Source organism: Nostoc sp. DedVER02 (assembly GCF_034530675.2).
Classification (GTDB): Bacteria; Cyanobacteriota; Cyanobacteriia; order Cyanobacteriales; family Nostocaceae; genus Nostoc.
Map to the genome: position 1 here is coordinate 1 of NZ_JAVRCP020000016.1, position 167,362 is coordinate 167,362.

Annotated in this window: 152 protein-coding genes, 3 tRNA genes, 3 pseudogenes and 1 other annotated feature; of the genes and pseudogenes, 71 read left to right on the plus strand and 87 right to left on the minus strand. The window is 41.3% G+C overall.

What is annotated here, in order from left to right; translation table 11 throughout:
* Nucleotides 1-162 precede the first annotated feature (162 nt).
* Together RMZ41_RS17210 and RMZ41_RS17215 are read left to right on the plus strand one after the other, a co-directional pair.
* On the plus strand, nucleotides 163-1,068 hold the full coding sequence (locus tag RMZ41_RS17210) for a site-specific DNA-methyltransferase (RefSeq protein WP_322643698.1): 906 nt from the start codon (nucleotides 163-165) through the stop codon (nucleotides 1,066-1,068).
* A complete protein-coding gene (locus tag RMZ41_RS17215; RefSeq protein ID WP_322643699.1) occupies nucleotides 1,065-1,856 on the plus strand; it encodes a PmeII family type II restriction endonuclease in 792 nt (263 codons plus the stop codon). Before RMZ41_RS17210 ends, RMZ41_RS17215 begins: the two co-directional genes overlap by 4 nt.
* Before the next feature lie 149 nt (nucleotides 1,857-2,005).
* Here RMZ41_RS17215 and RMZ41_RS17220 read toward each other — a convergent pair whose 3' ends face one another.
* The gene (locus tag RMZ41_RS17220) at nucleotides 2,006-2,266 is read right to left on the minus strand and encodes a chlororespiratory reduction protein 7 (protein ID WP_322643700.1); all 261 of its coding nucleotides are present in this window, start codon (nucleotides 2,264-2,266) and stop codon (nucleotides 2,006-2,008) included.
* A 540-nt stretch (nucleotides 2,267-2,806) separates the two neighbouring features.
* Between RMZ41_RS17220 and RMZ41_RS17225 the strand changes: the two genes are divergently transcribed.
* Both RMZ41_RS17225 and RMZ41_RS17230 read left to right on the plus strand, forming a co-directional pair.
* The gene (locus tag RMZ41_RS17225) at nucleotides 2,807-3,007 is read left to right on the plus strand and encodes a hypothetical protein (RefSeq protein ID WP_322643701.1); all 201 of its coding nucleotides are present in this window, start codon (nucleotides 2,807-2,809) and stop codon (nucleotides 3,005-3,007) included.
* Nucleotides 2,995-4,020 carry a PleD family two-component system response regulator gene (locus RMZ41_RS17230; RefSeq protein ID WP_322643702.1) on the plus strand — a complete coding sequence of 342 codons (1,026 nt, stop codon included), beginning with the start codon at nucleotides 2,995-2,997 and terminating at the stop codon, nucleotides 4,018-4,020. The genes RMZ41_RS17225 and RMZ41_RS17230 overlap by 13 nt, the downstream gene beginning before the upstream one ends.
* A 45-nt stretch (nucleotides 4,021-4,065) precedes the next feature.
* Here RMZ41_RS17230 and RMZ41_RS17235 read toward each other — a convergent pair whose 3' ends face one another.
* The gene (locus tag RMZ41_RS17235) at nucleotides 4,066-5,271 is read right to left on the minus strand and encodes a histidine kinase (RefSeq protein WP_322643703.1); all 1,206 of its coding nucleotides are present in this window, start codon (nucleotides 5,269-5,271) and stop codon (nucleotides 4,066-4,068) included.
* Nucleotides 5,272-7,047: 1,776 nt separating this feature from the next.
* On the opposite strand from RMZ41_RS17235, the gene RMZ41_RS17240 reads away from it, so the two are divergent.
* The 3 genes from RMZ41_RS17240 (at nucleotide 7,048) to RMZ41_RS17250 (ending at nucleotide 10,853) form a co-directional block, all read left to right on the plus strand.
* Nucleotides 7,048-8,442: an S-layer homology domain-containing protein gene (locus RMZ41_RS17240; protein ID WP_322643704.1), complete on the plus strand. Its 1,395-nt coding sequence runs from the start codon at nucleotides 7,048-7,050 to the stop codon at nucleotides 8,440-8,442.
* A gap of 298 nt (nucleotides 8,443-8,740) precedes the next feature.
* Nucleotides 8,741-9,796 carry an SGNH/GDSL hydrolase family protein gene (locus RMZ41_RS17245; RefSeq protein WP_322643705.1) on the plus strand — a complete coding sequence of 352 codons (1,056 nt, stop codon included), beginning with the start codon at nucleotides 8,741-8,743 and terminating at the stop codon, nucleotides 9,794-9,796.
* Between the two features lie 13 nt (nucleotides 9,797-9,809).
* Entirely contained in the window at nucleotides 9,810-10,853 is a 1,044-nt protein-coding gene (locus RMZ41_RS17250) for a M42 family metallopeptidase (RefSeq protein ID WP_322643835.1), read from the plus strand.
* Nucleotides 10,854-10,906: 53 nt separating this feature from the next.
* On the opposite strand, the gene RMZ41_RS17255 is transcribed toward RMZ41_RS17250, so the two are convergent.
* Genes RMZ41_RS17255 through RMZ41_RS17265 form a run of 3 tightly spaced genes read right to left on the minus strand, consistent with a single transcriptional unit; the run spans nucleotide 10,907 to nucleotide 11,440 of the window.
* Nucleotides 10,907-11,116: a hypothetical protein gene (locus tag RMZ41_RS17255; protein WP_322643706.1), complete on the minus strand. Its 210-nt coding sequence runs from the start codon at nucleotides 11,114-11,116 to the stop codon at nucleotides 10,907-10,909.
* Nucleotides 11,117-11,118: 2 nt separating this feature from the next.
* Nucleotides 11,119-11,244 (minus strand): type II toxin-antitoxin system PemK/MazF family toxin, encoded by a 126-nt coding sequence (locus RMZ41_RS17260; RefSeq protein WP_322643707.1) that lies wholly within the window; start codon nucleotides 11,242-11,244, stop codon nucleotides 11,119-11,121.
* Nucleotides 11,231-11,440 (minus strand): toxin-antitoxin system, antitoxin component, Xre family protein, encoded by a 210-nt coding sequence (locus RMZ41_RS17265; protein ID WP_322643708.1) that lies wholly within the window; start codon nucleotides 11,438-11,440, stop codon nucleotides 11,231-11,233. Before RMZ41_RS17265 ends, RMZ41_RS17260 begins: the two co-directional genes overlap by 14 nt.
* Nucleotides 11,441-12,101: 661 nt before the next feature.
* Here RMZ41_RS17265 and RMZ41_RS17270 point away from each other — a divergent pair.
* From RMZ41_RS17270 to RMZ41_RS17300, 7 genes are all read left to right on the plus strand, one after another.
* The gene (locus RMZ41_RS17270) at nucleotides 12,102-12,371 is read left to right on the plus strand and encodes a DUF2281 domain-containing protein (protein ID WP_322643709.1); all 270 of its coding nucleotides are present in this window, start codon (nucleotides 12,102-12,104) and stop codon (nucleotides 12,369-12,371) included.
* Nucleotides 12,358-12,582 (plus strand): hypothetical protein, encoded by a 225-nt coding sequence (locus tag RMZ41_RS17275; protein ID WP_322643710.1) that lies wholly within the window; start codon nucleotides 12,358-12,360, stop codon nucleotides 12,580-12,582. The genes RMZ41_RS17270 and RMZ41_RS17275 overlap by 14 nt, the downstream gene beginning before the upstream one ends.
* A gap of 777 nt (nucleotides 12,583-13,359) precedes the next feature.
* Nucleotides 13,360-15,114 carry a Mu transposase C-terminal domain-containing protein gene (locus RMZ41_RS17280; protein ID WP_322643711.1) on the plus strand — a complete coding sequence of 585 codons (1,755 nt, stop codon included), beginning with the start codon at nucleotides 13,360-13,362 and terminating at the stop codon, nucleotides 15,112-15,114.
* A 3-nt stretch (nucleotides 15,115-15,117) separates the two neighbouring features.
* Nucleotides 15,118-15,948: a TniB family NTP-binding protein gene (locus tag RMZ41_RS17285; RefSeq protein ID WP_322643712.1), complete on the plus strand. Its 831-nt coding sequence runs from the start codon at nucleotides 15,118-15,120 to the stop codon at nucleotides 15,946-15,948.
* Complete coding sequence (locus RMZ41_RS17290) at nucleotides 15,948-16,481, plus strand: TniQ family protein (RefSeq protein WP_322643713.1); 534 nt, start codon at nucleotides 15,948-15,950, stop codon at nucleotides 16,479-16,481. Before RMZ41_RS17285 ends, RMZ41_RS17290 begins: the two co-directional genes overlap by 1 nt.
* Before the next feature lie 210 nt (nucleotides 16,482-16,691).
* Nucleotides 16,692-17,687 carry an ImmA/IrrE family metallo-endopeptidase gene (locus RMZ41_RS17295; protein WP_322643714.1) on the plus strand — a complete coding sequence of 332 codons (996 nt, stop codon included), beginning with the start codon at nucleotides 16,692-16,694 and terminating at the stop codon, nucleotides 17,685-17,687.
* A 37-nt stretch (nucleotides 17,688-17,724) separates the two neighbouring features.
* Nucleotides 17,725-18,375: a hypothetical protein gene (locus RMZ41_RS17300; RefSeq protein WP_322643715.1), complete on the plus strand. Its 651-nt coding sequence runs from the start codon at nucleotides 17,725-17,727 to the stop codon at nucleotides 18,373-18,375.
* A gap of 246 nt (nucleotides 18,376-18,621) precedes the next feature.
* Here the strand turns inward: RMZ41_RS17300 and RMZ41_RS17305 are convergent, their stop codons facing one another.
* The 3 genes from RMZ41_RS17305 to RMZ41_RS17315 all read right to left on the minus strand — a co-directional run bounded on the left by RMZ41_RS17305 (nucleotide 18,622) and on the right by RMZ41_RS17315 (nucleotide 19,782).
* Complete coding sequence (locus tag RMZ41_RS17305) at nucleotides 18,622-18,822, minus strand: hypothetical protein (RefSeq protein ID WP_322643716.1); 201 nt, start codon at nucleotides 18,820-18,822, stop codon at nucleotides 18,622-18,624.
* A 103-nt stretch (nucleotides 18,823-18,925) separates the two neighbouring features.
* Nucleotides 18,926-19,228 carry a helix-turn-helix domain-containing protein gene (locus RMZ41_RS17310; protein WP_322643717.1) on the minus strand — a complete coding sequence of 101 codons (303 nt, stop codon included), beginning with the start codon at nucleotides 19,226-19,228 and terminating at the stop codon, nucleotides 18,926-18,928.
* Nucleotides 19,225-19,782, minus strand: a complete 558-nt coding sequence (locus RMZ41_RS17315; RefSeq protein WP_322643718.1) for a hypothetical protein — start codon at nucleotides 19,780-19,782, stop codon at nucleotides 19,225-19,227. Before RMZ41_RS17315 ends, RMZ41_RS17310 begins: the two co-directional genes overlap by 4 nt.
* Nucleotides 19,783-19,954: 172 nt before the next feature.
* Between RMZ41_RS17315 and RMZ41_RS17320 the strand changes: the two genes are divergently transcribed.
* Nucleotides 19,955-20,119, plus strand: a complete 165-nt coding sequence (locus RMZ41_RS17320) for a ribbon-helix-helix domain-containing protein (RefSeq protein WP_072022197.1) — start codon at nucleotides 19,955-19,957, stop codon at nucleotides 20,117-20,119.
* Between the two features lie 54 nt (nucleotides 20,120-20,173).
* Here RMZ41_RS17320 and RMZ41_RS17325 read toward each other — a convergent pair whose 3' ends face one another.
* Nucleotides 20,174-20,353: a hypothetical protein gene (locus tag RMZ41_RS17325; protein ID WP_409875500.1), complete on the minus strand. Its 180-nt coding sequence runs from the start codon at nucleotides 20,351-20,353 to the stop codon at nucleotides 20,174-20,176.
* A gap of 172 nt (nucleotides 20,354-20,525) precedes the next feature.
* Between RMZ41_RS17325 and RMZ41_RS17330 the strand changes: the two genes are divergently transcribed.
* Complete coding sequence (locus tag RMZ41_RS17330; RefSeq protein WP_322643720.1) at nucleotides 20,526-20,747, plus strand: hypothetical protein; 222 nt, start codon at nucleotides 20,526-20,528, stop codon at nucleotides 20,745-20,747.
* Here RMZ41_RS17330 and RMZ41_RS17335 read toward each other — a convergent pair.
* From RMZ41_RS17335 to RMZ41_RS17360, 6 genes are read right to left on the minus strand one after another with little or no spacing between them, the layout of a single operon-like run.
* Complete coding sequence (locus tag RMZ41_RS17335; protein WP_322734348.1) at nucleotides 20,694-22,226, minus strand: class I SAM-dependent DNA methyltransferase; 1,533 nt, start codon at nucleotides 22,224-22,226, stop codon at nucleotides 20,694-20,696. The genes RMZ41_RS17330 and RMZ41_RS17335 overlap by 54 nt on opposite strands.
* Nucleotides 22,193-22,960, minus strand: a complete 768-nt coding sequence (locus tag RMZ41_RS17340; protein ID WP_322643722.1) for a hypothetical protein — start codon at nucleotides 22,958-22,960, stop codon at nucleotides 22,193-22,195. Before RMZ41_RS17340 ends, RMZ41_RS17335 begins: the two co-directional genes overlap by 34 nt.
* Nucleotides 22,961-23,010: 50 nt before the next feature.
* On the minus strand, nucleotides 23,011-24,555 hold the full coding sequence (locus RMZ41_RS17345) for an AAA family ATPase (RefSeq protein WP_322643723.1): 1,545 nt from the start codon (nucleotides 24,553-24,555) through the stop codon (nucleotides 23,011-23,013).
* Nucleotides 24,545-26,332 carry a restriction endonuclease subunit S gene (locus RMZ41_RS17350; RefSeq protein ID WP_322643724.1) on the minus strand — a complete coding sequence of 596 codons (1,788 nt, stop codon included), beginning with the start codon at nucleotides 26,330-26,332 and terminating at the stop codon, nucleotides 24,545-24,547. Before RMZ41_RS17350 ends, RMZ41_RS17345 begins: the two co-directional genes overlap by 11 nt.
* A gap of 53 nt (nucleotides 26,333-26,385) precedes the next feature.
* A complete protein-coding gene (locus tag RMZ41_RS17355; RefSeq protein ID WP_409875541.1) occupies nucleotides 26,386-26,520 on the minus strand; it encodes a DUF86 domain-containing protein in 135 nt (44 codons plus the stop codon).
* A 56-nt stretch (nucleotides 26,521-26,576) separates the two neighbouring features.
* On the minus strand, nucleotides 26,577-27,029 hold the full coding sequence (locus RMZ41_RS17360) for a MerR family transcriptional regulator (RefSeq protein WP_322643725.1): 453 nt from the start codon (nucleotides 27,027-27,029) through the stop codon (nucleotides 26,577-26,579).
* A gap of 81 nt (nucleotides 27,030-27,110) precedes the next feature.
* Here RMZ41_RS17360 and cas12k point away from each other — a divergent pair, with 81 nt between their 5' ends.
* Both cas12k and RMZ41_RS17370 read left to right on the plus strand, forming a co-directional pair.
* Nucleotides 27,111-29,030: a type V CRISPR-associated protein Cas12k gene (gene cas12k, locus RMZ41_RS17365; RefSeq protein ID WP_322643726.1), complete on the plus strand. Its 1,920-nt coding sequence runs from the start codon at nucleotides 27,111-27,113 to the stop codon at nucleotides 29,028-29,030.
* 387 nt (nucleotides 29,031-29,417) lie between these two features.
* On the plus strand, nucleotides 29,418-29,666 hold the full coding sequence (locus RMZ41_RS17370; protein WP_409875504.1) for a hypothetical protein: 249 nt from the start codon (nucleotides 29,418-29,420) through the stop codon (nucleotides 29,664-29,666).
* An 897-nt stretch (nucleotides 29,667-30,563) separates the two neighbouring features.
* Here RMZ41_RS17370 and RMZ41_RS17375 read toward each other — a convergent pair.
* A tRNA-Thr gene (locus RMZ41_RS17375) sits at nucleotides 30,564-30,635 on the minus strand.
* Nucleotides 30,636-30,668: 33 nt separating this feature from the next.
* On the opposite strand from RMZ41_RS17375, the gene RMZ41_RS17380 reads away from it, so the two are divergent.
* Complete coding sequence (locus RMZ41_RS17380; RefSeq protein WP_322643727.1) at nucleotides 30,669-30,962, plus strand: DUF3493 domain-containing protein; 294 nt, start codon at nucleotides 30,669-30,671, stop codon at nucleotides 30,960-30,962.
* A 319-nt stretch (nucleotides 30,963-31,281) separates the two neighbouring features.
* Here the strand turns inward: RMZ41_RS17380 and RMZ41_RS17385 are convergent, their stop codons facing one another.
* The 8 genes from RMZ41_RS17385 to RMZ41_RS17420 all read right to left on the minus strand — a co-directional run bounded on the left by RMZ41_RS17385 (nucleotide 31,282) and on the right by RMZ41_RS17420 (nucleotide 42,384).
* Nucleotides 31,282-32,976 (minus strand): DUF1565 domain-containing protein, encoded by a 1,695-nt coding sequence (locus tag RMZ41_RS17385; RefSeq protein ID WP_322643728.1) that lies wholly within the window; start codon nucleotides 32,974-32,976, stop codon nucleotides 31,282-31,284.
* A gap of 616 nt (nucleotides 32,977-33,592) precedes the next feature.
* Nucleotides 33,593-33,790: a hypothetical protein gene (locus tag RMZ41_RS17390; RefSeq protein WP_012412012.1), complete on the minus strand. Its 198-nt coding sequence runs from the start codon at nucleotides 33,788-33,790 to the stop codon at nucleotides 33,593-33,595.
* Nucleotides 33,791-33,959: 169 nt separating this feature from the next.
* Nucleotides 33,960-34,580, minus strand: a complete 621-nt coding sequence (locus tag RMZ41_RS17395; protein ID WP_322643729.1) for a low-complexity tail membrane protein — start codon at nucleotides 34,578-34,580, stop codon at nucleotides 33,960-33,962.
* A gap of 103 nt (nucleotides 34,581-34,683) precedes the next feature.
* Nucleotides 34,684-37,839, minus strand: a complete 3,156-nt coding sequence (gene infB / locus RMZ41_RS17400) for a translation initiation factor IF-2 (RefSeq protein ID WP_322643730.1) — start codon at nucleotides 37,837-37,839, stop codon at nucleotides 34,684-34,686.
* Between the two features lie 481 nt (nucleotides 37,840-38,320).
* A complete protein-coding gene (locus RMZ41_RS17405) occupies nucleotides 38,321-38,590 on the minus strand; it encodes a YlxR family protein (RefSeq protein ID WP_322643731.1) in 270 nt (89 codons plus the stop codon).
* A gap of 148 nt (nucleotides 38,591-38,738) precedes the next feature.
* Nucleotides 38,739-40,016 (minus strand): transcription termination factor NusA, encoded by a 1,278-nt coding sequence (gene nusA / locus RMZ41_RS17410; protein ID WP_322643732.1) that lies wholly within the window; start codon nucleotides 40,014-40,016, stop codon nucleotides 38,739-38,741.
* A 202-nt stretch (nucleotides 40,017-40,218) separates the two neighbouring features.
* Nucleotides 40,219-40,680, minus strand: a complete 462-nt coding sequence (rimP, locus tag RMZ41_RS17415) for a ribosome maturation factor RimP (protein WP_322643733.1) — start codon at nucleotides 40,678-40,680, stop codon at nucleotides 40,219-40,221.
* Nucleotides 40,681-40,935: 255 nt separating this feature from the next.
* On the minus strand, nucleotides 40,936-42,384 hold the full coding sequence (locus RMZ41_RS17420; protein WP_322643734.1) for a hypothetical protein: 1,449 nt from the start codon (nucleotides 42,382-42,384) through the stop codon (nucleotides 40,936-40,938).
* 523 nt (nucleotides 42,385-42,907) lie between these two features.
* Here RMZ41_RS17420 and RMZ41_RS17425 point away from each other — a divergent pair.
* Nucleotides 42,908-43,609, plus strand: coding sequence for a peptidoglycan-binding protein (locus tag RMZ41_RS17425; RefSeq protein ID WP_322734349.1), 702 nt, complete (start codon nucleotides 42,908-42,910; stop codon nucleotides 43,607-43,609).
* A 34-nt stretch (nucleotides 43,610-43,643) separates the two neighbouring features.
* On the opposite strand, the gene RMZ41_RS17430 is transcribed toward RMZ41_RS17425, so the two are convergent.
* Nucleotides 43,644-44,537: an SDH family Clp fold serine proteinase gene (locus RMZ41_RS17430; RefSeq protein ID WP_322643836.1), complete on the minus strand. Its 894-nt coding sequence runs from the start codon at nucleotides 44,535-44,537 to the stop codon at nucleotides 43,644-43,646.
* A gap of 166 nt (nucleotides 44,538-44,703) precedes the next feature.
* Complete coding sequence (locus tag RMZ41_RS17435) at nucleotides 44,704-46,593, minus strand: serine/threonine-protein kinase (protein WP_322643736.1); 1,890 nt, start codon at nucleotides 46,591-46,593, stop codon at nucleotides 44,704-44,706.
* Nucleotides 46,594-46,887: 294 nt separating this feature from the next.
* Here RMZ41_RS17435 and RMZ41_RS17440 point away from each other — a divergent pair, with 294 nt between their 5' ends.
* Nucleotides 46,888-47,799: a DUF3365 domain-containing protein gene (locus tag RMZ41_RS17440; RefSeq protein WP_322643737.1), complete on the plus strand. Its 912-nt coding sequence runs from the start codon at nucleotides 46,888-46,890 to the stop codon at nucleotides 47,797-47,799.
* Between the two features lie 423 nt (nucleotides 47,800-48,222).
* On the opposite strand, the gene RMZ41_RS17445 is transcribed toward RMZ41_RS17440, so the two are convergent.
* The 5 genes and pseudogenes from RMZ41_RS17445 to radA form a co-directional block, all read right to left on the minus strand.
* Nucleotides 48,223-49,476 carry a serine/threonine-protein kinase gene (locus RMZ41_RS17445; protein ID WP_322643738.1) on the minus strand — a complete coding sequence of 418 codons (1,254 nt, stop codon included), beginning with the start codon at nucleotides 49,474-49,476 and terminating at the stop codon, nucleotides 48,223-48,225.
* A gap of 568 nt (nucleotides 49,477-50,044) precedes the next feature.
* Complete coding sequence (locus tag RMZ41_RS17450; RefSeq protein ID WP_322643739.1) at nucleotides 50,045-50,854, minus strand: Uma2 family endonuclease; 810 nt, start codon at nucleotides 50,852-50,854, stop codon at nucleotides 50,045-50,047.
* 18 nt (nucleotides 50,855-50,872) lie between these two features.
* Nucleotides 50,873-51,129 (minus strand): annotated as a pseudogene (locus RMZ41_RS17455) (hypothetical protein); the annotation flags it as partial.
* A 272-nt stretch (nucleotides 51,130-51,401) separates the two neighbouring features.
* Nucleotides 51,402-52,130: a Uma2 family endonuclease gene (locus RMZ41_RS17460; RefSeq protein ID WP_322643837.1), complete on the minus strand. Its 729-nt coding sequence runs from the start codon at nucleotides 52,128-52,130 to the stop codon at nucleotides 51,402-51,404.
* Nucleotides 52,131-52,234: 104 nt separating this feature from the next.
* On the minus strand, nucleotides 52,235-53,761 hold the full coding sequence (gene radA, locus RMZ41_RS17465; protein ID WP_322643740.1) for a DNA repair protein RadA: 1,527 nt from the start codon (nucleotides 53,759-53,761) through the stop codon (nucleotides 52,235-52,237).
* Nucleotides 53,762-53,930: 169 nt separating this feature from the next.
* Here radA and rpaB point away from each other — a divergent pair, with 169 nt between their 5' ends.
* Both rpaB and RMZ41_RS17475 read left to right on the plus strand, forming a co-directional pair.
* Nucleotides 53,931-54,659 (plus strand): response regulator transcription factor RpaB, encoded by a 729-nt coding sequence (rpaB, locus tag RMZ41_RS17470; RefSeq protein WP_322643741.1) that lies wholly within the window; start codon nucleotides 53,931-53,933, stop codon nucleotides 54,657-54,659.
* A 162-nt stretch (nucleotides 54,660-54,821) separates the two neighbouring features.
* Entirely contained in the window at nucleotides 54,822-55,475 is a 654-nt protein-coding gene (locus RMZ41_RS17475; protein ID WP_322643742.1) for a cofactor assembly of complex C subunit B, read from the plus strand.
* 102 nt (nucleotides 55,476-55,577) lie between these two features.
* Here RMZ41_RS17475 and RMZ41_RS17480 read toward each other — a convergent pair whose 3' ends face one another.
* Entirely contained in the window at nucleotides 55,578-56,501 is a 924-nt protein-coding gene (locus tag RMZ41_RS17480) for a M48 family metallopeptidase (protein WP_322643743.1), read from the minus strand.
* 309 nt (nucleotides 56,502-56,810) lie between these two features.
* On the opposite strand from RMZ41_RS17480, the gene RMZ41_RS17485 reads away from it, so the two are divergent.
* Together RMZ41_RS17485 and RMZ41_RS17490 are read left to right on the plus strand one after the other, a co-directional pair.
* A complete protein-coding gene (locus tag RMZ41_RS17485) occupies nucleotides 56,811-57,329 on the plus strand; it encodes a DUF456 domain-containing protein (protein WP_322643744.1) in 519 nt (172 codons plus the stop codon).
* 427 nt (nucleotides 57,330-57,756) lie between these two features.
* Nucleotides 57,757-58,386: a PEP-CTERM sorting domain-containing protein gene (locus RMZ41_RS17490; RefSeq protein WP_322643745.1), complete on the plus strand. Its 630-nt coding sequence runs from the start codon at nucleotides 57,757-57,759 to the stop codon at nucleotides 58,384-58,386.
* Nucleotides 58,387-58,602: 216 nt separating this feature from the next.
* Here the strand turns inward: RMZ41_RS17490 and nblB are convergent, their stop codons facing one another.
* From nblB to RMZ41_RS17525, 7 genes are all read right to left on the minus strand, one after another.
* A complete protein-coding gene (nblB, locus tag RMZ41_RS17495) occupies nucleotides 58,603-59,268 on the minus strand; it encodes a phycobilisome degradation protein NblB (protein ID WP_322643746.1) in 666 nt (221 codons plus the stop codon).
* 105 nt (nucleotides 59,269-59,373) lie between these two features.
* Nucleotides 59,374-59,838 carry a CBS domain-containing protein gene (locus RMZ41_RS17500; RefSeq protein ID WP_322643747.1) on the minus strand — a complete coding sequence of 155 codons (465 nt, stop codon included), beginning with the start codon at nucleotides 59,836-59,838 and terminating at the stop codon, nucleotides 59,374-59,376.
* A 195-nt stretch (nucleotides 59,839-60,033) separates the two neighbouring features.
* Nucleotides 60,034-60,444, minus strand: a complete 411-nt coding sequence (mutT, locus tag RMZ41_RS17505; RefSeq protein WP_322643748.1) for an 8-oxo-dGTP diphosphatase MutT — start codon at nucleotides 60,442-60,444, stop codon at nucleotides 60,034-60,036.
* A gap of 243 nt (nucleotides 60,445-60,687) precedes the next feature.
* Nucleotides 60,688-61,032 (minus strand): DUF760 domain-containing protein, encoded by a 345-nt coding sequence (locus RMZ41_RS17510; RefSeq protein ID WP_322643749.1) that lies wholly within the window; start codon nucleotides 61,030-61,032, stop codon nucleotides 60,688-60,690.
* Between the two features lie 288 nt (nucleotides 61,033-61,320).
* The gene (locus RMZ41_RS17515; RefSeq protein ID WP_322643750.1) at nucleotides 61,321-62,277 is read right to left on the minus strand and encodes an RNA polymerase sigma factor, RpoD/SigA family; all 957 of its coding nucleotides are present in this window, start codon (nucleotides 62,275-62,277) and stop codon (nucleotides 61,321-61,323) included.
* A gap of 565 nt (nucleotides 62,278-62,842) precedes the next feature.
* Entirely contained in the window at nucleotides 62,843-66,109 is a 3,267-nt protein-coding gene (gene carB, locus RMZ41_RS17520) for a carbamoyl-phosphate synthase large subunit (RefSeq protein ID WP_322643751.1), read from the minus strand.
* A gap of 544 nt (nucleotides 66,110-66,653) precedes the next feature.
* A complete protein-coding gene (locus RMZ41_RS17525; RefSeq protein WP_194044835.1) occupies nucleotides 66,654-67,208 on the minus strand; it encodes a Dps family protein in 555 nt (184 codons plus the stop codon).
* Nucleotides 67,209-67,695: 487 nt separating this feature from the next.
* On the opposite strand from RMZ41_RS17525, the gene RMZ41_RS17530 reads away from it, so the two are divergent.
* The 3 genes from RMZ41_RS17530 (at nucleotide 67,696) to RMZ41_RS17540 (ending at nucleotide 69,381) form a co-directional block, all read left to right on the plus strand.
* Nucleotides 67,696-67,959 (plus strand): Asr1405/Asl0597 family protein, encoded by a 264-nt coding sequence (locus RMZ41_RS17530; protein WP_322643752.1) that lies wholly within the window; start codon nucleotides 67,696-67,698, stop codon nucleotides 67,957-67,959.
* 58 nt (nucleotides 67,960-68,017) lie between these two features.
* On the plus strand, nucleotides 68,018-68,683 hold the full coding sequence (locus tag RMZ41_RS17535) for a (2Fe-2S) ferredoxin domain-containing protein (RefSeq protein ID WP_322643753.1): 666 nt from the start codon (nucleotides 68,018-68,020) through the stop codon (nucleotides 68,681-68,683).
* A gap of 332 nt (nucleotides 68,684-69,015) precedes the next feature.
* Entirely contained in the window at nucleotides 69,016-69,381 is a 366-nt protein-coding gene (locus tag RMZ41_RS17540; RefSeq protein WP_322643754.1) for a hypothetical protein, read from the plus strand.
* 151 nt (nucleotides 69,382-69,532) lie between these two features.
* On the opposite strand, the gene RMZ41_RS17545 is transcribed toward RMZ41_RS17540, so the two are convergent.
* From RMZ41_RS17545 to RMZ41_RS17565, 5 genes are all read right to left on the minus strand, one after another.
* Nucleotides 69,533-71,542 (minus strand): ATP-binding protein, encoded by a 2,010-nt coding sequence (locus RMZ41_RS17545; RefSeq protein WP_322643755.1) that lies wholly within the window; start codon nucleotides 71,540-71,542, stop codon nucleotides 69,533-69,535.
* A 96-nt stretch (nucleotides 71,543-71,638) separates the two neighbouring features.
* Complete coding sequence (locus RMZ41_RS17550) at nucleotides 71,639-72,007, minus strand: hypothetical protein (RefSeq protein ID WP_322643756.1); 369 nt, start codon at nucleotides 72,005-72,007, stop codon at nucleotides 71,639-71,641.
* Between the two features lie 32 nt (nucleotides 72,008-72,039).
* The gene (locus RMZ41_RS17555) at nucleotides 72,040-72,453 is read right to left on the minus strand and encodes a putative toxin-antitoxin system toxin component, PIN family (RefSeq protein WP_322643757.1); all 414 of its coding nucleotides are present in this window, start codon (nucleotides 72,451-72,453) and stop codon (nucleotides 72,040-72,042) included.
* Complete coding sequence (locus tag RMZ41_RS17560; protein WP_322643758.1) at nucleotides 72,441-72,695, minus strand: hypothetical protein; 255 nt, start codon at nucleotides 72,693-72,695, stop codon at nucleotides 72,441-72,443. The genes RMZ41_RS17555 and RMZ41_RS17560 overlap by 13 nt, the downstream gene beginning before the upstream one ends.
* Before the next feature lie 242 nt (nucleotides 72,696-72,937).
* Nucleotides 72,938-75,724 (minus strand): pentapeptide repeat-containing protein, encoded by a 2,787-nt coding sequence (locus RMZ41_RS17565; protein WP_322643759.1) that lies wholly within the window; start codon nucleotides 75,722-75,724, stop codon nucleotides 72,938-72,940.
* 144 nt (nucleotides 75,725-75,868) lie between these two features.
* Here RMZ41_RS17565 and RMZ41_RS17570 point away from each other — a divergent pair, with 144 nt between their 5' ends.
* Nucleotides 75,869-76,240 (plus strand): hypothetical protein, encoded by a 372-nt coding sequence (locus RMZ41_RS17570; protein WP_409875516.1) that lies wholly within the window; start codon nucleotides 75,869-75,871, stop codon nucleotides 76,238-76,240.
* A 36-nt stretch (nucleotides 76,241-76,276) separates the two neighbouring features.
* On the opposite strand, the gene RMZ41_RS17575 is transcribed toward RMZ41_RS17570, so the two are convergent.
* The 3 genes from RMZ41_RS17575 to RMZ41_RS17585 all read right to left on the minus strand — a co-directional run bounded on the left by RMZ41_RS17575 (nucleotide 76,277) and on the right by RMZ41_RS17585 (nucleotide 80,580).
* Nucleotides 76,277-76,750 (minus strand): hypothetical protein, encoded by a 474-nt coding sequence (locus tag RMZ41_RS17575; protein WP_322643838.1) that lies wholly within the window; start codon nucleotides 76,748-76,750, stop codon nucleotides 76,277-76,279.
* Nucleotides 76,751-76,992: 242 nt separating this feature from the next.
* Nucleotides 76,993-78,705 (minus strand): diflavin flavoprotein, encoded by a 1,713-nt coding sequence (locus tag RMZ41_RS17580; protein ID WP_322643761.1) that lies wholly within the window; start codon nucleotides 78,703-78,705, stop codon nucleotides 76,993-76,995.
* A gap of 150 nt (nucleotides 78,706-78,855) precedes the next feature.
* The gene (locus RMZ41_RS17585) at nucleotides 78,856-80,580 is read right to left on the minus strand and encodes a diflavin flavoprotein (RefSeq protein ID WP_322643762.1); all 1,725 of its coding nucleotides are present in this window, start codon (nucleotides 80,578-80,580) and stop codon (nucleotides 78,856-78,858) included.
* Between the two features lie 109 nt (nucleotides 80,581-80,689).
* Here RMZ41_RS17585 and RMZ41_RS17590 point away from each other — a divergent pair, with 109 nt between their 5' ends.
* Nucleotides 80,690-81,496 carry a pantothenate kinase gene (locus tag RMZ41_RS17590; RefSeq protein WP_322643763.1) on the plus strand — a complete coding sequence of 269 codons (807 nt, stop codon included), beginning with the start codon at nucleotides 80,690-80,692 and terminating at the stop codon, nucleotides 81,494-81,496.
* Nucleotides 81,497-81,570: 74 nt separating this feature from the next.
* Here RMZ41_RS17590 and RMZ41_RS17595 read toward each other — a convergent pair whose 3' ends face one another.
* From RMZ41_RS17595 to RMZ41_RS17605, 3 genes are all read right to left on the minus strand, one after another.
* Nucleotides 81,571-83,070: an amidohydrolase gene (locus tag RMZ41_RS17595; RefSeq protein ID WP_322643764.1), complete on the minus strand. Its 1,500-nt coding sequence runs from the start codon at nucleotides 83,068-83,070 to the stop codon at nucleotides 81,571-81,573.
* Nucleotides 83,071-83,652: 582 nt separating this feature from the next.
* A complete protein-coding gene (locus tag RMZ41_RS17600) occupies nucleotides 83,653-84,465 on the minus strand; it encodes an alpha/beta hydrolase (RefSeq protein WP_322643765.1) in 813 nt (270 codons plus the stop codon).
* A 203-nt stretch (nucleotides 84,466-84,668) separates the two neighbouring features.
* Nucleotides 84,669-85,163 (minus strand): NUDIX hydrolase, encoded by a 495-nt coding sequence (locus tag RMZ41_RS17605; protein WP_190894735.1) that lies wholly within the window; start codon nucleotides 85,161-85,163, stop codon nucleotides 84,669-84,671.
* A 359-nt stretch (nucleotides 85,164-85,522) separates the two neighbouring features.
* Here RMZ41_RS17605 and RMZ41_RS17610 point away from each other — a divergent pair, with 359 nt between their 5' ends.
* Both RMZ41_RS17610 and RMZ41_RS17615 read left to right on the plus strand, forming a co-directional pair.
* Nucleotides 85,523-86,170: a PEP-CTERM sorting domain-containing protein gene (locus RMZ41_RS17610; RefSeq protein WP_322643766.1), complete on the plus strand. Its 648-nt coding sequence runs from the start codon at nucleotides 85,523-85,525 to the stop codon at nucleotides 86,168-86,170.
* Nucleotides 86,171-86,405: 235 nt separating this feature from the next.
* Nucleotides 86,406-86,573, plus strand: a complete 168-nt coding sequence (locus tag RMZ41_RS17615) for a hypothetical protein (RefSeq protein ID WP_322643767.1) — start codon at nucleotides 86,406-86,408, stop codon at nucleotides 86,571-86,573.
* A 211-nt stretch (nucleotides 86,574-86,784) separates the two neighbouring features.
* Here RMZ41_RS17615 and argH read toward each other — a convergent pair whose 3' ends face one another.
* The 6 genes from argH to trmD all read right to left on the minus strand — a co-directional run bounded on the left by argH (nucleotide 86,785) and on the right by trmD (nucleotide 92,655).
* Nucleotides 86,785-88,170, minus strand: coding sequence for an argininosuccinate lyase (gene argH / locus RMZ41_RS17620; protein ID WP_322643768.1), 1,386 nt, complete (start codon nucleotides 88,168-88,170; stop codon nucleotides 86,785-86,787).
* A gap of 103 nt (nucleotides 88,171-88,273) precedes the next feature.
* Nucleotides 88,274-88,480 (minus strand): hypothetical protein, encoded by a 207-nt coding sequence (locus RMZ41_RS17625; protein WP_322643769.1) that lies wholly within the window; start codon nucleotides 88,478-88,480, stop codon nucleotides 88,274-88,276.
* 107 nt (nucleotides 88,481-88,587) lie between these two features.
* The gene (gene larB / locus RMZ41_RS17630; protein ID WP_322643770.1) at nucleotides 88,588-89,376 is read right to left on the minus strand and encodes a nickel pincer cofactor biosynthesis protein LarB; all 789 of its coding nucleotides are present in this window, start codon (nucleotides 89,374-89,376) and stop codon (nucleotides 88,588-88,590) included.
* A gap of 88 nt (nucleotides 89,377-89,464) precedes the next feature.
* A complete protein-coding gene (locus tag RMZ41_RS17635) occupies nucleotides 89,465-91,249 on the minus strand; it encodes an ABC transporter substrate-binding protein (RefSeq protein WP_322643771.1) in 1,785 nt (594 codons plus the stop codon).
* A gap of 63 nt (nucleotides 91,250-91,312) precedes the next feature.
* Nucleotides 91,313-91,798 carry a 2-C-methyl-D-erythritol 2,4-cyclodiphosphate synthase gene (gene ispF, locus RMZ41_RS17640; RefSeq protein WP_322643772.1) on the minus strand — a complete coding sequence of 162 codons (486 nt, stop codon included), beginning with the start codon at nucleotides 91,796-91,798 and terminating at the stop codon, nucleotides 91,313-91,315.
* Between the two features lie 59 nt (nucleotides 91,799-91,857).
* Nucleotides 91,858-92,655 (minus strand): tRNA (guanosine(37)-N1)-methyltransferase TrmD, encoded by a 798-nt coding sequence (trmD, locus tag RMZ41_RS17645; protein ID WP_322643773.1) that lies wholly within the window; start codon nucleotides 92,653-92,655, stop codon nucleotides 91,858-91,860.
* A 629-nt stretch (nucleotides 92,656-93,284) separates the two neighbouring features.
* Between trmD and RMZ41_RS17650 the strand changes: the two genes are divergently transcribed.
* Together RMZ41_RS17650 and cphA are read left to right on the plus strand one after the other, a co-directional pair.
* Nucleotides 93,285-94,148: a cyanophycinase gene (locus RMZ41_RS17650; protein WP_012412065.1), complete on the plus strand. Its 864-nt coding sequence runs from the start codon at nucleotides 93,285-93,287 to the stop codon at nucleotides 94,146-94,148.
* A 454-nt stretch (nucleotides 94,149-94,602) separates the two neighbouring features.
* The gene (gene cphA, locus RMZ41_RS17655; protein ID WP_322643839.1) at nucleotides 94,603-97,305 is read left to right on the plus strand and encodes a cyanophycin synthetase; all 2,703 of its coding nucleotides are present in this window, start codon (nucleotides 94,603-94,605) and stop codon (nucleotides 97,303-97,305) included.
* A gap of 57 nt (nucleotides 97,306-97,362) precedes the next feature.
* Here the strand turns inward: cphA and tatA are convergent, their stop codons facing one another.
* Together tatA and RMZ41_RS17665 are read right to left on the minus strand one after the other, a co-directional pair.
* On the minus strand, nucleotides 97,363-97,536 hold the full coding sequence (gene tatA / locus RMZ41_RS17660; protein ID WP_322643774.1) for a twin-arginine translocase TatA/TatE family subunit: 174 nt from the start codon (nucleotides 97,534-97,536) through the stop codon (nucleotides 97,363-97,365).
* 431 nt (nucleotides 97,537-97,967) lie between these two features.
* Nucleotides 97,968-99,365: a serine/threonine-protein kinase gene (locus RMZ41_RS17665; RefSeq protein ID WP_322643775.1), complete on the minus strand. Its 1,398-nt coding sequence runs from the start codon at nucleotides 99,363-99,365 to the stop codon at nucleotides 97,968-97,970.
* 95 nt (nucleotides 99,366-99,460) lie between these two features.
* Between RMZ41_RS17665 and cbiT the strand changes: the two genes are divergently transcribed.
* A complete protein-coding gene (gene cbiT / locus RMZ41_RS17670) occupies nucleotides 99,461-100,063 on the plus strand; it encodes a precorrin-6Y C5,15-methyltransferase subunit CbiT (protein WP_322643776.1) in 603 nt (200 codons plus the stop codon).
* A 294-nt stretch (nucleotides 100,064-100,357) separates the two neighbouring features.
* Nucleotides 100,358-101,239, plus strand: a complete 882-nt coding sequence (locus RMZ41_RS17675; protein WP_322643777.1) for a phosphatidate cytidylyltransferase — start codon at nucleotides 100,358-100,360, stop codon at nucleotides 101,237-101,239.
* A 590-nt stretch (nucleotides 101,240-101,829) separates the two neighbouring features.
* Here the strand turns inward: RMZ41_RS17675 and RMZ41_RS17680 are convergent.
* Nucleotides 101,830-102,639, minus strand: coding sequence for a lamin tail domain-containing protein (locus tag RMZ41_RS17680; RefSeq protein WP_322734351.1), 810 nt, complete (start codon nucleotides 102,637-102,639; stop codon nucleotides 101,830-101,832).
* 506 nt (nucleotides 102,640-103,145) lie between these two features.
* A complete protein-coding gene (locus tag RMZ41_RS17685; protein ID WP_322643779.1) occupies nucleotides 103,146-103,859 on the minus strand; it encodes a DUF2993 domain-containing protein in 714 nt (237 codons plus the stop codon).
* 289 nt (nucleotides 103,860-104,148) lie between these two features.
* Between RMZ41_RS17685 and RMZ41_RS17690 the strand changes: the two genes are divergently transcribed.
* Nucleotides 104,149-104,907: a pseudouridine synthase gene (locus tag RMZ41_RS17690; protein WP_322643780.1), complete on the plus strand. Its 759-nt coding sequence runs from the start codon at nucleotides 104,149-104,151 to the stop codon at nucleotides 104,905-104,907.
* A 29-nt stretch (nucleotides 104,908-104,936) separates the two neighbouring features.
* Nucleotides 104,937-105,749, plus strand: a complete 813-nt coding sequence (locus RMZ41_RS17695) for a RodZ family helix-turn-helix domain-containing protein (RefSeq protein ID WP_322643781.1) — start codon at nucleotides 104,937-104,939, stop codon at nucleotides 105,747-105,749.
* A gap of 160 nt (nucleotides 105,750-105,909) precedes the next feature.
* Here the strand turns inward: RMZ41_RS17695 and malQ are convergent, their stop codons facing one another.
* Nucleotides 105,910-107,418: a 4-alpha-glucanotransferase gene (malQ, locus tag RMZ41_RS17700; RefSeq protein WP_322643782.1), complete on the minus strand. Its 1,509-nt coding sequence runs from the start codon at nucleotides 107,416-107,418 to the stop codon at nucleotides 105,910-105,912.
* A gap of 193 nt (nucleotides 107,419-107,611) precedes the next feature.
* Between malQ and RMZ41_RS17705 the strand changes: the two genes are divergently transcribed.
* Nucleotides 107,612-108,043: an NUDIX hydrolase gene (locus RMZ41_RS17705; RefSeq protein ID WP_322643783.1), complete on the plus strand. Its 432-nt coding sequence runs from the start codon at nucleotides 107,612-107,614 to the stop codon at nucleotides 108,041-108,043.
* A gap of 111 nt (nucleotides 108,044-108,154) precedes the next feature.
* Here the strand turns inward: RMZ41_RS17705 and RMZ41_RS17710 are convergent.
* Both RMZ41_RS17710 and RMZ41_RS17715 read right to left on the minus strand, forming a co-directional pair.
* Nucleotides 108,155-108,598: pseudogene (locus tag RMZ41_RS17710) on the minus strand (type II toxin-antitoxin system VapC family toxin).
* 2 nt (nucleotides 108,599-108,600) lie between these two features.
* Nucleotides 108,601-108,909: a hypothetical protein gene (locus RMZ41_RS17715; RefSeq protein WP_322643784.1), complete on the minus strand. Its 309-nt coding sequence runs from the start codon at nucleotides 108,907-108,909 to the stop codon at nucleotides 108,601-108,603.
* On the opposite strand from RMZ41_RS17715, the gene RMZ41_RS17720 reads away from it, so the two are divergent.
* Nucleotides 108,902-109,081, plus strand: a complete 180-nt coding sequence (locus RMZ41_RS17720) for a hypothetical protein (protein ID WP_322643785.1) — start codon at nucleotides 108,902-108,904, stop codon at nucleotides 109,079-109,081. The two genes, RMZ41_RS17715 and RMZ41_RS17720, sit on opposite strands and share 8 nt — an antisense overlap.
* Before the next feature lie 33 nt (nucleotides 109,082-109,114).
* Nucleotides 109,115-110,425, plus strand: coding sequence for a Rid family detoxifying hydrolase (locus RMZ41_RS17725; protein ID WP_322643786.1), 1,311 nt, complete (start codon nucleotides 109,115-109,117; stop codon nucleotides 110,423-110,425).
* Between the two features lie 169 nt (nucleotides 110,426-110,594).
* Here the strand turns inward: RMZ41_RS17725 and RMZ41_RS17730 are convergent, their stop codons facing one another.
* Nucleotides 110,595-110,924 (minus strand): RNA-binding protein, encoded by a 330-nt coding sequence (locus RMZ41_RS17730; RefSeq protein ID WP_322643787.1) that lies wholly within the window; start codon nucleotides 110,922-110,924, stop codon nucleotides 110,595-110,597.
* A 267-nt stretch (nucleotides 110,925-111,191) separates the two neighbouring features.
* Nucleotides 111,192-111,734, minus strand: a complete 543-nt coding sequence (locus tag RMZ41_RS17735; RefSeq protein WP_322643788.1) for a phycobiliprotein lyase — start codon at nucleotides 111,732-111,734, stop codon at nucleotides 111,192-111,194.
* Between the two features lie 579 nt (nucleotides 111,735-112,313).
* Between RMZ41_RS17735 and RMZ41_RS17740 the strand changes: the two genes are divergently transcribed.
* The 3 genes from RMZ41_RS17740 to RMZ41_RS17750 all read left to right on the plus strand — a co-directional run bounded on the left by RMZ41_RS17740 (nucleotide 112,314) and on the right by RMZ41_RS17750 (nucleotide 118,203).
* A complete protein-coding gene (locus tag RMZ41_RS17740) occupies nucleotides 112,314-113,858 on the plus strand; it encodes an efflux RND transporter periplasmic adaptor subunit (protein WP_322643789.1) in 1,545 nt (514 codons plus the stop codon).
* Nucleotides 113,859-113,922: 64 nt separating this feature from the next.
* Nucleotides 113,923-117,201 carry an efflux RND transporter permease subunit gene (locus tag RMZ41_RS17745; protein WP_322643790.1) on the plus strand — a complete coding sequence of 1,093 codons (3,279 nt, stop codon included), beginning with the start codon at nucleotides 113,923-113,925 and terminating at the stop codon, nucleotides 117,199-117,201.
* A 372-nt stretch (nucleotides 117,202-117,573) separates the two neighbouring features.
* On the plus strand, nucleotides 117,574-118,203 hold the full coding sequence (locus RMZ41_RS17750; protein ID WP_322643791.1) for a hypothetical protein: 630 nt from the start codon (nucleotides 117,574-117,576) through the stop codon (nucleotides 118,201-118,203).
* A 68-nt stretch (nucleotides 118,204-118,271) separates the two neighbouring features.
* Here the strand turns inward: RMZ41_RS17750 and RMZ41_RS17755 are convergent, their stop codons facing one another.
* Nucleotides 118,272-119,318: a glycosyltransferase family 4 protein gene (locus tag RMZ41_RS17755; RefSeq protein WP_322643792.1), complete on the minus strand. Its 1,047-nt coding sequence runs from the start codon at nucleotides 119,316-119,318 to the stop codon at nucleotides 118,272-118,274.
* A 205-nt stretch (nucleotides 119,319-119,523) separates the two neighbouring features.
* Nucleotides 119,524-119,703, minus strand: a complete 180-nt coding sequence (locus tag RMZ41_RS17760) for a hypothetical protein (RefSeq protein ID WP_322643793.1) — start codon at nucleotides 119,701-119,703, stop codon at nucleotides 119,524-119,526.
* Nucleotides 119,704-119,868: 165 nt separating this feature from the next.
* Between RMZ41_RS17760 and RMZ41_RS17765 the strand changes: the two genes are divergently transcribed.
* Complete coding sequence (locus tag RMZ41_RS17765) at nucleotides 119,869-120,186, plus strand: hypothetical protein (protein ID WP_322643794.1); 318 nt, start codon at nucleotides 119,869-119,871, stop codon at nucleotides 120,184-120,186.
* Nucleotides 120,183-120,551: an aspartyl protease gene (locus tag RMZ41_RS17770; protein ID WP_322643795.1), complete on the plus strand. Its 369-nt coding sequence runs from the start codon at nucleotides 120,183-120,185 to the stop codon at nucleotides 120,549-120,551. Before RMZ41_RS17765 ends, RMZ41_RS17770 begins: the two co-directional genes overlap by 4 nt.
* 137 nt (nucleotides 120,552-120,688) lie before the next feature.
* On the opposite strand, the gene RMZ41_RS17775 is transcribed toward RMZ41_RS17770, so the two are convergent.
* Nucleotides 120,689-121,633: a glycosyltransferase family 2 protein gene (locus RMZ41_RS17775; protein ID WP_322643796.1), complete on the minus strand. Its 945-nt coding sequence runs from the start codon at nucleotides 121,631-121,633 to the stop codon at nucleotides 120,689-120,691.
* Nucleotides 121,634-121,792: 159 nt separating this feature from the next.
* On the opposite strand from RMZ41_RS17775, the gene rplS reads away from it, so the two are divergent.
* From rplS to rplL, 8 genes are all read left to right on the plus strand, one after another.
* Nucleotides 121,793-122,155, plus strand: coding sequence for a 50S ribosomal protein L19 (gene rplS, locus RMZ41_RS17780; RefSeq protein WP_322643797.1), 363 nt, complete (start codon nucleotides 121,793-121,795; stop codon nucleotides 122,153-122,155).
* A 146-nt stretch (nucleotides 122,156-122,301) separates the two neighbouring features.
* Nucleotides 122,302-122,374, plus strand: a tRNA-Trp gene (locus RMZ41_RS17785).
* A 269-nt stretch (nucleotides 122,375-122,643) separates the two neighbouring features.
* Complete coding sequence (secE, locus tag RMZ41_RS17790; protein ID WP_322643798.1) at nucleotides 122,644-122,865, plus strand: preprotein translocase subunit SecE; 222 nt, start codon at nucleotides 122,644-122,646, stop codon at nucleotides 122,863-122,865.
* A complete protein-coding gene (gene nusG, locus RMZ41_RS17795) occupies nucleotides 122,865-123,506 on the plus strand; it encodes a transcription termination/antitermination protein NusG (protein ID WP_322643799.1) in 642 nt (213 codons plus the stop codon). The genes secE and nusG overlap by 1 nt, the downstream gene beginning before the upstream one ends.
* Nucleotides 123,507-123,512: 6 nt before the next feature.
* Nucleotides 123,513-123,938: a 50S ribosomal protein L11 gene (gene rplK / locus RMZ41_RS17800; RefSeq protein ID WP_012412092.1), complete on the plus strand. Its 426-nt coding sequence runs from the start codon at nucleotides 123,513-123,515 to the stop codon at nucleotides 123,936-123,938.
* A 115-nt stretch (nucleotides 123,939-124,053) separates the two neighbouring features.
* Nucleotides 124,054-124,767, plus strand: coding sequence for a 50S ribosomal protein L1 (rplA, locus tag RMZ41_RS17805; protein ID WP_322643800.1), 714 nt, complete (start codon nucleotides 124,054-124,056; stop codon nucleotides 124,765-124,767).
* 63 nt (nucleotides 124,768-124,830) lie between these two features.
* Nucleotides 124,831-124,999: a sequence feature (ribosomal protein L10 leader region), on the plus strand.
* 63 nt (nucleotides 125,000-125,062) lie between these two features.
* The gene (gene rplJ, locus RMZ41_RS17810) at nucleotides 125,063-125,647 is read left to right on the plus strand and encodes a 50S ribosomal protein L10 (protein WP_322643801.1); all 585 of its coding nucleotides are present in this window, start codon (nucleotides 125,063-125,065) and stop codon (nucleotides 125,645-125,647) included.
* Nucleotides 125,648-125,740: 93 nt separating this feature from the next.
* Nucleotides 125,741-126,133, plus strand: coding sequence for a 50S ribosomal protein L7/L12 (rplL, locus tag RMZ41_RS17815; RefSeq protein ID WP_322643802.1), 393 nt, complete (start codon nucleotides 125,741-125,743; stop codon nucleotides 126,131-126,133).
* Nucleotides 126,134-126,198: 65 nt separating this feature from the next.
* Here the strand turns inward: rplL and RMZ41_RS17820 are convergent, their stop codons facing one another.
* The 3 genes from RMZ41_RS17820 to RMZ41_RS17830 all read right to left on the minus strand — a co-directional run bounded on the left by RMZ41_RS17820 (nucleotide 126,199) and on the right by RMZ41_RS17830 (nucleotide 128,644).
* On the minus strand, nucleotides 126,199-127,605 hold the full coding sequence (locus RMZ41_RS17820; RefSeq protein WP_322643803.1) for a 1-acyl-sn-glycerol-3-phosphate acyltransferase: 1,407 nt from the start codon (nucleotides 127,603-127,605) through the stop codon (nucleotides 126,199-126,201).
* A gap of 107 nt (nucleotides 127,606-127,712) precedes the next feature.
* Nucleotides 127,713-128,159, minus strand: coding sequence for a DUF2127 domain-containing protein (locus tag RMZ41_RS17825; RefSeq protein ID WP_322643804.1), 447 nt, complete (start codon nucleotides 128,157-128,159; stop codon nucleotides 127,713-127,715).
* 412 nt (nucleotides 128,160-128,571) lie between these two features.
* A tRNA-Ala gene (locus RMZ41_RS17830) sits at nucleotides 128,572-128,644 on the minus strand.
* 72 nt (nucleotides 128,645-128,716) lie between these two features.
* Here RMZ41_RS17830 and RMZ41_RS17835 point away from each other — a divergent pair.
* Nucleotides 128,717-129,634 (plus strand): rhodanese-related sulfurtransferase, encoded by a 918-nt coding sequence (locus tag RMZ41_RS17835; RefSeq protein WP_322643805.1) that lies wholly within the window; start codon nucleotides 128,717-128,719, stop codon nucleotides 129,632-129,634.
* Between the two features lie 432 nt (nucleotides 129,635-130,066).
* Here the strand turns inward: RMZ41_RS17835 and RMZ41_RS17840 are convergent, their stop codons facing one another.
* Together RMZ41_RS17840 and RMZ41_RS17845 are read right to left on the minus strand one after the other, a co-directional pair.
* On the minus strand, nucleotides 130,067-131,566 hold the full coding sequence (locus tag RMZ41_RS17840) for an ATP-binding protein (RefSeq protein WP_322643806.1): 1,500 nt from the start codon (nucleotides 131,564-131,566) through the stop codon (nucleotides 130,067-130,069).
* A gap of 7 nt (nucleotides 131,567-131,573) precedes the next feature.
* The gene (locus RMZ41_RS17845; protein ID WP_322643807.1) at nucleotides 131,574-134,372 is read right to left on the minus strand and encodes a PAS domain S-box protein; all 2,799 of its coding nucleotides are present in this window, start codon (nucleotides 134,370-134,372) and stop codon (nucleotides 131,574-131,576) included.
* A gap of 538 nt (nucleotides 134,373-134,910) precedes the next feature.
* On the opposite strand from RMZ41_RS17845, the gene RMZ41_RS17850 reads away from it, so the two are divergent.
* The 7 genes from RMZ41_RS17850 to RMZ41_RS17880 all read left to right on the plus strand — a co-directional run bounded on the left by RMZ41_RS17850 (nucleotide 134,911) and on the right by RMZ41_RS17880 (nucleotide 140,609).
* Nucleotides 134,911-135,105 (plus strand): hypothetical protein, encoded by a 195-nt coding sequence (locus tag RMZ41_RS17850; protein WP_322643808.1) that lies wholly within the window; start codon nucleotides 134,911-134,913, stop codon nucleotides 135,103-135,105.
* 423 nt (nucleotides 135,106-135,528) lie between these two features.
* Nucleotides 135,529-135,858, plus strand: coding sequence for a hypothetical protein (locus RMZ41_RS17855; protein ID WP_322643809.1), 330 nt, complete (start codon nucleotides 135,529-135,531; stop codon nucleotides 135,856-135,858).
* Nucleotides 135,859-135,911: 53 nt separating this feature from the next.
* A complete protein-coding gene (locus RMZ41_RS17860; RefSeq protein WP_322643810.1) occupies nucleotides 135,912-136,457 on the plus strand; it encodes a GIY-YIG nuclease family protein in 546 nt (181 codons plus the stop codon).
* A gap of 47 nt (nucleotides 136,458-136,504) precedes the next feature.
* Nucleotides 136,505-137,968: a protein kinase domain-containing protein gene (locus RMZ41_RS17865; RefSeq protein WP_322643811.1), complete on the plus strand. Its 1,464-nt coding sequence runs from the start codon at nucleotides 136,505-136,507 to the stop codon at nucleotides 137,966-137,968.
* 849 nt (nucleotides 137,969-138,817) lie between these two features.
* Nucleotides 138,818-139,177 (plus strand): Mo-dependent nitrogenase C-terminal domain-containing protein, encoded by a 360-nt coding sequence (locus RMZ41_RS17870; RefSeq protein ID WP_322643812.1) that lies wholly within the window; start codon nucleotides 138,818-138,820, stop codon nucleotides 139,175-139,177.
* Nucleotides 139,178-139,199: 22 nt separating this feature from the next.
* Entirely contained in the window at nucleotides 139,200-139,472 is a 273-nt protein-coding gene (locus tag RMZ41_RS17875) for a cupin domain-containing protein (RefSeq protein WP_322643813.1), read from the plus strand.
* A gap of 765 nt (nucleotides 139,473-140,237) precedes the next feature.
* The gene (locus tag RMZ41_RS17880; RefSeq protein WP_322643840.1) at nucleotides 140,238-140,609 is read left to right on the plus strand and encodes a four-helix bundle copper-binding protein; all 372 of its coding nucleotides are present in this window, start codon (nucleotides 140,238-140,240) and stop codon (nucleotides 140,607-140,609) included.
* A gap of 202 nt (nucleotides 140,610-140,811) precedes the next feature.
* Here RMZ41_RS17880 and RMZ41_RS17885 read toward each other — a convergent pair whose 3' ends face one another.
* Entirely contained in the window at nucleotides 140,812-140,958 is a 147-nt protein-coding gene (locus tag RMZ41_RS17885; RefSeq protein WP_322643814.1) for a hypothetical protein, read from the minus strand.
* Between the two features lie 263 nt (nucleotides 140,959-141,221).
* On the opposite strand from RMZ41_RS17885, the gene RMZ41_RS17890 reads away from it, so the two are divergent.
* The 4 genes from RMZ41_RS17890 to RMZ41_RS17905 all read left to right on the plus strand — a co-directional run bounded on the left by RMZ41_RS17890 (nucleotide 141,222) and on the right by RMZ41_RS17905 (nucleotide 145,955).
* Nucleotides 141,222-142,283, plus strand: a complete 1,062-nt coding sequence (locus RMZ41_RS17890) for a sigma-70 family RNA polymerase sigma factor (RefSeq protein WP_322643815.1) — start codon at nucleotides 141,222-141,224, stop codon at nucleotides 142,281-142,283.
* A gap of 78 nt (nucleotides 142,284-142,361) precedes the next feature.
* Complete coding sequence (locus RMZ41_RS17895) at nucleotides 142,362-142,886, plus strand: hypothetical protein (RefSeq protein ID WP_322643816.1); 525 nt, start codon at nucleotides 142,362-142,364, stop codon at nucleotides 142,884-142,886.
* Between the two features lie 127 nt (nucleotides 142,887-143,013).
* Nucleotides 143,014-144,759: a hypothetical protein gene (locus RMZ41_RS17900; RefSeq protein ID WP_322643817.1), complete on the plus strand. Its 1,746-nt coding sequence runs from the start codon at nucleotides 143,014-143,016 to the stop codon at nucleotides 144,757-144,759.
* Between the two features lie 170 nt (nucleotides 144,760-144,929).
* Nucleotides 144,930-145,955, plus strand: coding sequence for a hypothetical protein (locus RMZ41_RS17905; RefSeq protein ID WP_322643818.1), 1,026 nt, complete (start codon nucleotides 144,930-144,932; stop codon nucleotides 145,953-145,955).
* Between the two features lie 131 nt (nucleotides 145,956-146,086).
* On the opposite strand, the gene modB is transcribed toward RMZ41_RS17905, so the two are convergent.
* Both modB and RMZ41_RS17915 read right to left on the minus strand, forming a co-directional pair.
* Entirely contained in the window at nucleotides 146,087-147,895 is a 1,809-nt protein-coding gene (modB, locus tag RMZ41_RS17910) for a molybdate ABC transporter permease subunit (protein ID WP_322643819.1), read from the minus strand.
* Between the two features lie 220 nt (nucleotides 147,896-148,115).
* Entirely contained in the window at nucleotides 148,116-149,018 is a 903-nt protein-coding gene (locus RMZ41_RS17915; protein WP_322643820.1) for a class I SAM-dependent methyltransferase, read from the minus strand.
* Between the two features lie 181 nt (nucleotides 149,019-149,199).
* Here RMZ41_RS17915 and RMZ41_RS17920 point away from each other — a divergent pair, with 181 nt between their 5' ends.
* Complete coding sequence (locus RMZ41_RS17920) at nucleotides 149,200-150,711, plus strand: FAD-dependent oxidoreductase (RefSeq protein ID WP_322643841.1); 1,512 nt, start codon at nucleotides 149,200-149,202, stop codon at nucleotides 150,709-150,711.
* A 106-nt stretch (nucleotides 150,712-150,817) separates the two neighbouring features.
* On the plus strand, nucleotides 150,818-151,183 hold the full coding sequence (locus RMZ41_RS17925) for a DUF6464 family protein (RefSeq protein ID WP_322643821.1): 366 nt from the start codon (nucleotides 150,818-150,820) through the stop codon (nucleotides 151,181-151,183).
* A 13-nt stretch (nucleotides 151,184-151,196) separates the two neighbouring features.
* Here RMZ41_RS17925 and fmt read toward each other — a convergent pair whose 3' ends face one another.
* Nucleotides 151,197-152,201 (minus strand): methionyl-tRNA formyltransferase, encoded by a 1,005-nt coding sequence (gene fmt / locus RMZ41_RS17930; protein ID WP_322643822.1) that lies wholly within the window; start codon nucleotides 152,199-152,201, stop codon nucleotides 151,197-151,199.
* 863 nt (nucleotides 152,202-153,064) lie between these two features.
* Here fmt and RMZ41_RS17935 point away from each other — a divergent pair.
* Nucleotides 153,065-154,381, plus strand: a complete 1,317-nt coding sequence (locus RMZ41_RS17935; RefSeq protein WP_322643823.1) for a hypothetical protein — start codon at nucleotides 153,065-153,067, stop codon at nucleotides 154,379-154,381.
* Between the two features lie 129 nt (nucleotides 154,382-154,510).
* On the opposite strand, the gene minE is transcribed toward RMZ41_RS17935, so the two are convergent.
* From minE to RMZ41_RS17965, 6 genes and pseudogenes are all read right to left on the minus strand, one after another.
* Nucleotides 154,511-154,801, minus strand: coding sequence for a cell division topological specificity factor MinE (gene minE / locus RMZ41_RS17940; RefSeq protein WP_322643824.1), 291 nt, complete (start codon nucleotides 154,799-154,801; stop codon nucleotides 154,511-154,513).
* A 36-nt stretch (nucleotides 154,802-154,837) separates the two neighbouring features.
* Entirely contained in the window at nucleotides 154,838-155,644 is an 807-nt protein-coding gene (gene minD / locus RMZ41_RS17945) for a septum site-determining protein MinD (RefSeq protein ID WP_322643825.1), read from the minus strand.
* Nucleotides 155,645-155,997: 353 nt separating this feature from the next.
* Nucleotides 155,998-157,056: a septum site-determining protein MinC gene (minC, locus tag RMZ41_RS17950; RefSeq protein ID WP_322643826.1), complete on the minus strand. Its 1,059-nt coding sequence runs from the start codon at nucleotides 157,054-157,056 to the stop codon at nucleotides 155,998-156,000.
* 235 nt (nucleotides 157,057-157,291) lie between these two features.
* On the minus strand, nucleotides 157,292-158,638 hold the full coding sequence (locus RMZ41_RS17955; RefSeq protein WP_322643827.1) for a four-carbon acid sugar kinase family protein: 1,347 nt from the start codon (nucleotides 158,636-158,638) through the stop codon (nucleotides 157,292-157,294).
* A 56-nt stretch (nucleotides 158,639-158,694) separates the two neighbouring features.
* Entirely contained in the window at nucleotides 158,695-159,357 is a 663-nt protein-coding gene (locus RMZ41_RS17960) for a hypothetical protein (RefSeq protein ID WP_322643828.1), read from the minus strand.
* Nucleotides 159,358-159,598: 241 nt separating this feature from the next.
* A pseudogene (locus RMZ41_RS17965) lies at nucleotides 159,599-160,063 on the minus strand (DUF29 domain-containing protein); the annotation flags it as partial.
* Nucleotides 160,064-160,446: 383 nt separating this feature from the next.
* On the opposite strand from RMZ41_RS17965, the gene RMZ41_RS17970 reads away from it, so the two are divergent.
* On the plus strand, nucleotides 160,447-160,929 hold the full coding sequence (locus tag RMZ41_RS17970; protein ID WP_322643829.1) for a hemerythrin domain-containing protein: 483 nt from the start codon (nucleotides 160,447-160,449) through the stop codon (nucleotides 160,927-160,929).
* Nucleotides 160,930-161,032: 103 nt separating this feature from the next.
* Entirely contained in the window at nucleotides 161,033-162,151 is a 1,119-nt protein-coding gene (locus RMZ41_RS17975) for a Gfo/Idh/MocA family oxidoreductase (protein WP_322643830.1), read from the plus strand.
* A gap of 112 nt (nucleotides 162,152-162,263) precedes the next feature.
* Here RMZ41_RS17975 and RMZ41_RS17980 read toward each other — a convergent pair whose 3' ends face one another.
* From RMZ41_RS17980 to RMZ41_RS17995, 4 genes are all read right to left on the minus strand, one after another.
* A complete protein-coding gene (locus RMZ41_RS17980) occupies nucleotides 162,264-163,553 on the minus strand; it encodes a Glu/Leu/Phe/Val dehydrogenase (RefSeq protein WP_322643831.1) in 1,290 nt (429 codons plus the stop codon).
* 226 nt (nucleotides 163,554-163,779) lie between these two features.
* Nucleotides 163,780-164,937 carry a beta-ketoacyl-ACP synthase gene (locus tag RMZ41_RS17985; RefSeq protein WP_322643832.1) on the minus strand — a complete coding sequence of 386 codons (1,158 nt, stop codon included), beginning with the start codon at nucleotides 164,935-164,937 and terminating at the stop codon, nucleotides 163,780-163,782.
* 59 nt (nucleotides 164,938-164,996) lie between these two features.
* Nucleotides 164,997-165,782, minus strand: coding sequence for a peptidylprolyl isomerase (locus RMZ41_RS17990; RefSeq protein WP_322643833.1), 786 nt, complete (start codon nucleotides 165,780-165,782; stop codon nucleotides 164,997-164,999).
* A 253-nt stretch (nucleotides 165,783-166,035) separates the two neighbouring features.
* Nucleotides 166,036-166,605: a photosystem I assembly protein Ycf4 gene (locus tag RMZ41_RS17995; protein ID WP_322643834.1), complete on the minus strand. Its 570-nt coding sequence runs from the start codon at nucleotides 166,603-166,605 to the stop codon at nucleotides 166,036-166,038.
* Nucleotides 166,606-167,362 lie beyond the last annotated feature (757 nt).

Below are 167,362 nucleotides of genomic sequence, written 5' to 3' on the forward strand. Positions count from 1 at the left end.
TGAGGTAATATCTATCTCATCTTATAACTTTATTTTAGAAGCTCTTTTCTATGCAGCTTCATATTAAATTGGTATTACTAAACTTTGTTGCTTTATTTTCATGCATTAAGTTTAAAAATCATGCTATTAATAAGTTTCTAAGATTTTGTATGTACTACAAAAATGAGTTTAAGTATTTCCTCAGAAATATCTACAGTTTCAGACCAAAATGAATCTGCTCCAAATATAGATGAGTGGCGTAATAAAATTATTCTTGGCGACTGTTTGGATATTCTACAATCTATTCCTTCTAATATTGTTGATCTTATTGTCACCTCGCCTCCTTATGCTGATAGTAGAAAAAATACTTATGGAGGGGTTCATCCTGATAAATATGTGGAATGGTTTTTACCCATATCTCAAGAATTGAAGCGAGTTTTGAAGGATGATGGAACATTTATATTAAATATCAAGGAAAGAGTAGTTGATAGCGAACGTCACACCTATGTTTTAGAACTCATATTGGAAATGAAAAAACAAGGTTGGTTGTGGACAGAAGAATTTATGTGGCATAAAAGAAATTGTTTTCCTGGTAAATGGTCAAATCGTTTTCGTGATGCTTGGGAGAGATGCTTACAGTTCAATAAGCAAAAAAAATTTAATATGTACCAAGAGGAAGTAATGGTTCCAACGGGTGATTGGGCGAAGTCACGACTGAAAAACTTGAGTGAAACAGATAAAAGGCGGGATAACTCAAAAGTTGGTAGTCCTTTTGGTAAGAAAGTAGCGAACTGGGTAGGTCGTGATTTGGTATATCCCACAAATGTTTTACATTTAGCAACAGAGTGTAATAACAAAAGTCATAGTGCTGCTTTCCCTAAAGAACTTCCTTCATGGTTTATAAAATTATTTACTCAAGAAGGGGATTTGGTGCTTGATCCGTTTGTGGGATCTGGTACTACGTGTGTGGTTGCTACAGAACTAAATAGAGAATATATTGGTATAGAAATAAAATCAGATTACTATGAGTTAGCAATAGCAGAGGTAAACGCTGTCAATAAGAGTGCTACCCAAATGAAACTACTATGAATAATTCTATTTATCAAAATTATTATGACTATCTTTCAGAGGAAGTAATAACTCCTTTTTACAATGATAGGGTTAATAACCTAAATAACTTATGTTTAAAAGACGTTTTAAAGCGTAAAAATCCCTACTTATTTAAAGCTAAAAATCTTGAATTAGCCGGAGATTTAGTAAAAAGCATTGTTGATGCTTTTCTCTCTTCACAAGAAGAAACAAAATTTGGAAATTTACTAGAAAAATTTGCTATTTATGTATCTCAATCTTTATATGGTGGTTTTAAATCTAGTTTTAAAAGTGTAGATTTAGAATTTGAAAGAGATGGTATTTATTATATAGTAGGAATAAAATCTGGAACTAATTGGGCTAATTCTGACCAGATAGCCGCAATGAAAAGTAATTTTAAAATTGCAAAACAAAACTTAAGACAAAAAGGCGTTACTAATGAGATTATTGCAGTAAATGGCTGCATGTATGGAAGAGAGACTGTACATTTAAAAAATAATATAGATATTGAAAAAGTTTATTACAAATATGCTGGTCAGGATTTTTGGTATTTTATATCTAATGATGATAATCTTTATCAAGAAATAATTGTACCAATTGATGAAAAAGCAAAAGAAAAAGATGAAAAATTTAAATCTGCCTATGCTGCGAAAGTTAATGAAATGACTCAAGACTTTATACTCAATTTTATGAAAAACAATCAAATTGATTGGGTTAAGCTCATTGATTATGTATCTAAACGAGGAAAAGCTGAACTAGATAACTCTATACAAACTAGTTTATTTTGATTTAATGGGAAAATATTATCCTTCTTCTGTTTTTCAGCTTTCATTTAACCAAGGCATTAAAAATCTATCAATTATTTGATTGCTGAAGTAGCTTACCTAAACAGAAGCTTTTTTGACTTTATCGACAGCATTAATTACTGAGAAAAAAGTTACTTTTCTAAACGAACTGCATACCACTGTAAATATTGCCCAGTACCAATATCTAATTCGCAACTCGTATCTAGTAAATACTGTGCTTGAGCTTCAAAGGTATCAAATTTTTGTACGTCAGGTGGTAAGTCTTGACTTGAGAGTTTTTGGAGAGTTGTTTTAAGTTTTTGTAATAACTCGGATGGTGTAAGAAACTGTTCTGGTTGATTTGTTTCTAGAACAACAAAATTATCTTGCTGATACATTAATGGGTCTGGCATTTTAATAATTTAGTTAATGTAAATGAATTGGAATTTTTTGCAAGAGCTTATAATCATTGACGTAACCCAAAAGTTGGCTATTTTATATATTGTCCGCAAAATAGTTACAAAATTTAGTTGTTCAACATATTTATCTTAATTAAATCAGAATTTTTACTTAGTTTATCGAGCCACAATGAGTTGATAATCAAGCTTTGCACTAAACTAAATCTCAATCTTATGTAATTATACTAAACTTCCCTAGACCTAATCTAATAGACTAAATAAATTTCAGTCAAGTGAGATTAGTACTTAGTATTTAGCTATCTTAGTACTTAGTATTTAGCTATCTTCTGAAGTACTTTGGTAGTTGCTTTGTCCTGTATCAGGAGGTTTATGAACTAACTACAAAACTACATAATTGAGATAGGCGATCGCAATTTTCAAAAAAATCGCAATTTAACTTTAACAATGGGGAAATATAAAAGTAACATTTCTTTCCATAACCAGAGCCGAACAAAAAGGTAACAATTGCCTTCGTGTTCCAATTATAGATTGTCTATGCAACTTAGTTATCTACCGCTTGCTTGGCTCAAGAACATTGAGCAGTCTATTGTCAAACAGCAGTTGATTTTAAAGACAGACATACCTTTGCCACAAATCCTGGCATTGATGAAAGGAGCGATCGCCCCCATGCGATTGAGTTGCACAGTCTTTTTCAGAAGAATCCCGCAATTGGAAGGCAACTCATGTCAGGCATAAGCCCATTTCCTGTTTCTAAGCAACCACCACTGATTCTAGTGGCTGATGATGACAAGACTATCCGAGTGTTGTTGCGTAAAGCTATGGAACAAGAAGGTTATCGAGTGGTTGAGGTCAATGATGGTAAGCAATGTTTAGATGCTTACGAGACTATCAAACCAGATATAGTTTTGCTAGATGCTGTAATGCCTGTGATGGATGGCTTTACCTGCTGTAAGCACTTGCTCCAAATTGCCAGGAATAATTTAATCTCAGCCCTTGCCACCTTCGATACTGACTCGACGCTTAACAATACTGTCATCTCTAAGATATGGGAACGCACTCCCATATTGATGATCACATGCTTGGACGATGAAGATTCGGTAAACCGTGCTTTTGATGCAGGGGCGACTGATTATGTCACTAAGCCAATTCATTGGCCTGTACTGCGCCAACGATTGCGCCGACTGCTACAGCAAGCACAAGTATATAAACAATTAGAGGCTGCAAACCAAGCTTTGCAGCACCTTGCCAATGTAGATGGCTTAACTGAGTTGGCTAATCGTCGTCGCTTTGACGATTATCTCAATACTCAGTGGATTAATCTCGCACAGGAGGGATCTCCTTTATCAATGATTTTGTGTGATATCGATTATTTTAAATTTTATAACGATAAATATGGCCACCCTGCTGGGGATATCTGTTTACAAAAGGTGGGTTCTGTCTTAAACCTAAAGGTGCAAAAGCATCATGATTTAGTAGCGCGTTATGGTGGCGAAGAATTTGCTGTGATTATGCCCTATACCCATGCCTCTGGTGCAGTTCACATTGCCTCAGCCATACAAGCGGGAATCAAAGATTTGCAAATTGTTCATGATGGATCTGCCGTAAGCCAATATGTCACCCTCAGTATGGGGGTGGCGACTGTTGTTCCTACTTGGGAATCTTCACCTTCAGATTTGATTGTGCAGGCAGACAAAGCACTCTACCAAGCAAAGGCGGGAGGGCGCGATCGCTTTGTCTCAAGTTATTAACTGTCATTTGTCATTTGTCATTTGTTATTTGCGAATAACCAATCCTTAAGAAGGATAAACTGGCAACGTGAAGTGGAACCATGCTCCGTTATTGGGGGCAGAGTCTACCCAAATTTGACCATAGTGTGCCAGGATAATACGTTGGCATAAACAAAGACCAATGCCGTAACCTTCTTTACCTTCATCCCGTTGCAGGCGGAAGTGGTTTTCAAAAATGCGATCGCGATTCTCTACAGGAATACCAGGCCCGGTATCGCCAATACTAAACTGAACTTTTTGGGTGGTACGGTGTAATCCGGCAACGCTAATTTTGCCACCCTCTGGGGTATATTTGATGGCATTATCTAACAGATTCACTAGCACTTGGCGAATGCGTTCTGGATCGGCATATACATAAGGTAAATCACTAGGAATATCTGTTTCAACCTCTTGGGATTTGGCGGTGTAGCGATCGCACAATTCTTCGAGTACATCTAAAAATATTTTACCTAGTTGTACCTTTTGTGGTAAAATGGGAAATTCTGTATCTTTTCCACGACCTACTTGCAAAAGGTCGGCAATCATCCGGTCAATGATTTTAGTTTGATTGCGGGCTTGTTTTAATAAATGTGCCGTCATCGATGGCTTGAGGCGGTAGAATTGCCCTGTATCTACATTGTAGTTAGATTGAAGAGTTTCCATTGCGATCGCCGCAGCAGTGAGGGGATTGCGGAGATCGTGCGCCAGCATTGCAATCACCCGGTCTTTAAACTGTAGCTGTTCTTGGAGATTATCTTTTTCCTGTTTCAAGCGAAAAATTTCGTCTGAGAGTCGGATTAGTTCAGCAGAAACAGCAACTGAATGAATAGTAGATTTGGGTAATGTAGCCCGGCCATTGTCGTCTATACGTTCTTGCAAGTCTTCCTGTAATTTTAAGTAAGCGTCTACAGCGACTTGCCAACGAGGCCACCAGTTTTTCAATTGCGCTATGATATTGCTCCCAGCGAGAACCTGTCGTGGTTCAGGATGGATTTTGATTAAAGCTGGCGTTGCTACCAACTTAAAATGTTCTGCTAAGTAAGGTTGTTGTCCAACATCGATAGTTTGAAGTTCAAAACTATACTCAGCCTGCAATTCTTTTAAGTAAGCACGTATTCGCTGCACCTGTTGGCGGGACTTAGGTCGTCCATCAACAAAAAGTAACAGCTGGAGTGGAGCCTCAGAATAAATAGGCTGATCCTGGGAAACTTGCATGTAATCGTGTTTCAGCACTGGTAACAACCCGGTGACGCTTTACAGAAAGTAAAATGGACTGACGGTTGTCGATGGTCGTTGTTTTTGTCTTCAATTTAATATCTATTTTAGATTTTCATGCTGCTATTAGTTTTGCGTTTTTGACACCAGATATATCTATTTTCAGCCTTTTGCCCTTTTTTAAGTGACTTCATCTCCAAGAAACCCCAAGCCCCTTGAATATAAGTCTTAATTTGCCCTGAATCAAAAATTGTCACTAGAGTTAGCAGGTGAAAGGTTTAATACTATGTCAAATTAGCTAGTGGAGCAGGATATCAAATTGAGTACTCGCTTTGAACAAGCGATGTCTACGACGGGCTACGCCTACGCCTAACCAAACGTAGATGCTAATTGTATCTAATCTATCAGGAAGCTGTTAACTGTTTAGGTCAAGTTTGTAGAGAGAGGATTTTCTCAACGCCAGCGCATCCAATGAAGTGTCTTATTTGCCTCAACCCAATCCAATCATTATTAAGATTAGGAAAACAGCTATAGCTAACAACCATATACTGGCTATAAATTGCGAAGTGTACTTTGTGCCCAGCCTTCCTAGAAGAAGACCTGCCTATCTCAGGAAGATAGGCGATGGGTTGCCCTAAGACAACCTTTTGGATAACATCGGGGCGATGCCTATGGCGGTAAACTACGCACTTTTAAAGTCAGCACTTACTGCTTTTGAGTCTGCCAAGAAAATCTTGACTATAGGACAAGTACCAAATTCCCCAGAAAATCCCCAGAAAATACATTTATAGGCATTAGGGAAACTGCTGCGACACTTGACTGCTTCGCTTATGACCCCAGTCGTCAAGAATGACGAATTTACGCTAAGTTCGTGGAATTCTTTAACACTGGCATTTTCTAGCTATTGCCTTATTCAGCTTACCACCGTCAGATGAATAATTTCCAGAATCGATTGTAAGCCAGCATTAGCGAACTTTATTTTCTTCCCCTCTTTGGTGAGGCTAAGGGGCGCTTTGATCCTAGTTTATCACTTTAGCTGCTTGGCGATCGCATTAAACTAGTAGTCTGCCAACCCAAAAATGCACTTGTGAGGACTCTTGATTGGGGAAAGGGGACTGGCTTTGGGATTTAAACGTTAGCGATTAGCTAAGGTTTAGCCCATTCTGACCGGAGGCGGAGCGTCTCCGGCTCCGCTCCTGAATTCTGAATTCTTCTTATAAAACTCATGTACAGCAAGCAAGTATAGCAAGGGACTGGGAACTGGGGACTGGGTGAAAAGTCCTTTTGTGTCTAAGTTTCATTATCTGTTGATGTCCTAACCACCTTGCTGTTGCTATATTTCAGATTTTTTCTGTTTTTTTCCAAAAAATGTTAGTTTTCTAGAATTTTTGGGAACTCTATAAATAAGCATGGGAATTATAAAAACCTAATGGCTGTAAAACGAAGACAATACGGTAGCTTTTGCTACCGTTTACTCATTTTTAGAGAAGAGACATAGCACAAGCCTTGGTGGTTAGGACATCAACAGATGATGAAACTTAGACGCAAAAAGATTTCTCACCCAGTCCCCAGTCCTTAGTCGCCAGTCCCTTGCCACATTATTAGTATCTTCACCAACAGAGACATTTATCAAGAGAAAGTACTGAGTCGGTAGTGTCTTTGCATAATATTGACAGGCACAGGAGCAGAGAAGAGCCGGTGGAAAAAATTCTAATGCCCCATGCCCCATGCCCAATACCCAATTAATGAACAGTCTGCGCTAGGGTAGGAATTGAAACTCATTTGTGATTTCCTGTGCTTCCCTGTAAACGTCCAGCTGTATTTTTAATTTGGGCTGTTCTACTGACTTCCTTAACAGCCTGTGCTAACAGTCCAGTCGCCAAAAACCTTGAGGAATCTTTGGCGGCAGATCCTAAACTGCAAAGCAATCCAGTTGTCTTTGGAGAATCTCAAAGTAACCAACCACAAGCACAGCCAAACGATTCAACGGTTCAGTTACCAGCTGATTTTCCCAAAGATATCCCATTATATGCCAATGCCAAACTACAGGAAGTTACACCTGCTAGCGGTTCAGAAAATAAAACCTCAACTCGTTGGTTGAGTTCTGACCCCAGTAACTTTATTGCTAGCTTTTATCGTAGCCAGTTTCAAGCGAATAACTGGCAGATTTTACAACAACCAACAGATGATGCGGGAGGAGCTTTTGAGGCACGTCGCAACGATTTGCTGTTAAAGGTTTCCATTCAGCCTAAATCAGTTACTAACGCCACACCCAATCAACCCCAAACCGCCACTGAATTACTAATTGACTACGTACCGAATAGTATTGCTACGGCACAACCTACCCAAACTACGAATCCTAACGAAACTACTAGTGCCGTTCCTCAACCAGGAAACTCACAGTTCATCGGCCCAGTACCACCAGCAAACTTGCCAGCACAGTCACCAAGTACGGCTACTAACCCAACAACTCCGACAGCGACACTAGAATCTCAAGAATTTAACGATCTGAGTAAAGTACCGCAAGAATGGCGGCAACACATCCAAGATTTAGCTGCATTAGGTGTTTTGTCTATAGAGCCGAATGGTAATAAAAGTAATTCTACTACCACAAATAACCAGTTTGAACCCGGGAAAATCGTTACACATCGGGAATACGCTCGTTGGCTAATTGCTGCAAACAATGCTATGTATGCCAGCAATCCAGCTAAACAAATTCGCTTGGCATCAGAAAGCACTCAACCAGTTTTTAGTGATGTGTCGGCAAAAGACCCTGATTTTCCGGCAATTCAGGGATTAGCCGAAGCTGGGTTAATTCCCAGTCCTTTGTCTGGAGATTCTACAGTCGTTTTGTTTCGTCCTGATGCACCCTTAACGCGGGAACAGTTGCTGCTGTGGAAATTACCTCTAGATACTCGCCAAGCTTTACCCTCTGCTAACTTAGATGCAGTTAAACAAACCTGGGGTTTCCAAGATGCAGCACGAATTGACCCCAAGGCTTTAAGAGCAGTGTTGGCTGATTACCAAAATAGCGAGCAATCGAATATTCGGCGGGTGTTTGGCTATACGACTCTGTTTCAACCTAAAAAACCAGTAACTCGTGCTGAGGCTGCTATGACTTTGTGGTATTTCGGCAGTCAGAGTGAGGGTGTGTCAGCGGCTGAGGCTTTGAAGTTAAAGCGAAATTAAAGCGATGTCTACGAAGGGCTAGGCCGTTCTCTTGTGGTTAGTTCATCAATAGCAGAAAGTGGTCAATGCCCAGGCTTTAGCATAGAAAATTTGCGATTTCTTTGTAATAGACTTATTTTTTATCAAGAAAATGTAAATCTAAGTATTTTCAGCGTTTTTACCTGTGTTTGATGAATTTTTGAGGCATAGTTAGGTAAAACAACGTAAATTACCTCAAAAAACAAGTTGTTAGCGATCGCCTGTAAACAACTTTCCTCACTTTATAAACAAACTAAAAAATACCACAGGTAAAACAAATATGAAAAAACAAGCTGTAGCGGCAGGATTTGTTCTCCTATCTTTCATGTTACCGTTCAAGGCAAGTGCAGCGAGTTTTAGCAAATTTTATGTATTTGGCGACAGCCTTTCTGATACTGGCAATGTCTTCGCTGCTACTGGTGGTTTAGTCGCTCCGACAACAGCTATTCCCCAATATCCACCATACTTTCAAGGACGTTTTTCTAACGATCGAGTTTGGGTAGATTACCTTGGAGATGAACTAGGCTTAACACCCTCTCCATACATTACTTTAAATCCTACTATTCCCAATCAAGGAATTAACTTTGCTGTGGGCGGTGCTAGTTCTGGTCAAGGTAATGCTGTTGTTCCTAATGCACCGTTACCAGGAGTACTGGAGCAAGTCGGCTTGTTGACACAAGCTAACCAGAAGCTCGATCCAGATGCCCTCTATGCTGTATGGGGAGGTGCAAATGATTATGTGTTTGGTCAAGCTACTAATACGGCTCAAACAGTTCAGAATTTATCAGATGCAGTAGGGTTACTTGCCTCAGCTGGTGCAAAAAATATTTTAGTCTTTAATTTGCCTGATTTAGGCAAGATTCCACTTGCATCTGCTACAGGTATATCTAGCAATTTGACTGCTTTGACAAATGAGCATAACAAAGAATTAGCAGACGAACTAGACAAATATAGTAATAACTCTGACCTGAATCTAATCTCTGTGGATGTGTTTTCTCTATTTAATCAAGTAGAAGCAAATCCAGGGAAGTTTGGGTTTCAAGATGTGGCTACCCCTTGCGTAGTAGGGAATTTCCAGACAATCATTAGTGTATGTTCCGAACCAAATAATTATTTATTCTTTGATTCTGTCCATCCAACAACAAATGCTCATAAGTTAGTTGCAGATGCTGCACTGGCGGCGATTGAGGCTAAGTCTGTTCCTGAACCTACGGTGAACTTGGGGATTTTAGCCCTTGGTGCTTTTGGTGCAGTAGGAGTGCTGAAGCGTCAACAAAAAAGGTCAGCAGACCGGGTTTTTGATGCACAATTGTCTCATACAACAGTTGAAAATTAAACTAACTGTATTGATGTGGGATTACGATCGCTTATTTGAAATTATTCAAGAATTAGTCATGCACCACTCTCCTAGTGGTGCAGAAGCTGAGATTAACCAGTTGTTGATGCAACGATTTGCGGCGCTGGGTGTACAAGTGTGGTGCGATCGCGCCGATAATATTATTGCCAAGATTCCGGGGAAAGATCCAGACAGAGCGATCGCGATTACAGCACATAAGGACGAAATTGGCGCAATTGTCAAGAGTCTCGGTGATGAAGGTCGTGTGGAAGTCCGTAAACTCGGCGGTTCTTTTCCGTGGGTTTACGGCGAAGGCGTTGTCGATTTACTCGGAGATAACGAAACCATTAGCGGTATTCTTAGCTTTGGTTCCCGCCATGTTTCCCACGAATCGCCCCAAAAAGTGCAGCAGGAAGATATTACTGTTAAGTGGGAAAATGCCTGGATTGAAACGAAGCTGACATCTGCTGAATTAGAAGCAGCTGGCATTCGTCCTGGAACTAAAATGGTAATTGGCAAACACCGTAAGCATCCAATTAGGTTAAAGGATCATATCGCCAGCTACACTTTAGATAACAAAGCCTCTGTTGCTATTTTGCTAGCTTTGGCTGAAAATCTTAAACAGCCAGCTGCTGATATTTATCTTGTAGCTTCAGCAAAAGAAGAAGTAGGAGCAATTGGGGCGCTATTTTTCACCCAAAATCAGCGTTTGGATGCGTTAATTGCTTTAGAAATTTGTCCATTATCTGAGGAATATCCTGTTAAAGATGGTGAAAGTCCTGTACTTTTATCTCAAGATGCTTATGGAATATATGATGAGGGGCTAAATGGACAACTACGCCAATGTGCTAAACAGTTGGATATGCCTGTGCAATTTACAATTTTAAGCGGGTTTGGCAGTGATGCATCTATTGCGATGAAATTTGGTCATGTTGGGCGTGCTGCTTGTTTAGCGTTTCCTACCCAAAATACACATGGATATGAAATTGCTCATTTAGGTGCGATCGCTAATTGTATCGATTTGTTAAAAGCTTTCTGCGAAACTGAGTTTGAGTGATATTTAGGGCTTTGATTTGAAGGAGCGATGTCTACGGCGGTAAACTACGCATATTAACCCAAAATAGCGAGAAAAAGGTTTTGCAAAGTCTGAAGGTCTGGTTCCTCAAGTCGTCCTAACTTTTTGATCGCTAGCTCTTTATCTATGGTGGTCAAAACTGGTTTAATAATTGAAGGCTTGAGAAGACCAGCTACTCGCCATCCAGTAATTGTGATTTCACCAAAGGAAGTTGCTGGATTTGCTTGACTAGTAATCGCTATCAATATTAAATCCGAACGCTAACGTTGATACTATTAGAACTCACAACTACTGCTGGACGTTTTTTAGTAGTAGTTTGGTCAGTAAAGGGAAACGGCACTAAAACAACATCACCAAATTCATAGTTTGTCATATTCTACATCATCAGGGTTATCCCAGATTTTAAGCAGAACTGGTTCAGAAAGTTTTGCTGCTGCAAAGGTAAGGCTACGATCTGTATTTTGCCGATCCAAAGAATCAATAAAATCTTCAACTAGCAAAACTTTTTCGGGAGGTAGCTGGCGAATTTTTTGAAGTAACCTTTGCTCTGAAATGCTATCAGCCTGCATTATCTAGATTCTCCTAACTTTGCCTGGATTGGTTGCTTTATGCATTCATTATAGTTTTTTGTTATCTCTAGCGATGAAGGCGATCGCTAACTGTATTGATCTATTAAAAGCTTTCTGCGAAACTGAGTTTGAGTGATATTAAAAGGCTTTGATTTGAAGGAGCGATGCCTATGGCGGTAAACTACGCATATCACTTGCCATTTCCAGCATCTTTTGTACTAAGCCAGCATCAATTAAATCTTCGTTTACAGCCAAAATTTATTGTACTTCATTGTCACTACGGCAATTCAACAGGTTTTGAATAAGGTTGAAATAGGCTTGTTGACGCTGTTCGTTCATGGATAAGGGCGTGAGAGCCGCACATATTTTATTATCAAAGAAATTCAACACCAGCACTCTAGATTCCAGAAACGGATAGATTTTCATCACAGGTGATGTGTGTCTGCCAATGAAAGAACCTCGTGGATAAGTATTTTTTACTTGTGAACAGACAATACACTGATTTTGCGGTAAGCGTTCGCGGAGTGTCTCGTAGAGAAGCTATGCCGTTAGGCTTATCGCCTATACATCACTCCTACAAAATAGTGCGATCGTCGATTTTGTATCTTACAATCAAAATAATAAGTAATATTAATCCTTCTAAATTCCAAAAGGAGTAATTATGAGTACCGAAACAGCCCTATGGAAAATCATAGAAAATTTGCCCAGTTACCTGAAAATTGAACTTTTACATTATGCCGAATATTTAATCACTAAATCTTCAACACTTCCACAAGTCGAAGATGTAACTGTTTTAGAAACCAATACAGAAGAAAGAGAAAATTGGCAATCCTTCTCTTTAAAGAACTTAAATCAATGTTATGCAGAAGATGAACCAGAATATGCTCTAGAATCAATTAAAGAATATAACCCTAATTATGAAAGAAGGTAACATCATACTAACTCCTATTCCTCAAGCAAATGGAGAAATAAAAAACCGTCCTACGCTGAGTTTGAGAGAGATGCCCAAATATCAAGACTTTTTGATATGTGGAATTAGTACACAATTAAAACAATATATTCCTAACTTTGACGAAATCATTTCACCTAATGATGATGATTTTCAATCCAGTGGCTTAGTTCGTCAATCTGTTATTAGATGAAGTTTTTTAGCTGTCATTACTCGTAACAGTATAATTGGCTCAATTGGCACAATATCAACAGAAAGGCATAACAAACTATTACATAATCTTAGTCAATATCTAATTCAATTGATAGAGTAATCGCCGCAGATATCAATCCTACAATTTAGTGAATTATTTAGTAAATCTATCTCAGTCTAATTGAGAAAATTAAGCGATCGCCCTGTGCCAATAACCTGCGATCCGCTTGATTTTCAAAAAGATGCGTTGGCGTAGCCTAACCCAGGTATCGCTACTTACTTTACAGCAGTCTGGTTTTGTTGCTCTAACACCACATTGAAGGTTCTAAATCCTCTTCCTAAGCAATATCGACAAATGTCCAAGCCGCACTGGGACTGTCTTTGCTCAACCCAATCAGGTAGCATCAACTCCAGCAGTAGCGATCGCCAGCCAAGAAAGCTATAAAATTGACCGATGACAATACCCCAGTTAGTAATGTGTCACAAACGACAGATAATTAGTGACTGTACATTGATGTACAGTCACTAATTAAATGTCGCCGTGACAAATTAATGTGATCCCTTAAATTCTTACTCAGTATAGGTTATAGCGTTTTAGCAGTACTAGAATAACATCATTGGCAGTGACAGATTAGCCGTCATTTTCTGCAATAGTGACAAATTAGCTGTCGCTTCATTAGAGGGAAAAAAGCTTTTGTGTATTTTCATAATGACAAATTGACTGTCGCTTTCTGTTTAAGTAGAATAACAATATGTTTTTATAAAAAAGTTTTGCATTATGAACAGTCAACAAAATCCTGATTTAGCTGTTCATCCCTCGGCAATTCCTATGGAAGGCTTACTAGGAGAAAGTGCTACAACTCTTGAGAAGAATGTAATTGCCACACAACTATCAGAGGAAGCCCAAGTAAAGCTAGAGATAATCCAAAGTTTACTGGAACCCTGCGATCGCACAACTTATGGACAAAAGTTGCGGGAAGCAGCAGAGAAACTAGGTGTATCGTTGCGAACGGTACAAAGATTGGTGAAAAAGTGGGAACAAGATGGTTTAGTCGGACTCGCTCAAACAGGTAGGGCTGATAAAGGAACACATCGCATTGGTGAGTTTTGGGAAAAATTCATTACCAAAACTTACAAGGAGGGGAACAAGGGTAGTAAACGTATGACCCCTAAACAAGTTGCTCTCAGAGTCCAGGCTAAAGCTCGTGAGTTGGAGGACTCTAAGCCGCCCAATTACAGAACCGTGTTACGGGTATTAGCGCCCATATTAGAAAAGCAAGAAAAAGCCAAAAGTATCCGTAGCCCAGGTTGGAGAGGAACTACGCTTTCGGTTAAAACTCATGAAGGAAAAGATTTATCGGTTGATTACAGTAACCATGTTTGGCAATGTGACCATACCCGTGTAGATGTGTTGCTGGTAGATCAACATGGTGAAATTCTAAGTCGTCCTTGGCTAACAACAGTCATTGACACCTACTCTCGTTGCATCATGGGTATTAATTTAGGATTTGATGACCCCAGTTCGGTGGTAGTAGCCTTAGCATTACGTCATGCGATTTTGCCAAAGCGATACGCTTCAGAGTATAAACTGCATTGCGAGTGGGGAACTTATGGGAAACCAGAACATTTTTATACAGATCGTGGCAAAGACTTTCGCTCTAACCACTTGAGTCAGATTGGGGCACAATTGGGATTTCTCTGTCATTTACGCGATCGCCCTTCTGAAGGTGGAGTAGTGGAACGTCCCTTCAAAACATTAAATGACCAACTATTTTCAACGCTTCCTGGATACACCGGATCTAATGTGCAGCAACGCCCAGAGGATGCGGAGAAAGATGCAAGACTTACTTTGCGAGAACTAGAACAGTTACTTGTACGTTACATCGTAGATCGTTACAACCAAAGTATTGATGCGCGGATGGGCGACCAAACTCGCTTTGAGCGTTGGGAAGCAGGTTTGCCTACAGTGCCAGTACCAATCCCAGAACGAGATTTGGATATTTGTTTAATGAAGCAGTCACGGCGAACTGTACAAAGAGGTGGTTGCTTGCAGTTTCAGAACTTGATGTATCGAGGAGAATATCTGGCAGGTTACGCAGGGGAAACTGTCAACTTAAGGTTTGACCCCAGAGATATTACAACAATTCTGGTTTATCGCCAGGAAAACAATCAGGAAGTATTTCTGACTCGCGCTCACGCTCAAGGTTTGGAGACAGAGCAACTGGCATTAGATGAGGCTGAGGCAGCAAGTCGCAGACTACGTAACGCAGGGAAAACTATCAGTAACCAATCATTATTGCAAGAAGTTGTTGACCGTGATGCTCTTGTGGCTAGCAAGAAAAGTCGTAAAGAGCGTCAAAAATTGGAACAGGCTGTTTTGCGATCTGCTGGGGTTGATGAAAGTAAAACAGAATCCTTGCCTTCCCAAGTAGTTGAACCAGATGAAGTGGAATCTACAGAAATGGTTCACTCTCAATACGAAGACATTGAGGTGTGGGACTATGAACAACTTCGTGAAGAATATGGGTTTTAAACAATGACAGAAGCTCAAGCGATCGCCAAGCAGTTGGGTGGGGTAAAACCGGATGATGAGTGGTTGCAAGCTGAAATTGCTCGTCTCAAGGGTAAGAGTATTGTGCCTTTACAGCAGGTAAAAACTCTCCATGATTGGTTGGATGGCAAGCGCAAAGCGAGGCAATCTTGTCGAGTAGTTGGGGAATCACGGACTGGCAAGACGGTTGCCTGTGATGCTTATAGGTACAGGCAAAAGCCGCAGCAGGAAGTTGGCAGACCTCCGATTGTGCCTGTAGTTTATATTCAGCCTCCGCAAAAATGCGGCTCTAAGGATTTATTCCAGGAGATGATTGAGTACCTCAAGTTCCGGGCAACAAAAGGGACTGTTTCTGATTTTCGTGGTAGGGCGATGGAGGTACTCAAGGGATGTGGGGTAGAAATGCTAATTATTGATGAAGCCGATCGCCTCAAACCTGAGACATTTGCTGAGGTACGAGATATTTATGACAAGCTAGGAATTGCTGTGGTGTTAGTGGGAACTGACCGCTTGGAGGCAGTGATCAAGCGGGATGAACAAGTTTATAACCGCTTTCGGGCTTGTCATCGCTTCGGCAAGTTATCAGGGAAAGATTTCCAAGATACTGTGCAAGCCTGGGAAGATAGGGTTTTGAGGCTTCCAGTTGCTTCTAATTTAACTAGCAAGGATATGCTGCGGATTCTCACATCGGTAACTGAAGGCTACATCGGTCGGCTGGATGAGATTCTTAGGGAGGCGGCAATTCGTTCTTTATCTAAGGGATTTAAGAAGATTGATAAAGCTGTTTTACAAGAAGTGGCGAAAGAGTATAAATAATGACAGCACCAGATGTTAAGCCTTGGCTTTTTATTATAGAACCCTATCCAGGGGAAAGCCTGAGTCATTTTCTCGGTCGGTTCAGACGTGCTAACCATTTATCTGCAAGCGGGTTGGGTATTTTGGCAGGAATTGGTGCAGTAGTGGCACGGTGGGAAAGATTTCATTTTAATCCTCGCCCTAGTCAGCAAGAATTGGAAGCGATCGCATCTGTAGTAGAAGTGGATGCCCAAAGGTTAGCCCAGATGTTACCACCAGCTGGAGTGGGAATGCAGCATGAGCCAATTCGTTTGTGTGGGGCTTGTTATGCTGAAGCGCCTTGTCATCAAATTGAGTGGCAGTATAAGTCGGTGTGGAAGTGCGATCGCCATCAATTTAAGCTTTTAGCGAAGTGTCCAAATTGTGAAGCTCCTCTCAAAATGCCTGCGCTGTGGGAGGATGGGCGCTGTCATAGGTGTCGAAGACCCTTTGCGGAAATGGCAGCGTATCAGAAGCCTGTTATTAACTTGAGGAGCTTAAATGCTGATTCTTGATTATGCTTAAAGTACAAATGTACTATAATAAAAGGAATAGTCTGTTTACAACTCTGATTCTTTTTGCTGTATATTTGCATACTCAATGTCAAGGCAATTTTCATCGTGGCATAATGGTGTCACTATATAGATAGATAACGTCGTTATATTAATTTTTTTGTAATTCACAACAAGGGGCCACATATTGAGAATAGGCAGAGGAGGGAAATTATGAATAAAACCCTTGAAATGCCAATGCTGTATAAACGCTTATCAAAAGTGGGATTACAGCCAAAGTTTATTCAAGAAAAAGCCTTACCTGAATGGTGGGATGCAGAACTTGAAAATAATCCTGTAGCTGTTTTAGAAGCAGCAGGACGTATTGCTAAACGTTTAGGGCTTGATATGGCATCAGTTCTTGATCCTGATGCTCCTATTACTTTTAAGCAAGTAATTCGCCCTAAATTTAAGAAGATACAAAAAAATTCTGATGAAAGCCGATTAATTGTTGCTCAAGGGCTAGCTACTCGTGTAGCTGAGATGGTTACGTATGCCTGTAAAAGACCTTTTACAGATATGGCAACAAATGCATTTGAAATTCGGAATTTTATCCTGAAAAATAATTCTTACATAGACCTTGATGCTATTCTGAGATTTAGCTGGAATTGTGGTATTCCAGTAGTCCATTTTTCTGAGTTTCCTAGAGGAAGCATTAAGATGGATGGTATGGCAGCAGTGATTAATGACCGTCCAGTAATTGTACTTAGTTCTAATCGTAGGTACTCTGCTTACTTGCTTTTTATCATTCTTCATGAAATTGGGCATATCGCTAGTGGTCATGTTAAGGACTGTGTTCTGATTGATGAAAAGATAGTTAAAGAAGCAGAAGATAAGGAAGAGCAAGAAGCAAATGAGTTTGCTGAGGTTATTCTTTTTGGAGAGAAAAATAAATATGCATGGGCTAAGATATCTGACTCGATACAACTAACGCGAATGGTGCGGCAATTAGGCAATAAAGATGCAGTAGATCCTGGCGCTTTAGCATTAAATTATGCTTGGCAAGCAGAACAAAAACAAGACTGGGCAATTGCCCAAGGTGCATTAAAGATAATTGAACCTGTAGCTAATGCATCAGTTAAAATCAATAGTTATCTTGAAAAAGAGCTAAATTGGGAAAAATTAGACACAGACAGCGAAGAATACCTTAAACTCGTAACAGGAGTATAATTGCTCCTAAGTAAAGGAGTGAAATAGGAGCAAGTCTTTGCTGCTGTATTTTACAGATAATGATGTAATTTTAAAGCTGGCAGCCTACCAAATATTTTGGGAAATGGTTGCTAGCTTAAATATTAAAAACGAAAATATTCGTATATTGCCTACTGCGGCGAAAGTTTTTAGCGGTTCTCGAAAAATTAGTAAAGAATTTAAACCGATTAGCATAGAAAGGGCGAAACAAATAACGGATAGATGTAAAACAATAGATAACTATGCTATCTGTAGTACTTCAGAATACCAAATGTTAGCTTCTACAGATGGAATTGATGTGGGTGAGGCTTTACTTGTTGCTGCAACTCAAGCGGAAGAAGATTTTTATTTGCTTACGTCAGATAAACGATTTTTAAAATCGTTAGCATTATCTAGCTTCAACGACGTTAAGCAAAGATTGTATAAAAAAGCTATTTGTTTAGAGCAGCTAATAATTCATGTAATTGACCATGCTGGATTTGACTTGGTATGTCGTAGAATGGCATCGGCAGATGCTTGTGACCAAGTTATTTCCGAGGCATTTCAGTTGGGTAAACAAACAAAACACCAGGATGCAGTTAAAGTACTGAACCAAGCAATTCAAGACTTACGCGCAAAGACAGGAGATTTACTGATAGATTCTGTTTTAGTTGCCCAGACAAAACTATAAGACTAAAAACTTTATAATTGGCTTAAATTTTTATTGAAATACTTAGTGCAAATTTATAGTAATATCAAGACTTTTAGCTAGATCGGGTTGTATAAATTTATAAATTTGGATTTTTGCTGCAATCTTTCATAAATGCGATCGCTACTCAATTTACTTGTTATCCAAATGCCTATTAATCTGCAAAATCCTTCCTTATCTTGACAAACTTAATGGAAGGAGTTTGCAGTAAGTGTTTTATGCCTGATGTTACTTTAAAGCAGTCAAGTCTTGTTGCTCTAACACCACATTGAAAATTAGTGTAAAACTTACGCTGGGGATGAGTCGGCATAAAACTTGTAGATGAGCTTCTGCATCACTGCGGCGACGAAAACGAGCTACAATCTGGTTCTGCATATTAGGTTTAAGTCGGACTATACACCAAGGACTGAGCTTTTCAAGGTAGGTCATCGAATTCTCCTGGTAAAATCTGTAATTTCCAAGACAAAGGCCAGCCTACTGTGACGGTGGCTGGCAAGAAATATCAAATTGATATTGAAATTAGATTCAATTCCTACTCACTCTTGTCTGGAAAACAAAGCTTCTGCAACACTTCTTCGGGGATATCCTCAAAATGTTCCAGCAAAAAGTTCATCAGTGCCAGGTGGCGTAAATCGGTAGGCATGGGACGGCGATAGTTTTTACCTCTAGCAAACCAGCGTCGAACTGTGGAAAGGGAACGATCGCAAATCTGAGCCATTTCTTCGTAGTTCACCTGCCATTTGGCGTAAAACTGTTTGGGAGTCATGCCCAGTTGACAGTAACTGTAGAGTTGCATCAAATCTTGCTCTCGCTGCTTGAATGGATGAGGATTCATAAGTCTGTTTCCTCGCTGATTGGTTCTAAATCTTCTTCCCAAGCAATATCGGCAGAAGTCCAAGCTGCACTGGGGCTATTTTTGCTCAACCAAATCAGGTAGCACCAACTCCAGCAGCAGCGATCGCAAGCATTGCTATAAAATCTACCAATGACAATACCCCAGTCAGTATCGCTTTCAGTAGAGAACCAACGCAAGCGATCGCCATATAAAAATCTGGGTGTCTTTGCTACATTGGGAAAGTTAGCGGGAAGCTCAATAGATGCGTCTGGGTATTTGAGGCTAATCAAACCTGGGGCTATATCTTGGTAATTATGCCGGATCAGATTGAGATAAGCGGCAAGCAACTTACCATTGATGCTTTGAGTTAACCCAGAAATCAGAATTGCAGCTAGAGTTTCTATTTCTTGGTGCTGGAGTTGCATCCAAGTGCTATCAAAGTCTGCGTCAGAGTAGTTGTTGAGCTTTGCCAGTAATTCTGTGATGCCGAAATCATCTAAAGCTTGTTGATAAGCTCTGTGTTGATCTGTTTTGTAGCTAACAGGCTTTAACATGGAAAATGTCTCCTGTGATATGGGGGCCAAAAGCCAGCATCCGCCCTGAGAAAGTTGATGGCTGGCTTTTGACTTATCAGTAATTATACGCTAAAATAAAGTGTTTTTATGTTAATCAGTGTGTTTTAATGCGTTTAAGATAAAAACACACTAAATCGCTTATGATGCTGATATGGGAAAAGTAACTGTAACTCTTTATATGGAAGAAGAAGACAAAGAAGCCCTGCAATTTTTGGCTGATGCAGAGGAGCGTTCTTTGTCTCAAATGGCGGTGTTAATTGTGAAACGAGCGATTAAACAAGCTCAGAATGACGGAAAAATTCCACCAAAATCGTAATTTGTTAACAAAGCGATCGCATTTTGATGGCTTTGAAATAGTTGGGAGATTGCGCTAACTTGCTAATATCTGCTTTGCTGCGACTTCCATTAGCTTCTCGCTGCTGTCTCGCCCTTGTTTCAATTTGGCTTCTACTAGGGTATCGCAGAGGGACATCAGGCGATCACACTTCTCTACAATGCGTTTTTGTTCAGCAAGCGGTGGAGTAAAAATCAATGTCAAATCAGCTACCAAAACTTTCAGAATTTGCCTTCAATTGTTGATGAATGCGTTAGCGTAACGCGCCGTAGACATCGCACCAGAAAGGAATCACTGTTTGTCCTTGACACAAAGCGATTGAATGGCAATATAAATCTGTATGGAAGTGGGATTGCCATCAACTCAAAATTTTAGCGAAGTGTCCCAATTGTCAAGCACCTTTGAAAATGCCTGTATTGTGGGAGGATGGATGTTGCGATCGCTGTCGGTTGCTTTTTGGGGGGATGGGGGAGTATCAGAAAGCTATTTGAGTGAAGTATTTTTCTTGATTAACGGTTGGGTTGCTAAAAGATGGCGATTGCCACCTCTGAGAATTTCACTGCACATCCTCACAGCCAAGCCCATTCAAGATTTCTCTGAAGCTGTTTAAGCCTGCTTCCAGATTTTCGATGATTTCTGCCGCTAGCACATCGGGTTCTGGTGGATTATCCAGATCGTATAGACTTTCATCTCTTAACCAAAAAATATCTAAGCTTGTTTTGTCTCTGGCAACCAATTCATCGTAGGTAAACTTACGCCAACGTCCATCTGGTTTTTTAGATGACCAAACTGACGGATGCTTAGAACGGTATTTGGAGTTGTAGCAATTGACAAAATCCTGTATATCCCCGTATTTCAAGGGATTTTTTCGTAAGGTAAAGTGAACATTGGTACGGAAATCGTAGTACCAAATTTCTTGGGTTTGAGGAGCTTCAGATTCAAGTTTGTTATCAAAAAAGATAACGTTTGCCTTTAGCCCTGACTTGTAAAAGATACCAGTAGGTAGACGTAGGATAGTGTGAAGGTTAATTTTTTGAAGTAAAGACTTACGAACTGTTTCTCCTGCTCCCCCCTCAAAAAGTACATTATCAGGTACGATGATCGCTGCTTTTCCACTGGTCTTCAACATTGTCCTGATATGCTGGACGAAATTAAGCTGCTTGTTTGAGGTTGTTGCGTCAAAATCTGGGCGATTGTAAACCAGATCCTCTCCTTGCTCTTTGTCCTCTTTGGAGAAGGTCATACTGCTTTTCTTACCAAAGGGAGGATTAGCCAGCACATAGTCAAAGTGTTGGATCGGCGGCTTTACTAGGGCATCGCTAAGAGAGATAGTTGGTTCTTTGTCGATCTCGCCAATCTCATGCAGGAAAAGATTCATCAAGCATAGGCGATAGGTGCTGGGAACAATTTCATTGCCATAAAAGGTTTCATGCTTGAGGAATTGTGCTTGAGACTCGTTCAGTTCGTAGTTTTCATGAATGAAGTTATGAGCAGCTAGAAAGAAGCCACCTGTACCACAAGCAGGATCAGCAATCGTTTTGCCTGGTTCAGGGCGTAGGCATTCGACTATTGCTTTGGTCAATGCGCGAGGAGTGAAGTATTGTCCTGCTCCAGATTTGGTATCATCGGCATTTTTCTCTAGCAATCCTTCATAAATATCGCCTTTGACATCGGCATTCATCGATACCCAGGTTTCGTTATTGATCATGTCAATAACGCGAGATAACATTGCTGGGTCTTGAATTTTGTTTTGAGCTTGAGTGAAAATTTTGCCTAACATTCCTTTCTTTTTGCCTAATTCACGAAGCAGCTTGGTGTAGTGAGCTTCGATCTGATCACCACGTTTATTTTTTAGGCTCTGCCAGGTGTATTTAGTTGGAATTCCTATATCACGATTATGAGGTGGTTTGGCGTATTCATCCGCCATTTTTAGAAAAATCAGGAAAGTGAGTTGTTCCAGGTAATCGCCATAGCTGACTCCTGCATCACGCAAGATATTACAGAAATTCCAAACTTTAGCAACGATTGATTGAGAGTTAAACATAATTAATGGCTTTAAGCCGCTGCCAGTGCTACTTGCTGGGCCCATTTAAGATTTGAAGACAACAAGCATTCAATTGCAACCGCAGAAAATTCAGATTTCGGCTTGGTTAGATCCTTTAAATCTTCTAGCTTAGTTTGAAGTTGCCCCTTTCTTGAAGCAGACGGATTTTGGTTATATTCCTTCATTAAACGCTGAAGTTCATTAAGCTTGGATTCGCATGTATCCCATAAATCCTTTCTTCCCTCTTTCAAAGGTTCATAATTCAAGTCTAAATTCTCAATTGTGTACTTAGCTCTTTTGTAATCCCAATCATTTTCATCATCCGATGTAGGCTTGGCAGTTCCAGTTTTATCAAAAGTAAGTTTGAAAGGATCATCTTTATCTATAGGATCAAGATAATAAATAATCTCATCCTCACACAAATCTGTGTGGCAATTTGCCTTATGCTTGAGAACACAAAATCTTGCCCCCTTTTTTGTGTTACCAACACTTCCACAGATCCGATAATTTGCCCAGTCAAACGCAAGCCACCAGTATCCTCCTCGATCAATTCCATTTAAATCTAAAGCTTCACTTTTAGGTCTAAAATGATCTACATGGTAGTGGGAATAAACTTCTCTCGCTTCTGAATACCAACATTTACCATGAGATAAATTCATTAGATATTTCTTGAGAGCCTTATTTCTCCAAACTGCACCATTGCTCTCAATAATTTCCTTTCGCTTTTCAGGATCGGTTTCTGAAATAAGCCTTTGGGTTAAGCCTTCTGCTTTAGCCATCCACCTTTTTAAGCTCTTGGGAGGAGGATTCTCTTTCAGTGGAATATGCCTCACTGTTCTTCCTCCATAATCTCTCTAAGAAGGGATAGAGCAAGCTCATTTTGTTCTTTAACCTCTTCTGGAGTTAAGGAAGGTTTTTGAAATCTTTCTTGTTGATGCCAAGCAGTTACAAACTTTTGGTAAAGAGGATCTCTAAATGTTCTTGTAAACCCTAACCCCTCTAATTTCTGGAGAGCCTCATCCAATTCTTTCCTTTCTTCACTACTTAGCCTTCCTTGCTGTTGCTTAGCAGTTAATCTATGCTTATCATCTAAAGTCTTTTGTGTTTCTTCATCTAAAGTCGTAGGGAGACCAAACAACTCGCTAGTTAAGATACCAGCTACACCTAAACCCTTGGGATCGGTTTCGGGTTCAAATACAACTGTTCTTCCTGTATCCTTATCTTTTGTAAAAATTCTTACTTGCTCTTTTGTCATGCTCCCAATAACTAAAGGGTCGTGAGTATTCAAAATAATTTGCGTCGTTTCATGTTTTTGAACTACCTCCTTTAATAACTTTAAGTACTGCCATTTCCATAGAGGATTGAGATGAGTATCTGGCTCATCTAATAAAATCAAAGATTCTTCATCTTTCGTAAATTTTAATAAGCCCAAAACTGTAAGCAATTGCTGCTCACCCTCACTCAATTCCTTGAAAGTTAATTCACCCTGAACATTACGCTTTTTTACTTTTACCTTTATTTCTTGAATTAGATTAGAAATATAGGTACTTTCTAGCGCTTTAAAGAATTCAGTATTACTAGTGTAGAACTTAGCGATTTCCTTAAGCTTATTTTTATCGCTGATATAGAGACAAAGCCTTGGTTGATCTACTCCTTTACTTCTAAAATCTGGGTAATCCTTTCCAATGTAATATATAGGGGCTATCGAATAATTCCAGACTTTATCTAAAAAATCCTTAACTAGACCAGTTGCACCCCAAAATCTTGGGTCATCATTACCCTTCCATCCAGGATCTTTCAAAATGAATAAAATACTTTCGATATCTTCAATGCCAAGATAATCCTTTAAAAATCGGCTGGATTCATCGTCCTCAAAAGAGAAAAAGGCTAAAAGAACAAAATAACTATGAATTAGACGAACGTAGAAGAGCTTACGCAAGTCTTCAATTTCTACTGCATCAATATTAGATTTAATAATTTTATCGTAGAACCTCTTTTGGTGATCATTGAAATGCTCCTCCAACCTATTACTAAGACCTGAATAGTATGTGAATACATACTTGGGTAAATAGTCATTTCTTCGCTCGTAAAAATCCTTAATTGTAATTTTTGTGTCATCTATGTAAAAAGTACGTTTAGTATCAAACTCTACTTTAACTTTGTATCCACGACAAAAATATTCAATTGTGTATGAGAAATTAGGTGTACTCTCAATATCTAAATATTTAAATATCAAAACTAATGCTTCAATCAAGTTGGATTTCCCTGTAGCATTCTGACCAATAAGTACTGTTTCCATAAAATCTTCTGCCAAATCAATCTCAAAGTTGATCAGGTTCTTGAAATTTTCTATGTAGACTTTATCAATTCTCATTTATTAGTCTTAGATAAGATTTTCTTTCTTCTCTCAATTCTTTTGCCTCTTCAACAGCACCATTATTTATCTGCTCTTTGAGTTCTGCATAAAACTCTTCTATATTTTCATGATATTTGGAGCGCTGCCAAACATCTTGTGCTGTTGCTAGACCATGCAGTTCTTGTAATACTTCAGTAATGGACAAATCTTTTTTCATGGCAGTTTTTTTTCTGGTTTTAGGTAAATAAACTTGGTTTTCTTCTCGGTGCCTTCTATTCTCTTTAATCTTCTCAAGTAACACTGCTGCATTTTCATCTCTAGAATCTTGTGGTACTAGCTGCCCATAAAAAGCATTTTTAAGAATGCTATTACGTAAGAGTTTTGATTGTTGAAGAGTTTCGTTTATGATTGTTTCAAGTTGATTATAAATAGAAAAATTTAATTCAATAAATGGGGTGATATACTGTTGTTCTTCAAGGGGTGCTAGAGGTACTGGAAGAACAGAAAACTTACTAGCACTTAAATGATTTATTCCGACTCCAGAAGCAATTTTTGAAAAAATTTTATTGAAATAGAAATGTTTAAAGACATTTAACATATACTCACTTGATAAATAAATAGGTTGGAAGCGAATAACGGTATTTTGGAAACAGCAATTTGGAATCTGATCACGCCATAAAGCTGGTTTTCCAGCTTGATCAGGACTTCCAGAAGCTTCTGAAAGTAAAATATCACCATACTTTAGTTGATATCGTTCAAGCTCATGTGGCTTAAATTCCATATCCATTACATCAGTTAAATCAAAACCGTCCTTCGTTATGTTTGCAGCTCTGATATATTTTGTAGGATAATCTCTGGAACGATTTTGAGGAGAACGCTGCCGTCCTAACTGCACTTCACCTAAAGCATCTACCCTAGTCCAACACCAACCTTCTGGTAACTGAGGTAGTTGTAACAGTTCTTCTTCAGTTAAAGGTGTGATTTCAAAAGGCGCTCTAGGCTGATTGGGCTTTTTACCCTGTTTGCCATTATCTTCCCAAGTTTTAACAGCCTCTTCCCACTCATTTAGCTGCTGTTGATAGAGGTTTTCACGCTCCTGCTGGATACGCTCTAGTAGTCGATCAGCCGTTTCTAATTGGTCAACATGAGCCTCGCGCCACTGCTTAGTAAGTTTGCCTTCAAAAGCATATTTCAACACCGACTGACGATATACCTTGAGTTGCTCCTGAGCAGTTTTTAGGTATTCAACACCTTTATCAAGCTCAGAAAAAAGTTCCTCAATTTTTGCAACAATACGGTTTTGTTCCTCAATAGGAGGAAGAGGTAGTGGTATATCCTCAACAGTCTGCGACGATAGGTGTTTGACAGTTACAGAAGAAGTTTCCGCATTAATTGCATCTAAATAGGGTTGAAGACATAAAAAGAGAAATTTATCAGAATATAGAGCCGAAAAACATCTAACCCTACAAATACGTTGATTTAGAAGACCTTGTTCTCCTTTCCAAATAGCAGCATTAAAATCTCCATCCATTCCTATAAGAATATCACCCTTATTAATTAGATACTCTTCATCGTATTCTCCTATGTAATAGCTCTCAGTACTTTTGTTATTGATATCCCGAATCCTAATAAGAGGAATTCCTTTATTTTTAGAAAAGAGATTAGATTTGAAAGCAAAACCGTTCTGAACCTCAGCGACTTCCTTCAAATAAACTCTTTCCCAATGAGGTGCTTTCACCAACAGAGGATATTCGTTTTTTTCTACTATTTCTATTGGTTTTAACGAAAGAGCCATTATACAATGAATATTTTTTGACAGTTAAATAATGTAGCTATTTTTCTCGGGAATTACCTATCTGAGGTTTCTAAAACTTTAGAGATCATTATTTTTAACTGAGGAACATCCTCCTGAACTGCTTTCCAGATAAATTTTATATCTGTATTGAAATAATCATGAATCAGTTTATCTCGCATTCCGGTAATATCTCGTCAGAGAATATCAGGATATTGGCTTCTCACTGAATCCGGTAGCCGCTCCTCTACCGCTCAAAGCTTCTGAGATTCTCTCGCAAGCGTTGATGAATGCGATCGCACCAAAAAGGAATCACAGTCTGCCCCTGACAAAGAGCTTCTAGCGCTACTTGCTTGTCAAACTCTGCCAATTGCAAAGGTTTTTCAGGCGATCGCGTGGTTAATAACATTAGCCGCTTCATCTTTTCTTTGGGAAGAGACTCATTAAATAACCAAGGTTCCTGTTCGCGCAGTGTTTCCAAAGCTGCATGGCAAACCTCAAAATTTAACCCAATTGACAGCAACTGCTCCATTACTGTCAACACCAACAGGTCAGCTTTGGAGTAGTAAACATTACGACCTTTGCCAGTACTGTTAACCGTAGGTACTATAACTCCCTTCTCCCGCCAATACTGCAACTGGCGGCGAGAGCAATGAGTAATTTCTGCTGCTTCTGTGCTTGTGTAGAACTTTCCTTCCATAAGAATCATCCTATAGAAGCATTTCTTAAAACACACTGTTTTTTTGTATAACATAATGTGTTTTTATGATATTTTATTTTTATGAGCCAAATTACTATTCAATGTCGCCTAATTGCCAGTGAATCTACCCGCCAAAAACTCTGGAAGTTAATGGCAGAATTAAACACACCCCTGATTAATGAACTACTTCAGCAGCTTAGTAAACACCAAGATTTTGAGAAATGGCGAAAAAATGGCAAACTGCCGTCAACTTTTGTTAGTCAACTTTGCCAACCCCTGAAAACTGACCCTAGCTTTACAGGTCAGCCCAGCCGCTTGTATCTATCAGCAATTCATGTTGTAGATTACATATACAAATCTTTGTTAGTGATTCAGAAACGTCTACAGCAACAGCTAGATGGCAAAACACGTTGGCTAGAAATGCTCAACAGCGATACTGAATTAGTAGAAATGAGCGATTCTAGCTTAGAGGTAATTCGTACCAAAGCTGCTGAAATTTTGGCAATGGCTACGCCAGAATCTGAATCTAATGCTCCTTTAACTAAAAGAAGAAAGACTAAAAAATCCAAAAACTCATCCGCTTCCAATCCCGATCGAAGCTTATCTCATAAATTATTTGAGACTTACCAAGAAACCGACGATATACTCAGTCGTAGCGCCATCAGCTATTTGCTGAAAAATGGCTGCAAACTCAATGAAAAAGAAGAAGATCCAGAAAAATTTGCTAAACGCCGTCGTAAGCTAGAAATCCAAATTCAAAGGCTAACCGAAAAGCTAACAAGTCGAATTCCCAAAGGTCGAGATTTAACTAATGGTAGATGGTTGGAGACACTGCTCACTGCTACAACCACTGTTCCAGAAGACAATGCTGAAGCCAAACGCTGGCAGGATATTCTTTTAAGCCGATCTAGTTCTGTTCCTTTTCCTCTAGTTTATGAAACGAACGAAGACCTAGTTTGGTCAACAAACGAAAAAGGTAGGTTATGTGTTCACTTCAATGGCTTAAGCGATTTAACTTTTGAGGTGTACTGCGATAGTCGTCAACTGCACTGGTTTAAACGCTTTTTAGAAGATCAACAAACTAAACGCCAAAGCAAAAATCAGCACTCTAGTGGTTTGTTTACCCTCAGAAATGGTCGTGTAGCTTGGCAAGAAGGTGAAGGTAAAGGCGAACCTTGGAATCTTAATCACTTGACTCTCTATTGCTGTGTTGACAATCGCCTCTGGACTGCTGAAGGAACAGAACAGGTTCGCCAGGAAAAAACTGATGAAATTACCAAATTCATCACCAACATGAAGGCTAAAAGTGACCTCAGTGAAACACAGCAAGCTTTTATTAAACGTAAAGAATCAACTTTAAGTCGAATTAATAATTCCTTTGAGCGCCCTAGTAAACTCCTTTACCAAGGTCAATCACACATTTTGGTCGGAGTCAGCCTGGGATTAGAAAAACCTGCAACGATCGCCGTAGTAGATGCGATCGCAAACAAAGTCTTAGCTTACCGTAGCATCAGGCAATTACTAGGTGAAAATTACGAACTCCTAAATCGCCAGAGACGACAACAGCGATCGTTATCCCACGATCGCCACAAGGCACAGAAAAGCTTCTCTCCTAATCAATTTGGGGCATCTGAGTTAGGGCAGTATATAGACAGACTATTGGCTAAAGAAATTATTACGATCGCTCAAACTTACAAAGCTGGCAGTATCGTTTTGCCTGAGTTAGGGGATATGCGAGAGATTATCCAAAGTGAAATTCAAGCTATAGCCGAAGCAAAATGTCCTGGCTCCGTAGAAGTTCAGCAAAAATATGCCAAACAGTATCGAGTTAACGTCCATTCCTGGAGCTACGGCAGATTAATTCAAAGCATTCAAAGCAAAGCTGCTCAGGCAGAAATAATGATTGAAGGGGGAAAACAACCTATTCGCGGCAGTCCCAATGAAAAAGCAAAAGAATTAGCCTTTTCTGCTTACCATCTCCGCCTAGCTAGGCGAAGTTGACAAATATCTGAACCTTGACAATAAAATAATAAATAGCGCCGCAGTTAATGCTGCTTGCAGCCTCTGAACTGTGTTAAATGAGGGTTAGTTTGACTGTAGCAATACAGTCTTGCTTTCTGACCCTAGTAGCTGCTCACCCTGATGCTGCTGTCTTCGGACAGGATAGGTGCGCTCCCAGCAATAAGGGCGCGGATGTACTGCTGTAGTGGCTACTGAATCACCCCCGATCAAGGGGGAACCCTCCCCAATTCTTTATTTGACGCACCAAAGAGAGGTTAAAATTCCGCTCTTGGTTCGCGCAAATCCTGAAAACCTAATCCTACAAGGAATTTAGTCATAAATTTCTTTTGTAGACAATTCAAAAATTACATCCTGGGAGGCTATTTGATGAGCTTCAGGCAAGCCATATCTGAAAAACCTTCTGTACAAGGGTTTGAGATGATAGCCGTTGCAACCGTCCTCCCAGCAATGGGAGGGTTGAAAGTAACTTATAAGCAAATGGCAGGTCAATTAAAACTGGTTGCAACCGTCCTCCCAGCAATGGGAGGGTTGAAAGGATTTGTGGTGATCGCGCACCACAAAAATAAAAAACGTTGCAACCGTCCTCCCAGCAATGGGAGGGTTGAAAGGCAGTAGTTGAAAGTTAGTTAATTATGAAAGTATTCAGTTGCAACCGTCCTCCCAGCAATGGGAGGGTTGAAAGGCAAACCCATGCAAATTTTCACCCAAGGTAATGGGTTGTAACCGTCCTCCCAGCAATGGGAGGGTTGAAAGAAGTGAAATCGAATGTACTCTCACCCAATTCTCTAGCGTTGCAACCGTCCTCCCAGCAATGGGAGGGTTGAAAGATGATATTTGTTGATGTTTATTTTAAACTCCATGAGTTGCAACCGTCCTCCCAGCAATGAGAGGCTTGAAAGAACCTGTTTCAATATTAAATTTAGGGAGTTTCACTTGTTGCAACCCTCCTTCTACAGCGATGGTGGGTGAAAATTAACCTGAGATGAAACTGCCTTATCTGGCTGATGTTGTAATTGATTACCAAGAATGAGAGGGTTGAAAGCAAATCCCACCATCGGCTTTTAGCTAAGGTCATTAAGCTGAAGTTATCCATACAAGTTATCAAGTTGGGATGGAAAAATATTTTTGCCAAAGAAGCAAAGCAATCCCATGCCCTTGCGACTGCTTCGTTTCGCTTCCCTTCTCCTGGCGGAGACGCTACGCGAACAGGGCGCTTTGCGAACGCTACACTCGCAATGACAATATATAATTTCAACTTGTATGACTACTTAAAAAAGCTTTTTGAATTCAAAAGCGTAATAATGGGGGTTAAATCTATCTAAGCTTCAATATAAATTGTTGCTTTTCCGAAAGATGACAATAACTTGTCACCAGTAAAGATGGAAGCGAATTATTAGGTGTGATGACAATAATTTGTCACAGCGACATTAATCTGTCACCGACGACAAATAATTAGTCACTGTACAACATTGATTTATGTCAAACTTTATTATTAAGGAATACCTTTATCAAAGCCGATGATGGGATTTGAACCCACGGCCTGCTGATTACGAATCAGCTGCTCTACCACTGAGCCACATCGGCCTACACAATCTACAAGTATAACATAATTTCATTATGGTGGATCAAAATCGCAAAAATCGCCTCAACTCTGAACAATATGCCAGCCTGAAAGCAGAAATAGCTGCTCCTTATCGCGGTTTAAGACAATTTATCTACATTGCTTTTGGTGCTTCTGGCTCCATTGGTGCATTCGTGTTTTTTTTCCAAGTCCTTGCCGGACGCGATGTTGAGAGCGCTTTGCCTAGTTTGGCTCTCCAAGTAGGAATAGTTGCCCTAATGGTTTTCCTCTGGCGCTGGGAACAGCGTCGGCAACGAAGCACCCAATCGGGCAAAAGTTCTAATTCTTGAAGGGAGAAATTTTAGCTGTTGACTTTTTTACTGCTTTATTTCTATATATTGATAAATGTTTTTATGAAGATTAAAATATAGACAGGGAAAAAATAAAAAAATTATTAGGAAATCTCAAAAAGCAAAAATTTCTGAGAAACTAGAAATCGTTGCAACGGGGTCAGTCAATATAAAGACCCTGACTATAAACGTAATCACATTCAAATGGGGTCAGCTATATTTAAAGACCCCAAATTTTATGTTTAAAAAACTCACATAAATTGGAAGCGCCGGACTAACAAATTATTAGTCTGGCGCTTTCAATTTGCTAACTAAGTATTTACTGAACTGTTACCAAATAAGATGAAGGAATTGCTTGGGCACGTCCAGCATTGACGAGTGCCTGGTAAACAAATGCAGCAACTTCGGCTCTAGTCGCTTCACGATTAGGATTGAGTTGTTTTGCTGTGGGATAGTTGATTACTAATTGGCGTGCAGTTGCCGCAGCAACAGGAGCGATCGCATAATTAGGAATCTGAGCAGCATCAGTGTAAAAAGAAAGGACATTCTGATTACTCGCAGTTAAGCCCAAACCATTAGCTAAAGCCACTAATGCCTGTACTCTAGGAATTTGCTGTTGTGGTTTAAAAGTACCATCGGGATAACCAGAAACAAATTGACTCTGGTAAGCAGATTGAATTGCAGCGTAAGCCCAAAAATTGGTTGCTACATCTTTAAATTTAGTTCCTGCGCGTTTAACAGGTGGTGTTAAGGCTTTAGTAACAATAGTGGCAAACTGAGCGCGGGTTACAGGTTCATTGGGTTTAAAGCTGCCATCAGGAAAGCCAGCAATAATATTTTGAGAAGCTAAAGCTTCGATGTAGGTTTTTGCCCAGTAATTTGCTGGCACATCTTTAAATGCAACAGGCCCTCCAGGTGGTACATCAACAGATGCAGCAACGAAATTTACTGAGCCGAAAATCTTTTTCTGATCGATATCGTTGCCAATAGCGACAATTTGACCAGTTTTGGTGGCATTGTTCACATCATAACGAGTGTTATTGCGAATCAGATTGCCACCAGGATTTTCGTTGCTACCAAGGTCGGGTAAAGCATTAACAGTCGCTACTACTCCATCCCGTTTATTGTTCTGAATGACATTCTTACGCAATACGGGCTTGGCAGACTCTGAGATAAAAAGACCATCTTGGTTTTGAACGATTTGGTTTTCCACAACTAGGGGTGTGGAAGTGCCACCGATCGCTAAACCAAAACCAGTATCTTGAAATAAGTTATTCCGAATTTCTCCTTGGGCAGCTCTAGCAATTGAAATCCCATTGCCTTTGTTTTGCACAAAGAGATTACTTTCAACTGTGGGATTGCCTGTACCCGTGACAAAAACACCTTCTCTGACACTGTTAGTAAAAGTATTGTTCTTGATAATCGGATTAGTTGACTCCACCCACACCCCCGTACCCCGGCTATTTGGGTTCGTGACGGTGACACCGGTAATTGTGGTGTTTTGTTCGGCAAGGATGGTAATATCCTGTCTGGCAAAGGTACGACTAGTGTAGAAACCCCCACCTGTAATTAATATTCCCTGACCTTTAGTAGCTTCATCACCTTGCAGTGTTACCCCTGGTTTAAGCAACAATGGAAAAGTTTCGCCGCTTTCTTGGTTATAGTTTCCAGGTGCTAATTGAATAACTGCACCTGTTTGGGCTTGGCTGAGAGCGAAACTGATGCTTTTGTAGGGTGCAGCTGAGGTTGTACCACGACCAGCACTATCTGCACCAGTGGCGGGATTAACGTAAATCGCTGCGGCGGTTGTCGGAACTTGCGCTGTCAGAGTTGGAGCGATACCTTCTTGATGAGTTGCGCCAGCATTAACCGCACCCGGTAGTAATATCGAACCACAGTAAACAGCAAGCATTGCCGTTAGTCCGGCTCCCACGTGTAAAGTATATCTGAGATGACTGCTAGAAAGAAGGCGAAAATTTTTCGCAAGAGTAATGTGAAAACCCCGATATTTCATTTTTTCCGTCTGTGATGTGCTGAATTATGGTCAAACAAAGTTGAAGGTAGCAAGCAGCCTTGTAGCTGCTGTAAAACCCATGCCAAACTATACTGGATGATTAGTGCTGATTCAGCTAAATTCCTTAGATAGATTACAGAACTTATACATTAGTTATATTCTTTTATTCAGAAAATTCTCCTAGTACACTTTAGCCGAAGTTTGCCTCCTTTTAACAATGGGATTTTACCCCAAGTCTTGTTAATTGGGATGATAGTTGGCTTTGAAACGAGCCGTACTAGATTTTGCGTGAAGCGATGTCTATCAACAAGTCTCTCGCTGGCTTGTCTAAGCGCTTATTTTGCTTACTGAATGGTTTATCAAAACAGAATTCAGGAGTCAGGAGCGAAGCCAGAGTTAGATGAGATTATTTAGATTATTTATACGCCGTCTCGGAAAGCAGACAGGCTTTGCGATCTGCTTTGGTACTTTCTGCAAGTCAAGACGGGCGGGTATCGCTAATTTAAATGATTGAAAATTATCCTACAAATGAAGTGGAAGTTGATGGCAAACGCTTGGAGAATGTATACCGTCAACTCCGCCGCTTACAAACAAACTTAGAAGATTTACTTAATTTTTAGTAAGCTAAAGTTTCTAAAGTTTCTCTCAAATACCGTTGTACTTGCTGTTCCAAACGAATTCCGTGTAATTGAGCATCACGTTCTAGTTGCCAGCGTTGAAAACCTGAACTAGTGGAGATTGCACATTTGAGGCTATACCAAATTTCAGTGTCAGCAGAAAATTGGCGATCGCTAGAAGCTGGAATTTGAGCCATAGTTCCTCATTCCTTTGTTTTAACTTCAAGGGTAACTGGGGATTGGGGATTGGGGATTGGGGATTGGAATATAGTTATTCTCCTTGTCCCCCTGCCCACTCTGCCTCTCCTGCTTCCCTTACTGCTTATTTCTAGCCTTGTAAAGTAAGTAATATTACTTTCCGGGCTGTTATGAATCTGTATTAATCCTAAACAAGGATTGCAATAATCGGGGGACGATCTGATTAACCCGCACCCCTAAAATGGTAAAATCCTGCTTAATCTTTTCTAAAGATAATGGCTCTATGCCAGCGAATTCTGTGTCATTAGTCACTAAAACTCGCATTACACTCACAGGTATTTGTAAAAATAGATTACTACCCAAAAAAGCTAACCCTGCAAGCACTAGTGCAACGCTGCGCCATTGGGGAAGAAATTTTGCTGAATTAGCTACTGATGGAGCAATTTGGTAGAGATGCCACAGCACCCAAACCGATAATACTGCTGCCACTAATGCCAGGATACGATTTAACTTTGTATTAATTAAACAGAGAATTTTTCGCTGCCTCTCAGTCAGATTTTCTGGCTTTAGGGCTATTCCTAAAAGAGCAAATATATAAAAAGGGCGACGTAACTGCATCCATAGCAGGGGAAGAATACCAATTGCAGCAACTAAAGATAGCTCCATCCAGACTGGCAAAAACGGTTCGCCTACAGACAAAAACAATAAACAGAGAACTAAAAAAACAGGCAAGGTCGCTAATCCAGCGACGTGAATCCACAAAATAGGTTCAGAGCGAAATGAATGCATAATAAAAAGTTATGAGTTAAGAATTAGGAGTTAAGAATTAGCAGTTTTTAACTCCTAACTCCTAATTTATGACTCCTAACTTCTAACCATTTTACCCTTAACACTATCTCGTTAAGGTGAGAGTGCGGCGCTTCGTAACCATCTGATAGGATTCGATGATGTCACCTTCAACCCAATCATTGAATTTATCTATGCCGACACCGCATTCATAACCAGCGTTGACTTCACGAGCATCTTCTTTCATCCGTTTTAGGGAGTCAAGAACGCCTTCATAAATCACCTTACCGCCACGTCGCACCCTGACTTTGCAGTTGCGAACTAGCTTGCCAGATTGAACGTAGCAACCAGCAACAGCACCGCGACCGACTGGGAAGACGGCACGAACTTCGGTTTGACCCAAGGGTTCTTCTACCAACTCTGGTTCCAAAAGACCTTCCAAGGCATCTTGGATATCTTCTAGGAGTTTGTAGATGACGTTGTATTCTCGGACATCGACACCTGCTTCATCGGCCGCTTGTCTAGCGCCACTGGCAAAGGTGGTGTTGAAGCCAATAATTACAGCGTTACTGGCAGCTGCTAAGTCGATATCTGTCTCGGTGATTTCCCCAGCAGTAGCCAAGAGCATCCGAATTTGGACTTCGTTTTGTGGAATTTGCTTGAGCGCTCCCACAATGGCTTCTACAGAACCTTGTACGTCTCCCTTCAAGATCAAGTTGAGTTCTTTCAACTCGCCTTCTTGGGCTTGAGCCGATAGGGTTGTGAGGGTAACACGACCTTGTAATAGGCGGGATAGGCGTTGTTTGTCTGCGCGATCGCTAGCGAGGGCTCTGGCTTCTTTTTCGTTCTGGAAGACCTCGAACTCGTCGCCTGCTGCTGGCACATCACTTAAACCTAATACCTCGACAGCAAACGAAGGAGAAGCAATATCTACTCTCTTGCCTCTGTCATCTACCATTGCCCGGACTTTACCGAAGGCCGAGCCAGCTACTAAGATATCTCCCACGTGCAGGGTACCATTCTGAATTAGTAAGGTAGCAACTGCTCCCTTGGCTTTATCCAGATGCGCTTCAATTACGGTTCCTTTCGCGGTACGATCTGGGTTGGCAGATAGTTCTGCAACCTCTGCTACTAAGAGAATCATCTCTAAGAGCGTATCCAGGTTTTCACCTCGGATTGCGCTCACGGGAACCATAATTGTCTCACCACCCCAATCTTCTGCGGTCAGACCATACTGAGTGAGTTCTTGTTTAACCCGCTCTGGCTGTGCCCCTTCTTTGTCAATTTTGTTGATTGCAACAACAATTGGCACTCCCGCAGCTTGGGCGTGGCTAACGGCTTCAATGGTTTGAGGACGGACACCATCATCAGCAGCTACTACTAACACCGCGATGTCTGTTACCCTAGCGCCTCTAGCCCGCATTGCTGTAAAGGCTTCGTGACCAGGAGTATCTAGGAAGACTATCTGCTGGGGTTTGCCCTCATGTTCGACATCCACATGATATGCACCGATGTGCTGAGTGATCCCACCAGCTTCGCCGGCAGCCACCTTTGTTTTACGAATTGAGTCGAGCAGGGTTGTTTTACCGTGGTCTACGTGACCCATAATTGTCACGACTGGCGGACGGCGGTGGAGATATTCTAGGTCTTCTACGCCGACCATTTCCGTAATTTTCCGAGCTTCTGCTTCTCGCTCTACGGTTTCGACTTCTATTTCTAGTTCTTTTCCTACCAGGGTAATTGTGGGAATATCCAGATTTTGAGTGATACTCACCGCCATCCCTTTGAGGAACAGGATTTTCACAATCTCTGTATCGGGAACGGCTAAAACGTCAGCCAGTTCTTGCACAGTCAACGGGCCTGTGATTGTTACCTTTTCGGGGCGATCGCGCTTTGGATCGGCTTCTTGTTGGCGACGATTATTGTGATTGTCACGCCCAGAACCAGATTTAGAACCAGGCTTTCTACTTCCTCTAGCGGTTGGGGCGCTAGCAAGGGTTGCACCTGGCATCTGTACAGGTTTAGTCGCTTTTGGTTTGGGGGGACGGGCAATGGAAAGGCTGACTTGGACGGTAGCTGGTGAGTCGATATCGTCGTCATCCAGCAAATCTTCTTCAAATTCATCGTCCAGTATCGGCTTTATCCGCTTGCCTTTAACGCCAGCTTTCGCCTTCTCTTTAACTTCGTCGATTATTTCCTCTTCTACCCACTTCTTGCCGCCTTTGGTCGGGCGAGGTGGACTTGGGCGTTTCAAATCAAGGAGATCGGGTGTGACTGGTTCATCACCTAGTCCTTGAGATTTGCCCGCTATTCCTGACATCTGTCTGGGTGGAGTAGCGATCGGCATTGCGGCTGCTACAGACTCACCAGGACGCGCCGGTCTGGGTCTTTGCCCGTCTCCTAGTTGTGATGGTGCTGATGGTCTATTGCCCCTCTGCTCTGGTCTGGTGGGTGCAGGAGTGGGTCGAGTCTGTCTTTGTGGTGCAGATGGTGGAGACTGATCGGTTGGCAGTTTTGCAACTCTCGGCTTGACTTGTTCGCGATCGCCTTCAACAGGTTTTACCCGTTGGTCGCGTTTGAGAATTGGTTTATCTGCTTGAGACACCTGCTCATCTAGCACCTCGGCAGCTTCAGCCGCCGGTCTTGACGGAGGAGCAACTAATTGTGGTTTTTGAGGTTTTTCCGATTTCGGTCTGGGTGGAACTACTTTTTCCGGTTTTTGGGATGCTATTTTTTCCGGTGCCTGATTTTGATTAGGCGTTTGTTCCGAGTTAGTGACAGGAGGTTGCTCTTGAGTCTCAGATTGAGTCCGGGGTACAGGTCGAGTTGGTGCCGCCGGCTTCATGGGTGAGACTGGTGTAGCAAAAGGCCGTGGAGGTGAGGGAGGATTAGCTTCAGACAAGGCAGCTTGGGTATTGTTGGCAACTGACGCCTCTGGGGCGTTGGAGGTAGTATTTCTCAATATTGTGGGTTTGCGTATTTCCAAAATTTGCTGTTTGTGGGGTGCAGCAGGTCGGTTACGTCCGCCGTTGGGTGGTGAATTTGGCTTATGGCTGGTTGTACCTAGTTCCTTTTTGGCTGACACATTCGTAGTTGCAAGCTTTTCTGCTGCCGCCCGGATGTTTTCTGCCTCGGATTCTGAAATCGTGCTGCTATGACTTTTGACCGATATGTTGAGCTGCTCGCAAATTGCTAATAGCCCTTTGTTATCCAAATTCAATTCCTTTGATAATTCATAGATTCTAACTTTGCCGTTGGTCATCCACTCTTCCCCTTTAATTTACAGTTTTAGCGGATGGTTGCCTGGTTTGCGACATCTCCATCCTTGGATTACTGTTTTTAGACTGCCGTTCAGTTTTTGCCGGTGCCTCCAATCAGGAAAGAGAGATGTTTCGGTTTAATAATGGCATCCCCACTAGTAATGATGGTTGAAGGACACCCATAAAAATTTTTTAAATAAAAGATTTTTATAGGAACCCCTGATGCCGAACTGCGCCTGAGCGCTACCAGGTTGCCATTTTGTAGTTTCTTGTTTTGTTGATTCTGAATCTTCCACAACACAATTGATTACATCTTGTTCTGGGAATCTTGCCTCGCCTCTCTTAATTATTGGAGAGCCGAATGCTTTTTACACCCATTTACTATTTTGGCACTAAGCTTAACTATCAACAGAGGGTGTGATGAAAGCACGACTCCGGCTTTTTCACAATTTCTCTAGCGATGATGTCACAAAGTTGTTCCAATTAAATTTGGTTTTGGGTATTGCTGCTGGCTAGACGTTGCGACAAGCTTTGGTACAGTGTTTCTGGCACTGATGCATGTAGCGATCGCCCTAGTCGATTTTTTTTTTGAGCCGTTTGTAAGCAACTCGTTTGAGGACAAATATAGGCAGAACGCCCCATGCCCCAATCTAATTGTACCTTTCCCGATGGAAAGACGCGGACAATCCGCCAAAACTCATCTTTGGAGCCTACTCTCCGGCAACTAATACAGCGCCGATAATTTGGTTTCATCAGTTCTCTGAGATGTCAGTCCAGCATTCTGGGTGTAAAAATAAGTTTTGTATTACTATTTTTTACTTATACCAAGCTGTCTTTGAGAAAATACTCCTTGAGACTCGGACTACAATCAACATTATCAAAACTTTACAAGATTGAACAATCACTCGTCATCGTTACTGTCAAAAGTATCCTCCTCTTCTAGTTCGTCCTGATTTTCATCTTCTAATTCTTCCTCAAAATCAAGATCGTCTTCCTCTGCCTGATATTTTGCTCTTACAGCCGTAAATTTCTCATCTTCTCCGGCATAGTCGTATTTAGCTTTATCTTTGATGTCTATTTTCCAACCAGTTAGGCGGGCTGCCAAACGGACGTTTTGCCCTTCTTTCCCAATAGCTAAACTAAGTTGGTCTTCAGCTACGAGTACGTGAGTTTGCCGGGATTCTGGATCCATTAGACGCACTTCATCCACTCGTGCTGGACTTAAGGCATTTGCGATGTACGTTGCTGGATCTGGTGACCAGCGAATTACATCTATTTTTTCACCGCGTAATTCGTTGACTACCACTTGAATTCGCGATCCCCTGGCTCCGATACAAGCACCAACGGGGTCTACATCGCGGTCGAGGGTATCTACTGCTATTTTAGTCCGGGGGCCGACATAACGGGAGGGGGGGTTTGCCTCCCTCGCTACGGCAACAATCCGTACCACTTCATCTTCGATTTCTGGGACTTCGTTGGCAAATAGATAAACTACCAAACCAGCATCAGCACGAGATACAAGTAACTGTGGGCCTCGTTGCTGACCTTGAGAGACTTTTTTAAGATAGACCTTGAAGGTGGCATTTGCCCGATAATTATCGTTGGGCAACTGTTCCCGTTTCGGTAATTCCGCTTCTACTTCTGGCTGACCAAAACCACTGCTAACTGCTAGAACTACTGATTGCCGCTCAAAGCGTAGGACTCTTGCTTGTAAAACAGTTCCTTCTAAATCCTGGAACTCTTCTTGCACCATCTGGCGCTGTTGATCCCGTAATTTTTGCGCCAATACCTGCTTGGTTTGCATTGCCGCCATCCGACCAAATTCTCCTTGATCGGGGGTCACATCCAGCACCACAGAGTCCCCTAACTGGGCTTCAGGAGCTACTTGTTGAACTTCGTTTAGGGATATCTGATGGTCTGTATTATTGACTTCTTCAACAATGGTTTTGGTGGAAAGAACGCGAAATCCTTCTCCGTCAATATCCAGTTCTACTTCAAAATTCTCAAAATAATCTTCGTCAAACTGTTTGCGTTCTAAATTTTGGGCGCGACGATAACGTTCGTAGCCTTTGAGTAATGCTTCTCTAATAGCTGATTGAACTGCAAGACGGGGTAAATTCCGCTCACGACTTATACTTTCAATTAATTCTTTTAATCCAGGTAAAGTAACCATTGACATAAGCAATCTCCTTTAAAAATTAGGGGCTGGGGACTGGGGACTGGGGAATGGGGTATGGGGTATGGGGACTGAAAACTAGGCATTAGAGACAGGGATTAGAGAATAGTTTTTCACTAATCCCTAACCTCTAGCTCTTAGTCCATAACCTCTAGCCTCTAGCCAAGCTGCTCTAGTCTGTAACTCCTAAGCCCTAGTCCTTTGTTCATCGGCGCTCGTCTAGCTGCACCTTTGTAATTAGGGAGCGGGGAATTTCGACTACACGACCTTTTTGGTTTAAGTAAAGTGTTGTTTCATCCCGGCGAACCAACTGACCAATCCACTCTTGTTGTCCTTCGTAGGGGGGCGTTGTGGAGATAATGACAGGAAATCCTTTAAAGGAAATAAACTCCCTGTCTGTTACCAGTTGCCGCGAAATACCAGGGCTAGACACTTCCAAGACGTAGGCATCTGGAACGATTTGGGCAGCATCTAAGGAGGCTTCTAAAGCACGACTCATCCTTTCACAATCATTCAATCCGGTGTCTTGCTGAGGATTGCGAATGTCTACCCGCAACACTGGTGGACTTTGGTGAGTGTGAAAAACCACGCCAACCACTTCCAATCCCAGTTCTTCTGCTACTGGTGTCGCCAAATCAATAATTTGTGGAACTAAAGGATGAGCCATGTGAAAATTCAATAAAAAAAGTGGGCATTGACCCACTTCCTGCGATAGGTATATCTTCCAAGAAGTCTTGTGACGAACCAATGATGGTTCGCCCTCATTCGAGTTTAGCGCATTTAATGGATAGTCGAGTATGGGGCATTGGGCATTGGGAATTGGAAATTGGGAATTAGGAATTGGGAATTGGGAATTAATTATTTCTCCCCCTGCTCCCCTGCTCCCTGCCCCCTGCCCCCTGCCCCCTGCTCCCTAGCTTCTCTACCCTTCCCGTATTTCTGGGAGAGTGGTGCTTTTCTTAACCACTACTGGAACTGATGCTTGCGTGCGTAGCTGCCTGGTTTGCTCGATAATTTGATCTATGTCTTCTTGAGACAAACGCTGGACGTAGTTGATTTTTATTTCCTCTAAAAAGTCAAAAAGTAAACTCTGAATTTCGGAAAGTACGTGTTTTTCCTTGATTTCAGATCCCAAGGCTTCGCTAAATCTTTGCACGAGTTGACTAGTGAGTTTTGCGCCAACCGGGTCTTCAACAGCGCTAACTAAAGTTTTGTAAAGATTAGTTGTGATTTGCGTCGCAAGTTGTTCACTTAACTGGGTTTGGGCATGTCCCACACCAGGGAGATTCTGGAGGTTGCGGTAGACGGGGACTTGGTGAAAGACGGTTTCGATGTTGTGGCGTAGAAGGGCAACGATCGCAGGTTGAATTTCCGGTAACACTTGGTAAACAATTGTTTTTACCAAAAGACTGGCGATCGCTTCTACTTCATTTACATTATTAATATCTATGTAGGGACGTAAATTTTCTTGTTGTAAGAGCCAGTGCGTAAACTCACCTCGCTGAATTGAACCTTGAACCTGGTTAATTACCCTCACCACCACTACTTCTGTAAGTTCTTCAGCAAAATTGGCGACAATTCCCTGATGAATTTGCTTTCGCACTGGATGAAGATTCAATAAATGCGCTTGATCGAGGCGGACTAATACGGGTAAGATTCGCAACCACCGCCAAAATGGTAGTAGTAAAAATAGGTCGTACCAACGCCATAATAGTGCTTCAAGCCAGCTTAAACCAGGATGTCGGCGTTTGATGAAGAATGTACGCCCTAGCAATTCTACACCAAATAAAATCACAAAGAATAAGTCAATTTTCCAGAAATTATCAACAAATTCGCCATTCTCACCGATTTGGCGATAGTAGTTCGTGGCAATCAAAGGGCGGATGCTCTCGTTAAAAAATTTAATTTCTTGATCCCAGCCCTTTTGTGATAAGTAAGGCTGACTCCAAAAAGTGGCAAAGGATTGTTTTGCAGATTCGTTACCGATGTGCGATCGCATCCGCTTTTTGATTTTTTCCAGAGTCCCACTCTTATTGACTCCTGCAAACGGGTTACTGTCAATCATCTCGCTACTAAGACGACTTATTTGTATTAGCCTGCTATCTACTTGGGAAGACTCTAACCCTGTTTTGCTGACTTGTTCTTCTAATGCGTCTATTGTTTCTAAATAATTTTTTGTATCTCGGTGGGGTTCAATACCTTTTATCGGGTCATAAATCTGAATAACTTGGGGAAGTTTTCGTAAGTAAAAATCTCGCCAAGGTACGTAACTTAAATCAAACAGAACTAAAGCTAAATTTACTGTGGCAGTAATTGCCATAATTCTTTCAAACCAAAGATTACGCCGCTTAGAAGATTTTATTTTTTTCATTTTTGGTCACATACTATACATATTTGGAATATAAGCTCTTTCATCTATTAAGTTTTGTCTCTTTCCAAGCAAGTACAACAATTTGCTATTGAGTAGACCTCAGTATAGATGTATATATATGCATCTGTGTCAACTTAACGTCAAAAAAGCGCTTACAACAAAGGACTTTAACCCTTGTTAATTTCCTCTTAATCCAGTCCACAGGGTTTGGTTTGTATAGGCGCGAATGACCTTCGCCAAGGCTTAAGTTGACACAGATATATATATGTGAATCTACGCAGTAATTTAGTGTTCAAAGAATATATTCGATTCAAATGATAACCTCTGGATCTCTACTAACACAAAATAATTACTAAGATGGATGACATAAGTCATTTTTTGTGTATCTCACTAACTTTGGCAAAATTAAATCAAAAATTATTCAAAAATCATTAAAAAACTGTGAAAAAAGTTATTAAACAAACTTAAAATGCAGCTGTTAACATTTATAATCCTGCTGATTTAATCCAAAGGAGTTTTAAATATGTGGTGTGGGTTTGGAAAATCAAGCGCGACTTTTGCTGTTACTTGCCTGATAAGTGCTAGTGTAGTAATTGCAGACACAGGTTTCGCAGCCTCTCAACGTAGCTACACGCCTCAGCAATTTCGTGCTGTATTGCGAGGGTTAGGCTATAACGTCAAAGTAACAAATGGTGCTTTGACGGATGATGAAACTAAAAAGGCAATCCGTGAATTTCAGACAGGTTATAAGCTAAAACCAGTTGACGGGGTAGCAGGGCCAAAAACCCAAGAATTTGCTGCGAATATCGTTAAAATTTTGCAAACAAATTTGAATGCGGTAGTTAAGCCTAATCCCCCCCTGCCGCGCGATCATTTTTATGGCCCACAGATGGAAGCCGCAGTAAAGGAGTATCAGAAGAAATATCAGTTGCAAGAAACTGGAATTGCTAATTTAGCACTCCGCCAAAAGCTGAATGAAGAAGCAAAGACAGTCTTCACTCAGCCAACGGCTACACCAACACCGACACCGACGACTAAACCAACGGCTAAACCAACGGCTAAACCAACGGCTAAACCAACGGCTAAACCAACGGCTACACCAACAGCTAAACCAACAGCTACACCAACAGCTAAACCAACAGCTACACCGACAGCTACGCCAACAGCTACACCGATAGCTACGCCAACAGCTACACCAACAGCTACACCGACAGCTACACCCTAGTCACCACGAAAAACTCCTATCTCATCAAAGCCTGTCAAGTCATCTGATTGGGTTCTTCTAAGGGTCTGCCCTTGGGTATGGGTAGAATTGGACGAGGGTCATTGTAAGGCATAGGAATGTACTGCACGCTAGGTCGGCCTCCTTGTGGCTGTGGATACAAATCCATGAGATCGTAAATAGAATGGGGCAGCCCGACTGTTATGGGCAGCCCCATTTCTGTTGCTTCTTCAATAGTTATGGGATAATCGTGGGTGACGCGCCCGGTTGTCAAGGCTTCGATAATCGATTCGATATTTTCTGGCAGAACTTTTTGTTTAGGTATACTATCTTTAAGAAGAGTTCGGACAAACCTCTGTACTTGCCCAATTGCTTTGCGTGAGAGGTCAGCCATAATGAGAGTTTGGTCATCAATCTCACTAATGGGTTTATCTTCAACTACTTTCAGAATACTCGCTGCGGGGTAATTACCCAACTGGGGATCAACTGGGCCCAAGACAGCGTTAGCATCCATAATAATTTCATCAGAGGCGAGGGCAAGCATTGTACCGCCGCTCATTGCATAATGGGGTACAAAGACTGTGACTTTTGCTTGATGGCGAATTAATGCTCTAGCGATTTGTTCTGTAGCTAAAACCAAACCACCAGGAGTATGCAAAATTAAATCAATTGGTACATCTGGCGGTGTGAGGCGAATTGCTCGCAATATTTGTTCTGAGTCTTCGATAGTAATGTAGCGAGATAAGGGAATTCCTAGTAAGCTAATAGACTCTTGACGGTGAATGAGTAAAATCACTCGACTTTTGCGTTCTTGCTGGAATTGTTGTAAAGCACGCAAACGCCGATATTCTGTTTGACGTTTTTGCCAAAGGGGTTGTAAAGAAGTCAGAAGGAGAAAAATCCAGAATAAATCACCAATACCAAAGCCCATAAATATTAATTCTTGTCCAAAAATAACGTTTGTCGTCATTATTGTGACAAGCTTTGAGCGATCGCAGTTCTACCTGTAGGTTTAAAACCATAGAACCACGCTCAACAAAAATATTACGAACTATGAATTACGAATTACGTTAGTGTAGCCCATTACGAATTATTTCTTATCCCCGCCGCCAAATTTTTATAGTATCGTCATCACCTCCGCTAACTAGAGTTTGGCCATCTGGACTGAAGGCGACGCATCGAACATAGCTGGAATGTCCGATAAGTGTGCTGATTTCTCTACCACTGTGTAAATGCCACAATTTGATAGTGTTATCCCAACTGCCACTAGCAAGAAATTGCCTATCCTGGCTAAAAGCAACTGACCAAACCGAATCAGAATGACCTGTGAGAGTGCGAATTTCTCTGCCTGTGTTTACATGCCACAATTTAATTGTGTTGTCACCACTACCACTGGCGATAATTTCCCCATCCTGACTGAAGGCGATACAGTTGACGAAGAAGGAATGGCCCAATAATGTGTTGATGTTTCGGCCTGTGTATACTTGCCACAGTTTGATAGTGTAGTCATTACTACCACTAGCTACTAGTTGTCTATCCTGACTGTTAGTTACAGGTGTTTTCGGAGAGTAAGCTACTGACGAAACTGAGTCAGAATGACCTGTGAGACTTTGGATTTCTATACCAGTGTGTACCTGCCACAGTTTAATTTTCCAGTCAGCACTGGCACTAGCGAGAAACTTGCCATCTGGACTAAAGGCAACAGAATTTACCCAGTTTGTATGACCGATGAGAGTGCGAATTTCTTTCCCTGTGTTTACATCCCATAATTTGATCGTATTATCCCAGCTACCGCTAGCCAAGATTCCCCAGTTGGAATCTGTGTTTCCTGTTGATTTGCCTGACTCTCCTTGATAAGAAAGCTTTGCTGAAATGGGGCTAAAAGCGATGGAATGAACCATACTAGAATGGCCAGAAGACCAACGACCCATTTGACGTACTAGCTTGCCAGTACCCAGTTGCCAAAGTTTAATAGTATGGTCATTACTGCCACTAGCAATAAATTGTCCGTCTGGGCTAATGGCGATCGCATGAACCATACTAGAATGACCTTTGAGGGTCTGTACGCACTGCCAGTTCTGTTGATCTAATACAACAGGTGGAGATAATTTTACTTTAGGCGTTATTACTAAGGTAGACTTTCCTAGTGTTACATTACTCCCAGTATCAGTGCCTAATAAATCTAACCACTCCTGCACAGACTGGGGACGATAAGTAGACTCCAAATCCATGCCGCACATAATAGCTTGATTTACTCTATTGCTGATATTGGGATTAAAATACTGTGGTGGTTCTAAATTAATATTGTGTCGTCTATCATCTGCGCTCGTCGGAATCACTGCGGTAAGCAAATTATACAGGGTAGCGGCTAAAGCATAGATATCAATGTATTCTCCTCGTGGCGCTTCCGATTCATACTGTTCAGGTGGGGCAAAACCAGGAGTACGATACACTGTATGTCTTTGGATTACATTGGGAATAAATTCTCTAGCGATGCCAAAGTCTATTAGCACTGCTTCTGGTTTATTGATGCGGATCATAATGTTGCGTGGTTTGAGATCCCGATGCAGCAATCCTTTAGAATGGATTAGTGTCAAAGCACCGCCAATTTGTCGAATGTATAGCAGCGCTTCTGCTTCTGATAACACCCCAACCCTTCTTAGGTACTGTCCTAAGTCTTCCCCTTCGATGTACTCCATCACCATGCAAGGCAAATTTCCATCATCGAAGATGGTTTCTATTTCTACTATATGGGGATGGTGACACACAGCCAGCCTAACTGCTTCATCACGGAAGTCTTGCCGTAACTTGTTTCGGTGGAGTATCCAAGCGGGGTGGTTCAGGATTTCTTCTTTGAGGGTTTTAATCACTCGCTGTTGATTCCGTTGATTTCTGGCAAGATAAGTAATGCCAATCCCGCCTTCACCTAGTTGGCTTTCGATAATGTAGCGTCCCCCGAATAAAGACTTTCCTGCATTCCACACCATTAGTAATATTTGACAATTGCTGGTATTTATTTTGGCACGGTATTAAGACAGCCAATACGAATTTTTGGGAATTCCATTTGAATTGCTGCTGTAGCTTTTTGGAACTGAGTTACTTAGAGAACATTTTCATTAACCTCGATAATTACTAATAGTATAAAGTTGTGTATACCCTAATAGTTTTAGCTAAACGATGCCTTTATACCTAAAGTTCAGAATTGACTGATAATAGTAGAGTAAACAATGACTTTCGCTATATTTGTTCATAATAATTTGACTTGTAGGTAATCTGTAATTATGCTAAAAAATCTCAACCTGAAACAAAAGTTTACAATCTTGTTACTGATAATTTTGACATTCGGTTTGAGCTTGAGTGGATTTGCTCTTTCTTCTCTGCTGAGGGAGAATGCTAAACAAGATATTAGCTCAACTGGTCTCATGCTCATCCAAACAATGAGTTCAGTTCGTAAATACACCAGTACCCAAGTTAATCCAGAACTAGTCGATAAATTGGCTACTGAGTTTTTGCCGCAAACCGTACCTGGATACTCAGCACGGGAGGTATTTGAGATTTTACGGAAAACAACAGACTACCGTGATTTCTTTTATAAAGAAGCAACTCTCAATCCTACAAATCTGCGGGATAAAGCTGACGGTTTTGAGACAGAAATTGTAGAAAGGTTCAGAAATAAATCAGACCTTAAAGAAGTGAGTGGTTTTCGCTCAATTCCTAGTGGGGATATATTTTATATTGCTCGTCCCTTATCAGTTTCTGAAGAAAGCTGTTTGAAGTGTCATAGTGTACCAGAAGCTGCACCTCAAAGTATGATTACTCTTTATGGCACAGCTAATGGATTTGGCTGGAAACTGAATGAGATTGTTGGCGCTCAGATTGTATCAGTACCAGCGAGTAGTGTGATTAGCAAAGCCAATCAGTCTTCCTTAGTAATTATCCTAATTGTATCAACTATTTTTATAGCAACGATCTTGTTAGTCAATTTGTTCTTGAATCGACAGGTTGTTATACCTCTCAAACGGATGACTCGCATAGCTGAAGAAGTTAGTACAGGACACATGGAAGTTGAATTTGAGCAGATGTCTAATGATGAAATCGGTAATTTAGCTAAAGCGTTTAAACGAATGCAGTTAAGTTTAGAAATGGCAATGAAGAGAATCAAACGTACTCAGGGAGGTAGTATAGGGGACTAAAGTAATTCGTAATGGGCTATGCCCTGCTACCCTAACGTAATTCGTAATTACACTAGCAAAATTGCTAAGGCTACGCTCTAAGCAATGCTATGGCGCAGGCTTTACGTAATTCGTGATTAATTTTTATAACAGAGATTTAGACGCAGCCATTTTTGCGGCGGCATTGACTTGCTATTAACTTAAACTCCTAGAATTAAATTAAACTGTTGGGAGCATCCCAATTTTGCAAGTTTAAGTTTACTCAGATGATAGATTGTCGTTGCAAGTCAAGCGGAGCGGAATGAAGCAATCGCAGTATCTAGATTTTGTAATTGCTTCCCTCCATTTCATGAAGCTTGCAATGATACCTTATTATGCTTATGCATATTCGAGATGCTCTTAAACAATTTAATATTATTTCTAAATTAATGTGATGCCAAATATTTATGATAATAAGCTTTTTTTGAATTCAAAAGCTGCTTGAAAGTCAGGAATTTCTCTCGCCATGAGTTCAACAAATTCGTCAGGTGGAATGTAAGGGTTTTCAGATAATATTTCTTCTATAATCAGATTTGCCATCGGGCCGATGTGGTAAGCTAGCTGTTGCTGACAATGTTTGATAAATCCTGGTTGGAGCGAAGGTTGTTGTTGTTCAATTGGCTCAGTCTGTGGACTAGTAAATAAACCAGGCGAACTAAAATTTGCTTCTACAGGTTGGTTGTATAACTCTGATATTGCCGACATAGCCTGAAACTCAGGATTAAATATTGTGGCAGGCAAATCATCAGGTATTATTGCAGGAGATATCGCCACTTCATTTAGTTCCCCAATCCGTTCTAAATCTCTAATAACTTCCCTAGCTGTTTGGTATCGCTTGTTAGGTCTGTCTGCCAACATATAATCAAGTACCTGAGCGAACTCATCAGTAACATAAGTATAAGAACGCCAGTTCCATTCAAGTGAGTATTGATCCATTAGTAAAGATGGATCTCTTCCTGTGAGTAGTACAATAGCTGTTACACCTAAAGCATAAAGGTCACTAGAGGGCGAGCATAAACCCAAGCTAATCTGTTCGCGGGGAGCATACCCCACCTTACCTACAAGGGACATTTTGCCAACAAACGTTACCTGATGATTAGAACTTTTCGCCTCATTCATGTCAGCAATTTGCTTACCAACACCAAAATCAATTAGTACTGGCATCTCCTTGCCATCAGGTAACATAATGTTGTCAGGAGAAATATCTCGATGGATAATGTTGTGCTGGTGGACATATTCCAAAACAGGTAGCAGATTCCTTAGCCAGTGGATAACTTCGTCTTCAGAAAAATTTCTTCCTTGACGTTGGAGTTCTCCCAATAGCCTAGAATATGTTTTTCCATCAACATACTCTTGTACTAGAAATAACCGACCATCCCCTTCAAAGCAAGCCAAAAACTTAGGAATTTGAGGATGTTGCAATTGATGAAGAATTTTTGCTTCTCTTTTGAATAAGTTGCGATATTGTTCCAGTCCACTTTCCCCTGTGCCAATGGGTGCAAATTCTTTGAGAACACAAGCTTCATTAAAGCGTCGGGTGTCAAATGCCAAGTAAGTTCGCCCCAATCCTCCCTGTCCCAGAAGTTTTTGGATAATATAGCGGTTATCAATTAGAGTTCCAGATGCTATTTCTGGTCTTGTGGTGTGGGACTGTGACATTTCATCGCACTCCTAGCGATTTTATTGTTGATAGATTATCTAGTTTGCTGAAAGCCAGAAACTCTAGCAGATAAAGGCTGATAACATCCTTAAGATTGAGGTTAGCACCACTATCAACACAAGGAAATACACTTTTCTACAATCTTCTGAGGGCGTTGTGTGACCAAATAGACAACTTTTAGCTGAATAGTCCGATCTTACTACCCATACTTACGTATTTTAGCAGTCGGAACAGAACCAGTGTCTGCGGTAATATCTGCAAGTGTTCAGAGCATCACCTTTTGGATTAGCATCTGAACCACTTTTTATCCCTAGCAGCCCAATTGACATTGATTTGGGAAACAGTAAGGATATAGGGTGACTTGATGGTTTTTCAGAGAACTGAGGTTGCCATAGACTTGCCGAAGGTAAATATTATATGTATTTCAAATGGCGAATATGCGATCGCTCTCAAAAATTAATCTTTCTGAGAACCCATATCATTATCAGATAGCTGCTTCGGCATCGGCTATCAAAATTTTTAGTGCAGATAGAAAATTATGCTGTGTATCAGAAAAGACTCGTGAAGCTAGAATTCATCTAGTTCATCAGGATTCACGCCTAACTGACGCAAACGTTCTGTTAATTGTTCTACTTTTCGTTTGGCTTGAGCAGTTTCTTGTTCTGCAATCATAGCTCGTTCATTTGCAGCAGCAGCTTCCTCTGTGGGTGCGGGAATTAATTCTCCTGTCAAAGTGAACCACCTTAACCATAACCTTTCAATATTTCGAAATGAACCTTGCCATAAGCCTAAACTTAAATTTATCTCTGGCATTAGTAGGTATCCATTAGTCAAATTCATAGGTTCATAGTGACCGCCGACTAACTGAAAAGCCCGAAGTTCATTAGTATAGCGACTAAATACAACATAGTAGGGAATCCGCAAAATTCGCTCATAAACTTCCCATTTACTAGGAAGCTTATTTGCTGCACTTTCTCTTCTTGTGCCTAAATCTTCGTCTTCTGTACCTGGAGATAATAACTCAACAACCACAAAGGGATTTGCTGGTTCTTGCCAAGTTACATAACTTAACCGTAAGTCTTGCCCTTTGTATAACTTTCCTACGCCTACTACACCAAACCAATCTGGACGTTTATACCACAAAGGATGCTCTAAATCATAGTAAAGATTGAGGTCAGTAGCACTGTAAACTAATGCTGGATTCCAGTTAATTGGCTGAAAAGTTAAGTATAAAAGTAGGGGCTGTAAAAAGTGAAAATCGTCTGGCAAACCTGGTTCCTCTGGGTTGTCACTTGGTAAATCATACATCGTTGGTAAGGTTTGCCAAGGAGGAAGCGGCGGGTCAGATTGAGGGATATAGTTAGAATATGTAGTCATATATAATGATTAAGCCAGATAGATAATTTTGCATTGCTTAATATGAGGATGGCGACACAAAGCCAGTCGTAAAGCTTCATCTTGAAAGTCTTGGCGTAGTTTATCTTGCTTATCCAGGCGGGATGATTGAGGATTTGTTCTCTGAGGGTTTTGATGACTCGCAATTCACCGCGTTGATTTTTTGCCAGATAAGTTATACCTATGCCACCTTCACCCAATTTTCTCTTGATTATGTAGCGATCGCCAAACAATTCCTGCCCTGGATTCCACACCATTAGTAAAGACCGTAGTTTTACTGATATTTATTTTGGCACACCATAAATATCCGTTTTTGCCAAAGGAGATTTTAGGCAATCAATAAGCAGTATATTCAATCTCAATAAAGCTATTGCGTAGGCGTAGCCCGTCGTAGACATCGCAGTTATTAAACCCTCATCTTGTCTAACAGCTGGTATTCAGCTTACTTAATGATTTGTGAGAAATAAGATCCCCGGCTTGGTTGACAAGTCAGGGATCAGTAGCTTTTAATTTTTCCTAAAACATTTCATCAGATTTCTGGCTCAATGCCCGCCGCCCGCAATTGTGCTGCTAGTCGTTCAGCACGTTGGCGTTCTTGTTCGGCACGTTGGCGTTCCTGTTCGGCTAACTCGGAAGCCCAAGGCAAAAGGTTTCCTTGTTCATCCCACCACCGCAACCACTTTCCTGTGCGGTTTTCACGAGTGCCTTGCCACACCCCAAGGTAAAGATTCATTTCCGTTATCCAGTAGCGTTGATTTTCATCAGGCTCTTGCAAAATGTACTGTTCTGTGTCTTGTAAGCAATACATTTCAATACTGCCGCTATCTGGCTCAAAGATGATGTAGTTTGGCACTTTTAAGATGCGCTCGTAGAAAAACCATTTTCCTGGGGGATATGTCGCTTTGATAGAATACTCTGTCTCCTGTGTATCGGAAATAAATTCCATCACAATTAGCGGAATGTCACCCTCTAATTGAGGTGTGTAACTGCGTGTTACTTTTTCTCTACTAACATTAATTTTGGGAATGAAAGCCCAATCAGGGGCTTTAATGACTATTTTGTTGCTTAGAGTGGCACAAATGCCGTAATTAGTTGTTGTTAGGGCGTTAACTGAAATTTTTCCAGCTAATTGTAGGCTTTCTGTGAGTGCAGCAGCTAAGGCTGGTTGATTGATGTTGTCCACTGGATCATCTGGGAGTTTGTAATCATCGGGTAGTTTTTCCCAAGTGATTTGGTAGTCTTGGGTGAGGGTTGTCATGGTGGGTTGTCCTTTAGGATTAGGCATTGGGCATTGGGCATGGGGCATGGGGCATTGGGCATTGGTTATTAATTCTTCTTCCTCATCTTCCCAGTCCCCAATAGTTACTCATCTTCATCGGGTTCTAAATCGTCGGCTGTCAATTCTTGATGCGGGATGGCGGCGATAATCGCATCTATTACTTTAGAGACTGGTAATATCTCAATATTTAAGTCTGGGAATTTTGTTCCTTTTGGCACGATCGCTCTTTTAAATCCCAACTTAGCAGCTTCTTTTAACCGCAGTTCCATTTGGGAAACCGATCGCACTTGTCCACCTAACCCCACTTCACCGATTAATACTGTACCGGGATCGACGATGCGATCGCGGAAACTGGCAACAATGGCGATCGCAATTCCTAAATCTACCGCAGGTTCTTCCACATTTAACCCACCCGCAGAAGCAACGTAGGAATCCAATTTCGACATAGGAATTCCCACTCGTTTTTCTAGGACGGCAAGAATTTGCACTAAGCGGTTGTAATCTACGCCAGTACCAGCACGACGGGGCGAAGGGTAGCTGGTGGGACTCACCAAAGCTTGCAATTCAACAACTATTGGGCGAGTTCCTTCGCAAGCCACGACAATAGCCGTACCAGGAGCGGGATCGTCACGGTTACCTAAAAATAGTTCTGAGGGATTGGAGACTTCTCGCAATCCATCTGTCACCATTTCAAAAATGCCGATTTCGTGAGTTGCACCGAAGCGGTTTTTTACTGTCCGTAATAACCGATGGGAGGCAAAGCGATCGCCTTCAAAATACAACACCGTATCTACTAAATGTTCTAAAACTTTTGGCCCGGCGATCGCTCCTTCTTTGGTGACATGCCCCACAATCAGCATTGTGATATCTTCGTGCTTTGCCACCTTCATTAATGCTGCTGTACATTCCCGTACCTGAGCTACCGAACCTGGTGCAGAAGTCAGCGCCGGGAAAAACACCGTTTGGATACTATCAATTACCGCTACATTAGGCTTTAGAGAGTCTATTTCCCGTAAAATTTCTTCTAAATCTGTTTCTGGCAGTACATATAAATCTGCACCTATACTGTCAGGGTCTATAGGTAGAGTAGCATCTACTACTACCGTTACCTCTTCCTCATTAACCAGACTTAGGGGTTTTGATACTCCTAAACGAGAAGCTCGTAATTTTACTTGCTGTCCCGATTCTTCACCAGTTACGTAAAGAATGCGATATTTCTGTGCTAGTTGATTTGATACTTGCAGTAGTAAAGTTGATTTCCCAATACCTGGATCGCCACCAATCAGCACCATAGAGCCAGGAACAACCCCACCTCCAAGCACCCGATCTAATTCTCCATAACCAGATTCCCAACGGGCGATTTGGCGATCAGTAATTTGGTTAAATGTTAGGGAGGCTCGTGCTTTAGCCGGTTTAGCATGAGATTTGCCATTGCTTTGAGTTGATTGCCAACCACTCACTCCTCCACGACTGGGTACATCTACTGAAGATTGAATAGAAATTTGTTCTTCTAGAGAGTTGTAAGTGCCGCAAGCTGGACATTTACCAAACCACTGGGGCGATTCTGATCCACATTCATTACAAACAAAAAAGGTTTTTGGCTTTGCCATTCTTAAATCTTATTAAATAATCTTAATATTTACTTAATTCTTGAAAAAACTAAAATCCAATAATAGTAGTATTTAGAGCTTTTTCCAAATGAATTCATGGAATGATATCTTAATATTATGGTATTAAAAATTAATCATGTAAATTTTTAGTTAAGGAGCGTTGAGAAACTTGGAAAGCCATAAAGAAAAAATCTTGGTGGTAGACGACGAAGCCAGCATTCGCCGGATTTTGGAAACGCGCCTTTCAATGATTGGCTACGATGTAGTGACTGCTGGCGATGGGGAAGAAGCTTTGGAAACTTTTCGCAAAACTGATCCTGACCTGGTAGTTTTAGATGTAATGATGCCAAAGCTAGATGGCTATGGTGTATGTCAAGAATTACGAAAAGAATCAGATGTCCCCATTATTATGCTAACAGCCTTGGGTGATGTAGCCGATCGCATCACTGGATTAGAATTAGGTGCTGATGACTATGTAGTTAAACCATTTTCTCCCAAGGAGTTAGAAGCTCGGATTCGCTCGGTACTGCGGCGCGTAGACAAAAATAGTGCTTCTGGCATTCCTAGTTCTGGGGTGATCCATGTCGCTAACATCAGGATTGATACAAATAAACGACAAGTCTACAAAGGCGATGAGCGAATTCGATTGACGGGTATGGAGTTCAGCTTATTAGAGTTGTTAGTGAGTCGTTCTGGAGAAGCTTTTTCTCGTTCAGAAATTTTGCAGGAAGTTTGGGGTTATACACCAGAACGTCATGTAGATACCCGTGTAGTAGATGTGCATATATCACGTTTGCGAGCAAAGTTAGAAGACGATCCTAGCAACCCAGAATTGATTCTCACAGCGCGGGGAACTGGTTATCTTTTCCAGCGAATCATTGAACCAGGGGAGGAGTAAGGAGATGAGAGGGCAAGGGGAGCAGGGGGGCAGGGGGGCAGGGGAGCAGGGAGCAGGGGGACAAGGGGACAAGGGGACAAGGAGAATACCCCATTCCCAATTCCCAATTCCCAATTCCCAATTCCCAATTCCCAATTCCCAATTCCCAATTCCCAATAACAAATGACTGATCCTAATCGAGTTTTGCGGCGTCTACCCATTGTCGTGGGTGGGCTAGGCGCTTTACTTTTGCTGATTAACCGTTTGTTAACACCAGAATTAACCCAGTCACAATCGCGTGGTGATGTGGTGGGCGTGATTTTGAGTGCGGTATTAATTTTAACGGGTTTAATTTGGCAGCAAGTTCAACCGCGATCGCCTGATATTGTAGAACTAATTGGAGAAGAAGGTTTTGTACTAGCAGCAGATTTACCCGAAGCCGTGAAAACAGAGCTAGCCTGGGCATCTCACTTATTGTTGACTAATACAGTAACGCGATCGCTAGTGGTTTATTATCAAGGCAAAGTTTTGTTGCGTCGCGGGATTCTGGGTACTAAATCTGAAGTTGTACCAGGAGTAATCTTAAAACAGGTACTCGAAAAACAAAAACCGATTTATCTAGTAGCTCTAAAAATATATCCAGGTAGGCTTGAATTTGATTATTTGCCAGAGAATACTCAAGGTGTAATTTGTCAACCTATTGGCAACCAAGGAGTATTAATTTTGGGAGCGAATGCTCCTCGGAGTTATACCAAACAAGATGAAAATTGGATTGCAGGAATTGCTGATAAATTAGCCGTTAGTCTTAACTCTACTTTATCCAATCAAGCAACGTAAAAATTTAGCTTTATCATCTGTGACAATAACTCGTAATTTGTAATTATTATCTAAATTTGACTTACTTGTACTATGGTTAATTACGAATTACGAATTATTAAGTCACCAAGAAGTTAAAAAATTCCACCCTTCCTTTTCTTCTGGTGTTTTCTCTTCTTTTTCTTCTAGTTCCTCTGCTTTTTCTAGTGTATTTAGATTTTTCTGCTGAATTAAATTATCATAAGCTCCAGAATCAACCCATTTTAATAATTCGCCAGCCCGCATAACTACCCAAGAAAGTCCAGGCTCCGTATAGCTTAATATTTTAGTGACTTTATCCACACTATCAAAGTTATTGGCTGCAAACTCACGAGCTTGCACAAGGAAATCTTCAATTACAGCTGTAGTCAAATACTCATCTGGCAAACCTGCGAGTTTCATCAGTGTAGTAGTTGCTACATCAATATTCTGACAAGCTAATAAAGCAGCCCGATCAGCAGTAAGCCTAGCCATCATTCGCCAATTATATAAACCCAATTCCATCCCACCAGCTAGCAAGCCACCTACACCCAACGTAGTACTGCTTAATAAATTTTTTAAAGTTGGCATCACTATTGCCATTTGGTGATAAACCATGTGCTGACTCTTGATGCGAGCAATTTCGTGTCCAAAAACGTAAAGCAACTCATCCCTGCCAAGCCACTCCATTGCATCTAAATTGATCCCGACAAGAGGTTTTTCTACCCCAACAATGTAGGATTGAATGTGGCCTGTACCTCGAAACAGATACAGTTCAGGAAGTGGGGCAACATCAAGAATTTGGCAGGTTTCTACAAATGCTTCATGTAATTGGGGAAAATTTCGGGGCGAGATTCTGATTTCACTACCAAGGCTTTGCAGCCTGAGTAAGCGATCGATGCCGAATTCGTTAATTTTCTTGAGTAGTAGAGAAACACCAGGCATATTTTGCAAAGAAGCCAAGGCTTTGCGATCAAAAGGGTGTTCGTAGGCTGCTGAACTCAATCCAGTTAAAATTTTTCTCGTCATAAGTTTTGAGTTTTATCTTGGAGTATTTGGGAAGTTCAGTTAGCTATTTTGGCGTAAGCCTCCCCACGATCTTACCCAGATAGAATATACAGTAGAGGCAATACTACTCGGGTAAAGCATTTTTAACTCGGAATTTGATTTGGGGAAAAGGTTAAAGGGTAAAGGTTAAAGGTTTTTTCTTTCCCTTTTCCCCCGCCCCTTATCCCTAGAGGGGGCCCCACCTTCCCCTTTTCCCTTTAACCGACAAGTGTTGACAGTAGAGGTGTATATCTGTGCGCCTCAGAAATTTGTAAATCTACAGTTTTATCAATGCAAATTATCTATTGGCTATTAATTGCCGTAATGGTTGTGGGTGTTATCGGCGCAGTAGTTCCAGCCATTCCTGGTAGCAGCTTAATTTTAATTGCAATTATCGTCTGGGGAATCGTTAGTAGTTCCTTCGCGGCTATTAAAATTCCCCTAATTGTGACAATTATTGTTTTACTCCTTAGTGTCGGAGTAGATTTTTTAGCCAGCTATGTAGGAGCAAAACAAGCTGGAGCTAGCAAGTGGGGGCAGATTGGCGCAATTGTCGGTTTGGTGGTGGGATTTTTGGGACTATTACCAACTTTGCCTTTTGGGGGGCCACTGTTAGGAATTTTACTAGGGCCGCTTTTGGGAGCAATTATTGGTGAGTATCTTTACCGACGTGAATTAGGTTTGGCGGTTAAGGCAGGTATAGGAATTGTAGTCGGATCTTTGGTAGGAAATTTGATTCAAGGGTTATTAGCGATCGCCGCAGTGGTAGTTTTTGTTGTGACAACTTGGCCGCAAGTATTTGGCTCTTAAGATTTTCAGGCAAGAGCGAAAGATTAATTACCTCTTGCCTTCAGTATACGTAATGCTTTCAAAATAAAATCGGATTCCTATACATAAGTAAGGATGCGATCTGTACATTCCTGTCAATATGAGGGTAAAACCTGCAAAAAAGCAGGATTTACCCTCATATCGAGCCTCTATACAACCCTATGGAGTGAAAAATATACGAAGACCAGTTATACAAGTAATTAAAATTTTATGAAGATGACACATTAATTAAAGATGTGATGAGGACAACTAAGTAAAGCTTGCGTACCTCGAATCTATGTGATTTTATGGAGATAAGAAATACATCACGCAAGTTTCGCTTTCACTGACAGTATTTTCCCTAAATTACTGAGATCAAAAGTAAAGCAATTGCCTGATTTAAGGTTATTACTAGGAGCCTCAAAGAACAATGATTAGTTTTAAATCTAAATTACTAAATGCAACTTTAGCTGTTACTGCTGCAATTCCCTTAGCTGCTGCTGGGTTGTTCACCTCTGCTGGATCTGCTCAAGCCTACACTGGTGGCTTTAACTATAGTCCTTTTTTAAATGGTAGTAGTGGCCCAACTGAAGCCACTCTTAGCCAAACCTCTGTAAGCTTTAGTCCCGATCCAGGAGCAATCTTACTTACACAGAGGACAGGGGATTTTGCATCTGATTTTACAGGTTTTATCAAAAGCTTCCAAACAAGCCCATTCGTTTCACCTTCCCAGTTTATTGATGTTGGTGCTTTGGACGGAAGTAAACTACTTAGTTTGACCAGTCTAAACCCAGCAATTTTTACCACACAAAATGGAGGAACAGACATAAACTTGTCTTTCCTGGGACTCTTTGAAGATGGAACTAAAGCAGAAGGATATATTACGTTTGCTACTCAAAATAAGAGTGCAGAAGCAGATTATAAGAGTGGTAAAACAATTAATGCAAGTTTCACAGGTCTTGCAGTAACTTCAGTTCCTGAACCTGCTGCATTACTAGGCTTAGGTGCTGTAGGTGCAGTAATGGCTATGTCTCGCCGTCGCAAAAGTTTCGCTCAATAGACCATAAAAAAGTTACTTTTAGTTTCTAAAAGTAACTCTAATTTATCAATTCGATCTAGCTGGAATCCACAATTTTCCTAAACAGGTCGAATTTTTTTATCCTGTCAGATACATCTATAGGCAATTCATAAATTGCCCTTACCTGAAAATAAGGCAGCTATTATTTGCGTAAATCCTGATTTATTAAAGGATGACTTTTCTTAACTTCAGATAGACTTAAACTGATTGCAAAGAAGTTTTGGCTTCATTAGCGATCGCTTCGACTTCATCATTCGCCAAAGTTTCTAATATAGATTTGGCTTCTGCACCACCCAAAAGAGTCAGTGCTTGTACAACTCTGTAACGCATTTGCCAATCTGGATTATTAGCATAAGGTGCTAAGAGGGGAACTGCTTCTAAATTTCCCAATTCCCCCAAAGAACTAATAGCAGCAGTTTGCACTAATTCAGTTTCTGATGAGAGTGCTTCTTTGAGCAATTCAAAGGCTCGTGGATCGCCTAATGCTCCTAATGTGGCAATGATACTAAATTGTATTAGCCATTCATCAGTCTTGTGGTAAACCTCTTGTAAGTCTTCAAAAGCATCATGTAATTGAAGTGCGCCTATACAGTCTGCTGCTGCTGCTTGGACATCTACTTCAGAGTCATGAAGCAAGCGATCGCGCAAGATATCCAAAGATAATTGTAAATCTTGTGTTCCGAGTGTATCCATTTGACTCACCGCCGAGTAACGGACACGGGAATTGCGATCGCTAATGGCAGTTTGAATCAATTCAAAGCCAACCGCAGGTTCCAGTTGGCGGATTTGATTGACTGCACGTAAGCGATCGCCTAAATCCTCAGAACTGAGTAATTGCTTAACAGACTCCGAAGTAACACTCATTTAGTTATCCTTGATTTTCAAAGGTGTAAAAAAGACAGACGCGATGAATCGCGTCTCTACTTTTCATTTTTGTACAGATGCGATTCATCGCGTCTCTATTTTTGACTAATCTTGACTTGCTGCCATTGCCCGAATAATATCACCACGAGTAAGGATACCAATTACTTGATCTGTGCCATCAAGTACTGGCAAGCGGTGAACACTGCGATCGTGCATGATTGTAGCGGCTTCTTTTAAAGTTTTATCAGGGGAAATTGCGATCGGGTTTTTACTCATCACCTCCCCAACGGTTTGTCCTAGTGCTTTATGCAAATCACGGTCATACGTTGCAGGATTTTTTAAATAGATAACACTATCAAGAAACATAATATACGCAGGTGGAGTTACACCAGTTTCTTGCCACATCAAATCGGTTTCTGAGATAATGCCCACCAACTTCCCCACATCATCCACAACAGGTAGTCCACTGATGTGGCGTTCTGCGAGAATTTGGATAGCTTCCTTTAGTGGAGTTTCCGCACGAACAACAATCGGATCGCGGCTCATCACATCGGCAACGGTTTTAGGCATTGATATTGCTGACACCTTTAATCAAAGTCTCTGCGCCTATTGTAGAAAATTGCGGGACTCAACCTGATGCAATTAATAGATTGTTACGGTATTGGGAATTGGGAATTGAGAATAGTTATTCTCCTTGTGCCCCTGCTCCCCTGCTCCTCTGCTCCCCTGCCCCCTGCTCCCTGCTCCCTGCTCCCTGCTCCATTCTCAATTCCCTTTTAAAGCAGCAATAATTTGAGTATTTGCTTTCGGAAAGGTAAACTGCTCTAGTTCTTCCAAAGTTACCCAGCGAATTTCATCGGATTCCAAAGGTTGGGGAACACCTGTAACATGACAGCAATGATGTACTGTGAGAGTGACGCGCAAATTTGTATAGGTGTGGTCAATAGTAATCAGATGCTCTCCTACTTCAATTACTATTCCCAGTTCTTCCAAAATTTCCCGTTGAATACACTCTTGGATAGTTTCACCAGGCTCAATTTTACCCCCAGGAAATTCCCATAAACCACCCATTGCTCCTTCTGGACGACGGCGATCGATTAAAATTTGCTTTTGGTCATTCCAAATTACTCCAACACCGATGATTTTATGGGGCAGGAAAGAACTGGTTTCACTCATAATTGATTGATAAGAGGGGGAAAATGATTAATAACAAAACTCGGCAGATTAGTTTTAACTCTGCCGAGTTTTGATTTGTTAAATTTCAACCTTAATGCGTCACTGTTTTGGATATTTTAAAAAATTTTAGCTCATATAGGTTTAGGAATTGAGGGCAAAGATTTCGCAGAGGATTATTTTTAATTCCTATCGCTTTGACTGTAACTATCTATCAGTGCAATAGAATTTAACAAATTCTATTTTCTACTCAACTTCGCTGTTGTTAATTTCAGTTCCTTGGAGGGCAAGTTCAAAATTCATTCTTTGTTCAGCATTACGCAAGAAATAACCACTAATCATCGCAGAAGCCAAAAGCCGACCTAGACTTTCCCGACTGGTGCTTACAGTAATACCGAAGTGTTCTGAGGGTAGATTACCCAATAGTCCTGTAATATTCCGTTCCATCACCTGAAAAACTTCGGCAGATGTAGGTTTAGATAGCTGGGTAACTGTCTCTGGACTCAAGGATTTAACGTACTGCCATAGTAAATCGCTAGTTTCTGATTCGCTATTGAAAAATTCTGAGACACGATTGGATGGGTTACTCATTTTTTAGCTCCTTAACTTACCACTACTGGCTATGGTGCTTGTGATTTAAATACTAAATGCCTGTTTTGGATTTGACTTAGCTAGCTGTTTCTCTTCCTGTCAACTAATGTAACAGCCTCACTTTCTAGTAGAAGTAGGTGTAACCGTACCAAAGCCGGCGTATTTTCTCACCCTAACAAATAAAGTAAGGAGTGAGAAGTTAATAAAAAACTCCTCACTCCTAATTCTTGTACAGACGCGATTAATCGCGTCTCCTAATTCCTGTACAGACGCAATTAATCGCGTCTCCTAACTTGCCAAATATTCACCCATGTTAGCTTTAGACTTGCGAAGTTTGGTTAAAGCTTCCCGCTCAATTTGCCGGACTCGTTCGCGGCTAATATTCAGGATTTCACCAATTCTAGCTAGAGTCAGCGCCTGCCCATCAGTTAAACCAAAACGCAGCGTGATTACTTCCTTCTGTTGTGGTGTAAGATCGCCCATCAGCCGATCTAAGTCATAAGACAAGGAAGATTGCATAACAAACTCTTCAGGGGATGCTCCTGGATCTTCCAGCATTTCCCCTAGTTCGGTGTCGTAGTTATCACCAAGCCGCAAATCTAAGGAAAGAGGTAAACGCGCCTTTTCTAGATATTCTCGTACTTGTTTGGGGGTTAATTCTAATTCTTGAGCTAGTTCACCAGCTGTCGGAGCGCGGCCCAATTTTTGCGACAATTGGCGCTGTGCCTTTTTAATCTTATTTAATTTTTCAGTAATATGGATGGGCAGCCGAATGGTGCGGGCTTTTTCGGCTATAGCACGAGTGATAGCTTGCCGAATCCACCAATAGGCATAAGTAGAAAATCTATACCCTTTGGTAGGGTCAAACTTTTCTACGCCGCGTTGCATCCCAATACTACCTTCTTGGATCAAGTCCAGTAAATCGACGTTGCGCTTGATGTACTTTTTGGCAACGGAGACTACTAGGCGCAAGTTGGCTTCTACCATCTTACGCTTGGCAATCTCACCATCAGCGATCGCTTCGTTCAATTCTGTTGGTTCTAACTCTGTCGCTTTGGCCCACTCTTCTAAAGTCGGTTGACGACCTAACTGGGTGGCAAGAGATTCTCTTGATTCGTGCAAAGTACAAGAACGTTGCACCTGTTTACCATAGAAAATCTCTTCCTCGTGTGTTAAGAGTGGCACACGGCCAATCTCACGCAGGTAAGTCCGCACGAGGTCTGTGGCTGTCTGAGCGGTCTTCATGGCGCTACTCTTTGGTAATGATGGGTTTGGCGGTAGGGTCATTAAAGGATAGATGCTTTAGTTAGGGTGCTACCCAGTCAGACTGGGAACCTATGCTATGGTTTGCAACTTACGCGCCCGAGAAACTCGGCTGCTCATAATAATCAAATTTAGGCTTCTTAACTGCTAAAAATTACAGTTATTTCCTACTTTTCACAAGTATCTACAGTTAGATAAAAGGTAGCTTCTTAAACATTTTTTTATTGGAGTCTTATTAACAATTGTAACATTTATGAGAATGATTTGGCTATATGGCGACATTAAATTTCCTGGTTGTTCCAGTTCATACAATCTCGCCCTCTATCTAAAGGCTTACTAGAAGGCAATTTAATAAATTATCTAACTAACATAAGCTTCCTCATATTTGCTAAGGTATATCTAATGAGAACTATAGTCATTCACTCATAACAATTACTTAATTTTCTTGGGATTGGGGATTGGGAATTGGGGATTGGGAATTGGGACGTGAGTATTATTTGTTACTTCCTTTACTCCCCTGCCCCCTGCTCCCCTGCTCCCCTGCCCCCTACTCCTTCGTAATCGGGCAGTACTCTTGAATGGTTTTTACGTCCAAAGTGGTATTTTGTAAAGAACGGATGGCGGCGACGGTAGCTTTTGCGCCGGCAATGGTAGTAATGATGGGGATTTTATAAGCTAAAGCTGTGCGACGGATTAACCTAGCATCAGTGTGGGCTTCTTCCCCCGAAGGTGTGTTGATAATAAGTTGGATTTTTTGATTTTTGATTCCATCTAAGACGTGGGGACGGCCTTCATGGAGTTTTAAGACTAATTCAATATTTAACCCCTGTTCAAGAAGAACTTTCCGTGTACCAAGGGTAGCCATCACTGTAAAGCCCAAATCGATAAATTCCTTCACCACAGCACCGGCGGCGGCTTTATCGCGATCGCTCATTGATACAAATACAGTTCCAGTCAGTGGTAAACGCTCCCCAGCACCAAGTTCCGCTTTGGCAAAGGCTCGGCCAAAGTCGGTATCAATCCCCATCACCTCACCAGTGGATCGCATTTCTGGGCCCAATATTGTATCAGTTCCTGGGAATTTATTAAAGGGTAATACTGCTTCTTTTACAGCAATATGTGTAGGAATGACTTCCTCGGTAAAATGTAGCTCCTCTAGGGTTTTACCCGACATAATTAAGGATGCTAATTTCGCTAACTGTACGCCTGTTGCTTTAGAGACAAAGGGCACTGTGCGGGAAGCGCGAGGGTTTGCTTCCAAAATGTAAACTTGCGGAGAATAAGTACTTGCACCCACAACCGCAAATTGAATATTCATCAATCCCACAACTGAAAGCGCTTGTGCTAACTGCACCGTCCAAGTGCGAATTTGATTGAGAACCGCTGGTGATAGGGAAATGGAAGGTAAGGAACAAGCAGAATCTCCTGAGTGAATTCCAGCCTGTTCTATGTGTTCCATGATGCCACCAATCACTACTCGTCCAGTACGATCGGCGATCGCATCTACATCAACTTCAATGGCGTTTTCTAAAAACTTATCAATCAAAATTGGATGTTCTGGTTCTATGAGTACTGCAAAGCTCATGTAGCGTTCCAACTCAGCATCGGAATAGACGATTTCCATCGCTCGTCCCCCTAACACATAACTAGGACGTACCACCACTGGGTAGCCAATGCGTTTGGCGACAATCAGCGCGTCTTCATAACTCCGCGCGATACCATTAGGCGGCTGGGAGATATTCAACTCTTGGAGAATCTTTTCAAATCGCTCCCGGTTTTCTGCCATGTCGATAGAATCTGGCGATGTACCCCAAATTTTAGTGAGCAGTTCTGATTTGTCATTGTTAAGAAACTCTTGTAATGGGATAGCCAACTTTAGCGGAGTTTGTCCCCCAAACTGGACAATTACCCCCACTGGATTTTCAGCTTCGATGATGTTAAGGACATCTTCTTTGGTTAACGGCTCAAAGTAGAGGCGATCGCTGGTATCGTAGTCTGTCGAAACCGTCTCTGGGTTAGAGTTGACCATAATAGTCTCATACCCTGCATCCTTTAGGGCATAAGCCGCGTGACAACAACAATAATCAAACTCAATTCCCTGCCCAATGCGGTTGGGGCCACCACCCAAAATCAACACTTTGGGTTTGGTTGCGGGCATTACCTCTGTTTCTTCTTCGTAGCTAGAGTAATAGTAGGGGGTAAAAGCTTCAAACTCAGCCGCGCAAGTATCTACTGTTTTATAAACTGGGATGATTCCTAATGATTTGCGGTAAGCGCGAACTTCATCTTCGGTGGTTTTGGTGGCATAAGCAATTTGGCGATCGCTATATCCATCCCGCTTCACTTCATAAAGTTGCTCTTTTGTCAATTGTTGCAAAGGTGTCCGCTTCAGGAATTTCTCGACATCTAGCAATTGCTGAAATTTATCTAGGAACCACGGGTCAATACCAGTCAGTTCGTAGATTTCCTCAGCACTAATCCCTAGTTGTAAGGCATGGCGCACAGAGAAAATGCGATCGGGATTAGGTGTCCGCAGTTGGGCGCGGATTTGTTCGCCACTGGGTAATTTCTCAGCTTGATCGCAACCCCAACCACCACGTCCTGTTTCGAGCGATCGCAGTGCCTTTTGAAAGGATTCATTAAAAGTCCGCCCAATTGCCATCGCTTCGCCGACAGATTTCATTTGGGTTGTCAGCACTGGGTCGGAACCAGGGAACTTTTCAAAGGCGAAGCGGGGAATTTTTGTCACCACATAGTCAATAGTCGGCTCAAAGGATGCGGGAGTTTTCTTGGTGATGTCATTTTTAATTTCATCCAAGGTGTACCCTACAGCCAGCTTTGCGGCCATTTTAGCGATGGGAAAACCTGTGGCTTTGGAAGATAAAGCCGAACTACGGGAAACGCGGGGGTTCATCTCAATTACCACCACATCCCCATTAAGCGGATTGACAGCAAATTGAATATTAGAACCGCCAGTTTCCACACCTATCTCGCGGATGATTTTAATTGCCATATCCCGCAGCCTTTGATATTCTTTATCAGTGAGGGTTTGCGCGGGAGCAACGGTAATCGAGTCTCCGGTGTGGATGCCCATCGGGTCAAGGTTTTCGATGGAACAGATAATCACCACGTTATCTGCCAAGTCACGCATAACTTCGAGTTCATATTCTTTCCAGCCTAGTAAAGACTGGTCAATGAGAATTTGCGAAACAGGGCTGGCATCTATACCTACCTGTGCCATTTCTTCAAATTCTTCTTGGTTGTAAGCAATACCGCCACCACTTCCTCCCATTGTGAAAGCTGGACGAATAATTAGGGGATAAGTACCAATTTGACGAGCAACAGCTTTGGCTTCTTCCAAAGATTCGGCTGTACCACTGGGACACACGGCTACCCCAATCCTTGCCATTGCTTGACCAAAAAGTTTTCGATCTTCGGCTTTTTCGATCGCTGGTAGTTTAGCGCCGATTAACTCAACGCCGTACTTTTCCAACACGCCATTTTTGGCTAAAGCAACGGCGATGTTGAGGGCGGTTTGCCCTCCCATTGTTGGTAGTAAAGCATCAGGGCGTTCTTTCTCAATGACTTTTTCGACCAATTCGGGAGTTAACGGCTCAATGTAAGTGCGATCGGCCGTTTCTGGGTCAGTCATAATCGTTGCAGGATTGGAGTTGACCAAAACCACTTCATAGCCTTCTTCTCGGAGCGCTTTGCAGGCTTGAGTGCCAGAGTAGTCAAACTCAGAGGCTTGTCCGATCACAATTGGGCCAGAGCCTAACAGTAGAATCTTCCGGAGGTCATCACGGCGGGGCATAGTCGTTGCCTTGGAGTATGAGAATACAAATCCTGATTATTTTAAGGGTCTTTACACCCTCTCGTGCTTTTTATTATTAAGTTTTCTAGGTTTGATGACAGAGAGGGGACTGGGAATTGGGAATTGGGAATAGTTATTCTCCTTGTGCCCCTGCTCCCCTGCTCCCTACCCCCTGCCCCTTTGCCTCTTGTGCCCAATAATTATTTTGTATTTTTAATTTTATTTAATTGTGATAGTTGAATTTTTAAAGATTTTGCAAATCTTTGTTATTTAAGCTGATGATATTTTTCATTAACTGGTGATTTATTGTGGTATATATCTATTTACTTATTCAACACAAATAGATTACTCAGATAAAAATCTGTCTTAACTAGTTAATTGCCAAATATTTTCAATATTAAATATTATATAAATATGTTTACTTAAATTAAAAATGGCAGAGAAATAAGGATACCATTCTCTGCCATTCTTTATAATATTTTAAGAGTTCGTGCAGTCAACTTTTTCTTTCAGTCTAGGTAAATAAATCTAGATTATGAAAGTTTTAGCTTTGAGCAGCTTGGACAAACCCTAAAGTTAGGCTGTCTTTAGCAAGGAAGTGAGACAAATGATAAGCACGTTCCTCGGTTTTCAACAAAATCTTTTCGTATAAATAGCGTGTACCCCGATCGCCTAAACTCTCTGCCTGAGCAGCTTGGCGACGAATTACACCAATAATTGCTTGTTCGGCAGCTAGGTCATTTTCCACCATTTGGCGAGAGGAATATACACCTTCAGATTCTTGCTCAAAACAAGTTAACTCTGCTAATTTGCTGAAGGTAGCTACTGGCACACCGCCCAGTCCATCCAAACGTTCTCCAATTTCATGAACGTGGTCTTGTACTTGGTTGTAGCTTTCGTTAAAAAACTCATGCAGAGAGTAAAATTCTGAGCCTTCAACTACAAAATGGTGCTTTTGGTACTGCAAGTACAGTGCCTGGAAACTAGCTAATACAACGTTAAATCCTTCTGTAACTGGAGCAGTTACACTGTGATCCAGCAACACGGGATTGTCATATACATGACCAAAATTCCGTAACAAAGTTTGCGTTTCAGACATTGTGTTCCTCTCTTTTTAACAGTTATAGATTTTAACTGCTTATTTTCAACATATTAACATTTTAATAATAAAAACAAGCCAATTCGCCATCACAAGATTTTGTATTTTTGCTTACTAAAAATCTCAAATTTATTGTTTGCTGGATGACGGCACACCCATTAAGTTGCATAAATCTCTCATCAATATTGACATTACAGCTTAAATGTGCATATTTCCCAATAGAGTAGGGAGTGGTGAAGAAGCAAGGGAGAGAATAAAAAATAAAAATTACCTCTCTCCCCTCTGCCCCCTGCTCCCTGCACCTCTGCCTCTTCCCTCTCTCAATATGGGATAGGTGTAAAAGTTTGATTTTTTTTCCAAAATTAATGAGAATTCTTTGCACTTAAGGTATGCTGGTTTTAAGAGGTTACGCTCCTCAGACTTTCAAAAAACAGAGAGTTAATCGCGGTAGTTACTGCAAGTTTGTTGCACTTTGAGGGCAATTCTCTTGAAATCGTTTAGTTCAGAAATAGAAAGCAACCACCTTGTAGAGGTGAATTGGGCAGACCGCTGGCAAGTCTATCAACGCCTAAAGGAGTTAGAAATTCCCTGTAGTTGTGCGGCTAACCAGCCATTAAAAGTTGAAATTGGCTCTCCTACGACAGCTGTTCAACTTTGGAGTGTGATACGGCGATTAACAGCCTCCCGTCAAGACCAGATTTGGACTCTTGAGTGCTGTTGGAAAATCGCTAACAACAGTTCTAATTTTTAGCTGCTGCTGAGAATATCTCGCTTGATAGTTTGTACTTAGTTAAAAGGAGGTCAAAAAAATGGGTGCATCTCACAGTATGGAAGTATCAGAATTTTGTCTTGAGGGCAGATTTATAAATTTTGTTATTAAAGATGGCTATAAGCTTAAAGGCTTAATACTGGGGACTCATGAGGGTGAGTCTTACATTAAATTAGCTAAACATTTACGGGCTGCCTTTGACTTGCGCTTACCACCAGGGACTTGGTTGCAAGTTGCTGGTTACAAAAAGCATGATTTGAAAGATGGCACAGTCACTTTGAAAGCTGAACGGGTGATGGCGGCGCGTTCTGATATGGGGATTGGAACGATCGCACCAGTCCAAGAACCCCCATCTATTGATAATGTCAAAGTAAAGCCAGCTAAGGCTAAAGCTACGATTTTGGTGTGTCAAAAGTCTGATTGTATGAAACGCGGTGGTAAAGCAGTTTGTCAGGCGTTAGAGGCGGCTTTAAGCGATCGCGGTTTAGAAGACCAAGTTACAATCAAGGGCACTGGTTGTATGAAAAATTGTAAAGCTGGGCCGAACTTAGTTATGCCAGATAAAACACGCCATAGCCGAATTCAAGCAGGACAAGTTCCGGCGCTGATGGATAAGCATTTTGGTGACAAGAGTTTATCAGCGCAGCCTGAGAATTTAAGGGAAGTGGTGATATCTAATGGCAAGCTTTTGGGAAAAAAATCATAAAATCTTGACATTTCGATGAGAAAGCTTCATAATATCTTCTCAAGTGTGTTCCGCTAATACTCGGCTGTAAAATCTAGTAGAAGTTTGCAATAAAATCAAAAAACTGGCTTTTGTGAAGGTCAGTTTTTTGAGTGAATAAGATTTTGATCGGGATTCTCCCATAATTTGCAGAAATTCAAGAGAATGTGGTTGATTGGTGAGTACGTATATGTAAAGAGACTTGTCGTTAGACATCGCTTACATTTGAAGCGTCCATCATCAATGACTTAAAAATAATGCCACATATCCCTCATTGGGTATATATCGTTTTTTTAGCACTTATTAACATAGTCATGATTTTTCTATTCCGTCATGACTGGAATCGCCTTGCTAAACTCTACCGCACCAAAGAAGCCCCACCACAAAACTTCTCCCGGATGCAAAGCGGTTCTGTGGGTTTGGTTCACTATAAAGGAACTTTAAATGTTGGTATAACTTCTGAAGGGATTTATCTAAGCATTTTCCCGTTGTTTCGCTTTGGGCTTACGCCATTGTTGATTCCCTGGAGTGCTATTAGGAAAATTGAGCCTGCTAACCAATTATTTATACAGCGTTTTCGTTTGTATCTTAGTTCGCCAAAAGTAACTTTGATTTTAAGCAAAGATATTTTGGAATCAGCGAAAGAATTTTTAGCCACACAGGGATTTGAGTGGATTTAGATAATTCCCGTTTTTAGCTGGCAAATGCCATTTTGGATTGTGTACTCTTACGGGTGAAGCAAGCTATGTGTGGTGTCTCATTTAGATGCATATTTGTGCTAGAGGTTAAAATCTCAGGCTCATAGTGCAAGTTCATTTGAGTGAACTTGCACTATGAGAGAGGGAATTGATTAGCAGTTTGTTGTTGAGATTCGTGGGTTTTTTGGAGGGTAGGTTGAAAATTACATGACTTAGTTAGAGAAGACTGCAATAAGTGTCGCATTGATGTAGCTTGCAGATGGCCAGGTAAGACAGTTAAAAAGTCATTTAGGTTTTGGATAGCTTCACCAATAGATTCTGAGGAAGCACCCTTTGATAAGGCATAACGATACAAGTAGTCTGCTCGTTCAGTGTATTGAGCAGCCAACAAGTGGTCTGCTTGTTGAGTGTATTGAGCAGCCAAACAGTAAAGGGCTAAATTAAAGGTATTACGCCAGTCTTTAGCATTTTTTTTGCAATGCTCTCTAGCAAACTTGATGGCAGGCATCAGTACAGTTTGTGCTTCGTGTAGTTGGTTAAGGGCTAAGTAGACTAAAGCGCGATTATACATAGCATCTTCATAACGTTTTTCCTCATCAGCTTTTAACCCATTTGCTAATTGCTTACCCCAATACTGAACTTCAGCAGAATCGCCATCTTTACCAGCCTGAAGCATTGTTTTTGCATATTGCTGGGCAAAAATGGGTTGATTTTTGAGGAGAACCAGAAATTCATTAAGAGCTACGAGTAAAATCTTTTGCGGTGACTGACATAATTTATGGTACAAAACATTTAAAGTGTGACTTTGCCAGCTAGGATCGCGCTGTTTGTTATCTTCATCCAATTGCAAATCGTTCCGTAGGCTGTCATAATATTGTGCCAACTTACCATGTATGTCAGCCCAACCTTGCGGCGATGAAAGGCGTTTGTGGCATAACATTTGGGTTTTGACGACATCATGATAAACCCAACCGTCGCAACGTTCTTTGATAAAGGATGTTTCTTTGAGCCAAGTAAATAGCTCATCAGCTTCTTCTTCTGTTCTTAACTTGGCTATAACATCCCGGTTCAAGCACCGAGGAATGGCAGCATCAAGCACCACTTGTCGCCGTTTGGGATCGTCAATCCATTTTAAAAAGCTTTTTACAGCACTGCTGCTAGGCTCAATTACCTGGTTGGGGTCATTGGGATGAGCATCTGCTAACATTTCCACTAGCAGGGGTAAGTTTCCAGAAGCGTTTAAAATCACTTCAATAATGCGACTATCTGTAATGCCTTTGTGAGTTAGATATTGTTTGGCTTCTTCTTCCGTAAAGGGTTCCAGAGGCAAACGAACTATTGATCCTTCGTAGGATGCCCAGTTATTTTTATCTAATTCTTGCCGACTGGCAACGATCATTAATATATTGGCAGATACTTTACCGTGCTGGTTCTCAAAAATTTCCCATAGCCAGTTCTCTAGGAAGTCTCCGGTGCGTTCTGAGGTATCGAAAAACAGGACAACAGGAATTTGATCGGCAATTTTAGAAATATCTTGCAAAAATAGCGGGGTCAGAACTTCTTTAGGTTCTTTAACTAAATGTACTTCATCTTTATTTGTTATTTTCTTAGCAACATAAGATGCCCATTCTCCGGCTTGGGTAGCTAAAGTATCCTCATCTACAAAGTCAAATACAGCACCACCAACGGGAACTCGACGCGCCAAACGCACACCAGTTTTTACCATAGTTTTACCGACAAAAGCGGAAAAACCTTGAGGAGCATCTGGATCTGTTTCTAATTCTTGGCACTTTTGGCAGTAAACTTTGTAGCGATCGCTAAACTGCGTTAGTTTATAACCTTGCTGTTCTAACTCTTCAGCTATACGACCCATGACTTCTGGTATAGTTTTTTCAGCTTCATCGATATAAGCCGAAATCATTTTTGCTTCGTCAGCAATTTTCCGAAACTGCCGCAGCAAGGTAGTTTTACCAACTCCGCCTTGACCAGAAACGTCAAAGAGAAAACAATGGCGATTGTCTTCTACGGGTAATGCTAAATTTTGGCGAAATCGGTTTATTTGGTCTTCACGACCGACAAAATTTGATTGTTGACGTTGCTTAAGAATATCTTGTAGACTCTTGGGCTTATCTTGTGTGTTCATAATAAAATTTAGTTTTGAAGCGTCTATCTTTATAGACAGAACTACTAAATATAAAAAATGTATTACGGAATTTTCTCAACTTTTTTGAGGTAATTTTTAGGCGTTGACCTTTTGAGGCTCAATGTTGACCTTTTGAGGCTCGACGTTGACCTTTTGAGGTTCGACGTTGACCTTCTGAGGCTCGACGTTGACCTTCTGAGGCTCGACTTTGACCTTCTGAGGCTCGACTTTGACCTTCTGAGGCTCGACTTTGACCTTCTGAGGCTCGACTTTGACCTTCTGAGGCTCGATGTTGACCTTCTGAGGCTCGACTTTGACCTTCTGAGGCTCGATGTTGACCTTCTGAAGCTCAAAAATGCGCTGGCGATTAAAAATCGCGGCTATACAGACAAAACCCGCCTGCGCGGGTTTCAAGAATCTTTGGATACAAAATGCAGAAACGGCATAGTATTGGAGCATTGTCATGAGCAACCTCAGCGTCCAACTTCCTGACTTGATTATTCAGGTATAACCAAGTTGAGGAAATCTCTGGCATTGACAATTGCAATACCTTGATAACTGCCCAGAGGTAACAAATGCCGCTTGTCGCCTGTAACAATATGAGTTGCATTCCCAACAATGGCGCACTCTAGTACCATGTTATCGTTTGGGTCAGTAGTGAGAAAATTTAAAGTGTTGGCAATTGTGATTAATCGTAGAAAAGTAAGCAAATCAGCTATTGTCTCAATTACTTGAATAGGCGTAAATTTCAACTTTTGTTCTAATTTTTCGGTTAGTTCATCAAGTATTTCTGGACAAATTAAATCTTTTACCCGGCCTTGGCGTGCCATATCAATACAGTGATAAGGACTACCTTTCCAGCCAATAGCAGATAGCAAAACATTTGTATCAAACACTACTATTGGTCGCACTCTCTGTCCTCATGCACTAAGTCATCTATAAATGACTCACGTTGATCTTCGGACATACTATCCCAATCTAAACCACGTTCAGCACACAAGCTCCGTAATTGGGTTTGGGCATACTCCATACGAGAATTTCGCTCTTGCTCACTTTCCTGTGCTAGGGCTAATAATACTACTCGTTTACTCTCTGGAGGTAGCTGCTTGACTAATTCAATTACTTGTTCATCGCTCAGTGTCAGCTTTGGCATGGTTGTTACCGGAAAACTGGATTAGTTTTTCTCAATTCTTATTTCAGCGTATCAAGAGATTTGATTTGCAATGCCTACAGCTACGATTTGTTATGAGAAGGAGAAATCCGCTTAATGTTTGTAGGCAATTGGGTTTAGCGCGGGTTTGGTAAGGTGCGTTAGCAGCAGCGTAACGCATCGAAAGTATCTAGAGTGATGCATTAAGAATGTAATGTATTCTACAAATTCTTAATGTTTGGAAGTCATTCATCAGAGTCTGAATTTGAACTCTCATTCAAGGTTGCTAAATTTTTGCCCTCAAAATTTGCTGGTTTAAGTCTTGGCCATTCAAGATTAGCCCGTTCCAGATTAGCCCGTTCCAGATTTGCTCCTTCAAGATTTGCTCCTTCAAGATTCGCCCTTACAAGATTTGCCCCTTCAAGATTCGCCCTTACAAGATTTGACCATCCAAGATTTGCCTCTTGAAGATCCGCCCGTTCAAGATTTGCCTCTTCAAAATCCGCCCCTACAAGATACGCCCCTTCAAGATTCGCCCCTCTAAGATTTGACCATCCAAGATTTGCCTGTTCAAGATTTGCCCCTTCAAGATTCGCCCTTATAAGATTCGCCCCTCCAAGATTCGCCCCTCCAAAATTTGCCCCTTTAAGATTCGCCCCTCTAAGATTTGTCGCTACAAAGTCTTTAAAAACTAAAATACAATCTTGCAAATCCAAAAAACTTAAGCAATTCAAGCAAAACACATCAGTTCTAGCAATGATTCTTTGCCCTTGCAAGCGGGAAATCCAGATACCGAAAGCTTCAGGTGTATGCCATTGAATCTTTGAAACTGTCTCTGTCACTCTAGCGCAAGCATTTAAGACAGCCAATAACGCTTCTTCTGCATTTCGTGCTTGTCTATTTTCTTCTTGAAAATCAGGTCTGGGAGTTAAGCGTTCCATCGGCATTCCATGACGCAACATAAAACCAATCAGATGGCATAATGTCTGCTGCCAATTGCTAACATCCGATGCATTCTGTAAAGGCATTTCATCCATAACAAACTTGAAAAGGTATTTCTCCATAGGGGATGCACCGCAGAGAATTGCCCATCTTTTTAAAGCCTCGCGCTCATCCCATCCTTCATCTGGATCGTTCTGGCGATCCTTTAGCTTTTTATGAATGAGTCTAACTTCTCGCACAATGCGTTTTGCTGTCAAATATTCACCAAAACTTTTGTGAGTAAATTCAAAAGTTTTTTCCTGTTCCTTAACTCCACTCTCACGAAAATAAAAGGCAGTCAAAAGACGAGTTACGCCTAATTTTGCACTTTCCTGAAACTTGTCTAAAAGACTCTTTAAACTACTGTGTTCACAATGGGCTTCAATCTCTCTGACTGTTGTTGTTCGTCCATCTCCATGCCAGGAAGCTAAAGCAATTTCTTCGAGGATGCGAACAAAGTCTTTTTCCTCAATTCCACGAATAGCTGCATGTTGACGACCATCCCAACCGCGCTGATAAACTGCTGTGAGCAAATTTGCATAAATTGCATTCAGGTTGCCGTCTGTAGGAAATTTATTTTGCTCGTCAAAACTCAATGCAACCAGGTAATTCAGCAAGGGTTGGGCAGTAATTTCTGTCAGGTTATCTTGGTTTAACTCTTCTGGTAAGCAATCATAAGCGCGTCCGCTAGCATTGCCGTATTTCTGCCACCAAATCTGACGTTGATCTTGCTGCAACAAGTTTTGGTCATCAATGTAATTATTTATCTCGTCTTCAGTAACGAAATATGGCAAGATATGCAATATTTGCTGTGGTTGGCGAAAGTCGCTACTATTTGCTTGCACTACTAATTCTCGACCACTGATTAATACTTGTAAGCAAGTTTCACGCCCATTAAACCGCTCTACTTTTCTTTGAACTTCACGCACAAATTGTTGAGCAATCTCAGTGGCAATTTTGCCCTGCATGGCAAGCTCGTCTAAACCATCGAAGATAATCAGTAAGCGTGAATCAGCCTTATCTTTATCTAGCGGATTATGTCTGAGAAAGCCATCGTCTCGCACAAACTTACCAATTGCATCAACTAAGTCATCCGAGGGTTCAAAATGGTGCAAAGGTATAAACAAAACCGGATTTTTCCCTTTTTCTGCTTGGTTAGCTGCAAAGATTTTGGCAAAGGAAGATTTACCGCTTCCTGGGCCACCACTAATCACTCTAATGGCATCATTGCGATCGCTTTTTTCTAACCAAGCTTCTAGTTCAGTTTCTAAATCAAGAACAATTCGCTGATATTTCTCATCTTCTCTCACCCAGCGTTCAAATTCATCTTCTTTTTCACCCCCAACTTTCTGCTTATAGTAGGCGTGTAAAGGAACATAAACCTGTTTTAAACCAAAAGCTTCTAAAAGCATCGGTTCTTCAACCTGTTTTTGTAGCCAAGCTAAATAACGCTGCCATGACTGTTCCCGTTCATTGGCTTGAGTAAAGGGAGTATCCAGTTCTTTTTTTAAACAAGCATATTTTTCTGGATGTTTTGCCCACTCTTCATGTAAGGCAAACACAAAATAGGTAGGAAGACGATGACTAATTGTTAGTGCCTGTGCTTCATTAACGCTAAAGTATTTTAACCAGTTGGCAAAAGCAGTTTTAATCGCTTCCAGAATCGGCAAATCTTTGGGACGGCTAAAAAAATCTTGGTCAATACGCAATTCTATACTTTCTAGGGAATCGTTGAGGCGATCGCACAATAGCTCAAGATCGCTTTCGTTTGGTTTTTCAAACAGTAACTCTTGATTTCCTTTTACCAAACTCACTATTGCTTCTACCAAAGAACGGTAAATTAGTAACCAAGCAACTTCCTCTGGTGCTGATCCTAAACCTAGTGCTGATGTAGCTTCCACAGCATCTTTGGCTACCTCTCCCCACTGACCTAAGACCCCATTTATTACACCTTTGCCTAGTGATTTGAATAGTTCTTTAAAATCAGCGTTAATGGGTTTATTCCATAATGCAACAGGTTTGCTGACTGAAAATCCAGAGGTATTGCTCATAGCTGCTGTATGACGCTGGTAGATGTACTGAGTTAATATATTTCAACAAGGTTTGATCGGATTCTTACTGAAAACCAGCAGTAAATTTAATAATTTATCTGGATATTTTTATGCGTTGACCTTCTGAGGCTCAATGTTGACCTTTTGAGGCTCGACTTTGACCTTCTGAGGCTCGATGTTGACCTTCTGAGTCTCAACATTGACCTTCCGAGGCTCAACATTGACCTTCCGAGGCTCAACATTGACCTTCCGAGGCTCAACTTTGACCTTCTGAGGCTCGACTTTGACCTTCTGAGGCTCGACGTTGACCTTCTGAGGCTCAATGTTGAGCTTTTGAGGCTCGATGTTGAGCTTTTGAGGCTCGATGTTGACCTTCTGAGGCTCAAAAATGCCTTGGCGATTAGAAATCGCGGCTATACAGACAAAACCCACCTGCGTGGGTTTCAAGAATCTTTGGATACAAAACGCGAAAAGGGCATAACATTGTTATGCCCCTACAAATTATGTATATTTTAGTAAGTTTGCAAGTGATATGATTACCTGTTTTAAGCTTTAGCTAACTGGGACTTCGGGTTGCTTTTTCTTAGAACGACTGTTAAACCTGCGTCCCATTTCATCAATTACCCCATCTAAACCTGCGACATCACCGCTAGCTTTGGCATAGCTATAAACTGCTAATGCTGCTGCATAAGCTTCGCTAGCAGAGGCGATACAGGTATCATCCACCAACTCTTGCAGTTGCGTTAAAGACAAAAGCACTGGATACAACGATTCAAACAGCGCTAAATCTCGGCGCATCTCTTCTAAATCAAAAGAACGGGGCAAAAAGTTAGGGTTCTGTGTCGCTATTTCTAAAGCTTTACTGACAAAAGCCCGACTTTTATCTCCCATCTTCAACATTGTTCGCCGTTCTTCGGGGGTTAAATCTACCAAAAACGGTAACTTTTCTCTAATTGTAGCGATCGCCTGCATGACTGCTTCTTTGTCTGCTGGGGATAGGCTGGCACTGATGCGATTATCTGCCATTTTTAATACTCCTTTAGGGCACTTAATTTCAGTATTCCCAAAGTTATAGAGGCGATCGTCATTGTCAATAGCTAAGGGACTTCCAGAAAATAAATTATCCAATTTACTCAGATAAATAATATTTTTCTTTTTCCCCCTGCCCCCTGCCCCTTGCTCCCCTGCCTACATTTTTTAGTTGGAAGTCCCTTAATGTGCATCTAAATGCAGACATGACAAAATTAAATGTCCTTTGGCTTAACTGATTAATAATGAGTTGCTGACTTGCGATGATGCACGGCTGTGATGCCATCATTATCTAACAATTTGCCATTCTCAACAGTTGCATAAACCAGCCAATGGTCGCCAGATTCCATCCGATTTTGTACGGAACATTCCAGATATGCTAGGGCATCCGTAAGTATGGGAGAACCGTTTTCAGCTTCTTGGGCGGCAACATCGGCAAATCGATCTTGTCCTGGGCCAAAGGGTTTGAGGAAGTGCTTCATTAATCCCAAATGATTGCCTTCTTTAAGAATATTGAGGACAAATTTGTTTCCTGTGTGCGTCAGTGTTTCTACTGCGCGGTCTTTAGCAACGGCTATGGTTAAACCAGGCGGACTAAAGCTAGCTTGAGCTACCCAAGAGGCTAACATAGCACTAGAGCGATCGCCTTCTTTGGCAGTCAAAACGCACAAAGAACCGACAATGCGACCAACTGCTTGTTCTACAGTTGTTGCAGGAAGACTCTGCGATCGCACTTTTCTAGCTTTCTTCAGTGCTTGGGCAAAGTCGGTTCCAGCTTCTTCACATAACTGTAAGGTGGCATCGTCAGGTTTGAATTTTACGCGGATGGTGTCAAAACCAAACCGATAGCCGGCATCTTTTAATTTCCCTTCAATTAAATCAACCGCTTCCCCACTCCAACCAAAGGAACCAAAAACACCAGCAAGTTTGTTGTTAGTAGCGTTGGATAGCACAATTCCTAAAGCTGTTTGCACGGGTGTGGGTGCATGACCGCCGAGAGTTGGAGAACCCATAATGAAACCACCAGCTTTTTCTACAGCTGCCCGGATTTCTTCTGGTTCGGTAAATTCGCAGTTAATCGATTCTACAGCCACACCAGCTTTGGTGATCCCACGAGCGATCGCTTGGGCTAAGGTTGCCGTATTTCCATAAGCTGACGCATAAATCAACGCTACTGTCAAATCAGCAGATGTTTGCTGTTGACTCCATTCTCGATATGCCTTGGTTAATTCGATTAAGCCATAGCGCACCAAAGGCCCGTGTGCAGTGGCATACATCCTCACGGGAAAATCGGCTAGTTTCTCTAGCGCTGTTTCAACTTGACGGGCATGGGGAGCCATCAAACAATCAAAATAATAGCGCCGATCTTCGTTATATATTTCCCAGCCTTCATCAAATACCTGATCGCCGCAAACGTGCGCCCCAAACAACTTATCTGTGTAGAGAATTTCTGTTTGCGGATCGTAGGTGCAAAGTTGATCTGCATAGCGGGGGTTAGGGGTGGGAATAAATTGTAAATTATGTCCGTTACCCAAATCTAGGGTTTCTTCGCCCCGCATCACCAGAATTTGCAAATCTGGGTTTTCCAGCGCCCCACGCAAATTTATCGCCCCTGGATTAGAACAAACAAAGGTGATTTGCGGGGCAATTTCCAACAAAGCTTTTAAAGTTGTAGCGCGGTTAGGATTTACGTGTCCCAAAATTACATAATCTAAGTCTTCGAGATGGAAACGCTGCTGCAATGCTTCTAAATAAATTTCTGTAAACGTTTCCCCTGGAGGGTCAACGATCGCAGTTTTATCGCTTTCAATTAAATAAGAATTGGCAGTTGTACCCTTAGCAAGAGCGTATTCAATTTCAAATCTGAGCCTTGACCAACTGCGCGATCGCAATATTCTTGTATCTGTAGCTATTGGATAAACTTGAACATCCCGAGGTTTATTTTTTGACATGGCTTTATTTGGGAATAGGGCATTGGACATTGGGAATTGGGAATTGGATTTGGGGAAAAGGTTAAAGGGTAAAGGTTAAAGGTTTTTTCTTTCCCTTTTCCCCTTGCCCTTTTCCCTTTAACCGACAAGTATTGCCCACTGTTCTCTTTGTCAATAGTGATTTCCAACTTTGCGATGATGCACAGCAGTTAAAGCATCGGCTTTAGAAACTCGTCCGGCGTAGACGGTGCTGTATACTGCCCAATGGTCGCCGCAATCCATTCTACTGATGACTTCGCACTCCATGTAGGCGAGGGCATCGTTGAGAATAGGCGCACCATTTTCGGCTGGCTGGGTTCTCACTCCTTGAAAGCGATCGGCACCAGGGCCGAATCGTTTCAAAAAGTGCTTCATCAGGGGTTGAAAATTGCCTTCTTCTAATACGTTGAGAACAAAGCGATCGCCTACTTGCATGAGTGATTCAATTGCCCGATCTTTGGCGACTGCAATGGAAAATCCCAAGGGTTTGAAGCTAGCTTGAGCAACCCAAGAGGCTAACATGGCACTGGATACATCACCTTTTTTGGCAGTGATGATATATAGTCCGCCACTGAGTCTACCTAATGCTTTATCTAAGTCAGCACCAAGGGATTTCATGGCTTTGATGCTGCGATCGCGTGTTACCCATTGAGCTAAGTCTGTACCCGCTTCTTCACACAACTTGTAGGTATTTTCTGTAGGCGCTTCTTTAATTCGAATGGCTGGAAAAACTGTTATTAAACCTAAATTACGGAATTTACTTAGCAAAGGATCTATCGGCTCATCATCGCCACCGCCACTTTCAAACACGCCGATGGCTTGCTTTTCTTTGGCAGATCCTAAAACTGTGCTGAGTGCAGATTGGATACTCCCAGCGCCAGAAGCCGGAGGTAGACCAACGATCAGCCCTGCACAACGGCCAACTAGTTCCCGCAGTTCTTGTAAATCGACTTCAGAACCCAAATCGACAATTTCCACGGCGACACCGGTTTTACCGATACCGTTGGCAATTGCTTGGGCGAGGCGATCGCTATATCCGTATTCGGAAACGTAAAATATCCCAATCACCGTTTCTGGTTTGGTTTGAGTTTGACTCCAAGTGCGGTAACGTCCAACTAGTTCCTCAACGTTGTGAGACAATAACGGGCCGTGTCCTGTGGCAATCATATCGATGGTTTTCAGTTCCCCCATCCGCTTCAGGGCAGACAAAACTGAACGGGCATTTGGCCCCATCAAGCAATCGTAGTAGTAATGAAAGTCTTCTTCGATCGCCGCCAAGTCTTCATCAAAGGTGCTATCTGAGCAGTAGTGCAGCCCAAAAGCATCGCAGGTGTAGAGAGTTTTGGTTTTGTGGTCGAAGCTGAAAATGGTATCCGGCCAGTGTAAATTGGGGGCAATTACGAATTCAAATTCGTGCCCGTTGCCCAAATCTAAGCGATCGCCATTTTTTACAATCCGCCGCTTAAATGACTGATGTACGAAATCCTCAAGAAACTGAATCGCCACCTTAGAACCAACAACGGTAATTTCTGGAGCCATAAGCAGCAAATCTTTAACTAAACCGCTATGGTCTGGCTCGGTATGGCTGATAATTAAATAATCAATATCTGTTGGGTTGATTAGTCCGGTGAGCGTATCAAAGTATAGTTGACGAAACTTTTCGTGGGAGGTATCAACTAAGGCAGTCTGCTCCCCACGGATGAGAAACGAGTTATAAGTAGTACCGTTTTGCAGACCAAACTCAATATCGAAGCGATCGCGATCCCAATCCAAAGAGCGAATAGCCGTCGTCTCTTGAGCAATTTCTACAGTCTGTATGGTGAGCCGTTTTTCAATTTTTTCGGTGAGTGCTACCATAACTCCCTCCTTGACACAATGAGTATTTCTTCCTCTTCTTTTATTGTGACACGTGATGAATGTTAATTTTTATTAAAAAATCTATAGCTGACTTAAAAAAGTTAAAAGTGTGAAACCACAGAGGCACAGAGAGGAAATTTGGCTAGCGTTGGAAATTGGTAATTCTCGCCTGCATTGGGCATTGTTTGTTGGGGAGACGCTTTACTCAGCGTGGGATACTGACTATCTTGCTGAATCTGCCATACAACAGTTGGCTGAATGTAAAACTCTGAATGATTTATTAGAGAACATTTTTCCAGAAGGTGAATCTCTCACAACTACTCTGCCCCTTTGCCCTGTTTTCGTCGCCTCCGTAGTTCCCAGTCAAACTGCTATTTGGCAAACTTACCCAAATACTCATCTTATTACATTAGGCCAAGTACCACTAAAAGGTATTTATCCCACACTAGGAATTGACCGCGCCTTAGCTTTATGGGGGGCAGGGAAAACTTGGGGTTTTCCAATGTTGGTAATTGATGCTGGAACAGCCCTAACTTTTACGGCTGCGGATGCTAATGAGTGTTTAGTTGGAGGTGCAATTCTGCCAGGATTAGGTTTGCAATTTGCAACTCTTGGTCAACAAACAGGACAATTACCATTAGTAGAAACACAAACTTTTACGTCTTTACCACCACGTTTTGCTCTTGATACGAAAGAAGCTATTGAAAGTGGAGTGATTTATACAATATTAGCTGGAATTAAAGATTTTATTGAAGCATGGTTGAATTTATTCCCTGATGGCAAGATTGCGATTAAAGGAGGCGATCGCACTTTATTAATCAACTATCTGCAAGCCTTATATCCTGAAATTGCAGCACATTTAATTTTGGAAGCAAATTTAGTTTTCTGGGGAATGCGGGAAATAGAGACGCGATAAATCGCTGTCTCTACAATAATCATTCCTTTGTAGAGACGGCGATTTATCGCGTCTTTAGATTTATTACGAATTATTTAATTAGAGGGTCGGAATTGAGCTTTGATTCTCTGTCCGATGGAAGTAGCCTCCCGGCGAATCCTCTCAGGGTCAACCGTGAGCATCCTACGTTTTTCCATTAGAACTTGCCCATTTACAATCACAGTATCAACATCTTGGGAATCTGCTGCATAAACAAGATGCGAGATGACATCGTAAAGCGGCAGCAAGTGTGGTTCTTTAAGTTGAACTTGAATTAAGTCTGCTTGAAGTCCCACCTTAATCGCACCAATTTTATCTGATAATCCCAGTGCTTCAGCACCGCCAAGTGTTGCCATACGCAAAACTGTCTTAGCCGGTACAGCAGTAGGGTCTAGAGTAGTCCCTTTATGGATGAGGGCGGCGAGGCGAATTGCCTTCCACATATCAAGAGTGTTGTTCGATGCGGCTCCATCAGTACCTAAACCAACTTTAATTCCTGCTTTCAGCATCGCCGGAATCGGCGCAAAGCCAGAAGCCAATTTTAAATTAGAGTCAGGATTGTGGATAACACCAACACCGCGTTTAGCTAGCAGGGCGATTTCACTTTCGTTAGGCCAGACAACGTGTGCAGCAAATACACGCGGCTCAAGGAAGCCAAGATTTTCTAGATGTTTTACTGGGGTTGCGTTATAGCGTTGCTGAACATCTTTAACTTCAGCTTGTGTCTCTGCCAAATGAATCGTCAGTGGGACATCATAATTACGCGCAGCCTGAATAGCTTGGACAAGATGCTCTGGCGAAACGGTGTAGGGAGCGTGGGGAGCAATAGCTGGTATTATACGTTCGTTCTTGCCTTTCCAACGTTTCAGAAAATCGATCGATAAGGCAAAGGCATCATCCCATCCTTGGAAACCAGGGCTGGGAAAATCTATTGACGAGGGCGCAATAATGGCGCGTAAGCCACATTCCTTAACCACGTTGGCAGCCACATCTGGCTCAAAGTACATATCAACAAATGTTGTTGTACCACCGCGTATCATCTCCCAACAAGCTAGCTGTTCGCCAACGCGAACAAAATTTTCGTCAACGAACTTCCCTTCTGCTGGAAAAATGTAATTCTGAAGCCAATCCTGTAATGCTAAGTCATCCGCAAGACCGCGAAACAGAACCATTGCTGAGTGAGAGTGACCATTAACAAGACCCGGCATCAGCACCAGACCGTCGCCTGGAAGCGTCCTGTCGGCTCTGTAAGATGTCATGATTTTGTATTGTGTGTCTACCGCAACAATTTTGCCGTCTTTAATGGCGATCGCACCATTCTCGATGACAGGTTGTGCTTCGTTCATCGTTACGATGAAATCACCACCTACAATAAGTTGTACCCTTTGCTTACCTTGAGTACCTAGATGATAGTTACTCTGAGCAATAACTATCTGACTGAAAAAGACCAACAATGTGGTACAGACAAAAAGAACTAACGGCTTATAGTATTTTGTCAGATGATATTTCACACTAAAATATCCTTGTTGAATTTTTCTTGTGACTTTATCATCCATCTAATTGCTACCAATTTCACAATTAAAAATCATGGTTTATACCAACTCATCTGTAAGAAATCTTCACAAATTGGTAGCCTGAAATATATCTGTTTTATTACTTCCAAAAAAGAAAAATATTTATAGCAACAGTGAAGGTGGTTAGGACATCAACAGATGGTGAAACTTAGACACAAAAGGACTTTTCACCCAGTCCCCAGTCCCCAGTTCCCAGTCCCTTGCTATATCTTTGTTCGTAAATAAGTTTACTTGCTCTAAAACTTTTTGACAGACGGAATAATTCCTATTTCTTACTTTCTGCTTTTTGCCTTCCTTCGATAAAACTCAAGTGATGAAGCTTTCTATAGGATTACTATTTGATTTTTGAACGAAATTAAGTATTTGTAGAGTGTGTTAGAACGGAGTTCGTAACGCACTATTATCAGGGGTTTGATGCCGTACTCTCCGCGCTCACATCCTACGGATATTTTCATAAATCAAACCGGATTTTTATATATTGATTGCGTACTTTGCTGCAAAACACTCGTGTAGCTTGCTGATTTGCAGGAGTACGTATCTAGGATAAAGGGGAAGTCAAAATTATCAATTCCCTTTAATAAAATCTCGAATCTCGATCGCTACAACCCCAGCACAAGATTCTGGTAAGTCATTTCCGGCATGGGAAATCATTTTTAACTCAACTTTCGGCATCAATTGAGCATAAACCCGACTCTTGGCTAAAGCATCTGGTGTATCTTGGCCACCTTGTAAAATCAAAACAGGTACATCTATCATGTAAAGCCGCTTTTGTACTAATTCTGCCTCAATTTCTATTTGCCGTCGTTTGAAAAGTAACTGACAACCTATGGGATACGGCAATAGCGACTGACGCAGCTGCAAGTCTTGGGCGATTTTTTCATGCCAACCCAACACTTTAGTTAAAGGAATTAGCGATCGCAACAATTTAGCTACTAGTGGTGGATAGCTTAGTAATCGCCGCATTTTTCGACAATACTCTTCAAGTCCAGCTATCTCTACACCCTCTGGTGCAAGCAGTACCAAACCATCAACTTTCTCTGGATACTTTAAAGCATAGCTAGCAACAATCCAACTCCCAAGAGAATGTCCTACTAAATATACTTTCTCTAGCTTGACAGCTTGCACAAATTCCGCTAAACACTCTACTTGTAAATCTATCGAATGGTGTATATTCGGATTTTCTGACTCCCCAAACCCTAACAAATCAGGTGCAAAGCAATGGAAATCTTGTGCAAGGAACTCCATCACAGATAACCATTGGCTGCTCTCATTCCAAGCGCCATGTAAAAAAATTATAGGAGTTTTTTCACCGACTTCACGCCAGAATACTAGCCCTTGAGAGAGCTTTATCCGGGAGTTACGGAATAGTGTGTTCATTTTAATTTAGTAGTTAACTTTTAGCACCATAATAAATAGTCATTAGTCATTGGTCATTAGTCATTAGTTTTGGAGAAATTATAAACACAGAAGTGTGAGCCGTTCGCGTAGCGTCTCGTAGAGAAGCTTTCTTAGATCGCAACTTTAGCGGCAAATGACCAATGACATAGGACAAATAACCAATGACCAATGACAAAATATTATTATGCCAGTGTTGTCAAGCCATTTAAGTAGTCTTGCAACTGCCGAGTATGGTCGTGAGACATCTGTCCTGAAGGTAGCAAATTTGGAGAGAAAGCTTGGATTTCCATAACTTCTAAAGTATCTTGAATCTCCATTGTCCCATGCACCTCGGCTTCAACCACAATACAAATTGAATGGATTCTGGGATCGCGATCTGGTGCAGAGTAAACTCCTACCAAACGATTAATTTTCACCAATTCTAGCCCCGTTTCCTCAATCAATTCCCGGCGGACTGTGTTAGGAATATCTTCTCCCCAATCAACCATGCCTCCAGGCAATGCCCAAAGACCATCATCACGCCGCCGGATCAGTACAATCCGACCATCGGGTAAAATTGGGATGATACTAGTGCCAGTAATGGGATGACGAAATATAATACCCAATACTGTTTGTCCAATACGCCATAAGCTACGTGTGGACTGGACAGCTGCCGGAAAAAAAGCAATAACGTTCAATCTTCAAAATTTATATGTTGTATTCTATATTTCTCTACCACTTACATAACCTCAACTCATAAAAATTCGTTGAGTTTTGTTTTATACAAAAACGTTTGTGGTTTGAGATTTTATTCTCACGATTTACGTAGAATATTATTAATCTTAACATCAAGTTTCAATAGAAGCACTGTATTTATATATACATATCATTTGTTAAGTTAGAAAAATTTCCAGTTTATAAATAACATTAGCTTTGCTCAAACCAGCTATCATTAATATTTTTCCAGCGCACTTTCAAAAAATTAATCTGAATTCTGAAGAGACAATTAAGTGGCATTTGAGATTGTCATCAAACTCTTGATAATTAAGCTTAATATATGAAAATCGTTTACAAAAACCGCGATCGCACAACAACCTCTATGAAAAATCTAGCTCTACTATCTGCCATAGTCCTCACCACCACATCTGGATTGGTTTTCGGTACAATGCAAAGCGCCTCTGCTTTAACTTGGAATTGGAATTACTCTGGTACTGGTATAGAGGCGATTGGTACTTTTATCACTGAGAACACCCCTGACGATTTAGGTTTTTATCAGATTTTGGAAATTAATGGTACACGAAATGGTGAAACAATTACCGGTCTGCAACCTGTAGGGACTCCAATACCAGGAAACGAACCTTTTGGTGTTGACAATTTAATTAGTTTGAATACTCAGCAGTTAACGGTTGATGGTTTTGGGTACTCTACATCGGGGGGAAACTATTCTAGTCCATTTTTCGCTAGTTTCTTGCCAACACCAAGTTATTTAGAGGTTTTTTCTGCGCCACCATTTACAACAGGTTCTGAGAATTTTGGGTCAGAAGATAGTGAGTTACCTATTAGTTTTTCTGCAACCATAATCACTGTTCCTGAACCCACATCTATCCTTAGCTTACTTGCCCTCGTTACTCTGGGTGTCCCTTCAGCACTCAAACGTAATAAGCAATCCAAGTTAACTCAAAAGAAGCTTGAAAAAGTTTCCTAAAACCATCAATTCTTTGATGTAACTTGAATCCAAGAAAAAGTATTTTTCATCTACCTGGTGGGCATAATTCTAAATTTTTATTGACAAAACAAGGCTAAGTGCGGTATAATTGTAAACTGTTCAAAGCGTATTGATTGCTGCACTAGGCTACAAGTATATCAATAATATTGGTACCTGATATTGCCTACGTGATGCCTAGTTGCTACTTTTTTGTTGTTTATTTAATGAGGTGAACATGGCCAAGCGCCGTAACCCGAAAAAAGAAAAGGCGCTACGGAACCAGGCGTATGCCAGAAAGTTTCGTAAACGAACTACCACAGGAAGAATGCAGAGAAGGTTCCAACAAAGACCACCGAAGAGTGAAGAAGAAGAAGGCGCAGCAACAGCAGCTGAAACTGACTAAGCTGTGTGCTTAAAGCCTTTTTATTTAGATTATTTATTTTTTAGGGCGTACAAATGTACGCCCTTATTTATTTTTGGGAATTGGGGATTGGGGATTGGGGATTGGGGATTGGAAATTGGGAATTGGGAATGAGGTTCCAAGGTGGATGAACGGAGTTCTGAGGTGGATGAATCAGTCCCCTTGTCCCCCAATCCCCCAGTCCCCATTCTTTTTATTGAATAATTTGAGCGCGGGCGGCTATGAGTGCTTTGCTAACCTGTACAAAACCAGTACCACCATGACTGTTGCGGGCTGCCACTACTTGACGAGGGGATATTGCCTCATAAATATCTGCTGCAAATGCCGGATGTAATTGTTGCCACTCTTCCAATTCCAAATCTTTTAGGAGTTTACCTGCGGCAATGCTAGTTTTTACCACCTTACCCACAAGGTTGTAAGCTTCTCGAAAAGGAACGCCCCGTGCTGCTAGATAATCTGCGACATCAGTAGCGTTAGAAAAATCTTCAGTTACAGCTTCTGCTAAACGCTGGGTATGAAATTCTAGACCTTCCCTGAGCAAAATTGTCATTGCTTCTAGAGAAGCTTTGACTGTGTTAACGCTATCAAATAGACCTTCTTTATCTTCTTGCAGGTCTTTGTTATATGCCAGTGGTAGCCCTTTCATAATCACCAGCATTGCCTGGAGATGACCAAAGACACGTCCCGTTTTCCCTCGCACGAGTTCTGGTACATCGGGGTTTTTCTTTTGGGGCATGATACTGGAACCTGTAGCACAGCTATCTTTGAGGGTGACAAAACGGAATTCTTCAGATGACCAAAGAATGACTTCTTCTGCAAGGCGGCTGAGGTGAACCATAATCAAGCTAGCAGCACACAAGAATTCGATCGCAAAATCGCGATCGCTCACTCCATCGAGGCTATTAGCATAAATATCGTCAAAATCCAATAGTTTAGCTGTGTAGTGGCGATCGATGGGGAAAGTAGTTCCCGCTAAAGCACCGCATCCCAAGGGTGAGATATTGACGCGGCGAGAAACGTCTCCTAAGCGTTCCCAGTCGCGTTGGGCCATTTGAAAGTATGCCAAGAGGTGATGAGCCAAACTTATCGGTTGGGCGCGTTGTAGGTGAGTATAGCCTGGGATCAAGGTTTCAACGTGTTTTTCGGCTATATCCAGTAAAACCCCTTGGAATTCTCGCAATTCGCTTTTGATTTGCTGGATTTGATCGCGGAGGTAGAGTCTAGTATCTGTGCCAACTTGATCATTACGCGATCGCGCCGTGTGCAGCTTTTTACCCACATCGCCAACAATTTCTGTTAGTCGTTTTTCAACTGCAAAATGTACATCTTCAGCATCGACACCAGGCTGAAATTTACCTTGGCGGTACTCTTGGCGAATTTGTTCTAAACCTGTAACCAGTTGCTCACCTTCTTCTGAAGAGATAATGCCCGTGTGAGCTAGCATTTTGGCATGGGCTTGAGAACCAGTCAGATCGTATTCTATTAATTCAATATCAAAACCTATACTGGCATTAAAACGAGCGATCACTGGATGCAACGCTGATTCAAACCTCTGGCTCCAAGTTTGTTCTTTGGTCATAAATCTCAATAGGGTGGGGGAGAGTTAAGAGTTAAGAGTGAGGAGTTATAAGTTTTTGAATCATAATTTCTCACTCCTCACTTTCAACTCCTAACTTTTAAATTTAACCGTAGCTAGTTAGATTCCGAATCATATAGCCAATGATTACACCAATCAACAATGCCCACACTTGACCTGTTTGTATAAAGTGGCTCCAAGCTTTTTGCATCTGACCCATGACGTTTGGATCGGTAATTGTTTGTGCTAATGCCGTTAAATTGACAGGCAACTGCCAATATAACTGAGATATTAAATCGCTGTAATGGCTCATATTTGGTAATTAAGAGGTTGGGGCTGGCAAATTTAATTATCAGTTTATTTTTTACATAAATTACTGATAATCTACTGAAATACTGGGTGTAACTTTAATGTCTTAACTCAAGTTCCAGCCGATGCCAACCGCAATTTCTCGGCAGTTCGCAAAATTTGCCCCGCCAACACTGCTGCACCAAACCCATTATCGATATTTACTACGCCCACTCCCGCAGCACAAGAGTTGAGCATTGTCAATAAAGGTGCTAAACCGCCAAAACTTGCGCCATAACCAATGCTGGTAGGTACAGCAATCACCGGACAACTCGCTAAACCTGCGACAACGCTGGGTAAAGCGCCTTCCATCCCCGCCACGACAATTAATACTGATGCTGACTCAATCAGGTGGCGGTTGCTTAATAAACGGTGAATCCCAGCAACGCCAACATCCCAGAGGCGCTGTATCCGAAAACCAGAGAGTTCGGCAGTGACAGCCGCTTCTTCAGCAACGGCTAAATCGGCAGTACCAGCAGAAAGAATGCCTATTTCACCGAGGAATTGTGGTTCGATGGTAGGAGGAGCGATCGCACAAATTCGCGCCGATTCGTAATATCGCAAACCGCTAACTTTTGATTGCAGTACGGTATAAACTGCTGGTTCAATGCGAGTTGCCATCACCACCGGATTACGAAGGCGCATCACCTCCATAATTTGAGCAATTTGTTCGGGAGTTTTACCAGGCCCCCAAATCACCTCTGGGAAACCAGTTCTTAGCTGGCGATGATGGTCGATTTTGGCAAATTCCCCCACAGACTCATAAGTTAAATCTTTGAGTGAGTCTAATGCCGTGTCTGGTGTAACTTTACCATTAGCAACCGCAACGAGTAGCGATCGCAAGGTTTTTTCATCGGTCATTTTTTATTTGTCCTTTGTTATTTGTCATTTGTGAATAACTAATGTCCCATACTCCAATGACCAATGACCAATGACCAATGACCAATAACTAATTGGTTATTTTTATTTCATGAATGTTCCAGAAGGCTCCACCCAGTGCAGAGTATCTAATACCTTCAAAGCGATTACGCACTGCTGACATTGACAAAGCGTTAACTAAGTAAATAAACGGTAAATTTTCCTGAGTAATTCGCTGGGTTTCCGCATAAATTTCTTTCCGTTTTGCCGGGTCTAATTCTCTTGCTCCTTGAATATATAACTTAGCAATTTCTGTCTCCCAAGGAGCCACTTCCCAACCTTGAATCGGTTTTTGCCCTGCTTGAGGTTTCTGATTAAACATGTGTAATCCACCTTCGGGCGACCAGACATTAGCCCCATCATTTGGTTCTAAGCCACCAGTCAAACCCAACATAGAAACTTCCCAGTCTAATGAGTTTGACAATTTATCTGTGTAAGTATTCCATGCTAAAGGAGTGAAATCAACTTGAATCCCAATTTTACTTAGGTCTTGTTTAATTTGTGACCCAATTGCTTCGCGGATTTTATTACCGGCATTGGTGAGCAATGAGAAGCGAACACGGTTTCCTTGAGAATCTATTAATTGGTTGTTGCCGTTATATTTAAATCCTGCTTTTAGTAGCAGTTCTTTTGCTTTATCTATATTGTAATTATAAACTTTTAGACCTTCTTCAGGCGACAAATAATAAGGGCTTTGCACGGAAATTGGCGAATTTTGTGGCTTTCCTAAACCGCGAAAAGTGTTGTTAATCATTGTTTGTCGGTCAATTGCATAAGCTACTGCCTGCCGAAATTCTACAGTATTGAACCAACGTGACTTTACTGGATCAACCAGGGGTTTTCCATCTCTTTTACCTTTATTTAAATTGAAGAAAACAAACGTTGTACCTGTTGCTGGGCCACCATTGAAAATTTTGAAGTTTCCCTGAGCTTCTTGCACTTTTAGCAAAGAAAAGTAATCTGGTGAGACTGCAACAGTATCTAACCCGCCAGAACGAAATTGTAGTAAAGATGTATCTGTGGATTCCACAATTTCCCAGATAATCCTTTCAATATAAGGCTGAGATTCACCTTTTTTCCCTTTACGCCAATAGTAGGGATTGCGCTTGAAGACTACACGCTGACTCGTATCATAACGTTCTAGCTTGTAAGGGCCGTTGGCGATAATTTGATCTGGAGGAGTATCAACACCCCACTTTGACAAAAATATTGGCTTACCATCTTGATCTTTTGTCTTGATAAATGGTTCTAGAGTATGGGCTGGTAAAATTGGTAGTCCTAGAGTTCCTAAGAATGGTGCAAATGGTTCGGGAGTAGTGAATTCAATCCGTTGAGCATCGATTTTTCGTACCTTTGGCAATGCCCGACCTTCACCAATCCTTAACACATCTCTAGCATCTGTGGGAATCGCTTCGTTAAGATAAATATCGTTGAAGGTAAATATTACATCATCTGCTGTTAAGGGTTGCCCATCAGACCATTTCAATCCCTGGCGTAGGGTAAAAATAAACCGCAATTTATCATCAGAAATTTCCCAAGATTCTGCTAAAGAAGGCTCGATTTTGCCACTTATAGGATTTTCAGTTGTCAATCCTTCATAAATCAGAGGAAAAACATTTGGAGATTCCTGACTAAGAGGATAATTAAAAGTTTTAGGGTCACTGAGAATGGCACTTACTAATTGTGGCGTTTGAGCGGCTGCACTTTTGAAGTTAGTGGGGTTGCAGGCAGTAAGTGTAAGTGTTGTTGCTGAAGTTAGAACTATTGGCAACCAAAAACGTTTAATTACCAGAAATATTTTGCTAAAAAATTTCATAGTTTCAAATTTATTTCCATCCTAATCAGTTTTGAATATTTTTATCAGAGGCAAAAACAAAAGTCATTCTGAAGCAACTAGTAAGACAACAGCATAAGCACATATACCTTCTTCACGTCCCACGGGCCCTAGTTTTTCGTTGGTGGTAGCTTTGATGCCAATTTGATTTGGTTCTACTTCTAAAATTGCCGCTAATTTGTCGCGCATATTGTTAATATGCGGCTTTAATTTTGGACGTTCTGCTACTACCACCGAGTCAATATTTCCTATCTGCCAGCCTCGATCCCGAATTAGTTGATGTACTTGAGTTAGTAGTACTAAACTATCTGCTCCCGCCCATTTGGGATCGCTAGGCGGAAAATAATGGCCAATATCCCCCAAGGATAATGCCCCAAGCATGGCATCCATAATCGCGTGCGTTAACACATCAGCATCACTGTGTCCTAATAAACCGAGTTCATGGGGAATTTTAATTCCACCTAAAATCAAAGCGCGATCGCTCACCAGTTGATGAATATCGTAGCCGTTACCAATACGAATTTTTGCCATTTGTCATTTGTCATTTGTCATTTGTCATTGGGCATTGGGAATTGGGAATTGAGAATTAATTATTTCTCCCCCTGCTCCCCTGCTCCCCTGCTCCCCTGCCCCCTGCTCCCTGCTCCCCTGCTCCCCTGCTCCCCTACTCCCCTGCTCCCTGCCCCCTGCTCCCTGCCCCCTGCTCCCTGCTCCAATTTCTCTAGGAGATCGGGACGGCGATCGCGGGTTTTTTGGATTTGTTGTTCGTAACGCCACTTAGCGATCGCTGCATGATTGCCACTGAGCAAGACTTCAGGCACTTTCAAGCCGCGAAAATTGGCAGGACGAGTATATTGGGGATAATCTAATAACCCCTCTTCAAAACTTTCTGCGGTGAGAGACTCGGTTTTGGCAACGGTTCCTGGTATTAGTCGCACTACACCATTAATCAAAGCCATTGCCGGAATTTCCCCGCCAGTCAGAATAAAATCGCCTAAGGATACTTCCCGAGTTACCAAATGCAGCACCCTCTCATCGACTCCCTCGTAATGTCCGCAAATAACTACTAACTGGTCATAATTTGTCACCAATTCTTTCAAAAGAGATTGATTAATTGTTTGCCCCTGTGGACTCATCAAAATTATTTCTCTTCGGGGCAGAATCGGCAGCGACTCCACAGCATCAAAAATCGGCTCTGGCTTCATTAGCATCCCAACGCCGCCCCCATAGGGTTCATCATCGACCTTCCGGTGCTTGTCAGTGGTAAAGTCCCGTGGATTAACCAGATGCACTTCGGCAATCTGTTTGGCTAAGGCTTTACCCAGTAATCCCGAATTGAGAACAGAGTTAAAACAGTCAGGAAAAAGTGTAACTATATCAAAGCGCACAGTTATTCGTATTCGAGAACACTAATCTTAAATTTGGATGTTTAGCAAACACCGTCAAGCCAAGGTCAAGTTAAACTCAAGTTAAACTTTATCAATAGTATCTAAAACTACCAGACCTCTTGGATTTTAGATGGGATCAAAAGTTTTTCTAATTACTTAATTTATGTTTAAATGTTGTCACAAGTACATTTAAATTAATAATCATATCAAGTTAACAACTTCCAGGATGCATCGAGCCAGCCTCAGAAACAAGCGTAGTCTTAACTGCTCGCCCCCAGCCCCGGAAGGGGAATTTAGCCCCAACAAGACTATTTTGCCCTGCTGCAAGTGGACAGGTGAAAAACAAGGCCCTGGCTTTGAGGAATGGAAACAAACACGTTTAAACTGAGGCAACGTGAGCGTTAAGCGAAAATTTGGAGAGTGGCTGCCCAGTTCTAAAACTTTTAAAAAGTGTCCTCTCAAAAGTTGCAAAGCGCAAAAATCACCAGGCTTCTAACACCTTGTTAAATTCACACGCCATTCGCCACAAGCCGGGAAACCCTTTCGGCAGTCGCTCATGGGGGAAACCCCCAAGACCGCGCTGCCTCACCAAGGCGATGGCTCCTGAAGTTGTTGACAGGAGAAACAAAATGCCGCAATTACAAGCTAAATCGCTAGAAATGAGGACACCCCAAGCAACTAAAACCGCCGTTCTGGTTATCGGAGGCGCAGAAGACAAAGTTCATGGGCGCGAAATCCTACGAACTTTTTTTGGACGTGCTGGTGCTAGTAAGGCTTATATTACAATTATCCCATCTGCCTCTCGTGAACCTGCCATCATTGGTGGTCGGTACATTCGCATTTTTGAAGAAATGGGTGCCCAAAAGGTAGAGATTTTAGACATCCGCGAACGCGAACAGTGTGAAGCCTCTCAAATCAAAGCATCCTTAGAAGCCTGTAGCGGAGTATTTTTGACAGGAGGGGATCAGCTGCGTCTCTGTGGTGTATTGGCAGATACGCCAGCAATGGAAATTATTCGGCAGAGGGTGAGGGCAGGGCAACTGACGTTAGCAGGCACAAGTGCAGGAGCGGCAGTGATGGGGCATCACATGATTGCTGGTGGCGGTAGTGGAGAGTCGCCAAATCGTTCCCTAGTAGATATGGCAACGGGTTTGGGATTTATTCCTGAAGTCATCGTTGACCAACATTTTCATAACCGGAATCGGATGGGGCGGCTGATTAGTGCGATCGCCGCTCACCCCGATCGCTTAGGTATTGGCATTGACGAAGATACTTGTGCAGTGTTTGAACGTGATGGTTGGTTACAAGTTATGGGTAAAGGCAGTGTCACCATTGTTGATCCCACTGAAGCCACTCACACAAACGAACCCCATGTTGGTGCTAATGAACCATTAACCGTACATAATTTACGTCTCCATATCCTCAGCTACGGCGATCGCTTTCACCTGTACCAGCGCACTGTATTGCCTGCCGTACACCGAATCTCCAGCTGACGGGATAGAGTATCTGAGGTTACACTGACGTTGACCACAAATTTTAGATTTTGGATTTTGCGAAAAGTTGTAAGGAGGGAAACCCTCGGTAGCAAACTTTTCAAGACGGATTTTAGATTAAGAGAACTTTTTGGCAGATGCCGCTACAAAGTAAGCGAAACAAATCTAAAACCCCCCCGATAGCGAAGCGTTAGTGAGGTAGGAGCGTCTGACTCGTTGACGCTACGCGATCGTAAATCTAAAATTACCAGAGCTAAGTACCCTAATTGTCTCTTTTAATCCAAAATCATCAATCTAAAATCCTGTTAGAGGTTGACCGCACATTTATTTCTTGTTGTAAAAAAATGATGAGAATACCATGTAAAAAGAAAAAACTGTTTGCAACGAACAGTTTAGCGGTCAATTTCAGTAAGAAACTAGAATTTTGGTTCCGAATCTCCATCTACCTATTCCCATGAGAATCCTCAAGATCCAGACCTTACGCGGCCCAAACTATTGGAGCATTCGACGCCACAAGCTGATCGTCATGCGCCTCGATTTAGAAAACCTTGCCGAGTCGCCCTCGAATGAAATCCCAGGCTTTTATGAAGGACTAGTTGAGGCACTGCCGAGTCTGGAGGGCCATTATTGTTCCCCTGGCTGTCGCGGTGGTTTTCTGATGCGAGTCAAAGAAGGCACGATGATCGGCCATATCGTAGAACACGTAGCCCTAGAACTCCAGGAATTAGCTGGTATGCATGTTGGCTTTGGTCGCACCCGCGAAACTGCCACACCCGGAATTTATCAAGTAGTAATAGAGTACCAGAATGAGGAAGCGGGACGGTATGCTGGACGAGCAGCAGTGCGGCTGTGCCAAAGTATCGTCGATCGAGGCCGTTATCCCAAGGCAGAACTAGAGCAAGATATCCAAGACCTGAAAGATTTCACCCGTGAAGCTTCTTTAGGCCCTTCTACTGAAGCAATCATCAAAGAAGCAGAAAAAAGAGGTATTCCCTGGATGCCTCTGGAAGCCCGCTTTCTGATTCAGCTAGGCTACGGCGTGAACCAGAAGCGGATGCAAGCCACAATGACTGACAATACCAGCATTCTGGGCGTAGAACTAGCTTGCGACAAAGAAGCCACTAAACGTATCCTGGCTGCGGCTGGTGCGCCAGTACCCAAAGGTACAGTGATCAACTTCTTAGACGATTTAGAACAAGCTATTGAATACGTTGGCGGCTATCCCATCGTAGTCAAGCCACTCGATGGCAATCATGGACGCGGGATCACCATTGACATCAGAACTTGGGAAGAAGCGGAAGCTGCCTACGAAGCTGCAAGACAGGTTTCTCGGTCAATTATTGTCGAAAGATATTACGTTGGACGCGATCACAGGGTGCTAGTGGTAAATGGCAAAGTAGTCGCAGTAGCTGAACGTGTCCCGGCTCACGTTATTGGCAATGGCAGATCGACCATCTCCGAACTGATTGAGGAAACAAACCTCGATCCAAATCGCGGTGAAGGACATGATAACGTCCTGACCAAGATTGAGCTAGACCGCACCAGCTATCAACTATTAGAAAGGCAAGGCTATACCCTAAATAGCGTTCCACCCAAGGGTACTATTTGTTATCTCCGGGCAACAGCCAACTTAAGTACAGGTGGTAGCGCCGTAGACCGTACCGATGAAATTCACCCAGAAAATCTGTGGTTGGCACAACGGGTAGTCAAGATTATCGGTTTGGATATCGCCGGACTCGATATCGTCACCACGGATATTAGCCGTCCTCTGCGGGAAGTTGATGGCGTGATTGTCGAAGTTAACGCTGCTCCCGGCTTCCGAATGCACGTTGCTCCAAGCGTGGGTATTCCCCGTAACGTCGCTGGCGCAGTGATGGATATGCTGTTTCCCAACGAGCAATCTAGCCAAATTCCTATCCTCAGCGTCACTGGTACTAATGGCAAAACTACTACTACCCGACTACTAGCACATATTTATAAACAGACTGGCAAAGTAGTTGGATATACCACTACTGATGGAACATACATTGGTGAGTACTTAGTAGAAGCTGGTGACAACACAGGCCCTCAAAGCGCCCATGTCATTCTCCAAGATCCCACTGTGGAAGTAGCGGTACTGGAAACGGCTCGTGGTGGCATTCTCCGCTCTGGATTGGGCTTTGAAGCCGCAAATGTGGGAGTGGTATTAAATGTAGCTGCCGACCATTTAGGAATAGGTGATATCGATACCATTGAGCAATTAGCGAACCTCAAGAGTGTAGTAGCCGAAGCCGTATTTCCTGATGGCTACGCGGTACTGAACGCCGACGATCGCCGCGTCGCCGCTATGTCAGAAAAAACCAAGGCTAATATTGCTTACTTCACCATGAACCCTGACTCAGAATTGGTGCGAAAGCATATCCAAAAGGGTGGAGTCGCCGCAGTGTATGAAAGTGGCTATTTGTCAATTGTTAAAGGTGATTGGACACATCGGATAGAAAGAGCAGAAAATATACCTTTAACAATGGGCGGACGTGCGCCGTTTATGATTGCCAACGCCTTAGCTGCAAGTTTGGCTGCATTCGTGCAAAACGTCACAATTGAGCAGATTCGTGCTGGTTTGAAGACCTTCCGGGCTTCAGTTAGTCAAACACCGGGACGAATGAATTTATTTAATTTAGGCAACTACCACGCTTTAGTAGATTATGCCCACAACGCAGCCAGTTATGAAGCTGTAGGTTCCTTTGTGCGGAACTGGACTACAGGACAACGGATTGGCGTAATTGGTGGCCCTGGCGATCGCCGCGACGAAGACTTTGTTACTTTGGGCAAATTAGCAGCACAAATTTTTGATTACATCATCATCAAAGAAGATGATGACACACGGGGACGTTTACGAGGTTCAGCCGCCCAGTTGATTATTCAAGGCATCACCCAGGTGAAGCCTGATAGCCGCTATGAATCAATTTTGGATGAAACCCAAGCGATTAATAAAGGCTTAGATATGGCTCCTGATAACAGCCTGGTGGTTATCTTACCAGAAAGCGTGACTAGGGCTATTAAGTTAATTAAGTTGCGTGGTTTAGCGAAAGAAGAAACACATCAACAAAATAGTACAGCGATCGCTGATTCTCAAAATGGAATCGCACCTTCTTCTGTAGTTAATACACTTTTGTAGTCAAAAGTCAAGAGTCTCAAATTCAGCATTGAACAGTTTTTGACCCTTGACTCTTGACTATTCTTTTTCTTTTTCTAGATTGGTTTCATCACTGGGGGTTTTCATCTCTTCTTTAAAACCTCGTAGGGTTTTGCCCAGTGCAGTGCCCAGTTCGGGAATTTTTTTAGGGCCAAAAATTAGAATAGCGACTATACTAATCACAGCGATTTCTGGCCATCCTAGTCCAAACATACACAGTTCCTCTCAAGAATATTTTAATTTAGTAACTCACGCGGTTTCTTTCTTGTATTCATCCCAACATATAATATCGTTAATTTTTGCGTCTGCTATTTCAGCACGAGCATCTCTAATATCTTCTTAATTTTGTTTATAAGAAGAATTCAGAAATCAGGAGCGGAGCCGGAGACGCTCCGCCTCCGGTCAGAAAAAAGCCACGAATTCTGTACGAGTGTTTGATAGCTTGCGGAGTGCGAGTTCACGAGCGTCTGAATATTGGTTTAAAACCAGTCTCCTCTACGAGACGCTACCGCGAACGCCCCACTGCACGCTAACGCCTGCAAGTGGCGCGAAAAGAATTAAAATATTCTCGCCTTAAAACTCCACCCATGAAGGGATGGAGTATTATGACTCTTGTATTCTGACTCCTGACTCCTGACTCCTGTTTATTCTCGCGTAATTGGTATATTTAACCAATCACTCAATTCTTGAGCTAACCATTCTATTTCCGGTTCAGAGTTAATCACACCATTAGAACCAGCTAGTTGATACTTCTTTACTCCAGCCCAAATGATTAATTCGGGCGGAACTTCAACTCTAGTGTTGCTGCTCAAATCAATCTCAAAGCGTTTGGGAGTGTAAATAAGTTTACGTATATGTTGTCTTGGGGTTGGATGGGTACGGTTAGATTTAAATCCCAATAACTCAGTTGTAAAAGCAATTTGCTCACGATCTAGGCGCAGCCGAATGCATCCAAACAACGGATAGAGAAGTTTATTGATCGTGAAAAAACCGACACCCCAAAAGGGAAGTGAGAACAAGGCAAAGAGGATATTAGCAGGAAAAGGGGCCGAAAGTGCTGTAATTGTCCATAAGAAGATAAATGAATTCCAGGCGATCGCAAATAAACCTGTAAATAATATTGATAAATTCAAACCAGGCGGTGGAATGATAATTTCTAAAGAATCTCGATTTTTAATTAATTGAATTTTACTCCCATCTGGTTTATCCACAATCAAAGTAGGCAAGTTTGTGGTTGCTGGTTTATCTAAAGCTGCGATCGCTTCGCTAGCAGAACTAAAACGCCGTTCTAAACTGGGTTCAGTCATCAACTTCAACCAGCGAGTCAATCCAGGACTCACATTAGCCACTTGTTCAAACTGAATCCGAAAATCCCTTTGGGGTAAATCGGCTGGATGAGTACCCGTCACTAAATAAATTAAAGTTGCACCTAAACTATAAAGATCGGAAGCCGGAACCGTGCGTCCTCCAAATTGTTCCTGTGGCATATAACCATAGCTTCCCACCACAGTCCTAGTTCCACCTTCGGTAGCGAATACAGTTTGCACCGAACCAAAATCTACTAGGTAAACTTGACCAACACTGTTACCAGAACGCTCTCCCAATAAAATATTGCTAGGCTTAATATCACGATGGATAATAGGCGGATATAAACCATGTAAATAAATGAGAATTTCTAAAAGAGCTTTGGCTATCTGTTTGACTTCTGCTTCGGTAAAAGTCCGCCCAGATTGTAAATATTGCTCCAAAGTTTTTGCTGGGATATAAGTTTGTACTAGGGCAAATCCTTTGATAGTTGGTAAATTTACCTCAAAATAGTCTAAATAACGAGGTATTAAGGGATGTGACAAAGATTTTAGAGTTTCGGCTTCTCGCTCAAACAGCTTAAGTGAATCCCATTCAAAATCACCGCCAAAAGAGAGTAACTTGATAACGACTAATTCCTGAGTATTCAAATCACGAGCTACAAGTGTCCGCCGCCCTGCTTTTTTTCCTAATAGCTGCTGAACTTCATAGCGTTCGGCCAATATTTCGCCAATCATTATGGTTTCTTATAATGCTACGTTTGAAAAGTTTTAATAGCTGATGACTTTTCAATTTCGGCAAATCGATATCTTTAGTATAATTGCGTAATTCTATGCCCTCCCAACTTTGGCCTTATATTACTCCTGGTATTCCTGATGAATTATTCGAGCATTTACCAGGAATTCCCCTGAGCCAGCGAGAAGTCCGACTATTGTTAATTGCCCAACTAAGACTAAAATCAGATTCTGTGTTGTGGGATATTGGTGCAGGGACAGGTACAATTCCTGTAGAGGTGGGGCTATTGTGTCCAAAGGGTCAGATTATCGCTATAGAAAGGGATGAAGAAGTAGCTAATCTGATCAAGCGTAACTGCGATCGCTTTGAAGTGAAAAACGTCGAAGTAATTGAAGGTAGCGCCCCAGAGTGTTTACATGACCTGAAAGTTGCTCCTCACCGCGTTTGTATCGAGGGAGGAAGACCCATCCAAGAAATTCTGCAAGCAGCATGGCATTATTTGCCACCATCCGGTCGGGTTGTAGCTACAGCTGCTAATCTAGAGAGTCTGTATGCTATTTCTCAAAGTTTTTCTCTGTTAAGGGCTAGAAATATCGAAGTAGTGCAGTCTGCGGTTAACCGCTTAGAGACGCGCGGCTTTTCTCAAACCTTTACCGCCGTTGACCCCATTTTTATCCTCAGTGGTGAGAAACTGGATTAGGGAATTGGGAATTGGGAATTGGGCATAGGGAATTGGGAATTGGAAGAGGTAGCAAGATAAGGGGAAAAATGGAGATGAAATAGTAGGGGTCATAAGGGAAACAAGGGAATTAGAGGAAGAAATAGTAACTCATTAATTAATGACTGCCTAATTTCCAGTGCCCAATACAACTCTTGGAGAGACTGCGCCAACGTCTTTGCTTAGTACAAGTGCCCCATTCCCAATTCCCAATTCCCCATTCCCCATTCCCAATTTCCCATTCCCCATTTCCCATTCCCAATATTTAATACTTCTATGCCTTGGTCTCGAATTATTAGTGGAATTGTTGCGATCGCTCTTGCTCTCTCTGTTACCCTTTTGGGTGGTTGGTATTTTACCATCATGTTTGCGGTTGTTATCTTTTTGGGTCAACAGGAATATTTTAATTTGGTGCGAGCCAGAGGCATCGCTCCCGCCGCTAAAACCACTATGGTTGTCAGTCTAGTTTTGCTAGTAATTTCTACTATTGATGGCAGTTTAGCTGACGCTGTGATGCCCTTAGCTGGCACGCTTATCTGTTTTTACCTATTATTTCAGCCCAAATTTGCCACGATCGCTGACGTTTCCGCTTCTATAATGGGGCTATTTTACGTAGGTTATTTGCCGAGTTACTGGGTACGATTACGAGCAATTAATAGTGCTGTTTTTAGCAATCTCCCTTTAGGTGGTTACTGGCCTACAACCTGGACGGACTTCTGGGAAAAAGCAAGTTCTGCTTCTTTACCACAAGGTTTTACAGCTACAATGCTGACTTTTTTATGTATTTGGGCAGCCGATATTGGCGCTTATACCATTGGCAAATTCTTTGGGAAAACCCGTCTGTCTGACATTAGCCCGAAAAAAACTGTAGAAGGTGCTGTTTTTGGCATTACTTCAAGTGTTGCTGTTGCCATAGCAGGAGCCTATTATCTCCACTTGCCCAGATCCCCATTTACGGGTTTAGCATTGGGTTTGCTGATTGGTATTGCTAGTCTTTTAGGGGATCTTACCGAGTCTATGCTCAAGCGCGATGCTGGAGTCAAAGATTCTGGACAATTAATTCCCGGTCATGGTGGTATTTTAGACCGTACTGATAGTTATATTTTCACAGCACCTTTAGTTTATTATTTTGTGACTCTACTGTTGCCGCTACTATAGAGCTTTTCAGCTGAGTTCCATACAGAACAGGACTTACGCAAAATACCTCTCAAACTCTTATTCCTCCGTGTTCACTGTGCCTCTGTGGTTCGATTTTCCGTTACCTGTGCATAAGTCCTACAGAACTGAGAACAACAGCCCCCACTCTTGTAGGACTTGTCATTCTCCATATTTTTGTAATGCACTGAACTGCATCCCGCCTTGGATTCGCAATTTATAGCACAAGCCTTGGTGGTTAGGACATCAACAGATGATGAAACTTAGACACAAAAAGACTTTTCACCCAGTCCCCAGTCCCTAGTCCCCAGTCCCCAGTCCCTTGCTATATATAAAAATAAAAAGCTCTTACTCAAAGGTGAGAGCTTTCAATGAATTATGAAACTGTGTAGCTGTAATGAATGCTTAGACTTTCATTATTTCTGCTTGATGTTTTCTAGACCTTTCACGTTTATAAATACTCCGAATCCTAAAGCAATAGCGGAACCAAAGTAAATGACTCTGCTGTTAAGTTAGGTTGGGTTGAAACAATCCAACTTACGGGCAAAAACCACTAACTTCCACCTCCGAGAGGGACAAGACTTGATTTTGCACTATATCGTTGCAATCTTCCATAAGGCATGGTTGTAGTAATTGGCATCAGCACCAACGACTTTAGGGCTTTCAAAGCCACTTGATGCTAGCCAGCCACCTTCATCTCCTCGCTGTCCTTCAATTGGCTTTCCATCGGAAAACAAATATCGTTTTGTCTCTTGATTTTCAATGAGAAAACTATCACCATTTGGTACGATCTTCCATAAGGCACGGTTGTAGTAATTAGCATCAGCACCAACGACTTTAGGACTTTCAAATCCGCTTGATGCTAGCCAACCACCTTCATCTCCTCGCTCTCCTTTGATTGGCTCTCCTGTGGAAAACAAATACCGTTTTGTCTCTTGGTTTTCAATGAGAACAGGTTTGTTTAGTAGCTCATTGAGCTTTGCATCTGTGCTAACTGTGTCCACGACTGATGTCTTATCGTTAGCAGTTGTTGTTTTCGTGAAATTGCCTTTGCTGTCGTATGCTAAACCTGATACTACATTTCCTTGAGCATCTAAGAGTCTGACCTCATCTCCTGAATCTTTCCAAAGGGATACACCACTACCGCAACTAAAGCCGCCTGACTCTGGATGTATCTCATTGGTATAAACTCGCACGCTTTGACCTGGGACTAATTTTGTTCCTTCGGGAAAAGTGAACGCTTTATTGCGTCCTACCCCTGAAGCAATTTGCCAACCAGATACATCGATGGGTGTCTTTTCATGATTGGTAATCTCAACGTATTCGTCAGATTGAGTTCTCTTGACCTGATTCTTGTAGACAACATTGGTAACTTCAACCTGTGGAGTTTGCTGATTTGTCATAATTTTTACTCAAAGTTAATGGTAATAGTTAATTGAATACTAAGGCACTTTAATAAGTGCGCTCTTGCGTTCGTCCTGGTTGGGGTAAATGTATGGAAAAATTACAGAATAATTACGATTAAAAAAAGTTAACTGCTTAAAATACAGTGAATTAATTTCAACGTTATTTTAAAACTAGCGTTAAGATAATCAATTTTTAGACATAGATTTTGATTTTTACCTGCTAATTAGCTGCAAATAAATTTGTTTTAGTATTACTTTTTCAGCATCTTACGATTGCTAATAAAATTCAAGGACAGTTAAGAAAGTTAAGATAATTAAGACATTCAATAAATAATTACTATTTAAATTTAAAAAATATATAAGTTTAACCTATTTAGGGTTCAATGATTTAGTAAATCTCTACGCGATCGCCTACTTCTTAAATTGAACCCTTAACCACTTACCACAGTCAATTCATCCCGTCGATCTCACGTTAAAATAGGGTATTTTTTTATTTTTCATCATCAAGGATTAACGTTAATCCCTCCTCGACACACTAGCTTACCTGGGATCAGGGTTAGTTCTTGGATATCGACATCTGAGCCAAGATCGAGATTGTACTGGCGATCGCCCTCTAATATATCTCCTTGTTCGGGTGTAATTTTTACATGTGCTATTTGCAACTCATTTCCACTGAGTAAATCTAAACTCAGACAAATCTCTAGAGGTCTTATTTCACTGTTGGTTACTTTCCTACCTCGCAGTATAATTTGATTGTTATCAAGGATAATTTCTTGCCAATCAATTGGTTGTGATTTTGGGAAATGTGTTGGTAAAACCTTAACCAGCAAATCGCTCAAAGCAGTCGATAATAAGTCAGATGAGAGAGAAGCATTTAGATCCTTCTCGTCTACGATCAAATCGCCAACCACGGGTACTGTTTCTAACAACTTTAAAGGCTTTCCCTTAAGTATGGAACCAATATTTATCTGAATATTTTCTGCCGTTAATTGAAGTTGTGTAATCAATAGACCTTGATAAACCGCATGAGTAGCAAAAATAGATACCAAGGGAATACGTCCAGAGAGAAGCTGGCGATCGCTGGCTTTAATCTCCACTTCTAATTCCGATATTTGGCTTACTTGCGTTCTTAACCAGAGCTTAAGGGCTTTAGTGAGTACCTGAGTAATTATGCGGGTTTTATTTGGATTTGGTGTTGAAGAATTTTGCTCTGGCATCTAAACCAATCTTTTTATGAGTATTTGCTCAACAAGCGAACTTGAAGAAGAATTTAGAAGTCAAAATGGGCTAAACCATAGCTATCCACTAACAGGATTCAGAATCAAGACCTTGCTGGACTCGCTACTGATGCTATCAGCCAGTAGCACAGCATTTATTCTGACTCCTGACTCCTGACTCCTGAATTCTGTTTTGATAAATTAAACAAGTCTTAAATGTAACATTTCTGCCTACTCGCTACAAAATGCAAATATCATTTAATTGTTAACAGTAAATAAGCAATTCCAGATGGAGGAACGATTACAAAAAATTATCGCTCAATGGGGTATCGCCTCACGTCGTGAAGCGGAAGAAATGATTAGGCACTCGCGGGTACAAATCAATGGGGTATTGGCACATTTAGGTCAAAAAGTTGATCCCCAAAAAGATGCGATCGCAATTGATGGAAAAACTATATCCGAAAAGCAGCGTCCGGCTTTAATATATCTATTGCTGCACAAACCGGCGGGAGTAGTTTCGACTTGCTACGATCCTCACGGAAGAAAAACAGTCCTGGATTTACTACCGAAAGAATTACGGGAGGGTTCAGGGATTCACCCAGTTGGGCGTTTAGATGCAGATTCTACAGGAGCATTAATCCTGACAAATGACGGAAATCTGACATTTGGACTAACTCATCCCCGCCACAGCATTTCCAAAACATATCGTGTTTTGGTCAAAGGACATCCCCCAGAGGCAGTACTACAAATGTGGCGTGAGGGTGTGGTGTTAGAGGGGAGGAAAACCAGAACTGCTAAGGTACACCTAATAGAACATCGTGCCGAGCAAAGCTTTTTAGAAATAGTGTTGCAGGAGGGAAGAAATCGCCAAATTCGCCGGATAGCTCAACAGTTAGGATACCCAGTAATTAAGCTGCATCGAACTGCTATCGGTTCCATTCAATTAAAAACTCCAAAACAACCCTTATTGTCAGAGGGTAAATATCGTTCCCTCAAAGATTATGAGATTCGCTTTTTGCAAGATCAGATAACGCAACCTAATTATTGATTCAGTGGAGTTAAGGAGTGTCAGTAGGCATGAAATGGCCAAGAAAGAAGAATAATCACCAGCCATCACTTTCATTAGAGCAACAACGAACCGAAAAGTTGGCAGAATTGGGCGCTCAACTTTGGGCGTTGCGTCAAGAACAGGGCTTATCTCTAGAGCAAGTGGTTGCATTAACCAGAATTCCCCAGCGATTATTACAAGCGATCGAAGAAGGCAATTTAAACGATCTGCCAGAACCAGTTTATATTCAAGGTTTGATTAGGCAATTTGCCGATGCATTAGGCTTGAATGGAGTAGAATTTTCTGGCACTTTTCCGATCGCTTCTGCACAAGTGAACCCCCAAGGAATGGGGCATACTTCACGCATTAATCAACTACGTCCGATTCATCTTTACTTTCTTTACATATTGCTAATTGTATGCTCTGTAAATGGCTTATCTCAGTTATTAAATAACGCAGTATTACAAGCAAGTAATAGCCAAAACCAAATATACCCAAAACAAAAGTCCATTGTTAAACCGGAACCAATCCAACCAAAAGATTCACTAAAAGTTCAACCGGTCAGCGATCCCCTTAACGGCATCCAACAGGAAAAAGTTGTACAGATTGGTGTCACTTTGAAAGCCTCATCCTGGATTCGCGTAGTAGCCGATGGCAAAACCGAGTTTGAGGGTATTCTCCCAGAGGGAACTCACCGGATTTGGAAAGCTCAAGAGCAACTGACAGTGAAAACTGATAATGCAGGCGGTGTTTTAATGAGCGTCAATCAAGAGAAAGCCAAGGAAATGGGAGAGCCAGGAAAAGAGGAAGAAGTTAGGATTGCTGCAAAACCTAAGTTTTGAAATTGGGAATTGGGAATTGGGAATTGGGCATTGGGTATGAAGAAGAGACAAGGTAGACAAGGAAGAGGGGGGAGACTTGGGAGAGACTTATTCAATAATTTCCCCTTGTCTACCTTGTCTTCCTTGTCTCCCTGCCCCCTGCTCCCTGCTCCCCTAATGCTTACTGGGCTTGTGGGGCGCGTCCATTAAGTCTAGTAAGAACTTTTAAGCGATCGCCTAATTCTTCTTTTAACGCTCCTGCTTGATAGCGCCACTCCCAGTTACCCTCAGCAGTACTAGGAAAATTCATCCGCGCTTCGTTTCCTAATCCCAAAACATCTTGTAAGGGAATAATCGCTTGGTTGGCTATGGAACTCAAAGCTAGGCGAATTAAATCCCAGTGGATGCCTTCAGGACTAATACAACCTAAATAAAGTAACAGGTTTTGCTTTTCGTTGTCGTCGGCTGAATTGAACCAGCCTAAAGTTGTGTCATTATCGTGAGTGCCAGTATAAACTACAGCATTTCGCGGGTAATTGAATGGTAAAAATGGATTAGCAGAATCAGCACCAAAGGCAAATTGCAAAATTTTCATCCCCGGAAATTCATACTTATCTCGCAGCGCTTCTACCCCTGGTGTAATTACTCCCAAATCTTCTGCTAAGACGGGTAGTTTACCCAACTTCTCTCTAATCACTTCAAAAAAAGCATCTCCAGGCGCTTCCACCCATTTACCATTGATAGCAGTTTGTTCACCTTGCGGCACAGCCCAATAAGCCTCGAAGCCCCGGAAGTGGTCAATGCGAATAATATCGACATAATCTAGCATTGCCTCAAAGCGCTGTACCCACCATTTAAAGTCTTGTTTTTGCAATTCCTCCCAGTTATAAACCGGGTTGCCCCACAATTGACCAGTGGCGCTAAAGTAATCTGGTGGGACTCCTGCCATTTGGGCAGGAACTCCTGTCTGTTCGTCTAAACAAAAGATATTGGGATGCGCCCACACGTCAGCACTATCATGAGCTACGTAGATGGGAATATCGCCGATAATGTCAATCCCGCGCATGTTGGCATAGCTTTTCAGGTCTGACCACTGCCGGAAAAACTCAAATTGGACGAACTTGTAATAAAAAATCTCCTCATTGAGCCGATGCTGTACCTGAGCTAATGCTTCGGGTTCGCGCTTGACAAATTCTGGCTCCCATGTATGCCAGCTTGCATTTTCGTGGGCATCTTTCAACGCCATAAATAAGGCGTAATTATCTAGCCAATAGGCTTTACTGTCGCAAAAACCTGCAAACTCGTTTTTTTGGATGTCCGTAGCATTCACTTTAAAGTTTTCACAGGCTTTTTTGAGTAGCTCAATCTTAATCGGCACAACTTGGTCGAAGTCTACCTTTTCTACCGGAAATCCTGGTAAATTAGCAAAGTCTTCTTCAGTGAGCAAACCTTCATCTCGTAGTTTTTCTGGGCTAACTAGCAGGGGATTTCCTGCCATTGCTGAATAGCACATATAGGGGGAATTACCGTATCCAGTGGGGCCCAAGGGTAGAACTTGCCAATATTGTTGATGGGTTTCTTTAAGAAAATCGATGAAGCGATAGGCTTCTAAGCCTAAATCTCCAACGCCAAATCGACTGGGAAAGGAGGTAGGATGCAGCAAAATACCACTGGATCTAGGAAAAGGCATAAGTAACCTGAATTATGAGAGGGAGCAATTGTCTGATGGACACGCTACGCGATCGCATCGAATTTATCATGGAACAGTATTTGCACGGTAAATCAAGTAAACTCATTTTGATTGTCATTTGTCCTTTGTCATTCGTCCTTTATGAATAACCAATGACTAATGACTAATGACCAATGACCAATGACTAATAAATATGACTTACCGAAATCCTGCACCAACAGTTGATATCATCATTGAACTAGTAGATCGACCTCATCGGCCAATAGTGTTAATCGAAAGACATAATCTACCCTTGGGTTGGGCTATTCCTGGTGGTTTTGTAGATTATGGGGAAGCTGTAGAAGTGGCGGCCCGACGCGAGGCTGAGGAAGAAACGAGTTTGCAGGTGGAATTAGTTGAACAATTACTGGTGTATTCTGATCCCAATCGCGATCCCCGCCAGCATACGATTAGCATTGTGTTTTTAGCAACAGCTACAGGAGAACCAAAGGCTGGGGATGATGCCAAGGGTGTAGGTATTTTTGAGTATTGGCGCGTACCTGGTGATTTATGTTTTGACCACGATCGCATTCTGCACGATTATTGGCGATATCGGCATTATGGGATACGTCCAAGGTTGGGGTAAGAGGGACGAACCGCAGAGGCGCAGAGAGAAGAGGGGAGAGGAATATCTGGAATTCCCCTATATACAGTTTGTGTAAAAGTTATGTAGGAATCGGTTGGTGTTGGGAGGATGTCAAAGCCAAGATTCTAAGGCTAAGGTTTGCACCTGTTGTATCCTTTGAAAATCGCTGTCTCCTGAGACGACGGTGAGGTTATAGTGCAGAGCAGTTGATGCTATCCACAAGTCGTTATCGCTAAAACCCAAATCTTGAACTGTAAACTTTCTACGCTTTGCTTTGTCTTTTGGGCCAAAATGTTCGACAATTTATCCTTTGAGATTACCGTAAACATCGGCAACCCCTCCACTAATGGGATAAAGGTCAATGGTTTGCAGAAAAGTTCTGACAAAGCGAAGATTTGCTTCTTGTTGAGAAGATTTTTGTACCATGTAAAGGAGTTCACTTTGCACAATAACGCTAGTTGCAACCCCTAAACCGATGTGTTCTTGTAACCGACGAATGATGTTTGTTTCTCCAAAAATGATCCGGCTGCAATTGTTGGTATCTAGGAGGTACATCACTAAAATTCAGTCGGGGAACGGGTTTCGTAAACAAGCTGCAAGCACTCCTCAAAATCATCCCCTTGCCAGGTTCCGGCAAATTTTAGTAAATCTTCTGCTTTAGAGCCTCTAAGAATTGGTGCTGCTTCTTGTATTTCCGGTTTTGTTTGATGACTGGAGGTATCATCATTTTTTTCCGTTGACAGGTTAAGAGATATTTCCTCAGTTGTTGGTTTTGTCTTGAGAAAACGCAAAAAATCTAGTGTTTGGGCTAGTAGAACATCTGAGGATGATTCAATTTCTTGAAGCAGTATTTCTTTTATGTTCATCAATGATATTTTGCAGTTTGTCGTAACTGTATTATACGAGTGCGATCGCTATGCTGAACTGACGGCATTATGGGGATGTGTTCGAGGTTGGGGTAAGAGGGACGAACCGCAAAGGCGCAAAGGGCGCGAAGGAAGAAAAGAGAGGAATACCTGTGACACAAAGTTTTTGTGATTATACTGTGTCAGTGGTATTTAAAGGTGAATTATGGATGCTGAGACACTGTTAGAGAGATATGCCGCAGGAGAACGGAAATTTCATAAGGAGAATCTTAGAGGAATAGATCTCAAATATGCAAATCTGAGTGGAATAGACCTAACAGGTGCAGATTTGACGGGTGTAGATTTAAATGATGCAAATCTGAGTAAAGCATTACTTCAAAATGCAAATTTCACTAGAGCTTCTCTAACAGGTGCAAATTTGAGTGAGTTGGGCGAAAGTTCTAGTTTAAATTTGAGTTGGGCAGACCTAAGTAGTGCTGACTTGAGTGGAGCAAAACTAAGTAGCGCTAACTTTAGTAACGCTAATTTGGATAATGCCAACTTGAGTAAAGCAAACTTGAGTAGTGCTAACTTTAGTAATGCCAATCTAGATAACGCCAACTTGAGTGATGCGACACTCAATTCTGCAAACTTAACTGACGCATCCTTAAATGAAGCAAAAGTCGTTAGAGCTAACCTTACTAGTGCTGATTTAAGTAGAGCTAACTTGTTTGCAGCTGATTTGAGTCAAGCAAACTTAGCTCAAGTGATACTCAAAGGTGCTAACTTGCAGGGAGCCAAAATTCGGGGTGTTAATTTATCTCAAAAAGATTTGTCAGGTATGAATCTGACTGAAGCTGATTTAGGTGCAGCAAATCTTATAGGTGTAAATTTCAGAAAAGCTTGTCTTAAAGGGACAAATTTAGAGAAAGCAGAACTGCAAAAAGTAGATTTTATCAACGCGAATCTGAAAGAGGCAAAGCTGAAGAAGGTAGATTTAACTGGAGCAAATATCTATGGGGCAACTTTTAAAGATGCTGACCTCACTGGTGCGATAATGCCAGATGGAGAAGTCTATAAACCGATCGCTTCTCAGCTAGAAATCGGTAAACAGGAAACATCGTTAGAGAAAGTAATATCTATGACCCGTAAAGTAATTAATACTGATAACGCACCCGCACCAGTTGGCCCTTATAATCAAGCGATCGCAGCTTCAGGTCAATTTCTATTCATAGCTGGACAAGTTGCCATCGATCCCCGCCTTGGTGATGTCGTCTACACTGATGATGTCAAAAAGCAAACTGAGCAAGTATTAGCTAATCTTGAAGCTATTCTCACAGAAGCCGGTGCAACTTTTCAAGATGTGGTGAAGACCACTGTATTTTTAGCTGATATGAATGATTTCGCGGCAGTAAATGCCATTTATGCTAAATATTTCCCAGAAAATACAGCCCCAGCGCGGGCTTGTGTTCAGGTATCGCGCTTACCTAAAGATGTGTTAGTAGAAATTGATGCGATCGCAGTAATTAGCGCTTAGTCTCAACATACATCCTCAGATTGACAGTTTGAGGGAAGGTTAATCAGAAAGTGGAGTCTTGACCTATTGGAAATTGAAATTTTTCATCAGGGCACTCTGATCAAAAAGGCTCAAGCATTTCTGCCTGAGCCTTTCCTAGATTTAACTAAATGACTTTTGTCTGTTTAGCTTAGTAGCGACCACCACCGCCACCACGGTTGTAGCCACCGCCACCACCGCCGCGATTACCACCAAAAGAACCACCGCCACCTCTGTCTTCTCTGGGTTTGGCCTTATTCACTTTAAGGTCACGACCCAACCATTCAGCACCATCAAGGGCTTCAATGGCTTTGGCTTCTTCGTCTTCTGAACTCATTTCCACGAAAGCAAAGCCGCGTAAACGACCTGTTTCACGATCAGTAGGAAGCTGAACACGCTTTACAGAACCATATTCTGCAAAAACAGTACTCAACGCATCTTGTGTAACATCATAGGAGAGGTTACCAACGTAAATTGACATCAAATGTCTCCAAAATCATAAGTTTGTAGAGATTTAGATTTCGGAGAGAAGTCTGTAATACCAAAAGGGAAAAGCCTGTCAATACTAAAATCAAACACTGTCGCCGAATTAATTCTCATTTCACTTCCCATTGTTACATGACGACTTACTTTCTGGGGGAAAGTGGGGAAAAATGTTATAAAAAGTTATATTGGCAGTTGATAGCTAGCTGCTGGGTAGTTCCAAAACGCGTGAGGCTATAGCTGCCAGCTACATTCACCCAATAAACTAGCTCTCTATTCTATTTTCTAAATATTGACCAATCATCAACTGCTCACCAGCACGAGAAATAATAGTCTGTCTGGTGCGGTATTGACTGCCAATTAGCTTTAACTCTTCTTCAAAAACTGAACCGTTGTATTCGGTTCGCAAATATAGTGTTTTGGGGTTAGAAAAATAATACTGGGCGGTGACTGGTTTAGATATGGCAAAACCGCGATCGCGGTACAAGGTACTTCCCTTCACCCCAAATATTGTTGAACCTTGCGATTCTTTCTTTGTTTTAGACACATCTGTACTTTCCCAGACAATTGCTGCACCACAAATTAAACTACCTGCATCTAATAAATCGTGCATCTGAGCTAGCTTTTGCAATTCATCACAGCCCTGCTCTAAAAAATTGATCGTAACTATACTTTCGATCTCCTTAGTTTCTCCCTTCGGTAGGGTATAGTAGCGTCGTTGCGATCGCCACTTACCTGCTGATTCCTGGAAAAATTCGGAAATCTCGGATTCATCAGTGGTTTGTGCAATTTTGAACAAAGATGTCATACCTTACCTTCCTCACCTATGCAAGTATATTTTGGCAAAAAAGTTCATTCTTACCTGTTGTATGGTACTTATCGCCCTATTTCTTGCCATATTACGCAAGAGAGGTAAGAAGAAATAGTGTTTTCCACTACATTATAGACACAATTAAGCAATAAATCTTTAATATTCTTAATAAAATAAGAAATTCCAGTAATACCTGCTAGTTTTAGTAGAATAAATTGAGTAAGTAAAAACAAGGGTAATTATTGTAAGACTGCCCAAATTATGATAATCAGCAAAAAAGCCTCATACTTTTGGAAAAAGCCAAGTTTCTCCTCTGGGTAGATCCCAGAAAAATGACAAATATTTATACTAAAGTTTATAATTTGTTAACTGCAAGAAGATTATCTACCTCTGCGTAAGAAGTAGAACGGTGAGAAATTTTGGACTTTTGTGGGAAAACAGTAGTTTTTGATTCAAAAATTACTGTCATGCAGCTTATTCTTCATTCTCGCCGTTTTTTGTTAATGATATCTCTCAAAATTACTTGGTAAAACACGGCTGTTTAACCCCAAAAGCTCCCCAATAGGAGAAAAGTAAATGATTTTGGACACAAATAAGCCGCACAGACAGGTGAAAATGAAAGATCCCGTAGTCACTAACCAACTAATTAATAGCGAGTTAGATTCAGTTGTGAAAACTGAGGTGGCGACCGCAGATTTTAAGAGTAGACTTCTTGCAAACAGTATTTGTTCAACAGGTGGAAAAGGGAAAAATTACTTACTTTCCTCCACTTATATAAGAAGTTTATTAATGTCCTGTTTGGTAGCTATCGGATTGCTGACGGCGAGTTGTGGCTCGTCGCCCAAAGAATCAGCAGATGCACAATCTCAGAGTCCTGGAAATCGGGAACGTAGTAGTACAACGCCTGTAGATGTAGCGATCGCTCGAACTGAGATACTGGAAAAACAACCAGAATACACAGGTAATACAATACCGTTCCGCATTGTATCACTGCGATCGCAAGTAGAAGGGCGCTTGTTAGCTTTGAACCTTGATGTGGGCGATACAGTAAAGCTTGGGCAAAACGTCGGGCAGTTAGATGATGCCATCCTTTCGACCGAATTAAAGCAAGCTGAAGCAGAATTAGCAGCCCTCAAATCAGAAGTAGCGAGGGCAACCAATCAGGTAAGTAATGCCCGTGCTGACGTTGAACGGGCACGGTTAGAGGTTGTGCAAGCTCAGGCAGATTCAGAACGGCAACAGAGGTTATTCAAAGCTGGAGCGATCGCTGAACAAACTGCCCAGCAGTCACGTACCCAGGCAAAAACAGCAGCCCAAGCACTGCGAGCAGCCCAAGAGCAAGTTCGTACAGAACAGCAAGCTGTCGCCGCTGCCCAAGGCAGAGTTTTGGCGCAGCAGGCATTGGTTGCCCAAACCAAAGAACGTAGGTCTTACGCGCAGCTGAAATCTCCGATCGCTGGCATAGTTACAGAAAAAGTGACAGAACCGGGCAATCTTCTACAAGCAGGTAATGAAGTCGTCAAAATTGGCGATTTTAACCGTGTCAAAGTCGTTGTGCAAGTTTCCGAATTAGAACTAGCACAAATTCAGGTTGGACAGTCTGTACAAGTGCGCCTAGATGCCTTCCCCAAGGAAACATTAATTGGGAGAGTTACGCGCATTTCTCCAGCTGCCGATGCTACTGCTCGTTTGATACCTGTAGAAGTAGTGATTCCCAACGCTCAAGGCAAAATTGGCAGTGGACTACTGGCGCGAGTCAACTTTGAAAACCAGACTCAACAGCGCGTAGTCGTGCCGCAAGGAGCTATTCAGAAACAAGCCGGCACTAAGAACTCTAAGGGTACAGGGGAGACGCAAGCAAATGTCCCACAGAATTCCCCATCTAACACATCTGGTATGGCAGAGGTAAAATCACAAGACCGAAGTGGGACAATATTTGTCGTCAGAGACACAGAAGGCAAAACGCAGGTAACAGCGCGAGCCGTAATGTTGGGACAAAGGGCTGATGGGAAAGTAGAAATTTTATCCGGTTTGCAAGCAGGAGAGCGCTATGTTGTTCGGAGTGGTAAACCGTTAAAAGAAGGTGACACTGTAAGTCTTTCAATTCTTTCAGAAAAGTAATAGTAAATAACCACCATACCAAGGATAAAAGTATCCAGTAGTCATCACTTAGCGCTTAGGAATCATGCAACAAGCAAATAATAATGGCAATGGCGGATTTAGTCTTAGTGCGATCGCTATCCGCCAACACATTGGCACACTCATGCTTACCGTGGCAGTAATTGTCATTGGGGTATTTTTTCTCACAACGATCCAAGTCGATCTCTTACCGTCAATTACCTATCCACGAATTGGGGTTCGGCTAGAAGCCCCAGGTATTTCACCAGAAGTAGCAGTGGATGAAATCACCAGGCCCTTAGAAGAAGCTTTAAGGGCAACCGAGAATGTAGTACAAGTTTTTTCCCGTACCCGTGAAGGACAGGTAAGCCTCGATTTATACTTCCAACCGGGGGGCGATATTGACCAAGCCCTAAATGATGCTACTGCTGCTTTTAACCGGGGTCGGGGACAACTGCCAGATACCATAGAGGAACCGCGATTATTTAAAGTCGATCCCTCCCAATTGCCGGTTTATGAATTGGCACTGACATCTACTTCTTTGCAAGGTAAAGACTTACGGGTATTTGCTGATGAAGAGTTAACCCGTGAACTAAGTGTCGTGCCAGGAGTCGCCTCAGTTGATGTATCTGGCGGTGCAGAAGAAGAAGTACGAGTGCTTGTTGACTTGAACCGATTGCAAGCTTTGGGTGTCGGCTTAAATGATGTCTTAGACGAATTAACAGCCCGTAACCAAGATACTTCCGGTGGTCGGATTCTGGGGCAAAATTCCGAGCCATTGACTAGAACTGTCGGACGCTTCCAAAATGCCAAGGAAATTGAAAACCTTTCCTTAGAAGTTTCCTCCCCTGCCTCCCCTGCCTCCTCTACTTCCCCAACACCTTCCCGCCGCGTCTACTTGCGAGATTTCGCTGAGGTAATTGACGATACAGAAGAACAACGAGTATTTGTTTACCTAAACCGTCAGCCTGCGGTAAAATTTTCAATTCAAAAGCAACCTGAAGCCAACACAATCACAGTTGTAGATGCTGTTAAACGTCGAATTGAACAATTACGGCAATCGGGTTTAATTCCAGCAGACATGACTTTAAGCCCCACCACAGATGAATCTGTCTTCATCCGCAATTCTTTAAATGATGTCATCTTTTCAGGGATTTCTGGGGCATTGTTGGCAGCAGCCGCCGTGTTGTTATTTTTGGGATCGTTTAGGCAAACATTGATTATCAGTTTGACCATTCCCTTGTGTACTCTGGCTGCGATCGCTTTAATGAAAATCTTTGGTCTGACTTTGAATGTATTCAGTTTGGCAGGATTGACATTAGGAGTTGGTCAAGCAATTGATACATCGGTTGTGATCTTAGAGAACATTTCCGAAAAAACAGGCATGACTCCCAATCAGAAAGAGATGGAGGCAGAGGGGCAGAGGAGCAGAGGAGCAGAGGGGAAGAGGAGAAATTCAAAATTCTTTATTGACAGTGCCATTAATGCTTCCCAAGAAGTAGAATCTGCTTTAGTTGCTGCTACAGGTGCAAACTTAGTTTCTGTAGTGCCATTCCTTTTAATTGGCGGCTTTATTGCACTGCTATTTAATGAACTAATTTTGACAATTAGCTTCGCTGTTGCAGCTTCCCTTGTGGTTGCGATTACAGTCGTACCTATGCTGTCTTCTCGACTTTTGGGAATTTCTTGGTCTAGTCGGATTAGCGAATTTTGGCTGCTTAGACAGTTTAATCACCGATTTGAAGATGCAACGCGGGGATACGGGAATTTCCTAACCAAGGTTTTACGTTATCGGTTTTTCGTAGTAACTGCTGCTTTGCTAATTTTAGGCGGTAGTAGCTTCTTTATGTTTGGTCAGATTCCCCAAGAAATTTTACCCCGCATCAGTACCGGACAAGCTAACTTGAGAGCGCAGTTTCCACCCGGTACACCTTTAGCAACTTCTGAAAAAGTTATGCAAATTGTCGATGACATTTTGCTCAAACAACCAGAAACCGAGTCTGCTTTTACAACTGTGGGTGGTAGTTTATTTGGCAGCAATACTACAGAAAATCCTTTACGTGCCAGTAGCACCATCAATCTTAAACCAGGTACAGATGTTGAAACTTTCGTCAAAAAAGTAACTCAGGAATTTAACAAACTCAACTTAGCAGGAATTTTGTTGCGCCTCAATCCTGGTCAAGTGCGGGGTTTAATCTTGAGTAATTCTCCAGTGCAAGGGTCAGAAGTTGATGTGATTTTGCAAGGTGAGAATGAAGAAAACTTAACCCAAGCAGGCGCACAAGTGCTGCAAGCATTACAAGAAAGGGCAAAATTAGCGACATTCCGACCAGATGCCGACCCCCGACAACCAGAAATCCAAATTCGCCCAGACTGGGAAAGAGTTTCGGCTTTAGGGTTGAACGCAGGGCAAATTGGTGCAACAGTTCAAACAGCAATTGAAGGTTCAGTTCCTACACAAATTCAACGCGGTAATCGTTTAGTTGATGTGCGGGTGCAGCTAAATAAAGAAGCCATTCAGCGTCCTTCCCAGCTAGAACAATTACCACTATTTACAGAAAACAATCAACTAATCCGGCTTTCAGATGTTGCGAACATTCAAGAAGGTCAAGCACCTGGTGAGGTGCAACGGATTAATCAGCGTCAAGCTTTTATCGTGGCAGGCAATCTCAGCGAGGGAGCGAGTCTTGGTGAAGCGATCGCAGAAGTTAACGAGGTACTTAAGGATGTAGACTTACCTGATGGCGTTTCAATTGTCCCTAGTTCTGCCCAAGAAACTAATCAGCAACTTCAGGATGCTTTAAAAACTTTGGGGGCGTTGGCGGTATTCTTAATCTTTGTAGTCATGGCGGTGCAATACAATTCGCTGATTGACCCGTTGGTAATTATGTTCACTGTTCCACTAGCCTTAGCTGGGGGACTTTTTGGGCTTTATATCACCCAAACTGCGATCGGCGCAACTGTAATTGTTGGTGTCGTGCTACTGGTGGGAATTGTGGTAAATGCAGGGATTCTAATGGTAGAACTTGCAAACCAAATTCGGGATGAAGAAGGTTGTAGTCGCCAAATTGCCATCATGAAAGCTGCTCCTCAACGCTTGCGCCCGATTATCATGACCACAGTCACCACTATCTTGGGACTGTTCCCTTTAGCATTGGGCATTGGCGAAGGTTCTGAGTTTTTACAGCCTTTAGGGATTGTAGTTTTCTTTGGGATGGCGGTCTCTACAATGCTGACATTATTTATCATTCCCTGTTTTTATATTCTGCTGCACGATTTACTGGGTGGAAATTGGGCAAAGCCAGTGTTAATCCGCTTGCGTGGATTTACAAAAAAATGGATTTGAATCCCTGATAGGGATTAATTTTTTCAACACGCCAGAGACTGAAATTTCAATTAACGCGATCTATCAACAAGTTTTTCGTTGGCGATCGCGTTAACTAAGCTTTTTAAATCCATATATTGTCTAATTTGTCAATCAATAAGTTATAATTTAGATTTTTTATAAAGATTGCGTGAAATTACTAGTTATCGTGATAAAGCATTACAAGAATTGCTTTATAAATCAACATACGAGTATATGTAAACTCACTGAGCAAGCATACACTGAGCGCTATTTATCTAGCAAATACATAGCAGTTTAAAAGTAAGGTTTTGCTGCTTGATTTAACCGGCGTGATATAGCATTCTCTCAATCAATATGAATGGGGACAGAAATATGACAATAGTAACCAAAATAGCCTTGTCTCTTTTAGGAGCAGCAGGAATTAGTTTTTTGTCTTTGACACCAGCGAGAGCCGTTATCTTGGTAGAAACTACTGTGACGACTCAAGATCAAGACATACTCAACACCAAAAACCCAAGAATTCTTACAAATTATCAACCAGGGCAAGTAATAGAATATGGTGTTCCAGATGTAGCTAATAACTTTCTAAATAACACTGGGTACGATATCGAAAGCTTAGTCTTTGATTTAAAAACGCTCTCCTATAATAATGAGCCTGTAGAGTGGGGAGATGTTAATGGAGATGGAAAGATTGGTTCCTCTAATAATCCCGATCTAAAGGATATTTTTTCAGACATTAGCATCAGTGGTAGCACTATTACTTTTAGTGGTGGCGTAATTCCAAACGGAAGCCTGTTTTACAATCCCTTTGCTACACTACCAAATCTCGCCCCAGGTGGTGGAATCGTTCCACCAATACCAGCAGAGCAAACAGATAAAGATGGGCCTATTAGAGTCGCTGCTTATTACACCGCCATTCCTGAATCAACTAATGTTTTGGGTGTATTAGTCCTTGGTGCTTTAGGTGTAGCTTTAAAATTAAAGCGATCGCTACCCTGTTAACGCTATCGGAACTGGGGACTGGGGACTGGAGACTAGGGAAAGTAACAATTCCCAATTCCCAATTCCCTTTAATCACGATACACTGCCAATGTTTCCTGATGAACGCGGGCAACACTTAACCACTGGAGGTTTTGATTTGCCCGATTTTTCCATTCGTGCAGCATATCAGCGTTACTCAGTAATTGCACTAAAACCTCAGCCAAAGCCTTACTATCTTTTGCTGGCACTAAAAGACCTGCTTGCCCATTGTCCAAAGCTTCAGGAATTCCATCTACTTGAGTACCAACGATCGCAATTCTGGCTTCTCTAGCTTCGGAAAGTACCAGAGGGCAAGGATCTCGATGGGAAGCTAGCACAAATATGTCACAAGATATTAGGTAGCGTTGAGGTTCTGCCTGGAAACCTTCAAAATGAATCCGTTCTTTTACAGAAGTTGCTTGTACTTGTGCCTCAAATAGCTGTTTATCCGGGCCATTTCCTACCAAATAAAGATGCGCTTGGGGAAAATCTGGGGCAATTTGTTCAAAGGCAGCGATTAACTCAGCAATACCTTTGCGTTGATACATTCCGGCTACAGTAGCGATCGCTGGACGTTGTAACCCTAAAGGTTGATAATCTTGTATTTGTCGGGTACGGGGACTGCCCAAGGTTCCATTGCATACTACCCGCAATTTGTTTTCTGGGATACCGCGCTTTGCCATAGAATCTCGCACCGCTTTACTAACGGCAATCACCTTATCAGCTAAACCCATCAGCACACTAGAACGCTGAAATTCGTTATGGACTGTAGAAACTAAAGTATATTTATTGCCTTTAAAAATGCGTGCTAAAATTACTCCCGTCATCATGTGAGCATGAACAATATCCGGCTGAAATTCTGCTGCGATCGCTCGATAACGTACAGCCGCTTTGATAATACTTCTCGGTTTTCTAGTTTGGTCTAATTGGTAGTGTTTGACACCACATATATTTAGTAATTTCTCATATTCACCACCAGCAGAAATAACCGCTACCTCATAACCAGATTTTGCCTGTAAACAAGCCAGATCAACAGCCACATTCACAATACCGTTACCTATTTCTTGAACGTGGTTCAAAATATGTATGATTCGCATAACTTTAGAGATATGTATAAAAAATAAAGACAAGTAACTGAGTAAAGACAAACATAATTATTGAGTTTTCAACGACAACTCAAAATTAGCCAGTAGTATTAAAATTCACAAGTTACTACTGACTAATAGTTCATATCTTCAGCTACTTAGCTTTAAAGACTTATTCAGTAACCGCTTAATAAATCGGGATAAAAGAAGATAAGAATTAGGTAAACTCTTGGTAATACCAGTTCCAAAAATTATCGCGCTGTGCCAGTTGCGTAAGTTCTGTTAAAGCTAACACCAGAGAACTAGAAGAACTGCGAAAATGGGCGCGTTCTGGAGGTGAAACATGGGCTGCACTAGAAACCGAAGCTTGCGGTAGAAGTCGCGATCGCTCTGTCACTTTTCATTCAACCAGTGAAAATAGCGACTCGCACATCATCGATTTTTCTGATTTTAACTAAGTGATTCTACTCCGCTCAATATCTGACGCAATGATTGAGCGGGAAATAACTGAAAGGCATTTTATAATGAAATATGGACAATAAATTTTTATGAGGTCAAAAATATGACACACTCTTCACCAGAAAGAATAGTGAGACGTGGGAGAGTATTTCCAGAAATTCAATGGACAGAAGCACAAAAAGCTCAAGACAAAGCCAGAAGACAGGTATTTTATGAGCGTTGTTGGGTGATTTTTGAGCGTTTAAAACCAGAAATACTAGATAAATACTATGGTTGGTATATTGCTATTGAACCTGATAGTGGGGATTATTTTATCGATCGGGATAAAGAAGTAGCAAGTAAAATCGCCAGAGAAAAATATCCTCATGTCATTCATCATATTTTTGGCATTAATGAAACCGGAGTTAGTGGCAGAATATGATTGAGGGAAGATTTGGAGATAAAGGTCAAGTTTACTTTGAAATTGATTTAATTGGTGAAGATGGTATTAGCTTTCCTGTAGAAACAATGTTAGATACAGGATTTACTGAATTTTTAGCCATGAACAAACAAGATGTACAAAGTCTTGATTGGTCTTTTTTAAATCAAGATAAATTAAGAACTGCTCAAGGAGAAACTGAATTTGATGTTTATATTGGTAGGGTAACAATAGATGCTCAAGAGTGGGAAATTCCTGTATTTGCTGGAGATGAAATTCAGGAAATTTTACTAGGTTCTCAATGGCTGAAATTATTTATATTAATCGCTAATTATAGTCAAAATATAGTAAGTTTAGAGTTAATTTAATTAAGAGTTTATAGATAGCGATCGCTCTGTGACAGTAGCGTAAGTTCTGTAGGATTTCGTCAAACTTAGAACTTACGCATTGACAGAAAATTATTTGACTTCTAAATTGGGAAGTCTGACTCCTGAATTCTCGTTTATTATGATTCAATCAACACAAATTTACGAACTTGAGAATTGTTTCCTTGAGTGCGACGTGATAAAGTAGCACTTACCAAAAACTTCCAAGACTGAGGAGAAAGTGCAGACGGTTCAATTATTGAAAGAAAAGTCTTAATATTTTTTTGCTTGAGAGCTACTATACTCCAATGTAGCTTGAGGTAATTTTTTATATCTTGAAAACGGGGAATTTTGACACGATGTTCTTCATTTACTAAAGCATAAATTTTTTCTTTCATCAAAATATTTGTCGCCAACCGCCGAGACAAAGAAAACTTTTGATTATACGCACCAGTCCAAATAGTGCGGTAAGCAAGACACTGGTTGAAGAAAATAGCGTCACCAAACTGGGCAATGCGAATCCATGAATCGATGTCATCACAGTTAGCATCGAGTGTGGAATCCCAACCACCAGTTTCTAAAAAAGCATCACGTCGGCAAGCTACTTGTACAGGCGTGCCAAAGGGTACAAGCTCTAAAAGCATCCCGTAATGAATATCGGCTTGGGGGATATAAAAAGCTAAACCAGGGCCTACTTGTGGGGTGCGACTTAGTTCAACTTCATTACCATCCACCTGAGCCGCCACACAAGAGCAGATTACAGCATCGGGGCGAAGTGCGATCGCCTTAGCCATTTCTTCTATGCAGTTAGGCGCTAAATAGTCGTCATCATCTAGAAACTTAATCCAGTCGCCGCTAGCCTTAGCAACTCCAGCATTTACCGTTGCTGCATGACCAAGGTTCACTTCATTCCGATGGTAAACAACTTTATCCCCTAAGCTTTTGAGATATGTTTGAGTATCATCAGAAGAACAATCATCGGCAACAACCACCTCACACTCAATAGTTTGGTTCTGAGCCGACTCAATTGCTCTTTTGAGCAAGTTCAAGCGATTATAAGTACTGATGACGACGCTAAATTTCATAAATTTCCACCTCTGGTATAGCATTTTGCAATATAGCTTCGATCTATCGGGTCTTGTCTCAGTAAAATTCTCAATCTCCAATAAGTAGAAGTAGACTGAAATAGGATTATCGATTTATGATTGATGATCGTGGGTTTTTTTTAAGTAGACAGAAAGACTATGAGCGCTCAAGAGATTATCCGCTCCATTGAAGCGGAACAGCTAAAATCTAATGTGCCCGACATTTATGTGGGCGACACCGTAAAAGTAGGAGTGAAAATTAAAGAAGGCGAAAAATACCGGGTACAACCTTATGAAGGAGTCGTGATTGCCAAACGCAATGGTGGCATAAACGAAACTATTACAGTCCGTAAGGTTTTTCAAGGTGTAGGCGTTGAGCGCGTATTTCTGTTGCATTCTCCCCGCATTGACAGCATTAAGGTATTGCGTCGCGGTAAAGTCCGCCGTGCTAAACTGTATTATCTCCGCGATCGCGTAGGTAAGGCAACCCGGATTAAGCAACGGTTTGACCGCCCTTTGTAATTCGTGCTTCTTTCATTATGGGAGAAATCTCAAGCGGCATCTGCCGCTAACTTGTTTTCTCAACGAAATTGAAGTATGATGAAAATCGCGTGTTGCGTTAAACTAAAATTTAGTTCAGCGCAATGACTGAATAGAAAACAGCTTGTGCGCTCTTAGTTCAGTTGGTAGAACGCAGGTCTCCAAAACCTGATGTCGGGGGTTCAAGTCCTCCAGGGCGCGCTCAAGAGCAAAAAACAAAGCCCGAAATAATTACGCAGATGCTACATAAGCGGCTAGCGATAATAATTTCGGGCAAACCTATTGTCTTTGCAGTTGTTTTGCTTTCAGTTAACTAAGTAAAATAGAGTCGAAACTGCAAAACTGGATGACTGAATTTTAGATTTCTTCTCAATCCAAAATCTTAAAGTGAACACTTTGGACTGAAAACATGAGGTAAATCTAAAAATCCAAAATCCAAAATTGACTAAAGAAACCGGGGGAAAACGGTCGTGGCTAAAAAAAGTGAAGCAGAATTGCCAGAAACTACAAATGGGTTTAGCTTAGGCAACTTCATACAGGGAACCAAAGAAGAACTTGACAAAGTAGTTTGGCCCAGTCGGAAACAAATAGTGAGCGAATCCGCCGCTGTATTGTTAATGGTGGCACTCTCTGCATCTTTGATATACTTGGTCGATGGATTTTTTGGTTGGGCAGCAAAACAGGTGTTCTGATGACTTTTGCAACAGATGAACCTCGCAACTCCACGTTGCAGTCGGAGGAAACAGGAGAAACAGCAGAAGCAGTGTCAAAAGAAGCACGCTGGTATGCTGTGCAAGTAGCTTCAGGCTGTGAAAAACGTGTAAAGACTAACTTAGAGCAACGCATTCAAACTTTTGATGTCGCTGACAAAATTATCCAAGTAGAAATTCCGCAAACGCCGGCGGTGAAAATCCGCAAAGATGGCAGTCGCCAGCATACAGAAGAAAAAGTTTTTCCTGGCTATGTGCTGGTGCGGATGATGATGGATGATGATACCTGGCAGGTGGTACGAAACACTTCTCATGTAATTAACTTTGTCGGTTCAGAACAAAAGCGTGGTAGCAGCAAGGGTCGCGGTCATGTCCACCCCATACCACTGAGTGCTTCAGAAGTTGAACGCATATTCAAACAAACCAGCGAACAAGAAGCTGTTGTCAAAATTGACATGGCTACTGGTGATAAGATAATGGTGCTTTCTGGGCCATTTAAGGACTTTGAAGGTGAAGTGATTGAAGTTTCTCCAGAACGGAGTAAACTTAAAGCCTTGCTCTCAATTTTCGGCAGGGATACACCAGTAGAACTGGAATTTAATCAGGTAGAGAAACAGAGTTAAATACAAATGGCGAAGAAAGTAGTGGCGGTCATTAAACTGGCCTTGAATGCTGGAAAAGCCAACCCAGCACCACCAGTCGGCCCCGCCTTGGGTCAACATGGTGTTAACATCATGATGTTCTGCAAAGAGTACAACGCCAAAACAGCAGACCAAGCTGGAATGGTAATACCTGTAGAAATTTCGGTTTTTGAAGACCGGAGTTTTACATTTGTACTCAAAACGCCACCAGCATCAGTGCTGATTCGGAAGGCGGCGAAGGTTGAAAAAGGCTCGAATGAACCTAACAAAAAGAAGGTTGGGTCAATTACTAAAGCACAATTGCAAGAAATAGCCCAAACCAAACTCCCCGACCTCAACGCCAACGACATCGACGCGGCAATGAAGATTGTGGCAGGAACGGCTAAGAATATGGGTATAACAGTCAAAGATTAGTCATTGGTCATTAGTCATCGGTAAATAACAAAGGACAAATGACACAAATGACAAAGGACAAATAAAAAATTATCGGGGGAGAGGCGAAGCTTCGGAATTACCCCAGGAGAAAAAAATGGCAAAAGTATCGCGTCGTTTGCAGGCGCTGCAAGCAAAAGTAGAAGATAAGGATTATCATCCTTTAGAAGCTTTAGCCCTTCTCAAGGACACAGCAACAGCTAAATTTACTGAAGCTGCCGAAGCCCATATCCGGCTGGGAATTGACCCCAAATATACAGACCAACAGTTGCGGACAACGGTAGCACTGCCCAAAGGTACAGGACAAATTGTGCGGGTGGCGGTGATAGCCAGAGGCGAAAAGGTAAACGAAGCCAGTAGCGCTGGTGCTGATATAGTCGGATCGGAAGAATTGATTGACGAAATCCAAAAAGGTAGAATGGATTTTGACAAGCTGATTGCTACGCCCGATGTGATGCCACAGGTGGCAAAGCTGGGTAAGTTACTTGGGCCGCGTGGTTTGATGCCATCGCCCAAGGGTGGAACCGTAACATTTGATATAGCAAGTGCGATCGCAGAATTCAAAGCTGGTAAACTAGAATTCCGAGCCGACCGAACTGGTATTGTCCATGTTATGTTTGGTAAGGCAACCTTCTCGCCTGAAGATTTGTTAGTCAACCTGAAGGCATTGCAGGAGACGATTGACCGTAACCGTCCTTCAGGAGCTAAAGGTCGTTATTGGCGCACATTTTATGTGTCAGCCACAATGGGGCCATCGATTAAAATTGATGTCACCGCCCTACGAGATTTAAAACTGAGCGAAGCTGGTTAGTTTTTAGTCATTAGTCATTTGTCATTCGTAAAGACAAAGGACAAAAGACAAATGACAGATGACAAAATTAAATAGGCAAAGCCGGAGACAGCAGGTGCTAGTAGCTTAAATATCCTGCCGAGGTTAAAACTCTAATTGTCAAAATTACCACCCCGAAAGGTGTGATGACTATGGCATCACGAGTCTTAATACTCAACCCCGGCTAAGTTAGCTGGGGTTTGTTGTTTGGGTTCAGGTTTAGAAAAAACGTACAACTAGGGCACTTCCCCGATTATTTTAAGGAGGTGAGATTGGAATGGGTAGAACACTAGAAAATAAAAAAGAGATAGTAGCTGACCTCAAAGAAACTTTGAGTGAGTCAAGTCTGGCACTGGTAATAGAGTATCAAGGGCTAACAGTTTCTGAAATCACAGACTTACGGCGGCGGCTGCGTCCCAGTGGCGCTGTTTGTAAGGTGACGAAGAACACCCTGATGGGCATTGCCATTAAAGATGATGAAAAATGGGAGCCTTTGTCGGAACTACTGAAAGGTTCTTCAGCTTTTTTGCTGGTTAAAGATGATTTTTCATCTGCAATTAAGGCTTACCAAGACTTCCAAAAAGCCACTAAGAAGACAGAACTTCGTGGCGGTGTTATGGAAGGTCGCCTACTCAAAGAACCAGATGTTAAAGCTCTGGGTGACTTGCCATCCAAGGAACAACTCATTGCACAAATCGCTGGAGCTATCAACGCTTTGGCTACCAAGATTGCTGTGGGTATCAACGAAGTTCCTGGTTCACTGGCTCGTGCTTTGCAAGCTGTGGCTGACCAAGAGCAAAGTGGCAGTAGCACCGAAACCGCTACTGAAGCTGATAGCAGCACTGCACCTGCTGCTGAATAGACTTCGTGGTTCATCAGTCAAAAGTCAAAAGCTAATGACCAATGACTAATGACTAATGACAAATAAATAATCAAAATTACAGGAGTTATATCAATGTCTGCTACAACCGATCAAATTTTAGAACAGCTAAAAACTCTCTCTTTGCTGGAAGCTTCTGAGTTAGTTAAGCAAATTGAAGAAGCTTTTGGCGTGAGTGCTGCTGCACCTGTTGGCGTAGCGTTTGCAGGCCCTGGTGCTGGTGCTGCTGCTCCGGCTGAAGAAGCTGTTGAGCAAACCGAGTTTGAAGTGATTCTCGATTCAGTCCCAGCTGATAAGAAGATTGCCGTGCTGAAGATTGTCCGCGAATTGACCGGTTTGGGTCTAAAAGAAGCTAAAGACTTGGTAGAAGCTGCACCCAAGGCAGTTAAAGAAGGTATTGCTAAAGATGCTGCTGAAGATGCTAAGAAGCGCATCGAAGAAGCTGGCGGTAAGGTGACTATCAAGTAATCACAATTTGATTACCAGTTTTTATATTAAGGAGTCTGATTCAGGCTCCTTTTTTTCATATAAACTTAGCAAATCATCTTCTCTAAGGCGATTTGCAAATCTTTGGTCAAATTGCTTACAGCTTGTCTAGACATCTGGCGATCGCCCTGAGAATTTGACCAGCGTTCTGTAACTGAAATTGGCTCTCCCACAGTAATTTGTGCCTGTCGCAAACCTAAGCGGGGTCGTCCTGGAAGTGTTGTATCCTGAATTCTAGAAAGCATATCAAATACAAGTAAAGCTGTTTCTGCAAAGCGTTCCGCCGTTGGTTGCTCTTGAATATAAGTCGCTGTGACTGCAACAAAACTTTCCACTATCCGCATGTGCCGCATTCGCAAGTCTGCTTCTTCTGCAATCCAGTCTGCTAAACCACGTTTAAATGGTGGTAAAGCATTGATATCTGCCAAATCTTCCCGATAAATGTAATTCCAGCCAGCCTCTTCTAAGCGGCGACATCGATCAATAAAATTACCCTGCGCCTGGACTCCAAAATACTGCTCAGTAACTTCTAAAGCCTTATCCAGTAAGCGATGAAGTCGGGCAATCAACACCTGATTAGGACTAGCAGATTCATCACTTGAGATGGTTTTGGGAATATCTTGATGATAGAAGCGACGATAAAACTCTTCCATCTCGGTAATGAGATATTCAGCTAACCTAAAGAGGCGTTGATAGTAAATCTCTTCTTGATTGCCCGAATCAATTTCTTTAACTTCTAAGCCGCTATCAGCTTCCAACTTACTCAACAGCCAGTCCAGTTTAGACCAAGGTGGATCAACGTAGTGATACTGGATGGCGATCGGCACAACGATCACAGTCTCAGTCCGGTTGGCTTTATGCAAGTCTTCTGCACACCAAAAACTTATTTGAGCAACACCAGGTTCCAGTGGGCTAACAATGCCACTATGACCATTAGTACCTCCTTCGGGTGCGACAGCGATCGGTACTTTCCCATTAGCAAATAACTCCCGTGCTGTTTGGATTGCTTGTCGATCTAGTCGCCTTCCGCGATGAACCGGCACACCCCCCAAACGTGAAAACAACCAACCTAGCCAATTTCCAGCCCAAACCGTCATCCCGCGATCGTAGAGAAAATAGCTATGAATCAGCGATCGCAGTGTAATACCTTTCTGACGAGCTACTCGCGGCACAATGTAAGAAAGCAAATACAACATACAGAGGGGATCTTCCACCTCTGGGTGACGAAATGCCAACAAAAAGCGAATTTTTCCAGCCTGGAATTGTTGATAAAGTTCAGCCAATACCTCAACATTCTTACCTTCAATGCTGACAATACCAGCCGGTAGCCAAGGGCGAGTGCGAAACCGTAGTGCGATCGGCAATAACCACCGAACAATCTGGAGTATTAACAGATTAAGGCGTTGGGGAATAAATTTTAGTGGTGGTTGAGTAGAGTGAATCGTTTTAGGCAAGTCGCTCTCCAGATTATATTTCTAGCGATTGTACAATGTGCTGGGTGAAAAGATTTATAAGTACTACTTCTTACTCAGGATTCAGCACTACATAACCAAATAAAAAATTAGGTGGAATGTTTTGGAAAATTTCGTAATAAATAGCTAAATACTGCTATATTCAACAAAAAAACTAATATTTTTACAGGAGATATCCCGCGAATTAATTCATAAATCTCTGCTGGAATACTGATACCTACAAGCACCAATACTAAGATATGTGCCCAACGTTTTTCGTACCATAAACCAACAGCTTCAATAGTGGTAATAATAGCATATATTCCTGTGGCAATACCGCTAAAGGCAAGGGTTCTGGGATTTAAATTAATAACTTTTTTTAAAACCCAATCAATAATCATTGATTTACCTTCTAAAACATAATTGTCTGAAAAGACCTCTAGGGTTTGATAATTTTTTAACGTTAATAATAAAGCGATTGAAGTAACCATAAGCAACAAGGCTGCCAATGATTTGTACAGAACAATTGCCACTAATCCCAATGGACGCTTTTCCAAATAACCCCCTAAAGATATATAGGATAGGAAACCGCTTTGATTTCTGAACAATTCAGCTTAAAAGGTAACAGGCAACAGAAAAGAAGACTTTACTAGGTACTGTATGGTGTGTTAGAACGCAGTTTGTAACGCACTAAATCCTCGATAATGATGCGTTACGCTGTCACTAACACACTATGTATCTACGTATATTTTCATAAATTAAACCGGGTTTCTATATTTCAGTCAAATTGTAACAGTGCTTTCTCAGATCATCTTTCCTAGATATTTTTCTGGCTAAGTACAAATTTGGATCTCGGCGCAATTAGATATAATAGCAACTTACCTATCCTTTAACTCTTTGCCTAGCAAGGACTCTTTGTTTTGGGATAGTTTGAGGGAGCGATCGCAAATTGCCATAAATTACATCCAATGGAGGTTAGCGGACTCGAACCGCTGACATCCTGCTTGCAAAGCAGGCGCTCTACCAACTGAGCTAAACCCCCATAAAATTAAAATAGTCAGTAAACTCGGTTGTCGAAATTAATTGTAACTTATATTGTTCCATTACTAAAGGGATGAAGCCAGAAAATATCCAAGTTGTTGCAGCACTCTATAAATTCGTCAAGCTGCCAGATTTTGCCGAGAAACAAGATCCTCTACTGTCTTACTGCCAAGAGCAAGGTGTCAAGGGGACAATCTTGCTGGCACAAGAAGGCATTAACGGTACAATTGCGGGTTCACGTCAGGCGATTGATTCTGTTCTCTGTTTTCTGCGTACTGACCCCCGTTTAGCAGACCTAGAATATAAAGAGTCCCATACCGAAACCCCACCGTTTGAGCGGATGAAGGTGAGGTTGAAGCAAGAAATTGTCACATTGGGATTGCCTGAAATCGATCCAAGTGAGCAAGTTGGCACTTATGTTAGTCCCCAAGAATGGAATGATTTGATTTGCGATCCTGAAGTAACCGTAATTGACACCCGCAACGATTATGAGGTGAATATTGGTACTTTTCAAGGAGCAGAAAATCCTCAAACTGCCACATTCCGAGAATTTCCCGATTATGTGCTACACCATCTAGATCCAACTAAACACAAAAAGGTTGCTCTGTTTTGTACTGGCGGCATTCGCTGTGAAAAAGCTTCATCCTTCATGCTTGCTCAAGGCTTTGCAGAGGTTTATCATCTCAAAGGCGGCATTCTTAAGTATTTAGAAGAAGTTCCAGCAGAGAAAAGTTTATGGGACGGAGAATGTTTTGTCTTTGACGAGCGGGTAGCTGTTACTCATGGATTAGGAAAAGGGAGTTCTGAACGGTGTTTCAATTGTGGGTATCCGATTTCTGAAGAAGATAAAACATCTTTAAAATATGAAAAAGGTATCTCCTGTGCCTATTGTTTTGATAGCCTCACCGAGGAGAAAAGAGCGCGTCAGCAGGAAAAATGGCGGCACTACCAAACCCAAGTTGCTAATTCTAAAAATCGGGATATAAGCTAATCTGTAATATCATTCTCATACTCACAGGACTTACGCAATAACTCTCTGAAACTCTTATTACTTTGTGTCCTTCTCTGACGAGACGCTGCGCGAATGCGTCCTTTGCGGTTCGTTTTATCATGATTTTGCGTAAGTCCTAACTCAATAGAAAATAAAAATATGTTTACTCCTCAATAATTTTAGGGTTTAGAGGAGTAAAATTTGGGATTTCCAGGCAAGATTATTGTAATTAAATACACTTGGGTTAAGCATTTCTTCCTTCTCTCTGCGTTCTTTGCGGTAGCCTGGGCAAGCTGCTGACGCTCCTTCTCTGCGAGACGCTATGCAAACATCGCTACCGCTTCTCTACGAGAGGCTTCGCCAACGCTAATGCATCTACGGAAAAAAATTGACTTTAGCAAAGAGTTTTAGGCTTAACTAAACTGTATTGTATTACAAGTCAGAATTTAAGGGCAAAATTACTTTAAATGTAGTACCGACTCCAACTTGACTTGTGACACTGATTTGACCCCTGTGAGCATCAACGCACTTTTTAACGATTACTAACCCTAATCCAGTACCCTGAATTGATTGGACATTTGAGGCTCGATAGAATGACTCAAAAAGTCGGGCTTGGTCTGGTTCAGGAATGCCCAGACCTTGATCTTGAACATAAAAAATTGCCACTTTGTCAATGGGATCGCATATTAAATCAAACTGAATCTTGCTACCTCTTGGAGAATATTTAACTGCGTTTGAGAGGAGATTTCCAAACATATAGCGTAAAAGTCCTTCATCCATTACAGCGTCAGTACGAACGCTATGACAATTAAAAACAATTTCAGATACGCTATTTTCAACAATAGAAAAATCTTTGATTAACTCCTGAAAAAATTGTTCTAAGTTAATGGGTACAGGATTATACACGAGTTTTTCTGCTTCTGCTCGACCCATAAATAGAACCTCTTCCATAAGTTTTTCTAAAGATTGCACAGCAGCTTGAATTCGCTTTAAATAAATGCCTTTTTTTGCATCTGTCAAATTTGCTCCGTGCATTTCTATAAGTTCTACTGCTGTTTGAATAACAGTTAAGGGATTACGGAACTCATGAGATACGGTGGAAATAAATAAAGATTTGAGACGATTAAGTTCTTGCTCTTTTTCCAATGCTTGCTCTAGCAATTTTGTTTGATGTCGTTCGCTAAGATCCCAGAAAACAACTACTACACCATTTATCTGGTCATGTCGTCCCTTTAGTGGTGAAGCACTATCGCCAATTGGAACTCTTTTTCCATCTCTTCTAATCAGGGATGTGAATTCTTCTAAATAAACAACCTGTTGTTCGCGTAGCACTTTTGTGACTGGGTTTTCTAAGAAAGTTTCTGTAACTTCATTAACAAGATGAAAAATTTTCGCTGCTTCATTTCCTAAAGCATCTTTTTGCTGCCAGCCAGTTATTGCCTCAGCTGCGGGATTTATGAATGTAACTTTTCCTTGCTCATTTGTAGCGATTACAGCATCACTCATTGAGTTTAAAAGGGTCGCCAGCTGATCTCGACTTTCCCGCAATTCACGTTCTAACTGATGTTTTAAAAGACCGATCTCGATCGCTATTCTTAAATCTTTTGTAGTAAATGGTTTAACGATATATCCAAAAGGTTGGGTAATTTTGGCTCTTTCTAAAGTATGATCGTCACCATAAGCGGTTACAAATATTATAGGTACATCTAACTGCTCACGAATTTTACTGGCGGTAGCAATACCATCCATCTCACCTTTAAGAATAATATCCATTAATATTAATTCTGGGTGAGTTTCCAATGCCTTAGCAATAGCAACTTTTCCAGATGAGGCTGTTCCCGTAACAATATAACCTAGTTGAGTGAGTTGGCTAGCAATAGTTCTAGCCACAATCACTTCATCTTCAACAACTAAAATCCTAGCTTGACCCATTTGATGTTTACTGATGCAAAGTTAACTGCGTAAATTGGATTTTAAATACTGTTCCATGATTGCGTTCTAGAGTAATATCGCCTTCTAATTGTTCTGTAACTAAGTCATATACTAACGACAAACCCAAAGAATCAGTATTTGTCCAATCTAAATTATCTGGTAAACCAATCCCATTGTCTCGAACCGTCATCTCGATATTTTTGCCAATATTACGTAAACTAATACTTATTTTTCCTGCTTTTTGGTTGGGAAAAGCGTGCTTGAGGGCATTGGAGATTAATTCGTTGATAACCAGTCCACAGGCAATTGCTTGGTCAACATTCAAACTTACTGAATCTATATCAGTTTCTAGAGAAATTTTGTCAGGCCATATTTGATAGGAAATCAGTAAGCTGGCTGCCAAATTATGGATATAGTCACTTACATCAATTTGTCCAATATTGGCGGAAGTATACAAATTTTTATGAATTAGAGATATTGACTCAATTCGGTTTTGACTTTCTCGAAGAACTTTGATTGCTTCTGGATCTTTGAGGGTTTGAGATTGGAGTTGTAAGAGACTGGAGACTATTTGTAAATTATTTTTAACTCGATGATGAACTTCTTTTAACAGAACTTCTTTTTCAGCTAAGGCATGTTTTAACTTTACTTGAGCTTTTTGTCTTTGAACTAGTTCAGTTTGAGCTTGCTCAAAGATGCTAGATTGTTGAATTGCGATCGCTAATTGCACTGTCAGTTGATCGAGCAAATCTAATTGATTTTCTTCCCACTCTCGGAAACTAGAGCATTGGTGAGCAATGAGTAAACCCCAAAGGTGAGAGCCAGGGTTTTGAGAACTGACTTCTAGTAAAATGGGCACGACTAAATTCGCTTTGACTTCAAACTGTTCTAACAAGCGAATATGACAATCAGTTAGCCCAGCTTCATAAATATTTGCGATCGCTCGTTTCCGTCTCTGATAATACTCCACTCCTGCGCCTGTCTGAAAACATGTATCATGAATCTCTACACCTAAAGAAGCTGTCCATCCAGATTCCACTGACTCCGCCACAATTGTGCCGATCATCTCTGAGTCAAACTGATAAACTATTACTCGATCAACTCCAAGTAAATGTCGCACTTCTTGAACTGTTGCATTCAAAATATCCTGGAGATTTAAAGATTGACGAATCCGTTGAGCAACGGTTCGCATCAATTGTTCCCGTTCGGCTTGAGCTTTCAAAGCCAGTTCAGTTCGCTTACGTTCTGTGATATCTTGTCCAATACCAATAATTTGACCATTTGAAAGTTTAACATTAGTCCAAGACGTATCTAATAAATCACCATCCCGAACCTGAATTTTAAAGTCACCCCAATTGCGTTGTGCATTTTGCATAAAATCAATCACATACTGTCGATATTCAGTATTAGGGTATAAGGCTTCCAGGACATCGCTAGTTTGAAAATCCTTAAATTTCCAGCCTAAAACACTTTCCCATTCTTTGTTTACCCACTGAAGTTTGCCATTGGCATCAATCAATGCAATCATCAACGGTATGCTCTCAAATATCTTCCGCAAAAACTCATTTTGTTCCTGGAGTTTTACCTCTACATTTTTACGGTTTGTAATATCATAAAATACTGTTAGGATTGCGGATTCTCCATTAAAACTTAAATATTGTAATGAAGCGATCGCCCAAAAATCAGTTCCATCTGATCTCTTCAATTTAAGTTCATAATCTTGAAGAGAATCATGTTGATGAAGGGCTTCTAATATAAATTCTAAATCGGTTGAGTTATGATACAAATCTAAGTTTTTACGATTCACCAAATCTTCAGATGAAAATCGAAATGTTTGCATAAACTCCGAATTAGCATATAAAATTAACCCGTCAGACAGACGCGAGATAATTAATGGGATAGGAATGGCTTCAGAAATTACTTTAAATCTCGCTTCACTTTCTTGAAGTATTCTTTCTATTCGTTTATATTCTGTGATGTCTCTAATATTAACCAATCTAGCATTAGAACTGTTGCATTTTATTACGTATCCAACAATTTCAACATCAATAATTTGTCCATCTTTTCGTCGATGCTGACATTGCTTATAAAAGTAAAAATTCTTGTATTCTTGCTTTAAATTCTCTCTAAGAATAGTCGTATCTTCCGAAAAGTGAATGTCAGTTATTCCCATTTGTAAAAACTCTTCTTTTGAGTAGCCATAATGGGCAACAGCAGCTTCATTCACATCTAAAAGTTGCAGATTATTCTCCTGATACAGCAACATGGGATTAGGATTTTTATAGAAAAGAAAATGAAAACTATTATGAGTATCATCAATCACTTTCTGTCGATGTAATTCCAAATACCTCATTACTTGTCTACCCAACTGTTGTAAAACTACTTGTTCTTTAACAGTCAAGGTTCGCGGTATAAAATCAATCACACAAAGACTACCTAATGCAAAACCGCTTGAGTTAATTAAGGGGACTCCTGCATAAAAGCGGAAATAATGATTTGATATTACAAGAGGATTTTTAGCAACCCTTTCATCTTCTAAAGTATTCGGGATAATTAATATTTGACTTTCCAGGATAGTATAACTACTGAAAGAAATGCTTCGAGAAATTTCTGGTATGGTTAGCCCAATTTTGGACTTGAACCATTCTCGTTCTGCATCAATTAGGCTAATCAGAGCGATTGGTGTTTCACAAAAGTTAGCTGCTAGTTGAGCTAGCTCATCAAAAAGTTCTTCTGGTGGCGTATCTAAAATTTGATACTGATTAAGTACTTCTAACCGTTGACTTTCATTTTCAGGAAGTAGCATTATTGGTTGTTTTAAAATTTTTGTAAGATACCATGTTTAATTTGTTTCAGTCTCAAAAGATGATTAATTGTTTTATAAAATTTGCAAAATCAAAATTGGGATTTTTCCTAATAAGATAGGAGAATTTATTTCTGGGAAATACCTACATTGTTAAGATATTTGTTTTTTGTGGAAATAATTTACTTCATGTGAATAGATACTTGAGCTTGCTTAAGGATGGGTTTACAAAACCAATCTTCCCCATCAGTATTTTTATCAAACTATGGGCAGTTTTTGCAACATAATCGATAATATGAGTTGAGTGAGGTCACTTACTCTGGATTGTTGTCAGCATGGATGAGTCGTAAGCTGGGCGCTCATCTTGCCTACCCTGCAAGAGTTATGTTTAATTCAATTATGTTAGGTTAGGTATCTTTTGGCTTACCAAACAATACTTTCGATAGAGGGCGAATCAGTGATAACTAGATTCTAGATAGATGCACTCATACTCATAATTTTTTAAGATAATCCTAAGAATCAAAGACTTAGGAATGTAGTTATGACTGAAGAACAAAAATCTAATAATCAAGAAAGCAAGCCTACCTCTTACAGTGATGACCAAACCCCTATCGACGAAAATATTCGCAAAACTGGCGAGACTGGTGACACTGATGCAAAATCTACCGCTACACCAGAAGCACCAGGAGAGGATTTTGTCGCAGGTAGCCCCAATCAGGGAACCGAGTCACGGTAATTGGTTTGAATTTTTCCCAGTTCCAATAATCTAATTGAGCTTTTTCTAGTAACGCGCATTTAGTAAACTTTGAGTGGATAGTTGTGGTTTAAATCACGATTATCCACTCGTTTTTATTGTATGAAAATTGCTTCTAGGGAGGATGGAGGTTGATGGAGTAAATATATATATCGCTTTTGTACTATACTTTTTGTATTTAATTATACTTTTAAAAAGTTTTATTTATATCTATTGATGGATATATATAGCTGAATTTTGTCAGCACAGCCTAGAGGAAAAATCAGCTATCCCTCAAATCTGCTAAACTTCATGATTCTTAATCATCCTAACTTCCTCTTGTGGCTGACAGAAGTACCACAATCCAATAGGCTGATCTTAAAGTGATAATTTTTCCTTAGTCGTTAATAACTATCCATACATAAAATGCCCCTGAAAATCGTTCAAAACTTTGATGGTAGTTTCACCCTTGAAACACAAGCTCAAGAAACTCTATTCAATTTATTGACAAGCGCTGCTTTCTTAAATCAAATTTGTCAACAGTTGCAGTGTGAGCAAGTTAGATTTACAGAATTACTTTTCCAACCAGTTCCTTACAGCTTAACTACCACTAAAGGAATGCCGACAGAATTTGAAAAGTATCATGAATCTGATGAATATGCCATTATTAATGTACCACCAAATTTTATGTTTAGTGCTAAAATTTTCAAACCCAGCCGCCTCTGTGCTATTTACCAAAAATTTGGCAATGGTTAATTCTTAAGATCGTTCTTATCTAATAGGCAAAAAGTAAACTTGATATTTGATATATGGTTGAAACTAATCTTTCTTCTTTAGCAACTCTAGAATATATTCCTTACATTGATGATTCTGGTCAATTACCCGAACAATTTCAGGGCAAAATCGGAGTATATGCTATCTTTGACCAAGAAAAGATTCTGCAATTCGTAGGATATTCTCGTGATGTTTATCTCAGCCTCAAACAGCACTTAGTCCGTCAGCCACAGCATTGCTACTGGGTCAAAGTTCAAACTATTGAACGCCCTAGTCGCACAATTTTAGAAAATACTGAAACTGCTTGGATTACTGAAAATGGAAGTTTGCCTTGGGGAAATGGGGATAAAAAGGAAAAATGGACGCATCCTATTGATGTCAAAGCGATCATGACACCTGAAGAACAGGTAAAATATGAAAATCCAGCTAATGATGAATTAGCACAAATAAAAATTATTAAAAATGTGGCGCGGAGAGTAGAAGCAGAAATTTTAACGCAATTACTAGAAGGACGTGGTTTGCAAATGCAAATTCGTTTTAATCCTAAATTGAAAGAAGAAGGTTTACTAGATTTGAAATGAAGGTTGTTTTGGGAAAACTATCTTATGAATACCGCTTATAATCTCCCATGACAATACATCTGCTGAACGATCGCTATCAAGTTATCCGCACACTAGGCGCTGGTGGGTTTGGTGAAACTTATTTAGCAGAAGATACCTATATGCCTTCAAAGCGCCGTTGTGTGGTTAAACAGCTAAGAGCGATTCACAACAATCCTGAAATTTATCAGTTAGTGCAAGAGAGGTTTCAACGCGAAGCAGCAATTTTAGAAACACTGGGTGGTGCAAATGCCCAAATTCCGGCATTATATGCCTATTTCTCCTCTGGCGGACAATTTTACTTAGTTCAGGAGTGGATTGAAGGAGATACCTTAACTCGAAAAGTCCAAAATCAGGGGCTATTTAGTGAAAGCGCTGTCCAGGAATTATTTCTGAATTTATTACCTGTCCTGGATTACGTTCACTCTAAGCATATCATTCACCGCGATATTAAACCGGATAACATCATTTTGCGCGAACAAGATGGTAAACCAGTCCTAATTGATTTTGGCGCTATCCGGGAATCAATGGGAACGGTAGTGAATTCTCAAGGCAATCCTACGAGTTCGATTGTGATTGGTACACCTGGTTATATGCCGAGTGAACAAGCCGCAGGTAGACCGGTTTTCTCTAGCGATTTATATAGTTTAGGAATGACGGTAATTTATTTGTTGACTGGTAAACAGGCGCAACAACTAGAAACCGATTCCCAGACTGGTGAGATTGTCTGGCGACAGTACGCTAGTCATGTTAGCCCAATCATGGCAGGAGTGATCGATAAAGCGATCGCATATCATCCGCGCGATCGCTACCCCACAGCTAGAGCAATGCTGGATGCTTTGCAGAGCATAGCAAATCCAATTCCACCAACACAACCCTTCTTGACTCAACAAACTGTAGTCTCTGCACCAGCAAATCAGGCAATGCCTGTCAAACCACACCCGACTCCTCAAAGTAAAAGTCAGAATAATATCCTTATCGGCAGTTTAATCGCAGGTGGGTTAGTTGGTGCATCTGTCATTATTAGCCAAGTGTTACCAAAATCTACTCAATCTACAGCAGACAAAACGGTGTTATCTTCACAAACACCATCAGCGATCGCAAGCCCCGTAATAGAAACTCCCAAACTTATACCAACTACCCCATTTCTTCCTGCTCAATCTACACCTTCCCCAACTAAATCAATAGCACCAGTTGCCACTACAGATGTCAATACTTATTTCTGGCTTTCCCAAAGACTTGTAACTGATGCAGATTTGGATGGTAAAGATGGTTTTGAACTAGATATTATGCGAAATTCAATTTTTGCCAGCCATGGCCGCCGCTTTGATACTCCCGAATTACAATATTACTTTAATAATCAACCTTGGTATCGTCCTATATATTCATCAAAAGAATTTCCACCTAAATTGCTGTCAAAATTCGAGCAACAGAATGTAGACTATATCAATAAATATCAAGATCGTTACGGCTTGAGATATTTTAAAAAATAAAGTTTTTATAATTATACCATTTTAAAAATACCTTATATAAACCCAAGCAGATTTATATAAGGTATTTGTATATGTAGGAAAGAAGTAAGGGGCAAGGGAAAATAAGGCTTTTTGGCTTGTACTGAGTTTTTTCAAAAATCAAATACAAGTCCTATATGTTGGTGAGGACGTACTTGTGTAAGCCCTTATACAATTTGTATTTGAAAATGTGCTTAACTGTAGAGTCAATTCATGAATTGCCCCTACAGCCAAGCGGAAATTCAGATGTAATAGGTATTACGCCCTATGCATGTATTGCAAATCTTCTTCCAAATGCTATAAGTCGTAAGTGTATTAGCTTAAGCTTATCAAACGATTTATTTCTACTTATTAGATAAGATTAAGGCATATTAGTGTAATATATGGGACAGATTACTAAATATTTAGTAGCCTAAAATCGTGAGATATTAGAGGCTAATCCTAGCGAACTCTATATACAGTCAGATATAACCTGTTTTTTTGTCCCCCAAATTACATCTCTAGATACTAGGCAGTTTCAGAACTAGGGATTTATATTTAATATATAAAATTGCTATCTACAAGATTAGAAATCGATAAGTTAAAGAAATGCCATTTTTATATTTTCTTTGTTATTTTGTATTTAACGGGACAGTTCTTCCTGATTTGGTGGGTTTAAATAACAATTAGTTAAACCATTTACCTCTAAAGATGCATGTAAATTCTTTCAATTGTGCTTATTTTGTTTCTTTCCTTACAAACAAGCAAAATGCAAATTGATTAGAGAAATTAAATGGTAATATACCAATCGGCAAATAGTTCATCTACACAAGGAAAACCTTGCCTACAACTATGCTTAAAACAAACAATCGGCGTATTTTTCTATCTGCTTTTATTCAACCTTTAGGACAAAATCATCAAGCAGATAGTAAAAACCAATTAGCTCAACCTAAATTAGATTTACTGCAACCATTACGTCAATGGCTAGATAAAATCGAGATTCATAATCAGAAGTTAGCTAAATTTATTGCGAAACTGATCCCCGCCCAGTGTCCATTCGAGCGCGATATCATGGTTTTTGGTCGCAAAATAGCCCATATTCCGCCAATGTGCAAGCTAAATCCGCTTTACAACGAACTTGTATACTTGCGTTTTCGCGCTTTGTGTTATCTAGTAGATCAGTGTGGAGAGGATATTCAATCCTACTGCTAAACATAACTAGAAAAAGCACAATATGGAAATTAAAATTGAGCATCAACCCACACAAGAACGCCTCAATGAATTGGGTGTCTCTAAATGGGAAATTTGGAATAAGGAAGTTTCAAAATTCCCTTGGACTTATGATTCTCAAGAAACTTGCTACTTTTTGGAAGGAAATGTAATTGTTACTCCTGATGGTGGACAGCCAGTGCAAATGGGTAAAGGCGATTTGGTGGTTTTTCCTGCTGGCATGTCCTGCATCTGGGAAATTACAAGCGACGTGAAAAAACATTATTACTTTGATTAACCAATAGACAAAAGCGATCCCCGTCGATTTGACAATTTTTCTATTGGTTTATTTAGTTAAAATAACTACCGAAATAGCGCTCAAGTTGTTGATGCATTTGATTGAAAATATAGCTTTTCGCCACACCCAAAGGAATATACAGCGCTTTACAGTTAAATTAAGTACATGCCTCTTCAACCCTAGTGAATGCTTTATCGCGGGTGTACTTGATTAACTTGAAATCTGCTGTAATTTCATCGGTGAGATTGTATACAACAAGGGGCCAAATCCCCTTGTTTTACCAAGCCTAAGTTTGCACAATTTTACAAATAATTGATGTAAATGAGTTGGCGAGAAAAATTCAATATATATGAAGAAATATAACTTTAAAATAGGGTGCGTTAACATATCGGATAAAGCATCTGGAATTGTTGATGATGTGTGGCAACTTACCTATATTTAAATTTCTTAATATAGCTTAAAATATTAATTAGCGCCAAATTACTTGGCTCTAATTTGCGATCCCCGATGTAAAAGTTGACTTGCTCAATAAACCCCACTTATGAGAGGGAGTATCTAAGCCTTAACCTGTAACAACAACCAATAAAACAGCACTAAACTTCTGTAGAATTTATTCAAATTACCGGTAATTACATCGGGATAGTAGTCTTAATAATTCTGGATAAAAAACTACCATTGACTCTTTAAAAGGATAGGACTAATGTTATTAGTAGTCCTTTCAAGGACACTTTTTATGCATCAACAAATCAGGAGGTATTTCAAATGATGATGATGATGATGAATGAAACCATGACTGCCGAAATGCAAGCCTGCATGGAAGTTTGTATGGACTGTCATAAAATGTGCATGGAAACCATGACTTACTGCATGGCCAAAGGTGGTATGCAGATGGACAAGGACATGATGAGCATGATGAGCATGATGCGCGATTGCTCTGAAATGTGCATGATTTGCATGAATATGATGATGAGCGGTTCTGAGTTTATGGGACGTACTTGTATGCTTTGCGCCGAAATGTGCGATCGCACTGCAATGGCATGTGAGATAATGAGCGATGACATGAAAATGATGGAATGTGCTGCCGCTTGCCGTAAGTGTGCAGAGTCTTGCAGAAGTATGCAAATGATGCCTGCTTAATTTCTCTAACTAGCAGAAGTTTCTCTGCAACCTAATATTCAAGCGCTCAGACTCTTTGGGGTCTGGGCGCTTGAAGTAAGGACTTCTAAAATCATCATTAATTAAGTCTCAATTCATACCTTAAAAAGTATTAGTATTACTTAAAATAGTTTTGGGATTAGAAGCGATGTCAGCGACAAGACGAAGCGTCTACGCAATAAAGTTAGTCTTTCTTATCCAGTAAAATCTTGTTACCTTGGGATCTGTTGAAGTCACTAATGGTGTTTAGACCAATAGCAGAACCGTTAAAAGCAGAACTGATGGTTGTCAAGGAATCTATCAACCGCCGTACTACCTGTAAATACGTCATTAACTGCTCAGTTTTTCGCGCTTCATATCTAGCAAGCTTTTTGCCTTTTTTTAACCGTTGAACTCACATTGATTTAAGATTTTTTAATCAAGGTAAGTGATTTTACTGAAGATATGCCTAAAGAGAGATGTTAGATTTACGGCATACAGCAAGTACATCATCATTTGACTTTCAGTCCATATTTCAGACTCGAATGCCTAGCCCTATAAGGGGTTGAAGGCATTAATTTTGCAGTGACTGGATACACTACCACATCAGGAGCTATGTCAAATTGTCAATCAGTGGTTGCATCAGTTACGTCCTGCCTGCGGAATAACTCGGAAGATAAAGATTTAGTAAAAAGGTTTTGGCAACAATGGCAGGAATATCGAGATTATCTTCATTGTTGCTGTCTCAGGTGGATGGGTGGGAATCCGACGGATGCTGAAGATGCGCTGAGTCGGGCGATGCTTAAGGCTTGGGAGAAGGTGCAAAAGTATGCGGAGGAAATTGCTAATTTTAAGGCTTGGCTGACAAGACTGACTCATAATCTCTGCGTGGATATTCATCGAGAACGCGATCGCAGTACCAATAGAGTTGAGAATATAGAAGTATACGCCTTTAATGAGGAGCAAGGACTGATACGGAGTGAGAATACGCCAGAAAGTGTAATGGAGACTGGCGAGAAAAGGATTGTGATTCGTCGTGCCATTGATAATTTACCGACTAGGCTGCGCGAGACGTTTATCCTGCACTTTTATCAGGAACTGTCTTATCAAGAAATTGCCCAACAGCAAGAGATTTCTTACCAGAATGTCTGCAAGCGCATCTCCCAAGCGCGGGCAATTTTGCGAGAGGAATTGAGGGGATATTTTATCGGTGAGGATGGGATTGATACGGATAAATCTGTTACGCCAACAATGGGAGTAACTGAGTCTGCAATTGAGGAAAAGTCCAAGGCGAATGCAGGAGTTGAACCGATTGCGATCAAGACTATGACATTATCCGTTGCGGTGGAGGAAGTAGAAATTGTTATTGGTGAGACACCGCAGGAGGTAACACTATCTATGCAGCTTGGAGAGTCGGCTTCTATTGCGGCGAATTCTGATGGGAAGTTAGAAGTAAAGAGAAATAGTTATCGCTGCGTTGAAGTGGTGCTGTGTGAAAGCCAGCCTAAACTGATTTTGGTTTTGGCATATTTTAATGAGAAAACACGAAGTTGGGGGAATTCCTATCTGGTGGTGCAGAGAATGCAACAACAGTCAAAAATTGGGAAAAGATGGGGAAAATTTCTGCAACAATCCCGCTCTCCTCCCGCTTTTCAATTAACCAATTTTTATACTTAATAAAATAAAAAACAGGAAGGAAAATAGGGAGTAAGAGAAAAATGAAGAAAGGAAATAATCCGAGAGAGAATTCAGGAAATGAAAGAGAGAAACGTCATAAGGGAGATAAGCAAAATACCCAACTGGAAAAATAGAATGGCCGGAGATTTATTAATTGTATCAATCGAAAGCGAAGATTTACAACTACTAGAAAGCGCTCTAAATGGGAGCTTTACCAAAAAAATACATCATGCAGATCGTAATACAAGAGAAGCATGGGTGTCATTAGAAAACAGACTAATACCGGAACCGCCTAATATACGCAATAGGCAAGGATTACCACCCCATATGTACATATCTTTCTTGCAAATAGTTGAAGAAACTAACATACCAAAAAATAAGATACCGTTACTGACGAATCTGATGAATAAGATAACAAGACCATTGCGAATCGTCAGTGTTAAACAAAAGTTAGACAATTGGCATAACAAAGACGGTGCACAAAGGCTCACTGCTCTGATAGATGCTACACAAGACCAACAAATAATCATCGAATTTTATAAAGTAGGAGGCACACACGTCCTCAGTAAATACCCCACAGCAACCCAGGAAAACGAGAGATAGCTTCTCTAATTTGTGGGAGACGATTGCTTGAATTTCAGAAATTGATTTCTGAAATCGTTATTTAATTGAAAAGCATCATAGCGCTCACCAAGACTTCGACGAAAAATTTAGTTTACTGGTAAGTAACATGAGTCAAATAGTAAAAACTTTCCCTCAAGAACACTCAATTCTTCTCAAAATAGGCGATAAAGAAGAGAAATATTCCCTTGATATTGCGCCTGAAGTCACTACTCAGCTAGTGCTTGCATCTCAGAAAGAGATTTTACAAAATTTATCTCTCAGTTCGCTAGTGTCGAACTTGACAAATGCTGCCGATTTGATGTTTGTTGCATACAACGCCCTAGCAGGGACACAAGTCCAGTCCAAGATGTCTGGATTACAAAAAGAACTTCTTGATGTTTCTGCTGATTCCATCACAACAGTTCAAGTTTTTGAGATTAAGTCCCAAGAAGTCGTAAACTATACACTCAAGAGCTACAAGTGGTTATTTAAGGGTCAAGAGAATCTTGCTCTACAACAACTGATACGTTGTGGAGAATGTGCAGGGGAGATGGCTAATGATGCCGCTAAATTAGCTGAACGATTTAAACAACTGGGTAATAAATCTCAAGGTGTACTTGAAGATTCTATAAAAGAAGAGAATCTTCAAGATGCGAAGAAGAAAGAGATGATAGAGAAGTTAAATGACTTGAAAGCTAATCAGGCAAATGCCCAAAAGCTTCAAAAAGGACTTCAAGAAGCATACGACGAGATTAGTAAAGAATATGCTGAAGCCAAAGAGCTAGCCAAGACTGAGTCCACACGAGCATTTGCTCTAGGGTTAACGTCAGCAATTACGACCGGTCTTGCTTCAGGTATTGGTTCAGCAGCTCAAATTGCTATGGCTATAGAACCTACGATGGCTACTACAAGAGCTATCGGGAAAGTAGCCAACGCCCAGGTAATCGCCGCACAGACAACTAAGTCTCAGGAAAGTCAAGATTCAAAAAATCCGGCAACCGCAGAAGAAGATATTACCAAGAAGATGGAGTCAGCACAGTCAGAGGTAAGCAAAGTTGAAAAGCAGATCGAGGAAAACGAGAAAAAAATTAAGGAAGCTGAGGGTATTCTAAAAGACACAAAAGAGAAAGCTGAAAAAACAGAGGTTGCAAAAAAAGAACAAGAAGTCCAAGAGTTGCGTAAAAAAAGCGAGACACTCAAGGCTGAGAAAGATGCTAAAGCTAAAATCCTCAACAGCATTACTGATGGGCTACACAAGTTCTCAGAGAAAGTTGAAAAATTAGGAGATCGGGCGCAATCAGCTTCAGAAACAGCAGAGAAACAGAAGATGGAGTATTTCAAGCAGAAAAATGAGCTTGCATCACAAAATCGTAAAACTTTGGCAGCTATGGAAGAATATGCAATACGAATCTCAAATACCAACAGTGGTATTTCTAATGCAGAAACAGCTGTTGAGACTCTCCATTGCGCTGTAAAAGCACTCAGCCAAATTGTAGTTTCATTGAATCAAGCAGCATTGTTCTGGCGCTCAATGGAGACATTCTGTAAAGGGCTTGCAAAATCACAGTTGTTAACTGATGTTAAAGATATCCAAGATATTCAATCCAAAGAAGATCGAATTAAAGAGTACTTAGAGCCTACATTTATACAGGGGGCTGTGACTAATTTATCTCGCTGGGTCGCTCTGAATAGTGTTTGCAAAGAATATCTGAAAGCAGTAAATGATACTTACAAGCAAGTAGGAGAAAATATTAAAGCAGCACCTTCAATCAAGGAAGCCCAGGCACAAGCACCTTTGTTGGCTAAAAAAGTTCTGGAATCTGTTCGTAAAGAGATAGAAATTTTAGACGTTGAAGCAAAGCTGGCACGCTAACCTTTAAAACAAGATTTGCAATAAGAATCTTGCGACAAATCTGCGGGAGTTTCAGATTATTTTTCGGAGATGCTGATTAAGCAGCGAAGCTACAATTGTTAGTTATGGCTTCGCTGCTTTAGAGCATATAAAACACTTTTATCTTAAGTTTGAGATTACTGAGTAATAAAATGAACAAAAATGAAACCAGTTCCATAAAACTTTGTTTTTTCCAGAGAAAAAGCAGTCTCAAAAAATTTAAACTTTTTTTGAGAGCCTTAGTAGGTCTTATCCTGTCTGTAATTCTTGTAGCTCCAACGCCAGCTCTGGCATTAGTTAATACAGATACATTACGAGATTATGTTTCTTCCGTTAAGTCAGAGAGCAATGGAGTACTTCAATCTATTGAAAACCTTCCAAATCAATCTAATGACAAGGCTTTTAAGACAATTGCATCAATAGAAGATTCTATTGTTCTACTTAGTGACAATGCAGCAAAAGTTGCAGAAGAGTTTCAGTACAGAAGCAATGAAGCTCAGAAAAACCTAGAAAAAATTACAAACAACATTAACACATCATATCAAGAACAACAAAAACTAAGTTCTGATATCGAAAATGTAAACTCCGAGCTAGCACGGAGTAGGAGTTTACAAACATCAACCCAACAGGAAGTAGAGAACTCACAACGAGAATACAATCGAATGGAGGAGGAGTACAACCGAAAAACAAGAAGCCCGGATACAGAAGATTTAAAGACTCTCATACCTTTTTACGGATTGTATTATGCTGGACAAAGGATTTATGAAGGCTTCGATGCTGGACTTTTCTCGTCTCTGAAAGAAGAACTCAGCCAAAGAAAAGATCATCTTGAGCGTCTGAGGTACGAACTGAATGAGCTTGAAAATAATAAAAGTAGAATCTCTTCAAACCTTTCTCAGACTCAGGAAAAAATTAAAGTATTAAAAGATACTCAAGATAAATTAGAAATTGAGAAGAAAGCACTAGCTGAAGGTGTAGTTAGGGCTAGGGATATTTCCTTGATTTGCAATAGCTTAAAGCCAAAACTGTTTCAAACTAAAAATAGAATACGAGATGTTCGTAATAGTGCTGAATATTTTAAAGGTTTCAACAATTTGGAAGAAGAGTTAATAGAATTTAAAAATTCTGTTGGGAAACTTGCTGATAGTACTAGTAAATTGGAAACTTACATCAAATAACCTAATGCGATCGCACTTCACCGTAGCGATCGCATTTTCCATTGCACTTCTCGTTAACCCTGGTGGAGTCTAAAAAAGACAACTCTATTCCAACTCTGATTAAATACCCCCTGTACAGTACATCTCTGCGTTCACTCCATCAAAATTAAGCGCAGAGGATCTAAACGCACATACCAAGGAAAAGGTTTGTCTTTCATCGTCGCCCATTTTTCTTTGAAGACTTCAGCTTGCAGATGGTAATCTTGAGAATTCTTGGCAGCAGAATGTAGTTTGAGAAATAATGTCATTCGGTGGGGTGTTTCACTTGTTCTTACTAACCAGCAGGGAAAGGTATTTTCTTGTGATAAGTCGTTGGTAAAAATGAACTGATGGGCACGAATGCCAATATGGGATAATTCGCTTTTGACTGGTTCAACTACTTGGAGAATACAACCCCAATCAATCGCTTCTACCTGTTTTGATGACTGGAGAACAGCACGCGAGAAATTTTTGCATCCAGTGAGTTGGGCGACGCTCACAGTAGCAGGATGCTGGAAAATATCGTATTTGCTACCATAATGAACGGCTCTACCATGCTCCAACACCAATAGATTCGGACAAATCCGATAAGCTTCTTCCATATTATGGGTGACAAATAAAGTCACACCTTGGTAGCCAGCAAGAGTTTCTGTCATTTGCTGCTCTAATTGACTACGCAGATGTGTATCAAGTGCCGAAAACGGCTCATCTAAAAGTAATGCTTCCGGTTGACTTGCTAATGCTCTTGCCAAAGCTACTCGTTGTTGTTGACCTCCAGAAAGTTGGTGCGGATAGCGATCGCCTAATCCCTGCAACTGCATCGCTATAAGTTGCTCCTCTACTTGCACCCGAATACTTCCAGCAGATAGTTTTTTGGGCAAGCCAAAAGCGATATTTTGTGCCACACTCAAATGCGGAAAGAGAGCGTAATTTTGCACCAAAAAACCAATGCGGCGATCGCGGCTGGGTAAATTAATTCCTTGTTCGGAGTCAAACAGAACTCTACCATTTAAAACTATACGTCCACTTGAGGGCGTTTCTATCCCCGCAAGGCAGCGCAAAATCATGCTCTTACCTGCTCCAGAACCCCCCAACAATCCTAAAGGTTGTTTATCAGTAGTGAAAGCAACTTTTAAATCAAAGCTAGTCAGGATTTTTTCAATATTGACAAACAATCCACCAGATTCAAAACTAGATTGCGGAGTATAAAGAATTTCTCCCCCTGCCTCCCCTGCCTCCGCTGCTCCCCCTGCCCCCCTCCTCTTTTCCCTCAATTCTTGCCAGAAGTTAACCCCAATTATTCCAGATAGAGAAATCACCATAATTGCGATCGCCCAAAACCACGCTTCGTTCATTGCTCCCGCTTCCACAGCAAAGTAAATCGCCATTGGGATTGTCTGCGTTTGTCCGGGAATGTTACCAGCCAACATCAACGTTGCCCCGAATTCTCCCAAAGCACGGGCAAAAGCGAGCATTGTGGCGGCGACAATGCCAGGTAGTGCTAGGGGTAAACTGATGCGCCAAAAGATTGTAGCTTCGGTTGCGCCAAGAGTTCTAGCTACTTGCAGCAAGTTGCCATCTATTTGTTCAAAAGCTCCTAGTGCAGTTTTATACATTAAAGGGAAAGCAACTACCGTGGCTGCGATCGCAGCACCGTACCAAGTAAAGACAATGCTGAAGTCAAAACCCTCCATGAGTTTCCCTACAGGGCCATTTTTGCCAAAAAATAGCAGCAACAAGAAACCGACAACAGTAGGCGGTAAAATCAGTGGCGCAATAAAGATACCCTCAATCAACGATTTACCTCTGCCCCGATATCCCAGCATCCAGTAGGCAGCAGCAATACCCAAGAAAAATGTGATAAATGTAGCAAGCAATGAAGTTTTCAGTGATATCCAAAGGGGCGATAGATCCAATGGCATAGTTGCGTAAGGAGAAATTAGCTTAAGTAATTACTAATTTACCAACTTTAGTTTTAAGATTTTAGAAAAAGTTGGTAAATTACTTAGTAAATATAGCAACACTGAATCATTCGCCAGAAACAAGATACCCGATGAATTTATACGAATTAGGGTAGCACAGCTAGCTGTGCTACCCTAATAATTCAAATAAAATTCGCTATATTCAGGTCGACTTACTTCATTAGTCTAGCTTCGTGCTGTAAGCACTAAAACCATAAGCTAAAGTTTCTTTTAAAGCATCTGATGGTTTAAGGCTTCTGTTGATAGCATTAGCAAAAGGTACTGGAATTCCTTTAATAGTTTCCGGCAAAATTGCATATTCTTGCGTTGGTTCAACAATGTATTCTGGGCACTTAGTTTGGATGCCAGCAGTTGCTAACATTTCATTTATTTCAACAGCAGAGTATTGCTTGAGATAAACTGGATTTCTCACAAATGGGTTCAGCCTTCTGATAAAATTATGGATAATATGAGACGGACAAGACTTATTGTGAAAAGAATGATTAAAAACAAAAATTCCGCCAGGTTTTAGTACGCGAGATATATCAGCTAACAAATTTCTTAATTGTGCATCTGGTATATGCATAAAGACGCAGTTAGAAATTACCAAATCTATAGAATTATCTTCTAAAGGCAAAATTTCCGCAGAAGTGCAAATTAAATTAAATTCAGCTTCTGGGAAAAAATTATATTCTTGTTTAACCTTGATTAACCGCCGCAATAAAGGTTCAGAAATATCAACACCATAATACTTTTCGCATCTCAGATTTTTGGCTTTAGAGAGATGCAAAGGTGCGCGACCATAGCCAGAACCAATTTCTAGAATAGAGCCGACAGATTTATTCAATGGAAATTTGTTCCAAGTCCCTCCAGGTGTGCCAGTTAACAGAGTATAATCTTGTTTGATCGGCGATGTCTCTGCAAGTTTTTCAACTTTTTGGGAACCATAATATGTTTTACCAATTGCGTCCCATGTTTTTTTATGTTGAGTATTATTCAATTGTTCATAGTCACTAGGAAAATAAATGCCATCTCGTAATTCAAAGTCATTTAGACTGAATTTTGTATTTGCTACTTGAGTCATTATGATTATTCCTCATCAATAGTTGACTTTGTTTTCTGTTATACTCGTAACTCAGCATTAACCGCAAGAGATGTTTACTGAACTGCATCCGCAGGAAAACCGCTATAGTAACAACCTGTCATCCGATCGCAACACAAGTTCGTATACATTAGTTGATGGACAGCAACAATCGGAGGCTGCTATGGTAGAAGGATCGCAACAAAAACGGGTGGTAGTTGTAGGCGCTGGTTGGGCTGGTTTAGGAGCAACCTACCATTTAGCTAAACAAGGCTATGATGTTACCCTTCTAGAAGCAGGCCCTTATCCCGGTGGATTGGTAGCAGGTTGGCAAACAGCCGCCGGGAAATCTGTTGAAGCTGGCATTCATGGCTTTTGGTATCCTTATAAAAATATTTTTTCCCTAATTAATCAATTAGAAATTAATCCTTTTACTACTTGGACTCGTTCTTCACAATATTCGCCAGCAGGCTTGGAAGTTGAATCACCGATTTTTCAAGATTTACCCCGACTTCCCTCCCCACTAGGAACTTTTCTATATACACAGTTTAAACGATTGCCATTAATTGACCGTCTGAGCGCCCTGCCTTTACTGTATGCTGTTGTTGATTTTGACAATTCTGATGAAGCTTGGCGACGCTATGACTTTGTAACTGCTCGTGAATTGTTCAAAGACTTTAATGTTTCTGCAAGGCTTTACCGTGACGCTTTTGAACCAATGTTATTGGTAGGCTTATTTGCGCCTGGCGAACAATGTTCAGCCGCAGCAACTTTAGGGATGCTTTACTTTTTTATTCTGGCTCATCAACCTGATTTTGATGTAGTTTGGTGTCGGGGAACTGTTGGAGAAAAGATATTTCGTCCTTGGGTGGAACGGATTGAAAAAGCTGGTGCGCGAGTGCTACCCAAGCGCCGAGTTACAGATTTAATTGTTGATAGCAATCATCGGGCGAAGGGTGTGGTTTGCGGTGATGAAACTTTTGATGCAGATGCCGTGATTTTTGCAGTTGGCATCACGGGGATGAAGAAAATTGTCTCAAATAGTCCTAGTTTACAAAGCCATGAAGAATTCCGTAATTTGAGCAATTTAGGAGCAATTGATGTTTTAGCAACACGGCTATGGTTTGACCGCAAAATTGATATTCCTCGTCCCTCTAATGCCTGCTTTGGATTCGACGCAAGTACAGGTTGGACGTTTTTTGATTTGAATGCTCTACATGATGAATATCGGGATGAGCCAGGAACAGTAATTGAAGCTGATTTTTATCATGCAAATCAGTTTCTTAATTTGAGTGATGAGGAGATTTTAGCAATAGTTCAGGGTTATTTAGCAACTTGTGTACCGACTTTTCGGGAGGCAAAAATCGTTGATAGTAGTGTAATTCGGCTACCTCAAGCGGTGACTCACTTTGCACCTGGCAGCTATCGTTATATGTTGCCCGCGAAGACAAGTTTTGAGAATGTGTTTATGAGTGGGGATTGGATTGTGAACCGTCATGGTTCTTGGTCACAGGAAAAGGCTTATGTTACTGGTTTGGAGGCGGCGAATTTAGTGGTGTCTTATTTAAGAAAAGGTCAGCCAGCCGAGATTTTAGCTGTAGAAGAGGATGAAGCACATATCCAAGTGGCGCGATCGCTCAACCAAACTCTACGTGAGTTGGGCAAGTCCATCTTGCCTGACTTTTGGTTGCCGTAATCCGTAGGGGCGCAAGGAGGGAATTATTAATTGTAATCTAAATTCGGTAAGCTAAAGAAAGCTATGCCATACCATTTTTCTAATGTAAACCAAATCACATAAGCTTATGGAGCCAGACTCTTTACAAACCGAGGTGATTCTGACACATCCGCGTGAATCACTCGGTAAAGTGCAACTTGATTGGACACCCCAACCCGGAAATTATCTCGATTTTGAGGGTAAAACCTACGCGGTTTTAGAACGCCGTCATAAATACCAACTTAAAGCTGGGCGCTACCGCTTACATAATATTGCTATTTACGTACAGTCGGCTAAACGACCATCTGAGAAAAGTTTGGTAGGTGGACGTTGGGTAATTGGTGACGCCACCTGCTGCTACAATGCCCATTCAGAACTCATTCGCTGTGCAGTCAACCCAGATGGCCCTTGCGAATCTTGCCGCTTTTATGAAAAGTTAGAAGTTAGGAGTTAAGAGTTATTTGCCCTCAACTACCCGCACCAAAAACTTCTCCCACAGTTAAGCGGGTTCCATTAACAAAATCCCATCCTGACTGGGGACGTTTCCCAGCTAGCTGAACCTCTCGTAACAGCAACAAACCTTCCCCAGTTTGGACGATCGCTCCAATTCCTTTGGCAATGCTCACTACAACTCCCGGTTTGTCTAAAACATTTGACAAATCAGGCAATTTATGAATTAATTCTTGTAATTCTGGTGGAAGATTGCAATCGCCTACAGAACCAAGGGGAACCGAAGCGGTGATTTTCAACAAGTTGTTACGAAAGGTAGCCGTGCAGTTAGGGTAAAAGCCTCTAATTTGATTGTGTAATTGGATAGCGCTTTTTGACCAATCCAAACCATAATCTTCCTTTTGAATCAGAGGCGCATAGGTAGCTGCCAAATTATCTTGGGGAATTGGTTGAATTTCCTGGCGTTCCAACTTCAACAGAGTTTCCACCAACAAATCCCCACCGATCGCAGCGAGTCTTTCAGCTAAATCTTGAGTATTATCCAGTAATCCGATGGGTGTAGTGGCTATTTCTAGCATTGGCCCGGTATCCATCCCCACATCCATCAACATGGTTGTGATCCCCGTTTCTTCTTCACCGTTATACAAACACCACTGAATCGGCGCTGCACCGCGATATTTAGGCAAAATCGAGCCATGCACATTAATACAGCCCAATTTTGGCATCTTTAAGATTTTTGCCGATAAAATCTGTCCATAAGCGACAACAACAAACACCTCTGCGTCTAATTCTTTGAGTTGGGTTAAAGTTTCAGTGTCTTTTTTAACCCGTTCTGGTTGCCATACTGGTAAATTGTGAGCAGTAGCGATCGCTTTTACAGGTGTTGGTGTCAGTTTATTTCCCCGTTCCCGGCGTTTATCTGGTTGGGTGACAACCGCCAACACCTCAAATTTTGAATGATTCAATAACTTTTCCAAAGTGGGCACAGCAAACTGGGGTGTACCAAAGAATACAATTTTCATTAATAATTAGTTGTTAATCGTTAGTCATTAATTAATGGTAAATAATATCGGCTGTTTGGTGGTACAATATTTTCGTATTGGTGAAACCAAAAGGCTGCAAAATTTAACTTAATAGTTAAGTTAAGAAATGTAACAGGTTGTCTAAACTGCATCTGCCTTTAGTGAACCTAATAGTTTAGTGGTGTTTCGTCACGAACCACTAGAGCATCTACCAAGTAAATTTTGTTGTGTTCCCGATCGTTTTCCCGAAATTGGCATTAAGTGTAGTTTGGTTTATAAAAAACTATTGCCTTTTCTAGCTATTTTTTGTAGTTGAGATTGCAATTTGTGATTTGGGTTGCTGACAGCAGTATTTTCTGAGTATGATTTATTGTGCTTCTGCTTTCCCAGCCTCTCACGTAACGCCTCACATTTACCATTTTGAGGGTTTGCGCTGTTATATTTAGTGTGTAACGTGGGTTGTTTATTGTGTACTAGTCATTTCTAGTACGATCCCCAATAACTACTAAGTTATCTCACTTTTGGCTGCCAGCGTCATCGCCTCAACTATAACTTGCAAGTTCTTTGACTAATACCTATTTTTGGTCTGGTCGGATATAGCAACAGCAGGATTAAAGATAGTGTAGTAATTACTGAGTTCTCAGCATATTTACTATACTCGCATATTTTTGCAAAAAAACATTCAGTACCTCAGTAAGAAAAGGTGTGGACAATGATACTTAATTTTTGTAAAACTCTGCAAACTTTGAAACAAATATCTCGTCAAAGTTTTTAGTTTCCTGTTATACATATAATTACTGCTTGCCCCATTGCTGCATAGGTATTGCTTCTCACATAGCAACCCCCCTCTAGAGAGTCTACAAATGCTTAAACCCCTTTTGCTGTCAGGATGGTTCCGCGCGCAACCATTTCTCAATTACGTTGTCGTTGTGATACTGATTGCACCCTTGTTAGGAGCATCGGCTCACTCGTTCCAGGCAAAATCCGAAGTAGCTAAACTAACTTCGATGACTGGAAATTCTGACTCTGTACCAAAGGAAATAGCTGTAGTTGGGGAACCTGAGAACGCTGAAATATTAAAAACAGATCAAATTGATTCTCTAATAGAACAATTTGATGTGCCAACACAAAGTACTGCTGTCCAGGAACCGCAAGTATTACCAGCAAATAAAATTCATTCCCTTGCTCAAGCAGATAGTTCTCTCTCAAACAGCGATTTAATTGTTCCTGATACTTTGGCAGCAGTTGAACTCGCACCATTAACAGATGTTCCTGTCAGTCAGCTTAATTTAGTCCGAAAACTCAAAGCTGCTAATATCAAGTCTTTGAAAGAAAAAGAAAATTCTTTTTCGAGAGAAAAATCTTTAACTGAATCATTGACAGCAACTCAGGTAGTACCAACTATAAGACAATCAGAATCAACCACAACCACTGAAATACGTGTTGTGGAACCAGTTGATGAACCCCAAGCAGAACAAATAGATCCCATAGGTAGTCCTCATCCGATTCCTTGGAAATGGATTACAGCGACTCAAGAAGCGATCGCTTCCAAGGGTGGTTCTGGAGTTCGTCACTACCGCAGCGTACCAGTGGTTTCTCCAGATGGTAAATATGCTGTTTATAGCCGGGTGCAACTAGAAGTAAAACCAGAAATGTACAACAGCCGCGTTACTAGCGTTCTGTTTGTCCAAGATATGCACACGAAAAAGTTGTGGGTAATGGCTTCAACTACTCCTGTTAGCGATCCTTTATTAAAGGAAAAGGCTTTAAAGGGTGCGTCGTCAGAAGAAACTAATCCAAACGGTCAGATTGGGGTATTAGTTCCAGTTAGTTGGTCGGAAAAAGGCGATCGCTTCTTAGCACGCAAGTTTGAAGGTATATTTAACACAGGCGATTCTACAGATAGTGCAGTGATTTGGGATCGGCAAAAAAATCAAGCTAATACAGTTGCTCCTGCTAATGAGGATGAGCATGAAAAAATTGCCGTCTTGTTAGGGTGGAGTAGAAGCCAACCAGATCGGGCGCTGTTCCGTGCAGGTGAATTGGGTGAAGAGAATTGGCCGCTAATGCAAGTTGCTAATGATGGTAAAACTGTCACTACAACAGATAACGATCAGCCGATTACTTTTGGTAAAAAGGTTACAGAAATTTGGGCAGGGCCACAAGTTGCTTACCGATAGTTTATAGAAAATTTTATATACTCCCGTTGTCCTCACTGCTGACAACGGGAGATTTTTTTATAGTGTCAATTTTACTGCGTTTATCCAATCGCTTCAAGTAAAAATACTTAAAATTAAAATTATAAAGGCTTATTTATCACCCCTTTCCCATTCAGGTATGGCTCCTTTGACTCGGCGGATGGGCAAATTAGCAATTAAAGCTGTGGTTCGTTGGTTGCTTTCTAAGGAGAACTCTAAGCCCTCTGTCTCAATTTCGACATAGCGACAGACTACATCTAGGATTTCTTTCCGCATTTTTTCCAACGTTTGAGGATCTAAGTCAGCGCGATCGTGAGCAATCACCAATTGCAGGCGACGTTTAACTTGAGTTCGACTGCTATCAGGGCTGCGAAAAAAAAGTTTTTCTAGAAGTTCAATCATTACGAATAGGTCTGGCGCAGAGACTGGAAAAGTAAGTTAAACAATCTTTGTCCTGAACAACCTTCGTATCCGGGCGAAGATGCTGTCTTGGGACGAGTCGATCTCCAGAAATTCGACACTTTCTCCTTCTAATCTACGAGCAATGTTCTCAAAGGCTGTTGCAGCTAAAGATGGATTATCAGCTAACACTAAGGGTTCGCCGCGATTGGTAGATACAATAACACGCTCGTCGTCAGGGATTACCCCGATCAGGGGAATGGCGAGAAGTTCCTGAACATCTTGCACTGACATCATATCATTTGCCTGCACCATTGCGGGTCTGATGCGGTTAATTATTAAATGAACACGCTTGATACCTTGTGCTTCTAGTAACCCAACGACCCGATCGGCATCACGAACTGAAGAAATTTCTGGCGTGCTGACAACTAGTGCTTCTTTTGCCGGGCCGATCGCATTTTTAAACCCATTTTCAATCCCGGCGGGGCTATCGATGATCACGTACTGATACTTTTGCGCCAGGGCATTCACCAGTAACTTCATTTGTTCCGGTGTGACTGCATCTTTGGAGCGATTTTGGGCTGCCGGCAGCAGTACAAGATTGGGTTGGCGCTTATCTTTCACCAAGGCTTGTTCTAAGCGGCATTCTCTGGCCAAGACTTCCACCGCAGTATAGACGATGCGGTTTTCCAGCCCTAGCAGCAAATCCAAATTTCTCAGACCAAAATCCGCATCAACCAAGGCAACTTGACGACCCATTTTGGCTAAAGCCATGCCCAGATTTGCTGAAACTGTGGTTTTACCCACTCCTCCTTTACCGGAGGTGATCACTATAATGCGAGTCATGATAGAAATGCGGTCAATGAGGGTTCAGGAAATATAAAACTGTAAATTGCAGTATAAAGTATGAAGTATCGTATCAAGTATGAAGAAATATCTGATCTCCCTGATTCGGGAGAGGGATGAATATTTTTTTATTACCATGTCTGACGACAAGCCGCTGACGCTCCTTCTCTGCGAGACACTACGCGAAGGTCGCTACCGCTTCTCTACGAGAGGCTTCGCCAACGCTAATGCATCTACGCTCAGTGGTGTGAAATACACAACGCTAGGGATTAGAGTAGTTTATTCCATCTACATAAAAACCGCTATATTTCATCCTTAATATTCTTCATCTTTTAGGTAAATATTCAGGGCTGCTAATTGCTCTTAGTAAATTGGTTTCTAGAAAAATCACTAGCCCTAGCGATGCGAATCCCTTGGGGCATAATATGTGCCACTTCTGGAGAAAATTGCATTGGTAATTTTTCTGGTGCCCTAGCTACAGCATCTGCAATCCGCAATTGGGTAGGTTCCATTTGCAAAGCCATAATCAGACACTCACGATTGCCTCCAGCCCCAGCATGAGCGATTCCACGTAAACGACCCCAGATGATAATATCTCCATCTGCAATTACAATACCACCTGGGTTTACATCTCCCAAGATAATTACTGTACCAGGATGACGAATTTCTACTCCAGAACGGACTGTTGTTTCTAGATAAAGGGCATCTGCCTGGGGTGTAGCTGTAGCTTCTGGTTCTGTACTTAGGGAAGTTAGGGGCTGCAATTGTTCTACAGAATACCCAGATGTGACGGCAGCGATCGCAGTTTGTCGGCGACTTGTTGAGACAGACATTAGTCTCAGTTGGACTTCACTCAAAGCCTCGGCGAGTTCTTGGAGTTGTCTGGCATCTACTAGGCGGTCTTGTGCCATAAGATGCACAGGGGTATTAGCTATCCGAAAGCGATCGCCTGCATTCAAACGTTGCCTGATTTGTTGCCAAATATTAGACCAACTTAGTTCTGAGGCAGATGCTTGAGATTCTGGGGGCAAAATTAGTAGCAGTCGTCCCTCCTTACTTTTTAACTGGACTTGAGTATTATCACTTACGCGATAGGCTGATATTGCTGACTCATTGGGATTTGAATCAGTCAATATGAAATCTGATGCGGTATCAGGATTTGACTCTAAATCTGGCTTAGGAAGATTTGGCTTTACATCTGGGTCAGCAGGATTTGGTTCTACATCCCCAAGGACAGTATTTGATTTTAAATAAAGAAGGACGGATCTTAACTCCGCATCAGGGGGGATAGGATCTGACTCTACATCAGAAACAGTAGAATTTACCTCTACCTCCGAAAGGATAGAGTTTAATTCTGCATCAGGAAGTGCAGAATTTGACTTTAGATTGGGAATTGCAGAATCAGAAGTCATGCAGTACTAGCCAAAAGACAACAATTTTGGATTTTCAACTTTAGATTTTGGATTGGTATAGCACAAGCCTTGGTGGTTAGGACATCAACAGATGATGAAACTTAGACGCAAAAAGACTTTTCACCCAGTCCCTAGTCCCTTGCTATATCACTCACAAGGGTTGAAAGCGCGTAGCGGGAACTTAGTCTGACATGAACCAAAAGATTCTTGAATCTAAAATCTAAAATCTAAAATCTTAAGTTGGCACGGTTAACCTTTGATAAACTGTCCCCAAGGCATCAGCATCGCCAACGTTACCTGGAAACAGCACCACAGGCAAATCAGGAAACTGAGGATGATCGGATGGCGTTAATACCATTGAACAACCAGCTAAAATTTGACCGAGTAAACGGGCTGAAGTTAAAGCTAGCCCATTACTCAAGACATCGTTAGAGGTAATGCCACCCTTGCTGATTAAGAATCCTATATCAGATGGTAAACCGTGTACAATATCCATCAATAAACTTGAAACTTGTGCCCCAAACTCCAATCGGGTATTGACATCTTTAAAATTTAGTTCTTGACGGCTAGTATAAACTACTGGTGTTTTGCCCGCTTCGTGTGCCGCCCATGTACTTTTCTGAATTTCCTTTAGCAGTTCCGCAGATTGATTTTCCCCATCATCAAGTAATCGCGCCACCTTTACTTCTATTCCCACAGTTCCCTCTACTTGCAATAGCGCCTCTAACTGCTGAGTAGTCTTTTTCACATGGGAACCAACAATTACCGCGCCTGGTTTGCCTTGACGCACGTACTGAGCCATGTTTTCGGCAGCAATGGGTTGGGGTGGTAAAGCGGCTAAAGCCGTTAGAATACTTGCGGCACTACGGAATAGAAACCGTTTCCCTTGACTTGCTGCTGCTAATATGTCTATTGCAAAGCGGTTGAGATCGGCTTGAGTTTCACCATCGACGACAGCGCACTGATTACCCTTAAGTTGTAACAAGCGTTCCAAACTACCAGCGCGAATATCAGCTAGGAGAAACCTTTCTACAACTTCGGCAGCAATTCGTCCTTGAGTCTTTTCTTCAACATACTTAGGTAAGTAACTGTGATGATAGCTGAAGACTGAATCACGGGCAAATTCGGTTTCATGGACTGGGGTGGGAACACCAGCAATCATTAAGTAATGCACGCTATCGCGGGTGATGCGTCCACCCTCTCTTCGAGAGGCTTCGCCAACAAAAAATGCTGGTACAAGAAAATGAGCATCAAAAGGGCCGAGTTCTTCTGCGATCGCATCAGTTTCGATGGGATAATGCCCTCGCAAAGTAGAATCAGAACGGCTGACAATTAGAAAATCGTCAATTCCTTCAACATTCAAAGCGATTTTGAGGTTCTGGCAAACTTCTCTGGTAACAGATGCAGCTGACTCTGGCGTTAGGGATCTAGTATTAGTCAGCACAAAGAAAATCGGCGAATCATCCTGCAATCCAATCCGTAAAGTATCCACATCCCAGTGCATTAATAGCAAGCAGCTGTGGACTGTTTGAGAACCAGTAGGATCATCATCCAGGACAATTATTTTGGGTTTGTTGCTCATTTAAGTCAACGGGGCGATTGTTTTTTAGGAAATTCATCAGTCAAGAAAAACTCTACTCAGCCTTTGTGTAATTTTCTAATTTCTGCTTGCACATCGATCGCAATTTGCAATGATTGATTTAGCAGTTGAGCATATTCGCCTGCTTGACTACTAACTTGTAAAGCTTGCAGACTGGCTAAATTATTCACAAATAACTCTTGGTTATTAGCAAGCAATTTTTTATTATCTCGCAAAATTCGTTCCGTTTTTAGAGCGCGGACTAAATCTTCTCTAATTAGTTGTAGGGCAGCGGTGACTTTATCTCGGTCATGGATACTGCTTTCTACGTTTCCTGATGCCGCCAATTGGTCATTAATATCTATAGCGTTAATCAGGTCATGATATTTATCAACTTCATCTAAAAGTATTGTCAGTCCTTCAGGAAAGCTCAACTGCCGCCAAAGCCATCGCCCCACTAATATCGGCATTGGCACTAAAATTAGTAAAAGAATCCCGAATTTAATTGAAGATCCGATTGTCGGCAGAATAATAAATGCGTAAATAAAGCCCACAATTATGGGTGTTAGCGCCAGCGTCACCAGCATTTCATTGAGGAAAAACCCTAATCGCTTCTTACTATCTCGCAAAACAGAGGGACGGAAAACGTCTTCTGGATCGAACCCAGTCAAACGTCTCAGTTCCCCCTTACTAATTTCCAAGCCTATTAAGTCCGGCTGCACGGCTGGATAACTCCTATGGAAGCCCAAGTTGCGTATTTATTTTAATCGGCTTTGGTAGAGATTCAATGGGTGGGTTACGTATAGTTATGATAAAAAGTAATCAAACTGTGCAACACAACTGAGTAAAGCTAAAAAGTATTTTTATATACAATGCAATACTGTTGTAGGCGATCGCCTTGAAGCACACGTCAAGTTGAGCTTTGCCGTTGGGTGGGCGTAGTATCTCTTGAACAAATGACAAATGACTAGGAAACCAGTTTTCATCTAAAATTTGTTCTAAAGAGCCAATAAGCGTAATAGGGAATGTATCGATGGGAAGTTGAGAGCGATCGCTTGCTTCTTTCCTTGCATCTTGATAACATTCATCAAATATTTCTAAAATGTAAGACTTTAAGCTAGGACTCTCTTTAAGTAGATCCTTAATTTCTCTACGGAATGTCCTGATTTCACCTTTCCAGTGCCCTTGATTTCGCTCCCGTTCCATATCCCAGTATATCAGCTTTAGCAAATGTTCAAAAAGTCGAATTAACAGACTTTTCACCGCTCGCTTGTGGTTCCTCCCTATATCTTCCAACTCTTCAATTAAGTTATCTAAATCTACAGATGAAAACTGACCAGCACGAAGTTCATTGATGGTTGTCCTCAGCCACAGATAATAATCTTGCTCGTATAAAGTCTGATTTGTTGGTTGTATTTTTATCTCCATATACTTGTTAAAGTCCTATTATCTGTATTAGAAACTGTCAGTTGCAATATATACCAAGTATCTAGCGATTGCTTCTGTTGTAACATCAAAGACAAAGAAAACTTAGTTGTGTTCAGGACTCATACCGCTTCTTTGTGAGGCTGTACCAAATGTGTATGAATCTTCACCTGGTGTTTAAGTTTTAGGCTATAGCTTATATCCATCATGCTGAGGTTATGAATTTGACTGAAGATGCAATACCGTAAATATTCCTTAAGTCTAAACTAAAGCTTACTGAAAGAATGAGGTTTTAATTTACTAAGCCATTGAGAATAGATGAAATTCAATCCATAAATTTCCAAATTCTCAGCCCTATAAATCGATAGTTACTAAGGGATAAGAAAATGGCTAAAACTACTAAAGCTAAGTCAACAGACATTCTTACATTAATTGAAGCAGAGCATCGCCAAGTTGAGAAGCTTGTTGCAGAAGCAGAAAAAGCTAAGGGGACAAAATTAGTTGAGCAATTCAACCAAATATATATAGCAGTAATCTTACATGCCAGAACTGAAGAATTAGTTTTCTATCCAGCTTTGCGAGAATACGAAGAAACCGAACAATATGTTGAAGAAGCTGAAGAAGAACATGAAGAAGTTTCAGTTATTTTAGAAGAAATTAAGGCGCTAAAACATACTGAACCTGAGTTTAAAGAGAAAATGACCGAACTGAAGGAAACACTTAAACATCATGTAGAAGAAGAAGAAAGTGAAATTTTTAATGCAGTGCGCGAATGTATGAGCGCTCAAGAGCTAACTGAATTAGGACAAGAGTTTCAAGAAACTAAAGATAAGTTGGTGTCAAATGTAGAAGCTGCATTAGCAATGTAGCAATGCACTTTATTTTAAGTGTTTGTATAAACAGTTAGCCATTATTTATAGGTAATTAATGCATTCAAATTACCACAATATCCCTTCGTCGGAGAGTAAAAAAATGACTGCTACAAATGGTAAAAGTAAAATTCGTTACGCCGTTGTTGGTTTAGGTTGGTTTGCCCAAGAAGCGGCTTTACCTTCCTTTGCCCACGCCGAAAATTCAGAATTAGTGGCACTGGTTTCAGATGACCCTACTAAAGCTGAAGAACTGAGTAAAAAGTATGGTATTAAGCATACTTATTCTTATGATGAGTATGAGGACTGTCTAACAAGTGGTGAGGTTGATGCAGTTTATATTGCGTTGCCTAATCACTTGCATCGTGAATACACTGTACGGGCTGCTAATCAGGCAATTCATGTGTTGTGTGAAAAGCCAATGGCAGTGACAGAAGAAGAATGTGAGGCAATGATTAAAGCTGCCAATGATAACAACGTGAAGCTGATGATTGCCTATCGCTTACATTTAGAAGAAGCAAATTTACAAGCAGTTGAAATTCTCCGTTCAAAGCAAATTGGTGAACCACGCATTTTCAACTCGGTTTTTAGTCAACAAGTAGAAGAAGGCAACATTCGTTTACGAGATGTAACTGGTGGTGGCACGCTCTATGATATCGGCATTTACTGCATTAATGCTGTACGTTATCTATTTCAAGATGAACCAATTGAAGTATTTGCTGTAGCTGCCAATAAAGGAGAACAACGTTTCAGCGAAGTGGAAGAAATGACTAGTGTTACCTTACGTTTCCCTAATGAGCGGTTGGCAACATTTACCTGTAGCTTTGGAGGGGCTAAAGTTTCAACTTATCAGGTAGTAGGTACTAAAGGAGATTTACGAGTAGAATCTGCCTATACTTGGCACGGAGAACTGAAGCACTACTTGACAATCGATGGTGAAACCCAAGAGCGTACTTTTGAGGCTCACGATCAAATAGCAGCTGAATTTACCTACTTCTCTGATTGTATTCTGCAAGATAAAAACCCTGAGCCATCTGGAACAGAAGGTTTAATTGATGTTTCTATCATTCAAGCTCTTTACCAATCAATTGAGACGGGTAAACCTGTGCAGATACAAACTAGCGCCAGGCATCAACGCCCTACTTCGGCTCAAGCTATTGAACTTCCTCCTGCTGAGAAGAAGCCAGACTTAATCCATGCTGCTTCACCTTCTGGTGAGTAGGGGCGCAATCTACAGCGTTTTTCAAGTAAATTAAGTACACAGGTACGGGGCACAGCAGTGCTGTGCCCTTAAGATCATCTGTACTTTACCAAATCGCTACATATTCCTAAATCTAAGGATAAAGACCTCTATCAATCAGCGCTTGGGCAACTCTACCCACCCCTAAAGTGTAAGCTGCTAATCTTAAAGAAATTTGCCGTTTTTTGGACTGTTGAATCACTCGCTGGTAGGCTTGTACCATTAAATGTTCCATTTCACGGTTAACGCGCTCTTCATCCCAAAATACGTAGGAAAGACCCTGCACCCACTCTAAATAACTGACTACCACACCGCCAGCATTCGCCAAGATATCCGGTAGCACTGTCACACCCCGCGCTTCTAAGGCCAAGTTAGCCTCAAGAGTAACCGGCCCGTTAGCTGCTTCTGCAACAATTTGCGCTTGCACCTGATTCACATTTTCTTCTGTAATCTGGTTTTCTAAAGCTGCTGGTATTAAGACATCGCAGGGTAAAGTTAATAAATCTGCATTGCTAATTGGTACAGATTCTGGGAAACCCATAATACTCTTACCATTTTCAGCAGCGTAGATTTTCAACGCGGGAATATCAAGACCAGCTTCGGAAAATATTCCGCCAGCGCCTGTTGAAACAGCGATAATTTTTGCGCCTGCTTGATGTAGTAATTCAGCTGCGGCACCACCGACATTACCAAAACCCTGAATGGCTACTCGCACTCCTACTAAAGATTTACCTCGATCTGCTAGCGCCTCACGTACAATAATCATTGTGCCGCGTCCAGTTGCCATTTCTCGCCCCAGCGAACCACCAATGGAAAGTGGTTTCCCAGTCACAACACCTGGTACAGCATGACCAACATTTACAGAGTAAGTGTCCATCATCCAAGCCATTTCACGGGCAGAAGTCCCCATGTCTGGCGCAGGAATATCTACGGAAGGGCCAATATCTTTAATTAATTCGCTGATATAACGGCGACTGATTCGCTCTAATTCGCCAACACTGTACCGTTTTGGATCTATGGGAATGCCACCCTTCCCACCACCATAAGGAATACCTAACAATGCACATTTCCAGGTCATCAGCATTGCTAAAGCCGATACTTCGCGCAATGTCACAGCCGGATGAAAACGAATTCCGCCTTTGTAGGGGCCTAAAACATCGGAGTGCTGTACCCTGTGTCCAGCAAGAACCTGTATTTCACCGTCATCTAGTTTCACGGGAATGGAAACTGTGACAACTTTACGCGGATGGCTGAGAATTTCCAGCAAACCCTGATTTAAATTTAATTCTTTAGCTGCTGCTTCTAAGTAGCTACAGGCTTGGTCAAAAGGACATATATGTGCCGGAGAAGCAGGTTCTAGCGGTAGTGGTGATTTTGAAATCATAAAACTTTCTCCTAATCACGGTATCTTTACGAACCGGATATCATTCTGTAACTAGCTTATCCTTTTTTTTGAAAAAATAAAAATTTTGTATTTTTTGTTACAGTTTTATTTTTGACGTTCTGCTAAAGAGCAAAGAGTTATTTTTTAAACGCATAGGCGCTTCGCCTTCCCGCAGGGTAGGGGCGCAGAGGGAAGCGCAGAGTTACGCAAAGAATTAGTTACAAACTTATGCAAAGCTGTATTTAGCTAAGGCGATCGCAACATTCTGTCCGCCAAAGCCAAAACTTAAACATAAGACTTGGTTAAGTTTACTGAGGTGTGCTGCTGTAACAATATCTAAATCAAATTCTGGCTGCTGCAATCCTACACAAGGCGGTAATATTTGATGCTTTAATGCCATGAGAGAAAAAGCTACGCCTAATGCTCCAGATGCTCCGAGTGTATGGCCTGTGCTTCCTTTAGTAGAACTAATTGCTACACCTTGAGGAAATAAATGCTGGATTACCATACTCTCCATCTGGTCATTTAGCTGGGTTGCTGTACCATGAGCATGAATGTAATCGATATCGCTTGGTGATAAACAACTACGTTCTAGACATTGTTTGATAGCTGCGATCGCACTTTTCCCTTCAGGTTCCGGTGAATTACTATGATATGCGTCGTTAGTTAAGCTGAAACCGAGAATTTCACCATACACTTTTGCTTGACGCTGTTTTGCCAACTCTGCGGATTCTAAGACAAATACAGCTGCGCCTTCGCCTAACACTAAGCCTTCGCGGTGTAAATCAAAAGGATAAGCCCCAGTTTTTGCCAAAGCACCCATCTGCTGAAACCCAGCTAAAGTTAAGGGTGTAATTGGTGCTTCTACTGCACCTGCGATCGCTCGTTGACATTGCCCAGTTTGTATCAGTAAAGCTGCTTGGGCAATAGACCAAATTCCAGTTGCACAAGCTGACATCGGTGCTAAAACTATTCCAGATGCACCGATTTGTCGCGCGGCTGCGATCGCATTGATATGAGGTAGTATATCTAGCCAATTTCCTAAAGAAGAAACAGGTAAATTTGCCGCTTCTTCAGACATTTGTCGCGCTAGCCTCTCCCAAGATGCTTGATAAGAGCGACTCGATCCAATAACTACAGCACAATCTGCTAAAGGTGGAACTAACCCAGCATCTTGTAAAGCAGAATTAACAACCATTTGAGTTAACATTGTCAACTCAGATGGTTGTTGAGAAATCAAACCTAGAGGAAGTGGTTTCAGTTCTGGAAATGGTTGATGTAACCTAATTCCAGATTTACCTGCTAGCAAATTTTGCCAACTATCTTTTAGATTTCCACCCAAAGCGGAAATTAAACCAATACCAGTAACACAAACTTTAACCAATTTAAATTTTGGAAGTGAGCAATCTTTTGTTATTCAAACATTAGATTCTTCATTTTGTCTTACTGCGCTGGTGCTTTTAGATTTTCAGCCCCTTGGGTGACTCTAGCAGAGTCAATGCGATCGCCTTGCTGAATCTTGTTTACTACATCAAAGCCTTGAGTGACATTGCCAAACACGGCGTAGTTACCATCCAAAAAGGCTAGATCCGCCAAAGCAAAGTAAAACTGAGCAGAAGCGGAGTCTGGGGATTGCGATCGCGCCATCGCTACTGCACCCTGTTTATGGGGCAATACGACGGGTTGAGCAGTTGCATCAAATGGTTTATTGTAAATCGGAGTATCCGAACCCTTCACTTTAACTTCTAAAGGTATATAGCGAGCATTTCCCGTTTTTGGGTCAATATAGCTACCGGTTCCCAATTGATCTGCTGGAACTTTCCGGTCTTTGCTTTTTGGATCGCCCCCTTGAACTACAAACGGTTGTGGTTCGCGCACAACTCGATGGAAAGCTAAACCATCGTAAACACGCTTCTGCACTAAATCTACGAAGTTGCCAGCTGTAATAGGGGCATCAGTGCCATCTACCTCGATAGTAATGGGCGAACCTTTAACTGTTATCACCACAGTAGCCTTGCCTTCAAGACGTGGTAAACCAGCGGTTCCAGGAATATCAATACTACTAGTTTGAGATACAGATGTTGCTTCAGTAGTCGTCTGGGTAGCCGAGGTAGCTGTCGAGGTTGGAGAAGACGTATTAGAAGCTACCTGCTGTGTTGAGCATCCTCCCAGCATCACAGCACCGATAAGCACAAAAGAAAGCAAAAATTGTGAAATTTTTAACCGCATTGCCAGTTAGTGATTTAACCAGAGTATCTTAATCGTTTTAAGGGGGATTGGGAATTGGGAATTGGGAATTGGGCATGAAGAAGAATAATGTTTTACTTGTTCTCTTATCTCCTCATACTCCCTCCACCTCTAGTATCTGTGCTTTATCATTTTTCCCCATGAGCGTCGAGAGTGTGGACAAGTAGGGTAAACCAAAAATTTTTACAATGCCCTATGCCCCGTGCCCCATGCTCCATGCCCAATTCCCAATTAATCAAAGTCCTTCTAGTGACACTCCCAAAAACCGGGCTAATTTTGCGCCTTCTGTTTCCAACTCTGTTAAAGATAATGGTTGTCCAACCCGTGTTAAGGGTATATCTCGCCGACCCTTAATGCGTAGATAGAGGGCACGAAGAGGATTCAGACCTTCTTTGACGGTTATTCGCACGGACTGCACATCTTCGATGCGACCGTCAATTTCAATTCGGCGGTTTTTGCCAGGAAATCCCCAACGAAATATTTTGATTGTGCCGGTTTCCTTGTTAAATTCGTTGTAACCGCCACCTACATCCAATAAAATTACTAACCACAAGTATGTGGCTAATAGCAAGCCAGCAGTGCCATATAACCCCATCACCAATCCTTGGGGGATGAATACCAGTTGAGTTGGATCGGAAACTATGAGTAAATTAACTTTTAAATAGCTCGATATCCCAGCCAGTAAAAAGCCGCCTGCTCCCAAGGTAACGATAGTTGCCCAGCTGTAGTTACTGAACCGACGAGAACCGAGAACATTTTGATGCAGGAGGCGATCGCCTTTGTTAATCGTTGTTGATGTCGTCATTGAACTACAATTGCCTGTGAGATACTCGCTGTGACTACTCGCACACTGAATTCTGCTAGACAGAACTTGACTAAATTTGAAAACTAGTCATTCAACTAAAGAAGACTTTAGAGGGTCTGCTGCTTGCTTATTTTACCAAACATTGTTGACAAAAACTCAGCCGCCCTCCTCCCTGCTGCTACCCATATAATTTGTTTGTTAAGGGACGTTTATAATTTTTTTACTCATTGTCCGATCAAAATTCTCTCTCTCCTGCCCCCAGGCTCTTTTTGAACTCTTGGAGATGAGTCACCTACCTACATCCATCTAGACTAAATTTTCTTACATTTCTGAGAAAACTTGTGTCAAATTGTAAAATTTCTGATATTCATATTATTTATAAGGTTCGTGTTTCGTGCGTGATTTGCTTCCGTGTATCAGGCAAAAACCCTGACTAATGTGATAAGTTAAGAATCATTAAGTTACCACAAGCTAGATTACTAGCCGATGGTACGTGTAATGGCATAAAGAAAGAGAAATGCTGATTTCAGCGATCGGCAAACTTCTCAGAATCTCAGATGCTTTCACGCGGTTGAGATTGTCAAAAAAAACGTTAATTCCTCACGGCAGCCGGTTACATTGGCTTTCCGTACTGCCTTAGAAACGTTGCAATTTTAGTAAAAAAAGAGGATTTTAGTCCGATGACCATCGCAGTTGGACGTGCGCCCAGTAGAGGGTGGTTTGACGTTCTAGACGACTGGCTCAAGCGCGATCGCTT

What these genes read in the sequence shown, in the direction of transcription:
- RMZ41_RS17275 (WP_322643710.1), top strand. Translation starts at nt 12,358, where the DNA reads ATGAAAGAAGGTAACATCATACTAACTCCTATTCCTCAAGCAAATGGA.
- mutT (WP_322643748.1), bottom strand. Translation starts at nt 60,444, where the DNA reads ATGAGTGAAACCAGTTCTTTCCTGCCCCATAAAATCATCGGTGTTGGA.
- RMZ41_RS17390 (WP_012412012.1), bottom strand. Translation starts at nt 33,790, where the DNA reads ATGGCTCAAATTCCAGCTTCTAGCGATCGCCAATTTTCTGCTGACACT.
- RMZ41_RS17675 (WP_322643777.1), top strand. Translation starts at nt 100,358, where the DNA reads ATGCCTTGGTCTCGAATTATTAGTGGAATTGTTGCGATCGCTCTTGCT.
- RMZ41_RS17315 (WP_322643718.1), bottom strand. Translation starts at nt 19,782, where the DNA reads ATGTTAAAGCCTGTTAGCTACAAAACAGATCAACACAGAGCTTATCAA.
- RMZ41_RS17840 (WP_322643806.1), bottom strand. Translation starts at nt 131,566, where the DNA reads ATGGGTCAAGCTAGGATTTTAGTTGTTGAAGATGAAGTGATTGTGGCT.
- RMZ41_RS17490 (WP_322643745.1), top strand. Translation starts at nt 57,757, where the DNA reads ATGATTAGTTTTAAATCTAAATTACTAAATGCAACTTTAGCTGTTACT.
- RMZ41_RS17480 (WP_322643743.1), bottom strand. Translation starts at nt 56,501, where the DNA reads ATGACGAGAAAAATTTTAACTGGATTGAGTTCAGCAGCCTACGAACAC.
- rplS (WP_322643797.1), top strand. Translation starts at nt 121,793, where the DNA reads ATGAGCGCTCAAGAGATTATCCGCTCCATTGAAGCGGAACAGCTAAAA.
- RMZ41_RS17220 (WP_322643700.1), bottom strand. Translation starts at nt 2,266, where the DNA reads ATGCCAGACCCATTAATGTATCAGCAAGATAATTTTGTTGTTCTAGAA.
- RMZ41_RS17860 (WP_322643810.1), top strand. Translation starts at nt 135,912, where the DNA reads ATGGTTGAAACTAATCTTTCTTCTTTAGCAACTCTAGAATATATTCCT.
- RMZ41_RS17730 (WP_322643787.1), bottom strand. Translation starts at nt 110,924, where the DNA reads ATGTCAATTTACGTTGGTAACCTCTCCTATGATGTTACACAAGATGCG.
- RMZ41_RS17295 (WP_322643714.1), top strand. Translation starts at nt 16,692, where the DNA reads ATGAATAAAACCCTTGAAATGCCAATGCTGTATAAACGCTTATCAAAA.
- RMZ41_RS17215 (WP_322643699.1), top strand. Translation starts at nt 1,065, where the DNA reads ATGAATAATTCTATTTATCAAAATTATTATGACTATCTTTCAGAGGAA.
- RMZ41_RS17905 (WP_322643818.1), top strand. Translation starts at nt 144,930, where the DNA reads ATGAACAAAAATGAAACCAGTTCCATAAAACTTTGTTTTTTCCAGAGA.
- RMZ41_RS17460 (WP_322643837.1), bottom strand. Translation starts at nt 52,130, where the DNA reads ATGACAACCCTCACCCAAGACTACCAAATCACTTGGGAAAAACTACCC.
- RMZ41_RS17370 (WP_409875504.1), top strand. Translation starts at nt 29,418, where the DNA reads ATGAGCTTCAGGCAAGCCATATCTGAAAAACCTTCTGTACAAGGGTTT.
- RMZ41_RS17600 (WP_322643765.1), bottom strand. Translation starts at nt 84,465, where the DNA reads ATGAACACACTATTCCGTAACTCCCGGATAAAGCTCTCTCAAGGGCTA.
- RMZ41_RS17210 (WP_322643698.1), top strand. Translation starts at nt 163, where the DNA reads ATGAGTTTAAGTATTTCCTCAGAAATATCTACAGTTTCAGACCAAAAT.
- rimP (WP_322643733.1), bottom strand. Translation starts at nt 40,680, where the DNA reads ATGGCTCATCCTTTAGTTCCACAAATTATTGATTTGGCGACACCAGTA.
- RMZ41_RS17855 (WP_322643809.1), top strand. Translation starts at nt 135,529, where the DNA reads ATGCCCCTGAAAATCGTTCAAAACTTTGATGGTAGTTTCACCCTTGAA.
- RMZ41_RS17500 (WP_322643747.1), bottom strand. Translation starts at nt 59,838, where the DNA reads ATGCCTAAAACCGTTGCCGATGTGATGAGCCGCGATCCGATTGTTGTT.
- RMZ41_RS17895 (WP_322643816.1), top strand. Translation starts at nt 142,362, where the DNA reads ATGAAAGAGAGAAACGTCATAAGGGAGATAAGCAAAATACCCAACTGG.
- RMZ41_RS17320 (WP_072022197.1), top strand. Translation starts at nt 19,955, where the DNA reads ATGGGAAAAGTAACTGTAACTCTTTATATGGAAGAAGAAGACAAAGAA.
- RMZ41_RS17270 (WP_322643709.1), top strand. Translation starts at nt 12,102, where the DNA reads ATGAGTACCGAAACAGCCCTATGGAAAATCATAGAAAATTTGCCCAGT.
- RMZ41_RS17265 (WP_322643708.1), bottom strand. Translation starts at nt 11,440, where the DNA reads ATGCAGGCTGATAGCATTTCAGAGCAAAGGTTACTTCAAAAAATTCGC.
- RMZ41_RS17610 (WP_322643766.1), top strand. Translation starts at nt 85,523, where the DNA reads ATGAAAATCGTTTACAAAAACCGCGATCGCACAACAACCTCTATGAAA.
- RMZ41_RS17250 (WP_322643835.1), top strand. Translation starts at nt 9,810, where the DNA reads ATGTGGGATTACGATCGCTTATTTGAAATTATTCAAGAATTAGTCATG.
- RMZ41_RS17665 (WP_322643775.1), bottom strand. Translation starts at nt 99,365, where the DNA reads ATGATTGGCGAAATATTGGCCGAACGCTATGAAGTTCAGCAGCTATTA.
- RMZ41_RS17385 (WP_322643728.1), bottom strand. Translation starts at nt 32,976, where the DNA reads ATGAAATATCGGGGTTTTCACATTACTCTTGCGAAAAATTTTCGCCTT.
- RMZ41_RS17360 (WP_322643725.1), bottom strand. Translation starts at nt 27,029, where the DNA reads ATGGAAGGAAAGTTCTACACAAGCACAGAAGCAGCAGAAATTACTCAT.
- RMZ41_RS17525 (WP_194044835.1), bottom strand. Translation starts at nt 67,208, where the DNA reads ATGTCTGAAACGCAAACTTTGTTACGGAATTTTGGTCATGTATATGAC.
- RMZ41_RS17450 (WP_322643739.1), bottom strand. Translation starts at nt 50,854, where the DNA reads ATGACTACATATTCTAACTATATCCCTCAATCTGACCCGCCGCTTCCT.
- RMZ41_RS17550 (WP_322643756.1), bottom strand. Translation starts at nt 72,007, where the DNA reads ATGACAATGCTCCAATACTATGCCGTTTCTGCATTTTGTATCCAAAGA.
- RMZ41_RS17735 (WP_322643788.1), bottom strand. Translation starts at nt 111,734, where the DNA reads ATGACATCTTTGTTCAAAATTGCACAAACCACTGATGAATCCGAGATT.
- minE (WP_322643824.1), bottom strand. Translation starts at nt 154,801, where the DNA reads ATGATTGAACTTCTAGAAAAACTTTTTTTTCGCAGCCCTGATAGCAGT.
- RMZ41_RS17720 (WP_322643785.1), top strand. Translation starts at nt 108,902, where the DNA reads ATGTTCATCAATGATATTTTGCAGTTTGTCGTAACTGTATTATACGAG.
- RMZ41_RS17770 (WP_322643795.1), top strand. Translation starts at nt 120,183, where the DNA reads ATGATTGAGGGAAGATTTGGAGATAAAGGTCAAGTTTACTTTGAAATT.
- RMZ41_RS17765 (WP_322643794.1), top strand. Translation starts at nt 119,869, where the DNA reads ATGACACACTCTTCACCAGAAAGAATAGTGAGACGTGGGAGAGTATTT.
- RMZ41_RS17755 (WP_322643792.1), bottom strand. Translation starts at nt 119,318, where the DNA reads ATGCGAATCATACATATTTTGAACCACGTTCAAGAAATAGGTAACGGT.
- RMZ41_RS17515 (WP_322643750.1), bottom strand. Translation starts at nt 62,277, where the DNA reads ATGAAGACCGCTCAGACAGCCACAGACCTCGTGCGGACTTACCTGCGT.
- RMZ41_RS17680 (WP_322734351.1), bottom strand. Translation starts at nt 102,639, where the DNA reads ATGACAAATCAGCAAACTCCACAGGTTGAAGTTACCAATGTTGTCTAC.
- nusG (WP_322643799.1), top strand. Translation starts at nt 122,865, where the DNA reads ATGACTTTTGCAACAGATGAACCTCGCAACTCCACGTTGCAGTCGGAG.
- RMZ41_RS17445 (WP_322643738.1), bottom strand. Translation starts at nt 49,476, where the DNA reads ATGTCACAGTCCCACACCACAAGACCAGAAATAGCATCTGGAACTCTA.
- RMZ41_RS17850 (WP_322643808.1), top strand. Translation starts at nt 134,911, where the DNA reads ATGACTGAAGAACAAAAATCTAATAATCAAGAAAGCAAGCCTACCTCT.
- RMZ41_RS17280 (WP_322643711.1), top strand. Translation starts at nt 13,360, where the DNA reads ATGAACAGTCAACAAAATCCTGATTTAGCTGTTCATCCCTCGGCAATT.
- larB (WP_322643770.1), bottom strand. Translation starts at nt 89,376, where the DNA reads ATGACCGATGAAAAAACCTTGCGATCGCTACTCGTTGCGGTTGCTAAT.
- RMZ41_RS17625 (WP_322643769.1), bottom strand. Translation starts at nt 88,480, where the DNA reads ATGAGCCATTACAGCGATTTAATATCTCAGTTATATTGGCAGTTGCCT.
- RMZ41_RS17885 (WP_322643814.1), bottom strand. Translation starts at nt 140,958, where the DNA reads ATGACGTATTTACAGGTAGTACGGCGGTTGATAGATTCCTTGACAACC.
- RMZ41_RS17510 (WP_322643749.1), bottom strand. Translation starts at nt 61,032, where the DNA reads ATGAGTAACCCATCCAATCGTGTCTCAGAATTTTTCAATAGCGAATCA.
- RMZ41_RS17565 (WP_322643759.1), bottom strand. Translation starts at nt 75,724, where the DNA reads ATGAGCAATACCTCTGGATTTTCAGTCAGCAAACCTGTTGCATTATGG.
- RMZ41_RS17595 (WP_322643764.1), bottom strand. Translation starts at nt 83,070, where the DNA reads ATGGATGATAAAGTCACAAGAAAAATTCAACAAGGATATTTTAGTGTG.
- cbiT (WP_322643776.1), top strand. Translation starts at nt 99,461, where the DNA reads ATGCCCTCCCAACTTTGGCCTTATATTACTCCTGGTATTCCTGATGAA.
- RMZ41_RS17440 (WP_322643737.1), top strand. Translation starts at nt 46,888, where the DNA reads ATGCTAAAAAATCTCAACCTGAAACAAAAGTTTACAATCTTGTTACTG.
- RMZ41_RS17865 (WP_322643811.1), top strand. Translation starts at nt 136,505, where the DNA reads ATGACAATACATCTGCTGAACGATCGCTATCAAGTTATCCGCACACTA.
- infB (WP_322643730.1), bottom strand. Translation starts at nt 37,839, where the DNA reads ATGACCAACGGCAAAGTTAGAATCTATGAATTATCAAAGGAATTGAAT.
- RMZ41_RS17890 (WP_322643815.1), top strand. Translation starts at nt 141,222, where the DNA reads ATGTCAAATTGTCAATCAGTGGTTGCATCAGTTACGTCCTGCCTGCGG.
- RMZ41_RS17535 (WP_322643753.1), top strand. Translation starts at nt 68,018, where the DNA reads ATGGGTGCATCTCACAGTATGGAAGTATCAGAATTTTGTCTTGAGGGC.
- RMZ41_RS17975 (WP_322643830.1), top strand. Translation starts at nt 161,033, where the DNA reads ATGACTGCTACAAATGGTAAAAGTAAAATTCGTTACGCCGTTGTTGGT.
- RMZ41_RS17285 (WP_322643712.1), top strand. Translation starts at nt 15,118, where the DNA reads ATGACAGAAGCTCAAGCGATCGCCAAGCAGTTGGGTGGGGTAAAACCG.
- RMZ41_RS17540 (WP_322643754.1), top strand. Translation starts at nt 69,016, where the DNA reads ATGATTTTTCTATTCCGTCATGACTGGAATCGCCTTGCTAAACTCTAC.
- RMZ41_RS17485 (WP_322643744.1), top strand. Translation starts at nt 56,811, where the DNA reads ATGCAAATTATCTATTGGCTATTAATTGCCGTAATGGTTGTGGGTGTT.
- RMZ41_RS17725 (WP_322643786.1), top strand. Translation starts at nt 109,115, where the DNA reads ATGGATGCTGAGACACTGTTAGAGAGATATGCCGCAGGAGAACGGAAA.
- RMZ41_RS17305 (WP_322643716.1), bottom strand. Translation starts at nt 18,822, where the DNA reads ATGACCTACCTTGAAAAGCTCAGTCCTTGGTGTATAGTCCGACTTAAA.
- RMZ41_RS17545 (WP_322643755.1), bottom strand. Translation starts at nt 71,542, where the DNA reads ATGAACACACAAGATAAGCCCAAGAGTCTACAAGATATTCTTAAGCAA.
- RMZ41_RS17880 (WP_322643840.1), top strand. Translation starts at nt 140,238, where the DNA reads ATGATGATGATGATGAATGAAACCATGACTGCCGAAATGCAAGCCTGC.
- RMZ41_RS17835 (WP_322643805.1), top strand. Translation starts at nt 128,717, where the DNA reads ATGAAGCCAGAAAATATCCAAGTTGTTGCAGCACTCTATAAATTCGTC.
- RMZ41_RS17695 (WP_322643781.1), top strand. Translation starts at nt 104,937, where the DNA reads ATGAAATGGCCAAGAAAGAAGAATAATCACCAGCCATCACTTTCATTA.
- cphA (WP_322643839.1), top strand. Translation starts at nt 94,603, where the DNA reads ATGAGAATCCTCAAGATCCAGACCTTACGCGGCCCAAACTATTGGAGC.
- RMZ41_RS17580 (WP_322643761.1), bottom strand. Translation starts at nt 78,705, where the DNA reads ATGTCAAAAAATAAACCTCGGGATGTTCAAGTTTATCCAATAGCTACA.
- RMZ41_RS17225 (WP_322643701.1), top strand. Translation starts at nt 2,807, where the DNA reads ATGCAACTTAGTTATCTACCGCTTGCTTGGCTCAAGAACATTGAGCAG.
- RMZ41_RS17955 (WP_322643827.1), bottom strand. Translation starts at nt 158,638, where the DNA reads ATGAGCAACAAACCCAAAATAATTGTCCTGGATGATGATCCTACTGGT.
- nblB (WP_322643746.1), bottom strand. Translation starts at nt 59,268, where the DNA reads ATGAGTGTTACTTCGGAGTCTGTTAAGCAATTACTCAGTTCTGAGGAT.
- RMZ41_RS17395 (WP_322643729.1), bottom strand. Translation starts at nt 34,580, where the DNA reads ATGCATTCATTTCGCTCTGAACCTATTTTGTGGATTCACGTCGCTGGA.
- RMZ41_RS17405 (WP_322643731.1), bottom strand. Translation starts at nt 38,590, where the DNA reads ATGAAACCAAATTATCGGCGCTGTATTAGTTGCCGGAGAGTAGGCTCC.
- RMZ41_RS17435 (WP_322643736.1), bottom strand. Translation starts at nt 46,593, where the DNA reads ATGGTGTGGAATGCAGGAAAGTCTTTATTCGGGGGACGCTACATTATC.
- rplK (WP_012412092.1), top strand. Translation starts at nt 123,513, where the DNA reads ATGGCGAAGAAAGTAGTGGCGGTCATTAAACTGGCCTTGAATGCTGGA.
- RMZ41_RS17845 (WP_322643807.1), bottom strand. Translation starts at nt 134,372, where the DNA reads ATGCTACTTCCTGAAAATGAAAGTCAACGGTTAGAAGTACTTAATCAG.
- RMZ41_RS17690 (WP_322643780.1), top strand. Translation starts at nt 104,149, where the DNA reads ATGGAGGAACGATTACAAAAAATTATCGCTCAATGGGGTATCGCCTCA.
- RMZ41_RS17875 (WP_322643813.1), top strand. Translation starts at nt 139,200, where the DNA reads ATGGAAATTAAAATTGAGCATCAACCCACACAAGAACGCCTCAATGAA.
- RMZ41_RS17935 (WP_322643823.1), top strand. Translation starts at nt 153,065, where the DNA reads ATGCTTAAACCCCTTTTGCTGTCAGGATGGTTCCGCGCGCAACCATTT.
- rplJ (WP_322643801.1), top strand. Translation starts at nt 125,063, where the DNA reads ATGGGTAGAACACTAGAAAATAAAAAAGAGATAGTAGCTGACCTCAAA.
- RMZ41_RS17420 (WP_322643734.1), bottom strand. Translation starts at nt 42,384, where the DNA reads ATGAAAAAAATAAAATCTTCTAAGCGGCGTAATCTTTGGTTTGAAAGA.
- fmt (WP_322643822.1), bottom strand. Translation starts at nt 152,201, where the DNA reads ATGAAAATTGTATTCTTTGGTACACCCCAGTTTGCTGTGCCCACTTTG.
- RMZ41_RS17310 (WP_322643717.1), bottom strand. Translation starts at nt 19,228, where the DNA reads ATGAATCCTCATCCATTCAAGCAGCGAGAGCAAGATTTGATGCAACTC.
- RMZ41_RS17350 (WP_322643724.1), bottom strand. Translation starts at nt 26,332, where the DNA reads ATGGCTCTTTCGTTAAAACCAATAGAAATAGTAGAAAAAAACGAATAT.
- nusA (WP_322643732.1), bottom strand. Translation starts at nt 40,016, where the DNA reads ATGTCAATGGTTACTTTACCTGGATTAAAAGAATTAATTGAAAGTATA.
- RMZ41_RS17900 (WP_322643817.1), top strand. Translation starts at nt 143,014, where the DNA reads ATGAGTCAAATAGTAAAAACTTTCCCTCAAGAACACTCAATTCTTCTC.
- RMZ41_RS17380 (WP_322643727.1), top strand. Translation starts at nt 30,669, where the DNA reads ATGGTGGATCAAAATCGCAAAAATCGCCTCAACTCTGAACAATATGCC.
- RMZ41_RS17705 (WP_322643783.1), top strand. Translation starts at nt 107,612, where the DNA reads ATGACTTACCGAAATCCTGCACCAACAGTTGATATCATCATTGAACTA.
- RMZ41_RS17915 (WP_322643820.1), bottom strand. Translation starts at nt 149,018, where the DNA reads ATGACTCAAGTAGCAAATACAAAATTCAGTCTAAATGACTTTGAATTA.
- RMZ41_RS17685 (WP_322643779.1), bottom strand. Translation starts at nt 103,859, where the DNA reads ATGCCAGAGCAAAATTCTTCAACACCAAATCCAAATAAAACCCGCATA.
- minD (WP_322643825.1), bottom strand. Translation starts at nt 155,644, where the DNA reads ATGACTCGCATTATAGTGATCACCTCCGGTAAAGGAGGAGTGGGTAAA.
- argH (WP_322643768.1), bottom strand. Translation starts at nt 88,170, where the DNA reads ATGACCAAAGAACAAACTTGGAGCCAGAGGTTTGAATCAGCGTTGCAT.
- RMZ41_RS17560 (WP_322643758.1), bottom strand. Translation starts at nt 72,695, where the DNA reads ATGCCAAAGCTGACACTGAGCGATGAACAAGTAATTGAATTAGTCAAG.
- RMZ41_RS17995 (WP_322643834.1), bottom strand. Translation starts at nt 166,605, where the DNA reads ATGACGACATCAACAACGATTAACAAAGGCGATCGCCTCCTGCATCAA.
- RMZ41_RS17345 (WP_322643723.1), bottom strand. Translation starts at nt 24,555, where the DNA reads ATGAGAATTGATAAAGTCTACATAGAAAATTTCAAGAACCTGATCAAC.
- RMZ41_RS17775 (WP_322643796.1), bottom strand. Translation starts at nt 121,633, where the DNA reads ATGAAATTTAGCGTCGTCATCAGTACTTATAATCGCTTGAACTTGCTC.
- rplL (WP_322643802.1), top strand. Translation starts at nt 125,741, where the DNA reads ATGTCTGCTACAACCGATCAAATTTTAGAACAGCTAAAAACTCTCTCT.
- RMZ41_RS17335 (WP_322734348.1), bottom strand. Translation starts at nt 22,226, where the DNA reads ATGGGCCCAGCAAGTAGCACTGGCAGCGGCTTAAAGCCATTAATTATG.
- RMZ41_RS17870 (WP_322643812.1), top strand. Translation starts at nt 138,818, where the DNA reads ATGCTTAAAACAAACAATCGGCGTATTTTTCTATCTGCTTTTATTCAA.
- RMZ41_RS17615 (WP_322643767.1), top strand. Translation starts at nt 86,406, where the DNA reads ATGGCCAAGCGCCGTAACCCGAAAAAAGAAAAGGCGCTACGGAACCAG.
- RMZ41_RS17575 (WP_322643838.1), bottom strand. Translation starts at nt 76,750, where the DNA reads ATGGCAGATAATCGCATCAGTGCCAGCCTATCCCCAGCAGACAAAGAA.
- RMZ41_RS17230 (WP_322643702.1), top strand. Translation starts at nt 2,995, where the DNA reads ATGTCAGGCATAAGCCCATTTCCTGTTTCTAAGCAACCACCACTGATT.
- RMZ41_RS17340 (WP_322643722.1), bottom strand. Translation starts at nt 22,960, where the DNA reads ATGGCTAAAGCAGAAGGCTTAACCCAAAGGCTTATTTCAGAAACCGAT.
- RMZ41_RS17245 (WP_322643705.1), top strand. Translation starts at nt 8,741, where the DNA reads ATGAAAAAACAAGCTGTAGCGGCAGGATTTGTTCTCCTATCTTTCATG.
- RMZ41_RS17650 (WP_012412065.1), top strand. Translation starts at nt 93,285, where the DNA reads ATGCCGCAATTACAAGCTAAATCGCTAGAAATGAGGACACCCCAAGCA.
- carB (WP_322643751.1), bottom strand. Translation starts at nt 66,109, where the DNA reads ATGCCCCGCCGTGATGACCTCCGGAAGATTCTACTGTTAGGCTCTGGC.
- tatA (WP_322643774.1), bottom strand. Translation starts at nt 97,536, where the DNA reads ATGTTTGGACTAGGATGGCCAGAAATCGCTGTGATTAGTATAGTCGCT.
- RMZ41_RS17740 (WP_322643789.1), top strand. Translation starts at nt 112,314, where the DNA reads ATGATTTTGGACACAAATAAGCCGCACAGACAGGTGAAAATGAAAGAT.
- RMZ41_RS17925 (WP_322643821.1), top strand. Translation starts at nt 150,818, where the DNA reads ATGGAGCCAGACTCTTTACAAACCGAGGTGATTCTGACACATCCGCGT.
- radA (WP_322643740.1), bottom strand. Translation starts at nt 53,761, where the DNA reads ATGGCAAAGCCAAAAACCTTTTTTGTTTGTAATGAATGTGGATCAGAA.
- RMZ41_RS17980 (WP_322643831.1), bottom strand. Translation starts at nt 163,553, where the DNA reads ATGATTTCAAAATCACCACTACCGCTAGAACCTGCTTCTCCGGCACAT.
- RMZ41_RS17585 (WP_322643762.1), bottom strand. Translation starts at nt 80,580, where the DNA reads ATGGTAGCACTCACCGAAAAAATTGAAAAACGGCTCACCATACAGACT.
- RMZ41_RS17715 (WP_322643784.1), bottom strand. Translation starts at nt 108,909, where the DNA reads ATGAACATAAAAGAAATACTGCTTCAAGAAATTGAATCATCCTCAGAT.
- RMZ41_RS17990 (WP_322643833.1), bottom strand. Translation starts at nt 165,782, where the DNA reads ATGCGGTTAAAAATTTCACAATTTTTGCTTTCTTTTGTGCTTATCGGT.
- RMZ41_RS17430 (WP_322643836.1), bottom strand. Translation starts at nt 44,537, where the DNA reads ATGGGCTTTGGTATTGGTGATTTATTCTGGATTTTTCTCCTTCTGACT.
- RMZ41_RS17920 (WP_322643841.1), top strand. Translation starts at nt 149,200, where the DNA reads ATGGTAGAAGGATCGCAACAAAAACGGGTGGTAGTTGTAGGCGCTGGT.
- RMZ41_RS17290 (WP_322643713.1), top strand. Translation starts at nt 15,948, where the DNA reads ATGACAGCACCAGATGTTAAGCCTTGGCTTTTTATTATAGAACCCTAT.
- RMZ41_RS17745 (WP_322643790.1), top strand. Translation starts at nt 113,923, where the DNA reads ATGCAACAAGCAAATAATAATGGCAATGGCGGATTTAGTCTTAGTGCG.
- RMZ41_RS17425 (WP_322734349.1), top strand. Translation starts at nt 42,908, where the DNA reads ATGTGGTGTGGGTTTGGAAAATCAAGCGCGACTTTTGCTGTTACTTGC.
- RMZ41_RS17750 (WP_322643791.1), top strand. Translation starts at nt 117,574, where the DNA reads ATGACAATAGTAACCAAAATAGCCTTGTCTCTTTTAGGAGCAGCAGGA.
- RMZ41_RS17970 (WP_322643829.1), top strand. Translation starts at nt 160,447, where the DNA reads ATGGCTAAAACTACTAAAGCTAAGTCAACAGACATTCTTACATTAATT.
- cas12k (WP_322643726.1), top strand. Translation starts at nt 27,111, where the DNA reads ATGAGCCAAATTACTATTCAATGTCGCCTAATTGCCAGTGAATCTACC.
- ispF (WP_322643772.1), bottom strand. Translation starts at nt 91,798, where the DNA reads ATGGCAAAAATTCGTATTGGTAACGGCTACGATATTCATCAACTGGTG.
- RMZ41_RS17260 (WP_322643707.1), bottom strand. Translation starts at nt 11,244, where the DNA reads ATGACAAACTATGAATTTGGTGATGTTGTTTTAGTGCCGTTTCCCTTT.
- rplA (WP_322643800.1), top strand. Translation starts at nt 124,054, where the DNA reads ATGGCAAAAGTATCGCGTCGTTTGCAGGCGCTGCAAGCAAAAGTAGAA.
- RMZ41_RS17635 (WP_322643771.1), bottom strand. Translation starts at nt 91,249, where the DNA reads ATGAAATTTTTTAGCAAAATATTTCTGGTAATTAAACGTTTTTGGTTG.
- minC (WP_322643826.1), bottom strand. Translation starts at nt 157,056, where the DNA reads ATGACTTCTGATTCTGCAATTCCCAATCTAAAGTCAAATTCTGCACTT.
- RMZ41_RS17475 (WP_322643742.1), top strand. Translation starts at nt 54,822, where the DNA reads ATGACTGATCCTAATCGAGTTTTGCGGCGTCTACCCATTGTCGTGGGT.
- modB (WP_322643819.1), bottom strand. Translation starts at nt 147,895, where the DNA reads ATGCCATTGGATCTATCGCCCCTTTGGATATCACTGAAAACTTCATTG.
- malQ (WP_322643782.1), bottom strand. Translation starts at nt 107,418, where the DNA reads ATGCCTTTTCCTAGATCCAGTGGTATTTTGCTGCATCCTACCTCCTTT.